The 199,563-nt window shown below is 46.1% G+C and carries 163 protein-coding genes and 2 pseudogenes; 89 read left to right on the top strand and 76 right to left on the bottom strand.

Annotation, left to right across the window (positions count from 1 at the left end; genetic code table 11):
• Positions 1 to 305 precede the first annotated feature (305 nt).
• Positions 306 to 815 (top strand): hypothetical protein, encoded by a 510-nt coding sequence (locus tag FHS16_RS18700; RefSeq protein WP_183565940.1) that lies wholly within the window; start codon positions 306 to 308, stop codon positions 813 to 815.
• An 87-nt stretch (positions 816 to 902) separates the two neighbouring features.
• Here the strand turns inward: FHS16_RS18700 and FHS16_RS18705 are convergent, their stop codons facing one another.
• Complete coding sequence (locus FHS16_RS18705; RefSeq protein ID WP_183565943.1) at positions 903 to 1,745, bottom strand: alpha/beta fold hydrolase; 843 nt, start codon at positions 1,743 to 1,745, stop codon at positions 903 to 905.
• Positions 1,746 to 1,857: 112 nt separating this feature from the next.
• Positions 1,858 to 2,757, bottom strand: coding sequence for a YihY/virulence factor BrkB family protein (locus FHS16_RS18710; RefSeq protein ID WP_183565946.1), 900 nt, complete (start codon positions 2,755 to 2,757; stop codon positions 1,858 to 1,860).
• A 152-nt stretch (positions 2,758 to 2,909) separates the two neighbouring features.
• Between FHS16_RS18710 and FHS16_RS18715 the strand changes: the two genes are divergently transcribed.
• Both FHS16_RS18715 and FHS16_RS18720 read left to right on the top strand, forming a co-directional pair.
• Positions 2,910 to 3,317 carry a tellurite resistance TerB family protein gene (locus FHS16_RS18715; protein WP_183566373.1) on the top strand — a complete coding sequence of 136 codons (408 nt, stop codon included), beginning with the start codon at positions 2,910 to 2,912 and terminating at the stop codon, positions 3,315 to 3,317.
• A 163-nt stretch (positions 3,318 to 3,480) separates the two neighbouring features.
• A complete protein-coding gene (locus FHS16_RS18720) occupies positions 3,481 to 4,122 on the top strand; it encodes a Bax inhibitor-1/YccA family protein (RefSeq protein WP_183565949.1) in 642 nt (213 codons plus the stop codon).
• A gap of 51 nt (positions 4,123 to 4,173) precedes the next feature.
• On the opposite strand, the gene FHS16_RS18725 is transcribed toward FHS16_RS18720, so the two are convergent.
• Positions 4,174 to 4,389, bottom strand: coding sequence for a hypothetical protein (locus FHS16_RS18725; RefSeq protein WP_183565952.1), 216 nt, complete (start codon positions 4,387 to 4,389; stop codon positions 4,174 to 4,176).
• Positions 4,390 to 4,526: 137 nt separating this feature from the next.
• Between FHS16_RS18725 and FHS16_RS18730 the strand changes: the two genes are divergently transcribed.
• From FHS16_RS18730 to FHS16_RS32470, 3 genes are all read left to right on the top strand, one after another.
• On the top strand, positions 4,527 to 6,323 hold the full coding sequence (locus FHS16_RS18730; protein ID WP_183565955.1) for an SgrR family transcriptional regulator: 1,797 nt from the start codon (positions 4,527 to 4,529) through the stop codon (positions 6,321 to 6,323).
• Between the two features lie 200 nt (positions 6,324 to 6,523).
• Positions 6,524 to 9,148, top strand: coding sequence for a family 14 glycosylhydrolase (locus FHS16_RS18735; protein WP_376769683.1), 2,625 nt, complete (start codon positions 6,524 to 6,526; stop codon positions 9,146 to 9,148).
• A gap of 187 nt (positions 9,149 to 9,335) precedes the next feature.
• The gene (locus FHS16_RS32470) at positions 9,336 to 10,805 is read left to right on the top strand and encodes an ATP-binding protein (RefSeq protein WP_183565959.1); all 1,470 of its coding nucleotides are present in this window, start codon (positions 9,336 to 9,338) and stop codon (positions 10,803 to 10,805) included.
• Here FHS16_RS32470 and FHS16_RS18745 read toward each other — a convergent pair.
• Positions 10,802 to 11,389: a response regulator transcription factor gene (locus tag FHS16_RS18745; RefSeq protein ID WP_183565962.1), complete on the bottom strand. Its 588-nt coding sequence runs from the start codon at positions 11,387 to 11,389 to the stop codon at positions 10,802 to 10,804. The two genes, FHS16_RS32470 and FHS16_RS18745, sit on opposite strands and share 4 nt — an antisense overlap.
• A 749-nt stretch (positions 11,390 to 12,138) precedes the next feature.
• On the opposite strand from FHS16_RS18745, the gene FHS16_RS18750 reads away from it, so the two are divergent.
• From FHS16_RS18750 to FHS16_RS18775, 6 genes are all read left to right on the top strand, one after another.
• On the top strand, positions 12,139 to 12,846 hold the full coding sequence (locus FHS16_RS18750; RefSeq protein WP_183565965.1) for a hypothetical protein: 708 nt from the start codon (positions 12,139 to 12,141) through the stop codon (positions 12,844 to 12,846).
• 164 nt (positions 12,847 to 13,010) lie between these two features.
• Entirely contained in the window at positions 13,011 to 15,647 is a 2,637-nt protein-coding gene (locus tag FHS16_RS18755; RefSeq protein ID WP_183565968.1) for a PAS domain S-box protein, read from the top strand.
• Positions 15,648 to 15,930: 283 nt separating this feature from the next.
• Positions 15,931 to 17,037 carry a threonine aldolase family protein gene (locus FHS16_RS18760; protein WP_183565971.1) on the top strand — a complete coding sequence of 369 codons (1,107 nt, stop codon included), beginning with the start codon at positions 15,931 to 15,933 and terminating at the stop codon, positions 17,035 to 17,037.
• 63 nt (positions 17,038 to 17,100) lie between these two features.
• The gene (locus tag FHS16_RS18765; protein WP_183565974.1) at positions 17,101 to 18,003 is read left to right on the top strand and encodes a LysR family transcriptional regulator; all 903 of its coding nucleotides are present in this window, start codon (positions 17,101 to 17,103) and stop codon (positions 18,001 to 18,003) included.
• 107 nt (positions 18,004 to 18,110) lie between these two features.
• Positions 18,111 to 20,399: a 5-methyltetrahydropteroyltriglutamate--homocysteine S-methyltransferase gene (metE, locus tag FHS16_RS18770; RefSeq protein WP_183565977.1), complete on the top strand. Its 2,289-nt coding sequence runs from the start codon at positions 18,111 to 18,113 to the stop codon at positions 20,397 to 20,399.
• Between the two features lie 188 nt (positions 20,400 to 20,587).
• On the top strand, positions 20,588 to 21,718 hold the full coding sequence (locus tag FHS16_RS18775; RefSeq protein WP_183565980.1) for a WD40/YVTN/BNR-like repeat-containing protein: 1,131 nt from the start codon (positions 20,588 to 20,590) through the stop codon (positions 21,716 to 21,718).
• Positions 21,719 to 21,784: 66 nt separating this feature from the next.
• Here the strand turns inward: FHS16_RS18775 and FHS16_RS18780 are convergent, their stop codons facing one another.
• Positions 21,785 to 22,633: a pentapeptide repeat-containing protein gene (locus FHS16_RS18780; protein WP_183566378.1), complete on the bottom strand. Its 849-nt coding sequence runs from the start codon at positions 22,631 to 22,633 to the stop codon at positions 21,785 to 21,787.
• A 272-nt stretch (positions 22,634 to 22,905) separates the two neighbouring features.
• On the opposite strand from FHS16_RS18780, the gene FHS16_RS18785 reads away from it, so the two are divergent.
• Positions 22,906 to 23,952 (top strand): zinc-dependent alcohol dehydrogenase, encoded by a 1,047-nt coding sequence (locus FHS16_RS18785; RefSeq protein ID WP_246431832.1) that lies wholly within the window; start codon positions 22,906 to 22,908, stop codon positions 23,950 to 23,952.
• On the opposite strand, the gene FHS16_RS18790 is transcribed toward FHS16_RS18785, so the two are convergent.
• Both FHS16_RS18790 and FHS16_RS18795 read right to left on the bottom strand, forming a co-directional pair.
• A complete protein-coding gene (locus FHS16_RS18790) occupies positions 23,939 to 25,339 on the bottom strand; it encodes an extracellular solute-binding protein (RefSeq protein WP_183565996.1) in 1,401 nt (466 codons plus the stop codon). The two genes, FHS16_RS18785 and FHS16_RS18790, sit on opposite strands and share 14 nt — an antisense overlap.
• A 93-nt stretch (positions 25,340 to 25,432) precedes the next feature.
• Positions 25,433 to 26,035, bottom strand: a complete 603-nt coding sequence (locus tag FHS16_RS18795; protein ID WP_183565999.1) for a TetR/AcrR family transcriptional regulator — start codon at positions 26,033 to 26,035, stop codon at positions 25,433 to 25,435.
• Positions 26,036 to 26,256: 221 nt separating this feature from the next.
• On the opposite strand from FHS16_RS18795, the gene FHS16_RS18800 reads away from it, so the two are divergent.
• Entirely contained in the window at positions 26,257 to 27,015 is a 759-nt protein-coding gene (locus FHS16_RS18800) for an SDR family oxidoreductase (protein ID WP_183566002.1), read from the top strand.
• Positions 27,016 to 27,478: 463 nt separating this feature from the next.
• On the opposite strand, the gene FHS16_RS18805 is transcribed toward FHS16_RS18800, so the two are convergent.
• The gene (locus FHS16_RS18805; RefSeq protein WP_183566005.1) at positions 27,479 to 28,627 is read right to left on the bottom strand and encodes a family 8 glycosyl hydrolase; all 1,149 of its coding nucleotides are present in this window, start codon (positions 28,625 to 28,627) and stop codon (positions 27,479 to 27,481) included.
• A gap of 194 nt (positions 28,628 to 28,821) precedes the next feature.
• Here FHS16_RS18805 and cdaS point away from each other — a divergent pair, with 194 nt between their 5' ends.
• The 5 genes from cdaS to FHS16_RS18830 all read left to right on the top strand — a co-directional run bounded on the left by cdaS (position 28,822) and on the right by FHS16_RS18830 (position 36,251).
• Positions 28,822 to 29,460 carry a sporulation-specific diadenylate cyclase CdaS gene (gene cdaS, locus FHS16_RS18810; RefSeq protein WP_183566008.1) on the top strand — a complete coding sequence of 213 codons (639 nt, stop codon included), beginning with the start codon at positions 28,822 to 28,824 and terminating at the stop codon, positions 29,458 to 29,460.
• A gap of 261 nt (positions 29,461 to 29,721) precedes the next feature.
• Entirely contained in the window at positions 29,722 to 30,378 is a 657-nt protein-coding gene (locus tag FHS16_RS18815; protein ID WP_183566012.1) for a FusB/FusC family EF-G-binding protein, read from the top strand.
• Positions 30,379 to 30,585: 207 nt separating this feature from the next.
• Positions 30,586 to 31,137 (top strand): hypothetical protein, encoded by a 552-nt coding sequence (locus FHS16_RS18820; RefSeq protein ID WP_183566015.1) that lies wholly within the window; start codon positions 30,586 to 30,588, stop codon positions 31,135 to 31,137.
• Between the two features lie 376 nt (positions 31,138 to 31,513).
• Positions 31,514 to 35,407 (top strand): discoidin domain-containing protein, encoded by a 3,894-nt coding sequence (locus FHS16_RS18825; RefSeq protein WP_183566019.1) that lies wholly within the window; start codon positions 31,514 to 31,516, stop codon positions 35,405 to 35,407.
• Between the two features lie 148 nt (positions 35,408 to 35,555).
• Entirely contained in the window at positions 35,556 to 36,251 is a 696-nt protein-coding gene (locus tag FHS16_RS18830; RefSeq protein ID WP_183566024.1) for a formylglycine-generating enzyme family protein, read from the top strand.
• Between the two features lie 280 nt (positions 36,252 to 36,531).
• On the opposite strand, the gene FHS16_RS18835 is transcribed toward FHS16_RS18830, so the two are convergent.
• Positions 36,532 to 37,482: a substrate-binding domain-containing protein gene (locus FHS16_RS18835; protein WP_183566027.1), complete on the bottom strand. Its 951-nt coding sequence runs from the start codon at positions 37,480 to 37,482 to the stop codon at positions 36,532 to 36,534.
• A 164-nt stretch (positions 37,483 to 37,646) separates the two neighbouring features.
• On the opposite strand from FHS16_RS18835, the gene modA reads away from it, so the two are divergent.
• The 6 genes from modA (at position 37,647) to FHS16_RS18865 (ending at position 45,212) form a co-directional block, all read left to right on the top strand.
• Positions 37,647 to 38,504 (top strand): molybdate ABC transporter substrate-binding protein, encoded by an 858-nt coding sequence (gene modA / locus FHS16_RS18840; protein WP_183566030.1) that lies wholly within the window; start codon positions 37,647 to 37,649, stop codon positions 38,502 to 38,504.
• Positions 38,504 to 39,169 (top strand): molybdate ABC transporter permease subunit, encoded by a 666-nt coding sequence (gene modB, locus FHS16_RS18845; protein WP_183566033.1) that lies wholly within the window; start codon positions 38,504 to 38,506, stop codon positions 39,167 to 39,169. The genes modA and modB overlap by 1 nt, the downstream gene beginning before the upstream one ends.
• A gap of 348 nt (positions 39,170 to 39,517) precedes the next feature.
• A complete protein-coding gene (locus tag FHS16_RS18850) occupies positions 39,518 to 42,556 on the top strand; it encodes a family 43 glycosylhydrolase (RefSeq protein WP_183566036.1) in 3,039 nt (1,012 codons plus the stop codon).
• Between the two features lie 317 nt (positions 42,557 to 42,873).
• A complete protein-coding gene (locus tag FHS16_RS18855; protein ID WP_183566038.1) occupies positions 42,874 to 43,854 on the top strand; it encodes a glycerophosphodiester phosphodiesterase family protein in 981 nt (326 codons plus the stop codon).
• A gap of 131 nt (positions 43,855 to 43,985) precedes the next feature.
• Positions 43,986 to 44,384 (top strand): RrF2 family transcriptional regulator, encoded by a 399-nt coding sequence (locus FHS16_RS18860; RefSeq protein WP_183566040.1) that lies wholly within the window; start codon positions 43,986 to 43,988, stop codon positions 44,382 to 44,384.
• Positions 44,385 to 44,513: 129 nt separating this feature from the next.
• Complete coding sequence (locus FHS16_RS18865; protein WP_183566042.1) at positions 44,514 to 45,212, top strand: class I SAM-dependent methyltransferase; 699 nt, start codon at positions 44,514 to 44,516, stop codon at positions 45,210 to 45,212.
• 11 nt (positions 45,213 to 45,223) lie between these two features.
• On the opposite strand, the gene FHS16_RS18870 is transcribed toward FHS16_RS18865, so the two are convergent.
• Entirely contained in the window at positions 45,224 to 46,612 is a 1,389-nt protein-coding gene (locus FHS16_RS18870; RefSeq protein WP_183566045.1) for an MFS transporter, read from the bottom strand.
• Positions 46,613 to 46,724: 112 nt separating this feature from the next.
• Between FHS16_RS18870 and FHS16_RS18875 the strand changes: the two genes are divergently transcribed.
• The 13 genes from FHS16_RS18875 to FHS16_RS18930 all read left to right on the top strand — a co-directional run bounded on the left by FHS16_RS18875 (position 46,725) and on the right by FHS16_RS18930 (position 66,616).
• Positions 46,725 to 47,615 carry a LysR family transcriptional regulator gene (locus FHS16_RS18875; RefSeq protein WP_183566048.1) on the top strand — a complete coding sequence of 297 codons (891 nt, stop codon included), beginning with the start codon at positions 46,725 to 46,727 and terminating at the stop codon, positions 47,613 to 47,615.
• Between the two features lie 893 nt (positions 47,616 to 48,508).
• Positions 48,509 to 51,190 carry an SGNH/GDSL hydrolase family protein gene (locus tag FHS16_RS18880; RefSeq protein WP_183566050.1) on the top strand — a complete coding sequence of 894 codons (2,682 nt, stop codon included), beginning with the start codon at positions 48,509 to 48,511 and terminating at the stop codon, positions 51,188 to 51,190.
• 326 nt (positions 51,191 to 51,516) lie between these two features.
• Positions 51,517 to 51,846, top strand: coding sequence for an ArsR/SmtB family transcription factor (locus FHS16_RS18885; protein ID WP_183566051.1), 330 nt, complete (start codon positions 51,517 to 51,519; stop codon positions 51,844 to 51,846).
• Positions 51,843 to 52,241 (top strand): SRPBCC family protein, encoded by a 399-nt coding sequence (locus tag FHS16_RS18890; protein WP_183566053.1) that lies wholly within the window; start codon positions 51,843 to 51,845, stop codon positions 52,239 to 52,241. Before FHS16_RS18885 ends, FHS16_RS18890 begins: the two co-directional genes overlap by 4 nt.
• Positions 52,242 to 52,413: 172 nt before the next feature.
• Positions 52,414 to 54,669 carry an ATP-binding cassette domain-containing protein gene (locus FHS16_RS18895; protein ID WP_183566055.1) on the top strand — a complete coding sequence of 752 codons (2,256 nt, stop codon included), beginning with the start codon at positions 52,414 to 52,416 and terminating at the stop codon, positions 54,667 to 54,669.
• Positions 54,670 to 55,157: 488 nt separating this feature from the next.
• On the top strand, positions 55,158 to 55,829 hold the full coding sequence (locus tag FHS16_RS18900; protein ID WP_183566058.1) for a sensor domain-containing protein: 672 nt from the start codon (positions 55,158 to 55,160) through the stop codon (positions 55,827 to 55,829).
• A gap of 303 nt (positions 55,830 to 56,132) precedes the next feature.
• Positions 56,133 to 57,476: an FAD-binding oxidoreductase gene (locus tag FHS16_RS18905; RefSeq protein ID WP_183566060.1), complete on the top strand. Its 1,344-nt coding sequence runs from the start codon at positions 56,133 to 56,135 to the stop codon at positions 57,474 to 57,476.
• Between the two features lie 317 nt (positions 57,477 to 57,793).
• A complete protein-coding gene (gene ppsA, locus FHS16_RS18910; RefSeq protein WP_183566063.1) occupies positions 57,794 to 60,409 on the top strand; it encodes a phosphoenolpyruvate synthase in 2,616 nt (871 codons plus the stop codon).
• A 114-nt stretch (positions 60,410 to 60,523) separates the two neighbouring features.
• Positions 60,524 to 60,652, top strand: a complete 129-nt coding sequence (locus tag FHS16_RS31480; protein WP_221226408.1) for a DUF6254 family protein — start codon at positions 60,524 to 60,526, stop codon at positions 60,650 to 60,652.
• A 499-nt stretch (positions 60,653 to 61,151) separates the two neighbouring features.
• Positions 61,152 to 61,607 (top strand): hypothetical protein, encoded by a 456-nt coding sequence (locus FHS16_RS18915; protein ID WP_183566066.1) that lies wholly within the window; start codon positions 61,152 to 61,154, stop codon positions 61,605 to 61,607.
• Positions 61,564 to 63,186, top strand: coding sequence for a response regulator (locus FHS16_RS18920; protein WP_183566069.1), 1,623 nt, complete (start codon positions 61,564 to 61,566; stop codon positions 63,184 to 63,186). The genes FHS16_RS18915 and FHS16_RS18920 overlap by 44 nt, the downstream gene beginning before the upstream one ends.
• A 155-nt stretch (positions 63,187 to 63,341) precedes the next feature.
• Positions 63,342 to 65,375, top strand: a complete 2,034-nt coding sequence (locus FHS16_RS18925) for a family 20 glycosylhydrolase (RefSeq protein ID WP_183566073.1) — start codon at positions 63,342 to 63,344, stop codon at positions 65,373 to 65,375.
• A 155-nt stretch (positions 65,376 to 65,530) separates the two neighbouring features.
• Positions 65,531 to 66,616, top strand: a complete 1,086-nt coding sequence (locus tag FHS16_RS18930; RefSeq protein WP_183566076.1) for a Gfo/Idh/MocA family protein — start codon at positions 65,531 to 65,533, stop codon at positions 66,614 to 66,616.
• 294 nt (positions 66,617 to 66,910) lie between these two features.
• Here the strand turns inward: FHS16_RS18930 and FHS16_RS18935 are convergent, their stop codons facing one another.
• Together FHS16_RS18935 and FHS16_RS18940 are read right to left on the bottom strand one after the other, a co-directional pair.
• Positions 66,911 to 68,200: a sensor histidine kinase gene (locus FHS16_RS18935; protein WP_183566079.1), complete on the bottom strand. Its 1,290-nt coding sequence runs from the start codon at positions 68,198 to 68,200 to the stop codon at positions 66,911 to 66,913.
• Positions 68,190 to 68,879: a response regulator transcription factor gene (locus tag FHS16_RS18940; protein WP_183566082.1), complete on the bottom strand. Its 690-nt coding sequence runs from the start codon at positions 68,877 to 68,879 to the stop codon at positions 68,190 to 68,192. The genes FHS16_RS18935 and FHS16_RS18940 overlap by 11 nt, the downstream gene beginning before the upstream one ends.
• Positions 68,880 to 69,106: 227 nt before the next feature.
• Here FHS16_RS18940 and FHS16_RS18945 point away from each other — a divergent pair, with 227 nt between their 5' ends.
• From FHS16_RS18945 to FHS16_RS18980, 8 genes are all read left to right on the top strand, one after another.
• Positions 69,107 to 69,913: a polyphosphate polymerase domain-containing protein gene (locus tag FHS16_RS18945; protein ID WP_183566084.1), complete on the top strand. Its 807-nt coding sequence runs from the start codon at positions 69,107 to 69,109 to the stop codon at positions 69,911 to 69,913.
• Positions 69,906 to 70,595, top strand: coding sequence for a DUF4956 domain-containing protein (locus FHS16_RS18950; protein ID WP_183566086.1), 690 nt, complete (start codon positions 69,906 to 69,908; stop codon positions 70,593 to 70,595). The genes FHS16_RS18945 and FHS16_RS18950 overlap by 8 nt, the downstream gene beginning before the upstream one ends.
• A 35-nt stretch (positions 70,596 to 70,630) precedes the next feature.
• On the top strand, positions 70,631 to 72,706 hold the full coding sequence (locus tag FHS16_RS18955) for a carbohydrate-binding domain-containing protein (RefSeq protein ID WP_183566088.1): 2,076 nt from the start codon (positions 70,631 to 70,633) through the stop codon (positions 72,704 to 72,706).
• A 185-nt stretch (positions 72,707 to 72,891) separates the two neighbouring features.
• Positions 72,892 to 74,316, top strand: coding sequence for a spore germination protein (locus FHS16_RS18960; protein WP_183566089.1), 1,425 nt, complete (start codon positions 72,892 to 72,894; stop codon positions 74,314 to 74,316).
• A gap of 13 nt (positions 74,317 to 74,329) precedes the next feature.
• Complete coding sequence (locus tag FHS16_RS18965) at positions 74,330 to 75,448, top strand: Ger(x)C family spore germination protein (RefSeq protein WP_183566091.1); 1,119 nt, start codon at positions 74,330 to 74,332, stop codon at positions 75,446 to 75,448.
• A gap of 7 nt (positions 75,449 to 75,455) precedes the next feature.
• Positions 75,456 to 76,550 carry a GerAB/ArcD/ProY family transporter gene (locus FHS16_RS18970; RefSeq protein WP_281379148.1) on the top strand — a complete coding sequence of 365 codons (1,095 nt, stop codon included), beginning with the start codon at positions 75,456 to 75,458 and terminating at the stop codon, positions 76,548 to 76,550.
• Between the two features lie 493 nt (positions 76,551 to 77,043).
• Positions 77,044 to 79,020 carry an AraC family transcriptional regulator gene (locus tag FHS16_RS18975; RefSeq protein WP_183566095.1) on the top strand — a complete coding sequence of 659 codons (1,977 nt, stop codon included), beginning with the start codon at positions 77,044 to 77,046 and terminating at the stop codon, positions 79,018 to 79,020.
• A 9-nt stretch (positions 79,021 to 79,029) separates the two neighbouring features.
• Entirely contained in the window at positions 79,030 to 80,082 is a 1,053-nt protein-coding gene (locus FHS16_RS18980; RefSeq protein ID WP_183566097.1) for an NAD(P)/FAD-dependent oxidoreductase, read from the top strand.
• 160 nt (positions 80,083 to 80,242) lie between these two features.
• Here the strand turns inward: FHS16_RS18980 and FHS16_RS18985 are convergent, their stop codons facing one another.
• The 3 genes from FHS16_RS18985 to FHS16_RS18995 are packed head-to-tail and all read right to left on the bottom strand — an operon-like array spanning position 80,243 to position 82,074.
• Positions 80,243 to 80,722, bottom strand: a complete 480-nt coding sequence (locus tag FHS16_RS18985; protein WP_183566100.1) for an ABC transporter permease subunit — start codon at positions 80,720 to 80,722, stop codon at positions 80,243 to 80,245.
• 20 nt (positions 80,723 to 80,742) lie between these two features.
• A complete protein-coding gene (locus tag FHS16_RS18990; RefSeq protein ID WP_183566103.1) occupies positions 80,743 to 81,540 on the bottom strand; it encodes an ABC transporter permease subunit in 798 nt (265 codons plus the stop codon).
• Between the two features lie 6 nt (positions 81,541 to 81,546).
• Positions 81,547 to 82,074, bottom strand: a complete 528-nt coding sequence (locus tag FHS16_RS18995; RefSeq protein WP_183566106.1) for an ATP-binding cassette domain-containing protein — start codon at positions 82,072 to 82,074, stop codon at positions 81,547 to 81,549.
• Positions 82,075 to 82,583: 509 nt separating this feature from the next.
• On the opposite strand from FHS16_RS18995, the gene FHS16_RS19000 reads away from it, so the two are divergent.
• The 4 genes from FHS16_RS19000 to arsC are packed head-to-tail and all read left to right on the top strand — an operon-like array spanning position 82,584 to position 85,345.
• Positions 82,584 to 82,892, top strand: coding sequence for an ArsR/SmtB family transcription factor (locus FHS16_RS19000; RefSeq protein ID WP_183566383.1), 309 nt, complete (start codon positions 82,584 to 82,586; stop codon positions 82,890 to 82,892).
• Between the two features lie 52 nt (positions 82,893 to 82,944).
• Positions 82,945 to 83,454, top strand: a complete 510-nt coding sequence (locus FHS16_RS19005; RefSeq protein WP_183566109.1) for an ArsI/CadI family heavy metal resistance metalloenzyme — start codon at positions 82,945 to 82,947, stop codon at positions 83,452 to 83,454.
• Positions 83,455 to 83,468: 14 nt separating this feature from the next.
• A complete protein-coding gene (locus tag FHS16_RS19010; RefSeq protein ID WP_183566112.1) occupies positions 83,469 to 84,917 on the top strand; it encodes an arsenic transporter in 1,449 nt (482 codons plus the stop codon).
• A complete protein-coding gene (gene arsC / locus FHS16_RS19015) occupies positions 84,917 to 85,345 on the top strand; it encodes an arsenate reductase (thioredoxin) (protein ID WP_183566115.1) in 429 nt (142 codons plus the stop codon). Before FHS16_RS19010 ends, arsC begins: the two co-directional genes overlap by 1 nt.
• Positions 85,346 to 85,499: 154 nt before the next feature.
• On the opposite strand, the gene FHS16_RS19020 is transcribed toward arsC, so the two are convergent.
• Positions 85,500 to 86,198 carry an MFS transporter gene (locus FHS16_RS19020; RefSeq protein WP_246431835.1) on the bottom strand — a complete coding sequence of 233 codons (699 nt, stop codon included), beginning with the start codon at positions 86,196 to 86,198 and terminating at the stop codon, positions 85,500 to 85,502.
• A gap of 198 nt (positions 86,199 to 86,396) precedes the next feature.
• Between FHS16_RS19020 and FHS16_RS19025 the strand changes: the two genes are divergently transcribed.
• Positions 86,397 to 86,558, top strand: a complete 162-nt coding sequence (locus FHS16_RS19025; protein WP_183566119.1) for an SGNH/GDSL hydrolase family protein — start codon at positions 86,397 to 86,399, stop codon at positions 86,556 to 86,558.
• A gap of 121 nt (positions 86,559 to 86,679) precedes the next feature.
• On the opposite strand, the gene FHS16_RS19030 is transcribed toward FHS16_RS19025, so the two are convergent.
• Positions 86,680 to 88,023: an MATE family efflux transporter gene (locus FHS16_RS19030; protein WP_183566122.1), complete on the bottom strand. Its 1,344-nt coding sequence runs from the start codon at positions 88,021 to 88,023 to the stop codon at positions 86,680 to 86,682.
• 129 nt (positions 88,024 to 88,152) lie between these two features.
• Between FHS16_RS19030 and FHS16_RS19035 the strand changes: the two genes are divergently transcribed.
• The 10 genes from FHS16_RS19035 to FHS16_RS19080 all read left to right on the top strand — a co-directional run bounded on the left by FHS16_RS19035 (position 88,153) and on the right by FHS16_RS19080 (position 102,054).
• Entirely contained in the window at positions 88,153 to 88,827 is a 675-nt protein-coding gene (locus tag FHS16_RS19035; RefSeq protein ID WP_183566125.1) for a TetR/AcrR family transcriptional regulator, read from the top strand.
• Between the two features lie 227 nt (positions 88,828 to 89,054).
• Positions 89,055 to 90,002 carry an ABC transporter permease gene (locus FHS16_RS19040; RefSeq protein ID WP_183566126.1) on the top strand — a complete coding sequence of 316 codons (948 nt, stop codon included), beginning with the start codon at positions 89,055 to 89,057 and terminating at the stop codon, positions 90,000 to 90,002.
• Positions 90,003 to 90,015: 13 nt separating this feature from the next.
• Positions 90,016 to 90,885, top strand: a complete 870-nt coding sequence (locus FHS16_RS19045; RefSeq protein WP_183566129.1) for a carbohydrate ABC transporter permease — start codon at positions 90,016 to 90,018, stop codon at positions 90,883 to 90,885.
• A 66-nt stretch (positions 90,886 to 90,951) separates the two neighbouring features.
• Positions 90,952 to 92,538 (top strand): extracellular solute-binding protein, encoded by a 1,587-nt coding sequence (locus FHS16_RS19050; RefSeq protein ID WP_183566132.1) that lies wholly within the window; start codon positions 90,952 to 90,954, stop codon positions 92,536 to 92,538.
• Between the two features lie 77 nt (positions 92,539 to 92,615).
• The gene (locus tag FHS16_RS19055) at positions 92,616 to 94,361 is read left to right on the top strand and encodes a sensor histidine kinase (protein ID WP_183566136.1); all 1,746 of its coding nucleotides are present in this window, start codon (positions 92,616 to 92,618) and stop codon (positions 94,359 to 94,361) included.
• Positions 94,355 to 95,977 carry an AraC family transcriptional regulator gene (locus FHS16_RS19060; RefSeq protein ID WP_183566144.1) on the top strand — a complete coding sequence of 541 codons (1,623 nt, stop codon included), beginning with the start codon at positions 94,355 to 94,357 and terminating at the stop codon, positions 95,975 to 95,977. The genes FHS16_RS19055 and FHS16_RS19060 overlap by 7 nt, the downstream gene beginning before the upstream one ends.
• A 99-nt stretch (positions 95,978 to 96,076) precedes the next feature.
• The gene (locus tag FHS16_RS19065; RefSeq protein ID WP_246431836.1) at positions 96,077 to 98,302 is read left to right on the top strand and encodes an FAD-dependent oxidoreductase; all 2,226 of its coding nucleotides are present in this window, start codon (positions 96,077 to 96,079) and stop codon (positions 98,300 to 98,302) included.
• A 7-nt stretch (positions 98,303 to 98,309) separates the two neighbouring features.
• A complete protein-coding gene (locus tag FHS16_RS19070) occupies positions 98,310 to 99,518 on the top strand; it encodes an SGNH/GDSL hydrolase family protein (RefSeq protein WP_183566148.1) in 1,209 nt (402 codons plus the stop codon).
• A 528-nt stretch (positions 99,519 to 100,046) separates the two neighbouring features.
• Positions 100,047 to 100,745 (top strand): SDR family oxidoreductase, encoded by a 699-nt coding sequence (locus tag FHS16_RS19075; RefSeq protein ID WP_183566150.1) that lies wholly within the window; start codon positions 100,047 to 100,049, stop codon positions 100,743 to 100,745.
• Between the two features lie 658 nt (positions 100,746 to 101,403).
• On the top strand, positions 101,404 to 102,054 hold the full coding sequence (locus FHS16_RS19080) for a response regulator (RefSeq protein WP_183566152.1): 651 nt from the start codon (positions 101,404 to 101,406) through the stop codon (positions 102,052 to 102,054).
• A gap of 60 nt (positions 102,055 to 102,114) precedes the next feature.
• On the opposite strand, the gene FHS16_RS19085 is transcribed toward FHS16_RS19080, so the two are convergent.
• The 3 genes from FHS16_RS19085 to FHS16_RS19095 all read right to left on the bottom strand — a co-directional run bounded on the left by FHS16_RS19085 (position 102,115) and on the right by FHS16_RS19095 (position 103,392).
• The gene (locus FHS16_RS19085) at positions 102,115 to 102,477 is read right to left on the bottom strand and encodes a c-type cytochrome (RefSeq protein ID WP_183566154.1); all 363 of its coding nucleotides are present in this window, start codon (positions 102,475 to 102,477) and stop codon (positions 102,115 to 102,117) included.
• A gap of 151 nt (positions 102,478 to 102,628) precedes the next feature.
• A complete protein-coding gene (locus FHS16_RS19090) occupies positions 102,629 to 103,243 on the bottom strand; it encodes an SCO family protein (protein WP_183566157.1) in 615 nt (204 codons plus the stop codon).
• A complete protein-coding gene (locus FHS16_RS19095; RefSeq protein ID WP_183566160.1) occupies positions 103,240 to 103,392 on the bottom strand; it encodes a hypothetical protein in 153 nt (50 codons plus the stop codon). The genes FHS16_RS19090 and FHS16_RS19095 overlap by 4 nt, the downstream gene beginning before the upstream one ends.
• Before the next feature lie 233 nt (positions 103,393 to 103,625).
• Between FHS16_RS19095 and FHS16_RS19100 the strand changes: the two genes are divergently transcribed.
• The 5 genes from FHS16_RS19100 (at position 103,626) to FHS16_RS19120 (ending at position 108,020) form a co-directional block, all read left to right on the top strand.
• Positions 103,626 to 103,769 (top strand): hypothetical protein, encoded by a 144-nt coding sequence (locus FHS16_RS19100; protein ID WP_183566164.1) that lies wholly within the window; start codon positions 103,626 to 103,628, stop codon positions 103,767 to 103,769.
• A 176-nt stretch (positions 103,770 to 103,945) separates the two neighbouring features.
• The gene (locus FHS16_RS19105) at positions 103,946 to 104,356 is read left to right on the top strand and encodes a MerR family transcriptional regulator (RefSeq protein WP_183566167.1); all 411 of its coding nucleotides are present in this window, start codon (positions 103,946 to 103,948) and stop codon (positions 104,354 to 104,356) included.
• Between the two features lie 225 nt (positions 104,357 to 104,581).
• On the top strand, positions 104,582 to 106,012 hold the full coding sequence (locus FHS16_RS19110; RefSeq protein WP_183566170.1) for an aldehyde dehydrogenase family protein: 1,431 nt from the start codon (positions 104,582 to 104,584) through the stop codon (positions 106,010 to 106,012).
• Between the two features lie 340 nt (positions 106,013 to 106,352).
• Positions 106,353 to 107,354: an oxidoreductase gene (locus tag FHS16_RS19115; protein WP_183566173.1), complete on the top strand. Its 1,002-nt coding sequence runs from the start codon at positions 106,353 to 106,355 to the stop codon at positions 107,352 to 107,354.
• Positions 107,355 to 107,645: 291 nt separating this feature from the next.
• Positions 107,646 to 108,020: a GNAT family N-acetyltransferase gene (locus FHS16_RS19120; protein ID WP_246431837.1), complete on the top strand. Its 375-nt coding sequence runs from the start codon at positions 107,646 to 107,648 to the stop codon at positions 108,018 to 108,020.
• A gap of 132 nt (positions 108,021 to 108,152) precedes the next feature.
• Here the strand turns inward: FHS16_RS19120 and FHS16_RS19125 are convergent, their stop codons facing one another.
• Together FHS16_RS19125 and FHS16_RS19130 are read right to left on the bottom strand one after the other, a co-directional pair.
• A complete protein-coding gene (locus tag FHS16_RS19125; RefSeq protein ID WP_183566176.1) occupies positions 108,153 to 108,800 on the bottom strand; it encodes an SIMPL domain-containing protein in 648 nt (215 codons plus the stop codon).
• Positions 108,801 to 108,965: 165 nt separating this feature from the next.
• Positions 108,966 to 109,352, bottom strand: a complete 387-nt coding sequence (locus FHS16_RS19130; RefSeq protein ID WP_183566179.1) for a hypothetical protein — start codon at positions 109,350 to 109,352, stop codon at positions 108,966 to 108,968.
• Positions 109,353 to 109,997: 645 nt separating this feature from the next.
• Here FHS16_RS19130 and FHS16_RS19135 point away from each other — a divergent pair.
• The 6 genes and pseudogenes from FHS16_RS19135 to FHS16_RS19160 all read left to right on the top strand — a co-directional run.
• Complete coding sequence (locus tag FHS16_RS19135; RefSeq protein WP_312890977.1) at positions 109,998 to 110,552, top strand: sigma-70 family RNA polymerase sigma factor; 555 nt, start codon at positions 109,998 to 110,000, stop codon at positions 110,550 to 110,552.
• On the top strand, positions 110,542 to 111,240 hold the full coding sequence (locus FHS16_RS19140; RefSeq protein WP_183566186.1) for a hypothetical protein: 699 nt from the start codon (positions 110,542 to 110,544) through the stop codon (positions 111,238 to 111,240). The genes FHS16_RS19135 and FHS16_RS19140 overlap by 11 nt, the downstream gene beginning before the upstream one ends.
• Positions 111,241 to 111,567: 327 nt before the next feature.
• Complete coding sequence (gene galE, locus FHS16_RS19145) at positions 111,568 to 112,590, top strand: UDP-glucose 4-epimerase GalE (RefSeq protein WP_183566189.1); 1,023 nt, start codon at positions 111,568 to 111,570, stop codon at positions 112,588 to 112,590.
• Positions 112,587 to 113,795, top strand: coding sequence for a MerR family transcriptional regulator (locus tag FHS16_RS19150; protein ID WP_246431838.1), 1,209 nt, complete (start codon positions 112,587 to 112,589; stop codon positions 113,793 to 113,795). Before galE ends, FHS16_RS19150 begins: the two co-directional genes overlap by 4 nt.
• A gap of 50 nt (positions 113,796 to 113,845) precedes the next feature.
• Positions 113,846 to 114,826 carry a GDP-mannose pyrophosphatase NudK gene (gene nudK, locus FHS16_RS19155; RefSeq protein ID WP_221226409.1) on the top strand — a complete coding sequence of 327 codons (981 nt, stop codon included), beginning with the start codon at positions 113,846 to 113,848 and terminating at the stop codon, positions 114,824 to 114,826.
• Between the two features lie 320 nt (positions 114,827 to 115,146).
• Positions 115,147 to 115,317, top strand: a pseudogene (locus FHS16_RS19160) (IS110 family transposase); the annotation flags it as partial.
• On the opposite strand, the gene FHS16_RS19165 reads toward FHS16_RS19160, so the two are convergent.
• Positions 115,313 to 116,224 (bottom strand): AraC family transcriptional regulator, encoded by a 912-nt coding sequence (locus tag FHS16_RS19165; RefSeq protein WP_183566192.1) that lies wholly within the window; start codon positions 116,222 to 116,224, stop codon positions 115,313 to 115,315. The pseudogene FHS16_RS19160 and the gene FHS16_RS19165 sit on opposite strands and share 5 nt — an antisense overlap.
• Before the next feature lie 232 nt (positions 116,225 to 116,456).
• On the opposite strand from FHS16_RS19165, the gene FHS16_RS19170 reads away from it, so the two are divergent.
• On the top strand, positions 116,457 to 117,488 hold the full coding sequence (locus tag FHS16_RS19170) for an aldo/keto reductase (protein ID WP_183566195.1): 1,032 nt from the start codon (positions 116,457 to 116,459) through the stop codon (positions 117,486 to 117,488).
• Between the two features lie 504 nt (positions 117,489 to 117,992).
• On the opposite strand, the gene FHS16_RS19175 is transcribed toward FHS16_RS19170, so the two are convergent.
• Positions 117,993 to 119,018, bottom strand: a complete 1,026-nt coding sequence (locus FHS16_RS19175; RefSeq protein WP_183566198.1) for a nitroreductase family protein — start codon at positions 119,016 to 119,018, stop codon at positions 117,993 to 117,995.
• A 299-nt stretch (positions 119,019 to 119,317) separates the two neighbouring features.
• Between FHS16_RS19175 and FHS16_RS19180 the strand changes: the two genes are divergently transcribed.
• The 3 genes from FHS16_RS19180 to FHS16_RS19190 all read left to right on the top strand — a co-directional run bounded on the left by FHS16_RS19180 (position 119,318) and on the right by FHS16_RS19190 (position 120,941).
• Positions 119,318 to 119,815, top strand: a complete 498-nt coding sequence (locus tag FHS16_RS19180; protein WP_183566201.1) for a MarR family transcriptional regulator — start codon at positions 119,318 to 119,320, stop codon at positions 119,813 to 119,815.
• A gap of 295 nt (positions 119,816 to 120,110) precedes the next feature.
• The gene (locus FHS16_RS19185; protein WP_183566204.1) at positions 120,111 to 120,524 is read left to right on the top strand and encodes a VOC family protein; all 414 of its coding nucleotides are present in this window, start codon (positions 120,111 to 120,113) and stop codon (positions 120,522 to 120,524) included.
• A gap of 156 nt (positions 120,525 to 120,680) precedes the next feature.
• Complete coding sequence (locus FHS16_RS19190) at positions 120,681 to 120,941, top strand: hypothetical protein (RefSeq protein WP_183566207.1); 261 nt, start codon at positions 120,681 to 120,683, stop codon at positions 120,939 to 120,941.
• A 2,047-nt stretch (positions 120,942 to 122,988) separates the two neighbouring features.
• Here the strand turns inward: FHS16_RS19190 and FHS16_RS19195 are convergent.
• Positions 122,989 to 123,282, bottom strand: coding sequence for a hypothetical protein (locus FHS16_RS19195; protein ID WP_183566211.1), 294 nt, complete (start codon positions 123,280 to 123,282; stop codon positions 122,989 to 122,991).
• A gap of 257 nt (positions 123,283 to 123,539) precedes the next feature.
• Positions 123,540 to 126,641, bottom strand: a complete 3,102-nt coding sequence (locus FHS16_RS19200; protein ID WP_183566214.1) for a glycoside hydrolase family 2 TIM barrel-domain containing protein — start codon at positions 126,639 to 126,641, stop codon at positions 123,540 to 123,542.
• A gap of 141 nt (positions 126,642 to 126,782) precedes the next feature.
• Between FHS16_RS19200 and FHS16_RS19205 the strand changes: the two genes are divergently transcribed.
• Positions 126,783 to 127,622: a helix-turn-helix domain-containing protein gene (locus tag FHS16_RS19205; protein ID WP_183566217.1), complete on the top strand. Its 840-nt coding sequence runs from the start codon at positions 126,783 to 126,785 to the stop codon at positions 127,620 to 127,622.
• Positions 127,623 to 128,019: 397 nt separating this feature from the next.
• On the opposite strand, the gene FHS16_RS19210 is transcribed toward FHS16_RS19205, so the two are convergent.
• Positions 128,020 to 128,823, bottom strand: a complete 804-nt coding sequence (locus tag FHS16_RS19210) for a helix-turn-helix domain-containing protein (RefSeq protein ID WP_183566220.1) — start codon at positions 128,821 to 128,823, stop codon at positions 128,020 to 128,022.
• A gap of 134 nt (positions 128,824 to 128,957) precedes the next feature.
• Between FHS16_RS19210 and FHS16_RS19215 the strand changes: the two genes are divergently transcribed.
• A complete protein-coding gene (locus tag FHS16_RS19215) occupies positions 128,958 to 129,773 on the top strand; it encodes an AraC family transcriptional regulator (protein ID WP_183566223.1) in 816 nt (271 codons plus the stop codon).
• Positions 129,774 to 129,839: 66 nt separating this feature from the next.
• Here the strand turns inward: FHS16_RS19215 and FHS16_RS31850 are convergent.
• Positions 129,840 to 129,962 (bottom strand): annotated as a pseudogene (locus tag FHS16_RS31850) (carbohydrate ABC transporter permease); the annotation flags it as partial.
• A gap of 585 nt (positions 129,963 to 130,547) precedes the next feature.
• Here FHS16_RS31850 and FHS16_RS19225 point away from each other — a divergent pair.
• The 3 genes from FHS16_RS19225 to FHS16_RS19235 are packed head-to-tail and all read left to right on the top strand — an operon-like array spanning position 130,548 to position 133,254.
• Positions 130,548 to 131,651: a fatty acid desaturase family protein gene (locus FHS16_RS19225; protein ID WP_246431839.1), complete on the top strand. Its 1,104-nt coding sequence runs from the start codon at positions 130,548 to 130,550 to the stop codon at positions 131,649 to 131,651.
• Between the two features lie 16 nt (positions 131,652 to 131,667).
• Positions 131,668 to 131,988, top strand: coding sequence for a MocE family 2Fe-2S type ferredoxin (locus tag FHS16_RS19230; RefSeq protein ID WP_139997389.1), 321 nt, complete (start codon positions 131,668 to 131,670; stop codon positions 131,986 to 131,988).
• Between the two features lie 12 nt (positions 131,989 to 132,000).
• Positions 132,001 to 133,254 (top strand): NAD(P)/FAD-dependent oxidoreductase, encoded by a 1,254-nt coding sequence (locus tag FHS16_RS19235; protein WP_221226411.1) that lies wholly within the window; start codon positions 132,001 to 132,003, stop codon positions 133,252 to 133,254.
• Between the two features lie 109 nt (positions 133,255 to 133,363).
• Here FHS16_RS19235 and FHS16_RS19240 read toward each other — a convergent pair whose 3' ends face one another.
• From FHS16_RS19240 to FHS16_RS19330, 19 genes are all read right to left on the bottom strand, one after another.
• On the bottom strand, positions 133,364 to 134,260 hold the full coding sequence (locus FHS16_RS19240; RefSeq protein ID WP_183566229.1) for a sugar phosphate isomerase/epimerase family protein: 897 nt from the start codon (positions 134,258 to 134,260) through the stop codon (positions 133,364 to 133,366).
• A gap of 140 nt (positions 134,261 to 134,400) precedes the next feature.
• Positions 134,401 to 135,231, bottom strand: coding sequence for a sugar phosphate isomerase/epimerase family protein (locus FHS16_RS19245; protein WP_183566232.1), 831 nt, complete (start codon positions 135,229 to 135,231; stop codon positions 134,401 to 134,403).
• Positions 135,231 to 136,331: a Gfo/Idh/MocA family protein gene (locus tag FHS16_RS19250; protein ID WP_183566235.1), complete on the bottom strand. Its 1,101-nt coding sequence runs from the start codon at positions 136,329 to 136,331 to the stop codon at positions 135,231 to 135,233. The genes FHS16_RS19245 and FHS16_RS19250 overlap by 1 nt, the downstream gene beginning before the upstream one ends.
• A gap of 70 nt (positions 136,332 to 136,401) precedes the next feature.
• On the bottom strand, positions 136,402 to 137,220 hold the full coding sequence (locus FHS16_RS19255) for a sugar phosphate isomerase/epimerase family protein (RefSeq protein WP_183566238.1): 819 nt from the start codon (positions 137,218 to 137,220) through the stop codon (positions 136,402 to 136,404).
• A gap of 3 nt (positions 137,221 to 137,223) precedes the next feature.
• Positions 137,224 to 138,120 (bottom strand): sugar phosphate isomerase/epimerase family protein, encoded by an 897-nt coding sequence (locus FHS16_RS19260; protein ID WP_183566241.1) that lies wholly within the window; start codon positions 138,118 to 138,120, stop codon positions 137,224 to 137,226.
• Positions 138,110 to 138,946 carry an alpha/beta fold hydrolase gene (locus FHS16_RS19265; protein ID WP_183566244.1) on the bottom strand — a complete coding sequence of 279 codons (837 nt, stop codon included), beginning with the start codon at positions 138,944 to 138,946 and terminating at the stop codon, positions 138,110 to 138,112. The genes FHS16_RS19260 and FHS16_RS19265 overlap by 11 nt, the downstream gene beginning before the upstream one ends.
• A 19-nt stretch (positions 138,947 to 138,965) precedes the next feature.
• Positions 138,966 to 139,811 (bottom strand): sugar phosphate isomerase/epimerase family protein, encoded by an 846-nt coding sequence (locus tag FHS16_RS19270; protein ID WP_183566247.1) that lies wholly within the window; start codon positions 139,809 to 139,811, stop codon positions 138,966 to 138,968.
• Positions 139,812 to 139,818: 7 nt separating this feature from the next.
• Positions 139,819 to 140,814: a zinc-dependent alcohol dehydrogenase gene (locus tag FHS16_RS19275; protein WP_183566248.1), complete on the bottom strand. Its 996-nt coding sequence runs from the start codon at positions 140,812 to 140,814 to the stop codon at positions 139,819 to 139,821.
• Positions 140,811 to 141,587 carry a ThuA domain-containing protein gene (locus tag FHS16_RS19280; protein ID WP_183566251.1) on the bottom strand — a complete coding sequence of 259 codons (777 nt, stop codon included), beginning with the start codon at positions 141,585 to 141,587 and terminating at the stop codon, positions 140,811 to 140,813. The genes FHS16_RS19275 and FHS16_RS19280 overlap by 4 nt, the downstream gene beginning before the upstream one ends.
• Before the next feature lie 6 nt (positions 141,588 to 141,593).
• The gene (locus FHS16_RS19285; RefSeq protein WP_183566252.1) at positions 141,594 to 143,213 is read right to left on the bottom strand and encodes a glycoside hydrolase family 43 protein; all 1,620 of its coding nucleotides are present in this window, start codon (positions 143,211 to 143,213) and stop codon (positions 141,594 to 141,596) included.
• A 79-nt stretch (positions 143,214 to 143,292) separates the two neighbouring features.
• Complete coding sequence (locus FHS16_RS19290; RefSeq protein ID WP_183566254.1) at positions 143,293 to 144,954, bottom strand: ABC transporter substrate-binding protein; 1,662 nt, start codon at positions 144,952 to 144,954, stop codon at positions 143,293 to 143,295.
• Positions 144,955 to 145,023: 69 nt separating this feature from the next.
• Positions 145,024 to 145,923 carry a carbohydrate ABC transporter permease gene (locus FHS16_RS19295; protein WP_183566256.1) on the bottom strand — a complete coding sequence of 300 codons (900 nt, stop codon included), beginning with the start codon at positions 145,921 to 145,923 and terminating at the stop codon, positions 145,024 to 145,026.
• 1 nt (position 145,924) lies between these two features.
• Positions 145,925 to 146,887 carry an ABC transporter permease gene (locus FHS16_RS19300; protein WP_183566401.1) on the bottom strand — a complete coding sequence of 321 codons (963 nt, stop codon included), beginning with the start codon at positions 146,885 to 146,887 and terminating at the stop codon, positions 145,925 to 145,927.
• Positions 146,888 to 147,051: 164 nt separating this feature from the next.
• Positions 147,052 to 149,286, bottom strand: a complete 2,235-nt coding sequence (locus FHS16_RS19305) for a helix-turn-helix domain-containing protein (RefSeq protein WP_183566258.1) — start codon at positions 149,284 to 149,286, stop codon at positions 147,052 to 147,054.
• A gap of 203 nt (positions 149,287 to 149,489) precedes the next feature.
• A complete protein-coding gene (locus FHS16_RS19310; RefSeq protein WP_183566260.1) occupies positions 149,490 to 150,239 on the bottom strand; it encodes a phytanoyl-CoA dioxygenase family protein in 750 nt (249 codons plus the stop codon).
• Positions 150,240 to 151,149: 910 nt separating this feature from the next.
• Positions 151,150 to 151,329, bottom strand: coding sequence for a hypothetical protein (locus tag FHS16_RS19315; protein WP_183566263.1), 180 nt, complete (start codon positions 151,327 to 151,329; stop codon positions 151,150 to 151,152).
• Between the two features lie 23 nt (positions 151,330 to 151,352).
• The gene (locus tag FHS16_RS19320; RefSeq protein WP_183566266.1) at positions 151,353 to 151,694 is read right to left on the bottom strand and encodes a nuclear transport factor 2 family protein; all 342 of its coding nucleotides are present in this window, start codon (positions 151,692 to 151,694) and stop codon (positions 151,353 to 151,355) included.
• A 2-nt stretch (positions 151,695 to 151,696) separates the two neighbouring features.
• The gene (locus FHS16_RS19325; protein WP_183566269.1) at positions 151,697 to 152,650 is read right to left on the bottom strand and encodes a helix-turn-helix transcriptional regulator; all 954 of its coding nucleotides are present in this window, start codon (positions 152,648 to 152,650) and stop codon (positions 151,697 to 151,699) included.
• A gap of 70 nt (positions 152,651 to 152,720) precedes the next feature.
• The gene (locus tag FHS16_RS19330) at positions 152,721 to 153,464 is read right to left on the bottom strand and encodes an SDR family oxidoreductase (RefSeq protein ID WP_183566272.1); all 744 of its coding nucleotides are present in this window, start codon (positions 153,462 to 153,464) and stop codon (positions 152,721 to 152,723) included.
• A 219-nt stretch (positions 153,465 to 153,683) separates the two neighbouring features.
• On the opposite strand from FHS16_RS19330, the gene FHS16_RS19335 reads away from it, so the two are divergent.
• Positions 153,684 to 154,502 carry an SDR family oxidoreductase gene (locus tag FHS16_RS19335; protein ID WP_183566274.1) on the top strand — a complete coding sequence of 273 codons (819 nt, stop codon included), beginning with the start codon at positions 153,684 to 153,686 and terminating at the stop codon, positions 154,500 to 154,502.
• A gap of 99 nt (positions 154,503 to 154,601) precedes the next feature.
• On the top strand, positions 154,602 to 155,090 hold the full coding sequence (locus FHS16_RS19340) for a DinB family protein (RefSeq protein WP_183566277.1): 489 nt from the start codon (positions 154,602 to 154,604) through the stop codon (positions 155,088 to 155,090).
• Between the two features lie 31 nt (positions 155,091 to 155,121).
• Here the strand turns inward: FHS16_RS19340 and FHS16_RS19345 are convergent, their stop codons facing one another.
• Entirely contained in the window at positions 155,122 to 155,505 is a 384-nt protein-coding gene (locus FHS16_RS19345) for a MerR family transcriptional regulator (RefSeq protein WP_183566280.1), read from the bottom strand.
• 962 nt (positions 155,506 to 156,467) lie between these two features.
• The gene (locus FHS16_RS19350) at positions 156,468 to 156,947 is read right to left on the bottom strand and encodes a carboxymuconolactone decarboxylase family protein (protein WP_183566283.1); all 480 of its coding nucleotides are present in this window, start codon (positions 156,945 to 156,947) and stop codon (positions 156,468 to 156,470) included.
• Positions 156,948 to 157,499: 552 nt separating this feature from the next.
• Here FHS16_RS19350 and FHS16_RS19355 point away from each other — a divergent pair.
• Positions 157,500 to 158,420 carry an oxidoreductase gene (locus tag FHS16_RS19355; RefSeq protein ID WP_183566286.1) on the top strand — a complete coding sequence of 307 codons (921 nt, stop codon included), beginning with the start codon at positions 157,500 to 157,502 and terminating at the stop codon, positions 158,418 to 158,420.
• A 413-nt stretch (positions 158,421 to 158,833) separates the two neighbouring features.
• Here the strand turns inward: FHS16_RS19355 and FHS16_RS19360 are convergent, their stop codons facing one another.
• The 4 genes from FHS16_RS19360 to FHS16_RS19375 form a co-directional block, all read right to left on the bottom strand.
• A complete protein-coding gene (locus FHS16_RS19360; RefSeq protein WP_183566289.1) occupies positions 158,834 to 159,250 on the bottom strand; it encodes a GNAT family N-acetyltransferase in 417 nt (138 codons plus the stop codon).
• Positions 159,251 to 159,730: 480 nt separating this feature from the next.
• Positions 159,731 to 160,141 (bottom strand): Ger(x)C family spore germination C-terminal domain-containing protein, encoded by a 411-nt coding sequence (locus FHS16_RS19365; RefSeq protein WP_281379151.1) that lies wholly within the window; start codon positions 160,139 to 160,141, stop codon positions 159,731 to 159,733.
• Between the two features lie 107 nt (positions 160,142 to 160,248).
• Positions 160,249 to 161,178: a class I SAM-dependent methyltransferase gene (locus tag FHS16_RS19370; RefSeq protein ID WP_183566295.1), complete on the bottom strand. Its 930-nt coding sequence runs from the start codon at positions 161,176 to 161,178 to the stop codon at positions 160,249 to 160,251.
• The gene (locus tag FHS16_RS19375) at positions 161,175 to 162,110 is read right to left on the bottom strand and encodes a methyltransferase domain-containing protein (RefSeq protein ID WP_183566298.1); all 936 of its coding nucleotides are present in this window, start codon (positions 162,108 to 162,110) and stop codon (positions 161,175 to 161,177) included. Before FHS16_RS19375 ends, FHS16_RS19370 begins: the two co-directional genes overlap by 4 nt.
• Before the next feature lie 105 nt (positions 162,111 to 162,215).
• Between FHS16_RS19375 and FHS16_RS19380 the strand changes: the two genes are divergently transcribed.
• Positions 162,216 to 163,025, top strand: a complete 810-nt coding sequence (locus FHS16_RS19380; RefSeq protein WP_183566301.1) for a PIG-L deacetylase family protein — start codon at positions 162,216 to 162,218, stop codon at positions 163,023 to 163,025.
• Here FHS16_RS19380 and FHS16_RS19385 read toward each other — a convergent pair.
• The gene (locus tag FHS16_RS19385) at positions 163,015 to 164,547 is read right to left on the bottom strand and encodes a glycoside hydrolase family 32 protein (protein ID WP_183566304.1); all 1,533 of its coding nucleotides are present in this window, start codon (positions 164,545 to 164,547) and stop codon (positions 163,015 to 163,017) included. The two genes, FHS16_RS19380 and FHS16_RS19385, sit on opposite strands and share 11 nt — an antisense overlap.
• Before the next feature lie 482 nt (positions 164,548 to 165,029).
• Here FHS16_RS19385 and FHS16_RS19390 point away from each other — a divergent pair, with 482 nt between their 5' ends.
• Positions 165,030 to 166,028, top strand: coding sequence for a LacI family DNA-binding transcriptional regulator (locus FHS16_RS19390; RefSeq protein ID WP_183566307.1), 999 nt, complete (start codon positions 165,030 to 165,032; stop codon positions 166,026 to 166,028).
• 184 nt (positions 166,029 to 166,212) lie between these two features.
• Here the strand turns inward: FHS16_RS19390 and FHS16_RS19395 are convergent, their stop codons facing one another.
• The 4 genes from FHS16_RS19395 to FHS16_RS19410 form a co-directional block, all read right to left on the bottom strand.
• Complete coding sequence (locus FHS16_RS19395) at positions 166,213 to 170,865, bottom strand: X2-like carbohydrate binding domain-containing protein (protein ID WP_183566310.1); 4,653 nt, start codon at positions 170,863 to 170,865, stop codon at positions 166,213 to 166,215.
• Between the two features lie 196 nt (positions 170,866 to 171,061).
• The gene (locus FHS16_RS19400) at positions 171,062 to 171,895 is read right to left on the bottom strand and encodes a carbohydrate ABC transporter permease (RefSeq protein ID WP_221226413.1); all 834 of its coding nucleotides are present in this window, start codon (positions 171,893 to 171,895) and stop codon (positions 171,062 to 171,064) included.
• Positions 171,892 to 172,764 carry a carbohydrate ABC transporter permease gene (locus FHS16_RS19405; protein WP_183566313.1) on the bottom strand — a complete coding sequence of 291 codons (873 nt, stop codon included), beginning with the start codon at positions 172,762 to 172,764 and terminating at the stop codon, positions 171,892 to 171,894. The genes FHS16_RS19400 and FHS16_RS19405 overlap by 4 nt, the downstream gene beginning before the upstream one ends.
• 78 nt (positions 172,765 to 172,842) lie before the next feature.
• Complete coding sequence (locus FHS16_RS19410; RefSeq protein ID WP_183566316.1) at positions 172,843 to 174,183, bottom strand: extracellular solute-binding protein; 1,341 nt, start codon at positions 174,181 to 174,183, stop codon at positions 172,843 to 172,845.
• Between the two features lie 417 nt (positions 174,184 to 174,600).
• Here FHS16_RS19410 and FHS16_RS19415 point away from each other — a divergent pair, with 417 nt between their 5' ends.
• Together FHS16_RS19415 and FHS16_RS19420 are read left to right on the top strand one after the other, a co-directional pair.
• Positions 174,601 to 176,343, top strand: a complete 1,743-nt coding sequence (locus FHS16_RS19415) for a sensor histidine kinase (RefSeq protein WP_183566319.1) — start codon at positions 174,601 to 174,603, stop codon at positions 176,341 to 176,343.
• 25 nt (positions 176,344 to 176,368) lie between these two features.
• Positions 176,369 to 177,619, top strand: coding sequence for a response regulator transcription factor (locus FHS16_RS19420; RefSeq protein WP_183566322.1), 1,251 nt, complete (start codon positions 176,369 to 176,371; stop codon positions 177,617 to 177,619).
• 181 nt (positions 177,620 to 177,800) lie between these two features.
• Here FHS16_RS19420 and FHS16_RS19425 read toward each other — a convergent pair whose 3' ends face one another.
• The 16 genes from FHS16_RS19425 to FHS16_RS19500 all read right to left on the bottom strand — a co-directional run bounded on the left by FHS16_RS19425 (position 177,801) and on the right by FHS16_RS19500 (position 195,094).
• Positions 177,801 to 178,535, bottom strand: coding sequence for a DUF3105 domain-containing protein (locus FHS16_RS19425; protein ID WP_183566326.1), 735 nt, complete (start codon positions 178,533 to 178,535; stop codon positions 177,801 to 177,803).
• A 57-nt stretch (positions 178,536 to 178,592) separates the two neighbouring features.
• Positions 178,593 to 179,450: a M56 family metallopeptidase gene (locus tag FHS16_RS19430; protein ID WP_183566329.1), complete on the bottom strand. Its 858-nt coding sequence runs from the start codon at positions 179,448 to 179,450 to the stop codon at positions 178,593 to 178,595.
• Positions 179,447 to 179,866, bottom strand: a complete 420-nt coding sequence (locus FHS16_RS19435) for a BlaI/MecI/CopY family transcriptional regulator (RefSeq protein ID WP_183566332.1) — start codon at positions 179,864 to 179,866, stop codon at positions 179,447 to 179,449. The genes FHS16_RS19430 and FHS16_RS19435 overlap by 4 nt, the downstream gene beginning before the upstream one ends.
• Before the next feature lie 379 nt (positions 179,867 to 180,245).
• Complete coding sequence (locus tag FHS16_RS19440; RefSeq protein WP_183566335.1) at positions 180,246 to 180,758, bottom strand: acyl-CoA thioesterase; 513 nt, start codon at positions 180,756 to 180,758, stop codon at positions 180,246 to 180,248.
• A 3-nt stretch (positions 180,759 to 180,761) separates the two neighbouring features.
• A complete protein-coding gene (locus tag FHS16_RS19445) occupies positions 180,762 to 181,727 on the bottom strand; it encodes a nucleoside hydrolase (protein WP_183566338.1) in 966 nt (321 codons plus the stop codon).
• Between the two features lie 134 nt (positions 181,728 to 181,861).
• On the bottom strand, positions 181,862 to 182,593 hold the full coding sequence (locus FHS16_RS19450) for a ZIP family metal transporter (protein WP_183566341.1): 732 nt from the start codon (positions 182,591 to 182,593) through the stop codon (positions 181,862 to 181,864).
• 70 nt (positions 182,594 to 182,663) lie between these two features.
• Positions 182,664 to 182,939, bottom strand: coding sequence for an SRPBCC family protein (locus FHS16_RS19455; protein WP_183566344.1), 276 nt, complete (start codon positions 182,937 to 182,939; stop codon positions 182,664 to 182,666).
• Positions 182,940 to 183,047: 108 nt separating this feature from the next.
• A complete protein-coding gene (locus FHS16_RS19460) occupies positions 183,048 to 183,848 on the bottom strand; it encodes an inositol monophosphatase family protein (protein WP_183566347.1) in 801 nt (266 codons plus the stop codon).
• Positions 183,849 to 183,872: 24 nt separating this feature from the next.
• Positions 183,873 to 184,232: a glyoxalase superfamily protein gene (locus tag FHS16_RS19465; protein WP_246431840.1), complete on the bottom strand. Its 360-nt coding sequence runs from the start codon at positions 184,230 to 184,232 to the stop codon at positions 183,873 to 183,875.
• A 145-nt stretch (positions 184,233 to 184,377) separates the two neighbouring features.
• Positions 184,378 to 185,370: an ABC transporter substrate-binding protein gene (locus FHS16_RS19470; protein WP_312890982.1), complete on the bottom strand. Its 993-nt coding sequence runs from the start codon at positions 185,368 to 185,370 to the stop codon at positions 184,378 to 184,380.
• Positions 185,371 to 185,792: 422 nt separating this feature from the next.
• Entirely contained in the window at positions 185,793 to 187,322 is a 1,530-nt protein-coding gene (locus FHS16_RS19475; protein ID WP_183566350.1) for an extracellular solute-binding protein, read from the bottom strand.
• Positions 187,323 to 187,397: 75 nt separating this feature from the next.
• Positions 187,398 to 188,258 (bottom strand): carbohydrate ABC transporter permease, encoded by an 861-nt coding sequence (locus FHS16_RS19480; protein WP_183566353.1) that lies wholly within the window; start codon positions 188,256 to 188,258, stop codon positions 187,398 to 187,400.
• Entirely contained in the window at positions 188,252 to 189,220 is a 969-nt protein-coding gene (locus tag FHS16_RS19485; RefSeq protein ID WP_183566356.1) for an ABC transporter permease, read from the bottom strand. Before FHS16_RS19485 ends, FHS16_RS19480 begins: the two co-directional genes overlap by 7 nt.
• A 195-nt stretch (positions 189,221 to 189,415) precedes the next feature.
• On the bottom strand, positions 189,416 to 191,194 hold the full coding sequence (locus FHS16_RS19490; RefSeq protein ID WP_183566359.1) for a cache domain-containing sensor histidine kinase: 1,779 nt from the start codon (positions 191,192 to 191,194) through the stop codon (positions 189,416 to 189,418).
• A gap of 35 nt (positions 191,195 to 191,229) precedes the next feature.
• Entirely contained in the window at positions 191,230 to 192,765 is a 1,536-nt protein-coding gene (locus FHS16_RS19495) for a response regulator transcription factor (RefSeq protein ID WP_183566362.1), read from the bottom strand.
• A 73-nt stretch (positions 192,766 to 192,838) separates the two neighbouring features.
• Positions 192,839 to 195,094: an FAD-dependent oxidoreductase gene (locus tag FHS16_RS19500; protein WP_183566365.1), complete on the bottom strand. Its 2,256-nt coding sequence runs from the start codon at positions 195,092 to 195,094 to the stop codon at positions 192,839 to 192,841.
• A 116-nt stretch (positions 195,095 to 195,210) separates the two neighbouring features.
• On the opposite strand from FHS16_RS19500, the gene FHS16_RS32475 reads away from it, so the two are divergent.
• The gene (locus tag FHS16_RS32475; protein ID WP_312890983.1) at positions 195,211 to 196,044 is read left to right on the top strand and encodes a helix-turn-helix domain-containing protein; all 834 of its coding nucleotides are present in this window, start codon (positions 195,211 to 195,213) and stop codon (positions 196,042 to 196,044) included.
• Between the two features lie 157 nt (positions 196,045 to 196,201).
• Here the strand turns inward: FHS16_RS32475 and FHS16_RS19510 are convergent, their stop codons facing one another.
• Both FHS16_RS19510 and FHS16_RS19515 read right to left on the bottom strand, forming a co-directional pair.
• Complete coding sequence (locus FHS16_RS19510) at positions 196,202 to 197,062, bottom strand: AraC family transcriptional regulator (RefSeq protein WP_183566367.1); 861 nt, start codon at positions 197,060 to 197,062, stop codon at positions 196,202 to 196,204.
• A 166-nt stretch (positions 197,063 to 197,228) separates the two neighbouring features.
• Positions 197,229 to 199,361, bottom strand: a complete 2,133-nt coding sequence (locus FHS16_RS19515) for a GMC family oxidoreductase (RefSeq protein WP_183566370.1) — start codon at positions 199,359 to 199,361, stop codon at positions 197,229 to 197,231.
• Positions 199,362 to 199,563 lie beyond the last annotated feature (202 nt).

Genomic DNA, 199,563 nt, shown 5'->3' on the forward strand with positions numbered 1-199,563 from the left:
GTTTGATTAACAACCGGCCCCGTAAATGTCTAGGGTGGAGGTCGGCTCACGAAGCTTTCATGGACGAGGTGTCGCACTTAGCTTGACAATTCGTCTTAAATAAAAGACTTAATATGTTTCACGCGATAAAGTATTCTTCTATATCTACGAGAAACGGATACCCTCCTCTTGCAGAGGACGGCGAAGCCGTTTCTTCTTGCAAATCATTTGTATCCTTTCTGTAACTTATTGAGCCCCGTTTTCGTTATATTGTATAAGTAAGCAGAATATAAATATAAACCATACCCAAAAGGAGCGTCAGCGCTATGAAAAAATTTGGAATGATCGCAGTTGTCGCGATAGCTTGTCTCACGGCCTTTAGCTTTGCGCCGACGGGAGGCCGTGAATATACACCGCTAGAGCAATCGTCGGATATGGAAAGCGGTTATATCGAGCAGGTGCAGGAGCGAGATGGCCACTACATTTTGTCCATTGACGGAATTGATTGGTTCGAAGGCCAAGAAGCCATTGCGCCGTTTCTTGAACGAGAAGGGGACTCCGAACTGGATGGACCACCGGACGACTACTATATTATTAATGACGAGAGCAGCCTGCACGACCTTCCCATTGCGGAGGATGCCGAGGTACTGATGCAAATCTACAACCGTACCGGCAATGCAGCCGAAGCGGATATCATTTGGAATGAGCCCATTTCAATAGAAACGTTTGTCAAACTGCTGAGCACAGAGGATGATCTGGATATCAAAAGCTTCCCTTATCATTTGACCGTTCAGAACGGTGAAATTACACGCATTGTTCAGCAATATGTTCCTTAACCGTATCGCTCAACGAACACAAAGAAAGGCTCAGGCCGCAGACATGGAAATTGACTGCAGCTTGAGCCTTTCTATTATTAGGGATAATCAATCTCTTCCGGCTTCGTAGATTTTTTGGGCAAGCATGGCCGGATTGGTTTTTGCCGTTGTCATATGGTCGCCATTTCCTTCTATATATCGGAATAGACCTAATCGGTTGGACATATGCGGATGCCAGCCGTATTCACTATTAAACTGAGGCAATACGTTATCCTCCGTCAAATAAATATAGCTTTTCGGAACGGCGAGGCTGTAAAATTTTTTGAGATCAAGCTTTTCGTAACTTGGTTTGGCGGATTCCGGGCTGATCTGATTGTAGATGTATTCGGCCATGCCTAAGCTGGCTAAATTAACGAAGGTGTCGCGAAATATCGGAAATGGCAGCAAAATCGTATCGTCAGTCGTGCTTTCTCTCAGCTGTTTGAATAAGGCCAAATATGCCGGCGGGAATTCATCGGCAACCATTTCACCGTCATTAAGTACGAAGGCATTCCAGAAAACAAGCCGTTTCAGTCGGTCTGGTATCTGCTGGGCTACCGTCTGCACGAGCGTGCCGCCAAAGCTATGGCCAACCAGCACGATATTATGCAGGTCTCGCGCGACGATGTCGTCTACGATCGATTGCGTTAGCATCGCATGTGTCACATTTTTATTCGTATAGGCTCCATGACCCGGATATTCCGGCACGAAGACGGTATGCCCCATTTTGCGAAGCTCGGCGGCTATTCCATCCCAGAAGCTCGTATCTGCCCAGGCTCCGTGGATCAAAACGAAGGTAAGCGGCTGTTCACTCGGTCTAGGGGCATAGCGAGCACATACAGGATAAACATTCGTATAGGGATGAGGATGGGGGTATGTCCAGGTCATCCACTCATGCTGATAGGGATACATGTTTAATTTCTCCTCGCATTCAGATACATCAGCATATGCCCATATGCCCGTATGCGTTCAAGCGTAACTGGCAAGCGAATATTGAACGAGGTTCCATCAAGCAAGCCATAGATCAGGTCAGGTTTATGTTTTTGCTTTTGTCGACAGGCAGCCGAAAGCTATGTCTGGCTGTTTTGGATTGCGGCGGCTTATTCCTCGCAGATGCGAGCGTTGCGTTGATCTCACCCCCAAGCATAATGAGAATCGAGCTCATGTAGAGCCAGATTAATAGAATGATCATTCCTCCAAGGCTTCCGTAGGTTTTTGAATAGTTCGAGAAATTGTTGATGTAAAATTGGAAAGAGATCGAAGTGATAATCCAACCAAAGGTTGCGAACAATGCTCCCGGAACCACCTCTTTAAGGCTTAACCTTCGGCTCGGCACGATCCAATACAACAAAGTGAAGGCACATGCCATTGCTGCAATTGGAATGAGGTATTTGATTATGCCCCATATCCATTGGAAGCCGCTCGGATAACTGAGCCATTCAAATAAATACTGACCGATCGCTTGACCGAATATGAGCATAACCATAACTAATATGATGACAACCACAAGAAAGACAGTAGCAAGCACGGAAATGCCGCGCACCTTCCAGAAAGGGCGTTGCTCCGCCACGTCATATGCTTTGTTGAGTCCTTTCATAATTGCGTTGATGCCGTTGGAAGCAGACCATATGGTAGCGATCATCCCGAAGGAAAGCAGAGTACCGCTGCTGTTGTCAACGACCTCGGAGAGAATTCCGCTGAGCGTATCGCTAGCTTCCGCAGGAAGCACCCGAATAAATTGTGCGATCACGCTATCGCCGGATAACTCGATAAAACCAAGCAAGCTGACCATGAAAATTAAAAACGGGAAAAACGATAGAATCAAGTAATACGTTAGTTGCGCCCCTAGTGCAGGAACGTCATCCTCCCGGAAACGACTGTAAAGGCATTTTATAAATTGTACCGCTTGTGACTTGCTTCTCATTTGTGGTCACGCTCCTTTTCCTATAAAATTAAACAGATCGACAACCGAGTTAAACAGCTGCATGCGAGAAAAGAAAAAAGAAGCTTGTAGGAAATGCTCAATCCATGTCGAATACGTTAACTATCAATTTAAATATTAAGGGAGTGGACCTATTGTTTTTGAATTTCATTCAGTCCAAAGAACATAAAATTGCATTTCTGGAGCTTGCCCATGTCGTCGCAAATGCTGACGGATACGTACATAAGAAGGAACAAAACTATTTGCAATCTTATATGAATGAAATGGATATTCAGCCCACGGAAGTTCAATTTACACCTGGCAAGCGGCTGACGGATATCGTCGGCAGCCTGAATGACGAGCATTTGAAAAATATCTTTTTCGCTGAAATCCTACTGCTCATCTACGCCGACGGCGATTACAATGATGATGAAAAGAAGTTGACGGAAGATTTAAAGAAACAGTTCGGGCTGTCGGACCAGACATACGAGACGATAAAGGATTGGGTTTCGCGTATGGATCAGTTGAAAATAGAAGGTCTTAAGCTCATTCTAAACACATAAACCATATAGCAGGACCATTTGCCAACCACCTTCATTTCTTTTCTAGCCATAAGAATGAAGGTTTTTTACTTTTATTGGCACGTTTATTTGAATGCTCTTTTTAATCACGTTTATTCATGGTATTATGGGGTCAAAATCACATCAATACGAGGAGAAAGAGAAGATGAGCTATAGTCAAACAAGCGGATACGGAAAGCCTATGCAAAAACTGATGTTAACGTTTTTCTTTGCCTTGCTTGTATCTATCGGCGGAATGCTGCTTGGAACGCTGCTGCCGCCTGTTGCAAGAATTCCTTTGTTCATATTGGAGCTTGCACTCATAGTCGGCATTATGTTTTTAAGAAAGTCCAAAGCGATCGGCTATTCATTAATGTATGCGTTTATGGCTGTTTCCGGAGCGACGCTTCAGTTCGCAATTAGTTATTACATAGCAACAATCGGAACCGCGGTCGTTTTGGAAACCGTTGGGGTAGCCATTCTTGTATATGCCGGGTTGGCCATTTATGCGACTTACTCGAAGGAGGATTTTCGTTTCCTCGGAGGGTTTTTGTTCGCATCGTTAATTGGATTAATTGTACTTGGTCTTATCCAATTTTTCGTTCCGTTTGTTGGCGTAATGGAGACGGTGTATGCGGGATTTGGCCTGCTGATCTTCATTGGGTACACGCTATATGACTTCAGCAGGATGTCGAAGGAAGGGTTCGATGAGCGCGAAATTCCGTTAATGGTCGTCAACATCTATCTGGATCTCGTGAACATCATTCTGTTCGCGCTTCGGTTCGTCAAATCCTTGCTTGATGACTAACTGGCAGCACAAAGGCTAATCTCGTTGTTGGAGATTAGTCTTTTTTTGTTGTTAATCGAAGCTGTTTCCATTTTGATTTGGAACGTTTTTTTTACGTTTACGGGCTTTCGCTCGCTTCTTGGATGAGGCGAGCTCAGAGAGCCATCTTCTTATTAATGAACGGTTTGCTGCCGTTCCATCCAGGAACTCGCCTCGCTTTACCCGAAGCTCCCATTCCCGTTCTTGCTCGTTCCAACGTTTCTCAGCGATATAGTCATGTGGTAACATCTCGTTTCCTCCTCAAGCCGTCTGTTTGGTGTACCTTAATTATGCAGTCGCGAAAAGGGGATAAAAAGAGTATAATCTGTTTCAGATATTTCCCCTTTTATTTGGAAGCGAAGTTAGGCAAGGAGGGCGCCAAGTTGTTGTCTCATGAACGATATCTGCTTTTATATATGAAGCACGCGAATGCGGAGGGAGCTGGGATCCCCATTCCGATAACGCTGGAGGAGCTCTCGGAGACGCTGCACTGCACGGAGCGGAACGTAAAGCTCATTCTCAAAAAACTTGGAGAAGACGGTTTTATCTCATGGACCGGAGGGCGTGGCCGTGGCAACCGCTCACAAATAACCTTTCTCCAGCCTAGGGAAAAGCTGCTGTATCAACTCGCGCAATTGACAGCGCAGAAAGGAGAATACAGGCTAGCCTTTGAGCTGATTGATCAGTTTGGGGAAGGAACCTCGGTGAGGAGCCAGTTCGCGAATTGGTTGAATGGACATTTCGGTTACCGCACCGAGAAGGTCGATGACCAAGATGCGGATATATTGCGTCTGCCCGTTTATCGGCCCATTCTGACGCTGGATCCGAAAGATCTTTATTATTCCTTCAGCGCGCATATGGTTAAGCAGCTGTTTGATTGCTTGGTTCGGTTCGACCGTGCGGCTGACCAAATCGTCCCCGCACTTGCTCATGCTTGGGAGTCCAATTCTCACGGCACGGAATGGACGTTTCACCTTCGCAAAGGGGTGTTCTTCCACCACGGTAGGGAATTAACTGCAGATGACGTGGCCTATTCGCTCAACCGTCTTCAAGGAAGCAGCGCTTCCGGGTGGTACGTACGGTCCGTTGCCCGAATAGAGATCAAGAACAAACGAACGGTCAAAATTACGCTGGAGAAGCCCAATTGGTTGTTTCCGCGGTTCCTTTGCTCGCCTGGATTGTCCATCGTCCCCCATGAATTAGTCGAGCAGGATGATCATTTCTGGGAGCATCCGGTAGGAACAGGACCATTTCACTTTATGGAATGGACTGCTGACAGATTTACAATGGCTGCAAATACACAGTATTTCGGCGGTCGGGCTCATCTTGATGGCGTTGTCATCGTCATTATGCCGGAGAATACATTCGAATATTCGAAGAGCTGGGAGCAATTGCTGGTCGATCATGACCTTAGGGAAAAAGAACCGAAGCACGGCTGGCAAAAAATCGAATCCGTTTGTAACGGGTGCAGCCTATTAACTTGGAATTTAGGCAAGCAGGGCATCCATCAGTCAGCAGACTTCCGTCAAGGGATTGACCTGCTCATCGACCGTTCACGTATGATTCGAGAGCTTGGAGAGGACCTGATCTATCCTGCACGAGGGTTTCATCCGAATGACCTAGCAGCCAGCTGGGAGGATCGCGGGGATATCGAACTTGCCATCGAGCTGATTCGACAATCAGGTTATGATGGGACGGCAATTCGCATTTGCACGTATGGCATCCATGAGCAGGATGCATTATGGCTTAAACAGCATTTGGCCGTGTATGGCGTAAATATTACCGTACAGGTGGAAACATGGGAAACCATTCGCGAGCCTCATATTCTCCGCAACGCAGACTGTCTCTTATACTGTGTCGTTTTCGCGGAGGACGAGGTATGCTTTATCGAGCTATATGAGCAGACCGGTAATTTCTTAAGAACACATTTGGACCCGAAAATCAGCGGCTGGGTGAAGAACACGATCGATGACGCTCTAGCCAGCAAGGAATATGTGAATCTTTGGCAGCGTTTGCTGTCCATAGAAGCCAAGCTGAAGCAAGAGCATATGGTCATTTTCCTGCTGCACAAGAAGCTCAACACCTACTATAATCCAAATATCAAGGGAGTAGGGGTAAACTCGCTTGGTTGGATTGATTTAAAAGATATATGGTTGGAGCAAGCAAGCGAGCCATCGTCTTAGGTTCCTAATAGATAATAGACGCCAATAAGCATATAAAAAACGTTAGGGCTTCTGCTTGCAACTTGAGCAGAAGCTCTATTTTGTGCAGAGTAGACAAAATATTCCACCTTTTAGTACAAGGAATTGCGTGTTCAATCATCATGAATCCTTTTAAGATGAACTTGTAAGGGATTACGAAAATATAAGAAAACAGGAGGCTGATCGTATTGTATGCAAGAAACACGATTTGGAGGAAGGTTTGTTTATTTGGATTAAGTGCCGTGATGTTCTTATCCACGTTCTTCGGTTCCTTTACCGGGGCCGCAAGCGCTAATGTAGCCAATGATTTTCAAGCATCGGTAATGGCACCATTAACGAAAATAACCGATTGGAACGCTTTTAAGAACCAATTGATTACGCTGAAAAATAACGGGGTTTACGCTTTAACGACTGATGTTTGGTGGGGGGACGTAGAAGCTGCAGGAGACAACCAATTTGATTGGAGCTATTACAAAACGTACGCGAATGCAGTCATTGAATCGGGTTTGAAATGGGTTCCTATTCTATCGACGCATACCTGTGGCGGCAATCCCGGAGATGATTGCAACATTCCGATTCCTTCTTGGTTATGGAGCAAAGGGACAGCCGATGAAATGAAGTACAAAAGCGAAAGCGGCTACGTCAACAATGAAGCCATATCGCCGTTCTGGAGCGGAATTGCTACGCAATACAATGAACTTTACGCCTCATTTGCCCAAAACTTCGCAAGCTATAAGCCCGTCATCTCCAAAATCTATCTAAGCGCCGGCCCGTCAGGCGAGCTGCGCTACCCATCCTATTATCATTCCGCAGGCTGGAGCTATCCTTCACGAGGGAAGTTCCAAGTGTACACCGACACAGCAAAAACGGCTTTCCGAACAGCTATGACGACCAAATACGGCTCCTTAACGGGGGTAAACCAAGCATGGGGGCTGCAATTAACGAATGTTAGCCAAATCAACCCACCGTCAGATGGCGATTCCTTCTATGCCACAGGAGGTTATCAAACAAATTACGGTAAGGATTTTCTAGCATGGAATCAAAGTGTGCTTGAGAATCATCTAGGCGTCATCGGTGAGGCAGCACATACACAGCTAGATTCGACATTCGGCGTTCGAATTGGCGCCAAAATCTCAGGCATCCATTGGCAGATGAACAACTCATCAGCTCCGCATAGCGCAGAGCATGCGGCGGGTTATTATAATTACAATGGCATTATCCAAAAATTCAAAGACAGTGATTTGGATTTAACGTTTACCGCGCTGGAGATGTACGATAGCGGTACGGCACCAGCATATTCACAGCCTTCGACTTTGGTTGACACAGTTTCCTCGATTGCGAATGTGAAAGGCGTACGCTTGAATGGGGAAAATGCTTTGCCGACCGGCAGCTTCCAGAAGATTGAAGAACAGATCATGAAATGGAGCTATAACGGCTTTACGCTGCTTCGCTTAGCAAATGTCGTTAATCAAGATGGCTCGCCTACAGGCAACCTGGCAGGCTTCAAGCAGTATGTCATCAATCATGCGGGTCCTATCGTGCAGCCAGGCGACAACCAAGTGACGATTTATTACAAAAAGGGATATGCCTCGCCTTTTATTCATTATCGACCGACAGGCGGTATATGGACGACGGCACCTGGCCAGCCAATACCAAATTCTGAAATAGCCGGCTATTCCAAAATAACGATCGAGATTGGATCTGCGATCCAATTAGAAGTAGTCTTCAATAATGGCAGCGGTACCTGGGACAGCAACAATATGCAGAACTATCTCTTTAACGAAGGGGTGTTCACCTTCATGCCGAGCACTAACGGAACGGCAGGCGTGATCACAGCAGGAGCCCCGCAAGGAATAGACACGACAGCGCCAAGCACGAACACCGTAACCGTTTATTATAAAAAAGGATTTGCAACGCCATATATCCATTACCGGCCAGTTGGAGGAACGTGGACCACGGTACCCGGTACGGCAATGCCAAACGCCGAAATCAGCGGTTATGCCAAGCTGACGATCAATATTGGAACAGCAACCCAATTGGAGGCCTGCTTTAATAACGGGAGCGGTACATGGGATAGCAATCAATCACAAAACTACCTTTTCAGCACAGGGATTTGGACGTATACTCCGGGTGCTAGTGGCGCAACTGGCATGATTACGGCTGGACCAACTCCAAATCCAGATACCACAGCGCCAAGTGCACCAAGCAGCTTAGCTGTCACAGGTAAAACGGATTCCGCTGTTACGTTAAGCTGGACGGCATCCACCGATACGGTAGGCGTCACGGGTTACGAGCTTTGGCGTAACGGAGCCAAAGTGGCAACGACGCCTTCCACAAGCTATTCACATACTGGTCTGTCTGCAGCAACTGCCTATAGCTTTTCAGTTAAAGCATATGATGCAGCAGGCAATGTATCGGATGTTAGTAACGTCATATCCGAAACGACTAATCCAGTCACAGTGGGGAACAGCGTCACGATATATTACAAGAAGGGGTATGCAGCGCCATACATCCACTACCGCCCGGCAGGCGGAGCCTGGACGGCTGTACCCGGCAAGCCTATGGCTGATTCCGAGGTTAGCGGCTATGCCGAAATAACGATTGCCCTCGGAACAGCAACCCAGCTCGAAGCGGTGTTCAATAACGGCAGCGGCACTTGGGACAACAACAATGCGCAAAACTATCTCTTCAACGCAGGGCTTCATGTATATACCCCGAATACAAATGGCACGCCTGGATCTATCTCACAGCCAGCAGAATTCCCCCCAGCTAACACTGGGGGCGTTTCGCTGTTCGGCACCGACTGAAGCAAACGAAGCCTCAATCCTTTCATCACAGACTCGTTTAACATTACATGCTTGATTTGCCGATATAATATACATTGGCGGATCGCGATATAAGGATCATCATAAATCGGGTTTAATTAAATAAAGGATATTTTTGCTGCAGCGCGAATTCATACGTAAATATAAAAATCAAGGTAGGAGGGTAATCGTGAATGTCCTATATATACTCATGTTCTTATCTTTATGGACAATGGGTATCGTTTTTCTTCGTTATAGCTTTAAACGTAATGTTTGGATTTCTTTTACCCTGATTACAGGGGGGATGGCGAGCTTTACCTTTTCCATACATTTAACGATTATGCCTTTTATTCTTCCTTATGAATGGCTAAATCCCTTCTGGAGCACCTTCGTCTTTCATCTCAGCGTATCGGCGATGACCATCTATTTCTACTTGTTTCCGCTTGCAACAAGTATGGGCGGCTTATGGATGGGGGCTTTGCGATCTTCAAAAGTGAAGTGGTTACTAAGCGCGGTGTTAGCTCTGCCGGCATTCATCCTGCTGGCATTACATCTGGTTCGTGAGCCATGGAACAGCTTTGATATTCGTACATTTCGTTGGTGGAGCGGCGCCTATTTTTTTCTAGGTTACCTTTTCTATCATGCTGCTTATCTCCGTGAGAAGGACCATCTCTTAAAAAGAAACAAGAGAAGGGCAGCTTTTTTATTTTCGTTCGGTACGTTATGGGCTTTTGTTTCCGATTTTATCGGCTTCCGCAAGTTAACGCTGGAGGAATGGCATTTTACTTTGGAGAGTAACGGAGCGTGGCAGCTAAATGTGGTCATCATTTTGGGTCTCGTAGCAGTTATTATCTATTATAGCGTCAAATACGGTTTTCTCGGCGTGAAACTTCGAATTGAGCGCGAGAAGCTGGATTCATCCATGCGCGCCTTAACGATGGGGGTATCTATTCTAAACCATTCCATTAAAAATGAAATTCAAAAAATCGATTACTTAACGGAAAAAACGCAGAGCTTTATACATAACGGACAGACTGAAAAGTCACTCCAATCCATCGAGCAAATTCATGCAGTAACCGCCCATCTGCTGAGCATGGTCAACCAAATCAAGGATAAGGCAGATGATATTATCATTAATGAAATGCCTATTCAGCTTCAGCAGCTCTTCGCATCCGTTATCATGCCGATGCAGCCGCTATTCGATAGGCGTGCAGTTATCATTCAATTTCCCGATGGAAATAGTGGCATATTGAATGGCGATTCCGTTCATATCAAGGAGGTATTGTCCAATTTGCTGCAGAATGCAGTCGATGCGATGGAAAACGAGGGAGGTATGATTATACTTCGGTCAATCACGACCAAACGAAATTTCATCATCGAGGTTAAGGATAACGGATGCGGAATACCGAAGGAGCAGCTCTCCAAAATTTTCGAGCCTTTCTACACAACCAAAAAAAACACCAGCAATCATGGACTTGGGTTATCTTATTGCGCTGCGGTTATGCGAAAGCATGGCGGTATGTTATCGATTGCAGATACGGAAATCGGGGAGGGCACGACTTTCCTGCTCCAATTCCCCATGAATCGCTATACTCCTATCGAACCTACTAACCCTAAAGTCGTCAACGTACTTGCTTCAACGCAAAAACCCGCAACTTAATCACCGCGGAAATGAGTTAGTTTGTTTTTGATGCTTTTTAGTTGTGATTTGATCGTGTTGGTTGATTTATGGAGCTTATCCGATATTTGCTGTTTACTAAGGCCTTCCTTGCGCAATTCAAAAACTTCACGTTCCATAGGCGATAATTCCATGAGTTGAATTTCACTTCGCATAATCCGTGCTGCGTCCGCATGAATCGTAGAACGGTCTTGGTAGGCTTCACGGATGGCCCGAACAATATCCTTGTAGCTTTGCTTCGTAATGTAATTAAGAGCGCCAATCTGGAATGATTTCATAATAATCTCACGTTCGGTTAAGGATGTCAGCATGATGACCTTTACTGTATCCGTGTCGATACGCGAGAAAATTTCCTTCATGGCATCTAAGCCATCTAGATTATTGCCAGTTAAATTAATATCCATCAAAATAATATCAATTGATTCCCGAAGTGCCGTGTCTACAGCAGACTCCCTTGTGGAAACTACGGCAACGACCTCAATATCCAGTTCTTCTGCCAAATCCGAGCTCAAGTTCTGCTGCCAAAACGGATCATCTTCTACAAGCATAACGCGTATGCGGCTCATGTAAATCCCCTCCAACTGCAGTAGCTGCATTTCAGTATTAGTATAACAAACTATAAATTGATGCGGCTAGGGTGAACTTTTTTCACCCTGTTCCGTATGCCTGGGGTGAAAAAAGTTCATCCTGCACAGATGAGCGAATTAAAAGATATACTTCGAAATATAAGAGGTGAGCGGATGAGTCTTACTCTTACCATGCCTTACATTTCGAGGAGATGACCAAGATGAACATCATAAATGCAATCCATTCAGAATTAAAATGGGACTTTACTAAAGCAGTCCCCTTTCTAACATACATGCTGCGTAAGCTTACAGCCTATAATAGAAGAACGTTTATTGGGCATAACACCCATGATAAACGATCGGTTCTTTCATCCACTGCTTCGAGAGCATCTGACTCCATAATCAATTCGGCTTCCATCAGACTCATTATTGACGAATGGCTAAATCAATAGAAAAACGAGGAGCAAGCCTAAAGTGAAGAGTTGGCTATTCCAACTCGTCATCTGTTAGAAAAGCAATGATAACGCACCTGAATATCGTGAATGATAACAAGCAGCTCCGTTCATCATGTGAACATGGGCTGCTTCTTTTTGACATGTACAAACTCATTCAAATACGTCATTATATACGGGTACTTAATTAGGCGCTTCTTGTTTCATCATGCATTAATAAAGGACATAGATTCACTAAGCTCGCTCGATGGTAAGAAGAATGCATGAGATTTAAAGGTATGGAGAGGGGCAATTGAGATGGACTGGTTATTTATTGTGGTATATGGCGTACTTATTGGCATCGTGGTAGAAATCGCTGCTGCACTGCTTATTATGACGGGCCTTGATCATAAAATTGCCCGATTTCAAGCCGTTTCCATGCTCACAGCAACTGGATTTACGACCAAAGAATCAGAGCTGGTTCTGCGCCATCCTTTCCGAAGACGGATTGCAATTTTCTTAATTGTGTTCGGCGTGTTTTCGTTCGCGGTTATCATTTCCTCGCTAAGCAATATTCTTGCACAGAGCTTTCGTGTCTATCAGCTCGGCATGGTAACAGCTGCGCTTGCAATTGTTCTTCTTTTTCTAAAGAATAAACGTATTGCAGCCTATTTAACGCAAAAAACAGAGCATCAATTAGAAAAAGTATTCGAGCTTCATGAGCTTCCTGTTCATGAAGTGCTCTATATCGATGAAAAGCGTGACATTTTCACGGAAGTCATTATTCATGGGAATTCCACTTTTAATGGGCGGCAATTGGTGAGCATTATGCAAGAAACTAATGATCTTAACATCCTATTTATTCTAAGGGAAAATAAAAAGCTGCGGAAGTGCGATATAAAAATCAAAGCAGGCGATCATTTATATGTCTATGGGGACAAGCAGGAAATTGAGAACCTTTTCGAAGCGGAACTTGAAAACAAACAGAGGAGAATCGAGAAAGAAGACGAAATAGTCACATTGTAAAAGGGTGATGGCGTCCCGTTCGTATGCCCAATTGGATAACTTCACCATATTTTCTCTCGATTATCTGTTGAAATTCCTCTCAATTCTGTGTTGAAGTAGTATACTAGGAACTAGTAGAGAATGATGCAAAAAAATAAGGAAAAATCGCGATTGGAGGCGTTATATTGCAACATTTTGTCAATCAAACAGATTTTTACTCGCAAGCTTGCGCTTTAGCTCCAATTGGAATGGCTATGCTAACTTCAGAAGGCGCGTTTCTTTATGTGAATCAAACCGGATGTGAAATCATCGGGTATACGCAGTCTGAGCTTGCGCTTTTGAACCTAACGGATATGATTGGACGCGAAGAAGGGTTGGCATTAAAGCAGGATATGAATGAATCTATGTTTAATGGACATTCATTATTTGCTAAAGAGGTACTTTTCATTGAGAAAAACGGCAATGCCAAATGGATGGATTTGAAGCTGACTTTCATTCGTGATGATAACAAGCATGAAACTCCTTTTTTCATTGCATATATGACTGATATAACCGATAAAAAGGCAAATGAGCTGGAATGGCTTGCCATCAAAGAAGATTATGATTTAATTACTGGGAATGTACTGGATCTCATTTCTTATATCACGCCTGATGGCATAACCCGCTACATTTCGCCATCTGTGCGTGACTTGCTCGGATACGAGCCGAAAGAGCTGATTGGTAAAACGAATTTCGAGCTTTACCATCCGGATGATTTTGAAATGCTGAAATCCTCACCTTTATCGGATCCAGACGTGCTGACATACAGGGTTCGTCATCAAGATGGCCGATATCTATGGTTTGAGACGACGTACAAAGCCGTAAAGGATGAATCAGGCAACGTTCAGAAGCTCATCGGTATTGGCCGAGATATTACCAATCGCAAAAATCATGAAGATAGCTTGGCAGCCGCACAAAATATCGCCATGCTTGGCAGCTGGGAATGGGACATTGCGAAGCAACTGTTTACGATGTCCGAGCATTGCTATAAAATATTCAACTTGGATACGAAGCAACCTGTACAAAAGGATGAGCTGATCTCACTTATTCATCCCGACGATCAGAATAAATATAGAACGGCTTTCAATGATGCTTTGGAAGGATTGCCTTTCAATCACGAATTCCGGCATTTGCAGGCTGATGGGAAAATTAAATTTTTGAATATACGTGTCGCAGTCAACTTTGACGACAATGGGAATCCGGTTAAAATGCTGGGTACAACACAGGATATAAGCGACCGAAAGAGAATAGAGCTGAATCTGGAAGAAAGCGTGCAGCGGTACACATCCCTGAAAAAATATAATCATGATGCCATCATTTCCATAGATCTGAACGGAAACATTATAAATGGCAACCCGGTTGCAGAGCAGTTGACTGGATATCCAGTTAAACAGCTGATTGGATTGAGCATTTCCACCGTAATCGGTATGGAAAATTATAAATCGTTGCTTTCCGATAATAAGGATTATACGATCGTTGAACGAAGCATAGACAAGATCAGCCACAGCAGTGGGCATTCTGTTGAAGTATTAGCAACAGTTGCGCCAATTATTGTCAATAAAGGGCTGGTAGGCTATTACCTTATCATGAAGGATATTACAGAACAGAAGAATCTGCTCATTGCAAAAGAAACAGCCGAAAAAATGAACAAAGCCAAAAGTGAATTTCTAGCGATGATGAGCCATGAAATTCGTACCCCAATGAACGGGGTCATTGGTATGACTGACTTATTGCTTCAGACGACGGAGCTTGATGAGCAGCAGCTGGAGTATGTCTCTATCATTAGCAAAAGCGGCGAAACATTGCTCAGGCTTATCAATGATATTCTGGACCTGTCCAAAATAGAGTCAGGCAAGACTGAGCTGCAAGTCGAGCCTTTTCAAATAAGAGAATGCATTGCCGAAACGCTTGATCTGCTTACGCATAAGGCACTAGAGAAAAATTTGGAGCTAATCATTAACGTAAATCCAAATGTTCCTGAACTCGTAATCGGCGATTCTAATCGAATGAGACAGGTTTTGATTAATTTAATTGGCAATGCCATTAAGTTCACCTATTCTGGCGGCGTTACCATTACTGTTCAGTGCTTATCTTCTGATTTCAACCAGGTGCGATGTCAATTTACGGTGTCAGATACAGGAATCGGTATTCCGCTAGCAAGACATCATCAATTATTTGACCCTTTCTACCAACTAGAACATTTCATGACTCGGAAACAGGAGGGCAGCGGGCTTGGACTCGCCATTAGCAAACGGCTTGTTGAGCTTATGCATGGGGAGATATGGGTGGAGTCCGCTGAAGAAAAAGGGGCTACTTTTCATTTTACAGTTGTACTTCAGGTTGAAAATAACCATGCTGTTTTACATCCAGACAGCAAAAACAACATAGTCGAATCCGAGCTGCACTCCATTAAGGTGTTAATAGCCGAAGATAATGAAGTGAACCAGCTTGTGTTGACAAGGATGCTTGATAAATTGGGGATCGTTTCGGTAAAAACCGCTTTAAACGGGAATGAGGTTATTCAAGCGGCTGCCTATGAGACTTTCGATATCATTTTCATGGACATTGAGATGCCTGAGATGAATGGCGTTGAAGCGACCCGTGTACTGAAGGAGACGTTAGAGTCTAAGAAGTGTCCTTATATCATTGCTGTTACTGCCAACGCGTTATTAGGAGATCGGGAGAAATATCTGCAAACGGGAATGGATGATTACATCAGCAAGCCGCTTACAATTGATAGCATCTCTGAAGCACTAAAGAAGTTCAACACGATACGGACATAACAGCTTTATCATTCATAAGAAGGCTCCTAGCGGGTGAGCCTTCTTTCTTACTTTCTTGCTGATTGCAGCTTCCTACCGTGCTTGTTCCTAATGAGTGTGATCACAAATAAGCAGGGGACTAGCAAATATAAATCCTAAACCGATATTCGCATATATGCTGGTTAATAAACGGATATGTTCTAAATCCTTGATTAGGCATTCAGCGACAACAAACAAGCCCAGAATCGTAATAAGGCTGTATGATACAATAATAGTAAGCATTTTACAGAAGGAGTATGAACCGATGAGTAATGGTACAACAACGCTGGCTGTTGCTTTTGAAAAGGCAGCTTATCCGCTTGGCGGTCACGGCAAAAGAAACGCGGATGTTTTGAAAGAAGCTTTTAGGGAGATTGAGGGCAGCCTCGTTAGCGATATGTATGGAAAAGGCAGCGTCATTGAGGATTTCCAGCAGCAAATGGCTGAGCAACTTGGCATGGAATCTGCTGTGTTTTTCCCGAGCGGGACGATGGCACAGCAGATTGCGCTTAGAATCTGGAGCGACGAGGCAGGCATTAGACGGGTGGCCTATCATCCGCTATGCCATTTGGAGATCCATGAGGAGGATGGTCTAAAGGAGCTTCATCATATCGAGTGCGTCCTGCTAGCGGATGCTAATCGGCTGATTACCCTTGCGGACATCAAAGACATGCAAGACGAAATATCATGCCTGCTCCTTGAGCTTCCGCAGCGAGAAATTGGCGGGGAGCTGCCGTCCTTTGACGAACTTGCAGCTATATCCGCATACTGCCGATCCAACCAAATAAAGCTTCATCTCGACGGAGCAAGATTGTTTGAAATTACGCCGTATTATCAGAAATCAGCCTCCGAAATTTGCGCTTTGTTTGATAGCGTGTATGTGTCTTTTTATAAAGGAATCGGGGGAATCGCTGGCGCTATTCTTGCAGGAAGCAGCAGCTTTACCGAAAAGTCGAAAGTATGGAAAAGACGTCATGGCGGCGATCTTATCAGCCTCTATCCTTATATTGTCAGCTCGAATTACTATTTCCAGAAAAGAATCAGGAAGATGACACAATATTATGATGGTGCCAAAGAGCTCGCGATGCTGTTTAATCAATGCACAAAAGCCGTAACCAAGCCGGGCATGCCTCAGTCCAATATGTTTCACGTTCATTTCGGAGTAAGCAAGGCCGTGCTCGAGCCTATTCTCATTGGTATATACGAGGCGACTGGCGTCGGGCTTATCCATGCGCTTCGCGAATTAGGGGAGAAGAGCTGTTACTGCGAGATCAGTATCGGAGATCGGTACGCTGAAGCGCCTTTAGCACAAGTGAAAGCTGCCATGCAAATGCTCGATCAACAGCTTTCGAACGTGGACAATGTGGAATAGAGCCATACCATCTCGCAGCATCAGCCTAATGAGCCTTCATTTCTAATTGAGAGGAGCAAGCCCTTGACGTTACAGCAATTAAAATATGTGATCGAGGTCGCCAACCGCGGCTCGATCAACGAAGCCGCCAAGCGCCTGTTTATTTCGCAGCCCAGCCTATCCAACGCCATAAAGGATCTCGAGGAAGAGCTGCAGCTCGATATTTTTGACCGATCGAACAAGGGAATCACCTTGTCCAAGGAAGGCGTGGAATTTTTAAGCTATGCCAGGCAAGTTGTCGAACAAGCGGAACTGCTGGAAAGCCGTTATTTTAACGCAAAGCCCTCGCCGCAGCATTTCTCGGTGTCCACGCAGCATTACGCATTTGCGGTTAACGCGTTCGTTAGCTTAATCAGAGAATACGGCCATGATGAGTATGAATTGACGCTGCGCGAGACAAAAACCTACGAAATTATTGAGGATGTCAAAAGCATGCGCAGCGAAATCGGTATTTTATATTTGAATGAGTTCAACGGGAAGGTCATAAACAAGCTGCTCAAAACGGCAAATTTGCAATTTACCAGCTTATTTCAAGCCAAGCCTCATATTTTTATCAGCATCAAAAATCCGCTTGCCCAGCAATCCATGGTTACGATCGAGCAGCTGCAGGATTATCCATATCTTTCCTTTGACCAAGGCGAATACAATTCCTTTCATTTCTCGGAGGAAATCCTCAGTACGATTTCGCATAAGAAAAGCATTCGCGTGAATGACCGGGCTACGCTCTTTAATTTACTGATCGGCTTGAACGGGTATACCATATCAACAGGCGTGCTAAGCAAAGACCTGAACGGAAACGAAATTATTCCCGTGCCATTGGACTGCGAAGAGACGATTAACGTGGGGTGGATTTCCCAGAAAAACGCGGCTCTCTCCAAGCTTGGCGCTGCTTATATTGATGCGCTAATTACGGCTACCTCCAACTAATACTCTGGTATAGCTAACGGCTATAACTAGATATAGTTTAATACAGTTACACTATATCCACTCAACCATGTTATCTTTCTAGTAACAAGTTGCAGAGGAGCTTTCACATGACAAAAAGCAGTGTACTCGGGTACCCCCGTATTGGTGCAGATAGAGAATGGAAAAAAGCGCTTGAAGCCTTTTGGTCAGGCAAACTGGAGGAAGCGGACTTTGTCCTTCAGCTGCAAGAGATTCGTTTGAGCCATCTGCGCAAGCAAAAAGAAAAAGGCATTGATCTGATTGCAGTCAATGATTTCAGCTATTATGATCACATTCTGGATACGGCAACAATGTTCGGCATGATTCCAAAACGGTTTACATATAACGGCGGTGTTGTGCCTTTATCCCTCTATTATGGCATAGCACGAGGTACAAAGGATGCTACCGCAAGCGAAATGACCAAATGGTTCAATACGAACTACCACTATATCGTTCCAGAGCTAGATGGCGCGGCGCCAACCCTTACCGAGAACAAACCGCTACAAGCTTACCGCGAAGCCAAAGAGAAGCTGGGCATTGAAGGAAAACCTGTCATTGTTGGCCCGCTTACCTTCCTAAAGCTGTCCAAAGGCTACAATAAAGCTGAAACGGATGCTTGGTTAGACCGTTTGGTTCCGCTCTATGTGCAAATCTTGCAGGAGCTGGCTGCCGAAGGCGTGCAATGGGTACAGATCGATGAACCGATTCTGGTAACGAAAGCTTCGCAAGAGGATATAAACAGACTGAACCGCATCTTTGCTGCTTTCTCGGCTGCAGTGCCGAATTTGAATATAATGCTCCAAACTTATTTCGAATCCGTTGACCACTATGAAGACATCGTTGCGCTGCCTGTGAAAGGCATCGGTCTGGATTTCGTACACGGCTTGTCAGCCAATCTTGCATCCATTCAGAAGCTGGGCTTCCCGGCAGACAAAGTACTTGGCGCCGGCGTTATTGACGGCCGGGGCATATGGAAAGCATCGCTTAACGAGAAGCTTGCTCTCATCAATCAGCTATCCCAAGTAGTGGGCTCCGATCGCTTAATTATTCAATCATCGAGCAGCCTGCTGCACGTTCCTGTTACGGTTAAGAACGAGCAGAAGCTGCCTGAAGAGCTCAAAAACGCTCTCGCTTTTGCCGACGAAAAGCTTGATGAGCTTGTGCTTCTTACAAAAGCAGTTTCTCAAGGCGCGGGCAGCTATGCGGCAGAACTGGAAGAAAATGAACGTTCCGTTCAAGCGTTGAAGCAATCCGGCGAAAGAAACCGCAATGACATTCAGCAGGCAGTCGCTGCAATCAGCGCGAAACAGCCTGTTCGCAGCCTGCCATTCGAGAAACGTCATGCCGTTCAAGAGCAAAAATGGCAATTGCCGATATTCCCTACAACGACGATCGGAAGCTTCCCGCAATCCGCCGAGGTTCGCAAAGCCCGTCAACAATGGCGTAAAGGCGAGTTGGACAATGAGCAATATGCACAGTTCATTCGCGATCAAATTGACATTTGGATCAAACTGCAAGAGGAAATCGGTCTTGACGTCCTTGTTCATGGTGAGTTCGAACGGACTGACATGGTAGAATTTTTCGGCGAGAAGCTTGCTGGATTTGCTTTCACTCAGTTTGGCTGGGTACAATCCTACGGCTCGCGCTGCGTGAAACCGCCTATTATTTATGGCGATGTAGCATTCGAAGAGGCGATGACCGTTGAGGAAACGAAATACGCGCAAACCAAAACAGCACGTCCCGTAAAAGGCATGCTTACAGGCCCGATTACGATTATGAACTGGTCTTTCGTGCGCGACGATATTTCACGTGAGCAGATTGCTTACCAGCTTGCATACGCGCTTCGTCAAGAGGTCGAAGCTCTTGAGCAAGCAGGCATTGGCATGATCCAAGTCGATGAGCCGGCCGTACGCGAAGGTTTGCCGCTGAAAGAGGAAGACCAAGCCAATTATTTGGCATGGGCGGTCAAAGCGTTCCGCATGACGACGTGCACCGTACAAGACACCACACAAATCCATACCCATATGTGCTATTGCGAATTCCATGACATGATTGGATCCATCGAGGATATGGATGCTGACGTTATCTCGATTGAAACGTCGCGCAGTCACGGCGAGCTGATCCACAGCTTCGAGCTTAACACGTATAAGCTGGGAATCGGCCTTGGCGTATATGATATCCATAGCCCCCGCATACCTCATGTCGATGAGATGACTAGCATGATTGATCGTGCTTTGCGCGTCCTCGATCCGAAGCTGTTCTGGATTAACCCGGACTGCGGACTTAAAACACGCGGCTACGAAGAAACGGTTGCTTCTCTCAAAAACATGGTCGAAGCAACCGAGCTGGCTCGTGCAAAACATGCACAATCCGTATAATGATTAGCTTTATGGCTGTCTCAATCGTCATTTCCATGACGTGAGACAGCCTTTTTTTTGCCGCCTTAGCAGGTCATCTTGTGTTGGGTCAATTTAATCTGTCTGATTAATCGATTCGTTTGCGTCCATCAAGGGTATCTTATGATATGCATGCTTGACGACCAACATTGAGACTGGAGGAACATCAAATGAGAATCATTCCGCTTAAATCAGGATTGGCTGCTGCTGCGCTTGCGGTTGGATTAACGGCTGCGGCGCCATTCACACAAGCAGCAGGAAGCGTTGGCGCTACAGAGTTGTTCAACGGAACGCCGGCAGGAGATACAAGCTACCATTTCAGCGAAATTCAATTTTTAAACGGGACGACAGGGCGCGCGGCAGGAAACGGTTTCCTAATTGGCACTTCAGACGCTGGTTCATCCTGGCAGTCAATTTATAAAGGAACCTGGCAATTTGCGCAGCTTGATTTCATTTCCAATACGACAGGCTGGGCACTGGCAAAATCGGCAGCAGGAGGTACGAATGCGCTGATTCAAACGACGAATGGCGGAAGTACCTTCACGAAAATTCCAACAGGTGGCATCGCTTTAGAACGAATCCGATTTCTTGATGCTAAAAACGGCTTTGGATATACAAGAGCTTTTGCTTATAGGACCGCAAATGGCGGTAAAACATGGACTAAAATAGCCACTCCGCCAAATACGCGCTACGCGGAGTTCTTGAACTTGAAACAGGGCTGGGCATTAGTCGTTGTGCCTGGCTTCGGATATACGCTGTCACGTACGACGGATGGAGGCAGCAGCTGGACTACTAAGCTTAGCGTGAAGTCTAGCGAGATAAGCGGAGGAGCGCTTTATGTGAGCGGTAGCGAGGTTTGGGCGAGGTTTAATGGCGGCGTAGGCATGTCCCAGCAATCTTATTCCCTATATGCGTCTGCTGATAATGGTTCGAGCTGGCGGAAAGTGATCAGTCAGGCAACCGCAGGGGGAGGACCTGCGCCAGGAGCAGCGGCCGGTATTGTGAAAGAGGGACCAGCCTCTCCCGGCGGTCATGTCAGCAACCTTGAACTCGTTGACGGCGCTGCTATTCTCGGCGGATTTTCTCCGGTTGGTGAGCAAATTGGAGTAGGCCGCTCACTGGACCGCGGCAAAACGTGGGCAAATCTGAAACCGATTAAAGGTTTCGAGAACGTGATCTCTTTTACGACCAAAAACCAAGGCTGGATGGCAGACACTAGCGTTTCAAGCCCATCCTTATACAGTACAGGCGATGGCGGCAAAACATGGACCAAAAAGCTCAGCATTCCAGCAGATAATTAGAAATGCAGCCGAATATGCAAAACGACTGAAGCCAATATGAGCTTCAGTCGTTTTGCTGTTGAAAACCTAGTTGGCCCAGTGAGTAGGACGGTACAGCGTTGGCGGCAGCTTTGTATGTGCATCGCCTTTTGCCGCATTAAGCTGAACCTGCGTTAGAAATAGACTGTCCGTTAAATCAGCGCCTCGGATATCTGTATCGCGGAAATCAGCACCGATCAGGTCAGCCGAGCGCAAGTCAGCATCTCTTAAGTCTGCCGCGATGAGGTAAGCGCCTCTTAAATTGGCTCCAAGCAGACTCGCTCCTCTAAGCTTCGCCCCCATAAGATCAGCTCCGCGACCATACTTCTTCTGTGGCTTTCTCGACTTCTGAGCTTGCCCGCTGGCAGCTCGAGCCCGGACAAGCTCACTAGTTTGAAGCAGTAGTGCATTCACCATTGCGCGGTGGGCGGAAACCTCCAGCTTAATCAGTTCATCTGCATGAAGAAGCGTAAGTCGCTCCGTTTCGTCATATGCTTGTCTTAGATCATGCCGGATGGGATGAGCTGATTCCAGTCTCATTGCTTCGGCTAAGTACCATAACAGCTCTTGCAGCTCCCACATGATAGGAAAGACCTCGAACATTTGCTGTGCGTTATCCGGCGATTGTCGCCAGTGCTTGCCGCCGAACGTATGATTGGATACCTTCTGTCCAGCTCCAAAGCAATCATAGACGGTGCAACCCCGAAATCCTTTTTTTCTCAATGAATCATGAATGCCGCAGCGAAAGTCCGCCTGCAGATTGCTGCATGGCTGACCCGCATGTTTATCTTCGGCAAAGTCCACAGAAGCTGAGTAGGGTAAAGAAACGCAGCATAATCCGAAACAATTCTCGCAATCTCCCTGTAAGGGATTATTGTGGTTGATCGAGCCCTGCATGGTTGATGGATTGTCAGTCAATGTGCAACCTCCAGTAATATCGTGACCATATCGTTCCTATACGGACTACGCATGATCGAGAATAAGAGAGAAAGTGATATCTGTCCTTCTATCATATTATGAGCCAAATTTCCCGTCAATCCGGTGGAGATGCAGATTCACGTATTGTCCATGTTGATAAAAAAGGTTTGACAGCTTCAATATAAGCGAATACGATATTGATATGATCCAGATATGAACCAATATTCCAATACGGAAAGCAGGCATCCAAAATGAAGGTCGAACGCATGAAAGCAGCGGTTTCAATAAGTGGAAAGATAGAAATAATCAACCAGGAATTTCCGCACCTAGAAGCAGGCATGGTATTAATCGAAACCCACTATTCGGCCATTAGCTCAGGTACTGAGCTTCTCTTAAAAAACAAAAAAACGGATTATCCGATTCCGCTTGGCTACAGCGCGATGGGGTATGTGCGTGAAGTAGGGGAGGGAGTAACGCATGTTCGAGTGGGACAGCGCGCAGCTTGCTATGGTTCTCCATATGTAAAGCATGCGGAATGGTTGGCGATACCGAAGCATCTGGTCGTCCCGCTGCCGGATGAATGCCGGTCATCGGATGCGGCCTTTGTCGGAATTGGCGCGATCGCCATTCATGCGCTGCGCCAGTCTGACCTTCACTTCGGGGAAACCGTAATCGTTGTCGGCTTAGGCATTCTCGGGCAAATTGCCGGGCGAATTGCTGAAGCTTCCGGTTACCGGCTTATCGGCTTCGATCTTCTGGAAGAGCGCTGCAGCAATCTCTCGGGATCAGGCGTCGAGCATGTGTACAGCGAAGAGGGCAAGGTTCAAAACGCCATAGACGAGATGACTCAGCGGCAAGGGGCTGATGCCGTCATCATCTGCGCGAACGGTGCCAACCCCGGCATCATTAATCAAGCGCTGCGCTGGATTCGAGATCGTGGCAAGGTTATCATAGTCGGTGATGTCGGCATGAGCTTTGACCGGGAATTGATGTTCAGCAAAGAGGCCCAAATCTTCATTTCGCGTGCGGGAGGCCCAGGAAGATACGACAACAGCTACGAACGCGAGGGAGCCGATTATCCGATTGGATACATAAGATGGACGGAAGGACGGAATATGGCTGAATTCATCCGTTTACTGTCGGAAAAACGTATTTCGATAGAAACGCTCATCACGCATGAGATGAATTTAACCTCACTATCACAAGCATATGAGCTGCTTCGTGAATCGCCTCGCTCGGTGCTCGGCGTGCTTGTTCATTATGAACAGGGTTCGGGAGCGGCAGCTAATCCAGAGTGAACGCAATAGCTTCAAGCTCATCCTCCAGCTTACGAAATGCCGAATCGAAGTCCTCAAGGCGCGCCCAATACAGCTTGAAATTGCGTTTTATGATTTCCAGCTCGGATAACGTAATGTTCATGTCTGAATAGGTTTGGAAGGTAGGAATAATATCCCTGTACATGTGAAAGCGGGAAGGTCTATTCAGCAGCTCCTTGCCAGTCCACTCTGCGACTGGCTTGCTGCTTGGAATGCTGAGAGAATGCTGGCGAATATGCTGCTGCGCTTCATTCGATACCAAATAGTGAAGCAGCGTATGGGCTGCTGCTTTATTGCTGCTGGATCGATTAATCGACAGACCGATTGTCAGCAATTGCGTTCTCGCCTCCTCCAAATAGGGCAGTGGAGCTAAATCATACTCGAACTCAGCATGGCGCAGGTGGTTCAAGCTATAATAGCTCGTTATGATCATAGAAGCCTTTTGCTGTAGGAAAAACAACTGGCTATCGGAATCATTCTCTGACATATGCGGCATTTCCGGATTCAATCCTTCAAAGAGTCGCAAGCTCATTTGCATCGCATCACGAAACCTCTTGTTATCCACGATAAGTTTTCCTTCCGGGCTGCGATCGAATACGACCTTATTTTGCAGCAGAAACAACGGCCAACGATTATTGGATTGCAAATGAAAAAACAAGCCCATCCGCTCATGTTTTATCGTTAATGCTTTTGCTGCTGTTTGTACATCAGACCAATGCCAGCCGCTGTCCGGCTCTGGCATCTTTTTTTCTGCGAAATGGTGTTTGTTATAGCATAAGATGATCGGAGAGAAGGTTAACGGCTGGACATAAACATGACCAGCTTGAATAAAAGACTGCAATAGGAATGGATACGTTTCCGCATTTGGTTGAAGCGGTTCCAGCATGCCTGGCAAAGCTCCTTGATCCAAAGCGACGCCGAAATGATGCGTATTTAAAGTTAGGAGATCCAGCTCATCGCGTTCCATCGCCTCCTGCGGATTCGCGGCGAGCAATGACTCGGAGATCGGAACCATTTTAACCTCAATGTAAGGAAAGCGCTCCCTAAAGAGCGCAATCAGCTGTGATAGATTAACCTCCAGCATTAGCGTAGGATAATATCCGAACTTAAGCGTTATTCCGCTGCTAGCCCCTGTTCCGACAACTCTGGTGCCGATTCGAGGCACCTTCTCAATCATTTCCTGCTCTAGCAGCTTATCGAGTCCTTTGCGTACTGAATTTTTGCTTAGCTGGTATTGTTCCACGAGTGTGAGCTCCGAAGGCAAGAAGTCACCGGGCTGAAGCTTCCCGTTAATAATATCAGCGCTCAGTGCTGAAATCATATCTTCCAGCCTGCTGCGAAAGGTCGATCGTCTAGGTTTTTCCGTCATTCCTTGTATCCTCCAAGCGTGCGATTATAAGAAAAGTGGTATATGTCTGGGCTATATTATAATGCAAATGTAAATTATATCCATTTGGTTGCCTTATCGGTTTAATCTAATGGCTGTTTTGGCTGCGGCCGGGCGCCAATTGATCATTTTCACCAATTGCTCCTGCATATAGGCCGAGGAATGCTTGAAATCACTTTCTACCCAATAAAAGACAAGCCCGACTAAAGCATGGATGGAATAAATGGCGTGCAGCTCGCTATCAATCCCGTTATCCAATTGAATCAGCTCTTCCTGCGTAATTTTTTTCAAGGCTGAAAACATTTTTTCTCTAATATTCGATAATACGTCGCTTTTTAAGAGAATGGAATAAATGGAGGCATGTTGATAGATATGGTCAAAAATCATGACTGATTTCGCAGGCAGCTCATCAATTCGGAACAGCTCAACGTTCTCGTATGGAGCCCGAAAGGAACGAAGCAAATCCTGAATGAGTCCCGAGATGATTTCGTCAAGCAGCGCTTCTTTGCTCTCATAATTCGAGTAGAACGTCCCTCTATTATAATTCGCTACCTCCACAATTTCCGTAATCGAAATGGAAGTGAATGGTTTGTTTGACATCAATGACAGCAGTGCTTCTCGTAAAGCTTCTCTGCTTCTTATAATTCGCCGATCTATTTTTTTATTATTTTCGGTCAAGAGGATCACTTCCTATCCACGTTTTCGAACAAAATCTATTACTTTGTATAGTAGATAACAAATACGTCTTTTTTGCTGATTGTTTATCGATTCCGTATTTGATTATACTCGAAGTAACAGCTGTTAGCTAATGAACAACTGTTTATTTTATTCCTCGGAACGGTTAAATGAATCATTTGACCGATTAACTTATTCAAGACAAAAATAGGGAGGCTTCTGACATGAGATTGAATGGAAAAGTAGCAGTCATTACAGGTGCGGCATCAGGTATGGGCAAAGCGATTGCTGAGCTGTTCGCGGCAGAAGGTGCTTCAGTGGTCGTTTCAGACCTTCATGCCGAATCAGCGCAAACGGTCGTTGCGGCAATTGAGGCAAATGGCGGGAAGGCGATTGCCGTTGCTTGTAACGTTGCAAAGGAAGAGGATGTGCAGCATCTCATAGACACAGCCGTGGAGAAGCTTGGAACGGTTGATATTCTGGTAAACAATGCGGGAATTATGGATAACTTTGTCCCTGCTGGAGAGTTGACAGATGAGCTCTGGGAGCGAGTCTTTGCCATTAATACGACGGGTCCGATGAGAACAACACGCAAAGTTCTGCCGATTTTTACGGAAAGAAAAAGCGGCGTCATCGTTAATATTGCATCTGCAGGCGGCCTGCAAGGCTCTAGAGCAGGAGCTGCATATACAGCTGCCAAGCATGCGATCGTAGGGTTCACCAAAAATGTCGGCTTCCAGTATGCACCGCTCGGCATTCGATGCAATGCCATTGCTCCAGGCGGCGTGAAAACGAATATTGGCAGTTCTATGCAAGCACCCAATTCGTTCGGGATGGAGAGAGCAATGATTGGTATGGGCATTAATCCCCGTGTCGGAGAACCGGAAGAAATCGCTAAGGTGGCATTGTTCCTAGCTTCGGATGATGCGAGCTTCGTTAACGGCACTGTCGTTGCTGCTGATGCAGGCTGGATGGCTTACTAATCTACTATAGCTTCTTGCAGCGTCAGTCGATTCCATCGACTGGCGTATTTTTATGCTTCAGCTGACCCGAATATCGATGTTACCGACGGGATTACTTGCGGAGCGACTAGCCTTGCCGTTCAGGCCGAACGTGGAGCTGACCTGATTAGCAGCTTGATTATCAAATGAAAAGCGTGGTCGAAGCGAACAAGGAATGATTTTATTATCCAGTGAGGTCACAGAGGCCATTGAGCTAGGAACGGAATATTTGCGTGAAACTTGCCATCGTTGGTCAGATCTTCTGATACGATTAGGGGAAAAGTCGGGGAAACGGTGCTTGTTCTAGATGACAGCATGAGAAGAGGCAGCGCCGCTTAGCAGCGTGAAGAAGGGCATAAGCGACGGCCTCGTTCAACTTTGGAATAAGCTTGACCCTGTATCGCATGAGCTCAAAGAAGGCTTATCCCGTTTCAAAAATGCAGCATTAATTAGGCATCCAGATTCTGAAATTCCCGCTTAAGGCAAGCATCGCGAATAAATACAAACAATTATCGTAGTATCTGCGCTCTCCTGTTCGAAGCGGAGTTTGCCATAGTAAATCGACCATAACTTTGGCATTAGGGCCATCGGCTGAAGCAAGGGAGGCCATTGCATTCGTTGCCAATAAACCTACCGGATGCAAGGATTTCTCTTCAAATGGCTCGCCAGCAATCGTGTATCGACGATAGTCGGAGGGGGAAATGTCCGCAAAAAATGCTTGTATGCGGTTTGCTTCTTCTCGCTGCCATTCATCCACGCCAAACCATTCCGTATCTAAACCAATGTTAGCGGCGACACGGTAGGAGTCACTGAAAAAGTGCCCGTATCCGCGTTCATTGTTTGGCGTACCATCATAATAAGCATATTCCGGTGCCAGCCCCGTTGCCTGGTGGCATGACAGCTGTAAATAACTCCGGCTAGCTTCTGCAGCTTTTCCCCAAAATTCACGGTCTTCCGGGTTCGCCCAAAGCGCGAACAAATCATAAAAATGCGGCAAGTGATAGGACGGATCAGAAAAATCACAATTAGGTATGAATTTGATTAAGTGATTGCTCGGCTCCCACATCGGGAAACCATCATTATTCTCTCCCTTATGGACACAGGCGTGAAGGAGATTCCTTGCTTGGACGCTGTAATCAAATGGAGCGAGTCCATCACCCCAGCGATGCGAAGCAAAGAAAAGGGCAAGCGCAAAATACTCCTCGCCGTCAGGCGCAGGACCGTTAGACCGTTTAGTTCCGTCGATCTCGCATGACCAAGCGAAATAACCCGCATTTTCGCCATTCTCCATATACATATAAGACATGGTCCAACTCCAGATGCGATCGAAAATATCTTTGCGCCCCATTTGTACAGCCATCATCATGCCATAAGACATGCCTTCGGTTCGTACGTCAAGGTTCCCCGTATCAAGCAGATATCCCATGTTTTCCCCTGCTTCATAATAAATCCTTGTATCATCATCGCCTTCAAATAGTTTGTCCCATGTATCCTTGACGCGCTTTTCAATCTCTTCATTATGATATCCGAACTGTTCGAATAAATTTCGGTACTTGCCCGTATAATAAGCCCCGGTTCCTAAAGCTTTCATCATTACTAATCCCTCCAAGCTTCTTCGTATACCATTCAAATTTTACCTTGCGACAAGCGTCATGCCAACCCAACAATCTATATGCCTTTCTTTTAAAAATATAGGGTTTTGGTTTATCCGTTGGATACGTCTGTATAGGAAAGCAGTCATTGGCAGAGATTAGAACTATGACTTTTACAAGAATTGGGGGATCTGCATTGAATCAGCTCAGTTGCGACGAATCGCCGATGAAAGAACAATTGAAGCAGCAGTTATCTGAAATAACAAATGCGCTTCAGCATAGCTTATCGCTCATAGACGATGACAACCATTGCTTATTAAGTGATTTTGAAGAGATCCGAGAATCCTTCAAACAAGCAGAAAGCGTCGCTGCATCCTTTTATTTGAGATGCTATTTATCCGCGTTCTCGATTGATTACACGGCCATTTCCTTAACCATCCAGCATTTGTCCACTAGGAGACATGGCGCCTTAATCATGATTCAGAGAAAGGAACCTCTGCACACCTTTATCCATTCCGGCATCGCAATTGGCGCTCAGCTCAGCCATTCCTTGTTGGAATCCATCTTTTATCCCGGGAATCCTCTTCACGACGGAGCCGTTTTGATCATCGAGAACCAAATCGTATCGGCGGCTAATGTGCTTCCCGTTTCGACGGTTAGCGTTGATGGCAAAAAGCTAGGCACGCGCCATCGAGCGGCAATTGGTTTGTCGGAACAGACTGATGCACTCGTTATCGTCATTTCGGAGGAGAGCGGGCAATCTTCCTTCGCATACAAGGGCAGCTTGTATCCAGTAAGCTTTTCCATAGCTAAGGGACTTCTAACGAACAGCTGAGCGTATATCCATTAGAGCGATGATCAGATAGAGGGAAGTTGCGGATGCAGCTGCATTCCATTTATAATGGTGGAGTAGAGGAGGCGATAGAAATGGCAAATCATATTGCCGGAATAATACGCTGCTCATGCAAAGCCTAATAGAGGGCGATACTTTGCATGGGGCATGACTGATTGAAAGTCGCCCGTTTTACGCTTATATCGTTTCTAATAATGGCTTTGCACCTTATAATTCCGAATATAAATAAGGGGCTGAGAAGCGATGATCCAACCATTTATTAGAAACCATCAATTCAATGTAGTGAAAAAACAAACAAATTTGCTGCAAACAGCCTGCAACACCGTATCTGACCCACGGGTAGTAGACGCGGTTCGTTCCAGCACGGTTGCCAAAATCATAGAAGCCTTCCCTCATGCGAAGGAGTTAGAGCTGCTAAGCTTAACAAAGCTGTCAGCGCTAAAAAAGACGGAAGAATTCCAGCATTATTTGCATGCATTAGAAGCACAAATGATGGAATGGACCCCCGTTACGGCCGCACAGATTAAGAAGCTGTTTCCTAAAGTGAAAAAGCTGAAGCTGCCGGATTTGACCTCTTATGATTATCGCTATTTGACATATTTAGGCTGGACCGATGTCGCAGCAAATCGAATGTTCCTGTTATATCGCCAAGATGAGCAGCTCATTGGGATTGAGGGTAGAATGACCCCCGTTCATAAGAAAGGAGTTTGTTTCTTGTGCAATCGCCACGCAGAGGTAGCCTTATTCTCGGCAGTAACGAAGTTCAAGCCAGCTAACGCTTCGCCCGATTACTACAAAGCAATTGGCAATTACATGTGTGTGAGCAGCGAAGCTTGCAACAGCCATATTGCCGATGTAACCGCCTTGGAGAAATTTATCGGAGTAGTGATGGGAAAATAGGATTATGTACTATTGAACAAACTTTAACCGCAATCATAAAGTGGTCATAAAGCAATAATAGAAAGGCTTGCCTTCTTGCAATGGTGCTTATACCAAGCAAAAGGCAAGCCTTTTTCGTAATGATTAGGCCATTTGCGGATCTATTAGAATGTTCCATCCATATGATATTGAAAAACGAGTGCTAGGAAATATCAAGGAGGAACAAGAATGGCGTTTAAGAGTATACGGCTTGAGAAACAAGTCTGCTCCAAAATTGTATGTAAAAAAACCGTTATTAAAAAGACTATCTCTAATAGAGCCATTCGCAGAAAGCCTGTATGCAAAAGAGTTGCCGTTAAGCTTCCCAAAATACGAAAATCAGCTTTCCATGCAATAGCAGGCAACGATCAATCGATAATGGATGCCACTATCACAAAGGTTAGATATCAGGCAGAGTTGTTGGACCTAAACAACGAATACAATGCCTCTACGTCAACCTTTCAGCCGAAGCAAAACGGGATCTATACGCTTCAAGCAACCATTCTGTTTGAATCGATGACGCCAACAGCAATAACTCTAAATCTAGACATTCTAATAAATGGCATCCCGCGGATCTCAGATCAAGAAAGCTTCACTACTCGTACAGGAATAATAGATGCTTCTGGAATCGTGCAGTTGAAGACACATGATCACGTCGAGGTATTCGCTAGAGCTATCGGTGAGAGCGGGGATATACGAAGTGGTCTGTCATCACGGTTTGAAGGCGCTAGAATAAGTTGATGCTCCAGCCATAGCCTGGATTTGAGGTGGCATGTAATCTGCTAATTCAAACATTTAAAAGAACCCATGTAGCAAGATAGGGAGCTCGTGCAAGTTACGGGTTCTTTTTTTGAGCCTATAGTCGCTGGTATTCCTAATAACTTGGAATTGCATACATTTTCCGTAGGAATGCATCTTATAGCTCTGGCAAATCACTCTCTATAATGAGAATGTGTGACAGAAAGGAGGGAGCAGCTGCTATGCCGTAAATGTTCGCAAGGGAGAGAAGGCTTATCACGCAACTAACGCTGCTTGCATCTCTCTAATTGAAAACGTTACCAATTCTAGTACAAGTACATGCACTTCTCGTATCAACATCTTATTAAGGAGGCATATAATGAACAACAAGTATGTTGCATGGCCGCTTATTCTAACAATGCTGCTATCAAGCTTTTTCCTCGCTGCCGGTCCGTTCGATCCCGTATCCGCGGCAGGAGGACCGAACCTGACTCTTGGCAAGAACATTACGGCTAGCGGCCAATCCCAAACGTATAGTCCAAACCATATTAAGGACAGCAATCAAGCTACTTACTGGGAAAGCGCGAACCAAGCGTTCCCGCAATGGATTCAGGTTGATTTAGGCGTTTCTACGAGCATTGACCAGGTCGTTCTTAAAATACCTGCGGACTGGGGTGCCCGGACACAAACGCTGTCTATCGCAGGCAGCATGAACGGGACATCTTTTGCGAATATCGTTGGCTCGACAGCCTATGCTTTTAATCCTACCGCCGGGAATAACTCCGTTACGATCAACTTATCGGCCACAAGCACGCGTTACTTGCGCCTTGAAGTAACCGGGAATACCGGTTGGCCAGCAGCGCAAATTTCTGAAATTGAGATCTATGGCAGCGCTGGTCCTACGCCAACGCCTTCAGCAACGCCAATGCCTGCCGGTACGTATCAGGCTGAATCTGCTGCGCTTTCCGGCGGGGCAAAAATCAATACGGATCACATCGGATATTCCGGTACTGGCTTCGTAGATGGTTACTGGACGCAGGGTGCTGCGACAACCTTTACGGTAAATGCACCAGCTGCCGGCAATCGCAATGTAACATTAACCTACGCGAATGCAAGCGGCAGCTCCAAATCCATCAGCGTTTACGTCAATGGCACGAAAATACGGCAATCTACGCTCCCAAGCCTTGCCAACTGGGATACGTGGGGGACTAGCGTAGAAGTGCTTCAATTGAACGCCGGCAGCAACACCATCGCTTACAAATATGATGCTGGAGATTCCGGAAATATTAATCTTGATCAAATCATCGTAGCATCCACAACAACCACTACACCTACGCCAACTTCAACACCAACACCTACATCAACACCTACATCAACACCAACACCAACACCTACATCAACACCTACATCAACACCTACTCCTACACCAACGGTCTCGCCAACTACAACTCCGTCGGCACCTCCTGGCGGCAATATTGCAATCGGTAAACCAATTAATGCAACCACGACTACTCAATCCTTTATTGCTGCAAATGCAAACGACAATGATACTGCCACCTACTGGGAGGGCGGCAGCTCAAGCATACTTACACTTGATCTCGGAGCGAATCATGACATTACTTCCATCGTGTTAAAGCTAAATCCTTCATCAGCATGGAGCACGCGTACCCAAACGATTCAAGTGCTAGGGTCGAATCAGAACACAACGACCTTCAGCAGTCTGGCAGCGGCACAATCGTATACGTTCAACCCTGCCACCCAGAATACGGTAACGATTCCGATAACGGCCACGGTTAAGCGGCTACAGCTTAACATCTCAGCTAACTCAGGGGCTGCCGGAGGGCAGATCGCTGAATTCCAAGTATTCGGTACGCCTTCGCCAAACCCAGATTTAGTTGTAACGGATGTGATATGGTCACCAGCATCACCGATCGAAACAAACGCGATTGTTCTGAACGCGACCGTTAAGAACATAGGCAACGCAAGCTCGGCAGCTACTACAGTCAACTTTTATCTGAATAATTCGCTTGCCGGTACCGCTTCTGTCGGATTGCTGGCAGCAGGCGCTGCGACAACGGTGTCTGTAGATGCCGGAACGAAAGCCGCAGCAGCTTATTCTGTCAATGCCAAAGTAGATGAGAGCAATGGCATTATAGAACAAAATGATTCCAACAACAGTTTTACAACTACATCGTCACTCGTCGTTGCGCCTGTTGCAAGCTCCGACCTGATCGGAACGACTACATGGACGCCTAGCAATCCAGTCGCGAGTAATACGGTAACCTTCAATGTTAACCTTAAAAACCAAGGGAATATCGCTTCGGGCAGCGGTGCCCATGGCGTCACGGTCGTTTTGAAAAATGCTGCCGGCACAACGATTCAAACCTATAATGGCACGTTCACCGGAACTTTAACGGCTGGCGCATCTGTCAATGTCGCTATTCCAGGAACGTGGACAGCCGTTACCGGCAACTACACCGTATCTACCACAGTTGCTGCTGATACAAACGAGCTTGCGGTCAAGCAGACGAATAACGCGAGCTCTTCCAATCTTGTCGTTTACTCCGCACGCGGAGCAAGCATGCCGTATAGCCGATACGATACGGATGATGCAACTAGAGGAGGCGGTGCCAGCCTGCAAGCCGCCCCAACCTTTGATCAAACGCTCACAGCTTCAGAAGCTTCCGGACAACGCTACGTTGCACTGCCTTCCAATGGATCTTACCTGCAATGGACAGTAAGGCAGGGGGAAGGCGGAGCAGGCGTAACCATGCGATTCACGATGCCTGATTCTTCTGATGGCATGGGGCTGAGCGGCTCACTGGACGTTTACGTAAATGGAGTCAAAGCGAAAACCATTCCGCTCACTTCTTATTATAACTGGCAATACTTCTCAAGCGATCAGCCTGCGGATACGCCAGCCGGTGGCCGCCCGTTATTCCGCTTTGATGAAGTGCATTGGAAATTAGATTCCGCTTTGCAGCCAGGCGATACGATTCGCATACAGAAAAGCAATGCAGATAACTTGGAGTATGGCGTAGATTTCCTTGAGATCGAGCCCGTTCCTGCTGCCCTAGCAAAACCGGCGAACGCGCTGTCCGTAACCGAATACGGTGCAGTAGCGAACGATGGCTTGGATGATCTTGCTGCCTTTGAAGCAACGGTAACTGCCGCTGTTGCAACTGGAAAAACGCTTTACATTCCAGAGGGGACCTTCCATATCGGGAATATGTGGAAAATCGGATCAGTCAGCAACATGATCGATGATATAACCATTACTGGCGCGGGTATCTGGCATACCAATATTCAGTTTACCAATCCAAACTCAGCTTCTGGAGGCATCTCGTTCAGAGTGGAGGGCAAGCTTGATTTCAGCCATATTTACATGAATTCAAAGCTGCGCTCACGTTATCATGAAGGCGCCATCTACAAAGGATTTATGGACAATTTCGGTAAAAACTCAAAGGTTCACAATGTGTGGGTTGAGCATTTTGAATGTGGATTCTGGGTGGGAGACTATGCGCATACGCCTGCTATTTATGCAGATGGCCTCGTAATCGAGAACAGCCGTATTCGCAATAACCTTGCCGACGGCGTTAATTTCGCGCAGGGAACGAGCAATTCTACCGTTCGCAATAGCAGTGTACGCAACAACGGTGACGATGGTCTGGCCGTATGGACGAGTAACGTCAACGGTGCGACAGCAGGTGTAAACAATACCTTCTCGTTTAATACCATTGAGAATAACTGGCGTGCGGCTGCAATTGCATTCTTTGGCGGAGGCGGACATAAGGCTACTCACAACATCATTATCGACACGGTTGGTGGATCTGGCATAAGAATGAACACCGTGTTCCCGGGCTACCATTTCCAAAACAATACGGGCATTCTTTTCTCGGATACCACCATAATTAACAGCGGTACCAGCAGAGATCTTTACAATGGCGAACGCGGTGCGATTGATTTGGAAGCTTCCAATGATTCCATCAAAAATGTGACCTTCACCAATATCGACATAATCAATACGCAACGAAGCGCCATCCAATTCGGTTACGGCGGAGGCTTTGAAAACATCGTGTTCAACAACATAAATATTAACGGCACTGGCCGAGACGGCGTCTTAACCTCGCGGTTTACCTCACCGCATCCCGGAGCCGCTATTTACACCTATACGGGTAATGGCTCTGCGACATTCAACAACTTAACGACCAGTAACATTGCTCACCCGAATGTCCATTACATTCAGAATGGGTTTGGACTGGTTATTCAATAATTATAGGGGGAGGGGCGTTCATAGTGCTCCTCCTTTTTTTTGTGCCATGTACCGAATAAGGGAATATATGGACAGTTGCGAGCATGAAGGATATATTAAAGCGATGCGCTAGCATCGGTTGAAATGCGAGAATGAGGAGGGAGTACGCTTGATCAATGATGTCAAGTGCATAAGTGATTGGCCTCTGGTTACGATACCGGGGGGTGAAATCTCATTAAGGGATGATCGCAATAAGACCCGTTGGACGACAGAATTAAAGTCGTTCCAGCTAGCCAAATTCCCCGTAACCGTTGACTTCTATCGACTTGTTATGAATCCGTCATCATATCCATCAACGAATGCATCAGACGGAGGCGATAATCCGGTTGTCAATATTTCTTGGAATGACGCCATTTCCTTTTGCAACCAACTGTCGATTATCGCTGGTCTTAAAGAATGCTATTCTACAAGCAGCAACGGCGAAACCATCAGCTTTGATGGGAAAGCAGACGGATACCGCCTGCCAACGGAAGCCGAATGGCAGCATGCCTGTAAAGCAGGGACAACAGGCTACCGTTATGATGAGCTCGACCATATTGCTTGGTATAAGGAAAACGCTGAGGGCAGCATTCATCCAGTAGGCAAGAAAGCCCCTAATGACTGGGGTCTATATGATATGCTCGGAAATGTATGGGAATGGTGCTGGGATCTTTATGATGAACAAGTATACGGTTCTTACCGCATCTTTCGCGGTGGAAGCTGGGCGGAAGCGGAAAGAGGCTGCGGGGCAACTTGCCGCCGGCGCAGTCACCCGACATTTCGCATCGACGATCTTGGATTCCGATTGGCACGTTCTCATACATGAAAAGCCTCGTACGCCATTTTCCTTGTTAACTGGACTATGGAAGCCTCCTCCATAAAAAAACAAGAAAAAGCCTCTTCGATATTGAAAAGAGGCTTTTTCTTATAGTCGAATAAGCATTCGTATAAGAAATGTGTAATATATCCTGACTTAATTAGATTGATTTATAGTGAGAGAAGATATATATTTATTAATAATAGTATGATTTAGACATAATCAGTATTAATGAGTGTGGAAAGGAGCTGCTTTAGTCAATCGTTCCAAGCATTTACACCATCATACGTTAGGTTTCAAGCAAGATTTCTCCCATCCGAGACAGATCATAGCCTGAAATGGATCCAAGCTCATTTCGAAATTCATCCGAACGGAGAATGTGAAGGAGCGATGTAATCCAGGTTTGGTTGCTTTCCGTCTTGAGTACAACGAGATCATAACGTTCTTCAATTAAGGGCAAGAACTCGACATTGCCTACAATCGATGCCGCTTTCTCGATCCCGACGCCAACGTCGGCAAGCCCTGATGCCACTTGGGATGCAACACCAAGATGATTGCTTTGTTCGAGTGCATACCCGGCTAATTGCGAAGCCTTAATGCCATGAAGCCGAAGCTGCTCATCCAGCAATACGCGAGCTCCGGAGCCTTTCTCCCGATTCGAAATCCTTAAGCCAGAGATGCTTAAATCAGACCAGCCTTTGATAGACAACGGATTTCCTTTCTGAACATAAAAGCCGGCATTACGAATGAGCAGATTAACGACCATATAGGAAGAGCCAACAAGCAGCTTTTTGATATATGGCAAATTGTATTCACCCGTATCCCCATCCAGCAAATGAGTACTGACAATATCCGATTCTCCGCGGTACATAGAGATTAAACTGTCTAAGCTTCCGACGAAAGAACGAAGCGGCCTTATGCCAGCATTGCTTTTTTCCAAATGCTTCGCTAGAATGTCCAGACTAAGATCCTGCCCGGTAATGACGATAGGACGTAAGCCATTGTTTAAGCTCGGCGCTGCGGAACGAATAGGAGCTTCTGATTGGCCATGGCGATCCTGTATCTGCGTGCCTTTAGCTCTTTTCTTGTAAGCTTCCAGGTCTGCAGGATCTACACGCATTTGTTTTCCGACACGGTAAGAGGGCAGTTCGCCTTTTTTTATAAGATCATAAACCGTAAGTTTAGAGATTTGCAGAAGCTTGGCAATATCTTCTGTCGTATATGAGACATCGCTGGACATGATGCTCCTCCTTATTGGCTGCTTTTCTAATAAATATCGTTTTCATTGTACCATATTAGAATGTGTGCGTTTTGTTAATTGCATGTATAAAAGAAACGATTTATCTTTAAAATTCATTTTAGATAGATCTAATTATAATTAAACATACATTTGAAGGAGCATTTATGCATCAAAAAACAAAAAGTTATTTATTCATATCTATTATCCTCGCAACGATGCTCGTATTTGCTGGCTGCGGTGCAGCAGAAGATATGAAAACGAATGCCGTTTCGAATCACGCTCAGGCTGAAAGTACAGCAGCTCCGTCCGAACAACCTGCAGAGTCTGTTGAGCTCATCATTTCCGCAGCGGCAAGCATGAAAGATGCCTTAACTGAAATTCAAAAAAGGTATGAAGCAAACCATCCGAATATCAAATTAAACTTCAATTTCGGTGCATCCGGAGCGCTTCAACAGCAAATCGAGCAAGGTGCGCCTGCCGATCTTTTCTTCTCAGCAGCGGTCAAAAATATGATAGCACTTGTAGATAAACAGCTCATTGATTCTACAAAGCAAATTAATTTATTGAATAATGAGCTTGTCGTCGTCGTACCTGCTGATGCGGCTGCAACGATTGAAAATGTCAATGGCCTCTCTCAGGCGAACGTAAAAACCGTCGCCATTGGCATTCCAGAGAGCGTGCCGGCAGGGAACTATGCGAAGGAAGCTTTGACTAAAGCTAACCTTTGGGATTCTTTGCAGCCCAAGGCCGTTCAAGGGAAAGATGTAAGGCAAGTGCTGCAATATGTGGAAACCGGAAATGCGGATGCCGGCTTTGTGTACAAAACCGATGCGTTGACATCCGATAAAGTTAAAATCGCATTTTCAGTAGATAAAGAAACGTATCCAACGATTCAGTACCCAATGGGAATCGTTAAAGCGACGAAACACAGCCAAGAAGCTGAGCAACTTTACCTGTATTTGCAAACACAAGAAGCGCTCGATGTATTCGCCACATTCGGCTTTACGGTTCCAAACCTATAATGGCTTCCGTAAACTGGCATGATTTCTGGTTGCCTGTAAGACTTTCCTTACAGGTTGCATTGCTCTCGAGCATGATCGTACTCTTGCTTGGCGTAGCAGCCGCATGGTGGATGTCGCGCCGCTCATTCAAAGGTAAAACGGCGCTTGAGACGCTATTCATGTTGCCGCTGGTACTGCCGCCTACCGTTGTCGGCTTCCTGTTGCTCGTATTGCTGGGACGCAGAAGCCGGCTTGGCGAATGGATCGAATGGATGTTTCATGCTCCGATCGTATTTTCTTGGTGGGCGGCCGTTATTGCAGCGATCGTCGTCTCTTTTCCGCTTGTTTACCAGACCATGAAGGTAGGCTTTGCGGCTGTTGACCGTCATTTGGAGGATGCAAGCCGTTCAATGGGCGCAAGTGAGTGGGAAGTATTCCGATATATTTCGCTTCCACTGGCCTATCGTTCGCTTGGCACAGCTTATATTCTAGGCTTTGCAAGAGGTCTTGGTGAATTCGGCGCAACCTTGATGATAGCTGGCAATATACCCGGGAAAACACAGACCCTGCCGACTGCCATTTACGTTGCGGTTGATTCAGGAAATGCGCCCATGGCATGGGCTTGGACAATCGCTATCATAGTCATTTCATTTCTTCTGCTCTTCATCAGCCGCAGCAAGGCATAAGCATGGCAAGCGAATTTAACCAATAACCGATGCGAAGCTATACCTCCAATAGACAGCTGGTACTAAACCGCCGATTCGGCGGTTTTTTTATATTCGCTTGCTTTTATCGCGAATCCGCATGCAGCGCATCAGCTCTAAACAAAAATGGATAGAAAATCATATAAAACAACGGGATTTTATAAATATATCTTTTTTGAAATATGTTACGTTTGATGAGGAAATCCATACTGGAAAAGGAGGAAATAAATGATAAAACATTAATAACATTTCGCCACACAGCTTTCACCTGCATGAGTACCCGTACGTCTAACGAGCATCCCATTAAATAAAAAATTTGGAGGATAACGGATGAAAAAAACGATAGGATTACTGATGACGATAGTCCTGTTTTCGGGTTTGATTTATACATCAGGCAAGGCATATGCCGCGGATCCAACGATGGATGGCCATGGGCTTTTGGGCGAATTTTTCAAATGTGAAAGAAACCCGATTGATCGCCAAGACATTTCTGTGTTTACTTTCGATGATTTTCGAGGAGAGAGGGCGGTCAGCAATTTGAATGGCGATTCCTTTGGAAGTATTTTTAACCAATTATCAGGAACGCCTGATTATAATACAGCACGTTTTACAGGTACGCTAGTACCGAAATATACGGAAGACTATACCTTCCATATGGAAGGTGACGACGGGTTTCGAGTCTGGATTAATGGAGAGTTAATTATAGACTTCTGGAAGCAAACCTGGGAGGTTCCTCAGGTCAGCACGCCTATTGCATTAGAGGCGGGCAAGCACTACGACATTAAAGTCGAATATTTGCAAGGATGGGGCGGCACTTGGCTTCGGATGGAATGGGAAAGCGCCAGCCAGAACAGAGAAATCGTACCTGAATCTGCGCTCTATTTGCCACCCGATCGAACGATTGCAACCAAAAAAGGAAATTTGTCCGCAGAGATTGTGAAAATTGATTACTTAACAGCAAACTTTTCATCCAATGTTACCGAAAGCGTATACGATAACTTAATCGCAGCAAAAAACTCGGCCATAGACTTGTTAACTACGATTGAAGGCAAAGAGCTGGAGGATCAAGATAAGGTAGCATTACTTATTGAAGGAATTGAAAACGTATCCAAAGCGAGATCGGGTTTCATGAGCGAGATGGGCGTAACGAGTTCATCGGTATCCGGCAAGTTTAATAACCCGTTATACCAAGGACAGGATCCCTTCGTAACCTATAAAGACGGCTTTTATTATTTCGTTTCTTCAAGCAATTTGGATTCCAATAATAAAGTATACGTGTCCAAATCCCGTACGCTGATTGATCAAGGCGAAAAGGTGATGGTGTTTGATTCTAAAGGGACGCAAACTCGTATATTTGCTCCTGAAATCTTTTTCTTTGACGGCAAATGGTATATTTACTATTGTGCGGATCTTAAAGATTACGGCTTCAAGCATATGGCAACCGTCCTTGAATCCGTGACCGATGATCCCCAAGGCGAATATGTGGACAAAGGCGCATTGTATGCCGGCGAGAATGGCGTGTACAAACAAGCCAATGATTTCACCGTATTTGAAAACAATGGGCAGCTGTATGCGGTTTGGGGCACTTTAGGCTCTGGAGAGCCCATCGGCCCAGCGATTGCTCCAATGGATAATCCTTACACGATTACAGCCGATCGTTCTTTCTTGCCAGGCGGCGGCGGTGAAGGACCGCGTGTATTGCAAAGGGACGGAAAAGTGTTTATTACGATGTCGGAAGGCGACTACGCATCAAATGGATATCGGTTATCCTATTTCACGAATACCGATGGCGATTTCCTAAACCCAGATTCCTGGTCGCGCACTAACGATGTTTTTGTCGCCACTAGTGACGTCTCTGGTCCAGCCCGCGCAGGATTCGTGAAATCCGTAGACGGCACTGAAGATTGGATGATTTACCATTCAAGGGTGTACAAGGATACGGGCCGCAATTGGTGGCGTCAAGTGAATTTGCAGCAAATCGCCTGGAATAGCGACGGAACGCCTGATTTTGGAACGCCTATTTCTCCTTATGAATGGCAAGACTTGCCTTCCGGTGATTTAGGTTTGGGTGATATGTACCAAGCCGAGGATGCGATTCATTACGGCTCTATAACCAAAGATAACCAATATGGCAATTATCAAGGCACCGGCTATATCAACTTGCCCAAGAAGTCCGGGGCTGAAGCAAGCTTTGTCGTTCAAACGGAAGAAGCTGGCGATTATATCGTTGGGGTTAGATACGCATATGGGGTGCAGGCAGACGGCGAATCAACAAACAATCCTACAGTACAATGGCCTGCCCGGGCAAAAATCAATGTATATGTAAATGGTGTTCCTGCCAAAACGATCATGCCTGACAAAACAGCAATCAGCTGGGAGGAGTGGTTCACAGCTTCCGAGCGTCTGTCATTAAAAGCGGGAAAAAATGTAATCAGCTATCGCATTGACAATGACAGCGTCGGGAATGTAAATCTGGACTTTATCGCCATGTACAAAGCAGACGTGCCGAACCCGCTTCCACCTGCTGAGACTGCGTTAACCGGCACGCTAACGGGGCAATTTCAAGCTCAAGTTGGCACAAACCTGAAGGTGCATTATGGATTAAGCCATGTGTCCGCTAAACCTGAAGAAGCCATTTATGCACAGGATCTTATTTTCAACTATGATTCTGACAAACTAGCGTTTGTTTCGGCTGAATCTCTGAGGGAAGGCATGATTGTCATTGATTCCAACGCCGAAACCGTTGGTCAAGTTCGGATTCTGCTTGCGAGCGAAGGCTCGGAGCATCCTGTCAACAGCGACGGTAACTTGCTGCAGCTAAACTGGAAAGCGTTAAAAGAATCCAAAGACACTGCGATTACGCTCTCACGCGCCGTACTGGCGAACTCAGCAGGCGTAGAAACCTCGCTGACTCCAATTCGCTATAGCGTGGAATTAACGAGTGGCGCTAACCTCGACAAAGAAGCATTAAACGCTTTAATTGCTGATGCAAAGGCTTCACTGGACGCTGCTGTGGAAGGCAGTGCGCCAGGACAATATCCGATCGGATCGAAAGCCGCATTGAATACTGCGATCACTGCCGCCATCGACGTGTCCGAAACCGCAGAGACGCAAGCCGAGATAGATCAAGCTGTTATTGGCTTAAGCGAGGCATGGCATGCGTTTAAGAACGCCGTTCACGTTTCGACGCCAGATGATATCAACACGGATGGAAAAGTTACCATTGGCGATCTCGCCATTGTAGCTCTGAGTTATGGCAAAAATTCGACGAGCGCCGATTGGCATGCAATTAAAAAATCAGACGTTAACCGCGATGGCGTCATCGACATTGCTGATTTAGCGATCATCGCGAATACAATTGTGCAATAGAATAAGGACATTGCTTTGTTCACACCAAGAAGACGACATTCGAAGCGATAACGATGTTCAACAAGCCAAGGATAATCCTCGGCTTGTTTTTTTATGTTCACGACATAAATGCCTATTATTTCGGGAAATTTGGTTCTTATTTGGTTCATAACTTTTATACGCAAACAAATAGCATGACCTTTTATTCGCTTATTTGCTCGAAGACCGACGAATTAAAAATGATGAAGGGCAACGCAATACGTATTCGAATTTGATATACTTTGCTGTAAGATGAATGAAATTGCTGCAAGACGGAATGAAAATAAAGGGGACAGACCATGAATAGGTTGAGAAAGCTGCTGAGAAGCAAATGGTTTATTGCACTCGCGATGCTGATTGTATTGATCTACGTCAATAACAACAGCTGGTTTGGAAGCAATCGCGATGGAGATCCAAGCCTGCTTGCGCATCGCGGGCTTGCGCAAACATTCTCGATGGAAGGGATCGAGAACGATACCTGTACGGCCGAGCGCATAAATGAGCCCGAACATCCCTACCTAGAAAACACGATCTCATCTATGGATGCTGCCTTCCAAGCAGGGGCCGACATCGTCGAATTCGATATCCACATCACGAAGGACAACCAATTCGCCGTGTTTCACGATTGGACGCTTGCATGCAGGACGAACAAGGCAGACGTTACCAGTGACTATACGATGGACGAGCTGAAAAAGCTCGATATCGGTTATGGATATACCGCAGACGGAGGGAACACCTTCCCATTCCGCGGCAAAGGGGTTGGGCTGATGCCTTCTTTGACTGAGGTGCTCGAACGATTCCCGGATCACCAGCTGTTGATTGATATCAAAAGCAACGATCCGAAAGAAGGGAAGCTCCTGGCGCAATATTTGTCTGAGTTGACTGAGCGGCGCAGAAGCTTGTTAGCTGTGTATGGTGGAGACGAGCCGATCGCCGAATTAAAAAATAAGCTGCCTGATATGCGGGTCATGTCAAAAGCTACGATGAAAAGCTGTTTGCTTCCGAATATGGCCGTGGGATGGACTGGCTATGTTCCCAAAGCTTGCGCAAACAGCCAACTTCATGTACCTGAGAAGATCGGCCCACTGTTATGGGGATGGCCCAATAAGTTTTTGAATCGGATGGACAATGCGGATAACCGCGTTATCGTGGTCGGCGGAGATGGGAGCGATTTCTCCAGCGGATTCGATACGCAAGATGACATCAAGCGTCTGCCTTCGGATTTCTCAGGCGTAATCTGGACGAATCGAATTGAACGTATCGCTCCGCTTTATCAATAAGTTTTTGTAGCAAATTGTGCTTCATTAACTAATTTCAGAAACGGCAAGCTCGCGTATGTAACAATTGCTGCTTGCTTTGCAGTAAGATCAGCGTTATTATAGATTCTTAAAGTCGTTAATGGAGGTGCACAATGAAATATTCCCAGGCGACCGACTATGCACTTCATGTGATGCTCTATCTGACAGCAGCGCCGACTAATAAGCCTGTTGGCGTTCAATTACTCGCTGAGAAGTTAGGTGTTTCACAGACCTATCTGTCTAAAATGATGACGAAGCTTGTCAAGGCAGGATTAATACAATCCGCGCCTGGTGCAAATGGCGGATACCGGATTAGACGCAATCAGGATGAAATTTCCTTTCTCGATATCATCCATGCGATCGAAGGTTCAGCTTCTTTGTTTGAATGCAGCTTGGATCACGGAAGCGAATGCCTGATTCAGCAAGTGGTCATCGAAGCCGAGCGAAAGATGGAGCAGCATCTGCTGCACACAAAAATAGCCGATTTGGCGAAGCTGTCTAAAACGGAGTAAGACTCCGTTTCTTTTTCAACAAATTATAGACATTGAGAATCTATTATGTCACTAATAATAATTTATTCGTGCATGACTGACGCATAATGACCTGCGAAATAGATTTCACTGTACATTAGGAGGCTAACAATGACTGAAGAAATAACTAATGATTCAAAAATGGTTTTTGCTTACGACAAAAACGCACGTATCTCAATCCCCTCGTATGATGCGCTGTTTACGATGATTCAATCCTATTATCGCGCTCAATTAGGTGAAAAGGAGGCAACAGTGCTCATAGTCGGCGCAGGCGGAGGCAATGAGATAACCGCATGGGGACCAACTAACCCAAAATGGTTATTCACCGGAGTCGATCCTTCTGAAGACATGCTTAAGATAGCCGAGCATAAAGCCGTTCAACTAAACTTAATGAGCCGTGTCACGCTTATCCATGGACCGATAGATCGCCTGCCGCCCGCAGACTCGAAGTTTGATGCTGCGAGCTGTATCTTAGTGCTTCATTTCATTGACGATGTTCAAGAGAAGCTAAAGCTGCTCGGAACCATTAAAAATAATCTGAAGCAGGGAGCTCCATTCGTCCTGGTCAGTGCTTGCGGAGACCGAGACAGCACGGAGCTTCATCACCAATTGAACGTATGGAAAAGCTTTTGGTTAGATGGCGGACGCGATTGGTCCCAGGTAGATGAGATGGTTAAAAAAATCTTGTCGACACTTTCCTTCCTTCCTGAACAACAAATCGAACAGCTGCTGGCCGAAGCTGGCTTTAATACTATCACTCGTTTTTACACGACTGGCATTTTTTCCGGTTGGATTTGTCATGCAGAATAACAGGCTCGATGCTACGATTCCTCGGATTGATTCATTGGCTCCCTGCGTCGCCAGCTCATGTATACCAAGATGATTGCGATGAACGATAGAATAACACCTATTAATCTAAATCCCCCAGCGTTGAACGCATCTCCCATGATGATGCTTAGAAGCAAGGAGGAAAGAATAGTTCCAATATATCTCGATGTCATAAATACGCCAGATGCTACACCGATCATTTGTTTTGGCGCGCTTCTGAACAAGACTGCTTGCATGCCTACGCTGTTCAATCCATTGCTAATGCCGAATGCAGCTAACGCCAAACAAACACTGAAAACCGGTGAAGTTTGACTCAATGTCACTAACCATAATGAACCAAGTGTCATTAGCACTCCGGATAGCAATAATGCTGGCCGGGTTCCTGCTTTATCAATCCATCGACCAGCTATTGGTGAAACCATAAGCGAGCACAAGCCTAAGCTTAGCATGAGCAATCCCGTATGGATTTCACTAACATGTCGTACCGTTTGTAAGTAAGACGGAAGCCCAAAAAAGAGCGAGTAATAAAGGAGGTTAACGAGTATAAATTCGACATTGACCGAGGTCATTGCAGGATACTTGGCGAATGTTCGTAATGGAATAAAAGGTGCCTCAGCTTTTAACTCATGTCGAACGAAAGCTGCCAATGAGAGGATTCCTATTAATCCGACTATCATATGCATAGATGAGACATGCCCAGCTGATTTTGCTGACAGCAATCCAACTAGAACAGCTACCAAACCTATAGCAAAGAGCAGAATCCCTGGTGCATCCAACCATGCTAGCCACTCTCGTACGGTCATGTTGGAGGGCAACACTGAGGACGATTCATCCTTCGGAATATTCCGCCAAGCCAGCAAAAAGCTCATCGCTGCGAACGGGACATTGACGAGAAAGATAGCTTGCCAGTCCCACCAATGAATCAATACTCCGCCAATAAAAGGACCAATGGCCGCCGCTCCTGATAGGAATATGGATAAAACGGACAACGCCGTCGCTTGCTTCTTTGTAATATGAATGCGGACGATAGCCATTCCAACTGAAACCATCATGCTTGTACCAATGGATTGCACAATGCGGAATACGATAAGCCACCCAAAGTTTGGTGACAACGGGGCTAGCAGAGATGCGGCAAAGGCTACAACAAGTCCAGATAGAAATATCTTTTTGCGTCCGAATAAATCACTGGCTTTCCCCATAACGGGTTGAGCGACAGCGCTCGCAATATAGAAAGAAAAGATAATCCACGAAACGACCGTAAAGTCCAGTTGGTACACCTTCTGCAATCTTGCAATAGCAACAGCAATCATCGATGAATTTAACGGATTCAATAATACCCCTAGCCCTACGGAAATTAACAGCCACCTGCTGCGAGCATTCATATTTGTTCCTCCTAATGTCTATTCATCTCATCGTACTTGAAATCATTTATTGATTCCAACGCATTTTATGTTATGATTCCATAGACTGAAGGGAATGAATGGAGCGAGCAGGGTGGAACTTCTTCAACTGAAATATTTTCTCGCAGTAGCACGTCTGGAGCATGTAACTGAAGCCGCGAGAAGTCTACATGTTACTCAATCGTCATTAAGTAAAACGATTCAACGCTTGGAGGAGGATTTGGGAGTTCCCTTATTCGATCGAATTGGGCGGAATCTGCGGTTGAATGCGTTCGGAAGCAGATTCCTTCGCCGTGCGGAGAGGGCATTGTTTGAATTGGAGCAAGGGAAGCAGGAGATTAGTGACTTATCCAGCCCAGAGCAGGGTACTCTTGAATTAGCAGTAACCACTGCAAGTACGCTGCCGCATATTCTTCGGGAGTTCCGGAAAAAGTGGCCCTATATCCAATATCATGTCCAAATGCTGACCACGCAGGAAATGGTTGCGAGGCTGCATAGAGGAGAGGTCGACTTCTGCCTATCATCGCCTCCAATCTATGGCGATGACATTGAATGTCAAATCGTCTTTATCGACCCGATTCTTGTAGCTGTTCCAAAGGGACATCGATTGGCAGAAAGAAGCTGCGTATCTTTAACAGAGCTAAGTGAAGAATGGTTTGTCGGCGTAAAAAAAGGCTACGGCACTCGCGATCTAGTGGACTCGATTTGCAATAGGCTTGGATTTACACCAAAATACGTGTATGAGGGTGATGAACCTGCAAGGTTGAGCAATCTTGTGGAAGCAGAAATTGGCATCGCATTCATTCCAAGCACGGCAAAGTACTCAATGGATTCTATCCAATATCTTCAGGTGGACAATCATGAATTAGTACGAGAAATCGCTTTAATATGGCATCGAAGCCGTTACATTTCTAAGGCAGCGGATGCATTCCGCGAGGTAGTTATACAATATTTTGAAACTATATCTGAACAAATCATTGAATAATGCAACCTTGGAGCCGGATAGCGCTCATGCCTATTTGGTTGTGTTCCCAGATAACAGCCCTCGGAACAAGAACAATGGCGGATATGAGTTTCAATATCGCGATACGAACCATGGCGATAGTGCAGCCATTTATCCGGAAGATTATACATCGGAACCGGCTGCGTTCCCTGTCAATTACCCAAACACCTGGTTGCGACTGCAACGTATCAACAATGCGTTTATTTCTTGGTACAGTTCTGATGGTATAGATTGGAAACCATATAGTTAGATAACGCTTGATTATAACGCATCATTATTTGTAGGCGCAGCCGTTACTTCACATAACGGGAATAAAGCAGCAACAGCCATTTTTAAAGATATTTCAACGGGCTAGACACACCTAACGATACATATCCAGCATTGGATTCAATACCGTACATTAATCACGTCAGCATACACACTAAAAGAAACCCAACTCAGTCTGAGTTGGGTTTTTAACTTTTTTTTAGCCATTCCATTAACAAATTAAAACAACTTTAAACAATAACCAAGATATCATCCCCGCTAATTGTGAAAGGAGGCATCGGTGGAGCTGTAAAGTAAAGGGAGGGGTGAAAAAAGTTCATCCTCCTCAACATGTGAAACCTATACCATAATGAACATGAACAGAAGAGGCCAATTTGGGAATAAATAGCACAATCGTGAATCAGCTAGAAAAACAACTTACAATTCTAATGACTCCAAGACTGTGAACCGTATTTTGATGGGGCTAGGCGTTACCATTGCGTTTCTATTGCCAGAAAGGAGGAGCAGCGTCTTCATATATCAACTCCGATAAATACCAAGATGAATCTAATGCTTAGCAAGCAGAGCTTCACACAACATTTTCCCCATGAAAAGGAGAGTTAATTATAATGTCTAAAAGTACTTATGGAAACAATTCGAATGGTGGTATGCAAACGAACGCTTTCACGGCGAATCTGACAGCCGGCACATTCACAGCAGCACCACAGATGGTAAATGACAGGCTAACCTATCATAAAGCGCTGCTTGAAGCGAAAGGTATATCCTCACTTTCCAATCTAGGCACTCTGCGAATCAGCGGCACCATCGTTCCTCAGTCAGGCGTAACGAAGCCGGGAGCCAGCATTATTAGCGGTGGTACGATGGTTCAGTCTGCGACCCGCTTCGTCTCCAGCCAAAAAGGTTCGCCAACAATAAGGACCTTCAGCGGTCAGGCAGATATCTTGAGCGCGATTCCGTTCACCAGCAAAGACAATGCCTTATTATCGTTGCCTGCACTGGCAACTGGAGCCGATATCTCGATCGATACGGCGTACTGGGTCGGCTCAGAGGTATTTCTCACTAAAGGAACGAACATCGTCTTGAAGTATCCGCATCGCTACCTCATTATCCTCGCTGAAAAGCTAATCGTCGAGGATGAGGTCACATTCAGCTGGGAGCGTCCTTTCCGTAATATTCCACCGCAAGTTACTCCAGCGCCGTATACACCTGCTGGTGCTCCGATGTCTACGTCGCTGGTTGGCATTCCAGGAACGGATGGTACGCCTGGCTGGACCGGATACCGTGGATACGACGGCGCATCCGCACCGGAGCTTGAGGTATGGGTGCTCGATATGTCAGGTAGGCCGCGATTTGATCTGCGTGGCCAGGATGGCACACAAGGCGGGCAAGGACAGAATGGCGGGAACGGAGGCAGAGGCGGGAAAGGCAAGCCGTCTGTTCTCGATTGGGCGGGTTTTTGCAAAGCGGGCGCAGGTGCTGGCGGCAATGGCGGCAATGGCGGATTGGCTGGCAGCGGCGGCGCTGGCGGCAATGGTGGAACAGGAGGCAGGCTGAGCTTATATGCACCGCAGGCTGTTCTTCAGCAATACCTTAGAGGCGGATTCGATATCCAGATTAACGGTGGGGGTGCCGGTGCGGGAGGACTTGCAGGCGTTCCCGGTAACGGAGGTCCAGGCGGAGACGTAGGAGATTCGAAAGGCTTATGCAGTCCAGGATCTCGGAAGCCAGGCCAGCCTGGAGGTCCCGGAGCTCCCGGCTATCAGGGTCCATACGGCTGGCCCGGAAGCGTCCTACCTAATCCGGTAAGCTTCTACGATATTCATCCCGATGATTTCAAAATTAAAATGCTAGAGCCTGCGATTGCACATGTCAACCCTCTTTATGTTAAAACTGGCGACAGAGTAACGGTAGAGGGGAAACGTTTCGCAATGAGCGATAAAATCATAATTGATGGAGTAGAAGCAGCTACGACAGTGATCAGCGATACACTCCTGCAGTTTACGGTGCCCGCTCTATACGGGGGGTCGCGTACTATTCAGGCCCGTCAGGCCGATTCAACGCTATCTAATCGCGCTTCCATTTATATACTGCCTCAAATTATGAATATAGAGCAGGAAGGTATGGAAGCACGGAAGCCAGATGAGCTTCCCCGCATCAAACCGGGCATGAAGGTTACATTGAAGGGAAGCAGCTTCGAGGAAGGAGCTATCGTACTCGTTAATGATTTCGAAATGCCGGATGTCCGTGTGATCAACTCGGCTCATATCGAGTTTACGATGGTTCGTCCTTCCGATACGGAGATTAATGCATCAGGCGAAAGCGTCACCTTAAAGGTTCGATTCTCGGACGGCACAATGTCAAATACGCTTCAGTTGGAGCTTGAGACTTTTCATATGCTTGTGATCGGTGATTCTGTCAGTTGGGGCCAAGGCATGCAGGAGCATGAAAAATTCTACTCGCTAGTTGGCGCTGCGATTCAAGCCAATAACGGAAACATCAAGCAGTATACGAGTGTTTTGGCACATTCTGGAGCAACCATCGGTGACGGCGATTTCAATATAGTTGCGCCAGTGAGCGGCGAAGTGCCTACGTCCTATCCGACGATTCTACAGCAGTGCGACCTGTTCAGCGAACGGAGAGATAAAGTCGATCTGATTCTACTTGATGGCGGGATGAACGATGTTGACGTTAGAACCGTTATGGATCCCTTCAATCCGACGAATCTGGATGTACTGTTCGAGAAACATTTTAATCAAAGTATGTATAAGCTGCTGGACAAAGTAACGAAGCTTTATCCAGAATCCAAAGTCATCGTCACAGGATATTATGCGCCTATCTCTCGCAAGAGTGATCTTGCAGCTGTCGAAGCACTGCTGATCGCCCTCGGCATATTATTAGGAGGAGCAGGAGGAGGTACGGCAGGAGGCGTATTCGGTCTAGTTGAATTCGAATACATTTGTAATCGCTGCGAGAAGCTGGAAAGTGATTCTAAGATGTACCTTCAACAGGTTATCGACCGCAAAAATGGAGAATTGAATACGCCTCCTCGAATCTTCTTCGCCAATCCTAACTTTGGACCCGACCATGCAGCGCTTACCAACGATCCTTACTTGTTCGGCATTAATTTGGATCTATCGCCGCAGGATTTCATAGCAGACGACAGATTGGTGTCCTGCACGGAAGCCGGTTGTACGGGTCTAGAAATGGAAATATGCAAACGCGCCTCGATGGGACATCCGAATCCGAAAGGCGCTCAAGCTTACGCCAACGCTATTTTACCATTCCTATAAACCTATTTGCATACACAACGCTTGAATGGGGAGCAACTGCTAAAGCTGTTGCTCTCCTTTTTCGTTCCTAACAGAAGCAGGAAATATCTCGATTATCTAGAGTGCAACCTCCTGGCGGGGAAGCTCCCTCCGGGATTTATGTAGGTATAGAATTTGAAAACGTTGTTGACACGACACCAATCGGTGTCCTATAATAAAAATGTCACTAAACGGTGTCTAATTGGGAATTATCGCCTTGTGGGCGTTGCATCCAAAGAGCTGTATCCTTTAAGCAGGTTGTAACATTAACGGCTGTCCCTTGGTAATAATACATAGGAGAGGGTGTTGTGAGCGATAACAACCGGTTGCGAGATGTCTTTGACGCGATTGCAGATCCAACTAGGCGCCGACTAATCAGTCTGTTAGCAGAGGTAGATGATCTGCCGCTTCATGAGTTGACAGCACAGTTTCAGATGGGCCGAACTGCTGTATCCAAGCATTTGGCAATTCTCAAAGAGGCCGGGCTGGTGCTTGACAGAAAAATCGGAAGAGAAACAAGATTTAGACTTAACGCCACTCCGCTCAAAGAGATTAATGATTGGGTGGCTTTCTACAGCAAATTCTGGAGCATGAATATGATGCGCTTGAACCAACTATTGGAGGAGGAAGAAAAATGAGTTTATCACTAACTTTGGATTTTCAATACAAAACAACAATCGAGAAGCTTTGGACAGCCTTAACGAATTCAGAAACCCTTGCCAAATGGGTATTGGAAAATGATTTTGAGCCAATCGTAGGACACCGTTTCCAGTTCCGCAATAAGCCATCCGAATATTGGGACGGCATTATTGACGGGGAAGTGCTTGTCGTGGACGCGCCAGACCGATTATCCTATACTTGGGCCGTCGGTGAGGAGAAGCATACGGTCACCTGGACGCTGCAGGATTTAGGAGACGGAAAGATAAATCTTCATCTCGAGCAAACGGGAATAACGAATGCCCAAGGATACGAAGGAGCTAAATATGGCTGGAGCAATTGGTGTGGCGAGCTTGAAAAGGTGCTGGCTCAATAAGCATATTCGTTGCAACACCAATCCTTTCAATTGCTTCATTATCGGTAATCATAGTTGAATCTAGCTTGACCCAAAACAATATAGACCGGCTGCATACATTTTGCAGCCGGTTTAAGTCTGCTTATGACAATCTGGCTTAGCAGCAAATAAACCGATTGGAAGGATGTTACCTATGAATGAATACAATCAAGAGTATATTGTTATTTCAGGTGCGAGGGAAAACAACCTCAAGAACGTTTCCTTGCGCATTCCCAAGCGAAAGATCACGATCTTCACCGGCGTATCCGGATCCGGCAAATCATCGATCGTATTCGACACCATCGCTGCTGAATCCCAGCGTCTCCTTAACGAAAACTTCAGCATGTTCGTTCGCAACTTTTTGCCGCGTGTTCCTCAGCCGGATGCAGATGCGCTAGAGAACTTGAGCATGGCTGTTATTGTGGATCAGAAGCGCCTGGGCGGCGGATCCCATTCCACGATGGGCACAATTACCGATATATCGCCTATTCTCCGTCTTCTCTTCTCTCGAGTGGGCCAGCCCAATATTGGACCCGTAAACATGTTCTCGTTCAACGATCCGCAAGGCATGTGTCCGGAATGCAACGGGATCGGTCGCAAACTAGGCGTCGACATGAGCAAGGCGCTTGACATGTCAAAGTCATTGAATGAAGGAGCGATTATGCTGCCGGACTATTCAGTGAGCGGCTGGGAATGGAACATGATCATGCAGTCGGGGGACTTCGATCTCGATAAGAAGCTGAGTGATTTTTCGGATGAGGAATTGGATCAGCTGCTGTACGCTCAGGCAAGAAAAGTTAAGATGGATTTCGCCGGAAAAGCAATGAATATTACAGTGGAAGGCGTCATTGAGAAGTTCACGAACAAATACATCAAGCAGGATGTGAAGACGAAGTCTGAACGCACACAAAAGACGGTTGCGCCGTATATTTCCGAGGGTCCTTGCTCCAGCTGCCGAGGCGCAAGGCTTAGTCAGGCTGCACTTAGCTGCAGAATTGATGGACACAACATAGCTGAACTATCCTCCATGGAGGTCGGACAGCTTATCCGTGTCATTCGGGAGATTGACAATGCTGTCGCCGCACCGGTCATCAAAACGCTGACGGATCGGCTTCAGCATCTGGTCGATATCGGACTTGACTATTTAACGCTGGATCGCGAGACAGATACTTTGTCTGGGGGCGAGTCGCAGCGCGTCAAGATGGTGAAGCACTTGAGCGGCAGTCTAGTAGACGTCACTTACATCTTCGATGAGCCTAGCGTTGGCTTGCACCCTCGTGATGTACATCGATTAAATGAATTGCTTCAGAAGCTGCGCGATAAAGGCAATACCGTAATTGTCGTCGAGCATGATCCCGATGTAATCAAGATCGCCGATCATATCGTTGACGTCGGGCCTCATGCCGGCAGCCGTGGCGGAACGATCATGTACGAAGGAAGCTACCAAGGACTGCTGGAATCAGGTACGCTGACGGGAACCCATATGATGCGACCACTCAAGCTAAAGTCTGAAAGCAGGCAGCCCACCGGCAAGCTCTCCATTAAGAATGCTACGCTGCACAACCTGCAGAATGTGAGCGTTGATATTCCGACCGGAGTTCTCACCGTCGTTACAGGTGTCGCTGGCTCAGGCAAGAGTACGTTAATTAACGACATATTTCTCAGCAACCATCCAGATGCGATCGTCATCGACCAGTCGTCGGTTGGCGTGTCAACACGTTCGAATCCTGCGACCTACACGGGCATTATGGATGATGTGCGCAAGGCGTTTGCTTCTGCGAACAAGGTGAACCAAGGCTTGTTTAGCTTCAACTCCAAGGGAGCATGCGAGAACTGCCAAGGATTGGGAGTTGTGTATACAGACCTTGCATTCCTTGATAGCGTGAAGCTGCCTTGCGAAGTATGCGGAGGAAGAAGGTTTAAGGAAGAGGTACTCGCATACAAGTTGAACGACAAGTCCATTGCAGAAGTACTGGAGATGACAGTCGAGCAAGCTTTGGAATTTTTCCAGCTAAAAGAAGTTGTGCGCAAGCTCCAAGCGATGAGCGACGTAGGTCTGAACTACATTACGCTCGGCCAGCCGCTCAGTACGCTCTCGGGGGGAGAATGCCAACGTATCAAGCTGGCAAGCGAGCTTCATAAGAAGGGCAGCATCTACGTGATGGACGAGCCGACGACCGGCCTACATATGTCAGATATCGGCCACCTGCTGGAAATTATGAACCGACTCGTGGATACCGGCAACACGGTGATCGTCATTGAGCACAATCTGGATGTGATCAGCCACGCGGATTGGATCATCGATATTGGACCGGATGGGGGCAGCAAGGGGGGACAGGTTGTTTTTGAGGGCACGCCTCCGCAGATCGTTCACGCTGTGCAGTCCATCACGGGAAAATACTTGACGTAGTCCTATCTTCCATATTCATCAATTTGAAATTCGGACTCCTAAGCAAGCGAGTCGTTTTCGAATAACAATGAAGTGCAGCTCCTTAAACTTAGGGGCTGCATTTTTAATTTCTATTGGATGATATTATGAAGCTTTCACAAAGATTAGAAAAAATACAATTTCGATTCCTAGTGAAACATAATTGTTCAACTTATTCTAAGTATTTTCATTGTGACAGCATGCACCGGATGCTGGGACTACAAGGGGTATGAATGCATGGCGCGAGTCCGTGCATTCACATACGGATCGATGTCGCGTAGCTTTCCCAATACAGACGAGCCGAAGAAATCGCCATCTTGGTCAAGCAGTAACGTGTGATTGCAATCGAGAAATGACGACCGATATACTGGACCAAGGTCCGACATTGATTCCCTTCGCCGGGCGGATGATGAGAATCAGGAGAAAGGGCTACAATGAGAGCAACAAAATGAGAAAGCGTGGTTGTAATCATGAAGAAACAAAGTGCCTTGCAGGCGTGGAAAATGCTCATCCTGTCACTTCCCAAAGGAATAGCAGCATTCATTATCATCGTAGTTGGATTATCCGTAAGCCTTCCGCTATCGGTATTTCTCGTTGGCGTGCCGCTGCTGGCTGCGACATTGACCCTATGCAAGTCGATCATGGTTGGAGAATCAAACCTAGCAGCAGTATGGCTGCAAGGACAGAAACATTCTCCCGATACCGCACCGCAGATATTGGCTGCTGGTGAGCAGCAGGGATGGAGGTCCTGGTTGAAATCCGTCTTGAAGGACGGGAGATCATACCGCGGTATCCTGTTCGGGATTATGCAGCTTCCGATTTGCATTGCGGCGTTCACTGTCGCCATCGTGCTGCCCGTAACGGCTTTTGCGGTGATGCTCTCACCGGTCGCGTACGAGGTAAGCATGCGGTTGTTTGAATTCAATCTGTTCTCGAGCGAATGGGGGCTGGACCAGCTCTTCGACTGGAGCTTGACGGCCGCCCAGCGCTCTTGGATCTCTGGAGGAGTTGGAGTCATTTTCGTGCTGCTGCTTCCCTTATTACTTAAAGGGCTTGGCCGCTGGTATGCGGCTTGGATTCTGAGCGTTGCAGGCCCTGAGCCCGCTCGCCGACCAAGCACGGAAGGGTCTTATATCGGATAGTTTGCCTTCAGATGAATATCCTGTAACAAAAAAAAAGTGGCCTGCTTGAGCGTTATATATGACGCGTTGACAGCCTCTGTTTTTCTGTCAGGCTCACAAAATACTATCTATCGCAACCCATACAACCAAACAAAATAAGAATGACTAATGAGAGCCGCAATCAATTGATTGCGGCTCTTTAAACATTTTATTAACAGTAGCCCATACCTGCCAATTATGCCTTTCATAAGATAGAAGGTATGAAGAATCCTGCCTAATAAACGACACAGATGTATATTCGAGCAATTATAGGGAGTTGAGATTGTGCAATCAACAACGAAACTTACTGGCCGCGTGATATTTAAGGGAAACCCGGGATATGAAGCAGCCCGGAAAAATTGGGATCCGCATACGGACAGATTTCCTAAAGTTTTTGTGTTTGCTCAAAGAACGATTGATGTTGCAAACGCCATAAGATGGGCCCGCAAGAACAATGTACCCATTCGGGCAAGAAGCGGAAGACATGCCTTAGAGACCAACCTTTCCCAGGTTAACGGAGGCATAGTCATCGACGTCAGCGATATGAAGAAAATCAGGCTGAATAAAAAAAGCAGGACGGTTGTGGTTGAATCAGGCAATCGTGTAGGAAGAGTCGTAGATAAGTTAGCAAGGCAAGGATTTATCGCTCCGTTTGGTGACAGTCCATCGGTTGGAATCGGTGGAATTACGCTTGGTGGGGGGATTGGCCCGATCCAAAGGACGACCGGTCTCATCAGCGATAATCTAATCGGACTAGAAATGGTAGACGCCAAGGGAAGAGTAATCCAGGCGAGCAAAAAACGCAACTCCGATCTCCTGTGGGCTTCCCGCGGCGGCGGTGGCGGCAACTTTGGCGTATACACCAAATATAAATTCAAAGTACTGCGTGCTCCAGCCAAAGCTACCGTATTCAGCATTTCCTGGCCATGGGAACAGTTCGAAAAAGTCGTGAGGAAATGGCAAGTGTGGGCTCCTAATGCCAGCACCAAGCTGGGCAGCGAACTAAGCGTCGGTCCCAAAAAAGGCGGCAATGTCAGCATGATCGGCCTTTATCTGGGATCTAAAACAGAAGCCTTGCGTCAGTTAGAGCCTATTCTCAGCGTGGGGACGCCTACTCAAAAAACCATCCGGCTACTGCCTTATCTGAAAGCTACTCAGTTTTTATTAGCTCCCGATCCCATTCTTACCCAGAAGTTCAGCAACCAATTTTCAAGCGGCTTTGGCAAACGTCCATTTCCGGATAAAGCTTATAAAGTCATGCGCCAGTTTCTAGAAAAAGCAGAGGGAGGGACTCCAGCGGGATTTTTCTTCCTTAACTGGGGCGGTGCCATCAGTCGGATCGCACCTAGAGCTACCGCATTCTACTGGCGGAAAGCACAATTTTATGTGGAATGGAACAGCTCATGGGTTAAGCCTTCTCATGCGGCTAAAAATATTGCGTTAGCTCGGAATACTAGGAAGAAGCTTCAGCCTTATATCGTAGGCTCCTACATCAACGTGCCTGACCAAGGTATTAAATGTTCTGGTCCTGTTTATTATGGCAAGAACTTTCCTAGATTGCGCAGAGTTAAAGCTAAATATGATCCGACCAATGTGTTTAATAATCCTCAAAGTATTCCTCCGGCATAAACGATTAACTAGTAAGGGGGTAACACTTGTAGAGGGGGAACGCTTGTAGAACAGGCGTTAGGGAGATAAGCCGTCATAGCGATAGTACGAAATATAATTGATCCGCTGACTGATGATAGCATAACAGAAAATAAAAAAAGAACCTGAGTGCTTGCTCAGGTTCTTTCATTTGCATATAAACAGTCACGATGATATACTCAGATCACGACTTCAATTTAGGATAAATATATAATTAATGCATCATATATTCATATCATAACACACCTTAAAATTCTTGTCAAATGCTTTTATCAATTTATGGTTAGGGGCGATCTTGAATGGGTTCTTTGGTTCTCGGTTTTCAGGAAGTGGATAAAACACAGTTTTTGCTCGTTGGCGGAAAAGGGTTCCATCTAGGTGAATTATCAAAAATGGATGGCATACATGTACCAGAAGGATTTTGTGTAACAACAGAAGGCTATCAAAAAGCCATCGTACAAAACGATGCATATCATGCGTTGTTGAAACAACTCACGCTGTTAAAGGCAGCAGACCGTGTTCAAATTGCTGAAATTAGCAGTCAGATACGTCGGACCATTATGGAAGCAGAAATTCCTTCCGACGTTGTGAAAGCAGTTACTCACTATCTCACTCAGTTTGGCGATGAGCATGCTTATGCCGTGCGTTCCAGCGCGACTGCTGAAGATTTACCACATGCCTCATTTGCTGGTCAACAAGATACCTATTTAAATATCATTGGCAAAGAAGCAATCTTCCAGCATATCAGCAAATGTTGGGCTTCTTTATTTACAGACCGCGCGGTCATTTACCGCATGCAACATGGATTTGACCACAGTCAAGTCTATTTATCCGTTATCGTTCAAAGGATGGTTTTCCCACAGGCTTCAGGGATATTATTTACCGCTGATCCCGTTACTTCAAACCGAAAACGGCTCTCCATCGATGCCAGTTTTGGACTTGGAGAAGCGCTGGTCTCTGGCTTGGTATCTGCCGATTGTTACACCGTACATGAAGGGGAAATCGTCAATAAGAGAATCGCATCCAAGAAATTGGCTGTCTACGGATTAAAGGAAGGAGGAACGGAGACAAGGCAGATCGACCCTGATCAACAAAAGCTCCAAACACTTACCGAGCAACAAATTATGCGACTTGCACACATCGGAAGACAGATCGAAGCTTATTTTGGTTTTCCGCAAGACATCGAATGGTGTTTAGCCGATGATACGTTTTATATTGTCCAGAGCCGGCCAATTACTACTTTATACCCGATTCCTGAAGCGAATGATCAAGAAAACCACGTCTATGTATCCGTTGGCCATCAACAAATGATGACAGATGCGATGAAACAATTGGGACTGTCATTTTACCTATTAACGACTCGTGCACCTATGCGAACAGCCGGTGGAAGGTTGTTTGTTGATATCACGCAAAATCTGGCTGCGCCTGCCATCAGAGATATGGTAATCGATGCCTTGGGAAAATCCGAACCACTCATCAAAGATGCGCTTCTGACCATCGTAGCGCGAGAAGGTTTTATAAAATCATCGCCAGTTGACAATAAAGTACCGAGTTCCGTTAAATTCAAACAAGAGCAATCGTCTTCGGGTCTGCCAACGCCATTCGAAAGCAATCCGACTATCGTTACTGATTTGATTAAGAGTAGTCAAACATCATTAGAAGCGTTAAAAAGAGATATCCAAACGAAATCAGGATCCGATTTATTTGATTTTATTTTAGAAGATTTCCAGCAATTAAAAAACATTTTATTTAACCCACAAAGTCTAGAAGTGATTATGGCTGCTATGGATGCTTCATCTTGGATCAATGAAAAAATGAACGATTGGTTAGGTGAAACTAACGCAGCGGACACGCTTTCTCAATCGGTCCCAAACAATATAACTTCGGAAATGGGTCTGGCGCTTTTGGATGTCGCAGATGCGATCCGCCCTTATCCAGAAGTAATCGATTATTTGCAACATACAGAAGAGGATAGCTTTTTGGAAGAAATGTTTCAATTGCATGGCGGGAAAGCTGCCCAAGAGGCGATCTATGCTTATCTCAACAAATATGGCATGCGGTGTGCCGGTGAAATCGATGTAACCAAGGCTCGTTGGAGTGAAAAACCGCTAACGCTTATCCCGATAATCCTAGGTAACATCAAAAATTTTGATCCCCATGCTGGCATTCGAAAATTCGAACAAGGAAGACATGAAGCTTTTGAAAAAGAAATTGAGTTATTAGATCGTTTGAAGCAATTGCCGAATGGCGAACAAAAAGCCGAAGAAACCAAACGAATGATCGACTTGGTCAGGAATTTCATCGGGTATCGCGAATATCCAAAATACGGCATGATTAATCGCTACTTCGTTTATAAGCAAGCTTTGTTGAAAGAAGCCGAACAACTTGCACATGCAGGCGTTATTGATGAAGAAGAAGATGTCTACTACCTCTCTTTTGAACAATTTCACGATGTAGTACGTTCAAAAAAACTGGATTACCAGATCATCAGCAAACGAAAAAACGAGTACAAATTATATGAAAAACTAACTCCCCCGCGTGTAATGACATCTGACGGCGAAATCATTTCGGGAAAGTACAAACGAGAAAATCTCCCTGTCGGCGCTATTGCAGGCCTGCCTGTCTCTTCCGGATTGGTTGAGGGACGAGCACGTGTCATCTTAAGTATGGAATATGCGGATCTGGAGGATGGTGATATATTAGTCACCACCTTTACGGACCCTGGCTGGACGCCTTTGTTTGTATCCGTCAAGGGGCTAGTCACCGAGGTTGGGGGGCTGATGACACATGGGGCGGTTATCGCGCGTGAATATGGCCTGCCGGCGGTGGTTGGGGTAGAAAATGCTACCAAACTGATCAAAGATGGCCAACGAATTCGCGTGCATGGAACTGAAGGATATGTCGAAATTTTGTAATGGCTGAATCCAAATTAATCCCACGCTGCTCAAAAAATGATGAATTAACGCAGCCCCTGAATGACATCATAAGTAAGTAGTATTCATCTCATTTTCCAGAGGAGGTTATCTTTTATGGCTCACCAGAAGAACAGGAAGGAAGCTGCCTGGAAGTCACGAAAGCAAGAACAGCATCCCCATGGTAAAATCAAATCGCTTAAGGAATTGTCCAGCGAATATGAAGAGAAGCATACTACTCATTAAGTTTAAGACTGTCAGAGATGATTTCCTCTGGCAGTCTTCTTTCGTTCAAAGCATAGGTTTTTAGCTTATGGCATAATTAATCACTTATCTGAGATTAAGAAAAGTTATTGGGACATTCTCTACCGACTAATCGGCACAATTGTGTGCCGGTTTTTTTATTTACATAGCTGCAGAATTTGTGATGATTGTTTAAAAATCTTTGACTTTTATATAGCTTTCTCTGAGATGCTTGAATGTTATATTTATATATACTTGCGTAATCCGATCAGGCTTGGATTGGCGCTGTCACTTGAAAAGGTATTTAACAGAGGAATGGCACAGTGGCATGGCGAAATAGAGAACGACCCAGTAATTTTCCAGCACAGGTTTTTTAACGATTGAATGTGTTCCTTAAACAGAACATTAAGTTGGGCTGGGCATTCATAAGGTAAAAAAAGTACCAATCGAAAGTCAAACTTCTCATCTATGAATCCAATCTTGCATCGTGGATAATTAACGTATGCGACTGCCAAGAGCTGGCAGTCAACTCGACGAATCTCACGACGCTTCCTCCGGAGACGATCAAAATGGCTACGGTTGCAGTCGCTATTTGACCGATCGTGCTCGTTATCCTTTGCTGCAAAAGTCTTTCATCAAAGGCGTCATGATCGGCGCGATGATCATCCTCGTCCCGATTGATGCTGTCAGCATCTTTGCCAGCCTCCGCTCCGAACAGATTCTAGAACGAAGGGTCGATGAACAAACCAGGATTGCCCTTTCATCAGCCATGGAAGGGATGGTTATGACCATGAATAATATCGAGAACATGTACATGGCTTTGGCAACGGATACGAATCCGGCAGATCTGACCATCGCTAGCATTGAAAATGAGGGAACAACCGTCTTGTTACGGATACCAATCGGAGGTGCCTATGAATCTCATGATCGTAGAGGACGAGCTTCGTCTACTGAATAACCTCGCCCGCAACATTCCTTGGGAAGAGCATGGAATTGAGCTGGTCGCGACGGCTGGCAACGGAATGGATGCGTTAATACTGTTCGATCAGATGAAGCCAAATATCGTGCTTCTTGACATTCATATGCCCGATCTGGATGGTCTGTCCGTCGCCAAACGAATAGCTCAAACGGATCCGCTAGTGAAAATCATCTTGCTCAGCGGGCACGATGATTTCAAATATGCCCAGATTGCCATCGAGCTGCATGTCATGAAATATTTGCTCAAACCTTCCGGGAATACGGAAGTGCTGCAAGCCGTATTAGAGGCGAGGGAGAGTATACGCAGCGATCTTGAGGCCAAGTATAACCAGGAATTAATGCAAAAAAAATGGGCGGAGCATCTGCCGAGACTCCAGGATATCTTCTATCAAAGCTGGATAGAAGGCAAATATGCGGAATGGGAAATCGAGCAACGCAGCCGGGAATTAGGTATAACGCTTCCGGTCAACGCATTATGGGCTGTGACGGTTGTAGATCCTGATCCTTTAACGAACCCGGAAGGCCGATTTAGTGCGGAAGATATTATGCTTGTAAAGATTTCGCTGCTTGGAATTGCAAAAGAATTTCTGGATAAGGTTCCTTGCTTTATTTCGACCAATCACTCCAGCGCGACGGTGCTTGTATTCTTTGATTATACGCGCAATGGTGGCGATCCTTCATCAGCAAACGACTTTATGGCAGAGGTTCACCTCCATACGACAAGGCTATTGAGCGTACTCAAGGAGTTTCTCAAGATAACGGCCAGTGCTGGAATAGGCCGTGCGTGCGACCGGCCGAATAGTGTCTGCGATTCTTACCGGGAAGCTTGTCTAGCGCTGGAAGAACGAGTGGTTCACGGTCACGATATCGTCGTACCATATCGAGACAAGCGCGAGCCGCGCAGCATTGTTGCCGCGGATATCCAGAGGGAACAGGTGCTTGTGCACGCGCTGGAGACCGGGCAAAGAGAAAAAGCGATCGCGATGATTGATAAATGGGTCCATGTCTATGTTGACCAGGCTATGACAAGCGACGAGGTTCATCAAAATATTTTGCACCTGAGCTCGCTATTCGTTCGGATCATTCAATTGAAAGGCTGGTCACTCAAAGAAATCGTCGGCAGCCATATTACGTATTTTTATAATCTGCGCGCTTTGACAACCAAAGACCAGACGTTGCAGTGGCTTTATGAAGTAATTGATCGATTCTGCCTATATGTCAATGATAGCAAACATAACAGCCGTCACGAATTAATCCGTCAAATGATCGAATGGGTAGATTCGAGCATTAACGAGGATATCGGACTTCATGAGGTGGCAAGCAAGCTGTACATTAATGCCTCATACTTATCGAGGCTGTTTAAGCAGCAGATGGGGCAATCGTTCACCTCATATATCGTGGAGCGCAAAATGAAGCTTGCCATGCAATGGCTGACAGAGGGGATGAAGGTGTCTGAGACGGCGGAATTACTGGGCTACCGGGATTTCAGCTATTTCACCAAAGTATTTCGCAAAACGTGGGGCGTGACGCCAGCCGATGTTAAGAACAAAAAAGCATGAGCATACAAATAGGATACAGATTGTCAGACATAGCGCTTCGCGTAAAAATGAATCTAAAGTAGTCGTTCGGCGAATTAGCGGCTCAATGAATGCGGACAGAATCGGCTATTTAAAACAATTCGGTTTAGACTGAAAAGAAAGGGACGGGTATCGCCATGAAAAATGTTTCGAACGATTACTTGACGAGGTATGCCTTGTTGGAGGAAAAGGGGGGGTATGTGACGACTGCCACGAAGCTGGCGACCGCGCATACAGCCGTAATTTCGCTTCTGGAGGGAGTCCGTTCCGGCGTTTCTGAACTGCCGTCGTTTCCCTCTATTCAGTTCAGAGAAGGGCAATGGCCGACACGGCTGCAAGACCGAATTCGCGAAACGTTCGGCCCTGAGGAATCTCGCGGTAATGAAGATGAGGCCTATGCCATCGAGATTGAAGCAACAGGCATCGAGGTGTACGCGTTAACGGCGCGCGGTTCCCTCTACGGGGCGGCGACTCTCAGCAGGCTGGCGGAAGAAGGTCTCATTCGATATGGCTTCGTATACAACCGGCCGATTTGCCCCGTTCGAGGGCTGAAGCTGTACATGCCAACAAGGGAAGGCATGGATTATTTCAAACAATTCATCGATCTGCTGTGCCGCTTCCAATACAATACTGTCGTGCTCGAAGTCGGAGGAGCGATGGCGTATGAGAAGCATCCCGAAATTAACGAAGGTTGGGTCCGCTACTGTGAGGAGATGAGTGAGTACAGCGGCAAGACGATAGAAATTCAAGACAAGACCTACCCTTGGTACAAAAATTCCATTCATGTGGAGAATGGCGGCGGAAGCTATTTGACTCAAGATGAGGTACGGGAACTGATTCATTACTGCAAGGAGCGGTTCTTCGAGGTTATTCCAGAGGTGCCTTCGCTCAGCCACTGCGATTATTTGTTGATTAATCACCCGGAGCTGGCCGAACGCAAGAACGATCCATATCCGGATACCTATTGCCCGTCGGACGAGAGGTCCTATGAGCTTCTCTTCGACGTACTGGACGAGGTGTTGCAGGTATTCGAGCCTCGGACCGTGCACGTCGGACATGACGAATATTATAGCATCGGACTGTGTGAACGATGCAAAGGCAAGCCAGCTGAGAGCCTATACGCGGATGATTTGCGGCGAATTCATTCTTATTTGGCCGAACGCGGCGTGCAAACGATGATTTGGTGCGAGAAGCTGATCGATGCTGAAGATAAGTTCGGAGAGAAATGGGGCGGCGCCGAAAGAGCGATGAAGAGCCATGTGACCGGCGAGCTATTCGGAGAGACGATCCCAGCGACGTTCCAGGCGATCAATCTTCTGCCGACGGACATTCAGATGCTCAACTGGTATTGGGGCATGGGGAAGCAATATGACCGGTTGTTCCTAGAACTCAAGATGCCGCTGATCTACGGAAATCTTGAAGGACCGGCTTTCGTAGGCTGGAAGGAGCGGCTCCGGGCAGGTGCCAGGGGCGGAATAATCTCGAACTGGAGCGAGACGGCGGAAGGGAATCTGCAGCGCAACGGCATTCTGTTCTCGATGGCCTACTCGGCATTCCTGTTCTGGAGAGACGACTACGAGGAATCGGCATATGGGCAAGTCATCGAGCAGGCCTTCGAGGCTCTTTATCGGGATAAGAATCGCAGACTGCTTAGAACCGCCGAAGCCCAAAGAACAAACGCAGCCAATGGATCGACGCGGGGTACGACATACGTCGAGGTGACGCACACGACGGATGAATACAGGGAGTATAAACTGTTTTTTGATGGTGTCTTTTTGGATCAAAAGGAGTACCGGATCGGAGCGTACACGTTCGTCTACGAGGACGGAACCGAAGAGGAGCTCCCCATCTGCTATGGATTTAACATCTCCAATAAAGATCGCTCATGGGAGCGGTTTCTCTCCCTTGATTCGGCTCCGCTCAAGAAGGAGGCGTACAAGGTCGACGACGCCTTGTTCGAGACGGCCTATACAACCCGTCCGATGCCTACTGCAGAAGGAACCTATTACCGGTGGATGATTGAGAACCCGTATCCGAACAAAAGGATCAGCGGTGTTCGGCTGACCGTGGACAATCCCGCCGCGTATAGCATTTACGTGAAGGAAATGAGGGCCTTTCCGAATTCTCCAGTCTGGCCATGCCAGAATCTTAGTCCAGACAAGAAAAGCTAACGAGCTAGGTTACGTTTTCGCGAGGTGAAGGAAGCAAGCCCTGTATTCATCAGTAGTTGTCCAAGGCATTAATAGATTGACATTAACTATCATTAAATGGGGATATTGCACCCATGCTATGGACCATATAAACAAACGGAAAGGATGAAAACGTAATGTCCCCTATCCTGAACGTCGGTATTATCGGCTTGGGCGAAGTCGCACAGGTGATTCATCTGCCGGTTCTCGCCGCGATGCCCGATCACTTCCGCATCGCGGCTCTGTGCGACGTATCTCCGGGGCTGCTTGCCGCTATGGGCAAAAAATACGGCGTCGGCCGAATCTACTCCGACGCTAGCAAGCTCACGAGCGATCCGGACGTAGACGTCGTATTTGTGCTGAACAGTAACGAATACCACGCGGACTGTGCGATCGCAGCCGCGAACAACAAGAAGCATGTCCTAATCGAGAAGCCGATGTGCTTAACGTTCACGGAAGCCGACGCCATCATCGAGGCGAAGAACCGAAACGGCGTGAAGGTCATGGTCGGCTATATGAGGCGCTTTGCGGCTTCTTTCGTGGAAGCGGTCCAATTAATCCGCAGCATGGACCGGATTCATTATGCGCGGGTCCGGGATATCATTGGACTTAATTCCTTCTTCATCAAGCCTACGAGTCATACGATTTCGTTCGGGGACATTCCGGAATCACTGAAGGAGGACAGATACCGCAGAACAGCGGCGCTCGTAGAGGAAGCCACCGGAATCGCGGCCGGTTCACCGCTACACGACGTATACGGCCTGCTAGTCGGACTGTCCAGCCATGACCTATCCGTCATGAGGGAGGCGCTCGGCATGCCGCAAGGCATCGTCGGAGCCAAGTATACGGAGACAAACGGCTTACCGTTTTTGACTGCGATTTTCGACTACGGCAGCTTCTCCGTCGTGTTCGAGACTGGCGTTGACGGACAGGGGCGCTTCGATGCACATCTGAAAGTGTACGGGATCGGCAAGTCCGTCAAGGTTCAGTACGATACCCCGTATATTCGCCATCTGCCGACCACGCTTACCGTCTGCGAAACCGTTGGCGAAGCGTACACGGAATCCGTCCGACTGCCGACCTATACCGATCCGTATACGCTGGAGCTGAAGCATCTGCACGAGGCGATTACACAGAATCAAGAGCCGAAGACGACGCCGGAGGAATACAAAGACGATCTTGTGTTGTTCAAAATGATCATTGATGCCTTGGCCAAAGTATGATGGAGGAAAGGGATGGAAGGTGAGCCCGATAAACATCGTGATGCTGCATAGCATGCCCTGCCGGTACGGATTATTGCGATGCCGAGATTCAAGTTATTCGCTACGATGAAATAGAGGTTGATTTGATCTATATCGGAAGCAGCGTAGGCGATGTGCCGTTGAACAAGCTGAGCGACAGTTCGCATCGTTATTCCAAAGATCGACGAGTCAGCACATCGGATGCCTAGAAACGGCAACAATCAAAAAGCCCTTGCGACCGCTCAAACGGTCGAAAGGGCTTTTTCGTTGCGAGGCCTAATCCAGATGCAGATAAAAAGTCGTCGATTCCCCAAGCTCGCTTGTCGCATATAGCTTGCCAGCATGCTGATCAACGATGGACTTTGCAATAGAAAGACCCAGACCGTGGCCGCCTTGGGTGCGAGTGCGGGAAGAATCCGTCCGATAGAATCGGTCGAAGATCCGGTGCAAGTGCTCCGAAGCAATGCCTTCGCCTGTGTTGGCGACCGATAGGACGACATCTTGATGCTGTTTCTTCAGCGCAATCTCGATTAATCCTCGCTGACCCGCGTATTTGATCGCATTGTCGAGCAAGATCATGATGACTTGCTTAATCTGCTCACTGCTGCCGTTCACTGTCAGTCCGGGCTCAATATCATATACGAGTTGGAGCTCCTTCTCGAAAATAACGGCCTCCATTGTCAGTATAATTGTCTCCACCGCTTCGCTCAGGTCAAACTCGGCGTGCATCATCGCGGAACGCGCGTCCTCCATCTCAGTCAGGTAGAGGAGATCGCTTGTCAGCTTGGCCATGCGCAGCGTCTCCTGCTTAATGACATGCAGCCACTTTGCTTGGTTTACGATCGTATCCTCGCTGTTAGCGAGCAGCACATCCGCGTTAGTCTGAATGACCGCAAGCGGCGTCTTCAATTCATGGGAAGCATTGGCGATAAACTGCTTCTGCTTCTCGAACGCCTCTTTAACTGGAGCAATGGATCGGCTGGCAAAATAACGGCTGATGAAATAGATGAAGACGAGCATAACGAGAGCAACAGCCCCGAATGTGTAAATCAAATTCGTCAAAATGCCTTGCTGCGCGGTGATATCCATAAAAACGAACATATTGCCTGCAGAAGAAGTGGATTGAACGATGAACGCCCATTCATTGCCGTCCAGCTTAAGTTGGCCGGTCGTTTTACCCGCAGCGAGTGCCTTCTCGAGAGCCGCTTGGAAAAAGGACTCCTCCATATCAAATCGCGAGTCGGTGCTCGTTAACGTGCCGGAGCTGTCCGCTTCTAGCTTGAACGATACGGACCGTTCAGGTCTCCAGCCGTCGTCTTTCATGCCTGCAGGCAGCTCGCCTTGTAACTCTTCGGGAGGTGGGGCGCCGTCATCGACCGGTTCGAACCGTCTAGGCCCGTCCTGCTGTTTATGGTAGAATTCCGAAACTTGGTGAAGCTCCATATTGATGTCGCGTCTCACGTCTTGATAGGTGATCGCATAAATGGCCGTGAAAGCAGCGAGCATCATGACGGTGATCGTGATCAGGTTCAACAAGAGAAAACGGTTTTTGAGTTTATTGAACATGCTGCTCCGTCACCTCTAGAATGTACCCAACGCTCCTGATTGTTGCAATCTTCACGGACGCATGAAGGAAGGCCAGCTTCTTCCGAAGGAACGAAATGTACACCTCCACATTGTTGTATTCCGCGTTCGAATCGAAGCCCCACAGCTTTTCAATAATTTGCTCCTTCGACGTGACGGCAAGCTTTCGCGTCACAAGCAGCTCGAGCAGCTCGCTTTCCTTCAAATTCAGCTTCAATTCCTTGCCCTTGACTGTCAGTTTCAAAAGCGTTGTGTTCAGCTCAATATCTCCGAACGTCAACGCGTCCTCAGGAACGACCTCTCCCTTACGCCTCAGCGCAGCACGTATGCGTGCCATCAGCTCCTCGGTCGAGAACGGTTTGGCGATATAGTCATCCGCTCCGTAATCGAGTCCGGTAACTTTGTCTGTAATCTCGCCTTTGGCCGTAAGCAGGATGATTGGTGTCGCCTCGCCATCGCCCCTCAGCTTGCGGAGCACGGCAAAGCCGTCCATCTCCGGCATCATGACATCGAGCAGCAGCAGATCGTAGATTCCGCTCAGCGCGTAATCGTAAGCGGATCGGCCGTCGTGGACGACATCCACGGAATAGTTCTGCTTCTTCAATAATTGGGATAGGGCTTCCGCCAAATGTATTTCGTCTTCCGCGATTAAAATTCGCATCGGCTGTTCATCCTTTGTTGTTTACTAGATTTGCTATCCCCATTATAGCAAGCGAACCTTTAATCAACCTTAACTGTTTTCTTTCGCTCGTGTTCAATCGCTATATATAGGAAGCGCGATTTATTAAGAAAATGTAAATCGATTTAAGATTCATTAAAGGTTGAAGGACTAAGATACAGACATGAGAGACGAGACCACATCGAACGTCAGAAAGGAATGATACAGGGATGGCTATTGAGGTGTTCAACCGATACGAGAACAAATACTTGTTGGATCACGATGCGTATTTGCGATTTTATAACGACCTGCTTGAACATATGGAGCTTGATGCTTATAACAAGCAGCATGAATTTTATTCGATCAGCAACCTTTACTTCGATACTCCTCATGATTCGCTCATCCGGACGAGCCTGTCGAAGCCGAAATACAAGGAAAAGCTTCGGCTGAGAGCGTACGGCGTGCCGAGCGGCGACGCGAAGGTGTACCTGGAGATGAAGAAGAAGGTGTTCGGACTCGTCAACAAACGAAGAACAGGGATGAAGCTGAACGAAGCCTACGAGTTCGTGCAAACCGGGATCGAGCCAGCGCTCCAGCCTTACATGAACAAACAGGTGATCGAGGAAATCAAATATTTCCTATGCCGCTACGAGCTCGAACCGAAGGTATATCTGGCTTACGAACGAATGGCGATGTTTAGCAAGGAGAGCCGAGACCTCCGCATTACGTTCGACACGAACATCCGCCATCGCCGGTACGATCTGGGACTGGATCTTGGCGATCATGGCGAGCTTCTTGATCCAGCCAACAAGTGGCTGATGGAAGTAAAAGCCGAAAACACGATTCCGCTGTGGTTGTCGCGGCTGCTATCGGAGCATGGATTGTACCGCACTAGTTTCTCTAAATACGGCAACGAATACATAAAAACGGTTAGACACGGCCATGAACGACCGATGTTGCGGGCGCAAAAAACACCGGCCGCGCAAACGACACAAATAACACCATTTATAGAAAGAGAGCGTGTACGCTATGTTTGATTTCGAAACTTTATTCAATCCTACGACTGCGACTACCACAATGACACTTGGCAGCTCGATCATCACGATTCTAATCGCCATTGCCCTCGGCGCCATTATCAGCTTCACTTACATGAAGACAAGCATGGCGGGCTATTCACAAAACTTCACGCTAACCATGATCATTCTGCCCACAATCGTCGCCATTATTATTCTCCTGATCGGCAGCAACATTGCCCGAGCTTTCAGCCTTGCGGGTGCCTTCTCGATTATCCGGTTCCGAAGCGCGCCCGGCGATCCAAAGGATATCGCTTACGTCCTGTTTACGATGGCGGCTGGTCTCGCTTGCGGCGTAGGCGCCTTCGGCTACGCGGTATTATTCACTTTAATCCTTTGCGCCTTGATGTTCATCTTGAGTAAAACCAACTTCGGAGCGAGAAAATCGGCTCAGAAGCTGCTCAAAGTAACGATTCCAGAAAGCCTGGTCTACGAGGAAGCATTCGACGAAGTATTCGATAAGTTTGGTGTTGCGTATGAATTGAAAAAAATCCGTACGACTGAGCTTGGCAGCTTGTATGAGCTCGTCTACACCGTCACGTTGGATCAGAACACGAACCAGAAGGAATTCCTTGACTCGATCCGATGCCGCAATGGCAACTTGGATTTATCCTTGACGATGTCCCCCACGGCTACGGCTGAATAACGCAACACCCATTACAATTCGGAAGGAAGATCGATATGAAAAAGACGAATTTAAAACATTATGTAGGCGTAATCGCCTTGTGCACGGTACTGCTAGCTTCGGCCTGCAGTAATGGAAGCAGCAATACGAGAGCATCCGGCAATGCGGCGGTCGTTGAGACTTCTTCAACGGTTCAGCAGACAGAAACGGCTGCAGTTGCGACAACCGAGCTGTCGATGGACGAACTCGTGGAGTTCGACGATGAAGACTACAACACGGAGTGGAGCGAAGACAGTTCGACGAAGATTGTTTTTAGTGGCACATCGGCTAGCGTAACGGGTGCTGGAGCCGCAACAGGTGAAGGCGGATCGGTGAGCATAACGGAAGCTGGCACGTATGTATTAAGCGGCATACTGAACGACGGCCAGTTGACGGTGAACGTGCCGGACGGCAAGGTACACTTGATCTTGAACGGCTTGGAGCTTCATAATAACGACAGTGCTCCGCTGTATATCGTGGAAGCCGATAAGGTTGTTGTAACACTGCAAGACGGCACGGAAAACAAACTGTCGGACGGCACGAGCTACGTCTATGCCGATGCAACCGCCGAAGAACCGAACGCAGCCTTGTACAGCAAGGCTGACCTGACGATTAACGGAACGGGCAAGCTGACGGTGGTAGGCAACTTTAACAACGGCATCAACAGCAGGGACGACTTGAAGCTGGTATCTGGCACGATCGCGGTTAAGGCTGTTGACGACGGCGTAATGGGCAAAGACCGCGTGGCTGCTCTCGAAGGCGTGAAACTGACGGTGGAAGCAGGCGGTGACGGCGTGAAAGCGACCAATGCAGAAGAAGAAGGCAAAGGAATTATTGCCATCGCCGGCGGCATGTTCGACATTGCATCCGGCAACGACGCGCTTCAAGCGGAAACATCAATGCTAGTTAATGGCGGTACGTTCTCGCTCATAACTGGTGGCGGCAGCGTGAATGGAGAGACGTATGCCGAAGAGAGCGGCGGCTGGGGCGGCGGTCAACAAGTAGCACCAGATGCGGCAAGCACGGCAACGGGTACGGATGCGACTGCAACGGAAGATACATCGACTAGTGCGAAAGGATTGAAAGCAGGTACGGATATTCAAGTGGGAGGCGGTACGTTCAAGATCGACTCAGCGGATGACGCTATCCACAGCAATGGCAATCTGACGATAGCTGGCGGCGAGCTCATGCTCACTACCGGTGATGACGGCATCCACGCGGATACAGCAGTTACGATCACAGGCGGGAAGATTAATATTACGAAGAGCTACGAAGGGATCGAAGGCTCCATCATTACGCTGGCTGGCGGCGAAGCGACAGTAACGGCATCAGACGACGGCGTGAACGTAGGAGGCGGGAACGACGGTTCGTCAGTGAACGGACGTGCGGGCCAGAACACGATTACCGACGGCACGCATATGCTGACGATTACCGGAGGCATATATAACGTGAACGCGACCGGCGACGGACTCGACTCCAACGGTTCAATCGTGATGAGCGGCGGCACGGTAACCGTTAGCGGTCCTACCAAGGCGGGCAACGGCTCAATTGATTACGACGGCACTTTCGAGATGACGGGCGGCTACCTGATCGCCGCTGGCAGCTCGGGCATGGTGCAATCGACTTCCGATACGTCGACGCAGCAATCGGTACTCATGACCTTCCCGCAGGCACTGGATCCTCGAACGATGGTGCGCCTCGAGGACAGCAAAGGAAACGCTATCGCGACCTTCGCTCCGTTAAAAACATTCCAATCGATCATGATCAGCTCGCCTGACCTGAAGCAAGGCAGTACGTACACAATCTACTCGGGCGGCTCATCTACCGGCACCGAAACGAACGGCCTATACGAAGGCGGCGAGTACACGGGCGGTACGAAAGTAGTCAGCTTCGAGATTACGAGCGCTGTCACTTGGGTGAACGAGTCAGGCGTCACGACAGCTCAGAGCGGCATGGGCATGGGCGGTGGAAGAGGCGATATGGGCGGAGGTGAGCGTCCAATGAGAGGCCAAGGCGGTCAGCCTCCGGCTGACGGCACGGTCCCCGAGGCCGCACCGCAACGTACGGCTGGTACAGGCACGCAAGAGCAATAACGAATCATTGCGGTAATCATATGCAAATCATTCTTTTGGAGGCAAACCGGTAATCAATCATCTGATGGATTACCGGTTTTTCATTTATTGGTCATGAGACGACAAGGACGAGAACTCATTTATAGGAATGGTTGAATAAAAGAAATCCAGATGGCAATCCTTAGGAAAAACAGGGGGGATTGCGGATGGATCAGCTCTTACGAAGTTTCTCGACAATCATACAGAAAAGGCTGAACGATTCACCTGACCTCGTGACAAAAAACTATTGCGTGCAAGAACAATTCGAAATAACCTGCATGTATTTGTCTACCATAACGGATCAAAAGCTAGTCGATGAATTGGTCATCTCAGGCATATTGACGCCACATTCCCCGCTTCAGAATGGCCAAAACCCTTCTCAATGGCTAATGTCTGCATTTATACAAGCGGAAATAAAAGAAGTGAGCGGGGCGGATTCGTGCATTAAAGAATTATTGGAAGGTCAATGTATTGTAGCCTTCTCCGGACAACGCGCCATATCTATAAACGTCTGCAAACAAGAACAACGCAGCATAGCCGAGCCCGAAACAGAATCCGTAGTCCGAGGACCGCGTGAAGGCTTTGTGGAGGATTGCTCCCGCAATATTTCGCTCATCCGTAAACGGCTGAAGAGCGAAAAATTGGTGATTGAAGAAATGATCATTGGCAGTGAAAGTAATACAACGGTCTGTTTGATCTATATGCGCGGTATTGCCGACCCTGACTTAATTAATGAATTTCGTAATAGGCTGAAGGCCATCCAAACCGAGAGCATTCTCGAGAGCGCCTATATAGAAGAATATATCCAGGACAAGACAATGACTCCATTTCCTCAATTCACTTCATCAGAGAGGCCTGATGCTATTGCTGCAAAACTGCTCGAGGGACAGGCAGCCATCATTACGGACGGAACGCCTAATGTATTAGCAGGTCCTATTACGTTTTTCCAGTCATTTGCTACGTCTGAGGACTATTACCAAAGAGCTGACATTGCTACCGTATTGCGATGGCTCCGCATGCTGGCTTTTGTTATTGCGGTATTTACTCCATCCTTATACATTTCCGTTTCAACCTATCACCAAGACCTGCTTCCCTCGTCCATGTTGGCTAACCTAGCCTCTCAAAGGGAAGGCGTCCCATTTCCTAGCGTGATAGAAGCTTTCGCGATGATGATCATATTTGAAGTTCTTCGGGAAGCCGGGCTGCGCATGCCAAGAATATCCGGTCAAGCAATATCCATTGTTGGAGCATTGGTGCTCGGCCAAGCTGCGGTAGAGGCTGGTATCGTATCGGCCGCAATGGTCATTGTCGTATCGTTAACTGCAATCGCTAATTTTGTGGCTCCGAGTTATGGATTTGGCATCGCACAGCGGCTGATCCAATTCGGATTCATGTTTTTAGCCAGCTTATTAGGTTTGTTTGGCGTGATGTGCGGCGTTTTTGTACTGCTCATCCATTTAGTATCCTTGCGTTCTATGGGCGTTCCGTATTTTGCGCCGCTGGCACCGCTAAAGCTTTCGAATTGGAGAGACACCTTTATCCGTATTAACCGGCCCCTAATGAACCGGCATCGGAGAAAAAGGAATGGGTAACGGGAGATTCATAATGAAGAAAAAGCTTATTATTATGTTCTCCATTTTGCTTTTTTGTTCCGGATGTTGGGACATGAAAGAAATTAACCAATTGGCTATCGTCGACATGATCGCCATAGACCGGGATGAGAAAGGCATGTTTATTGCCTATTATCAAATTCTCAATCCCCCTAGCATAGAAGCACGAAGGTCAGGCCCGTCTAGAGCAGCCGTTTACACGTATGAGGTTTCGGCCCCAACCATGGGAAACATGCTGGAAAAAACCGGGGCAGTCATGTCTAGAAATTTATACACCTCGCATCTGCAGTGTTATGTCGTATCGGAGCGGATGGCAAGGGCAGGCTTATTGAAAATGGCCAATTATTTGGAAAATTATAAAGAGCGCAGAACGAATGTTTATGCGATCGTATCGGAAGATCCCGTCTCCAAAGTGATCAATACGTTTACGCTATTGGACCGGGTTCCAGGAAGAAATATACGTTTATTGCTCGATTGGCATGCAAGAAGACTCGGCATAAACAAATTACCGACAAGAATGAATGATCTTGTAGAAGGCATTCCTTTTAGCAGACCGACCATCATGCCCATTATTCAATATAAAGGAAATGGTTCAGCATCACTGGCGGATCGTCTGGAAGATATCAACGCTACGAAACAGAGCATAACCTTCAATGGGGGAGCTGTATTTATAAAGGCTAAAATGGTCGGGAAGGTAAGCGATGAGATCAAGAACACATATTATGTCCTAAACGGATATGCGACCCGTAAACAAGAAACGTTTAAGGTCAATGGCGAAACGGTTGATATCGCATTAAATGATATTCAAATCAAGCGAAAGTGGATAACGAAGGATAGGCTTCAAATTCGGGTCGATGGAAATATAGGCATCATTAATAATGAGCAGGGAGTAAAGCTAACGCTTCAAAATATCGAGAAAATGGAGCTGGAATTCAATCGCACATACAAAAAAAAGTGCGAACAGTTCGTCAGCTTTGCTAAGCAAAAAAACTGGGACATGCTTGGCATCGGAGATACGGACCATGGCCGGAAAAGATGGAAGGACATTCAAGTCGAATTCGAAGTCCATTCGAAGTTAACCACTTTAGGAAACACAATCACACCTTACGAATAGGAGAATGATGTTGGAGCAAACCTCATTAAGTCCTTTCCAAATGTTTTGTCTTGTCTCTTGTTTTGTTGTGGGGACTACTTTTATTATGATGCCAAACGCCACGATCTCAGATGCAAAGCAATTTGGATGGCTTGTACATTTATGGGGTACCCTTTTTGGTGTTATTGTTGGATTTGTTTGGATTTACGTCTCTCAGAAACATCCCGGTCTTTCGCTTGTACAAATATTAAACCGTGTATTCGGAAAGTCCGCAGGGGCGATCATATCCGTCTGTTACATTGTTTTCTTCCTTCAAATTGCTGCTTGGGTAACAAGAAATGTAAGTGACTATATGCATGTGACGATGATGCCAAGGACACCTCAGACGATATTCCATATCATGACTCTGGCGGTTTGCGCCTATGCGGCAGTGAAAGGGATACGGGCTATATCACTCGTTAGCATATTTATCGTTCCCTATATTTCCGTTTCCTTTTGGATTCCTTATTCGGTCATGTTAAATGAATGGGAGTGGCGAAATTTCCACATTCCGAATGATTTTCATTTTTGGCCGATTTTATCTGAAACCAAATATGCCCTAGGCTTTCCTTTCTTAGAGACAGTCGCTTGTATGATGATATTTCCCATGGTTCGAACAAAGCTCAAAACAGCCGTATTGGGGGGAACCGTCTTTGGCGGCATTCAGATCGCGCTATCCGTATTTTTCGCGATTGGCGTTCTAGGCGTATATCGATCTTCCCATCTCCTGTACCCGAAGTATACGATATTTCGTGAAATGGAGTTTTCCAGCTTTTTTGAGCATCTCGAATCCGTCATTTCCGTAAACATGCTGTTAGTCGTATTCGTAAAGTTGAGTGCAATTTATTACTTTGCCGTATCCGCAATTTGCCAAGTGTTTGCCATACGCAACCGAGCCGTTGTCGCCGTCCCGCTGATTGGGGTCATCTCCGCTTATTCGCTATTGTTCTCAAACATTGCTGAGAATGCGAAGTGGATCCATGATTATTTGTTTATTTATTATGTTCCGTTCGGGATCGGTTTCCCCGTTCTTATCGTCGTATTTACTTGGCTTCGCAAAAGAAGAGGGGAACGTACAACATGATTGTTCTCTTGGGGACATATATAATCTTTTCAGCCGCAGCATTCCTATTTCTCCGATTTGCGCGAATACATAGGAGAGAAGTATGGGCGTTTTGCATTATCACATGCATTGGCTTCATACTATGGACGAGCATCGTTATCAGACATCCGCTAGATTTGAACAATGCCATAGGCTGGATCATTGACAGCAGCCAATAAAAGCCAAGAAAATAAAGGTTTCGTATATTGGTACATGCTTTAAGCTCATGGTTATCCATGAGCTTTTTTGATTTCGTCGGAAAAGCTCAAAAATCTGGGGCTTATACGACTATGATGATGCCATGGAATGATTACAACTGCAAATGTGCCACTTGACTTCATACGGTCGTATTCGTTATGGTTGATATCTTGATGATATTGATAATCATAATCATTAGCTGTATATTATTTTATATTTTCATTGGGAGGAGCAATCTGATGGACAGGATGGATAACGTCCGTTATGTGGCAGTATTATGAACATGAACGAGCAAATTCAACTATGGAATCAAGTCATCGTTAGGGTGTTGGATGTTCGGGTAATTCGAATCGAACGTGGCGACGAAATTCGTGATTACATAACGCCATCAAGCCTATTTATATTTACGGCAAACGGGAATGCCGAACTGTGGGCGGACGGCGATGTGTGGTTGTCTGAGCGGTTTCATTTGATGCATGTCGGCAAGGGGAAACGGTTAAATGTACGATCCGCCGGCTTGCTTGATGTATATATGATTTTATACAATGCTTCGTTGCCAGCTTCTGCGCTGCGGGAGTTTCATATGATGATGCAAACCGACAATCCGTTTATGGAAAGTTGGGGGTTATCGCCGTCCGAACCGCTCGCATTGCTGGAGATGCTCGAAACCATGCTTATCGGCTGGCAAAAGGCGAACGGCGGAGGAAATGAACAGCTCGACTTGGGGAAGATAGAAGGGTTGAAGCGGTTGAAGGCCAAAGGGGAATTCATCCGTTTCGCGCATGCGGCGCTGCTGGAGCGGACGGAAAATGCGTGCGTGCCTTCGTTGGCCGAGCAGGTTATTCGTTATATGGCATCGAATTATCGCGGAATGATATCGGTGGAACGGCTGGCCCAGCAAATGAATTATACCCCTCAGTATGTTTCAAGGAAATTCAAAGAGCTAACGGGATGCAGTCCGCTTGATTATGTGATTCAGCTTCGCATGGACTTGGCGCGAAAAATGCTCCGGGATACAGCAGCGACGCTGCAGGAAGTAGCTGATTATGTTGGTTATCAGGACAACATATATTTCAATCGTATGTTCAAGAAACAAACGGGCATCACTCCGGGTCAATACCGCAAAAAATATCGATCTGATGTTTCGAAATATACAACGAATTGGTCAGATTTATCTGATGCAGCACCTCATCCGGCAATGTATCATCTAATTAGTAATGATAATCATTATCTACAACATGCGGATGGGGGAAATGGTATGGCAAGTAGGAAAAGAAATCTGTTGGCGACGGCGCTGTTGTGTCTGTCTATGGCGGCGACGGGCTGTGGAACAGCAACGGAAGTCACAGGAGGTAATAACGGGGCAAGCCATAATACAGAAAACCGGACAGCGAATAACGCATCAAACGCGGAGACGGAGGCGCCTGTCAACGTCGAAAAGAGAACCATTACTACATCAGTCGGTGAGGTGGAAGTGCCTGCTCACCCGCAACGTGTAGCGGCGCAGGCATTTTTGGGAACGGTGTTAGCGCTTGGCGTACAGCCAATCTCAGCTGAAACTTTTTTGATGAATAGTCCATATTTGAAAGGGAAGCTTGACGGCGTGACGGATGTGGGCGAATCGCTGGAAGCCTTGCTTGAATTGGAGCCGGATTTAATCATTACGCAAATAAACGAGAAAGAGAATGTGGACAAGTACTCGCTCATTGCGCCGACGGTGGCTAATCCGTACAACAGCTTTACGTCCATACAGGAGGAAATGCGCTATTTCGGCGATCTGCTAGACAAAGAGGATGTCGCTGAGCAGTGGATTGCTGATTTTGAGAGCAAACTAGGCAAATTGAGCGAGAAAGTACAGGCTGCGCTTGGCAAGGGCGAGACCGTGTCCGTCATGCAAGAGTATGATGGCATGGCATTTATATTCGGACCGAAGTCGGGACGCGGCGGCCGAATCATGTATGAAATGTTGGGCACGAAGCCGCCTTCGGAAGTTCCTGATTATATGCTGACCGACTCCTATTATGAGCTTTCGCTGGAGATGCTGCCTAAATATACCGGGGATTACTTGATTCTGACGACGGAAGCGTCATTGGAGCAGCTGCAGGCCGATCCGATTTGGGGCAAGCTGCCTGCGATTCGGGATGGAAAAGCGTATCTTTGGAATGAAAACCAGTCATGGTATCGCGACCCGATTGCCGTTGAAGCACAAATAAGCAGTTTGGCTGATTGGATTATCGAAGCCGCGAGAAAGTAGAGGGAGAATATGATTGAGGATCAATTATATGATGTGACGATCGTTGGTGGCGGCCCCGCAGGCTTGTATGGTGCATTTTATAGCGGCTTGCGCGAGATGAAGACGAAACTGATTGAATTTCAGCCTTATCTCGGCGGGAAAGTCCATATGTATCCGGAAAAGATGATTTGGGATGTAGGTGGGATGCGTCCTGTCTCTGGCGAGCTGCTTATTGATCAGATGAAAGAGCAAGCGTTGACGTTCGAGCCTGATATCGTGCTCGGCGAGAAGGTGACATCGATTTCCAAAAATGATGACGGACAATTTGTGCTGCACACTTCGTCCGGTCAGACCCACTACTCCAAAACCGTTATTTTAGCCGTCGGCTACGGCATATTTCAACCGACTAAGCTGCAAATTGAGGGAGCAGAGCGATTCGAAGTTTCGAACTTGCATTATACGGTGAAATCGCTGGCCCGTTTTAAAGACAAGGTTGTTCTCATCTCGGGCGGAGGAAATTCCGCCATCGATTGGGCAATTGAGTTGGAATCCATCGCGAAAAAAGTATATCTGACGTACAGGAAGGATATGTTAAACGGTCATGAGTCTCAGGTGACGTGGCTGCGTGAAAGCTCAGTTGAATGCTTGTTAAACGTGACGATACAGCGATTGGTTGCTTCCGCCGATCATGAGCTTATTTCCAAAGTTGTGCTGCGAAGTCATGATAATGATGCCGAGACTGAATTGGAAGTTGATGAAGTGATTATCAGCCACGGTTACGAACGGGATCGGAATTTGCTGGACAATAGCGCGATGCGTATTGAGATAGATGAAAATCGAGGAATCAAGGGAACTCCAATGAGCGAAACATCTGTAGAAGGCTTATATGCTGCAGGCGACATCTTGCACCATGAAGGGAAGCTGCACTTGATTGCCGGTGCCTTCCAGGATGCCGCAAATGCGGTAAACCGTGCCAAGCAGTATATTACGCCTGAAGCTTGGGCATGGGGATCCGTGTCATCCCACAACGATTTATTTGCTCAAAAAAACCGGGAACTGCTGAAGCATTTATATGCAAAATAAGACGAGCCTTCATTTGCCGTAATTCGAAGTATCGCCATTTTGTAAAGATGATATTTTGATAAAAGAATATAACTTAAACGATCGGTACATGATGTACCGATTTTTTTTGCATCTAGTAGGAGTCGGGGGCAGACTCAGAATGTTTGAAGTGAACCCCCATTCATGATGCGTTTGCGCCGCTTACGGATTCGCCTTTGCTGTATTTCGCGACCAGGGTGAGAGAGGCAGCCAAAGAAACGATGTTCAACATAGCGAGATTTGCAAGCGCAGCCAACAATTTTGATAAAATCACTTTATTTCTTGAAACAGGTCTGACGAACAAAAACTCGGCCGTTTTATCCCGTTCTTCCTTCGCGATAATATTAGCGCCTATCATCGTGGCATGAATCGTTCCCATTAATACAAGGTAGACAAAGAGTACGCCATAATATCCGCTTGCCTTCGATAGATCAAGCGTTCCGATTCCCATAAGGGCTTGCAAGGATGTTGGCATGCCCGCCATTAAATCACTCATGGATTGTCCGGAAGAGGATAACCCAGCATATTTGCCCATACTGGAGGCAATTAAGAATAGAATGCCGATGCTCCAAAAAATAAGAGATTTCGAGTATGCTTTCATCTCGATCCAAAATACATTCATTTCAACGCCTCCCCCCACAATTAAACCGCATGGATATCCTTCCTGATGAAAACGAAATAGCTTACTAGCAGAGAAATTAAGACAATTCCTGCTCCAGCTAGCAAGAAAGAGGGCTCATAGCTGGAACTTCGAGAGATAGCGGCCGTGTCGAAATATTTAAAGGGAGATAGATACCTTTTTGCTTCATTATTACCTGTTGATACGAGCATGCCGACGATGAAAAAGGTGAACACGGTACCAAGAGATAGCGTGAGAACGGATTTTATTTTCCGAGCGATGACCGAAATGACTACGCCTAATGCAATAAAAATAAGCTGAACATAAAAAAGCGTGGCGGTTATCATAAAGAAAGTTGCTGCACTGTATTCTTCTGTCTTCACCTGATCTAGCATCATGCTGGCTGCAGTCAGAAAAAACATGTTTGTAGCAACTAACGAGGTCAATGCGGCCAAAATCTTGGACGTTAGTACGGTGATTCGCGATACAGGTTTTGTCATAAGAAAATCCGCCGTTTTGTCTCGTATCTCCTTGGAAATGATGGACGTGCCGATATTCATGCCTTGAATGGCCCCGCAAAGCGATAAATAGAGAAAGATATAAGCGTAGAAGCCCAGCACCGAACCCAGGTTCTCCACTTCAAGACCGATCGCTTTCCGCACAGCCTCCGGATAACTATCCAACAGTTTTTTGAACGAATCGATATCGGCTGCAATAGACGGATACATGGACATGAACAGGACGAGCAGGGCAACCAATGAAACGGACCAAATCAACGTTGATTTTCCATAAGACTTTAATTCATGCAGAAAAATATTCATTGTTGATCAGACCTCCTTTTCGTAGTAGTGCATGAAAATCTCCTCGAGGTCCGGTTCTTCAATCCATAGGTTTGCGATTTCGATTTCGGCTATTTTTTTCATGACGCTATTAATATCGCCTCTGAATAAAAAGCTAACGGAATGTTCCATCACATTTTTCTTTTTTAAATCAAGATCCATGATTTCAGCTACCTCTTTCATTCGTTTGTTGCAATCCTTTTTGTAATAGCTTGCCGAGTATTTTAAGAGATCGATCACCTTCATATTGTCATAATAAAACACCTCCGAAGGCAAATAGCCAATTTGCTTGGCAATTTCGGGAGCAAACGCGATGCAATCCTTACCAAAAATTTCGGCTTTGCCGCTAGTCGGGTAAATCAGTGATAATAAAGTTCTGATCGTCGTAGATTTCCCGGCTCCATTGGGTCCGATAAACCCGAAAATTTCACCTTCTTCCACATGAAAGCTGACGTTCGTGATTCCTCTAGATTTCCCGTGCGTTTTGGTCAAATTCGTGATTTCTATCACATTCATGGCAAAACCTCCTTGTTATATGGTTCACGGTCATACATAGAAAACAGAATCATTAGTATTGTATTAGGATACGTATGAGACAGCCCGTTCTAGAAGAAAAGTCAACTCAGCTTAAAATACGATCATTTGATGGATGAAAAATGGTTTTATCACCAAAAATCTCACTGCTGCTCATTTATTCCCGTATGTTCATAAATCTGTTTGTTTGGTACCCGACGATCATTCGTCTTGACGATGACGGTCTTATTGCCTGGCTGTCTTTGTTGCATGGTTAATCATTGAGCAAATATTCTTAAATCAATTTTTATTGATGTAATGGTTGATCTGAAGATAAATATGTGGTAAGTTTTACTCAAGATTATAAATCAAAAAAAATTGATATATCGGAAATGTTAAGGTGCCCCTACATCGTGTAGGCATGCTGCGCTGCAAGTAGCTGGTCTGAAATAAAAGATTAAGAGCAGGTGATTGTGATGAAAAAATCAATTCCAGTTAACGAACTTACAGCAATGCCTTTATCGTTTGAAAAGTACGAACAAAAATTTAAAGCATTAGCTGATGAAAAGAGGCTTCAAATTCTATATGAGTTGTGCCAGCGCGGCAATACTTGCGTCTGCGATTTAACTGAAGTGGTGGAGATGCCGCAATCCAAATTATCGTATCACTTAAAAATACTATTGGATGCCGGCCTGATTACAAAAGAGACAAGAGGTACTTGGAGCTATTACGAGCTCAATCCCAGCGAAATAAATAACCTTCTTTCCGAGCAGCTTTGCTGTATTTTTAGACCGGCGGATGCTAATTCGAACTGCTGCTAAATTTTTTTGAATTATAAATCAAAAAAAATTGATTAATCGAGGAGAGATTGCTATGAAAATGCATGTCGCCATTAATGTAAGAAATCTCGAGCGCTCTTTAAGCTTCTACAGAAAACTATTTAATGCAGAACCTTCAAAAACGAAAGAAAACTATGCAAAATTCGAACTAGCTAGCCCTGCCATGCACTTCTCGCTTAATGCACGTCCCTATGAAAGCAGGGGAGTCATTAACCATTTTGGTTTTCAAGTACAAAACACAGAGGAGGTGCTTGCGGTAAAGACTCGCCTTCAAGAAGCCGGTCTAGCTACTATTGATGAAATAAATACCACTTGTTGTTATGCCGTTCAAGATAAAATATGGGTAACCGATCCGGAAGGTAATCCTTGGGAGGTGTTCTACACCAAAGAAGACAGCGAATTCGAAGCAGCAGAAGATCATGTCAACATGCCAAGCGCTTGTTGTACGGTGCCAGCACAGCAGCCGGTAAACACTCTTGAAAAAGTAGAATCTTGTTGCAGCGAATCGACATCGGTTGAAACATATAATAATTGCTGCACGTAACCTGGAGGGTCTAAATGGCATTAGCAGCATTTCTAATTTTCATTGCCACTTTAACGCTTGTTATTTGGCAGCCGAAAGGGCTTAATATCGGCTGGTCAGCAAGCGGTGGCGCAATTCTCGCTCTCATTTTTGGAGTAGTAGATCTAGCAGATGTCGGTGCGGTTACTGCCATAGTATGGAATGCGACGCTTGCATTTGTCGCTATTATTCTAATCTCACTCCTATTAGATGAGATTGGATTTTTCGAATGGGCAGCACTGCATATGGCAAGCTTGGCAAAAGGCAACGGAAAGTTAATGTTTGTATACGTCATTCTCCTTGGCGCGGCTGTAGCTGCTTTCTTTGCTAATGACGGCGCTGCGCTCATTTTGACGCCAATTGTACTCGCCATGGTGCGTGAGCTGAAATTCGATCAGAGAATGATTTTGCCGTTCATCATGGCCAGTGGGTTTATCGCGGATACGACGTCATTGCCTTTTGTGGTCAGCAATCTCGTTAACATTGTGTCTGCCGATTACTTCGGTATCGGCTTTGTTGAATATGCTAGCCACATGATTGTTCCGAGCATGTTCTCACTTCTGGCCAGCCTTTTAGTTTTGTTTTTATTTTTCCGCAGCAGCATTCCAAGCAACTACGATCTGAGTCAGCTCAAAAAGCCAGTCGATGCCATTAAAGACAAGAAGCTGTTTAATCTTTCATGGGTGATCTTAGCCGTACTGCTTGTTGCGTACTTTCTAAGCCAGTTTATTCACGTTCCTGTTTCCGTCATCGCAGGAGCAGGCGCGATATGGTTCATTTTCGCCGCACGGCGGAGCCCTGTGATTCACACCTGGAAGCTCGTTAAAGGCGCGCCTTGGGCTGTCGTGATTTTCTCCATAGGCATGTATGTTGTCGTATATGGCCTTCGAAACGCAGGACTGACTGATATCCTTGGAAATGTTATTCAAGCGATTGCTGATCATGGATTATTCGTTTCAACAATCGGTATGGGTTTTTTAGCTGCCATTTTATCATCCATTATGAACAATATGCCGACGGTCATGATCGACGCGCTTGCTATTAAGGGAACAGCCACGCAAGGAGTCATTCGGGATTCTCTGGTGTATGCCAATATAATCGGCAGTGATCTAGGGCCAAAAATCACGCCAATCGGATCGCTGGCTACATTGCTGTGGCTGCATGTATTATCTCGCAAAGCCGTAAAGATTACGTGGGGCAGTTATTTTAAAACCGGCATAATCCTAACAGTTCCGACACTTTTTATCACGTTGACGGGTTTGTACCTATGGCTTCATCTGATCAATTCCACGCACATTAATGTTTGGTTGTTCATCATTGGCATATCAGCTGTATTTGTCGCCATCTTGATGCTCGTTAAAGCAGGGTTAGGTTCAAGGTATCGTAAAGGCCACCATGAATTAGCAAGTATCAAACACATTCGGGATAGGGGAGATCAGCAATAATGAATAAGAAGAAGCCTCTCGTTTACTTTCTTTGTACCGGGAACTCATGTAGAAGCCAGATTGCCGATGGGTTCCTTAAAGCTCTTGGCAGCGATAAATACGAAGTGAAGAGCGCTGGCCTGGAAGCTCACGGACTGAATCCTCGCGCGGTTCAATCCATGAAAGAGGCCGGTATCGATATTTCGACTCACACTTCAGATGTTATTAATCCTGAAATCTTGAAGCAAGCAGATTATATTATTACCCTTTGCGGTCACGCAAACGATAATTGCCCGGTAGCAATCAACGACAAGGCTGAACGTTGGCATTGGGGTTTTGACGACCCGGCAAAAGCAATCGGCACTGAAGAAGAAATCATCGAAAAATTTCGCGAGGTTCGAGATTCGATTAAAAAACGAATCATGCAGTTTATTGCAGAAGGAAATTAATCAACGATAAACGAGCCGAATTTATTTTTATTGAATACCGCGGATGAGAGATTACAGATATTTTCACGGGAACGATGATTGAATAAAACAGAGGCAGTCATGGGCACTATTTCGTCCATAACTGCCTCTGTTTTGGTAAAGTCTAATCATTATTTTATGAAGCCTGACGTTTTTGTAGATTGCTCAGCCTTTTTTTCCCCATCGAAAAACTGATGAATGCAGACACTAGCGCTAATATCACTATAAAACTTGCCATCCATGGATTGTAGAGAACGGTGGAATTGGCACTTATCATCGCTCCGCCCGCTCCAGCGCCAGTCGCCAATCCTAAATGAATGATCGATGTATTCAAGCTAAGAACGAGGCTGGAAGATTGAGGCGCTTGTTGAATGAAATACGTTTGAGTCGCGGGACCGGCCATGAACTGAGATAGCATCATAAGAGAAATCAATAGTAAACCGATGAGCGTCGACCCGGCAAAAAGTGGCAGAAGCGCTAGGACAACTACGAGCACGATGGTACTGAAGGCTATGATGCGTGCAGCTCCCCATCGATCGATACCGTAACCGCTTAAGCGGGTGCCGACTGCGCCGAAAATTCCAAAAACAAGCATGACAATGCTGATGTTGGATGCTTTAAGTTGAAGGATGTCTTGCATAAAAGGGGTTAAATACGTAAACAGCACCGAATTTCCGGATTCCCTAAAGAAGGTCAAAAACAAACCGCTTACGATTACGGCACTTCCGAGCAGCTTGAATTGTTGTCGGAATGACATCGGAGCGTCCCCATCGACCTCTGGCAGCAAGCGGAAAATGACGAAGCCAATTAATAGGCTTATTAGTGCTAAAATCAAGAAATAGAGCGGATACGTCGACAGATGTATTACACAAATGGGAGATATTACGATTCCATCATGTACGGGCTAACAAAGCACGAATATGTTGAACGTCTTGAGAGAGAAATAAGTTTAAGCTAACAGTAGTTTCAGCATAAACGGGTTGCTTCAAGAGTGCTTGGCATCACCGCCGAGGAGTATTAAATTGAGAGAATCATGTTAGCACGCAATTATGCGTTGCCCGTACTTGACCTGTATGCTGAAAGCGGTATTACCCGGTTAATCTTGGATTATTTCACCCATGACCGGCTGCATCCCAACGAGGCGGGCTTTCAGCGGATTGCAGAGATGGCTGTCCCTTTTCTGGAGCGAATTTGAACCGTAAATCTATTAACCCTTTTCATTCCATTAGCTTTATGCTCATCCCTATATTAAAAAAGGCAGAATCGCGGAATGCCCTGATTCTGCCTTTTTGCGTGTTGTAAATTTATTAGTGTACTTAAACGATGAAATCGGGCTGCAATTTGTTCCGTAACACATATAGCATGATGGCACCAACAAGAAACGCGACGGCATCCGCAATGACGAGCGACCAGATCACCCCATGGAAGCCATTCATTCGATTGGCGAAATACATCACAGGAATCAAAGTCATTCCTTGAATAATAGACATAATAAACGCAGCCGTTCCTTGCGCCGTTGCTTGGAAAATCCCGGTAAACAACGTGGTCATTCCCGTAATGAACAAGGATAAGAATGTCACATGTAGAATGTAGCTGCCCATTTCAATTAATTGCGGGTCATTCGTAAATAAACCAATTAAATGGTCGGAAATTAGATAGACGATGATGCCGAATACGACTGCTAGCGCCACGATTGTTTTGATCGTAAATCCAATGGTGTGTTTCATGCGTAATTTATTTGCAGTAAACGAGAAGGCAATCAACGGTACGACTCCCTCGCATAATCCCATCAGAATAAACTCGGGAAATTGCATTAAACGTGATGAAATCCCGTAAGCCGCTATGGCCGAATCTCCGTATTCAACAAGAAAATAGTTAAAGATGAGCGACATTGCACCCAAAAAAATACTCATGATAAAGATGGGAACACCGATTTTGAATACATTGCTCAAAATGTCCTTAGTAGCCTTGAACCATTTGACGGAAAACGTTAGAAATTGGCTCTTGTATCCGATATGGAAGGCGTAGTAGGCACTCGCCACCAAGTTAGAAATGACCGTAGCAGATGCAACGCCGATGACGTCCCAATGGAATACGAAAATAGCTAACGCATCTAGAATAATATTTACAACCACGCTTAGAATCATACCGATCATTGATGTTATGGCTGATCCTTCCGATCGCACGATATTCTCCAACGTGAAAAACAATACGACAAATGGAGAACCAATAAGCATAATCATGACATAATCCTTCGTGAATCCAAAGGAGCCAGTTGTTGCACCCAGGCCATGGACGATTGGATCGATCAAAGGGAGGCCTACGGCCATCACGATTAGGCCGAGAACTAAACTGCTATAGAAGGCGAATGAAGACACATGCTTGACGTCATCATATTGTTTCTCTCCGAGCAATCGGGAAATGAATGTACCGCTGCCCATGCCAATCAAGTTGCCTAGCGCCATAATAATCGCAAACAATGGCAAGGTGAGTGCGAGTGCGGTTAACATGGCAGTATTGTGGAGCGTGCCAAGGAAATAGGCATTCAAGATGGAATAAATGACACTCATTGACGTGCCTAGCATCATCGGTACAGCGAAGTGAGCTACGGCTTTTGCGATCGGCGCTTTTTCAAAGTAATGGAGGTTTTCTGTATCCATACGGGTCACCACTTTCTTTTGTTTTCAATCTAACAGTGTTAGGTTGTGCCTTACAGTGTTAGATGATATCATGAACCTATGAACCTGTAAAGCATAAACTTACACTGTTAGATAAAAGGGCGGATATCGATGAAAAAACAGCAGCCTCAAATCTCAGAGGATAAAATTTTGGAAGCATCATGGGAGCTTCTGGGAGAGGATGGCATCGAGAAATTCAGTATGAGACGATTGGCAGACAGGCTAGGGATTCAAGCTCCCTCTCTATACTGGTACTTTAAGAGCAAACAGAATCTCTACCAGCGACTCGCCAACCAGGTATCGAAAGTGATTCTGGAGGAGTTCCACTCTGAAGGGGACTGGAAGGAGCAGCTGACGGAGCTTGCGTTAACGGTACGGAGCGTGCTCGGCAGATATCCCTGCTCCACGCAGCTTATGATGATGACGCTGCCCCACGAACCGGATATCATCCGGTTCACCAACCGTATGCTGCTCTGCGTAGAAGCGACGCCGCTTGAGCAAGCGCAGAAAGTTCAAGTGGTTACTACGCTTGTGAACTATGTTTTCTACTTCGTTCTAGATCATTATCAGCATGAACGCAATGTTTCCGCTATGATTAAGGACCATGAAGCGCTACCGGGAGAAGAGTTGATACGCATTCTGGACACGATGAGCGAGAAGGATTCGGGACTGTTCCGGAGGATGTTTACGAATGGGCTATTCGAGCTGATGGGGACCGACGGGGCGTTTGAGTTCGGATTAAAGCTGATTGTGCTCGGGATTGAACAGGTGATAAAGGAGGACTAATTAACGTTTTGCCGCCTATAAGGCGGCCTTTTTATTTTGAAACGATAGATAACAATTCGAGCCATCACCTTCGGTTTAAAGCATCGCAGCTCTCAGAAAAAACCTTTTATCGGAACAATCCAAAGTTCACACCTACTTAAAATCTTATAAGAAATTGTTGAAATGACAGAAATTTATTGGATAGGGGGGTGCTAATATACAAATATAAATAAAAACGAGGTGATGACATGCAAACGAAATGGGCAGCGGAAGTCATTCCCATCTCCAGAAAGCGGAGTTCGTGGATAAGAGCCATACAAAAGTATAAAGTAATGTACATTCTTTTATTTCCGGCATTGGTTTATTTTGCCGTATTTAAATACATTCCTTTGGCGGGAATCGTTATTGCTTTTAAAAACTACAATCTGGCTTTGGGGTTATGGGATAGTCCGTGGGTGGGATTAAAAAATTTCAAAGATTTTATTAACGGTGTTTATTTCTGGGACATCATGAGAAACACGATTATTATATCGCTGTATAAGCTATTGTTCGGTTTCTCCGCTCCCATCGCACTTGCTTTGCTTCTTAATGAGGTTCATACCCAGTGGTTTAAGAAAATCGTACAAACCATTACGTATTTACCCCATTTTCTGTCTTGGGTCATCGTTTACGGATTGATGGTCGCATTATTAGCACCTGGGGATGGCCTTTTTAATATGATTTTGAAGGAAAACGGCGTGCAGCCCATATCCTTCCTAACGGAGCCTGAATGGGGAAGGCTGCTGGTCATCTCATCAGAAATATGGAAGGACATCGGTTGGGGTGCGATTCTGTACCTTGCCGCATTAGCTGGGATTGATCCCAGCTTATACGAAGCGGCTCGAATGGATGGCGCCTCCAAATGGAGACAGCTCTGGCATGTAACCTTGCCCGGCATTCGAGGAGTCGTTATTCTGATGCTCATTCTTAAACTTAGCCATATTCTGGACGCTGGTTTTGATCAAATCTTCATGTTTGCCAACAGTTTCAACCAGGAGAAGATTGATATTATCGACACATGGGTATACCGCGAGGGGCTGGAGCGTCTTAAGATTGGCCTCGCTACTGCTGTGGGATTGTTTAAAGCTGTCATCGGATTTATTTTAGTATTGGCTGCGAACAAGCTCGCCAAAAAATTCGATGGGCAAATTTGGTGAGGTGGTATGAGCTATGGTTAAGCTGACGATCGGGGAAAAGGCATGGCAATCAGCCGTTTATTTTATTCTTATTATGCTATCACTGCTTTGCTTGCTTCCATTTTTATATGTGGTCGCTGTTTCGGTAACGCCGGAATCGGAAGTGTTAAGAAGAGGGATAGTCATTATACCGGAATCCTTTACCTTTGTAGCCTATAAAGAAGTATTCATTTCGAATGGCATAGGGCAGGCCTATAAAATCACGCTGTTCCGAACGATTGTAGGCACTGCGTTAAATGTGTTCTTCACGGTAATCGCGGCGTACCCGTTATCCAAAAAATATTTGCCGGGACGCAGTCCGTTTTTAATATTCATTGTGTTTACCATGATGTTTAGCGGTGGGCTAATTCCGACATATTTGTTAATCCGCTCTTTGGGGCTGCTTAATAGTCCATGGGTTTTGATTGTTCCGCATCTCATTAGTGCATTTAATCTAGTGATCATTAAAGGCTTTTTCGAGCAATTGCCTGCAGAAATCGAGGAATCGGCGCGAGTAGACGGTGCAAGCGAATTACAGTCGCTATGGAAAATCATTTTGCCGCTGTCCATGCCTGTTCTCGCCACGATTTCCCTATTTTACGCAGTAGGGCATTGGAATAGTTATTTCGATGCGATTGTGTATATCAATGATGCGAACTTAATGCCGCTTCAAGTTATCTTGCGCAACATTCTGCTGAACATCGCCAATCAAAGCGCGGAGTCGATTGCCAATACCGGAACGGTTAGCCAGTTCGCCGTGCAAATGGCTGCTGTGGTCGTGACTACGGTCCCGATTCTGATCGTTTATCCGTTTATGCAAAAGCATTTTACCAAGGGTATGCTCATGGGATCGATTAAAGGCTAAAAAGCAATTCTTATCTAGGTTGTTACGGGGAAACCGTGATAATATACAAGCAAAGGAGAGGTCAATATGCAAAGAACAAAAATTTCATTTGCTATTCTGGCTGCTACTGTCGGGCTGGGAACGCTATTGTCGGGATGTGGGGATCAAGAGGAGGCTAAGCCGGCAGCTTCGAACAGCTCAACTACCACGGATGACGCATTTGCGAAAAAAATGAAAATTTCGATGTTTAACCAAGGCACATTCAACGCTGCCGCTCCGATTCCTCCACGTGAAGAAGACATTCAACGGCAAATGCTGGAGAAGGCGATGAACATCGACTTGGAAATGACGATTCCTCAAGCCGGGCAAGCAACAACCAAACTAAATACGCTTATTGCAGGCGGGGATATTCCGGATTTGCTATTCTTGAAAAGTCGTTCCGATCTTGCGCAATATTATGATCAAGGCGTGCTTGCGGATTTGACGCCGTATTTGGATCAATTCCCCGAATTGCAGAAACGTTTTAGCAGCGACTCCTGGGAGGCGATGTCCTATCAAGGAAAAACGATCGGAGTCCCGGGTTATGATAATGTAAACGGTATCAGCCGCAGCTTCTTCATCCGCAACGATTGGTTGAAAAAACTGAATATGGAAGTGCCAACGACGCCCGATGAGCTGTTCGAAGTAATGAAAGCCTTTACAGAGAAAGATCCGGACGGAAACGGGAAAAATGATACGTACGGTTTCATCGGCGGCATGAATAAAGAAGGCAGTCTGCAAACCTATGGTTTCGATAGCTTGATGTGGATGTTCGGCGTCAATCCTCCTTCGGCCATTGATGTCAAAGATAATGAACCGGTATACCTGTTTATGGATCCCAAAATGAAAGAAGCACTTGCTTACATTAATAAAATGATGACAGCCAATGTGGTAGACCCGGATTGGGTGACGATGAACTCGCCTGATTTGCTGGACCAAAAGTTATTTAAAGGTAAAATCGGCTTCATGATAAGGGATGCGCGCAGGCTGGAGCCGGATTATCAGCAGAAAATGAAAGAAATTAGCGGAGAGGTGCCGGAATGGATCGTGATTCCTCCAATGGTAGGTCCTTATGGCGATCAAATCGTAGAGAGAAAATCATTCCAAGGCAATTCATGGGCTATATCCAAAACAGCGGATAAGGATAAAATCATTCGGATCTTGTCCCTGCTGAATTATCTCTTTACGGACGAAGAAGCCTATCCGAATTTTGCATACGGAATCAAAGGGATTCATTGGGATGTAGTGGACGGCAAAATCAAAAATAAAACATCCGAATTATCGAAGGAAATGAAAGAGAAGTACCTATGGGTCGATCATTACAGAATGCCGCGCCGTGGAGATGATGCCGAATACTTCAGCTTCCAGAATCCTAAGACGGCGGAAGCTTTCGTGAACAATCAGAAATATGTGGGGCCAACGCTGCCTGGAAACTTATTGACCGCAGATCCTAGCGATACCTTGGCAGCTGACCGCACGCGTTTCATTAATGAAAGCTTAGTGAAATTTATGACGGGCAAAGACCCTCTCACCAACTGGGACCATTTCCTCCAAACGTTGGACACCAAGTTTGATATGCAGACATATAAGGAAACAGCAGTCAAGCAATTTAAAGAAGCTGGTTTAATCAAGTAAATGAAACGAAGAGAGTGGCTCTTAACAGCCCCTCTCTTTATTGTCATTTTAATAAGAACGTAAAAGGAAGAGGATGCATGCGAAGAAGAATCAGCTTGCCTTTAAAATTATTTTTTATCGTGTTTGCGTTTGTATTAGGCTGTATCATTTTGATAAGCCAATTATCCTATCGCTATGTCCAAAAGGAAATAAGAACGAACGACATCTACTACACCAACCAAATACTTGACAAAGTCGATCAGTATTTCACTGTTAATTTTGCCTCCTTCCAGACGATCCTGTTTTCGGTCGAAACATCGGTGAACGCCAACATTGACAAGACGGAAGTCATCAAAGAGCAATTAAGAGAGCTATATGAACTCAATAGTAATTACGTCAGCAATATTTATTTGATCAATAGAGATCTATCCATTGTAGGCGGAAGTACGCCTACCCGCATATTCGATGAACCTTTAGCGGAAAGACAGCCTTTATTTGTTGCGGCTGACAAAAACAGAAGGACGACCTTTGTCAGTGATCCATACAAATCCAAATATTCTGGTTGGACCGTTACGATGGTTCGATATTTGAACGGAGCACCGTATCCAATGGCCATTGCCGTTGATTTGGATCTAAATGCCATTGAAGAAACGTTGTTCAAGATTAATAAACAAGAACAAATGAATTTGGCTCTGATCACCGCATCGGGTAAGATCATTGCCGGATTTTCGGAAAATAGAGGACCGCTGACTGTTCAAGATCATACCTTTTCAATCGGTGAAACGCCAGCGGAACAAATTTTGGATACAACAGAAACTAGCCTTCAACTGCATACCAAGGACGGCCTGCCGGTCTCCCTTCTGAAAAAACCGACAGAGAAATTCAATTGGACCATCATCTCGGTCAATGATGAATCACGCTTGAAAGCCGCTCTGACCAGATTGGAAACCTATTATATCGCGCTTCTAGCGGCAGGTCTTATCTTAAGTTTATTCATTTCCTTTCTTATTGCCAAGTACATAAGGAATCCGCTTTATGCGCTCAAAACAAAAATGAAACGAGTGGAACAAGGCATCCTCACGACGACAATAACGATTAACCGAGACGATGAGTTTGGAGATCTGTCCCGAGCCTTTGACCGTATGCTGCAGCAAATTGTGGAATTGATTCAGCGAGCCGAGCTTCATAATGAGCTTGAGCGGAAGCTGGAGATTCAAGTGCTGCAGTCTCAAATCAACCCTCATTTTCTGTATAACACGCTTGGTTCGATCAGCAATGTTATACGTCTCGGTCAAATAGAGAAAGTAGATGTGGTGATCGGGTCGCTCATTTCTTTATTGGAATACGGGATAGATGACGCTTCAGAGAAGGTTTCCTTGCGCCAGGAATTGCGAAATGTAGCGGACTATATCGAGATCCAGAACATCCGGTATAACCGAAATTTTCAATTAATTGAAAATATCGAAGCAGGGTTAATGGATTTTCCGGTTTTTCGCATGCTGCTGCAGCCCCTTGTGGAGAATAGTATTTTCCATGGCTATAACGGAGGGGGAATCGAGGGACCTATTACGATTCATGCATACAAGGATGGCGGCATCGTCATCATTGAAGTCGTTGATCAAGGCGAGGGCATTCCAGCCGATAAAATAAACCGTATTTTAATTTCAGAACCGGGTGATATGGAAGTGAAAAGGAAAAGGATCGGGTTAACGAATATTCATGGCAGAATAAGACTTCACTACGGTGAACAATTCGGGCTCCAAATCATTAGCATACCTAAGGAAACAACCCGTATACGCGCGCTATTCCCGTCAGCTATGCTAAAAGGAGATGCATCATGGTGAGAAACTATACCTGCTTCATTGTTGACGACGAAGACCTTATCATTCAAAGATTGGAATTGTTTTTTAACGAGCTCTCCCAAAGGGATAAGCGATTTGTTCTAGTCGGGAAAGCAAATAATGGGCGGGATGGGATCGAAGAGATTTTAAAGCTTAAGCCGGATATCGTCATATCTGATATCGTTATGCCGCGAATGGATGGAATCTCCATGATTGAACAGTTAAAGCTTGAGCTCCCCCAAACCCAATACATATTATTGACTGCCTATTCATCCTTTGAATACGCACAGCGAGCTATTCATGCCAACGTATTGGAGTACATTGTTAAGGTTCCGCTGAGGGAGGCGGATTTGGATCGAGCCCTAGCGAAGGCGGCTGGGATTCTCAATGAGGTTAAGAAAAAAGAAGCGGAATTTCAATCGTTAAACGTATCCGTGCTTGAAAATAAATATAGAGTCCGCAAGCAATTTTTTAACGAACTGATCCGAGGCGAAATCCCATCCCATCGGGCATCGGATTTTGCCAATCGCATGCAGTTCCATTTCTTTCAAGCCAACTATTGCTGCTTCATAGTCGAAATGAACACGTATGAAAGCTTCCGAAACGAGTACTCAGCAGCTGATCAAAACATTTTGAAATATGCGATTACGAATATCATCGAAGAAACGGTGATGAATGGTGGCAGCGGCGTAGCAGCGGATCTGTCCGATAATCGCTTTATTGGCTTTCTTTCTTGGGAAAATAACCGCAGTGATATGGAAACGGAATATGCTTGCCAATCCTTGGGAGGGCAGATCGTCTCACATTTGCAACAATATCTGAATCAAAGGGTATCCGTCGCTTTCGGTGGGACGCACCGAGGCTGGGAGTCTATCAAACAAGCATACACGGAAGCTAAAAATGTGAGTGAGGACTTCTATTATCATATGGAGAAAGTAGTAAAAACGCCTAATCATCGGTTCCAATACCAAAATGACAAAAAAGCAGAATTTCAGCAAAAACTGTCTGATTTTCTTGTATGGGTGAATAGGAAGGTTTCCAAGGAAGAGCTGGAGCTTGCAGTCGCCGGTCTGCACCAATTTGTTTCGGACCATAAAATCCATAAGTCCATCATGGCGCCGATGCTTAGAGACTTGTACAGAGACATTACGATGAAGTTTAAACCGGGAAACAAGCTGGCCGCGAAAGCAGCAGAATTCCCAATGGCATTTATGGCCTTTCAGGAGCAGCTTGCCTATATTGGCAACTTTACATTCGAATACGTGCAGGCCGGGCAAATATTGCATCGTGCAGAAATCATGAGTGCCATGCAGTTTATAGAGAAAAACCTGAAACAACGCTTGACGCTGGAGGCGATTGCCGAGGATGTGAATTTGGCTCCGTCGTATTTTAGCAGCTTATTCAAAAAAACAATGAACGAAGGCGTGATCAGCTACATCAACCGCAAAAAAATCCAATTAGCGCTCGAGCTGTTAAATGTGCAGGATTATTCTTTATTGGAATTGTGCGAGGAAGTAGGCATCGTCAATGAAGGCTACTTTTGCAAACTATTTAAAGAATATACGGGTGAGACTCCTAAGCAATATCGGATCAAAATGACAAGGTACGAATCCAAATAAGGCTGCAAAAAATATATGAGTTTTTCGCGAAATCATGTAAAAAAAAGGGGACCAAAAGACTTACCATGATAGAAGGATCTAATCATGGAGGTTATGAAAATGGAGCTTATGAAAGCAGATGTAACCGTCGTAGGCGGAGGTATTGCTGGGATATGCGCTGCCATTGCAGCCGCTCGCCAAGGGCTAAAGGTTTCACTTATTAATGATCGGCCGGTGCTTGGGGGTAATGCGAGCAGTGAGGTCAGGGTCCATATCAACGGATCGGCATATCTCGGAAACAGTCCATCCTATTATGCCCGCGAGGGCGGGTTGGTGGAAGAACTCAAGCTGAAAATCTTTCACTATAATCCGTTATACAACAAGAAGCTCATGCTTTCGCTATCGGATACGGTCTTATTGGACATGGTTTATGCTGAGCCTAACATTTCCCTATTCCTGAATACATGCGTGCATGAAACGGGCATGGAAAACGGCAGAATTAAATGGGTGGAGGGCCTTCAACTCGCTTCTGAAAGAAAATTCCGATTTGAAAGCCGAACCTACATCGATTGCTCCGGCGACGGCATTGTCGGATATCAAGCAGGCGCTCACTTCCGATGGGGAAGAGAGGCGAAGCATGAATACATGGAGGAGCTGGCTCCTGAAGTAGCGGACCATTACACTATGGGTGATACGATTCTGTTTCAAGCCCGTGACGTAGACTATTCCGTTCCTTACAAAAGGCCTGGCTTTGCGTATGATATTACGAAGCTGCCTTTTTTCGATAGTATCAGAAAAGGCTTGAACCATCGGTCTTTTCCAAGGAAAATCAACGGGCTAGGCGGATTGTGGTGGCTCGAATACGGCGGACATATGGATATTATCAAAAATAATGAAGACATCGCATTGGAATTGCGGAAATTGGTGTACGGGATTTGGGATTATATCAAAAATAGCGGCGAGTTTGATGATGTGGACAATCTTATTTTGGATTATGTATGCCCGATACCGGGAAAGCGGGAGTCGCGGAGGTTTATAGGGGAGCACATGCTGTCTCAGAATGATCTTACATCAAAGCCTCATTTCGAGGATGCTGTATCCGTTGGTGGCTGGTATATGGATCTGCATGCGAATAAAGGCATCTACGATGAGGGGCCGGCTACAGCATGGAATTTCGTGCCGGGCTTGTATAATATCCCGTTCCGCAGCTTATTTTCTCGCAATGTTCCTAATCTGATGTTCGCGGGCCGCAATATAAGCGCTACCCATGTGGCTTTCGGATCCACAAGGGTCATGGCAACCTGCGGCTGCATGGGGCAAGCGGTAGGAACGGCTGCTGCGTTATGCTTGAAATACGAGGCAGACCCCGCGGCCATAGTCAAAACTCATATGGGTGAGCTTCAGGCGCAGCTGCTTCGAGACGGGCAAACGATTGTAGGGCTTCAAGAGGAGTTGGATCCTTATTTCGTTGACGGATTAACGATTCGTGCCTCGTCCCAGCGCAGCTATCATAATGTTCATCCAACCGTAGAGATTTCCTTGGAGAAAGCGTTATGTTTGGTCTTGCCGATGGAGACATCCGCAGCTGAAAGCGTACGGATCAAAATGAAAAACAGGTCCGGGCATTCGGAAACGTTGCAGGTGAAGCTATTTGGCGGGGAGCGTAAGGAAAACTATATTCCCTCCAGCGAGCTGAAAGACTACCGCTTGGATATTGCAGCCGGTTACGATGACTGGATTACGCTGGACCTCAGCTGCAAAAAGCCGGCTGACGACAAAATCTACATCGTACTGGAAGGTGCGGCAAGCCTTGCCGTATATGGCAATGAAGAGAAGATGACCGGAGCGGTCAGCTTTCATTATCGGCCAGATGTGCCGTCTAAGCTTAAGAAGCTTAATCAAAGCATTTGCTTCAAAGACCTGGTTCCATCCCAAAATATGTATAGCCCTGAGAATGTCGTCAATGGCTTCTCTAGACCTTATGGTCTGCCGAACGGTTGGATATCTGAACGTACGGAAGGAAGGGAATGGTTGGAATTATGTTTTGCAAGCCCCAAACATGTGGAGGACATTCATCTTGTGTTCAATTCACGGTTGGATTTGGAGCATTTCGACGATCCGATCGAGCCCCTTATCCAAGATTATGATGTGATCTTGACCATAGAGGACGGAACCGAGAGTGAAACCATCATCCGCGGAAATTATCTCACGTTGAATAAACATAAAGTGGATGCGAAATGTGTAACCCGAATCCGGATTCAATTCTATGCAACCCACGGATCTCCTTACTATGAAGTGTTTGCTGTAAAATGCTTTGCTCCAAAAATAATAAGCGAGGGCAGGTGAAGCCGCGATGGAGGAATTATTCCCTCGTAGAGGGCTGCCTAATGTCATTCCGAAGCTGGAAAACGGGGAAACCGTGACAATCGCCTATTTTGGCGGCAGTAATACCCGTTCTCAAGGATATAGGGTCATGACGGGAGATTGGCTTCGAGGGCGATATCCGCATGCGGATATCCGCTCTGTAAACGCAGGCATTGATGGGACAGGATCGGATTTGGGCTGCGCTCGCTTGGAGACGGATGTGCTGCGACATCAGCCTGATCTCGTGTTTGTTGAATTTGTTGGCAACGATGGCGGAGTCCCAGAATCCAAGGCGCGGATCGAAGGAATTGTCCGTCAGATCCGCAAGCGAAGCCTATATATCGATATTTTGTTCGTTTATACGCTGAAGGAGCGGGATGTAGCTTTATTTCAATCCGGCGAATACCAGAAGGGGGCTCTCATGCAGGAGGAAGTGGCCGATTATTACGGTATTCCTTCCATTCATCTCGGCGTAGCGGTCAGTCAATTGGTATCCGAGGGAAAGCTCATTTTCACCGCAAGGGCTGATCAGTCGAATCCAGAAGCCGTTATTTTTACGCATGATTCGGTCCATCCGACAATTCCCGAAGGGCATCAGATTTACACGGATACGATTACCCGGGCATTTGAGAAAATAAGCGAGCTTCGCGACCCTCAGGGAAGATTGGAACATCACTTGCCTCGGTACCCGTTGGTCCCGGCTAATCCTTGGGAGTACGCATCCATACTGCCGCTGGATCGCCTCGCTTTTTTTTCGGAAGGATGGTCTTACATGACCACAGATGATTTTGATTTAGTGCGCGAGTATAATTGGTTGTTTCCCGGCTTATGGCGAGCAGTCGATCCTGGAGAAGCGATCACGGTGCAATTCGAGGGGACCCACATCGGGCTATTCGATATCGGGGGGCCTGATTCCGGCAGATTGAAGGTGTCGGTAGATGGAGGAGAAGCCTTTCTAATCGATCGGTTTACGCCTTATAACGATCATAATCGAAATCAGTATGTATTCTTGCCGGAGCTGCCGAATGGGAAACATATGGTTCGCTTCGAAATCGATCACGAGAAGACAGATAAAGCATCCGTGTTTGAAGCAAACGGCAATGAACGCAGCATGGAGCATGTTCGGCAGCATCCGGCTTGGTATGATAAAACGGTTATCCAGCTTGGGAAGCTGCTAGTGGTCCAGCCGCCATTATAACTAATCTTTAGGTTTTGTCCACATGGAAGACCTACATTCTATTTGACTGCTATTGAGCGGTCAATTAGGATGTAGGTCTTTTCTTGAAATATAAGCCTGAGTCAAATGATTCTCAAGCAATTTACTTTTTTATTCTTTACTGATCGTTCTCAATATGTTAAATTGAGAAAGGGAGGAGGGAATGGAATGGCAAGAAGCACTAGAATTGAGGAAAACGTAGAATTGGATAAGGCGATCTTCAGTGCCAAAGAAAAACTATACCATACAGCCAAGATGGCCATATAACTTTTAAAGGAATAGCTAGTAATTTTGATTGTTACGTGTTTTTTTTATATTTTTTAGAATGATCGTTCTCGTATAGTGAATAAACAAAGATCTCATAATAAATGAAACATACTTACATTCATTATAGAACGATCGTTCTTGAATTCTTGCATTCCCTCCGCCCAATACACTCTTTCTTCATTGCTTATTTTGTATAGGAGACTTTGCTAAACCCATACCACATAATAAAAGGAGCAGTCTAAAATGAAAATTTCAGAACAAATTGCTTTTGTCACCGGTGCAAACAGAGGCCTCGGTCGAGAACTTACACTTGAACTTCTTTCCAGAGGAGCTAAGGTTTATGCTGGAGCAAGAAATCCAGAGTCCATCGATATTCCCGGTGTAATACCTGTGAAGCTCGACATTACGAACCCTCAAGAGGTAGCTGCAGCCGCTAATCTTGCTAAGGATATTACGCTTTTGATTAACAATGCAGGATCGTCTACAGGCGCTTCATTGCTTGGCGGTGAACTTGACCAAATCCAACTGGAGTTTAATACGCATTTCTTTGGAACACTTTCCATGGTTCGCGCTTTTGCTCCGGTTCTATCTAATAACGGCGGCGGCTCGATTCTTAATATTCTTTCTGCATTATCTTGGGTCAGTACCGGGACTGTTGGTGCGTATACGGCCGCAAAAGCAGCAGAATGGGCATTGACGAACGATTTGCGATTAAATTTGCATTCTCAAAAAATACGAGTTGCTGGATTACATGTAGGCTATATGGAGACAGACATGACGTCGGGCTTAGAAGTGCCTAAGTCCAACCCTTCGGACATCGCGAAGATTGCTATCGATGGGATAGAATCAGATAGCTTTGAAATCGTTGCCGATGATACAAGCCGACATATCCAAAGTATTTTTGCCGGTGGGGTATCTGCGATTTACTCACACCTATCCTAATACAAACAACTTATAAAGTAACATCGTAATCGCTTCACAATTAAAGTAACAAAAGCCATCGTCGTTGAACCTGTCGGTGCATGGTCATTAGCTAATCCTGATTTTGTATAGATGGTGCCCTCCGAAGGCTGGATGATTTCACTCCCGATGTAACTTTGGAAATGGATGGGCTTCGGAAGCTATTGCAGAAACCAAAGCCTCATACAAGTAAAGGAGCCAATCCGAGCAGCCACCGTTTCCCACTCGATAGTGACGACGATCAATACGGATTTCAAATATAAGTGTTTTTAGTTTGAAGGGATTATCCGGCTATCACAGCCGGACAATTCCTTCATTTTTTTGTGTTTGTTAATCATAACGTTGGTTCTAAGTGATGACTGGATTCCTCTCAAACCAACGCCATAATGGATCTGCCACTCTTACGAAGAAAACAATTTTTGATCCATTAGCTCTAAGGAGTCATGTGTTCATGAGTAGGAATGAGAGACAATACTAGTAAAAGCGTATAGAGAAGGATTGCTTCATATTCGAAAACATGCCGAAGAAGCCAATCATATTCGCATTCGACTAGAATCAAGTGATAGGAGTTGGCAATGTTGCATGTCAGTCAACGGATTAGTTTCTCAGGTAATCTTTTATGAAAGAAGGTAGAATTCCCATGACGCTGCAACCCGTACGCATTCTAATTGTAGATGATCATCCTCATGCTAGAGAAGGGATGAGGACCATACTCAGCGAGGATTCCTTGTTTGAAATTGTGGGGGAAGCTTCAAACGGTGAAGAAGCCATTTATTGGACGGAACAAGCGATGCCGGATATGATTTTAATGGATATTAACATGAAGGAGATGGGAGGCCTTGAAGCAACTAAGGCAATCAAGTCGAAATTCCCTTACGTGAAAATTGTGATGGTCACGGTATCCGATGATAGTAGTCATTTATTTGAAGCATTGAAAAAAGGGGCTCAAGGCTATTTGCGCAAAAATTTAAACCCTAGTGCATGGCTTGAATACTTAAGAGCAGTTGCCATTGACGAGACACCTATGTCTCAAGAGCTCGCGCAGCGTATATTAAGTGAATTTACTCCTATTGAAAAGCCAAAGACGGAAGAGTCCCCCTTAACCTCAAGGGAAAAAGAAATATTAACTCTGGTTGCCAAAGGGATGCTGAATAAAGATATAGCTGCGCAATTAATTATTTCCGAGCATACGGTTAAGAATCATTTGAAAAATATTTTGCAAAAGCTTCATCTGGCAAACCGTGTCCAGCTTGCTCGGTATGCCTATGAACAGGGATATTATCAAGTATAAACGATATGCAGCACAAGCCTCATCATCAGGCGAGACTTGTGCTGTTTCTTTCTATAACTATTACTTAAATGCTCCCAACCAGTTGGCTAAATTCACAATTTCTTCTTCTGACAGTCGACCTTCGTAACCTGGCATTCCTCCGCCGCCATGAACAATTTGCTTATAAATTTTCTCTCTGCCAAGTGTACTCCCAACCTGATTGAGAGCTGGTCCCATCGCTCCTTGGTACTCATCGCCATGACAATGCATACAATTGCTTTTGTAAATAGATTCCGCGTTTGAAGTATCAACTGGCGTTTCCGGGATGGATACTGGAGGATCAATCTGAGCAGCTTCCTCCTTTGCGGGAAGGTTGAAAAGCAGCAGAATTACAAATAATAAGCCAGCAATGCCTAATACGATTGACATGATCCACTTTTGCATGAAAACGCTCCTTTTACGTAATAATTCCATCTAGCCCGGATCTACTTATTTCCGAATTAAGCTAAAGTAGCTTTTAGTAGAAGAGCCGTCCCGTTCAGTCCGTTTGATTTGTAAAGCGGCAGTGCGTGCTAATCTGAACTAAAATTTCTGCTCATATCTTTTCTTTTAAGAGCCTATTTATATCCTTCAAAATAAGGGTGTTATCCATTTCCTCGCCCATACGATATATCTTTCGAATCTGCTGGTTGGCATCTACAAGCATGAGAGAGGTGACCGTATGCACGTATTGATTATTATCGAGTTTTTGAATGCCAATTCCGTATTCTTTAGCCTTTTCAATCGTATATGCCTCGTCTCCGCGCAACAGCCTCCAACCTGACTGATCAATTCCCATCCTCTTTGCATAAGATTGAAAAACTTCAGGAGTATCCGTATTGGGATCAAAGGTAATGGCAACAAGCTGAACTTTGCTTCCGAAGCTGTCTTGTTTTATTAATTCATCCTGAAGCAGCACCATATTATACGTGGTAGCTGGGCATATATCCGGACAACTCGTGAACATAAACTCGATGAGCATGACTTTGCCTTGATTATCCTTCAGTTCAAAATCGGACCCGTCTAGCTGTTCCAGGGTGAAGTCTGGAGCAGCTTTCACGATGGGGAGCCGATCAGCGCTGTTTTGTGATGTAACGAATAGATAAGTTAGGAAAGATAGCACTAAAATGATGACTGTTATAAGAAATGGATTTGCTTTTTTTACTATCATGAAGGAATATCCTTTTGAGAATCTGTTGAATAAATCTGTGTCATCTTATCCTGTAAGATGTTATCCTCTTTAACAAGCTTTGCTCCATTTAACATCACATAGGCACCTCCTGCTAGAAATAATCCGCCCAAAATCATCCAATACAGCATGTTGTATATCTCCTTTCTGAATCTGTTGATTTGTTCTACTTATTATAAAAGGAATTGTTGTGGAACAATAATGGCTCGAACGAGCTATTTCCTCGTCAATTGTGACGATTACGTTCCGTTAATGGTTATTTCAAATCATTCGTATTTACGAGGCATTACCGTTAAAAATAAAACAGGGAAAACCGCGAAGCCCTCTGCTGCGCGCTGAGATTACCCGTGTAGAAGTGGCTATAGTGATCGCAGAAGCTCTAGGCAAGCCAATTGGTGCGGATTCAGCAACTCATTTTGCAGATGAATCAGACATTCCATTATGGGCAAAAAGCAGCGTTGCTGCCGTACAGCATGCTGGCATTATGCAAGGCAAGGACGCTGGCTAATTCGCGTCGCAAGATCAAGCAACAATGGACTGCTCATCTAGTTAGTTGTGTGTTTTCAGACTCCTGTACCTATGTACAAAAACAAAGAGTAAGATAAAATTTCCTTACAATAACATTTGACTTAAAGTACGCTTTAATGATTATGATAAGACAAAAGTGTACAAGGAGTTGAAAGCATGCCATTCTCCATTAAGGAAGCGTCGGAAATGCTCGGTTGTCCTGCGCATACAATCCGTTATTATGAGAAAGAAGGATTGTTGCCGAATATCACGCGAGACGAGCATGGGAACCGTATTTTCGAACAAAAGGATTTGAACTGGATCAAGCTAATGACTTGCTTTAGACGAACGGGTATGAAAGTGGCCGCTTTAAAACAGATCGTGAATCTCGCATTGCAAGGAGAATCGACGATTCCGCAGAGAAAAGCCATTCTCGAGGAACATCAACAAGAGCTCCATAGGCAACAACACGAATTAAATGAAGCCTTCTATGCGGTCAATCAGAAATTGTCTATATATGACGAGATTCAAAAAGGTACATTAGCTCCAGACCGAGACTTACGAATGGACGAGGGCAAACTCCAGTAATTAGAGGTAAAATATGTGAAACAAGGCTACCGACTTCGGTAGCCTTGTTTCACATTCCAGCCTCTGAAAGACGCCATGTCGTATTATGACCGAATTGTTTAAAATATGCCTGATCGCCCTATTTTGCATTTTTATACCTGCTTGACTTAAAGTGCTCTTTAAGGCTTAAGGTGTAGAGGTAGCAGAACGACCACATGATCAGGACCACAAGGGAGAGAATATTAAATGATAAAAATCGATCAACTTTATATCAATGGACAGTTTGTTATACCTAACGGGACCGAAGTTCAAGACTTGATTAATCCCTCGACAAAAGAAATCATAGGAAGGGTGACTTTAGGGAATGAGCAGGATACTCGCGATGCTATCGCGGCAGCAAAAGAAGCTTTCAAAACATTTTCGAAAACAACCGTCGAAGAACGTAGCGAGATGCTCCAACGGTTGCATGACGTAATGATGGACCATTTCGAAGCCCTCAATCAAGTAGCCGTAGATGAATATGGCGCTCCAGAAGGCGCGACTGCCGCACGTACTCTGTACGCCGCTAAAAATTTTCTCCATAATAAAGCATCGTTGTCGGAATTTCAGTTCGAAAAACGTATGGGTAAAGCAAAGGTCGTCCTGGAACCGCTAGGCGTCATTGGACTTATTACTCCTTGGAACGCGAACTATACGCATATCTCCACGAAGTTAGCACCTGCCATTGCAGCTGGATGTACGGTCGTAATAAAGGCAAGCGAGCTTAGCGCAATTCAAACGCAAGTCATTACGGAATGCTTCCATAAAGCCGGTATTCCTGCCGGTGTTATCAACTTCGTCCATGGCAGAGGCGATGTGGTCGGAGCGGAATTAACCCGTCACCCGGATGTAGCAATGATTTCTTTCACGGGTTCATCACAAGTAGGAAAAATCATAGGAAGAGATGCCGCGAATACAATGAAGAGATTGGTGCTGGAGCTAGGCGGTAAATCGCCAAACGTCATTCTCGACGATGCTGATTTTAACAAAGCTATTCCGATGTCCGTGATGACTGCGTTCAGCAACAGCGGACAAGCTTGCCATGTCGGTTCCCGGTTGATCGTTCCAGAACATCGATTGGAAGAAGTGAAACGTCTTGTGAAAACGACGATTGATGGGATCAAAGTGGGGAGTCCGAGAGAAGCCGGTGTTTATATCGGACCAATGGTTAACCAAAAGCAATATGAGACGGTTCAGCATTATATTAAACTTGGCGTTGATGAAGGTGCTGAATTAGTCGTTGGGGGAGAAGGGCATCCAGAAGGGTTGGAACAAGGCTATTTTGTTAAACCTACTGTATTTGCTCATGTAACCATGGATATGTCGATCGCCAAAGAAGAAATATTCGGACCGGTATTGTCCATTCTTACATTCAAAACGGAAGAGGAAGCCATCGAAATCGCGAACAATTCGATCTATGGCCTATCCGCTTATGTCAGTTCTTCGGACTTAGAAGCCGCTAATCGGGTTGCTTCGCGAATTGTCTCGGGTCGTGTGTTGATCAATGGATTGCACGACGAGCCGACTGCTCCTTTCGGAGGTTTCAAACAATCCGGAATCGGCAGAGAATTCGGCGTATATGGTCTGCAAGAGTATGTAGAACCTAAAACAATTCTAGGTCACGACGTCGTTCAGTAACGACGAATAGCCCGATCCGAATCGGATAATCGGTATTGGGGTAGTGTAAGTATATTGAATCGGTTTGACGACAACGGAATTAAAAACCTGACAGTGAATGAAAAAGTGCTTAATTTATCAAAATACACAGAGCTAAACAAACTTGGGGGGCTTAATTTCTAAAAGCAATTAAAATCGATCAAAATCACATTAACGGCTTATATGTGAAATACAGCGGATTCGAAAAGCAACAAATAATTATCTCCATACAAAACAACAAATTTCCTAATTAAGAAGGATAAATGTTCTTAAGATCCTAACCCATTAAAATGAGGATTGTAAAAGGAGGGAGAGCTTCCAAATGAAATCTTACGTCATCGGACAAACAACGAATCAAGCATCGATTCATTCGGGGTTTGGTCCTCATACGACCGCGCAGGAAGCTTTGGGAAATCGTAATTTGGATGGTAAAGTAGCTCTAGTGACAGGTGGTTATTCCGGAATCGGTCTTGAGACCTCTCGTGTATTAGCGGCAGCTGGCGCTACGGTCATCGTGCCGGCGAGAACGCCTGACAAAGCCAAAGTAGCGGTGGCGGGTATGCCGCGTCTCGAATTGGAGACTCTGGATCTTATGGATCCAGTTTCGATAGACGGTTTCGCGGAGCGTTTTCTAGCTACAGGGAGACCTTTGGATATCCTGATCAACAGTGCCGGCATTATGGCAGCCCCACTTACGCGTGACGATCGTGGTTATGAGTCCCAATTTGCTACGAATCATTTGGGTCACTTTCAGTTGACCGCTAGATTGTGGCCGGCCTTAAAACAAGCGAAGAACGCACGAGTTGTAGCGGTTTCCTCGCGCGGACACCGTCTCAGTGGCGTCGATTTGGATGATCCGAATTATGATCGAAGAATGTACGATAAGTGGAAAGCCTACGGACAATCCAAATCTGCGAACGTGTTGTTTGCCGTCGAGCTTGATAAACGCGGCAGATCTGAAGGGGTTCGCGCTTTCTCCGTACATCCCGGGCTTGTTCTGACGGATTTAAGTCGTCACTTGACGGAAGAGGAGACAGGTCGTCCGAAACAAATGAACGACGAAAAGGAAAAACCAGCCCCAGATCCTGATGCAGACCAATTCAAGTCCGTTGAGCAAGGAGCGGCTACGAGTGTTTGGTGCGCAACTTCCACTCAACTAGACGGAATGGGGGGTGTCTACTGCGAAGATGTCGATATATCTGAGGCGGTTCCCGCTGACAGCGAGAAGGGTACTGGTGTTAGACCATGGGCGATCGATCCCGATATAGCGCAACGGCTTTGGGAGCTGAGCGAGAAACTCGTCGGCTTTAAGTTCTCGATTTAGCAGCTGTTTATAAGTTATAAGATTGATGGAGAAAAGATTTTCCGTGTCTGTGACACAATCCATATTTATAAAATTAGGCATGGGCCCGGCATTGTACCGGACTCATGCCTTTTAATGTCATTAGATTGTATGAAAGGGAACTTTTCAAAAAAACGAAAAAGATCGATTAATTCAGTAAATGGTACAGATACTGTTGTTATTATTTGGACTGAATGCTATTGTTGATAAAATTCACAGTAGGAGGTAGTGGGATGTCAAACTCGTTTGAATTGGTGAAACCATCAGTTTTTTTTGTACTCGGAAGATACAGAGGATAAGATAACAAATCTGAGCTTTGTCCCCCATTCTACATACTGGTTTATAGACAAATATTCAAAGAAAGTCATTGGTGCAGTAAATATTAGACATAAACTCAATGCAAAGCTCCTTAATTGTGATGGACATATTGGTTACGGCATACGCCCATCAGAAAGAAGAAAAGGCTACGCATCTATCCTATTAGCATTAACACTTGAAATTACAAAAAAAATGGGTTTAAACAAAGTTCTTCTTGTTTGTGATAATGGCAATATTGCTTCAAAAAAAACCATAATAAATAATGGTGGTCAATTTGAATCGGAGTATATAGAGGAATGCGGGAACGTTGTATGTCGGTTCTGGATATAGTTATAAATCCTTTTTGCTATAATGTGTTTATTTATTTCAAAAGACCATTGCGTAAAAAGGAACGTTAGTTAACAAAACAGCAGCAGTCTAGAGCCAATATGATATGCTCCCTTAACTGCCATTATTCTTTTGTCAGCCATACAAATACCAAATGCGAATGGCGGCTCTGAAGGTCAATTGACCCGGCTCGATGGGGCTTGTGGCGCTTTCCAGCGACATTGCTGACGCCTTGAAGAACACAGGCTCCGCCCCAGACAGCACTACTTCCTCGACTTTGCATGGAACGGCGGACAAAGAAACGCCGAGTGCCTGGGCGATAACGGTAGCCTTCGCCTCTGCATCTCGCACAGCAGCAATTAATGCTTCTCGTTTCGCTTTAGCACCCTCGCTAGTATCAAACTCTATCGAAGTAACAATGTTCGCCCCATTCGCAACGGCCGCATCGATCAGGCGTCCAGCCTCCGTAACATTGTCTAGTGTCACTTGAAGCAGATGGGTGACTCTGTATCCTCGGAACTCTTGCTTTCCGTCTATATAATCGTATTGAGGCTCCATTAGAAATTGCGTAGTTTTGATGCTCTCACGGGCAATGCCCGATTGCTCCAGCTCTTCAATAACCGCGGCCACTTTTATTGCATTGTCGGATTGGACCGATATCAGATCTACCCCTTCACTAACGGTTCCCAGTGTAATCAATGTACGGTCTGGAACTGCTGTAACTACACCTTCCCCCAATACCTCTAATGTAAAATCACATGCATGTTCTTTAAGTTGAGCCATAGCCTCATTTTCCTCCTTTAACATCATACCTATAACTAAACTATGACCATTTATCGCTTGACATTCAATGTGTCCTTAGCAACATTATCAGTACGGAAGAAGGCCGTCCCTGAATGAACAGGGGACGGCCTATGTTTATGTTTAAGCTCGATAACCTATAATAGCCTATACAAAAGTAACCTTGACCTCATCCCTGCCGATGAGAGCTCCAGAACTATTATAAGCCTCTGCTATAATAACGAAGGTTCCAGCGTGTAACAGCATGAGCTTCGTATAGCTCGATAGCGTATGATGAATGTCGTATCCGCTTGACGGCACGTCGAGCTTACCTGAATGGTAGGTTAGTGATCCGTATATTCCATTATTCTTCTCTAAAATACGGATTTCGTATTTGTAAGCCCCGCTGGGCTTCGTAATGCCGATATAATCCGGAACCGCTCCGTAGCTATTCGGATACGGGTTAAACACGTAAACCCCTCCATAAGCGCTCGCTTGGGAAGCAATACCGAACAGCAAGGTTATAGCAAACACGAGCGAAAATATCTTCTTCATAAATAACTCCTCCTCATAATGGTTTTCGTACCCATTCCGGCCGAAATGGGTATGTACCTTTGCCGAGAACTCTCTCGATGAATATAACATCATTTATCAGAAGTAACTATATCTAGAATTTATGATTGTATGTCTATTTCTACCGAAATCTAATGGCGTACATCCAAGTATTAAGCAAAAAGCAGGTTGCCCACCGCAGGCAATCTCCTTTCTATAAGCTCTATAGAGATTCGCCGTTCAGGTCATTTTCCGGTGGACAAGTTTTATTTCTTTAACATCCGCCGAGACCGAGAAGAGGGGAGTTCCATTTCGGATTCCGAAGATCGGGGAAGTCGTTTACCCTTGGTCAGAGCGCAAGTATCGACGCGAGCGCGATCCAAGCTGGTGGCAGGTTGCAATACTTGACCTTTCAGTTGATGATTACAGAATGCGGCGATATGGCGACGTCACTATCGGATGTGTAGAAACGAAGGCTAGTTCACAAAACGGATGAATATAAAACAGATAAAAATGAACGAATAGGGTAATGTTGTGAGATATATTTACCGAATGAGGACATGAACATATTCCGAATTATGTAATCGTGACTTTATTTGCAGCGGATTTCCTACTCGGACCGTCTAATAAGGTGAAGGTGGTGATCACGTGAAGCCGACCGGCAGTCGACATAAAAATGATTTTTCGAAAGACCCCACGCAAGCACTGGAGCAACTCATGAACGAATTCGGCACGATCGTCATTAGGACCGCGTTTTTCTATACCGGGGATGCTCATCTTGCCGAGGATATTAGCCAGGAGGTATTCTTACGCGCGTACCGAAAGTGGCACACCTTCCGCGGCGACAGTACCGTCAAGACGTGGCTGACGACGATCACAGTCAACATATGCCGCGACAAAATGAGCGTTCGCATGTTCACGGAACAGCCGACCGAGCCAGGCAAGTTGGAGCTTGGCCGAACGATCAGCGTGGAAGATGAGGCGCTTGAACGGCTAAAGAAGAGCGAAGTGCTGCAGCATGTGCTGCGCCTACCGTTACCGTATCAGGAAGTGTTGTACTTGTATTACTACGCGGACCTGAGCACCCGGGAGATATCAGAAGCCATTAGCACGCCGGAAGGAACAGTACGCAACAAACTTCATCGGGCGCGTGAAATGCTCGCCCGAGAGATCGGCAAGGAGGGAATCATTCATGACGGATAGAGATCATGAACTGCATCTACAGTTTAGAAAGGAGTCTGATGAAATGTTATTTTCGAGTATGGAGATGAGTGAGCATCTAAAGCGGAAGATTCGTCAAGAAGCGGCCGCTGAGAAGGCAGGGCGTAAATGGAAACTTGCGAAATCATGGAAGGTGGCGGCGGTGGGATTGGCAGCAGCGGTTTCAATCGTTGTGGCCATCCCGCTGTTAGGTACACCGAGTGCACCGGCGCCTGTGGATAGTACGACGGAGAATGTGTCTCCGTCACAGACACAGACTAATGGAGGTATCACCGGTTCGGATCTGACAAAATTGACGACATTGTCGCTGGGTTCGGTCGAAGAAGCAAAGGCGTCTTTCGGAGAAGGCCTGCTGCTGCCGTCCTTTGTACCGAACGGGTACACTTTAACCGAAATGGCAGCGGTGGGGATGCCAGGTCAACCAGTTAGAGATATCATCGTTACGTATGCGTCGGGCGAACATACGGTGACGTTCTCGGTCAGCCGCATGGCATCCGTCTATCCGGCAGAGTTATTTACGAAGACGAAAGTGGGCGATGTGGACGGATTCGTATTCGAACAACCGGGCATGACTGAATTGTTCTGGACGATGGAAAATGTCCATTTTGGCGTAACCGGGCCAATCTCAGGAGATGTAGCGATGAAGATGGCGTTGTCGGCAACGCTTTAAGTGATAAGAGCTTTTACCTCGAAGAAGCAGATGCCGTCAATGATGGCATCTGCTTCTTCGAGGTAGTCCTTACATCTATGATGTCTAGAGGCACAATTTCACCTGTTAATTGAATAAGAACTTGCGTAACCAGGCTTTTTATTGAATAGCATGATTAATACTTAAGAAATCACCGAACCTGAAAAAGCAATGATCGATATTCTTGAGAGAATGCATGAAGGCTCTAGAATTATGGGATCATTCGACCATAAAAATAAAGCTTGAACGTGACGTAACGTAACCTTGTATAATCAAAACAACGAAGAGATGAAATGGAGGATTTAGTAAATGGCAATATTGGTTTGTGGGGGAGCCGGCTATATTGGGAGCCATGTAGTTGCCGCTCTTATTGAACAGCATGAGGAAATCGTTGTTATAGACCGAATGGCCGTGGGAAGGCAGTATGCTGTATTAGGTGGTAAACTGTATAATGGCGATTTGAATGATCGGGTAATGTTGGACAAGATCTTTAAGGAAAATGAAATCGAAGCCGTCATCCATTTGTCGGCCAGCTCACTTGTTGGGGAGAGCATGACGCAGCCGTTAGAGTACTATCGAAATAATGTGGAAGGAACATTGCGTTTGCTAGAGGCTATGCACAAGCACTGCGTGGATAACATCGTGTTCTCTTCTACAGCCGCAGTTTATGGAGATCCGGAACGAATCCCGATTCGCGAGGATGACCGGAAAATCCCGAGGAATACATATGGAGAAACCAAACTAGCGATAGAACGGATGCTGCATTGGGTGGAACAGGCACACGGGATCAAATACGTGATTTTGAGATATTTTAATGTAGCCGGAGCTCATGACAACGGGTTAATCGGCGAGGATCACGACCCGGAAACTCATCTTATCCCTTTGGCTATCCAGGCTGCATTAGGACAAAGAGAAAATATAATGATATTTGGAGATGACTACTCTACGAAAGACGGAAGCTGTATAAGGGACTATGTTCATGTCATGGATGTTGCCGAAGCGCATCTTCTGGCCGTGAACAGCTTGAGGAACGGTGGGAGAAGCGGTGTCTATAATCTCGGCAACAGTGAGGGATTTACAGTAAAAGAAGTGATTGAAACCGTCAAGAAGGTGACCGGGCTGGCATTTCCAGTGCAGATTGCTTCCAGACGCCAAGGCGATCCAGCTGTATTGATCGCATCGCCTGAACTCATCAAGGATGAGCTGAACTGGTCCCCAAAGAGAAGCAGCTTGGAAAAGATGGTCGCAAGCGCCTGGGAGTGGCATCGTACCCATCCAAACGGATACGCTAAAGGCAATGAAGAAACTTGGCAGAAGGAGTCGCAATCTTGAAGCGGAGAGACAAGGAGTATTTAACAACCGGACAGATCGCAAAACGGACAGGAATGACAATTAGAACGTTGAGGTATTATGACCAGATCGGATTACTAAAGCCATCGCAATATAATCATGCTTCTGTCCGTTTGTACAGTAAAGAAGACTTAGTTCGGCTACAAAAAATTCATACTCTAAAATATATCGGTCTGACTCTTGCCGACATCAAGCAAATTATCTATGAAGGCTCACTTCCTGAGCAAGACTTAAAGAACTCCCTAATGGTGCAAAAGGAAGTGATTCGACAGAAAATTGTCCACATGCAATATGTATCCAAAGCGATAGATGAAGCATTGGATCTGCTCCGGGAACATCCAACAGAAACGGATTGGGATAGTTTGTCGGATATTATTCAGACGATTCATACCGAAAAAAATTGGGGTGAGCAGTACCGTAATGCGCTCCGTCTGCAGGCAAGAATCCGGCTCTACGACCGATTCAGCGCCAATAAAATCGGATGGCACCGGTGGTTCTTCGATCAATTGGGTTCAGCTTCGGATCTTAAAATATTGGAACTTGGCTGCGGAGATGCCGCCTTGTGGAGCCGAAATATAGACAGGGTTCCGCCATCATGGAGCATCACGCTTATCGACATATCACCGGGCATGCTGGAAGCCGCTCGAACCAATGTAAATGATCAAAGAAACCAGTTTGCTTTTCTGATGGCTGATGCGCAAGCGATTCCGTTCCAAGACAGCGAGTTCGATGTAATCATTGCGAATCACATGCTATATCACGTGCTGGATATCGGGCAAGCTCTTTCAGAGTGCCATAGGGTGCTTAAACATGACGGTCAACTCTATACGTCTACCATGAGCAAGAGCCATCTTCAGGAAATGGAGCAGCTCGCAAGAGCATTCGATCCCGATATGCGAGTGCTGGACAATGTCATGGAGCGGTTTCATTTTGATAATGGAGCAAACATACTGGCGTCCCAATTCACAGACATGGAGTTGATCCGGTATGAAGATTGTATGCAGGTGGACGAAGCGGAACCGCTTATTCAATATATGACTTCTACGCCAATGAACGCTAGGTTTTATCTAACAGGAGATAAATTAGAAGCCTTCAGATCATATTTGAATGAGAAAATTCAGGAAGGTAACGGAAGCATCTATATTACAATGGATTCCGGCTTTTTTCTATCCAGAAAAAGGAGCTAGTCTGAATGATACGGTTGCTAGTTAAGCGCACATGTTGAGGAGGATTTTCCATGAACATATCCATAAATCCAAGAGTAGAAATAAAAGCTGAAACGGTATTATCTGCTAATTGGTATCAGCTAAAGAAAATGACCTTTGCCTATCAAACTAACAACGGCACTTGGGAAATCCAAGAAAGAGAGGTTTATGACCGTGGCAACGGGGCAGTCATTCTTCTTTACAATCAGGAAAAACAATCCGTAATTCTCACCCGTCAGTTCCGAATGCCTACATATGTCAACAGCAACGACACGGGGATGCTTATCGAAGCGTGCGCGGGCTTGCTCGATTCGGAGAGTCCTGAAGATTGTATTCGCAGAGAGACAGAGGAGGAAACAGGCTACAGGATAACAAACATGAAAAAGATCAGTGAAGCCTATATGTCTCCTGGTTCGGTGACGGAGCTGCTGCACTTTTTTACGGCGGAATATGATTCCCGCATGCAGGTGAATGAAGGCGGAGGAGTTACGGAAGAACAGGAACATATCGAGGTACTGGAGCTTTCTTTTGCAGACGCACTGGAGATGATCAGACAAGGTGAAATTAGGGACGCCAAAACGATTATGCTACTGCAATACGCGCAAATACACAGGCTTCTTCAACTGGAACGAAAAGCCGAGCATATATTAATTGCCGGACCCTATCGGTCTAATACGGGCGATGATCCGATGCTTATTGAAAAAAATGTCCAGCTTATGAATGAAGCTGCACTCCAGGTTTATGAGATGGGGCATATGCCGGTTCTTGGGGAGTGGTATGCACTTCCATTGATGGAAACTGCCGGCTCCCGCACAACCGGAGATGAAGTGTTTAACAAAATCTTTCACCCGTCAGCGGTGAGACTTCTGTCTCATTGCGATGCTGTTTTGCGAGTCGGAGGACCATCGGCAGGAGCTGATGAAATGGTACGAGTGGCTAAGGAAAAAGGGAAAATCGTGTACCGGCGTTTCGATGAGATTCCGGTAATCCTTTCAGGCAGCGAAGCAAAATAAAATTTCTTCACCGTAATGCAAATAGGTTGAATAGAAAGGCAAGTATAACCCTCAATTCACCCTTTTGCTATTGCGATCTAACTTCTTGCAGTTATAATCCACTTCAAAGATATCATCATTTTTGTACTGCTAAATAGTTGAATAGCCAAACGTAATAAAGCTGCCGGCGCACCATCGGTAGCTTTATTACGTTAATGGCAGCATTCCTATTATGAAGAATTACAAGATTTGAGAAACAAAAAGACTCCTTGGTATGATGTTGATGGGTCCACGATGCTGGCCAGCGACCGGATCCAAAAACAAACCAAGGAGACTACAAGATGCTTTCTACTCAAAATGAACGAATTAATCAAATCACTTCTACCTTAATTGTCGGTGTCGACATTGCAAAATTCAAACATGTAGCCCGAGCGCAAAACTACCGCGGGGTCGAGCTCGGAAGGCCAATTACGTTTGAGAATAACCGAGAAGGCTTTGAATTGTTCGTTAATTTGAAAGGGCATCATTACGGGATCTGAGATAATGAACTGGTGAGAGTCCAAACAATCTCTTATACTCACGACTGAATTGAGTCGAACTTTGGTAGCCCATTTGCAATGCCGTTTCGGTTACATTTGCACCGTCAAGTAGAAGCCTTCGCGCTTCTTGAAGACGAAGTTGTTTTTGATATTGTAAAGGGCTTTTACCGGTAACTTCTTTAAATTTGTAATGAAGACTGGAAACACTCATACTCCCAAGTTTAGCCAGTTCTTTAATGTTAATGGTACAATTAAAGTTTTGGGTAACCCAGTCAACTACCTTACTTATCTGGGAAGCTTCCTGATGCCATAACATGCTGAAGTAAAAAGCGGCACCTTCTTCACAGGCTAGCAGCCAGTAGATAATTTCTCTTTTTACTGCTGGTGCGAGGTACTTTGCGGCTTTGGGGTTTTGCAAGAGTTTGAGCAATTTTTCAAAACCTTCCACAACCTCAAGGGTTGTTTTGCCAACAAAAATGCCTTGATGCGGTTCAGATTTTGGTTGGAGCTTCAGGTCGGCTTCAGTTGCTACAGCGGCGACTTCTCCAGGTGTCAATTCAATCCGAAGCGCCATATATGGAGCATCAGATGAGGCTTCTACCACCTGGCCTGTAACTGGAAAACTTACACTTGTTGCAAGAAAATTCCCCGGTTTATATTCAATAGTATCTTCTCCAATCTGCATGTGCGTTTTCCCTTGCACAATAATGCAGAGAGACGGTTTTAATGGACCTTTTTTTGCAACTGTAGGACTTTTTTCGGTTAAGATTTGAAAGAAGGGAATTTCTGTCTGAAATCTACTTGTACGTAAAGGTAATTTTAGAATTACATTCAATAAGCGGTACAGGACCTCATGTACATTATCCTGATTGTTGTCCATGGTATTATATCCCCTCTTAATAACAAAAGGTTTTCTTAATATGCATTAGAACACGTCGTACATAAGAAAACAACTCCATTTGGAGGATTAGGCAGACATTCAATACGATTGAACTTTCTATAAAAAAGAAAGAGGCACATAATAACGGATGTAGCGGACAGTTACGAGCTGGTTGCAAAGCGAGCATGATTATCATGCTATAAAATGCCCAATATTAAGGAGGATATACAGAATGAAGTATAAGCAGCTTGGAAATACAGGACTTTTAGTTTCACAACTTGCGTTAGGCACGATGACGTTTACGAGTGGAAAGGATAACTATAAAATTCTCGGTTCAGTTGGGCAGGAAGAAGCCGACAAAATGATAAAAAAGAGTGTCGATATCGGAATTAATTTCTTTGATACGGCTGATATTTATGCAGAAGGTGAAAGTGAAATTATTCTTGGTCAATCCTTCCGCAATCTTGGTATTGCGCGTGAGGAAGTTGTAATTGCTAGTAAAGCCGCCGGACGAACAGGTATGGGACGTAACGATGTCGGCGCTTCAAGAGGACATATTATGAATGCAGTGGAAGCAAGTTTAAAAAGATTGAAGACGGATTATATCGATTTGTATCAGATTCACGCCGATGATTTCTTGACACCTGTAGAAGAAACTTTAAGTGCTTTAAATGATCTGGTAACACAGGGTAAGGTGCGATATATTGGCGTATCGAACTGGCATGCTTGGAAAATTGCTGATGCTCTTGGTATTTCTGAACGCAAGAATCTGGCTCGCTTTGAAACGGTTCAGGGATATTATTCTCTAGCTAGCCGCGATGTTGAGCGAGAGCTGGCGCCTTTGATGGAAGCAAAGAAGATGGGACTTCTGGTTTGGGGTCCGCTTGCTGGCGGTCTGCTGTCAGGGCGTTACGATCGACAGAATCAAAAGGCAGAGGATTCGCGACGCTCTGCGGTTGATTTCCCGATTGTAGATAAAGAGCGAGCTTGGAATATCATTGATAAGATAAAACCAATCGCTGAAGCACATGGGACAAGCATTGCAAGTGTGGCGCTCGCTTGGTTGATGACAAGACCAGTTGTAACCTCTGTTCTTGTTGGCGCGAAACGATTGGAACAGTTGGAAGAAAATCTGGAAGCCGCAAATATAGAACTGACGGAAGATGAAATTCGACAACTTGACGAAGTGAGTACACTGCCTCCTGAATATCCAGGTTGGATGGTTGACTATCAGAAAAGAGATCGCCTGGAACCGCTTTTTTAACAGAATATTCAGTCCAGAGTATCGTGAAGCCACTCGATCAGTAATACATGTGCTATTTCCTATGATTGATCTGATCCAAGGTGATGAAATCCTACGAAATAGTAATTTATGACATTATGTTCTTATCAACTTGTCAGAGGATAACAACATATATGTATTGGAAACCGCCTAAACAGCGGTTTTTTTGTTGTAAGGATATATGTTCTTGCCCAAACCTGAAGACAAGAATTTATACCGCATAATTTCATAATGGATTTGCGTCGGAGACGAGGGGGACCATGCTTGATGATACCCATTTTCCGCAGCTGAATACAGTTAAGTTTTCTTCTCCGCTGGCTTTGATATTGGTGAAGAAGTAACAAAAAGCTGCAGAGAAAGCATCGGGAAAATGCCTTCTCTCTTGATTGCCGAACGTTGTCTTGGTAAACACGAAGTGTCGGCGGTGGGGGGGATTCATTCGCCCAATCGTACTTTGGTGCTTCCTTAAATGAGGTTCATAATTATTCAAAGACGTATTACATTTAAAGTCGAGGGAGTGGAGGATGTATATGAAATTTGCTCCACTGTCCCAACTTCCAGCACAGCTACAATTCTCTCTTGCAGATCTATCTTAAGAGGTATCGGTAGCCGTCGCTCATATATCCATTCTGGAATGGTGCGTCGAACATACCAGACTTTAGAGTTGGCCAACAATTGAAAGTTCTGAATCAAACAACATGCTGCAGCATAATCCTCCGCTTGCTTGTGCGGGTCAGCTTCTTTCTTTGCCAATACGATAAGTAATGACTGCGAGGTATTCCCATGTGAAGGCACGAGTTTGGCAACGGCTTCTTCGCCGGTCACATAAATAAAACGCCATGGTTCACGAAGTCCATCATTCGGTGCCCAAACAGCGATGTTTAATGTTTCCAAAATGTCTTGAGAAGATACATAACGGTCTTCATTAGTTAGATGCGGTTTGGTATCTGTTGTGAATTCTGTCCAGTTTATTTCCGCGGGTGTCCTTTTTCGGGCTTTAGGTGACCTATCAAAGTATCCAATATTTAAAATACCGGCAAACTTTTCCCCTGCTTTCAGACCAATTTCATTAAAAAATGATGGATTGTTCAGCAATGGGTCCGTGTACCAGAGCATCCCTAAACCGTTTTCCCAACCTACCAATTGAAGGTTTTGCATGATGCTGCAGACGGCGGCATAATTGTTGTCACGCTGTCGTTGATTTTCTGCAGATGCCGCAATAAAAACCAGATGTACCGGCGTATTGAGAACGGATTTGGTGAGAAATCCCGTTAATTTTGAAGGGATAAATTTACCAAGCTGACTGTCTATTACTTTGGCAAACATACTCTCTGCCAGTCGCAAACGCGATTCCATGGAGTCATAATAAATGCAACGCCAATGTTGAGGCGCTTCGGATTTCCACAAACTTGAAGCTTGTTTGAGCAATGAATTCATTACTTCGAATGGGACGGGCTCTGATTTAAACTTGCGAATGGTTCGGCGTTCTATTATCGTTTTGGCAAGATTCACAGTCATACCCCCTCGATTGTAAATGCATGGACTTCAGTTGACTGATCGGATGAATCGGAACGAGTCAAATGCAACACCTTCTCTTTATTATTGTTAACGATGAAACTATAATATAAAAGCGTAATGGCTGTCAACTTCTCTTTATATTCGGTATTTCAGGGTTGATCCCTATGAGGTGACGTGATAAAATTATTTATAAGTGAACAATAAGAAATAAGGCTTAAAAAAATCATATAGCGTTAGCCCGCATACTAAACTTGCTAGGGGCAATTCGCTTTTGTAAAGGGGATGTTAGCATCATGTCTGAGGGGTTAAAGCGAACATTATACGAACGTTTTCTTCACTTTGTTCATCTAACCGAGCAAATGTTTACAGCAGAGATTAGCGAGTTTACTGGCTTGGCACAGTCACATGGCATTACATCCATTCCGAGCAACTTGACAAGCGTACATGTGATTGATTGCATTGGAAACAATGAACCTATTAACAATACATCGATTGCAGAAAAAATGAATTTGTCCAAAGCCAGCATTTCAAAAATTAGTAATAAGTTACTTCAAGAGGGTTTTATCAAACGAAACCAGATGGTTGATAATAAAAAAGAGGTCTATCTTACCCTTTCACCCAAGGGCAAAAGGATTTATGAATTACATGCGACCATGCATGAATTGATGGAGGTTAGATTTATATCGGTTTTAAATGCATTATCGGAGTCTGAAATCCAGGCCTCCCTGAAATTTTTTCAAGTGATGATTGAAAAACGTGATGAAATGTTTAAGGTAGAATCGCTAAGATGACTGCGAGAAAAATAACCAGGTATGTATTCAGATAACTTCTTTTTTATTAAATTAACGGGAGACTATAGCTTAACAATCACCAGGACGAGGCTGCCGGCATAAATCGGCAGCCTCGTTGAGCTAACTGGCAGGATAGTGGGATATTACAACGGGCTTCCGGTTATGTTTTAATTTAGCGGCCGAGTCAGATCAATTTGTTCGTAAAAAAACTATTGATTATGACAGGAGTTGTCACTATTAAAGTTTACACTATCAGGGAGAGATCAATCCTAAAGGTTAAAGGAGCTGTATAACCATGGAAGTGCAATTGACCCCGTTTATTATGTTGGACGGCGGCGCCCGGGAGGCGATCGCCTTTTACGAGCAAGCGCTTGACGCGAAGGTAGTATTCAAGCAGACCTTCGGCGAAGCGCCCGGACAAGCGGTGCCGGAGCAGGCGAGGGACCGCTTGGCCCATTCAGTCCTGAAGATCGGAGGAACGGATCTGTTCGTCGCCGATACGGATCCGGGGACCCGGTTCGCGCAGGGCAATCAAGTGAACATCTGCATAACCGTCGCCGATAAGGAGCAAGCCCGGAAGTATTATGAGGCGCTGCAGGAGGGCGGGCAGGTGGATCTCCCCCTGCAGGAGATCCACTTCAGCCCCGCGTACGGGATGGTGACCGACAAATTCGGTGTCACCTTCCATATTTTCACGAAGAGGGCGTAATGGAGGGACTCTTTGACTACGCTAACGGAGAACGATAGCTCAATAAAGGAAGCAGCCGACCACAATGATCGGCTGCTTCATTGCGCTAACGGGCAAGATAGGTTAATGCAACATAACTTTTCATTAAACGTCTGTAAATGCAGAGGAGGTTTACATATGAACTTAATGAAACCAGTTTTTGTTGGGACTTTACTTGTGATTTTATTCTTATCCGGCTGTGGTAATTTTCAGGTATCAAAATCAGTTGGATCAGAGGGAACTGTTTCGCTACCTACCAGTTCCACCATCTCCACTGAAGAACGAATACCTAGTGAAGGGAATGAATTAAGAAAAATTGCATGGGAACGAGTAGGTAACATCGCAAAAGAAACTGTTATTGGTGACTGGAAGGAAGGCTCCAATCTCAACCTTAGCTAAACGCAAATAGAGTGGGAAATGGGATCAAGTTCTTGTCATCCGATACTAGCGTATATAGACAGCACAGTATTGCAACTCTTAATAAAGAACAGTTATTTCTGCTAACTGACAAAGTTATTAGTTGAATTGCATGCTGAAACTACAGGGTAGTCAATGACTTTATTATTAACGAACGTTTCATTTTGCAAAAGACCTGAGCTCGAGATAAAACCGGACTCAGGTCCTTTTTGTACATATGGCATCAGATCACCGCTACAAGTTGCGTTACTCTCCGTTGAAAACGGCGAACCAGTCGTCGTCTTGAGCATGATATGCGTTAGGAAGCGCTTGAAATACGTAAATCCGCCCGTGAATAACAAGAAAAAGAATATCAATGAAATAAATGTTGAGAATACGGTTAAGACTAATCAGATGATAGGAAGAGAGAAGTTATTTTTATGACTCATATAGAAATCATCATACATTGACAACATATACAGAATATCAGATTACAAGTGGGTTTATTTCAATCTACAGACATATGTACAAAATACAGGTTTTGTGCAATAGTATTGGATAAACTTTTGTTTAGATGTTGTTTTCCACTTATATTCAGCTAAATGAGTGCCGATACTCTTACTGCAAAATATTTTGTAATGTTGCTTGTTTTAATCTTTCTTGAATATCTGTCATCAATTATTAAACATGTTCGCAATAGTTTTCAGGTTCGACGCATAATAAATTTAGCTATTAAATATTAATATTTGTGTTCATTGTACATGCAGAAGTGAATTCTATATTTTTTTCCCACTACAATAAAATGAACTTGAACTGACTCAGAAAGTATATTAAATAAAAATATCCAAGTAATTTATCTATTACTGTTGTAATGTGACACATTTTATCAAAAAGCTGATATATATAGTGTCTCCTGAGTTATTTACAATTAGAGTTTACAAAGTATTTTGTACATATGTACTGTGATCGGTTTATCTTCTTATGCACAACGGTTTTGACTTGTCGGTTTTTTACTATATCGAGATCATGTGCGATACTTTCACACAATGAAATACCATCGATAATGATATCTGCATAATCTATAATTTCTGGATAGCCCTCTCATTGTCTGTTCTTTACTACAATTTGTGATACAGTCACGGTAATTCCCAACTTCTTATCTCTATGTTTCTACTAAGAATTTTGACTTTTTCCACGCTAAACTGCTTCATTATTTAATGAAATGGAGCAGCTGCGGGTCGCAATCCGTTCCATAATGCACTAAACTAAAGTTTATTGTTTTCTGCTCGATAAATAGATGAATATCGCTCCTCATTTTCCCCCGCTCTCTCTTGGATATTAAATTTCATTTACTTTTTTCCTATATGTGTAAACGCCATGAACTAAAAACCTACCTTCTCTCAAATTGCCACATTCGAACTATTCTGTCCGCTTGCTCGACTATAGTGCATTCGATTGCATTGACCGACTGCCACAGGCGAGGCTGCCGGCAGCCTCGCCTGTGGTGATTGATAAGCTATAGTCTCCCGTTAATTTAATAAAAAGAGGAGTTATCTGAATGCAAACCTGGTTATTTTTCTCACAGTCAACTTAGCAATACTTAAAACGGACTACATCATCTTCAAACTGCGTAAAGCTCTATCAATGAGGTACGCAAGCTTGCGGAGGATTCCAATGATTCGGCACAACGGATCATTGATACAATTGCTTACTTAGCATCATGATCGGAAAAATGGCATTCGGTACACTTTGGCCAAGGCCAAGGAAGTAAAAAATTCCGCGAGCCAGTTAGGCTCACGGAATTTAACTCTCTCCAAATCGTACTGACCCGATCCGGTCCCGATGGACTAGATCTTGGCTGCGAATAATCTTAACTAGTTCCTATTCGTTCCAAAGCTTGACGCGATCCTGGATGTATTTCGAAAATCCTTTTTCCATTCACTCTACACCGGTACTGATCAGTTCTTGTTGATATTCATCCCAAATTCAGTCGAAATTCTCCAGCTTAGCCATAATGGCCTGAGGGATCCGACTCCAGGTAAAATATCCTTCACCTTGGTTTGCAGGATCGAGACCTCGTCGTCGTGGCCACTCCCAAAGGCTTCACCGGCATGTCGTTCACTGGCGTGAAGAAATCCTCCCAAACCGTAGCGGCATAGGCCTTCAAAATTTCCTTGTCCGCGGCCGTATACTTGTTCTGAATTTCTTCAGAGTTCTTCTTCTTGAAGAAATTGCCGGTAGAATCCTTGACGCCATCGCCATAGTGGAGTCCCATGGTGACATAGGATTGAACGCCGGATTCCTTCTTTAACGCCTCGTTATCCTCGATGATACGCTTCTGCACGTCTGCCGGAACGACGCGTTTGCCGTTCCAGTTGATCAGGACTTGAGCCTGTTCGGACGACAGGTAGTCAAGGAATTGCTTCAGCCCATATCCTTATCCGTAAGTCAGAATAAGGCGCTGATGCACATTGCGGAGTCCGATCCGATGTACTAGAAGCCAATGCCAATGAATCGTCGTTAATCAATAAAGACCTCTGACTTTGGCCAGTGCCTTTATCAAAAATTCACTTCTATCCTTCGCTTTCGAGGATCTACTATTCAATCCACGATCTCTAAAGCGATCTTGTATACATAGATGCCCTTTTCGATTTTATATTCATCGTGAATATTTTTGGTCCATCCAGTATCTCCACCAAGACCTGCATGTTTGTAATCGATATGAAGGAAAACAGAATCGGATGTGCCAAGCTCGTCCTCATAGGCGGCATTGTCATACTGTCCGATGCTGTACTGATGGATGTCAAAATGGAAGTGACCCGCCGAGGTAACTTTTACCTTGCGGTCATCAGCCGACACATACAAATAACGGACATCTTCCTTGCCCCCGCACTCAACCGGCACGATGTAGGGAACATGCTGTTCTTCAACAGAGCTTTCATATATACCGACGAAGGCAGCCGTTTTACGGTCCGCATAGTTCTCCCATGGCCCGCGGCCATACCATTTGATACTCTTCCAGGCAGCAGGGAAGGTAAAGCTCAGACCGATTCTCGGTAAGGTATCGACATTAGCATTATTCACGACAGTGTTAGTAATTTCAATGCCTTTACCGCCAATCGCATACTCCGTAAGTGATTCAATGCATCCATGATAAAGAACATGAACCTGAATGATGACTGATGCAGGCGCTGCATATACCCGGATACGCTTGATCTCTTTCTGATCGGAGTCCAGCCCGAGGCTTCTCCAATCATCTGCATAGTTTAGCGTCTCACCAGGCACACCTGCGTCTATCCCCGTTGGCGGCCGATAGAAATTGTTCGCTCCGCCCGTAAAGTAGTCTTGATTATTGTATCTGACAGAAATGAACTCTGCCGTTTCTTTCGAGAAAACCACGTTCGTATTTTCATTATAAATATGAATTCGATCCGCAGCTTCTTCATATACCAGGCTCCCACTTTGAATATCCCCGGTATGTATTTCATATACGGAATCTTTCAACTCGATCTGGCATGCATAGATACTGGTTCCCTTATTTGCATAATAGGTGTCCTCGTTCAGATAAGCATAAAAATTCAGGAACGCTTCCCCAGAGACCTTGGTTGGATCGTATGGTGCCTGAAGACTTTCGATAGCTCCGGCCGGCGTGTGTAATCGGGGTAATGTACCGTTTTCCACAACCTTCCCGTCGCAAACAAGTTCCCAACCGATGTCCAGGTGGCTTAAGTCCCGATGCGTATAATGATTATAAATTCGATAACTTTTATTACCGGGAACATTATAAGGCCGTTCAAAATTATCGATCTGGACGGGAGCTTGTATATTTTTAATTTCATAGGCAGCCGGTTTCAGCGTTAAATCCGGAAATACAATGCCGTTCAGGCACATATCGGGCGCGGAATCTATAATCTCTTCCTGGAAGGCGCCGCCATAAACATATTTTTTGTTCCCAGATTCATCATGCCGGACAAGCGCTTTATCCTGGAAATCCCAAATGAAGCCGCCCTGAAACCGCGGGAATTTATAAATAAGGTCCCAGAATTCCTTGAAATTCCCGTTGCTGTTGCTTTTCGCGTACGCATATTCACACATAATAAACGGCCGCAAGTCATCGCTGCTCGTCATGCAATCCACGATCCAATCCTTCTGAGGATACATGGGCGCCATGATATCGGAAATATTGGCCGGAGGATTCAAGGACTCATACTGAACATATCTTGTTTTATCATATTCCTTCATCCACCCGTACATGGCAGCATGGTTCGCTCCGTAACCGGACTCATTTCCCAAGGACCACAGAATGATCGAGGGATGATTCTTATCCCGCAACACCATCCGTGCTGCGCGTTCCATATAAGCATGCGTCCATTCGGGAGATGCGCTGAGCTGGCCGCCGATGCCATGGGTCTCAATATTGGCCTCATCCACAACATATATGCCCAGTTCATCACAAAGGTCGTACCATTCGACGGCATGCGGATAGTGACTCGTTCTTACCGCATTGATATTTAGCGATTTCATGATCTTGATCTGCTCACTCATATACTCCGTCGACACCACGCGCCCCGTTTCGGGACAAAATGCATGAAGGTTGGTTCCGCGAATTATGAGACGTTTGCCGTTAATTTTCAATATCCCGGTGTTATCGATGCTGATTTCTCGGAAGCCGACATTTGCACTCTCGATGTCAACGACATTTCCGTCAGGGTCGATCATTTCCAATACCAATTTATAGAGGTAAGGAATTTCATCGCTCCACAATTGGGGACTCTTAATGGTTTGTTTGACTTTCGCCACATAGTTGTCTTGCAGGTAGGATCTGAAATCCGCAAACTTCGGCGTCTCAAATTGCGTAACCAATTTTCGATCGTGACCATAAAGAGACAGTCGCACGTGAGCATCCCCATAACAGCTTGCTTGATTATTAGGATAAACCGTCACAGCTAATTCGGCATTGTCATAATCACCCGGGAAAAGCGTTTCGATTTTATAATCATGAATTCGCATTCGCGGTTTTGCATAAATCAGAACATCTCTGAAAATACCCGATAGATGCCAGTAGTCCTGATCCTCCAGATAAGAACCGGCTCCGAATCGCATCACCTGAACGGCCAAATGGTTTTGCCCCGTTTGGATGTAATCGGTAATATCAAAAGAAGCGTTAAGCTTGCTGTCCTGCGAATAACCGACGAACTTCCCGTTAAACCACAGATAAAAACAGGATTCCACACCGGCAAAATCGATAAACAAATCTCTGCCGTTAAAATGTTCAGGAATTTCGAACGATAGAACATAACATCCGGTGAGGTTATCCTCCGGCACATAAGGCGGATTCAAAACAAATTCATCTTGCTTCAGTTGAATTTCGTGATGAGAGTCCGCCCCCTTCCGCGCAAAGGGATACTTAATATTAGTGTAAATGGGTTTCCCGTATCCGAACAACTCCCAGTTGGAAGGAACAGGGATATCATCCCATTTGGACACGTCATATGCAGGATGATAAAACTCATCAATTACTACATCCGGAGATGAAAACGTTTTAAATTTCCAAGTGCCGTTTAAGCATTTTACGTATTTTGACGCTCTCCGGTCGCCGCTTAGCGCCTGTTCCACGGTTTCGTATATTCCATATGGCTCATGCATGGGATGACGGTTCTTGTGAGCGACATGCGGATTCTCCCAGTCTCTGTTCAGCTTCATACGTTTCGAATAACCCCCTCATAAATTGTCTTAATTGGTTGTGCTATGAAAGTCGATACCCTTATAATATAAGGACAAGTTTTCATATAAAATGTTAGGTCTGGTAATTCATTTATCCATTTTGGTAGGTGCGGTGACGATATGAATTTAGATGTTATAAAAGAAAACGATGTCGTATACCGGTGTATCGGAGACGATTTCGACCAGGGCATTTTGTCATGCGGCTTTATGAGAAAAAGAACGGCAGAGCGCTCCCAGTATGACTTCAGGATCGGATATTACAGCTGTTTGTTTGTCCTGCAAGGCAACGGACGATTTATCTCAAAGGAAGGCACTGTTATTACAATGCAAGCAGGGGATCTGGTACAACGTTTGCCCGATCGTATGCACTCCACCGAAATCGAGCCGAATGGGGAATGGATCGAGTTTTATATCAGCATAGGTTATCCTGTCTATCATTACCTCAAAACGCTAGGCATCATAAATTCCGACCAAGAGGTGCAGCCGACACGACATACAAGCGATATTTTGAATGAATTTGCCGCCCTGCTGAACTCTCTTAAAGCCGCTGTAGATGAAAGGCTCCCCTATTTGCTGATGAAAGCTCAAGAACTCATTATCCATTTGCACGGCAGCGTACATCATACTCAGAGAGAGCACAATGATCATAAAATCTCAAAAGCTTGCCAACTAATCGGCGGCGCCAATGATATCCATTACGATATTAAGGAAGCCGCAGCAGCCGTAAATATGGGCTATGAGAATTTCAGGAAGCTATTTAAAGCCACAACCGGCGTTTCCCCTCAGCGGTACCACATTGAACATTTAATGAAACAGGCCAAAATGATGCTCCTCTCCGGACTCCCCATTAAACACGTAGCCGTTAGTCTTGGTTATGGGGATATTTATTCCTTTACCAAGCAATTTACGAAATCGGAAGGAATGCCTCCAGGACGTTATATCCGTAACCGCCACACATAAGCAAGAAACAAAGTAATATAATTCGGATGCAGACTCATGCGATCCGCAAGCTGGTCGAGGGACAGATCGTTCATATAGTTCATTTGCAAATATTCCAATATTCGTTCGGCGTGCCGACTGTAATCCGAATCCGATGCGCCGGGGACTTAATTAATCTTAAGGTCTTGATCAGCCTTATCCTTCAGTACCAAGTGCATCTTTCCATATCGGCAATTTTCCTTTAAATATTTACACGTTTCACATTTTATCGCCTATTAGATTTAACTTATCACAAACTCAAGCCCGTTAGGTTCACTGCAAGTTCTTGTCCTCAACCGGGAATAAATGCAAGTTTTTGTTCTGTGCTTTGGACAAGAACTTGCAATGATAAAAAATCCGCGCTGGGCACGGCTTTTTTCTAACTAATAGGAAGTTTTGCATATTCTCTAGGGCTCTTGCCAATCTGCTGGCGGAATAACAAGGCGAAATGGTTATAGTTGTGAAACCCGACGTCATAGGCGGATTCGGAGGCTGTACGGCCAAAGTTCCGTATGAGCAAGGCAGCCTGCCGAATTCGCATCGCGTTGACCGTCTCCACAATCGTCGAACCCGTTTCTTCCTTGAATAAATGCGACAATCTGGAACTCGATAACCCGACGTATTCGGCAATGTCCTCAATTCGAATTGTCTCTCTCATATGCTTGGACAAATAATGCAAGGTTTCCTCTACTCGTGGATCGCCATGGCGCCTGCCCCGCTCTGCCATTAGCAATAAGATGCCTCGAATTTCATTCTCACATATCGGTAGCCAGAAGGACCGCTGTTCTCGCGAATCTTGGATAATATTTTTAAGCGCCTGATAAACCCGCTTCTGCATTTGCGCTTTACCGACACTCTGAATAATAAGCTCTTGTTCAGGCAAATAATTGGTTTCAATCATACCCGGAAAATGTGCCCAGATAAAATTCCACATGCCGCCTGCTACTGTCCCATATTGATGAGGCACGCCGCTGCGCAGCAGTACAAGATCACCTGCTGAGCAGCTCTCTTCACCCGCCGGTGTCCGAAAGTATCCTTTGCCCTCTAGTGTATAGGTTATGAGCCAATCCGTCATACCTTCAGGACGGGTGGTCATATAACGGTCCGTTTCATTAAAATGTCCGGCAAAGATCGTCCCGTATGCCGGCGAAGTATAATTTTGATAGCTATCGTAATCAGTCATAGATGTGGCTCCTTGCCTTTTATACCAGCATACTGCGCGGCTCCTGTGGTGGCAATGGCTTAATGTTGCGATTTTGTACCTATCATTGATATAATACGGCTAGTTCCTTACTATGCTTCCTCGAGGTGATTATGATGTCTATCCTACCACTTAACATCTCTATTCAAGATATTGGCAATGTTACCGCTGGTTCAATAGTCTATCCACCAGGAGGCCGACTCGGCCCTCGCATTCAGCAGGATGTTCAGCTAGTCATGCTATACACCGGAGAGATGAACATTGAAATTAACGGCAGAATGGTCAGGATAGGCCCCGGCCATGTAGTACTGCTCAAACCCGGCTGCGAAGAAAACTTTACCTTCTCCAGAACCGAGGAAACTTGGCATCGCTGGATTGCTGTTCATATAAACATACTGTCCGAAGAGACAAGACAACTCCTTGATCAACTTCCAGAATACCTGCCGCTAACTGAAGAAATGAACCGGCTGCTTGATCTAATGCTAAATATGCAGCGCTATGCCTCAGCAAAGGATCCTGCCATTATTAGCCTTGGATTAGCCGCACTATTTCTCTATCCAACTGAATCCAGAAGATCGCTGCTCAAGAAAGAAAAACATCCTGCCATTTATCAGGTATTATCCCAAATCTATGAGCATTACATGGACGAATTGACGCTAGCCGAGTTAGCGGAGCGTGTCGGCTTATCTCCCGAGCATCTGGTCAGGCTGTTTAAGCAGTATGAGCAAACGACGCCCATAGCTTATTTATGGAGCTACCGCATTGATCGGGCGGTCGAGCTGTTAACCAGCACAGGCCTAAACGTGACTGAGATCGCACACCGTTGCGGCTTCAAAACCTCGCATCATTTTGCCAGAATGATCAAGCAAATAACCGGAAGAACCGCTTCGGAGATTAGACGGTTATCTTGGAGCGGCATGCGAAAATCGTAAAGCAAGCAAACAGCAGCCAGCGGGAATAAGCCATTCCTGGGCTGCTGTTTTTACATGCTGGCAATGCTATTCTTTGACGACATCGAGGGTCATCCCTTTCACAGGATATTTTTGTAGGAACGGATTAACCATAATGATTGGCAGGCTGGCAATAATCGGCATGGTCGCCCGGATGGAAGTTGGCGTCACCTGATTCACCGCTTGCCCCCGCTGATTGAACGGGCATGCGCATATCCGTAATGACCAGATCGCGACTGTAGGTAGCGTTCAATCCATTCATGTGCTTCCCTCTCGTTTTCATTTTATCCATAAGTTTCCAAGCGACACTCCTCCCTGTTGATTAAACCACTCAGCCCTTTGCGTACAAATACTTCGTTATCCACCAACAGCACTTTATACATAAGGCAATCACCCTACTCTTTTATGGCTCTTCTATTCGGCAAGCACCAAAGCATTCGTAAATCACAAGCCACCAATAGACACATTGTTTTGATTTAATTCCATGCTCTTCCCCTCTCTTTTCTCACTGATTACTTATGACCATTTCTCCTTTAATAAACGAAACCGTGAGAAAAACGACAAAGTGAACCGCTTAACTAACTCGATTTACAGGAGAGCCTGCTTTCCCACAGCTTATTTTACCCTGAAATCCATTAAATTTTATATTTCTATTAAATATCAATTACAGACAAAAATAAATCAATTCCACGCATTGTTTAGCGCTTCTTAATTGTGTACGATCCATATAAACATCTGATGAAGGAGGAAGAGCTCTTGCCGACCACAACAATACCTAAACGGGACTATAGCTTGACCGGTCCCGAGAGCGATTTGGCACAGCAAAAGGGGCTGGTCGCAGCAGAATGGTATCTCACCCCCATACCCCGCTCCAAGCTGAAGGAGCTTATGAAGCGCAAGGATGGCCCTGCCATCCGGGATACGATTATTTGGTTTGCCGCACTTGCCGCTGCCGGATTTCTTGCTTACTTCTCTTGGGGAACCTGGTGGTCCCTCCCTACATTCGCTCTTTATGGCGTGCTTTACGCTTCACCCGCCGATTCGCGCTGGCATGAATGCGGTCATGGTACCGCTTTCAAAACATCCTGGATGAATGAAGTCGTCTACCAAATCGCTTCGTTTATGATTCTAAGGCCGGCTACGCCCTGGAGATGGAGCCATTCCAGGCATCATACCGACACGATTATCGTAGGGAGGGATCCCGAAATCGTAGCCCCGCGTCCGCCAGTTTGGTATGTCATCGTAATGGAATTTTTTAAGCTGTATGGCGGTCCGAAGGACTTAAAGCGAATGCTCCTGCATTGCTTTAGCAAGCTCGACGCAGAGGAGAAGGAATATATTCCCGCTTCGGAAATACGCAAAACCTGTATGGAGTCTCGGGTGTACATGCTGATTTTTATCCTTGTCATTGCAGCGTGCATCTATAAAGGCAGCATTCTTCCAGCGATGTTTATTGTTCTGCCTTCCTTCTTCGGAAGCTTCCTTGTGCTTATGACCGGCCTGTCCCAGCATCTCGGGCTCTATGAGGATGTGCTGGACCATCGCCTCAATACTCGCACCACCTATATGAATCCGGTTCTTCGCTTCTTGTATTGGAACATGAATTACCATATCGAACACCATATGTTCCCGATGGTGCCCTATCATGCCCTGCCTAAGCTGCATGAGGAAATGAAGCATGATTGTCCCGAGCCATCGCCGAGCCTTGGAGCGGCGCTTAAAGAGGTATTCTCGGCACTCATTCGGCAGCGTAAAGACCCTTCCTTTACCATTTTAAGAACGCTTCCAGCAACGGCCCATCCTTACGCCTATGGCCCAAGCATTGAAGACGGCAGCGGTATCGAATACAAACCATCATAAGAAAAGAGGTGCCCGTATGGCATACGAAGGCTGGATTGCCGCCTGTGAAGAAGAAGATATTGAGGAAGAGGATGTCATCCGATTCGACTATGAAGATCGGACCTTTGCCATTTACCGTTCCGCGAAAAACGAATATTTTGCCACGGACGGCTACTGCACGCATGAGAAATTCCATTTGGCGGACGGCCTCGTTATGGGCAATTATATTGAATGCCCGAAGCATAACGGTCGCTTCGATTACACGACAGGTGAAGCCAAGCGAGCCCCCGTCTGCCAAGCGCTCAAAACCTATCCGCTCAAACAGGAATCCGGTCATATCTGGATCCGAATTAATTAAGGAGGCGTCCATTTGTCAGACCATGGCATGATCATTATTGGAGCCGGTGAAACCGGCGCACGCGCAGCCGCCGAGCTCCGCAGCTTGGGCTGGGCGGGCAGGATTACGCTTATCGGCGAAGAAGCGCATGCGCCCTACGAGCGCCCGCCCTTATCCAAGCAAATGCTGCAGGAGGAAGATCAACCTTCTCCTGCCTCAATCCTCCTTGCAGAGCACACGGCGGAGCAGCGCATCGAGCTGCGGAAAGCATACAAAGCCGTTGCCATTGATACGAGGAACCATAGGATTACGTTAAACGATGGCAGCAGCCTTACTTATGAGCGGCTTCTGCTCGCAACCGGCGCGCAGCCCAGAAAGCTTGCCAGCCCCCAGCCCGGCTCCGACAGCCCGCTGGCATGGACTGGCGTGTTTTATCTTCGTACCTATGGCGATGCCGTCTCACTTCGCGAACGATTGCAGCCTCGAAAAAGAATTGCCGTCATTGGCGGGGGCTTTATCGGCCTTGAAGTAGCAGCCAGTGCAAGAGCACGCGGCTGTGAAGTCACCGTTATCGAAGCAGGTCCGCGCATTCTAATGAGAGGCGTTCCCGAAGCGATTGCTGGCATTGTCGCTGCTCGCCATCAATCGGCTGGCGTACAGTTCAAGCTTGGCAGCGCGATTGCCGGAATGTCGAGCAGCAAGGAAGAGTACCTCATCCGCTTCGGTAACGGCGATTCATTAGCGTGCGATACGATCGTTGCAGGGATAGGAGCCATTCCCGAAACAGCCCTGGCTTCCGAGAGCGGACTAGCTGTGGAGAATGGCATTCTCGTTGATGAGAGGTTGGCAACGAGCGATCCGGATATTTTTGCAGCCGGCGATTGCTGCTCCTTCCCTCATCCGCTTTATGGCGGCAGGCGAATTCGCCTAGAGTCTTGGCGCAACGCCCAGGACCAAGGCACGCATGCCGCAGGAAGCATGCTTGGTGCTGCGGCTGCTTATGCGGCAGTCCCTTGGTTCTGGTCGGACCAATACGACCTGACTCTGCAAGTCGCTGGCTTGCCCGATGCCGGCACAACGACCGTTCATCGCAGCCTCGGCGCCAAAGGCGACCTGTTCTTCCATTTGACGGCTGAGAATAGACTCGCGGCGGCAAGCGGCATCGGCGGCCCCGGCATAGCCAAGGATATACGGCTAGCCGAAATGATTATTGCCTCTCAGGCCGTACTCGACGCGGAAGTCCTGACACAACCGGAGCTTAAATTAAAAGCGCTGCTTCGGTCCTAAATCGGACTGGCTTACCGATTGCCATTTCTTCTAACATAAATCCACCTATGCAAAAGGCTGAACAGAGAGGCAATATCTGTTCAGCCTTTTGTGTGCTGTTACCCTCGCTTTATTCCTCCTCGCTAAGAACCTGCTGCCACAGCGCCTCAGCCAATCGCTTGAACAATAACGCCTGCTGCCAGCGATCCGAAATTTCCATTTCCTTCCTAGCGGCTGTCCTTTGGGTAATCGCATAATAGCCCGGAGGGCCTAGCTCCGTTACATAGGGCAATACGTCACCAGGCTGTGCTTGCCGAAGCCAGCTTCTCATTCCTGTGCGCCACCAGCGTTCAAAATGTGGCAGCATCGGATGATCGCCTTCAGGCCCGACATCAATTTGGACTTGCTCGCCGTTCGATACGCGGGCATGAATGCCCGAGGTGCGCTCCAGCAGCACGGCAAAATATTCCTCCGCGCGCGCAAGCGAGCCGTTCAGCTCACCCGCTACGACGTAATGGGACAAATCGATCATCAAGCGAAGCTCCGGGAGCTCGCGGACATAGGCAGCCGTTCGGATAAGGTCCTGCGTGAGAGTCCCTCGGTGCGTCTCGATAAAGGTTGGCATGCCGGCCTCCTTCGCTCTCGAAAGCAAACCGGACAGCAGCTCGGTCGCCTGCTGATCAATGACGAATCCGTCCATGACCTGCAAATTCATATATTGCACAGAACCAAATTGGCTAGCTTCCTCTATGCTCCGTACGATATCTTCCACCCTCGATGGAAAAGCAATAGCGTTAAAGCCAAGCTTATAACGATCCAGCAGGCGGTGCCACTCCTGCCTTTCTTCCGGCGGCGGCACGGCGGCGCTAATCGCCGCATAGCCCGCCTCTGCGATTTTCTCAAATTTTTGCTCCATCGTCCATTCCTTGCCATGCTCACCAAGCTGCCACATAGCCCACCAGGATTGCTGCAGCTCCAGCCTAGGCGCGCCAAAAGTGCCATCATTAACCGCGTTTCTAATATTCATGTCATCCCCTCTTTTCTTATCCATACTTAAAACAAGAAGAAACGGCTTCGGCTTCCTTTATAAGAAAAGCGAATCCGTTTCTATTAGAAATATAAGGCTGTTTTATTAGGTAAAACATATAAAAGCTTATAACAGCCTGCTTATAGCAACGTCCAGCTCGGGTGCTTCACGAGGCGCTGCTCGATCTTGCTGAGAGCCTGAATGTTTTTCTCTAAATGATAGAAGGGATCTCCGCCCATTCCATAACCTTGGAAGCCAATGCATCCGTCATAACCATGTTTCTTCAGCGCAGCCATAAAGCTGAACACATCTAGCTCCCCTTGGTCAATGCTTTCAATGGAGGCCGGCAATCCTCCGGGAGGCAGCTTTCGGCTTCCGCAGACGTTGACCGCATGCAGATAAGGCACACAAGCGGACAGCGCTTCATTCAGCCTCGTTCCATCGATCGCATACCAATGGAAGGAGCTAAAAGTTATGCCCAGCAAAGGATGGCGCAGCTGGTTGATGAGCCGATGCGCGTCCTCCCAGCGCTCCAACCAGAAGAAGACATGATGGTAGAGCGAAATTTTAATGTTTCTTTGTTCGGCAATAGGAAGCAAATACGACAGCCATTCCAGAGCCAAAGCGTCCCCTGCCGGGTCCGACGGCGCGTATAGATTGTCACTCATCGTCAACGCCAGCTCCACCCGGCTGCAGCCCTCCAATTGCTCTAGCATGGCAACGATTCTAACCGCGTCCGGATGTTCCTTCGGCAAGGTAACGTCAAGGACGGCATATACGGCCGCAACCTCTAGCCCGTAGGTGTCCTTCACGCTCGGAAGCAGCGCCAGATCCTTCCATGCCTGCTCATCCCAAAGGGTCAAATAGGCTGCATCATAACCGAGCTCCGAGAGCATTTCGCAGCGCACTGCAAACGGATAATTGCCTAAGCTGTTATAGAAAAAAGTATCCATGACATAGACGTTTTTCATTAAGCCCTCTCCTTCGTAACGACTCGCTTCTCCCCGGTCTGAATGCTCTCGTAGATAGCAGCCAGAATGCTGAAATTGAATACGGCCTGCTCATTCACGATCGCGTGCGTTACCTGTCCAGCTACCGCTTGCAAGAAATAAACGATGGGCTTATCCATCATCCCAAGCGGGGTATTCGTAATGCTGCTGCGGCCTTCTGCGGGTTCTCCAGCCTCATCATAATACTCGGCCAGCTCGCCGCTTCCGTCCAGGCATAGCCAATCCCATTGCAGGGCTCCCGCCGTCCCTTCGATTTCGGTTAGGCTCCGTTCCTCGCCGTGGCAGCATGCCGCCCGCTCGTAATGAACCGGAACCGCGCTGCCATCCGCCAAATGGAAATTCAACAATGCTCCAACATGCTGCTCCACGTCGCTCGTGATTTCAGCCTCAAGGAGATGTCCCGTCACCGGATTCGACATCCAGGCATGAAGCACCTCCACCTTCACGGGCTCGAAAACTTCCGTCATGCCCGCCATGTCATACGGCCCCCAGTCCATCAAAGTCCCCCCGCCGCTTACCGCACGGTTCAAAAACCACCGGCTTGTCGGCTGGTACTCGATTCCTGTACGCGATCTTTTCCGTCTCTGAATCCACTGCGCCTGATATAGCTTGCCAAGCTCATCGTGGCCAAGCTTTGCCTTGACTTCATCGGTTATTTGCAGGCCTGCGAACCTCGAGCTGCAGCAGCCCAGCATTTTACCCGTCTCCTTGGCTGTTCGAAGCATAAGTTCCGCCTCTTCCCTGTTCATGGCTAGAGGTTTCTCGCATAAGACATGCCGTCCGGCTCGAAAGGCGCGGCAGGTGATGTCAGCATGCGTAAGCGGGGGCGTCGCAACGATCACAATATCATTTTCCCCTGCGGGTTCTTCCAGCATCGAAGTCAGCTGTTCGGCAGGGGTCACCCAAGGATACCTCTCCACAAACGCTGCCAACGCGCTCGGATTGACGTCGGTGACGAATACGGTAGGCTGCTCGAGCCCAGATTCTGTTAGTCTGGCAATGGCCTCCACGTGGTAGCCGGCAATAGCTCCTGCGCCAACGAGATAAATACGCTGTTTCATGATCCGCACTCCTTTAATTGTTCGATTGAAAAAAAACGGTCGATTGCACTGCAATTGCACTGCGAAACGGCTATTTCCCTAACGGTTCGAGCACCTCGCGTATATATATCCCGTTTTGCAATGTGACTCCATCCGGGTCCGCTTCGGCGCCCTTTGATTCCTCCTCCACCATAACCCAACCGTCATAACCGGTTTCATTCAGATACCGCATGATGCCTACATGGTCAATGGAGCCTTGGCCAAGTGCCGTCCAAGACCAGTCAGACACACTCATATCCTTAAAATGAACATGCTTAATCATCGTCCGGTACGTCCGGAAGATCGCCTCGACGTCCATGCCGCCTTTGGCAATATGGCCGGTATCCGGTGCATAGCCGCAATACCGCGTATCCAAGCCATTCAGCAGCACCTTGTAATCTTCCTCCACGCGAAAGAGCGAGCCGCTCGGCGAATTGGGGTGATAAGCGCAAGCAATCCCTTGTTCTGAAGCGCGGCGCGCAACCGCATTAATGTTAGCCAGCGCATTCGCCTGCCGGCGCGCGATATCGCTGCGGTCCTTGCCCGGAAGCTGCACCAAGGTCAGTACCGTATTCGGAAAATGCTTCAAATATGCGATCACACGATCCGCTTCCGCCCGCTCCTCGGCTGTCTCTTCCTGATGCTGCCACGCCAAAACTAGGCAAAGCGCGCCAAGGCGCAGTCCTTGACCATCCAGCGCTTCCCGCAAGGCGACCGGGGCATCCGTATAACGCCCTAGCATGCACACCTCCGGCTCGATCCCGGTACCGCCCGTTTCCTTTACCGCCGCGAGAATATGATCCAGCTGGTCGCGGTAATTCTCATAAGACATTTGCCACGTATAGGTTTGGAAACCAATGGAGATAGCCATGCCTTATTCCGCCTCCTTCATGGCCTTGCGTATAAATGGAACCGCCTGGCGGCCCCACTCTTCCACCTCTGCGTTGAAGCAGAAATCGACGCACCACCATTCCATGCCTGACACCACCGGCTTTAGCTCCTTCAGTACGGCTTGGAAGTCAATATCTCCCGCTCCAAAAGCAGCATGCGTGCTGGTTTCTTCATCATGCAGCGTCCCATCCGAATCAATCAGATGGAAATGGCCGATATGGCCTTCCAACAGCCTCGCATATTCCACTACACCGCCGGATAACAGCTCCTTCTCGCCTGTGTGGCGTGCGCCGACAACTCCGCTCATATAGGCGTGGCTCGTATCGAACAGAACTAGGAAGGCAGGATGATTTACCGCTTCGACAAGCCGCTTCACTTCAGAAGGCTTATTCAGCCAGAAGCCCGGCTCAAACTCCCAAACGATGCGCATGTTCTTGGTCGCTGCCATTTCCGCGGAAGCGCGCCATGTCATAGCTAGCTTTGCAAAACGGTTCTCGTACGCAGCCTCCGACAATTGTTGCGGAGGGCTGACCGTATCCACGCGAATCGTATCAATGCCGAGGTCACTACAGAAATCGATATAGCCTTCCAACAGTTTCAAATAAGCCGCTGGCTCGCTGCGGTCCGGCGGCGCTGATGTAAAGTCCGGCGCGTAACCGGAGATGCCAAGCCCGTAAGAGCGGATTTCCTCCAGCAGCGCTTGACGGCTCGCGGCCGTTGGATAAAGCTCTGGTGTCGGATGAGGAGTGAAGCCGTTCATTTCTACCCCGTCATAACCGGCCTGCTTGGCATACTGCAAGATTCGCGTGAACGACCATGGGGCTTCTGCAAAAGGACCGAAAGCAAACGCCCAAGACCCGATTGAAATTTTAGGCTTCATCTTCATCTCTCCTCGCTTGGATGGCTTCCCTGTGGCGCAGCATAAAGTCCAGCGTAACTCGGTTGAACTCCTCAAGCCGATCCCAGTGATGCGTATGGCCGCTGCCTTCAAAGACCTGCTTCTCAGCGTGCGTAATTTCCTCCGCGATAGCTATCGACAAAGGCAGCGGCGTGAAGATATCCTTATCTCCCACCGTAATGAGCGTCGGCGCTGTAATCGCTCCGAGCCTTCCCGCCGTATGATGGGAAATGCAGGCCTCGCACTGTGACAGAAACGCATGAATCGTCATCGGCGAGGGATGTGCGAGCGCTGCCTGCTGCGCGGTTTCCAGCACCGACAAATGCTGCTCATGGTAGGCTGGCGTATAAATGATAAGCTGCAGCAGTTTCTGGAAATCGTCCGCCTCCATAAGCGAATAGGCATTGCCGAGCGTTTCGAAAACGCACTTCGTATACGCATCGCACATCGACCAGGAGCAATTCAGCGTTAGGCTGATCACTCGGTCAGGAGCCGATAATGCCGCTTCCTGGGCAATCGCGCTTCCCATAGAGATGCCGGAGAAATGGGCGCGCTCGATCCCGAGCGCATCAAGCAGGCCGAGCGTATCGGCTGCCATTATTTTTGTCGAATAGGGCCCAATGGGCTGGGAGGAGCCGCCCGCGCCGCGGTTATCGACTAGAATGCAGCGGAAATGCCGTTCATAGGCGCGCACATGTTCCTCCCATAGGCTGCCGTCGGCTCCTAGCCCCATCAGCAACACAAGCGGTTCTCCTTCCCCCCGCTCCGTATAAAATAGCTCAATTCCATTGGTCTGAATCAAAGGCATGGGTGAATTCCTCCTCTCGTTAAGCCAAATGACTTCTAATATATTGAACGCCCAGCCGTGCAGCATCGTCAGGATGCTCGGCGTAATCGCGCCACAGATGCAGCCGTGAGATAAGGCCTGGAACCAGTTGGCCGAAAGCTTCAATCGTTAGCCAGCCGTCATAGCCAATGTCATGCAGCACGTCAAATATTTCCTTAGGCACCGCATGGCCGCTGCCCGGAACCCCGCGGTTATTCTCCGAAATGTGAACATGAACAATATGCTTCGCCGCTCTCCGCCACGCCTTGGGGACGTTCAGCTCTTCGATATTGCCATGATGGGTATCGGCGAGCAGTCCCACGTTCGAGAGCCCAACCTCTTCCACGAACCGAGCGCCATCCTCCAGCGTATTGGCAAGGTACATTTCGAATCGGTTGATGGGCTCAAGCGCAAGCTTGATGCCGAGCTCCGCGGCATACTCGCCCGCGGCGCGCAGCGTCTCTACCGCATAGCCCCATTCCTCGGGCTGCGGGCCTTGCCCGCTGAAACGCCCAAGCCCTTGAAACAATGGACCGCACAACACTTCAGCCCCAATCCATTGCGTATTCCTTATCGCATGCCTCAGAATTTCAAGCGCCTGTCCTCTTAACGCCTCGTCGCTGCTTGAAGGATCTGCCACAGCTGCGTCGAGTGCTGCAATGCCCGTGCTTCCAAGCCCCAGCTCCTTCAAAATCAGGCCAAATGCCTTCGCATCCGCAGCGTCCATGTTATCGACGGCCAGCTCAACGCCGTCAAAGCCCCATTTCTTAATGTCCTGCAGCAAATGCAGATGCTTGGAGGGATCTGGCTTATCCGTCCACAACAGCAGATTCATGCCAACCTTCATGACCGGATCACTCCCATGGTTTCAATATGATTTTGCCGCTTTGCTGGGAAGCGGACACTTCGAACGCTTCCTGGATTCGGCTCATCGGAAAGGTATGCGTAATGAGCAGTTCGGCAAGCGGAGATTGCTCAATCACCTTCATCAAATGCGGAAATTCATTTAAGTTGTAATGCCAAGAGCCGATCAGGTGAATGCCTTTGCGCAGCAGATCGTCGCTCACCTTGATCGGTGTCTCCGAAAAGCATTCCCCAACGAAAGCGATTTTGCCTTTGCGCTTGACCGCGTCAATCTGAAGGCGGTGCGCAGCTACCACCCCTGAGCAATCAAGCCCAAAATCCGGCCCTCTTCCTCCGGTCAACGCTTTAATCCGGCTAACGGCTTCCGGGTCCCGCGGATCGATGATATGCTGGACGCCCATCCGCTTCGCCAGCTCCACGCGGTAAGGGTTCATTTCTACCGCTATGACAGTGGCGCCGCGAAACCTCGCATTGACGATCGAGCCAAGCCCGACTGGCCCAAGCCCTGTAATCAATACCGTTGAGAACGCATTAACTCCCATCGTAGAGAAGGCCCCGTGCGACGGCCCAAGGCCGCAGCAGGCTAACGAAGCTTTCTCATAGGAGACGCCATCCGGAATCGGAGCAAGCAGCCAAGAAGGCTTCGACAAATATTGCGTCATCGTAGGCTCGTAATGATTTTGGTTGTGCTCGCAATAGATGAAGTCGCCTGCGATACACAGATCGCACTCTCCGCATGGATACTGGGGCATGACCACTACCCGGTCGCCAACCTTCACCTTGCTGCCCGGCGCTACCTCAACGACTTCGCCTGCCGCCTCATGGCCCAAGCAATCCGAATGGTCGCCATGGACGAAGCTTTTATACTCCGCGCACATCGGCGCGGCATGGACCTTAACGAGCGCCCAGCCCTCCTGCAATGCGGGCCGATCCCGCTCGATCAGCTCTGCTTTCTTCTCGCCTGTAATCGCTGCTAGTTTCATCATTCCGATCCTCCTTCTATTAAATGCTCTGCTCCGACTGCCCAATGCATGCCATTAAGCAGCAATCGCCTGAACGCTTCCAGCTCAAAATCCTCAGGATGTCCCATCGTCGTCGTGAACACCCGTCCGCCGTCCCCATGTGTCCGGATCCAAGCTACCGGATGCACGCGAGGGGTGTCGCTCGTATAGGACCATCCATTATCCTCGGGATTAATCGTCGCCCCGTTCAGCAGCGGAATCGTCTCTTCCGGCGGATACGGTAGAACCTGATAGAGCCAGGATCGGCATTCGAAATGTGTAGGAACGCCTCTCAGAATTGGATGCTCTACCGCAGCCCAAGCCACGGAAACGCTAGTCGTTGAGGAATGGCCGAAATGGCGAATCCACGGGGCGCCCAGCACATCTATGCCAAAGCCGTCATTCCATTCTTGTAACGGATGTCCTTCCGGATACTGAAAGGCATGCGTACTCGTCCGCAAGCCAATCACCGGCTTGCCTGCATCCAGATACTCCCGAATATAACGGAACTGCTCCTCCGGCAGCTGGCGGAAGCGGATGTAAAACACGGCCAAATCCGCCGTTTCGAGCGCTTCAAGCCCTGCAATGCTTGTCGGATTCGCAGGATCTGGGCCAGCGGTAAGCACCGTTACTTTAGCGCCATGCTTCCTCGCTGCTTCCCTTGCTAGAATCGGCATCGTTTTCTCCGATTCATATTCATCCTCGCCGCAGACGAATACGAGATGCTTTCCTATTAATGAATCATTGGATAATGCCATCTTGCCTCACTCCTTCTCTTCATAGCGGAAATAATCAAAGTCGGCGGCCTTGCGCCCGCCCGATAAATCATGCGCGCATAACCCGATAAAGGCGCCTGTAAAGCCCCAATCCGTAAAATAGCCATCTACTAGATGAGTCGCATACTCATCCGATATTTTGCTAGCGTCAAGCTCGGGTCCTATCGCGAACCATTCGCTGCCGTTCAAGGAATAATAGAATTGCAGCCAACGATCCTGAATGACAAGCCGCAAATATACGCGTGCGCCCGAACGGACCGGGACTGGCTCCGCAGTATGCTCGTGATAAACGCCATGATCGTTGGCAAGAATCGCAAGGTTCGTGCCCGCCTTTTCGTCATAACCCAATCGAAGGTAATAATAGTTTTGAGAATTATAATAATAGGTTAAGCCTGCCAGCTGCTGATAGGTGCCTGGCTCGAATTCGAGAGAGGTCTCCGCCTCGCAGCGGAACGCTTGCTGGCGGCGGCCGATCAAGCTGTGCCTAAAGCGCGAATTAGGAGACTCCATGCCTCTCAAGCGCAAATATCCCGGCCGCTCCGTCAACGTCAGCCACTGCTCCGTCATCGGCTGGCGCAGCGACTGCCACTGATTGTCAAGCGCTCCCCCTTCGAAATGATCCGTATGAGATGGTGCAGGGAAGGGATGCCAAGGAAGCGCAGGTGGCTGGATCTCATTAAGCGGGGTATTTCCGCCTCCCGCGAGCCTGAGCCAGCCTCCCTCCGACCATTTGCAGCGCTGAATGGCCGTTTCCCTGCCTAGATTGCAGCGCCTGTCTTCTGTCTTCAGCGGACGTCCGCAAAGATGAACGATATACCACTCGTTGCTCTGCGTGTGCACCAAGCTGGCATGCCCGGCCTTCTGCAGCGTGGCTTCCGGATTATGGTATGCGGTGAGCATCGCTCCCGAAGGATCCGTTTCATAGGGTCCGGTAAGCGCCTTGGACCGAGCTAGCGTTACCGCATGCTCGTAGCTGGTACCGCCCTCGGCAACCATCAGATAGTAATAGCCATCCTTCTTATATAAATGAGGACCTTCCGTCAGCCCCAGCTCGGACCCTTGATAAATCAAATAGGATGGCCCGACCAGCCGCTGCTCCTCCTCGGAATATTCCTGCAGATAAATGCCATTAAACGGGTCACGGTCTTTCCGGTAATCCCATTGCATGTTCACGAGCCATTTCTTTCCGTCTTCGTCATGAAATAGCGACGGATCAAATCCACTGCTGTTCAGATAAACCGGATCCGACCATGGACCCTTAATGTCGTGAGCGGTAACGACATAGTTGTGCGTATCCTTGTAAGCGCCCGCATGGCTTTTTACATCGGTGTAGATCAGATAAAACAAATGATTGTCGTAAGTCAGGCAAGGCGCCCATACTCCCCCGGAATCTGGATTGCCCAGCATATTGAGCTGGCTTAATCGATCCAGCGGACGCGTGAGCAGCTGCCAATGAATCAAGTCGCGGGAATGATGAATTTGCACGCCTGGAAACCATTGAAAGGTAGAAGTCGCCACGTAGAAGTCGTCGCCGACCCTTACGATCGACGGATCCGGGTTAAAGCCGCGCAAAATAGGATTTTGAATGTACGGGAGCTGCTGCTTCATCGTCTCACTTCCTTCGTTCTAAGATGAGCAGCCTGCAGCGCTTGCGCCGCAGGCTGCCGTTTACGCTATGAATAGGACCTTATTTCATTTTGTTCAGGTTCGCATCATATGCGCTTTGCAAAATTTTCAAGTAATCGTTCAGCTTCAAGCCGCCGAAGCCTTGCACATAGCTGTCCCAATCCTTCTGGATATCCTTATGCCCCGTAATGAATTGCAGCATGTTCGAACGAACGTAATCCTCGACTGTCGCTTTGTATTGGGCGGCTTTCTCCCCATCCTCCGCGCTGATGAAAATATCCGTCGGGAACATTTCATCCTCTTTCGGCTCGAAACCTTCATACTTCTTCGTTTCCGTGACCAAACGCAGCTCATAGCCTTCCGGCGACAGCATGTCTTGTGATACGGCTTCCGACTCGAAGCGGTCCCGAGGGCGGAAGTCCGGACCCGCTTGGTCCCAGCCATCCGTATGGATGGTTTCGCTGCGGTAGGACGGGTCCACTTGATAGCTGGCAGGCTTGCCGTTCACGTTAAGCTGATCAGCGCTTGCCTGGCTCCAGGAATGCCCTTCCACCGAGAATACTTGTCCTCTTGTTCCTTCTTCTGTCCACAGATAGTCCAGCATCTTGATCGCTGCGATTTGCTGTTCTTCGCTCGCTTTGTCCGTGATGACAAAACGACCTTGGTTGCCGACCGATTTGTAATAGCCGGATAATTGAACGCCATTCGGGCCTTTAAGCGGCGGAACGGCTACATAATCCTGATTGCGCTCATCGGTTGCCGCTACCGCCATCTGCACATGGCCAATCGCAAAGGAGCCGAGTATCGTTTCTCCTACATTGTTGCCAAGCTGCTGCAAGCCCTCTTGATTTTGCGTAAATGCCTGCGGGTCTATCAAGCCCTCTTTGTAAAGCGAAGCCAGATAGGCTAGCCCATCCTTCCATTCCGGCTGATTAGCCGAAAGCTGCACTTGCCCGTCCTTCACTCGGATATAGGAGAAGGATTGACCATCCCCGTTGTTGTAAATGAACGGATTCATCAGGAATCCTGTAATGTCACCGTGCCAAGTGTACAATGCGCCGCTCAGCGGCACCTCATCCGCAATGCCATTACCATTCGGATCCTTCGTTTTGAATGCGCGCAGCACTTCGGCATATTCCTCCGTCGTTGTCGGCATATCCAAGCCTAGCTTGTCGAGCCACTTTTGGTTGATCCACAGCTTCTGCGCATACCAGCAGTGATAGCACTCATTTACCTGAGGCATGCCGTAAATATTGCCGTCAGAGGAAGTAATCGCGGTTTTCAAATCCGGACGCTCTTCGAAGATTTTTTTAATATTCGGCGCATATTGCTCAATAAGATCGTTGAGCGGCAGGAATACGCCCTGCTTGCCGAACTTCATTTGCTCCGCTGGCGTAAAGTTGCCGCTTAGAAAAATTTCCGGGTAATCGCCGCTCGCCATAAGCACGTTTCGCTTGTCGTTATTATCGTTCGGAGGGCCGACCGTGAACGACAATTTGACGTTCGTTTTCTCTTCAACCAGCTTTGTGAATGGATTGTCCAGGCTTGCAAGGTTAGGCGATTGATTAATGAATGCAGACAGCTTGACCGGCGTTTGCGATTCGCCGCCGTTAACGGCCCCGTTCGTACCTGAACCTGCAGAATTATTGTTATTCGAGCAAGCGCTCACAAGCAGCGTTGCGACAAGCACGACTCCAGCTACCATTTTCCAAGACTTTTTCATGTCAGACACCCCTTTAGATTCGTTATGGAATATGCCCTACTGCTACTCTCCACCAATGATCTGTTTAGATTAACCCTTCAGAGAACCGATCATGACCCCCTTTACAAAATGCTTCTGAACAAATGGATATATGATGAGGACAGGCAAACTCGAAACGACGATGAGCGAAAACTTCAGCAAATCCTTCATTCCTTGTCTGGCTTCCATTGTTCGTACGTCTACCATCATCGAGTTGTCGACGGAATTCTGAATCAAAATCTCTCGCAAAATGAGTTGAAGCGGATAGAGATTGACGTTTTTCAGAAAAATTAGCGCATCGAAGTACGCATTCCATGCGGTAACCGCATACATAAGCGCCAATACGGCTACGACCGGTTTGGAAAGCGGCAGGACAATCGACCAAAGGAAGCGAATATCGCTGCAGCCGTCCATTTCAGCCGCTTCGTTTAATTCATCCGGGATCGACTCTTGAAAAAAGGTTTTGGCAATGAAGACCTGCCAGACCGCTATGGCCTGAGGCAGCAGCAGCGCCCAGCGCGTGTCGATCATCCCAAGGCTCTTCACCGTCAAATAATAAGGAATCAAGCCGCCGCTAAAAATCATGGTTACGATAATCAGATACATAATCGATGAACGCCCATAGAAGGTTTTCTTCGATAGCGGATAAGCTAACGCAAAGGTAAGGAAGACACTTATCAACGTTCCGACGCACATATAGAAGATGGAGTTGGAATAGCCTGACCAAATCCGCGGATTGCTGAGAACGGCCGTATAGCCTTTCAATGAGAGCTCGACCGGGAACAGCCACACTCGTCCGGATACAACCGCCTGCGGCGAGCTGAAGGAAGAGCTCACGATATAGATTAGCGGATAAAGCACCGCCGCCAATATGATTATCAGCACGATGTAAATGAAGGTGAGCAATACCTTGTCCGACAACGGCTCCTTAATCGCATTTGATTTTGCCATGTTAGAACAACCCCGATCCAGTAGCGCGTCTTGCCCCGAAGTTGGCAAGCAGTATTAAAAGCAAGTTAATCAACGAATTAAACAAACCGACGGCAGCGGAGAAGCTGTAATTCGCCTGCACCAGACCAACCTTATAGACATAGGTAGAAATAATTTCCGAAGCGCTGGTGTTCAGCGGATTTTGCAGCAGATACACCTTCTCGAAGCCGATATTGAGCAGCTGCCCCATATTCAGCACCAGCAGCAGCACCATAATTGGCATAATGCTTGGCAGGTCGATATGGATGATCTTTTGCAACCGGCTTGCGCCGTCAAGCTTCGATGCCTCGTACAGCTGCGGATTGACGCCGGCCAGGGCGGCGATATAAATGATGGCGCTGTACCCCATGTATTGCCATACATCCGATAACACGAAGATCGTTTTGAACATGGAGGGCTCGCCGATAAAATTAACGGAATCAAACCCAAGCGCAGTCCGAATATGGTCGATTACGCCAATTCGTGGCGCCAGAAATAGCAGGATCATCGAAACCATGACGACGGTAGAAATGAAGTATGGCGCATAGGTAACCATTTGTACGGTTCGTTTGAACATGCCGTTCCTTAGCTCGTTAATCATGAGTGCGAGTATAATTGGAGCGGGAAACCCAACTGCAAGCGTATACAAGCTTAGAAACAAGGTGTTCTTAATGAGGAGCCAAAAATTTGGGTGGTTGAAAAAAGCTTCAAAATGCTTGAATCCCACCCAAGGGCTGCCCCAGATGCCCGCCTTCGCGCTCAAATCCTTAAATGCGATCTGCACGCCTAGGATTGGAACGTATTTAAATAAAATGAAATAGAGCAGCGGCAGCAGAATCAGCAGGTACAGCTGCCAATGACGGCGTATCTTTCTGGCTACCTCGCTTCGGACCGTTCGCCGAAGCGGCTCCGCCGGCATGCCGGCTGCGGCAGATATAGGGGTCATGTTGGACACCTTGCAACGCCTCCTTGTGACTATGGATTGTTTTGTTGGGGCAACTATACCCCACAACCAAATCACCCGGCAATTGACAAGAATCCGGCGGTATACAAAAATCGGACCGCGCCATCACGGCGCGATCCGACTGCTCGCTTAACCTTTTTCCTTGATTAACCGAGCTTTTCCTTGCGGTAATCGCCGGGAGGCATGCCTACGACGCGCTTAAAGACGCGGTTGAAGGATACCGGATTCAAATACCCGACCGCTCGCCCAATTTCCTGAACGCTCATATCCTTCTCTTGCAGCAGCTGCTTCGCGAGCTCTACTCTTCGGTGAATCAGAAAATCGATAAATTTGATATCGAATTGTTCTTTAAATAACGAGCTGACATTTTTCGAAGGAATATCAAATTGCTGGCTGAGATGGATAAGCGATAAATCCGGATTGGAAACATTCTCGTCGATATACTGCTTCATCTTAACGGCAATTTCTGCGACGCCGCCTTTGCCCGTTTTTTGCTCAAGGGCATATTCCAGCTTCTCCATCACGCCTAGAATTTCTTCCTGCACATCCTCCAGCGTCTCGAATTGATCGATTATGTCTTTCATGATCGCTTTGTTCGTTTCGATCATCTCATCGTTAAGAATGGTCCCCTGCACATGCTCAAATAAATAATAAACAAAATAATTGAGCAAATTAACCATATCCTCGCGTTTGAGCTTATTTTGCCTGAACTGCTCGAACAGCGAACCATATTTAAGGCGCCATTCCGGCTCCATTAGTCGGAATGCGTAAATTAGGCTGCGAATCTGCTCCAGCTGGTTGTACAGCTCGAAAGTTGCTCCCGTTTCGGTCTCCCAGTAGCCAATCGTCCGATTGTTGCCAAATACCAGCCTGAAATTGACGGCCTCCATCGCTTTTTTGTAAGAGGTCTTGAGCAGCGCCACGGAATCCGTCATCTGCCCGATGCCTATCGTAACCGTAAAGGGCAGATTGGATCTGATCCATTGATGCGCGCTCTCGGACAGCTTAAGGATGTTGTCCATTAACTGCTCCGCATGCTCCTCCTGCACATAGACGAAGCCGCACATTTCCTTGTCGTTCATCCATTCGCTCCAGCTCGACAAGCTGTATTTTTGAATCAGCTCCATGTACATATTTTGGATGATGAACCGAAACAAAATCATATCCTGCTCCCTGTAGCGTGATAGGACATCGGAATATTTATCGACAGAAATGACGATAACGACTGCCTTCCTGAAGCTGCCTGCAAAGCCGTGCTGCTCCATCTCCATATCCCATTCCGCAGCGGCAAGCGATCTTGAGCCGCTCATCACCTCGAGGAAAATTGATTTTTTGCGGTAGCCGCTATTCAGGTCGGATTGGGATTTGAACAAATTAAAGCGCTGGACAAGCGAGTCTACCGTCGATTCGATATAATGAAACTCATTTCGTTCTGCCTCGCTTTGCTCACCCGATGCTTGCGAGATTTTATCCAGCTTTGAAATCAGCGCGCGCAGCGGCCGATAATTTCTATGTGTCATATAAACAATCGAGAGCAGCCCCAATATCGCAACGATTACAGCCAGCATGATCCATACATTCGAGAAGGTTTGCAGGATCGTAAAGCCACTGCCTTTCTCCAGTCCGCTTTCGTAAGTCCAGCCCGTGTAGTCGGACACGACGGTAGAAATCGCCCTGCGGCTTGCTGCCTCTCCTTTTTCCATAGCGAAGATTGGCTCATGATCCTTGCCTGTTATCGTAACGTAGCTGGTTGTTTGATCCATTTTTTGCGAAACAAGCCCTTCAATCGAGCTTGTCCTGACATTGATGATTATCAAGCCGCTCTCGCCGCGGCTCGTCAAATATTTGCGCGCAAGCGATACGACTGGCTCCTCTCGCGAGGCTTGAAACTCCTTAAACCTTCGTTCATTCGTCCAGTGGTAAGAGTAGTTATCCCGCTGCAGTTCTTCGATGAACGCCCGATCTGAGAACTGCTCCATCGGAGAAACCGTGTTTGAGCTCAGGACATAGCCGTCCCTCTCCCGAACTAAATAAATCGAATGAATGCTTTGGTACAGCTGTCTCATATTGTTGAATTCCTTGGTCATCTGAAACGTAAAAAAAACGGACGGCGGCCCCTCCTGGTCAAAATAATCAAGCATATTGAATTCGGAGGAATTGCTGCTCCGCGTCTGAATGGTTACCATCATATGGTCAATCGACTGCAGCGGCTGTTCTACGCTCTGGACGATTTGATTGTTCACGCTGGCGTAAATATGGGCGGTATCCTGCTGGGCGCGCTCCGTCAGCATTTGAAAAAAGATAAAAAACAAAAAGGAAATCATTAGGAAAAATACTGGCATATAAGAGAAGAGCAGGCGGTAGTACCACGTTTTGCTCATTATTTTCATCCCCATTTCACAAGATGCTGCTCCATAATTCTGTAAGCGCTTACGAAAATCGACGAGTTTCGTGTTCCTATTCTAACAATTTAGAGCGGTGGATGACAATGGAAATTGCGACCTAGCTTGGGCATCTTGCAATAGCCTGAAGCTTGCCGCTTTTTCCTGCGTTCTAATTTGAGCTAACCGGGGCCTTGCGCTGTTTAAACCAACGAATATTTCTCGCGCAAATCTTCACGAAGCGTAACGGCCGAATCCTCACGGATATAATGGCATACGTAAGAGCGGCGCCAACGATCTGTGCTTCGGTTGCGGTTGGAGGAATGAATCAGCAGCTCATGAAAAAATAAAATATCGCCTTTCTCCATAATGACCGGAATTTGCTGAGACAAATCCACGCCCTCGGTCTCATCCGTCCACTCTTCATGCTCCTCGAGATTTTTAACCTTGCCATGCGGCAACAGCCCAAGCTTATGCGTGCCCGGAATGACCCATAAACAGCCATTTTGCTCATCCACCTTGTCCTCCGTGGCAATCCATGCCGCAACCATCGTCATCGGATCATTTTTAATATAATAATAATCCTGATGCGCAGCTTGGCCATGCGAGCCGGGCTCCTTATAGAAAAACATGCTTTGCACGCATACCGCTTCCCGCTCCATCAGCTGGGCCAATGTGCCTCGTACGATTGGAAGCTTCATCATTTGCCTCGAAAAGCTGTCATGCTGGTGCGGATTGAACAGTCTTGTCGAGAAACGTGCCTTCTCCGAGGTGCGTGCCCAATCGGGCATCTCGCTTAGCGGTGCTGAGCGAATCTCAAAGATATGTCTGTTAAAAGCATCAATCAAATCGGAGCTGCATCCTTGTTTTATAATAATAAATCCATCTCGCTTATACTGCTCGAGCTGAGCGTCCGTAAGCGGCTTTAATCGTTCGGATTCCTTTGCTAGCATCGTATAGATCCCCTCTCCATGATCAGTGATTGTTATCTGCGGCCCCCGTCAGCTATACTTGTATCTTACTATCGGGGGTGCCATCTAACAATGGACCTGATTATCAAGTTCGTATCTATTATTGATATTTAAACACATTAAATCAGTTGAGTCATCTGAACAAAAAAAAAGCATTCGTAATGGCAATCGTATATCCATTATCAATTCGTGAATCCCATGTAAAAAGGAAAGAAAGAAGGAATATAACAAAGTTGGCGATTTAGTGTCAATTTCCTATAAAGTAGGGAAAAACCCTATAAATATAAGGTTTCCGTAGTGGGGAGCTTTATGTAAATCTACATCTTTTTTGTATAACAACAGTTCATAATCATACACACCTTCCTGTGCTGTTAACTGATGTTTCCACCAGTTATTTTAATTTTTTTCGATGAAAAACCGAATAAACTCTTCTGCAAATTTTCTTACAAAGTCTCGATCAAGTGCAGTAGCTAAAGTCTCATCATTGTTTCTAGCGTTATCACTTTTTAAAACATGAACTCGTTCAATCCAGGAACTTTTAGCCGTATTCCAATTATATCATCTGTATTCTCACCGCTATAAAAATAAATGTGACTTGCAGAATCCTCAATTTTACCCATTGTAAGATTATTAAAAAAAGAAAATGCAACATATTTACCGTAAATTACATCCCAATAACTTAACCCCGCTGCAAGTAAAAAAATAAAACTATGCCTCCAATTAATGTTTTCTTTAATCCACCCATATAAGTACCTCGCTTAAATTAGGCAGACCTACTCAAAATAATGAATAAGTCTGCCACTCGTTGATTTTCACTTATTTATTGAAGTCCTCGAGTTTCCAATACATACTCATGGCTAAGGACTCTTTGGTAATTTCAACTCCATACACATCAGGATTCATCTGCAGCTCCTTGGTAACGTAGCCTTTTGGCAGAACCTGCAATCTGAATATAACCTTTAAAATCGTATGCCTTGCTACTCTGTGCATTTACAAAAGATTCTTCATCATCACCAGGTTGGCCAATTGTTACTCTTTCTCCCCTATCATTTATACCACGACCGTAGATCATTACATCTGAGAATCCGTAGCTATTTATTCCAAATCACACTTCAATTTTTCAATCCGTCCGTTATTCAGGAAGAATTTATAAAGCCCGATAATTTTTTTGCCAACAAAATCGCCTTTGAACCATACGCGCATATCGACGACTTCGTCGATGACGGTATATTCAATGATATCCGTATGAGTGTTCGTTCCAATGAAATAAGTCTTAAAGTAGTCTATAATCTCCTTCGTACCTACAAGTTCCCGCCCCAAAGAATCTTCCTCAATCCGTCCATCGTTGGAGAACGTCCGAGCATAACCTTCAACATCGTGCCGGTTCGAAGCTTCTAAGTAATCGATTACGACCGAAGGTAAACCCACCTGAGTCATCTTTATTCCTCCTTATTATTAGCACAGGTAAGATCTCTGCCCAGCGCGGCTGTATCTAACCTAATTGTCATCGTATCCAATTGGGTCATTATGCTGGTTCTTACACGCTCAGGTTCTACCGCTTCCAGCAGATCGCCGAAGGAGAGCAAGTAGCCGTAAAGCCAAGTCCCCTCCGGAAGAACGGCTGACACAGTGTATGACCCGTCATCATTCACCGTAATTGCGGCGTCGTCGAATTCGTCAAACACCCTATAAGCCCCTTTGGCCGATAACCGTATCGTTATTTTCACCGATTCGCGAACGGCATGTTCTTCAGCCAGATCGATTGCTGCTGCTACAAGTCTCGGTTCAAAGGAACTGTCCAAAACGACGACATCTTTCATCCGACTGATTTTAAAAACACGTTGGGCATTGCTGGCCAAACAAAATGCTGCCAAGTACCATGATTTGCTCTTGAACAAAAGTTGAGTCGGCTCTGCTTGTCGTGAGCTCTCATGGCCCGCACCATTATAGTACCGGAATTGAATTAATCGGCTATCGGCAATCGCTTGGCGAAGCTGCGGAAAAAGTTGACGCCGTTGATCTTCGCTTCCCCATGGCGAAAAATCGACTTCAAGCCACTGTCTTCCCTCTTTTTTAAACAACATCCCCATTTTATGCAGCACCGCATGAATATCCGGATAGTCCGCAGCAGCCAGACTATGCAGCGCAGCCAGCACATCTTCTTGCTCCCTTTCGGTTAACATAGAAGCATTAAAGGAATAACCTTCTAGCAGTGAAATGCCTCCACCTTTACCCTTACTTGCGTAAACGGGAATGCCTGTGGCACTCAGCGTATCGATATCCCGGTAGATTGTTCGAGTGGATACCTCGAAATGCTCGGCCAATTCGCCAGCTGTTATCGTTCTTTTATTCAAGAGCTTATACAGGATTTCAAAAAGCCTGCCAACCGCCACTGCATTTCACCTCCCAATTGTGTAGGCAAATATTCAACTAAACGGTCACTGCGTCTCAGAATGCTTTTCATTAGGAAGGCTGAAGAGTTGGTCGAACGATCATTTCATTGACGCTTGTATTTGCAGGCTCGTTAATCGCAAAAGCGATCGCTCTTGCGATGCTGTCCGGAGAAATGGCGAAATGGCTCATTTGATCCACCCAACCCTTAATTTCATCATTGGTTATGGATTCGGTCAATTCCGTAGACGTAACTCCCGGAGAAACGATGGTCGTACGAATGTTGGAGGTTGGTCCTTCTTCCTGACGAACGCCTTCGGAGATAGCTCTTACGGCAAATTTAGTTCCACTGTATACTGCAGCCGTAGGATCTACCCTGTAACCGGACACTGATGACACCGTAATGATATGTCCTGACTTTTGCTCTCTCATCTTAGGTAGAACTGCTGCAATACCGTACAGAACGCCTTTAATATTGACGTCCACCATATTGTCCCATTCGTGAATTTTCAGTTCGTGAATATACGAAAGCGGCATGATTCCCGCATTATTAATTAGAACATCAATTTGTCCAAATTGCTGTATTGCATAATCAGCAAGCTTTCTCATTTCCGTTACCGACACTACATCCGTTTTAACATAAACCGCACTACCGCCAATTTGTTGTATTTGCTCTGCAATGGCTTTTAGACGCTCTTCTCTTCGAGCAGCCAGTACTACCTTTGCTCCGTATTTACCCAGCAAAAGCGCCGTCGCTTGACCGATACCGCTTGATGCTCCAGTGATGATAATGACCTTATCTTGAATGTTTTCCACGATGCCATCTCCTCCTTGCACTGCGGTTCTCCGCAATCACACAGTTAATATACCCCGTATAATTGGACAACTGTGTGTCTTATTATAAAAGCATGTACATTTTTCAGGAGCGGACTCATCAGGTCAAAACACAACATTGACTTGAAGTGAACTTTAAGATTTATAATACAATCATCCCACGTCAGCTTGGGAAACACTTACCTAAAGGGAGCGAATCGAATGAAAACAATACTTATTACGGGTACGTCGTCCGGCCTGGGACGAGCGGCTGTTGAACTTTTTGCTGCAAGCGGTTGGAATGTTATTGCAACGATGCGGTCACCTGAAAAAGAAACTGAATTGAACATACTGGAAGGTGTATTCGTCACACGTTTAGATGTACTTGACCAAGACAGTATCGCCGAGGCTATTCAAGCGGGTATAGAACGTTTTGGGAAAATCGATGCTCTTGTTAATAATGCAGGATACGGCCAAAATGGCGTGTTTGAATCCATTTCTCGCGAACAAATCATCAAGCAGTTCGAAACAAACGTTATCGGAGTCATGGATGTCACCCGCGGGATTATTCCTCACTTTAGAGCAAATGGTGGAGGAACATTAATCAATATTAGTTCCTGTGGCGGTTTAATCGGTATCCCAAACATTTCAATTTATAGTAGCAGTAAATTTGCGATTGAGGGTTTTAGTGAATCCATTTCCTATGAGCTCGCTTCCCAGAACATTACAGTGAAACTAGTTGAACCGGGCGGGTTCGACAGTAATTATGCCGCCACGACAGAACATAACAAGCCCGCATTGCCCCTGCCACACGCCTACGATGATTTTTTGGAAGACGTAAACCGATTCTTTTTATGGCTCTCAACAGATAAAGGTATAAGCATGGAAGATGTGGCAAAAAAGATTTATGAAGCCGCAACAGATGGTAAAACCCAACTGCGCTATGTTATACCGGGTGTTGTAGAACCACTGGTTGAAGCTCGACAAACCATGGGCAATCAAGAATTTGTGGATATGATGCGAGTAAGGCTAAATCAATAAAGAATTGGCATAACGGTTTTATGGTTAATTCATTGTCACTTTATGTACGAGTAAAGTCTATTGTTAAGAGGTGAATTCCTTCAAAAGATGGAGAAAATAATGACTAATTTAACAAAAACAACACTGATTGAAGGATACGAAAAATTGATCCCGTTTGTTGAATCTTTACAACAGTTTCAGTGTTATCTTTTGACAAGACCCATTTCCGCAGAGAAATGGTCAGTTATGGGTATCACAAGTCATCTGATGCTATGGGATAAGTATTATATTGAACATGCTTTTCACTCGATTGATGCGAACGCCGAAATTACTGAGTTATCTGCGAGTTATGAAATTGATGTCGAAGCGTTTAATCAAAGTGCAATTACATTTGCTGAACAAACCTCAAGGGATAACATAATTAAGCTAACCATTGAGACACGAAAACAACTTTTGCAAAAATTAAAACACATCCCAGCAGCCTATTTCACAAAAGAATATCATTATCTTGAAGGAACTTCCTTTGTCATTCACGATTTTATTAACGATATGATTGGACACGATCACCACCACATGGCTCAAACTGAAAAGTACTTAGCGACACTGTAGCCGCGAATTAGATTTCATGTGGATGAATAACTTATGGCCGCCCCTTCTCTCTTATTTGAGCATCTAACGAATCATAATAATGCAATTTTTGTGTCAGTAATTCAAAGTACTTTTGGTACTCATTGATATGCTTCTCAACAATCTCCTTTTGGTGAAATATAATTTGACGTCTTTCCGGAAGTGTATCTTCACCCAGAAGATTTAACATATTGTAATGTTTAATCGCATCGATAGACATACCGGTTTCCCTCATGCAACAGATCATTTGAATTCTCATCAAATCTGTCTCGCTGTAAATTCTTCTACCGTTTTCTAGCCGGTGAACTGGGGGAAGCAAACCTTCTCTTTCATAGTAACGTAAAGTATGAGCCGCTATATTAAATTTTTCTGCTACATTCTTAATCGTGTATTCCAATGTTTTTCCCTCCATGATTCAGCTATTCTGTGTATCCAAAAGTAAGCTTTATCAAGTTAATAAATGATGACTAAACAACCAGTTCCTCATTCGAGCTGGTTGTTTTATAATTCCATGCTAGCAAACATGTCACAAGTTCTTATTATCGATTCCGCTGAGCGCTTCACTTTGAATTTTGCTCATGCAGCATCACTCTTCGATGAAGCCGAGCATAGCCATTGGTTCGACATGATCCTCCAGACCATAACGACCGGAGTCACGTCCTATTCCTGACTGTTTGAATCAATCAAACGGAGCATGTGGAACTTCTTGTACAACTTTGTTACTAAGCACTCGTCCGGCTATAATTTGAGATGCAACACTGCGTGCTCGTACGGCATGCTACGCTATTTTACGTCTTAAACCTTACTTCAAGTCAAGTGGGCGTAATTCACCATGTTTTCAGCAGTAATTTTGTGTAAATACTAATCAGAATATACTTTATTGAATCCCCCATTCCTGTCAGGAATGGGACAATGTTCTTGTCTCAAAATGGAAATGGGATCAAGTTCTTAACTTTGGGCAATGACAAGAACTTGATGGAGTATGATTGAGCTTGGATACTCATTGTATTTAATGGTGTAAACATAGGACTATTTGATATTATGCTGATTCTTGGGAAATCCTCTGGGATAGTGCTGCCTCGATACTGACTTAAAAAGTCACTACATTTTTCGATTATTCCCTATAATAAGGGTCAATTTGAAATCTATACTCACCTCCAAGCGACTCCTGAATACTCCTTATATTATCAATCGAATCTCTTCTATGAAATAAAAAAAAACCTTAAATATTCATCAAATCCCTTTCGGGATTCCGATGTATGCTTTAGGGGCAATTCCAGACACACTAAGACCTTTTCTTATGGTTAAATCTTTATTGAGTTGTTAATTCTTTGTAGCTAGATGGACCAAACCAGGCGATTAGCTCAAACCGGCTTTCGTTAATCCGTACTCTACATCAGCAGAACCAGGTACATATTTGAAGGCTATGTTTACACGATTCCAAGCATTTATTGCCATGACTGAGAATGTCAAATCGGATATTTCTTTTTCAGAGAATTGCCCACGTACTCGATCATAAATTTCATCTGATACACCGTGTTCTGGGAGGCTAGTCAAGATTTCCGTCCATGCAAGAGCAGCTCGTTCACGAGGTGAGAACAGTGTTGATTCACGCCATATCGAGATGTGGTATAGGCGTAATTCACTCTCTTCATGAATTTTAGCCTGCTTAATGTGCATATCCAGACAGAATCCACAACCATTCATTTGCGATGCCCTGATATGAACGAGATGAAGGATTCCTTCTTCAATAGAGCTCTTCTTCTCAGACATGCTGAAACCCATCATTCCTTTGAAAAGCTCGGGAGATTGCTGCATATAATTTAAGCGTTGTGTCATAATTAATTCCTCCTCAATTTTGTTTACTCTAATGAAACGATATCCGAGTCTATTTTGTGACAATTACCTCTTTATTAAACACTTTATATTTATTAGTCATAAACTAATTTTCATTTGTATGTTGCCCGACCCCATTAGGATCATGGTTGCCCCGTCCTCTGAAAATAAAAATAAACCGTAAGAGATTACCAAAAGTGTACTTCCTTAATATTTGAGGAATTCTTCTCGCGTATATTTCGAGTGGATGATCTTCGATTCACTTATCGTGCATTTTAGGTTTGCTTTGTGCGCCGTATCAACAAGGTATAGCCTTATAGTTTGACAACATTTGAACCAACTATGTTGTTTATTTAACAAAAGTGCGTTTTTTAACGATTGTAATAACGAATCTTGCCTATATAATAATGAACAAGTATCGGATAAAAGCTTTTCATATAGCCGAGCATTGTCTAGGCAATCAACAAAACAAACTCTTACCGTTTAAGAGAGATTATTGGTAGAGCGATAGTTTTTTATTCATTACTAAAGAAATACCAAATTAGGAGGATTACAATGAGGACAAATTGGACAGTCAATCAAATGCCGACCCAGCAAGGAAATCGGGTTGTTATTACAGGTGCGAGCAGTGGTATAGGATATCAAACCGCCCGAGCTTTTGCTTCTAAAGGAGCTGAAGTAATCATGGCCATACGAAACGTGGAAAAAGGCGAAGAGGCCGTCAGACAAATCAAGTTGGAGAATCCAGGAGCGAATCTGAAATTGATGATGCTGGACCTTAGCGACCTTACCAGCGTCCGCAAATTCGCTCATGAGTTTGAGCAATCGTACGACTCACTACATTTGCTGATTAATAATGCTGGTGTCATGACCCCGCCATATTTGAAAACTAAGGACGGGTTCGAACTCCAATTCGGAAGTAATCACCTTGGTCATTTCGCTCTCACAGGACTTTTATTACCAGCGCTGAATAATGAGACAACATCGCGTGTCGTTACGTTAAGCAGTACCGCCATCAAAGGAGCGAAAATTGATTTCAATAATTTGGACGGCAGCAAGGGTTATAAAAAGGTTGAATTTTATCGTCAAAGCAAGCTGGCTAATCTCCTATTCGCTCAAGAATTGAATCAACGACTGCGGGAAAATGGTTCCAACACCATCAGTCTTGGGAGTCACCCTGGCAGAGCAAATACGAATCTGTACTCACTTGGATCTGGTAAGCCAACAAGCCTATTCATGAAAATAGTGGTCAAACTTATTGGAACCCAATCCGCGGAGATGGGAGCATTGCCAACGTTATTCGCTGCGACAGAACCATCGCTAAATGGCGGTGAATACATCGGACCAGATGGTAAAGGTGGTAATATGGGCTTTCCTGAAATAGATTCGTCCGTTCTAAAGCTGTATGAGTCGGAGACGATGGGACGACTATGGAAAGTATCGGAGTCTCTGACTGGTGTTTCCTATTTGTCTTAATGAGGAAAGCGGTGATCATAATAATTGAATGGAGAAAACCCCATCTACTGCCGATCCACAAAATTCAATCGATGCTCGCATACAATGCTTACAGATCGGATGATGCAGACACATAAACCTGCGTTTTTTATTTTCGCTTCAGATGGTTGACGCTCAACTGTCCGTAGTGAATCTTTACTTTGCATTTTGAAAAGCAAAATCAATATTTCATGGAAGCAATATTCCGATTTTTATTGGCTGAATCAGCACCAACATCTAATAGATATACAAAAAACCCGTTCCTAAAGAAGGAACGAGGTTTTAATGTTTATATATCAATCCAGAACATACAATCTAAATTATCATTATAAATATGAATGATTCCAAAATAGACCATCAATGAAACTTTTTTTTCGCTTGACATCTCGTATTCGTTATAACAGTTTTCTAAATGAGTAACAAAATTGTTCAAAACCCATCTGGTGATAAAACTTATGCGCCTTGCTATTATTGAATGCAGAGTCTAAGGCCACGACCTTGCATTCCTGTTCTTTTCCTATTTGATAAACGTAGTCAAGCAACCTTGCTCCGTATCCTTTTGAACGTACTGATGATTTGGTTACCAAATCATAAACAAAAACGTGTTTCCCATAATAAAAATTGGTTCTGCAAATAATTCCCGTTACACCTGCAATTTCGTTATTATCATAAATCGCTATCAGTTGATAGCCTTCATTTGTCATTGTTTTTACCGTTTCAATGAAAAGTTCCAAAGTCATATTCGTACGGAGCTCATTCATTACGGGAAATGCTTCCCTCCATTGTTCTTCTGTGACTAAATGTTTGATCATTATAGCTACCTCCTTTAGCCTCGTGGGCTATCGCAACTCGCATGATAAGTGTTATATTATTTCTCCACGCAAAGAGGCAGCTTGACATGGCATGACCGTCAGACCTAGCTTACTAAGCATGGTATAGAAAATGAAATGAGGTACCATTCGATACTGTTAAAGTAAAGCAATCCTCGAACTAATTGAAGCAGTGACTCAAATTTGCGGAACGGACGTTTTAAAAAAAGTGTGCGATTTCGTTTGATTTTTGATTGATTTAATTTTATTTTATACCTCCCCGTTCTTTATCTGAATGCGCTTATAAGACAATTAGCGAATTCAATTTGTGACATCATTTCTTTCTTCCTTTTATATTTATACCTCAATCAAATATAATCACATATTCATTTGATAAGGTTCTGGAGTGAGAAAGATGGATTTTCATTAGTAAACGACAAGTATTTTCTCTTAAAGAATTTACAGTTTATCAGGACATTTCCTTCATTTCCTGATTCCCGTTTCGGTAAGGTTCACCTTAACAATCAAACGTACGTTCAGCGTTTGATATTCAAGTTTCCATACCTTCCCTTCCCATTTTCGCGTTTTACTCCTTACGAAATCTCCTATTCCGAGCGGGTCGATTCCTTCTTTTATAAATATTTGAAAAAGATCCATTCCCTCTTTTTCAAGATCCTTTTCGAAACGATCCTTTATCATCCGCTGTTCTTGTGTTGGAAAGTGGATGCCCATCGAATCAAGAATTTCACCTTTTATGGTAAGATGAATCGTCACTTTTGGACTTTTATTATCTTTACTGAATCGATAATTCAATTTAGAACCTACAATTACCATTGCAATGTAAGATCCATTTTCCAGTCTTGCTTCAAGAGTACCGTGGTTCACATTCTTCAGTAGTAATTGTTACCTATTCCCCCCTGTATAGTAAGCCCATCCATCTGAAGTAGAAGTAGCAATACTAACTAAGGATTGGATGAGCTTCACAAGTAGAAACTCCTGAGCTAAGGTTTGACGAGTCTTGCCAATTTGTATTGGCGCGTGCCTTCTCGCATTTCGTCGTAGATTCGCGTCCCCGGCAACCCAATTGTCTCGTGTACTGCGTCCTTCATTCCATCCTCCCTTTGTAAAGTCGAATATCGTCTCTTTCCCGCTAAGTCGCTGGATAACAGCACATTCTCCGTAATGTCCTTTAGGAATGCAAAGTCGAATCCAAGACCGCGCAAGTACCGCTCTCCTTCTTCGAATTTAAACAGAGGAAGGTCGTCAGCAAAAACAAACGTGCCGCCAGGCTTCAACACGCGATATACCTCGTCGTAAAAGCGGTTGATGTTAGGGAACAAATCCGCGGCTTCAATGACCAGCACGATATCGCAGCAAGCATTCCCGATTGGAAGCATCTCAGCATCGCCGATGCAGAAGTAAACGTTTTCGCGTCGATTTCGGCTTTGGCAAAACAAGACGTTCACGTCAGTCAAATCCAATCCAACTACGCTTTTAGGTTCGAACTCCATACAGAGCGTCGACACGTTCCCGCCTCTGCCGCAAGCGATTTCGAGCACGTCTTTGTCTTTCACGCATGTGTCACCGATCGCTTCACGCAACAGACGAACCGAGTTCCGATGAACGGCCTGCGCCTGTGGCTCGTCACGATCCTCTAAGGCCACATACCCCCAATTCACAAATGTGGAGAAACGGGACAACCCGTTCGTTTCCAACATGCGATGCATCGTGGTAAACATGTGTCTGACGGAATCCTTATGCTCTGATTCCCGCTCGTCATCCAAAGTCAATCGATAGGCGCTCCCTTCCACATTCGAATAGGATCCCAGACAAACCGGACATTCCCATAGTCCGCCCTTGTCGTACAAAGCGGCCTTACAGCGCGGACAAGCAGCTATAAGTCCAGATAAAGGCCAGATTTGGCTGCTCATGAATTCGATTCTCCTTTTGCGAAGTGCCAAATGTGAAACGTCCGTTTGCCTTGCTGCATCTCCTCGTACCTCTGCGTGCCTGGTGCCTCAAGCCAATCTAATACGTCTTGCTCACTTTCAAACGAACCTTTCAATGCGGACATCCGATTGGTAAATGCCGTTTCTCCGGCCTTCAGCACGTTTGCGGTAATGTCTCGACAATGAACCATATGAAACCCTAGCTCCTGCAAGATCGCCGTATTTCTAATTAAGTCTGCTTCATCCATTACGTCGGCGTAGAGAAACATACCGCCAGGCTTCAATACACGCAATGATTCTTGGTAGAAATCGCCAACATTGGGATAGAGATGCGATGATTCGATATTCAGTACAATGTCAAATGTATCGTCGAAAAATGGAAGCCGTTCTGCATCCCCTGCGACATACCAGGCTCGGTCATACCGATTGTTTGCTGCACAGAACGCGATGTTCGATTCGGTCAAATCCAAACCTACTACCTGATCTGGCCCATAAAAATTACACAATGCGTTGACATTGCCTCCCCTGCCGCAGCTTACTTCCAGAATCTTTTTACCCATAAGTTCGCACCCATTAATTACTTCTAATAACAGCCGGATAAAAAGCGAGTTCGTCCTTCGGGCATCTCCTTCGTCCTCTTCTTGTTCGAGTGATGCAAACCCCCAATTGTTAAATGTTGCGAATCGCGACAAACCTTTATCCTCCAGTGATTGGTTGATTGCGCTGAACGTTCGTTTCACTTCCTCTTTCAGGAAATCGACGTTTCCCGACTCGATCATGACGGGTTGGCCTGCGACTATTTCGAAATGCAGATTGCAAGAGGCGCATTCCAATTTGTCATTGCAATCTGCAACGAAGCCTTTGCAGCGAGGACAGGCTAGTGCAATGTCTGATGTATTCCATTTGATGGTCAATTTAAACACTCCTTCGAAAACTTAATCGTTGCTTTAAGATTGGTTTATGAGAAAATATAGGTATAATAGAAAATAATTCATTATTTCATAGGAGCTGATTGCGAAATGAAGCATTTGTTCTTATCTCCCCATCTGGATGATGCGGCTATCTCATGCGGGGATTACATCGATAATCTGGTCCGAACAGGCCATGCCGTGACGGTCATGACGGTTTTTACGGGATCGGCCGAGCGGCTGTCCATGTTGGCTAGAATCATACACAAGAAATTCAGGCTGCGAGATGAAGAGGTTATGGACGTACGGCTCCAAGAGGATCGGTCTGCTTGCACCTTGCTGGGTGCTGACACTATCCATTTGGGCTTGCCAGAATGTCTTTACAGGTTCGATGAAAAAGGTGGACCGACATACAGGAAGTTGAACGAGTTGTTCGAAACTGATCCTTCCAGAGAACCGGCCGCCAGTAAGGAAATCATCTCTTCGCTTGGCGATATCGACTTTACACAATACGACCTTATTTATATCCCTCTCGGCGTCGGCAGGCATATCGACCATCTCCTTGTCCGGGAAGCTGTCGAATTGGTAGCCAGCACTTCTTTCCCATTATCAAAGCTGATGTATTACCGGGACTTGCCCTATTTGGATTATGGCACGGACCCTAATTGGAGGAGCGAGTTGGCCAAAGGCATGGAAGAAGTCTGCATCATGCTTCCTTCCCTTTCTTTGAGAAAAAAGTTGGCAGCCATTGAACGATACCGCTCGCAGCTCCGTATGTTATGGCCTTCCCGGTTCCGCATGTTGAGGCAAATTGCCGCCCAAGCCCGGTCGTTCAAGGATGTCCATATACACATTGAAGGTAAATATGGTTTTCCTTTATATATCCGTACTCAGAGAGCCGTCATTACAGTTAATCATTAATCAGATCTCGTTCACCAAGTCCTAGACCGTTTATGTACTCTCTTTCCAAATCCCATTTGTCCACGACCAGCTCGCTCTCTCCGACCGATTCGAACATGATCCCGGCGCTCGAGCTGGAGGGGTAGATTGTGGCACTCATCGTTCTTACTCCTCCGTCTATGAACACCTCCACGCTCGAACGGTCGAGAAATACCCTCAGAGATAAGACGCCGTCACGCAATGCAACAGGAACGGAGCGTCTTCCATTCACACCTTCTTCTTCAGGAGGCGTGGAAATGCCCAGACCACTGCTCGAACGATCTAATGTAAAAACGCCTTCGTCTATATCGTAGAACAGCAGCGTTTCCTCTCCCTCTCCTTGACGGACCTTTAATCCAAATCGAGATGCGTCCTTAGGCTTGAAGGTGACCATTAGCTCCAGTTGTACACCTTCCACACCTTCAATCCGCCTTTGTCCGCGCAGCGCAGTTCGGATGTGGACATGGTTTCTCCGATAAGATTCGATTTCGCTTATAGGGTGCTGGGTGATCTGTTGTCCTTCCACTCTCAACTCCCGAGGCAGTGTCATCATTCCAGACCATCCGTGATCCAAGTCGTCCACTGGAATAGAACGCCCCCACGATTGCATCCAACCGATTAGAATTCTTCGGCCTTTATCGTCTATAAGCGATTGCGGGGCATAGAAGTCGAATCCATAATCTAATTCGTCATACGAGGTAGGCTCGAACTTACCGTTGGCATTATCGAAGTTGCCGACCATATAAACAACCGAATCACGATTGTGATGCTTATACCCGTCTCGCTCAACCCCTTGAGGAGAAATAATCAGAACATGCTTGTCGTCCAGCTGAAAAAAATCGGGGCATTCCCACATATGGCCCAAGATGGGATTTCCCTTCAACAATACGCCTACATACACCCATTCCTTCAGATCAGTGGAGCGATAAAGGAGAATTTGCCCAACGCCTTCCTCGGCACGGCTTCCAATCACTGCATAATAATGATTGCCATCTTTCCAAAGCTTTGGATCTCTGAAATCCTGGATCGAGAAGCCATCCGGAAGATGTTCAGAAGTAAGCACCGGATTTTCTGCAATCTTGATATATTCCAATCCGTCGCCAATGGCTATGCACTGGGTTTGCCTTGTCAATGAGTGATCTCCCGAATTGGGTTGTACATGACCGGTATACATGATGACGTGTTTTCCGTTATCCTCAATTGCGCTGCCTGAAAAACATCCGTTGATGTCATAAGCCTGATCCGGCGCAAGTGCGACGGGTAGATGACTCCATTCCACAAGGTCATTGCTTACCGCATGTCCCCAATGCATCGAACCATTTTTCGAACTATAGGGATGATATTGATAGAATAAATGATATTGACCGCCATAAAACGAACATCCATTTGGATCATTGATCCAACCGATCTCTGCTGTAAAATGGTAGGATGGCTTATAATTCTCATTAACCCCATGTTTATTTGCTTGAATATATTCATTAGCGTGCTTCGTTGAGAAAAACATGATTTTCACCGCATTTCGTTGGATTTGACGTTAATCGTCCGTATGAATCGCTTTATAATTTCAGTTGTATGTCGAGATCACTACTTCTTCGCTCAGCCCCTCCTCCCCGAGAATCTACAATGTATAGAATCCATGAATTTGAGAATAATTAAGAATACGTATTCTCATTATGCAAACACTTTCATTTACAGGTTATCATCCATCATTTTCCTTGTCAACATTCTAAAATGAGGTTAAACATGTTTTTTCACTTAACTTTTTTCGAGATATTAAAGGTTTTTCAGCCTATATTTATTGGACAACGTTCACTTTCTCCAACAGATACGTTAACTCATTGGTATAATTCAATATCATTATTCACATTACAAGAATACGATTTCTCATTTTGTACAGTAAATAAGAATAATATTCTGATTATATTCAGGAATTATTCTTATCTAAAGTTTTTTATGATATAGTATGTCTGAAAGGGGTTAGCTTTAATGGAAAAAATGACGATGAAAGAAATTGCAAAACGAGCGAGGGTTTCTCAACCAACCGTTTCTCGGGTAATTAACGGTCATAAAGGCGTAAACGAAAAAATAGTTAGTGCCGTCATGAAAGTAATTGAAGAAGCCGGATATGTACCCAATAAAGCTGCTCAAGCACTGAAAAGAAGCAGTACAAACATCATTGGCATATGCGTCAAAGAGATTAACAATCCATATTATGTTGAAATCATAAATTCTTTGGAGCTTGAATCGAGGAAAAACGGCTACAATATTCTCTTACACAATTCTAATTTCAATCCGGTTACCGAATGGGAAAACATTCAAAATTTCCTTTCCCGTCAGGTGGATGGAATTATCATCGTACCAACAAGTGATTTTAACCTGGATAGAATATCAAAACTAGATACTCCTGCCGTTGTTATTACCCAAAATTATAAATATATCGATAGCGTCGGACTTAATCATCTTCAAGCAGGCAAACTGGCTGGCGAGAAATTCATTCATTCTGGACATAAGAGATATGGGTACATTGGCGCGGAGCAGGACGGAGAAAAGTTTTACGGTTTCGTAAATGTATTGCAAGAAAACGGATTTTCGTTTAACCCCGAGCACTTCATACAGGTACATGAAACTTCAAATAGCACCTTTATGGTTCGTAGGGATATCGAGAAATATCTTGATCAAGTGCAGAAACTTGATTTCACTTGTGTGTTTGCAGAAAACGATATTATGGCCCTTGAATTTATGAGAACTGCGCAGGAAAGACAAATTTCGATTCCAGAGGAAGTTAGTATTATTGGATTTGATGATACGTACGTGGCTAAAATTATGGAGATTTCGAGCATTCATCAACCTATAGAGGAAATGGTAAAGACCACTTTTGAGATTCTGATGAGCCGCATCAATCAAAAGATATCCTCAAGCTTGGTAAATATGTTGATGGAGCCAACATTGATTGAGAGAAAAAGCTCCAAATTTAGACGAAGCTAGTTTATCCGCTTTAATGTGCAGATTATTTCCATGTAAAACGGATACAAGAAATAACTCATCGAAGCCGACTGAACATAAACCGAAGAAGTGCAGCCTTCTTTTAACACAAAAAATAAAGCAGACAACTTGATCTGCTTTATTTTTCATCCTATGTGAATATGAATATGAATGAAGATTTCACTATTTAATTCGTAATTAATTCTATCTCGCTGTTCAACAAGTTTATTATAATTGTGACTGCCTCAGCTCGTGTAGCATGCGCTAAAGGTACAAACGAGTTATTTGCTCTGCCATTCAACATTCCCGCTTGCTTCATTGCATATACAGCGCTTTTGGCCCAGACTGGAATTTCGCTGTCGTCTGTAAACCCAGTTTCTTCCATATTTGTAAGTATAAATCCACCAGCTCTCGCAATTATTACCGCAAGCTCTGCACGGTTAACGCTTGCCGAAGGACGGAAGCTTCCGTCCTCATAGCCAGTTACGATTCCCGCTTGCAATGCTCTGGCAATCGCTTCCTCTGACCAAGCGCCAATCTTATCGCCATCAACAAAGCTCAGCTCGGACTTGCTGTCAGCTAGCTTCAGACCATTCATGAGCATGACAATAAACTCTGCCCGTGACACCGTTGCATTCGGTTTAAACGTGCCATCCTGATAGCCTTTGACGATGCCTTGCTTCACTGCTTCCTCGATCTTGGCTTGTGCCCAGTGACCCTTAACATCCGTAAACTTAGGAGTTTCCGTGCCTTGGCCTACCTCCGTGCCACCATCCGAAGGATTGCTATTGCCTCCTCCACCCGGGCCATTGGCGTTATTTCCGTTATTATTCCCGCCATTGCTGCCGCCGTTGTATCCTCCATTGTTCCCTCCATTATTCCCGTTGCCATTGCTGCTCGTGTTCACCACTTGCACCTGAAGATTGGCATCCAGTCCTGCACTAAATGTAAACGTAAGATTCGAATTACCTGGATCAAGGGCAGCCAAATACGATTTCAGCAGCGTCACTTTTCCGTTCATCCACGTAAAATCCACATCAGGCGTCAGCAGCGACTCACCATTTTTTACGCCAATTAGCGTATTACCATTCAAGGCTACATCGATCACTGCGTCCAGCTGCAGCGAAGGATTTTTGTCAAACACGACCGATGTCGGGCTTACAGTGGAATCAGCTGCCACCGCTTCTTTGAAAGCAAATACATTCAAATCGTAAACGCTGGCTCCGTTTCCACTCGAATCCGTAACGTTCAAACGAATATATCTCGCTGAAACAGCCGTTTCCTTGCGATCCTCATTGATCTGCTGTGTCGTGGCCGAGCTGCTCTTGTCCGCGTATGTCGTCCAGCTAGTTCCGTCTGTCGAGGTTTCAATTTTGTATTTGTAGCCCGCAGCCAGCTCAAATATTGTTTTCACGCCTGTGATGTCGTAATTCTTACCAAGATCGACCTTCAGCCACTGAGGCAAGGTTAACCCTTCCTGCTGCGCCCACCTTGTTTCCGGGTTGCCGTCTACAGCATATAACGGGTTTTTGCTTTGGGACGATGCCACAACCGCTTTACTCAATGCGATATCGATATCAGCGCCGCTGATTTCTGTCACGTCGATCTCTACCTGCTTATTGTCACCTGAGCTGAATTCAAAGGTCAGGCTGTTTTTCCCTTCGCCGAGCGATGCAAGATAGGACCGATGAATGACTACCTCGTTTCCTAAAACGCTATAGTCCGCGTCGGGGATCAGATAGAGCGATCTATTTTTTATTCCGGTAAGTGTGTTGCCTTGAAGGTACATCCCCACGGTGAGATCGGTTTGGCTATTTGGACTTTTGTTAAAAGCAGCCGTAGTCTGATTCAACGCGGAATCAGCGCCTATCTTTGTGCCAAATACGCTAAACTCATAAATGCTCGGACCTAAGCTGTAAAACGCCTTTATTCTCATATATCTTGCGGAAACAGCGTTTTCGTTGTTATCCTGATACGATTGCTGCGTCGTTTCGCTTCCCATTCGATCCGCATAGGTGCTCCAATTCTGCCCATCCATCGAATTTTCGATTTTATATTTATATCCGCTAGGCAATTCGAACATTGTCGTAACGGATTTCACTGCATATAAGCCCTGCAAATCAACCATCAGCCAGCCTTCCGTATTCCAAATGCCTTCCTGCTGCGCCCATCTTGTATTTGGATTCCCGTCCACGGCATTGGCAGGCTCCAGGCTTTGAGATGAAGACGTGGCCGGCTTGTTAAGCGCCACATTAACGGAACCGTCATCTTCAATGGCATTTACCTTCAGAACAGGATCTACTCCTGTCGCAAAATCAAATGTCAGATGATTTTCTCCGTTTGGCAGTGTTTGGAGATAAGATTTATGAATTAGAACCTGATCCCAGAATAACGTATAATCTTGATCCGCTATCAGCTCGGCAGCTCCGTTTTTAATTCCGTCCAGCTTTCCGCCGTTTAATACCATTTTGACCTGTATGTCTGTTTGCCTGATCGGGTTTTTGTCGAAGGTGACCTCGCTCCGTTGTATCATGGAGTTGGCTTCGGCAGGCGTCCCGCCTTCTCCAGGGTGTACGCTGAACTCATAGATGCTTCCGCCCCAATCATGAGTCATGGTGATCCGCATGTATCGTGCCATAACCTCATTGCTATCCTGATTGGTTTGCTGCGTGGTAGCCGCTGCTGTCTTGTCGGCGAACAGCTCCCAGTTATCCCCGTCCTCCGAGTATTCGATTTTATATTTGTAGCCGGTGTTCAGCTCGAACATCGTACTCGTAGAAGCGATGGCATATACGCCGCCTAGATCAACTGTAAGCCATTGCGCGTCGCTTCTTCCTTCCTCCTGCGCCCATCTCGTAGTCGTATCGCCATCGACCGCGAAGGCCGGGTCCTTGCTTTGCGAGAATGCCGTTATCGGTTTTTTCAAAGCGAGATTGATAGGCTCTTTCGGTTCCGGAAGCGGCGCTTTCCCCGGACCTGCGGCCGCGATAATATCCAGCGCCTCCTGCGGCCAGTTACTGCCTGCTACGCTCCAATTCCCATAAGCCGTGTTTGAAGAATTCACGCCGCCAAAATCAACATTATAGTAGTTATACCTAATAATATTGTCATGCGCTGAGCCAGAGAAGCCATGCTCCGTATTATCAATTACATTTCGCTCAACCATACGATAGCTCGTCTGCCCATCCAAATATACGCCCATGATATGGTTCCAGGCCGCGTACTCGCCTTTTCGCATGTTTTTAATATAGTTGTGGTAGATGTTCGATTTCCCATCCATGCGGCCGAGCGTATAAATGCCGCCGCCATCCTGAACAAGCCTAACCGAATCATGAATGTAATTGTTATGCACCTGATTATTCGTCATGCCGTGATCCGTATCCGCCCAGTTCCAACCGATACTGATGCCGGAATACGGCAAGTTGCTAATTTCATTATTCGCAATCGTCATGTTTTGAGGCAGCATAGCACCGATACCGACCATATCACCATAATCAAGGCCGACATGGTCAATGGTATTATGGGAGATCGTGTCATATTGGCTTTGACCATCGGGCAGCGTATAAGTTGGATCTTTTCCTTCATTGTCATCCCACAAATCGCCAACGATGCCCATAGCTACGCCGCCACCGGCGTTATCGGCAAACTTATTCCAGGTTATGGTGGTGTGGTCCGTGCCTTCATACCCCATAATGCCCCAGCTGCCCGCATGTTGAAAAGTATTTTCAGCAATCGTAATATGGCTTGTGTATTTTAATTCAAGCATCGCTCTGGATGCGGTATAACGGGCCGTATTTCTAATTTCCGTATTGTTGCCGCCAGTCACGGACTGATACCTGAAGCCAGCCTGCACATCCACGTAGCCATAGCTCGATGGCGCGAGCCAATTGCTGTGCATCATTTGAATGCCTGATAATTCAATGTTCTGTACCTTGCTGCCTGGGCTTCCTTCCATTTTCACTACCGTCTCCAGCTTCGGCGCGATAATGCGGGTGGCATTCATCGTTTCGCTGCTTCTCGGCTTGTAATATACCGTTTGATCAGCAGTATCCAAATACCATTCGCCTTCTGCGTCAAGCAAGGATAAAGCGTTTTCAAAGAAGTATGGCGAATTTCCTTGGCTATGGTGATTATAGGAAAAACCGCTTTCAGGGAATTTAAAATCGACTTGTCCTGTTGTTCCATTAATGGTGTCAATTCGGCCGCGCACTTGGCTCCAGCTTTGCACAATGACCATTTCAGCTGAGGTGCCGCTTAATTGGCTGGCCAAGGTGCGTTCTTCCTCTTCGACAACATAAGGATATTCGCCGTTTTTCGCCCGGTAATAGGGACCTTTAACTACATCATTCGTCATATTGGGCTGACGGGCGCGGATTCCCCGATCCTCGTCAACATACAGCTGTCTGAAATTCCAATCAACGCCGGTTTTCTTATAAATGTTTTTGTCAGCGTCATAGAGTTCCCAGCCTGCACTAATGTCTACGCCGCCGCTAATTACAGGATTCGCTCCCGAATCAGCGGTATAGATAACCTTGAATCCGTTATTTCCGGAGTCCAGGCTGCCAAAGGTCAGCGTCTCCGCTAACGGATATTCGCCATCCTGCAAATAGACATAGATATCGCTTGTCATCGTGCTGTTTATTTCGCGTACGGCCAGTTTAGCTTTTTCTAATGTTTTGAAAGGCAATTCAGAAGTTCCGCTGTTGTTGTCATCCCCGAGCGGCGATACATAAAAGCTCTGCTGACCAGCGGCAGCCTGTACAGGCTGAATCGCACCTGTGAGGGATAAGCTTGTTAACACCATGTATAGGGCGATTAATAAAGCAAGCTTTCTTTTCATCGATAGACGCCTCCTATGTTTCTTTTCGCATTCGTTTTGGAATAGAACCAGCGCGGCGTATATACGTACGCACTGGTTCACAAGTTCAACTTAACTCCGTGCTCCGCCTCCTCCCCAGAGAATATACCGTCCGATCGTGATGCCAACCGCTATAGAAGAATAAATCTTCTAAGCGATTTCATACACAGCGGCGAGGCTAGCCCTTCAACGAGCCTTCCGTCAATCCGGCAATAAATTGCCGCTGCATGAACAGATAGAGCAGAAAGATCGGGGCCGAGGCAAGAACGACCAGCGCAAAAACATCCTCCCAGTTCGTGCTGTACTGCCCTACGGCTTGATAGATTCCCGTCGTTACGGTATAGCTCTTGGTTGAACCCAAAATAATAACCGGATTAATGAAATCATTCCAAATCCATAGACAAAGGAATATGACGGCGGAAGCCGTTGCAGGGCGCAGCAGCGGAAATAATATTTTCCAAAAAATCGTCAATTGGCTGGCTCCATCTATCTTCGCGGACTCATCCAGCTCTCTCGACAGCGTGCGAATGAAGCCGACAAATATAAACACCGTGAACGGTACGTAAAACCCGATATTGTAAAGAATAAGCCCCTGCGGCGTGAACATCAGCCCAAGTTTCGCGAGTACCTTAACCAGCGGAATGAGAATGACTTGAGGCGGTATCATAAGCCCTGACAGCAGCAATAAATAACACACAGACAGGAAACGGTTGCTCACGCGGGCAAAAACAAAGGACATCATGGAACACAGCACAACCAGCAGCACTACCGATACCGAGGTTATTAGAATAGACGTCCCATACGCTTTGAAAATATTAAAGGACGGCGTCACAGCCGATCTTATGAAATTATCCAGTGTCAGGTTAAGGACAGGCAGCGAAAAGGGATTATCCAAGATGTCTGCCCTCGTCTTGAATGCATTAACAACAGCGATATAGAACGGAACAAGCAATAGAAGAGATAAAGGCATGAGGAACAGATGCCTTGCATATGGAGCGAAATTTCTCCTCACAGCAGCCTCTCCTCTCTTCTTCGCAAATAGACAGTCAAGGATACTGATAACAGACTTACGATAATGAGCATATAGACGGCTAGACTTGCAGAGTAGCTGAGCCGATTCGCGCTAAAGCCTACTTTGACTACCTGATAAGCGATGGTTTCCGTTGCGCCAGCCGGTCCGCCAGAAGTCAAGATAGCCACTCGGTCGTACTCCCGCATTGAGCCCGTAAACATAAAGATAATACTCATCGTGAATGCTGGTGCCAGCATAGGAAACGTAATATGCCTGAACTGCTGCCATCTGTTGGCACCATCCATTTTGACCGCTTCATACAAGCTGCCCGGAATCGATTGAAGTCCCGCCAAATAGATCACGATGATGAAGCCGGTAGATTGCCAGATGGCAAGAAAGGTAATGGTCCATACGGCCAAATCCGGATTGCCGAAAAACTCGATCCGTTCCACTCCAAGCTGCTCCAGCAAATTGTTGAACAATCCGTTGTAACTTAGAATGCTCTTCCAAATAAAACCGACCGAAACTGTGCTAAGCAGCAACGGGAAAAAGAATACGGATCTATAAAAATTTGTCATCCGCCCTTTTTGGTTCAAGAAAACGGCAAAGGCGATACCAAGTATGTTCACGGCCAGAGTTGCGACTACCGTAATAAACAAGGTGACTTGCAACGCACGTGCAAAAGCTTTGTCATGAAACGCTTCCACGTAATTGCTTAGTCCTGCAAATGAATAGGACGGGCTGAGACCATCCCAATCGTAAAAGGAGTAATAAACCAGCAGGAAAATGGGAATCAGCAGAAAACAGAAGTAAATGACAATGCCGGGTGAAAACATTAACGCATAAGACCATCGGTCGTTTTTAACCAAATTGAATCACCGCCAAATCTCATTATGATGCCATTTGAAAAGGAGCGAAACCTGTGGCTCGCCCCTTCTGCCGCAGCTCTATTTGTTGTTCTTGTCCCAATATTCGTCCAGCGATTGCATGCCTTTCTCCACATCTACATCACCGAGCAAAATGTTTTGTGCCACTTTATTGTATTGATCCTGAATACCAGCAACAGGCACTCTGCCTACTTTATTGTTCATATGGCCAACCATTGGAGGATTGTTCAGCAGCAGCTCATAAATCTCCGTTTGCAGCGGGGACATTTCCCATTTGAGCGGCTCCTTCAAGTTCGAGAACAACGCATCTGCTTGCAAGAAGCCTTTGTGCGCTTCCGGATCTAGCATCATGAATTTAGCGAATTTCAGCGCTTCTTCTGCATGCTTCGTGTTTTTGGCAACCGCATAACCCCCTGCATTCTCTCCACCTAGCAGATACTGCGTGCCGTCCTTAGTAGGTGTTGCAAATACGCCTACCTCGAAATCCTTTTCCGCAACGGCTTCTGCCGCGCTGAACCATGAACCCATGGGGTACATCGCTCCCTTGCCCTTCAAAAACTCCTGCTCAACCGCTGTGTAGTCAATGCTCAGAGCACCTTTGTTGAAATACCCCTTCTCCACCAGATTGGCATAGTAGCCTGCCGCTTCCTTCCAGTTCTCATCTGTAAATTTCACTTTATTGTCGAATCGATCCGCGTACCAGCTCTTATTGTCCTTATACACGCTCGGCGATGTCATGACAGAGAACGTGAATCCAGCCGTCCAGTCGCCTGCCGTCAGCAGCGGCGTAATATTTTTCGCTTTCAGCTTCTCAGCCGCAGCTTCCAGTTCCGCCCATGACTTGGGCGTGGAGGCAATGCCGGCTTCAGCAAACAGCTTTTTATTATAGAAAACAAGCGATTGCGGCTGTCTGATGGCTGAGATGTTGTACAACTTGCCATCAATCATTTCTGCCTCGTAATTATTAATGTTCTTAATGTCCTCATCGATTGGAATTTCAAGCAAGGCATCCGCATCTACGAACATTTGAATCGTAGCGTTCTGGACTACATCAGGGAAATCACCCGACGCAAGCAAGGTTTTGAGATAGCTGTCCGGCGACCCTTCATTCGCTGGCGGTTGAATGCGCTTTATTGTGATGCCAGGGTTAGCGCTTTCAAACTTTTGAATCAATTGGTCGTAATACTCTACCGTCAGGTTCGGGGTAACCCAGGATTGAAAAACAATTTCAATATCCTTGACCGTTTCTTTATCTGTCCCCTTCGACTCGCTGCTGTTAGCCGTCTGGGCTGGCGTTGACTCATTCCCGCTGGAACCTCCATTACCGTTGCTATTGCCGCCGCAAGCCGCTAATCCAGTCACCATCATCATGCCCATACCTAGTGCAAACCACTTTCTCATTGCGACCACCTCTTCGTCTCGTTTAATAACCACAAATCTATTATAGGAAGATATGGTTCCTCACTGCCACAGCACAAAAGCTACTTTCACTAGACCAATTAAACTACTTTTTCGAGCATTCCCTTTTACCCAAGCATATCTGCAAGATACGCACAACTTCAATAAGCCGTTGGCCGATCCGACCTTGGAACAGCTTCCGCTAAAGCAAAAAACATAGCTTTTACTGGAAAAACCGTATCTCCTCGACTATATCTCTTCCATTTGCTGTAGGATTTTGCTTCTGTTATTTGATTTCCCATGGATCATGTACTTGATGCTTAACAGTTGACAGCGCTTTAATTTTGCTCATAAAATGACGTTAGATGAATGAACAATCCTGTTAATTGTGTAATGATCAACATCGAAGGAGACGGCTCCATGTGGATGAAGGCCTTATATCGTGAATGGATTGGCAGATTTATATTTCGGAAGCTGAATATGGGGATTGGCGCAGCCCTTCTACTCATATTTCTGCTGCTTGGTCTAGTCGTCTACAATAACTTCTACTCGATTCTGGAGAAAAAGGAGCATGAGCTGCTGAGTTTTCGCACGGAAAAACTAAAAATGCAAATGCTCGACATTATGGAGCGGTTCAAATATGATTCGATGAGCCTCTACCAGAATAGCAATATGCAGTCCAGCGTATACGAGATGTTCCTCCCTGACAATATTCCTTCGGATAAAGAAGACCGGAAAGCGATCATAGAGCAGAACTTTATTAAAAACGTGATGACACATATGCTTTCCCGTAACCCTTATACCTCAGCAGTAATCATGTACCGTCTGCAGGATAAGCGTCTATTCGTTGAATCTCAGCAGCAAAAGTATGGCGCCAATCCCTCCTTTTCCTATAAGTCATTTTTCGAATCCTTTCCAAAAGCTTATCAGCATCCTTATTTCGGAAGCTCCGAGCAGCTGCTTGCCCCCGCTGACCGAATGTTATATATCGTGAATCCGATCTATAACCCGACGAGTATTCATCCCGATCAGGTATACGGATATCATCTCATTACCTTGAATACTCGCATGATAACGAATGAGTTCGATAACCAAAGCGCGGACTACAGGCTCATTATTAAACAGAACGGCGCTGTACTGCTCGATAGTAGGCCGAATGGACAATCAGACTGGGCCGCATCCGATGATTTACTCTCGCGGGTCACGATTGATCCTTACGAAATCGAGATGATCGGCATCAGCTACAAATCTAATTTGCAAAGCAAGCTATCGGATATCGCGGTTCGCATCCTCAGCATTCTTGGCCTAAGCTGGCTTGTCTGCATTATTATCATTCATCTGATTCAGCGGTTTATCGTTGGACGATTTAACCAAATGAGCAAGCATTTCAAAAAGGTGCAGCGCAACCCGTTCACGCCGCTGATGCCCATTAGCGGAGAGGATGAAATCAGCGATCTGATGCTTCGCTTCAATCGAATGGCACAGGAGCTGCAGAATCACATCAGCCAGGTTTATATCGCAGAAATTCGCAAGCAAAATGCGGAATTCATCGCGTTAAAAACCCAGATACATCCTCATTTTCTGTACAATACGCTGGAGTCGCTGCGCATGCAGGCCGTCATCAGCGAACAGCCCTTTCTAGCGGAGAAGCTTTATCACCTTGGCCGGCTGTACCGATGGATGCTTCAGCCTACAGACGACCTGATCTCGGTACAGGAAGAGCTTGCACATACCACTTACTACCTAGAGCTGCTTATGCTTGGCAAGTCCAACCGAATCGCCATTCGAGTCATCTCCGAGATTAATCTGGAGAACTGCTTCATGCTCAAGTTTACTTTGCAGCCTGTGATTGAGAACGCGATTCAGCATGGCCAGCTAGAGCAGTATGATGATCCTATCATTACCGTAACAGTCAAGCGAGAAGACCATCTGCTCTTTATCGAGATTTATAACAATGGCAAGAATATTACCGCAGAGGAGCATCTGCGCTTGCAGCAGCTGCTGCAAACCGAGAATACATTCCCTGAGCAGCATCTTGGACTTAAGAACATTCACGAACGCATCAAGCATTATTATGGCAATGAGTACGGCTTGTCTCTGCCCGAGCACCCGTCCGAAACAAAATCCTTTCAGCTTACCATGATATTCCCCTATAAACGATAAGCCAGCTTACTTGAGGAGGATTGAGATGACAAGTCTATTAATAGTCGATGACGATCAATATATTAGAGAAGGCTTGAAACGGTTAATTAATTGGAAAGCGCTTAATATTACTCGTTTATCCGAGGCAGAAGGCGCTTATGAAGCGCTGGAGCTTATGGAGGCGAATCGATCGCATATCGTGCTGACCGACATTCGTATGCCTAAAGGGGATGGGCTGCATCTGATTGAACAGATTAGGCTGAGAAACTGGAATACTTCCATCGTTGTGCTAAGCGGCTACAATGAGTACGCATATGTGCGTCAAGCCATGAAACACCATGTCGAGGATTATTTGCTCAAGCCGATTGACGCCACAGAGCTTGCTGAAATTATAGCTTCTTGCACGGAACGTTTTCAGGGGCAATATATAGCCGAGCAAATGCAGAGAGAATCGTTTCAATTGTTGAAAAACAACATCCTGCTCCGCTGGGTGCAGAACCGGATTCAGTATGATCAGCTGCGCGAGAAGCTGAAATTTCTGCAATTGCCTCTGCTAATGAATGAACAATATCAAATATGCATTATTGATTGGCATGATCGGCAGGAAGGCGAGCTTGCCCGCAATGAAGAGCAGTATCGGTCATTTGCCATTCTGAATAGTGTGGAAGAGGTATTGCTCGAAAGCGGCCGGGGCATTGCCTTTCTCAATGAGTATCGGCAAATTATCGTTTTGTTTACCGATGAGGGCAATGATTCCGAGAGCTTCCGTGCAAGCAATCAGAGCTGGATGCTTGAGCTTGCCAAGCAGTATGGCGAAATACTAAAAACACCTTGGGTCAATTATTTCGGCAAGGTCACCTGCCTGCCCCGGCTGCTGCATGAATCATATAGCGAAGCATTGGCGCAATGCGGCATAAATAAAGGCTTGCAAAAGACAGATCATGAGCTGGATCTGATCTCACAGAATCCAATCATCAGACAGGTCGAGCGTTACGTACAGGAGCATTACAGCGAAGAGCTATCCTTGCAGCTGCTTTCGCTTCATTTCAATGTCAACGCCGTCTATCTAGGCCGATTATTCCGGAAGGAAACGGAGCAATCCTTCAATGATTATCTCAACCGTATTCGGCTTAACCATGCTAAGAAAATGCTAGCCGTTACGGCATTAAAAGCAACGGAAATCGCTACAGCCGCCGGTTTCCTCGACCCCAATTATTTCTTTCGCAAATTCAAGCGGGTACACGGCATCTCTCCCTCCGATTACCGGCTCTCGGTGAACAACCTTACGGAGCAATAGTACGCCACAATGGCGCACCCTTTAGAAGTTCATTAGGACGAGATACTACTCCTGTCCGATCGCTACCATTGTCTCTTCAAGCTGCTCGATACCATGCATACCTTTCTTTTATCGATTGATCATAAAAAAAAGCTTAACCGACCCCGCATATGCTGGTTCGGTTAAGCTTTTGTGTTTCCTTTTACATGGTACCCCCGCCGCGGCGAATTTGTGCGGGGATCTTCTCTGGTCCTTCGTTGATGTACGTATAAATAAAAGTCGCTACTTTAGCTTCATCAAATGCTGTAAGCTCCATCGTCTTTGTCCATGCATTAACGACAAGCTCTTTGCCTTCGGGGATTTCCTCGTTGGGTACTGCCAGAATGCCTGCACCCGCTTCCCTAAAGTTAACGAGATAGTTCAGGAGCTCAATGGTTTGAGGATCAGCTCCCGCACGGTAGTTAATAATGATATCCCCATGCTCTAAATTGTGAACGAGCATTTCGTTTGCCGGCTTTTCCGTGTAGAAACCAAACTTCAGGTCATGCGGGCTATGTGTACCCGATGTAGGAATTTTCATTTCATAAGCAACAGGCTCGTCGGAATGCTCCGCTCCATAATACGTATCTTCATTCACTTCAATGTCGGCCTTTAGGTTCAGGTCGTCCACATCATAAGATTTGGTCAAATCTTTGGCAAAATGAATGACGACAACGATAAGCGAAGTGCTCAAAAGCATGTGCGCAGCCACTCGCATTTTTTTCGTTTTTTGTCTGAGTGCCGCCTTTTGTTCTTTTTTCAGGCTGCTCGTGTTTTCTTTATTCCATTTCGAAGCATACCAATAGCCTATCAAAGCAAGCAGCATGATAACTGCCGCTGTATACAGCAAAAAATAAGTAGAGCCTGATTGCTCATGAAGCAATAGATGGGATTCCATGGATGATTGAAACGCTCCTTTTCACACTACACTTTGTAGTTCTTATAGTTAAAAAAACTAGGTGACTGCCAACACAATCATGCCCATAAACAAGAGCATCACAGGTATAGAAATCACGATAGTCATAAGGTTCAAACGCACCGGTATCTCTTCATTCGGATCGATGAGCTGCTGCAGTCTGTAATTCACCACGCCATCAGAGAAATAAACGAGTACAGGCGTAGGATGATCTCTAAAGCCTTTTTTGATAAGCTTCAATAAGGCGCCGCCTAAACCAAGCTCCGAGCCCGTATGACGAATGGCAGATTCATCTGCCAGCAGCTCGCTGATCAATTTATAATTGCGATAAGACCATTTGGTAATCGGAAGAAACCAAAGCGATTCTGAAATAAGCTGAAGCATGAATATTTTCAGTGGATCGAAATGGGATTGATGGAATGCTTCATGGGCAATAACCGCTTCCAGCTCTTGGTCATCAAGCAGTTCAATCAAGCCGCTGGACAAAACGACAAGTGGACGCCTGAAGCCAACCGTGAAGGCCATTGGCTGCTCATGTCCAATGACAATAATATGCTGATTCAGCGGTTGGTACTTCTGAATGACATGAGCGGTCCAGTCAATGTCCCTGAGCGACATCAACCTTAATTTGAATCGATTGGACCGTACATATTGCTGGGTTACTCTTAAACAAACAATGAGAATGGCGTACGCAATCAAAGCGTTGAGAAACGTGATGACTAAAAAATAATACAACGAATTTTCTTTAAACAAGCTCATACAGAACTTAAAAAAATTCACTTTGACATCGACCCCAAAGAAGAGGTGAGCCAGATACATGCCCATCTGGCTCCATACCGCAATGGCGATACATAGGCTAACGGCCATGATGAGCGCGGACTTGCGCTGCCACCTCATGACGGTTTATCCTTTTTTAGCTGCTGCAGCTTGCTCTCTAACTTATCAAGCAAGGTCTGGTCAACCTCTTTGATTGCATCAATCATATGGTTAATGATGACTCCGCCAAATTCATCAAGCAAATTTTCAGTCAACCGTTTGGATTGTTCCTCAATGAACGACTCCTTTGATGCAGTTGGGCAAAATAACGATAACCTGCCTTTTGATCTCTTTTGCAATATTCCTTTTTCCACTAGCCGATTCATGACCGTCATTACCGTATTGAAATTGATTTGCTTCTCTTTCTCAAGGCGGATCTGAACCTCTTTAATGCTCAGCTCTTCCGCATCCCACAGAATTTCCATAATCTTGGCTTCCAGCGAACCGAAAAATCGATTCAAGCCAACTTCACCGTACTTGAAATTTTTAATATCCATGGCCCGCTCCTTCCACTACATATTATAGTGCAGCTATCAATTCATTTCAAGCTACAGCATTTACCGTTATTGAATCACAAGAATAGAACATATGTTCTATATAGCCGAAAACGCCATTTTCCATCATTTTCTTCCTTTTTTTCAGTTTGTTTGCTCATTGTGGCCGTTTGGTTTGCATTTCGCCGCGGTTGGATCAAATCAGGATCAGAAATGGGTATGATTAGTGATTTTGAGTTGATTTGGATACAGAACACATGTTCCCTTGTCGTGTTTTCACCACCTAATTAGTCGTTTTTAAGTTTTAAATAGCTGTTTTACGAATAAAAAAAGCCTGCAGCAGCATCTTAAGCTGTTGCAGGCGATCATAGATTACGAATCATTAGTCCCATGGATGTTTCACGGTTAGAAATCCAGCGAATTTTTTGCTCTCATCTCGTCTGATTTTGCGCATATCCGCCCGATGCGAAGCCGTTTCAAACAATTTCAGCTCCTCTTCTGTCTCTGGAATGACGAGAGGAACGGGTACCGGCTTACGGTTCTCGTCAAGCGCAACGAAGGTTAAGAAAGAAGTTGCAGCGACCTTCCGCTCACCGCTAAGCAAATCTTCTTTGATTACCTTTACGAACACTTCTACCGATGTACGCCCCGTCCATGTTACAAAGGACTCCAAGCATACCGAATCCGAAGGCCTGATCGGATGCAAGAAATCGACAGAGTCCGTAGATGCCGTTACAACGGACCGCCTGCAATGCTTTGTTGCAGCGATTGAAGCAATATCATCGATGTAAGCCATTAATTTGCCGCCAAACAACGTATTATGATTGTTTACATCAGGCGGGAACACACGGGCTGTTTTATAGCACTTTGATTCGCGTGAAAAACGCTGTTCCATCAATTATCTTTCCCCTTTAGTAAATATGGATAATAACTCGGCAATCGCCTTCTCTTGATCCACCTCAAGACAGAACGCAACCGGACGACCTACGACTGCACGAACCCTGCGATCCGTGATGATCATGCCAGCCGTGTAGCCATCGCCGCAATCGATTGCTGCTGGAATCGTCTCCGTTCGCACCAGCGAAGGATTTATGGCTACAATGACCGCTAATGGGTCATGCATGGGACACTCTCCGTCAAAATCGTTGGAGAAGGCGTAGAAGTCAAAATAGATTTGCAGAGCTGCATTCATGAAATCAAATACTTCACGTTTATTTGGTGCAACATCTCGCGATAAATCGGATAAATGCTGCTTCGTCAAGCGCGTCTGCTGCGTAACATCCAGTCCAACGATCGTAATCGGGACCATTGATTCAAACACTTGCGCGGCAGCCTCGGGATCGCCATACAGGTTCGCTTCACTGACCGGCGTAATATTGCCTGGAGCATATACGGTACCGCCCATGATGACCACTTTTTTGAATTTGGACGCTATGCTTGGATCAAGCTCCAAAGCGAGTGCCAGATTCGTTAATCTGCCGACGGTTACCAATATAAGCTCACCCGGCGATTCATTTACTTTTCGCACGATAAACGCAGCGGCCGATTCTTCCAGCGCTTGCACACGAGATGGCGGCAGAACAGCATCGCCAATTCCGTTATGCCCATGGATATGAGGGACTGCCCCCGGAAAGGTACGTTTAAGCGGTCCTGCCGCACCTTTTGCCACTGGAACCTCATAACCGCAATTCGCTGCTTGTATGACCCGCAACGTATTTTCGGTCGCTTGGTCAACGTCCGTATTCCCAAACCCAGTCGTTATGCCTTCAACCTTTATAGCTGGCGACAATAAAGCATATAAAATGGCTAAGGCGTCATCTATGCCGGTATCTACGTCAAGAAGCATTCTGTTTATGTACGACATGTCATGAGACCTCCCTCTTTGATCGATAATTGTAATGGATCATTCGTATATTGTAATCGATCAATCCGACAAAATCGACCAGTCCGCTCAAAAAAGGATCGGTTTAACGATATTGCAACCTATTATTGTAACCTTTAACCAAAGTAAAAGCTGATATAAATCATAATCAGCAATCCGATAATAAAAGAATACGTTGCTGCACGCTCATAACCGTGGCCATGGGTTTCCGGTATCAGCTCCTTATATACGATGAACAGCATCGCGCCTGATGCGAACGCCAATCCATATCCGATGAGCCCTGCGATATAGCTTGCAGCAAAATAACCGACGATTGCCGAAACAACCTCCATTAATCCAGTCAAGGTCACGATCAGCATGAGCTTCAGCTTGCTAACCTTGGAATGGATAAGAAATATCGCCAGCACAAGCCCTTCCGGCATATTTTGAGCGCCGATCGCAATAGCGACCATCGGACCGAGGCCATTATTCGTACTCGCATAGCTGAACCCCGTGCTTAATCCTTCTGGGATATTATGTATGAATAACGCGAAAATAACGAGCAAGGATTTACTGTCAAATGACGAGATGCCTCTTCTTTGCTCAATATCGATGTGAGGCAAATTTTTCTCCAGTAAATCCAGTGCAATCACGCCAATAAGCAGCCCGAGCGTTAAAGGAATAATGCCCGATTCTTTCAAAGCTTGCGGCAGCAAACCAAATGTAGAAGCTGACACCATAATTCCTGCCGTAAAAGCGATTAGGACATCCTTCCATTTATCAGAAAGGCTTTTGACGAAAAGCAGCGGTACAGCACCAAGTACCGTTGCCATTGCGGATATAAAACTGCCGACGAGCGCTTCTACCATGATGCTTCTCCTGACTGGGCAGAGCTTTACCCTATAGGTTTTTCCTTATTTTGCACGCGAACATGACAGATCATCCATGCAACCTATGTTCTGGCTGCTCCGCCAATATTTTTAACTGTTTATTGCGATGCTCCAGAAATTTTCTCATATAACACTTTAAGATGACACGCTCAGCAAACCACCCTAGAACGCCAAGCGGCGCTTCAAAACGAAGGACATCCGTCATCAGCGTCCCTTTCCCCCGCATCTCGAAAAGATGCTCATGCCTAAGCGATTTAAAAGCGCCCTTTTGCGTTTCATCTACAAAAAATGTCGGAACGACCATCTCGCTTATCTTCGATGTCAATCGTTGCCTCACTCCGAAATGTGTTGCTTCAAACGTAACAAGCTCACCTTTTTGTATGCGACCTCTCGTAACGCCTACCACTGCTTTTTCGCGTGTATGCTTCCAGATTTAAGCCAAGCCTTGTTGAACCAAACTTAAAAAATACGATTGATGCTTCGGTTGGCATGCTATAAGATAAGGCGAATCACTCACTCCCGTAAATGGCCTGCCGGAATAATCGATTACCGTCCCCCCTGCCTCCAGCACCATCAGAATGCCTGAATACAAGTCCTCGCCTTCTGAATTGTATACGATAATCGCATCCAAATCGCCGCGTGCCAGCATCGTCCACTGAAGAGTTGGCGCCCACAGCCGCATCATTCGTTTCGTATGGACATCGATATAATGTCGGAGCTTAACCGCCTTTGCTTCATTCTGGACGGCATGGCCTTGAATCCAACCCACGCGCGCTTTGTTGAATGGCTTAGCCCGATTCATGCTCACTGGATTTCCGTTGCAGGTCGTTCCCTCTCCCTTAACGGAAACATACAGCCGCTCGGTTATTGGTTCATAAATAACGGCCAAAACAGGCATTTCCCCATAAACAAGCGTGATTGAAATGGCGAATAACGGCAAGCCTACTGCGTAATTATTCGTCCCGTCAAGCGGATCAACTAACCAAAGCCATTCACTTTGAACATCGTTCTCACCGAACTCCTCGGAACGTATGCTGTGCTCCGGAAACACGTTTCGGAGTTTGCCCAGAATAAGATGTTCAGCGAGATGGTCAGCCTCTGTTACGATGTCTCCATGGTCGTCCTTCTCATCATAGCTATCCAGCGTTCCGAAGCGTTCTTTTACAATTCGACCCGCTTCATAGGCTGCGGCAATTGCTACTTCTCTAGCTATATTCAGAGTCAATGGCTCCATTTGGCCCGCACCCCCGCTTCTTTGTTATTTGTGGGAATAGAAATGCAGTCGGTTCCCGAACGGATCTGTAAGCTTAACCGCATGCCATTCCTCATCGAACCCCGGTCTAGCATATTTATAGGATTTGCTTAACAGATGCTCCTGCAGCGCCTTGGCGTCTTCAACTTCGATACGGACAGCCGAGCCTGGCGTACAATCCCCGTAATGCTCAGACAAATGAATAACGCAATCACCGCTTGATATTTGCATATAAATCGGCATATCAGGTTCAAACCGGTGCTCCCAATCGCAGACGAATTCTAAAAAATCAATATAAAACTCACGCGCCTTGTCTTCATCAAATATCCGTAAAATCGGAACCGTTTTCTTCATAGCATTCACCATTTCCCAACACATCCTTTTTCGCGAAATTGACCTTCCACGATTATACATGGAATTTGAATGCTAGAGAAGGCTGCGCAATAAGAAAAGGACTGCAGCCGTCAGCGATTATCGCATTTGGTTACAGTCCTATTTTTATTATAACGAATTATTTAACAATGCTCTCTAGTACATCGTCAATCACTTGCGAGTATGCAATCGTACCTGCGTACAACCAGCTTGACGTACTTGGATACTGATAAAGCTTGCCGCTTTTGACGGCAGGGATGTTCTGCCAGATTGGATCGCTTAGCGCTTTTGAATCCGTGTCTGTACCACTGTTAACTAGGAATAAGTGATCGGCATCAAGCTCAGCAAGCTTTTCAAGCGAAATCGCATTCCAATTGCCTGTTCCCGCTTCAGAAATTTCTTTAACGACAGCTGGTACCGCTAGTCCTAGTTGGTTGTATAGCAAATCTCCGCTCGAGAGTTTGTCGCTCACGATGTAGAACTTGTCTTGTATAACCCAAAGTGCCGCTGCGGATTCGCCAGCCGCAACGCCTTGCAGCTTTTCTTTTGCTTCTTTAGCTTTCGTGTCATACGCTTCAAGCGCTTTTTGCGCTTCTTCGCTTTTACCGACAACTTCGCCGATTTTCAGCAATGCTCCGCGCCAGTCTGCTGTCAATTTATCTCCAATTGTATAGGTAGGGGCAATTTTCGAATATTGATCGAATTTTTCACCTTCCACATTTTCGTCATAGGCCATAAGGATAAGATCAGGCTCAAAGCTCGTTACTGCTTCGAATGGAAGATCGAAGCCAATATGAGGAACGTCTGCAAGTGAATCTTTCAAGTAGTCTTGAATGCCGTTTGGAACGGACCATTGCGCAACGGGCTTGATGCCCAAAGCAACCAGATGATCTTCCAAGTAGGATGCAATGATACGCTGTGGATTAGCAGGAACGGTAACTTCATGGCCTAATGAATCCGTTAATGTTCTTTCAGTTGGCGCTTCCGTAGGCGCTGCTGTTGCAGCAGGTGCATTAGTTGCCGCGTTGTTTATTGCATTATTCGATGTATTGCTGCCGCAAGCCGCTAACCCTAGCGACAGGACCATTAAACTCAATAATACCCATACAAACTTCTTGTTGCTTTTAATCACTGTATTTCCCCCTGTAGTACGATTATAGTAGTGGCTTAAGAAGCAGTATCGTCTCAAAAGTCATCTAATGATAACAATTATCATTTTCATTGTCAACACGATTTTCGACTTTGCTCGGCAAGCCAAAATGATAGCGTTTTCTATTGCTTTCCAACATAAGAAATTTCCAATTCCGATAAATTTTTCAATCTCGACAGTCCCATCTCGCTTGACTTCGTTCACCCGCCTTTGACCTGTAATCGCTGCCTCTACCAAGACCGTTTCGTTCTGCTTCAAAAATCAGATTCAACGAATTTAAATCCGAATAGATCTAGATGTTAAATAAAGGAGCATCCAAAAACGAGTAACTCTCGTTTTTGGATGCTCCTAGTTGCTCCATTGCTTAAATAGCCATTCTCCTCATTAGATTTGATTTCAATTCCTTACCCCCCGTAGCCTAACGCCTTCAACTGCTCGTTTGCGCTATCAAGGAATGCTTTATAATTCATGGATGTCTCCAGTGTTTTAATAAAAGCATCGTATTCGCTAATTGGTCTTTTGTTATATATGAATTTTGCAATCTCTTCTTCAATATATCGATCGGCATCAGCTGGGTTAAAGCCTTCAGGATTATCGATGAATCCATTAAGCACTTGGATGCGAGGCTGATCATTGGCGAATTTGATCGCATCGGACTGCATGGCAAACTTGGCTTGCAAATATTCCATTTCCGGTCTGCCAGTGAATTGGTATAACCAGGAATAACCTACATCGCCTGCCTTATCAGTCATCTTAGGTTTTCCATTGTCCAAGGTGAAATGAGTATCCTTCACTCCGAATTGTACAAGCAAGGAGCCGCCGTCCGGATTTGAGACATAGTTCAGCAGGTCGAAGACGCGCTGCAGCTTTTCAGGCTCCTTCTCCAGTGCTTTCGGAATCGCAAATCTTCCTGGTGTTGCACCAATATCCCATGAGCCGTCAAATTGTCCACCAGGACCGCTCGGCGCTGCAATTTGCAGCCACTCCGCATTCGGATTTACGGTTTTAATTTGCTCGACGAATTGTTCCTTCGTCATATTCGGCCAATCAATATAGACGATGCCAGCTTGCCCTTTAATGGCTTTCTCTTGATGTTGAAGTCCGCTATTGGCCAGAAGCTCAGGATCAACCGAGCCTGAACCAATCATCTGCTGAATAAGCGCCAGTGCATCTTTCATTGCCGGATCGTACAAAGCGTTCACGACTGCTCCGTCTTTCTCGTAGAAATTCCCTGGCATACCGACGCCGAACGCTCCTAAAACGGTCGAAAATGCCCCCATCTTTCCTCCTGTTAAACCATACGTATCCGGTTTTCCGTTGCCATCTGGATCCTGAGTGGTGAACGCCTCAGCTACTTCCTTCAATTGTTCAACCGTTGTCGGAACGGTCAGCTTCAGTTTATCGAGCCAATCCTTACGAATCCATAGTGTGTTGTAAGGAATTTGCGGTGATTTGGAAACGCCGTAGACCTTTCCGTCTACCATGCCCTTCTTTACGCTGTCTTCTCCAATATAATCGACGGTTTGCTGTAATTTATCCATGTATGGCGTTATATCCAACAGCAGTCCTTGCTCTGAGAATTGAATCAGCTGCTGACGGCTTACCATGAACAAGTCTGGGAAATTGCCGGAGGACATGCGAACATTCAATTGATTTGCATAATCATCGCCCGAAGGATAAACGGTCAGATTCAAATCAATATTTAGCGCCGTATCCAGCTCTTTCTTAATAATATCCTTATCAGGCGTTGGCAGGTTATTGCCGGTTTCAATAATTTCAAGCTTGATCGGTTTGCTGCTTACCTCGTTGCTCGGCTTCGCAGTATTGCTTGGCGTATTGCCTTCATTTGTTTCGCTGCCGCCTCCGCCTGAACAACCGGCAAGTAAAGCTCCTAGTAATGAAATGGTGAGCAATAATGAACCTACTTTTCTCATCTTCATAACCCCTTTCAGTAAACGATCTATTGAATAGGTCCGTATAGCTGGCCAGTTATCCATACGGCGACTAGATCAACCTTTAATCGATCCGAGAAGCATACCCTTTGTAAAGTGCTTTTGAAGGAAGGGATAGATTACGATGACCGGGAGACTCGCAATCATAACGGAAGCCATTTGCATCGTCTGGGTAGGCATTATGTTCTCTGCATTCTCTAGCGGCTGCTGGCTTTGCATTAATATCTCTCTGACGATGACCTGGAGCGGGAAAAGCGTTCGGTCCGTTACATAGAAGATGGCTTGGAAAAACTCATTCCAATGACCAACAAAATAGAACAAACCAACGGTAAGCAAAACCGGAATCGAAAGCGGTGTGACAATTTGGAGCAAAATCCGGAATTCCTTGGCGCCGTCCATCCTGGCCGATTCGAATAGTTCCTCAGGAAGCCCTTCGAAGAAGCTCTTCATAATAAGCACATTAAAGCTCCATACCGCGTTTGGCAGTATCATCGCCCAGATCGAGTCAAGCAAACCCATCGATTTAACGACCAAGTAGGTTGGGATTAGGCCACCGCTGAACAATAAAGTAAACACAATCATTAGAAGAAAAAACTTTCTTGCCGGCAGGTTTTTACGGCTGAGCGGATAAGCCATCAACCCAGTCAAGATGAGGTTGACTGCTGTTCCGATAACCGTAATAAGGACTGTAATTTGAAAAGCTTTTGGGATATTAGACTCGGTTAGCAGCGTCTTGTAAGCAGAGAAGGTGATTTCGCTCGGAAACAAAATAAAACCGCCGTTGCGTAATACTTCACCGAAGGGAGTGATGGACACGGATACCACATAAAGCATCGGTAATATGGCAGCAAGGCCGCATAGCCCGAGAATAACGTAAACGACGCCATTGAATATTTTATCGTCCAAGCTTTTTACCATATTCCCTCACCCCACTTTTTCGCTAGCCGGTTAGCGCCGAGCACCAGTATCAATCCAATTAGCGATTTGAACAAGCCAACTGCCGAAGCTAAGCTGAAATTCAATTGCTGCAAGCCGGTTCGGTACACCCAAGTATCCAAAATGTCAGCAACCGGATATACCTGTATATTGTACAGGATATAGATTTGATCGAACCCTGCATCGAGCAAATGGCCTAGCTTCAGAATGAAGAGCAGAACAATGATGCTTTGAATGCCCGGCAGTGAAATATGCCAAATCATCCGCAACCTGCTCGCGCCATCCACTTTTGCCGCCTCATAAAGCGTAGGATCGATGCTTGCCATTGCTGCCAAGTAAATAATAGCGCCCCAGCCAAGATTTTGCCAAACCTCGGAGCCGACCAATATGCTGCGGAAATAGTCCGTTGAGGTCAAAAAAGGGATGGACTCGCCGCCCGCTTCCACGATCCATCGATTTACAAGTCCGCCATTCTGAGAAAACAACGTCAGCAATATGCCGAAAATAATGACCCACGATAAGAAATGCGGCAAATAAGTAAGCGTTTGGACAATGGACTTCAACCAACGAACACGGCATTCGTTGAGCAGCAGCGCGAGAATGATCGGGGGAAATGTCCCCCAAATTAACTTGTAGCAGCTAATCAACAACGTATTCGACAGCAGCTGGCTGAAATACGGAGATTGATAAAACTCTTTAAAATGCTTATACCATGGATCAGCCCAGGCGCTGCCCGTTATACCGTCCATGATCGCAAAGTTTTTGAAGGCGATAATGACTCCATACATGGGGAAGTACCTGAAAATAATAAAGTAGATAACACCTGGGAGCAGCATGAGGTAGAATGCCCGGAAACGCCAGGCGGTTCTTAGAACCGCTTGCAGCCTCTTTTGCGGAGTGGGCTGTATCCGAGATGCAGGCAATAAGCTTTGATCGGCTTCCATGTAAGCCCTCCTTTTGTGGTTGCGCTTTCATATTTTAAGTATAAGCAGTCCCTTCCATTGCCGATATACATAAAAACGTAAAAAGTGTATGGATTTAAGAGATCATGTTTCCAAGCGTGTTTCCATTTGGCTCGCATTTCGCGCCATACAAAAAGGCTGTCCCGAGGGACAGCCTTGAACTACGGACAAGGCCGTTTAGCCCATAATGCCTAATCGTTCATCGTTTTCAGTGAGGACGGGTATTCCTACTCGAATGACCGTTCCAACGCCTGGCGTGCTTCCGATTCGCAAGCCGTATGGAACGCCATGATGTATACGAATTCGATCATGCACATTGCGTAAGCCGATTCCGGTAAATCTGTATTTGGAGCGTTCCTGCTCGAATTGGTCATGAAGCGCTTTGCGCGCTTCGGTTCGAGAAATACCGATGCCGTTGTCTCGAACATAAAGTCTGATCACTCCATGCTCCAGTTTTCCTTTAATGGTAATAAGCCCTCCATTCCGCGGAGAAATACCATGAAACAAAGCATTCTCTACAAGAGGCTGCAGGGTTAGCTTGAGAATCCGGTATTGCAGCAGGCTTGGGTCGACATCGAGCTCATATGTGTACTGCTCGCCATAACGCACCTGTTGAATATGCATATACATGCGAAGCCCTTCCAGCTCTTCTTCGATTGAGACATATTCCGATTGTTTATCAAAGCTGAAGGCTAACAGCTTAACCAAGGATCGGATGGTATCCCGCACCTCGTCGATCCTTTGCTGCTTGGCAAGGCTGCTAATGCAGGCGAGTGTGTTGTATAAAAAATGAGGAGCAATCTGGCTCCGCAGCATTTTCAGCTCATATTCCTTTTTCTGCTCCTCAGCCGATTTTGTTTTATGCAGCAAGGTTTGGATTCGCTCAAGCATATCATTATAGCTTTGCGTCAGGCGGCCGATCTCATCCTTTCGTGTAACCGGCAGCTTTGCGACAATTTGCACATCATGTAACCGATCCATTTTCTCCACAAAGCGGCGAATTGGCTTCGTAAAGGATCGGCTTAGCAGGTAGGCGCTTAATAATAAAATAATCATCCATACGACGCTGGCCGTACGATAGTTATTATTTAACTGCTGCAAGCCTTGGTAGAAATAGTCCTCCTCAATAAAAGCCGCTAAGGACCAGCCCAGACGATTCGTCGTTGATTTCACGACAGCAAGCATTTCGTGATGATTGCCTTCTATTCTGCTAACCCCGATTTTAACGGCTTCCAGCTGCTCACGGAAGCTCTCTTGCAGCACTGGGGGATAAGCCCCCGCCTGGTAAGGCAGCATTTTATCGCGTGAATCAAGCCTGTTGATAATATTGCCGTCCCTTGTCATTAATGCATACGATTGGTAGATCATCGGAGCAATCCGCTCCGTTAATGAATCCAGGTTTACCTCTGCAACGACTACGCCTTGCAATTGTCTGCGCGCATCCGTAACCGGCAATACATAAGCAAGCGTGTGACCCGACATGGTTGAATAGTAGGGCTCGCTTACATTGATAGCTCCATAATTTTCAAGCGCCAGCTTATATAATTCCGGAAGCATAGGATTGCCGATGATATCATAATTGACTTGCTCATTCGCGTATACCTTCCCATCGGTACGAACCAAATACAATGTTTTGGCAATCGAATTGTTATAATCAGCGAATTTGCGCAGCGTATCGGCGGCAATCGCCTCGTTGCCATCCTCGAACAGGTCGTAACGGGTCGAGAGAAGCAGGAGCATGTTCTCAACGTTGTCAAGGCTTGCATCGATATATTGATTTGTACGGCCTACAAGCAGCTCGGCATCGCGAATCACTTGATTTTTCAGTAGAGCCTCAGCTTCACTGAGATTTCGATAGGCAAGCACCATCACTAAAAATAACGTCACGATGAATAAATAAATAAACTGCTTCGTAGCAAGTCCTAGGCCACTATACCAATTGAACAACTTAGACAAATGCTCCTACCCCCGTATTCGATCTGGCTGGTCTTTTACTTTTTCCGCTTATAATCCGTCGGAGACACCCCAGTCCAATTGCGAAACGTGACGGTAAAATAACGATAGCTCGGGATTCCGACCTCTTCCGCAATCTCGTATACTTTTTTATTCGTTTGCTTCAGCAGCTCGACCGCCTTCTCCATCCGAAGCCTTGTAATATATTGATTGACTGTGTCGCCTGTCTCTTCGCGAAATAGCCGACTGACATAATGCGCACTTAAACCAACCTGCTCAGCCAGAATCGGAAGGGAGATAGGCTGCTTCATATTCGCTTGAATCCATTGTATCGCTGAGCGAATTTCGATGCGTGAGCTTCCATTATCGATTTCATTCATATTCTGAATGAGACATGCAATCATTTCCTGCAAGGTTTGCGCTCCCATTAATTGCGTGATAACCATGCAATCAAGCTCAGAGCCGTCATGAACCTTCAACCAATCCATCTGCCAATGCAGTAGGCGCTGCTTGAGTTGTTGAGGCCGAACCCGCATCGCAGAGCACCACTTTTGCAATTCCCCTTGTATGCAATTTTTAAGGAACTCAGTAGAGCTGCTAGCCATTCGCAGCTTTTCATTCAGTTCCTTCGCAAGCTGATCTGTCATCTCTCGCATTGGGAGCGGTCTTCCCTTCCATATGCTGCTCCCGAACGAGCTGTCGTAAAAGAGGGATTCCTTCCATTCGGTCGTAGAAGTTAGCGCATTCGCCAACTCTTCCCCTTTCATGAAAGGTTCGCTGACAATCGCGTGCACCAACATGATTTGGTTTGGCTGCTCTTTTTTGGCCTTCAAGCAGCATTCCAACGCTTGTACGACTCCGCTTAGTGATGCAATCGCTTCTTCCTCGGCATGAAGCGCCTTCATAAGCACGAAATATTCCTTATCGCCCGTAGTTACCCAAGTCAGCCAATGGGGATCGGATTGTTCTTTATCCAACAACGTTTGTTGAATCTGCTGCCTTGCGGGAATGTATGAATCATTAGGCGCAACCAGTATCAATCGTGCCAATATATAGGTACCCGTTCCATCCAGCTTGGTAGGCAGCCAATCGTCGGCATCAAGGTCATGACCGCGCAACAGCTTTCCGAATGCTGCCGCCTGCAGCAGCCTACGTTCAGATTTTTCATTATTAATGGATCTGCGTTCCTTTGCGATTGCTTCGCTTACTTTGTTCAGCGCTTGCTTCATTTCCTCTTCTTCCATGGATACCTTTAATAAATATTCAAGCGCTCCAAGCCGAAGCGCCTCCTGGACATAGTGAAAATCACTGTGACAGGTCAGTAAAATAATTTGAATGGCAGGATATCTTCTCCGCAGCTCCCGTATTAGCGTCAAACCGTCCATAATAGGCATCGTGATATCCGTCACCACGACATCCGGCACGCTTATTCCGCACATGTGAAGTGCTTCCTCTCCGTTCCCGGCCTCGCCGATTAAGACAGCTCCGCAATCCTCCCAAGGGAAAAGGCGAAGCTCCTGCCTAAGTGGTAATTCATCATCAACAATCAGGACCTTCAACGGTTTCACAGCCATGATATCCTCTCCTTTCTTTCATTTCACTCCACCTGTACAATTCTATGATGAAAATGATGCCAACATTAACAGATTAAGATAAGCCATAGACTCTGATTTCGTAAACCTCCGCACGTGGACTTCCATTTGTTTCCTCTATGCATAGCCTGAGTTTTTTCGTCCTAACCTTTTCTTCAAGCTGATGGACTCTTTTTCGTTTGTGATTATTCTGCTCTGAGATGATCATAACCCACTCGCCAGCAATGAAGGCCTTTACTTGATAGCATTGAACGACTTCAGGAATGACAGCGAATGGCGTTCGATGATGATGTAAGTTAATTAAATCTTCATTGACATCATCATTAAAGGTTAGATGAATTTCAACAATCTCCTGCTCCCTTTCCCAAACTAATTGTATCCATTCCTGTGAATTCGCAGTTATTGGTTGGGATACCCATAGATGTGGGCCCGCGTAAGGTCTGACATACCCATCAGTAACTTGAGCTGCACTGTAGCATTTCGAATTGGGCGATACCCGCAAACAAACAGGTCGACGATTCCATTTGCGCATGCTCCACTGTGCGACCGGCTGGTCTTGCTGATGATCCTCTAGCAAAGAGGACACGATCGGCCGAGGTCCCTTCTCGAAGCAAAGCACGCCGGTTAATGGTTCAACAGAAACGTGAAGCGTTATGTCCTCATTTGCTTTGACGATGACAAAAGCATTGCAGGCTGATTCCGGCACCCAATCCAAGTCCAGCTTAACCCACTGCTTATTGCCCGCTTCGACAGCTTTTGAAGCAGACTTTATCCATTGCTTCGGTACGTAATTCTCTCCTTTGCCCGTAAGCCAAAGCTCAGCCTCAAGCGTCGTACTCTGCTTAGCATTGACGAGCAGCTCGACCGAAGCCAGCTTCGGATGAACCGGGAACAGAATACCGATATCGCTATCAAGAGAATGTGTTAGTGAAGCGTTTTCAATTTCGATGCATTCTTGTGTGCTGGATGCAGTAATAAAGGCGGATTTCGCCAAATCATTCGGATCCTCGCCTGCTAGGCCAATGATTGAAGCGTCCTGACGCAGCATGGTCTGCTGCAATTCATTCATATATTCGTCATGAAGCCTTCGCGGCGTAATCCCTTTCTGAACGGCAAGCGCGGCGCCGCTTCCAGCCGCTTCGCCAATTACGGCGCAGGTTGCCATGACCCTTGTCGTACCGAATGCCACATGCGTAGCGCTAATGTCCCGGCCCGCAAACATCAAATTGCGAACATTGCTTGAATACAAGCTTCTGAACGGGATATGATAGATGCCGTCCGGGAATAGGTGCTTCGAACCGCTCTCTTCCGAGTACATGCCTTGCGGCGGGTGAAGATCGATGGACCATCCTCCGAAAGCTATCCGATCTTCGAACGGCTCTTGTGCAATAATGTCGTTCTGGTTCAGCATATAATCGCCAAGGAAACGCCGATATTCCCGCTTGCCTGGAATAGATCCCACCCATTCCAACGTCATATTATCCGCTTTGAATTGGCCAGAATTTTTAATATAGTGCCAAATTCCATAAATAACAGACCACAGCTCGTCACGTATCCGTTCATTGTCATGAACGGTATCCAGCTCTCCGCCCCATTCGATCCACCAATAGTGGCATCCTGAGTCTCCGCTCCGGATGACTCGCTTGATCGGAATCGACGTTTGAGTAATGTCCTTGGCGAAGCTAGGCGGAATATATTTAACTGGCATGCTTGCTTCCTTCGTATAAAAGAGCAGCGTGCTGCCAAGCGTAATGTCATCTGCCACCTCAGGCGCCCAATCTTCGTTGTACTCTTCCCTTGCTTCGCGGCCTATTCTGTATTTCGCCCCGGCAAGGAAACCGACAAGTCCATCACCGGTACAATCGATAAACATCTTGCTGTCAAAACGTATTTTACGTTCGGATCCCATCATCCAGCCTGTTGCGGAGTGAATGACCCGGTTCTCTTCTGGTCCTTCCGCTTCCAGCTCATGTACATCTGTATTAAGGAACAATTGAATATTTTTCTCTGCGAGAACGGTTTCCAGAACAACGAGATCCCACAAATATGGATTCCCTTCAGGGTTGCGGTATTGGTTTTCGACGAACATTTCACCCATGATGCCGGTTTCTCTTGCATACCGCTGCGTGCCATGCGCTGTTGCTCCGCATACCCAAACGCGAACCTCGCTGCTTGAATTCCCTCCAAGAACCGGTCTGTTATTGACTAAGCTTACGGTCTGCCCAAGACGGGCAGCAGCAACTGCTGCGCAAACCCCTGCCAGACCGCCTCCAATAACCGTAATATCTGATTTAATATGTTCACTTTTCACCAGGCTTTACCTCCAAATGATCGATTTAATCTCATCATAATATGGAGGCTAGTGATTTAACATGCACTACGCTATCATATAGCCATATACTTTATTTCATCATGGAGGTGTAGAAAGTGACTAGGAATAACCTCAGCCTATATCCCATTCTTTCACATCATAAATATTGGAATAGCAAAGCCGATTTTCAATTAAACGTAGATACGTATGAACTGTGGGTGATGTTTGCGGTCGAGAGCGGGAGTTTCTCGTACCGAATTGGGGAAGTTGAGGGAACGGGTCGAGTCGGAGACGTGATTGTCTGTCCGCCTGGTTTAAGCTTTCAGCGCGATGTCACTCAAGTATTAACCTTTCATTTCATCGGGTTTTCATTCAGCTCCCTAGCACGCGAGGCACAATCCGTGAAAGAACAAGAGCAAGAGCTTCAGCTTCAACTGTCGCACTCATCATACAAATTAAGCATAAAGCACCGAAGTCGACTCGCTGACAACATGGATAGCCTAAAGCAGCAATCCAGCTATACCGATGATCAGAATCATCATTGGAAGAATCATCTGCTGAATGATATTTGGCAATTTTGCCGTCAAGTTGAGATCTACAGCGACAACAACCAGGATACCGCGCTTACTGATTCGCTTATTGAACAAGCTAAGGCTATTATTCATCAGCATTGCTTTCAGGATTTCAGCATGCATCATCTTGCAGTTGAGCTTGGCATTAGCCCTGTTCAGCTTAGTCGAAGGTTCCAGCGCAGCTTAGGAATAACGCCCTCCCGATACCTTACTGCTCTTCGTATTGATCAAGTCAAATTATTACTGACCGAAACTCAGCTGTCATTAGAACAAATAGCTCAAGCATCCGGTTACAGCAACGGATTTTATTTAAGCCGTATATTTTCCAAAAACATGAAGGTGAGCCCCTCTGAATTTCGTAAAATGAATCGGGTTTAATCATAGAAATGAAAAAGCAGTCCAGGACGATATAGCTCGTTGCGGACTGCTTAGCTTTATATCCAGACCCTAATGGTCAAATCACGCCCGTTAACACACGAACTTAATCCTTTAGCTATCTGCTCAATCTTAAAATGACCCGTTTCCGGCATTGATTTTATTTCTTTACAATCGGAATCCATACCTCGCAGCGATAATCTTCTGACATCGTATCTCCCGGCGGATACAGCTCAAAATCAGGCCCCTCGGCCTGCTCGTATCCCGTCGTCGGGAACCATTCCTGGTAGATACGGCCCCAAATCTCTTGGATCGCACCGGGCATCGGGCCAATGGAGGTAAATACAGCCCACGTGGCTGAAGGAATCCGTATGACTGCAAACGCCATGTCAGATGCGGCCTTATCAGTCTCTACCGCAATCGCATAGTTAAAAACTTCGCCACCCTGCTGCATATCATAGCAGAGTCCGAGCATTTCTTCGGTTTTTCCTAGCGCAGCGATTTTCCCGACCGTTCCATCCGCGTGGCTGTTTTGCCAAAATTTCGGAATCTCTGTTGAATTCTCTCCCTCTAACGTAGAGGTTCGGATCGATTTCCCTATGACGTTGAATGCCTCTCTTTGCACGATTCTGTAGTCCATTTCTTTGTCTCCCTTCAATGATAGGTGGAAAGAGATGCGAGGAAAGGCCTTCAGCTGAACGCCGGAATTCCGGGCTTCGGAGGGCGAAATGCCGTGTAGTTTGCGGAATGCCTTAGAGAACGACTCGGGCGATTCGTAACCATACTTCATGGCGACGTCAATCACCTTCGGAGCGGACAGCGCCAGCTCCTGCGCCGCCAGGGTCAAACGTCGTTTCCGTACGTACTCCGCCACAGTCATGCCTGTCAGCATAAAAAACATTCGCTGAAAGTGATAGGGAGAAGAGTACGCCGCCTTCGCGAGCTCCGCGATATCCAAAGGCTCTTCTATCTTCGCTTCCATCAAATCGAGCGCCGACATCATGCGATTCAGCCATTCCATCCTCAAAAACTCCTTTCTAATAACAGGATATCACGCCTAAGTTGCTACCTGCCTGTCATTGCGTGCGGTCCTATGACAGATTTCATTAAAAAAGGTGACTCCTGATGATCCGGAAGCCACCTGCCTAGCACTACACGTCTTTATATGGCCTAGCCAATCAACTAAACTACCCTTGCTTCACAACATTCTCTGCCGTGCGGAAAGCCAAGGCAAGAATCGTTAACACCGGATTGACGCCTCCATTGGTCACATGTACAGAGCCGTCGCTCACCCAGAGGTTGTCGTATCCATGAATGCGACCTAAAGGGTCCGTGACGGAAGTCAGAGGGTCATTTCCCATGCGAAGCGTGCCAGCTTGATGCTGACCTGCGCTTAATCCACCGCCTGGCTGTGTACGCCATACCTCCTTTGCCCCAGATGCCCAGAGCCATTTCTCCGCTTGCTCTCCCAGCATAGCAGAGGACCGAAGTGACTCAGGATGGACGCTTCCGGAGAGCTGAGCGACAGGCATGCCGAAACGGTCTTTGACCGTCTTTGAAAGCCGTACCCTGGATTCGGCGCTCGGTATTTCTTGAATCGGTCCTTGAATTTGGCTGGTGCGCAAATAACTCTCGCGCATCGTTTCCTTGCCTGCGATTCCCCACCGCGCCGCGTTCGGCGCAAGCGCTCGATACCAGTGGATGAGCGGCAGACGGGTGAACTCGTTAGCAAGCAGGCCGCCTCCGATAATTCCGCCTTCACGACTATGATCAAACCGGAAGGTGGCAATGCTCACCCCTGGACCAAGACCATCTTGAACCTGTTCGTCAAAGAGGCCGTACGCGCCGGAATAAACATGGCCTTGCAGATTTCTTCCAACTTGTCCGCTCTGATTGCCTATTCCATTCGGTTCCGATTCCGTTGCAGAACCGAGAAGGAGGCGAGCGCTTTCAATGGCTCCTGCGGCAAGCACAACATGACTTGCCTTCACTAGAAGTCGCTGAATACTCCCCTCTATTTGCCTCGCAAGACGAACTCCGGCAGCGTGCCGTCCTCCCTCGGTTTCGATGCGTTCCGCCATGGTATCACAGATGAGGTCGCAGTTACCCGTAGCGATAGCCCTCACCAGCATCGTATTGTGGCCGCCATTCTTACTGTTGGTCGGGCAAGCAAATCCGACACATTGGCCGCAGCGTCCACATGCCGGCCGACCGTCACGGTCAACGGAGTTGATGAGAAGAGGCACCGCTCCTGTTTCCCATCCCAGCTTCTCTGCTCCACGAGCGAGATGTTGTGCTTCCAGCGTAAGGGGAAGCGCGGGCATCGGATAGTCTTGCTGCCGCTTCCCTCTCCCTGAATGGGCAAGTCCATCACCTGAGACCCCGACTTCCCACTCGGCTCGAACGTAATACGGTTCAAGATCCTCATAGCGAATCGGCCAATCACTAAGCGAACTCCCGTCCGGTACCCCATAGCGGCTCGCCATTCGGAAGTCATCGGGATGAAAACGCCATGCCTGCGCCCCATAAATCCTTGTTCCTCCACCCACAGTCATTGCATTGTTATGATAGTCCCCTTCCAATGGCGCGGTGATCCGTTCGGCTCCGCTTGCCAAAAGAATAGTACGAGGGTTGCCTTCTAATTCTGGTCCTGTATTATGTCCATATTTGGTGAAACGGTGGTTACGCAAATGGTCACTGCCTACCTGGCTGTATGGAAGCCAGCTTCCGCGTTCAACGATGAGAACGTGAAGACCCGCTTCAGCGAGGACAGCTGCCGCTACCGAACCGCCGGCCCCAGCTCCAATGATGACAACATCATAATGTTCTCGAAGTTGATCGAACGTTTTTTGAGGCAAATCCGTTTCGGGAACCGACATATCGCTAGGAGTGATCGGACCTGGATGGAAGCCGATCATGTCCCAAGACTTGGCTTCTCTATTCCCGCCCGCCTCAGGACTTCCATAGTAGCCTTCGATGACTAAAGCCAATAAAGTGTCAAAAAAGCTTTTCGACGAAACAGGCCAGTCTCCTAAACAATCCTTCGCCGCATCCTGCAGCATGCTATCTTTCATGTGAGCAGCCAGTTGTGCGAATGATTGACCATGAACAGCTAAGGCTTCGGCTTCCAATGCGCGAAGTCCAGGTTCTATCATACCCTCCCAGGTTGTAACATCCTCAGCAGCCCTGCGTTTTAGGTAGGTCAGAACTCCGCTGCCCGCCGCCGACGGCCATGCATCCTCCGGAATCATCCGATCCGCAACCGCTTTCAATATCTCAGATATCTCGAATGGAAAATTTGCTTGATCGCCCTTATTCATATCGCTACCTCCATCCGATGACATTCAGCAGCAGCACATTGACTCTTCCTCATGAACGTTCCTCCTTTTATAAGCCCAAACCGTATCGCATGCGGTATCTTTTCCATATGACGAATTGTCAAGCTAAGTGCGACACCTCGTCCATGAAAGCTTCGTGAGCCGACCTCCACCCTAGACATTTACGGGGCCGGTTGTTAATCAA

Origin of the sequence: Paenibacillus endophyticus, from assembly GCF_014192395.1 — a bacterium.
GTDB lineage: Bacteria > Bacillota > Bacilli > Paenibacillales > Paenibacillaceae > Pristimantibacillus > Pristimantibacillus endophyticus.

Excerpts from the sequence above, each read along its gene's own strand:
- FHS16_RS18725 (WP_183565952.1), bottom strand. The coding sequence starts at position 4,389 with ATGTTACCACATGACTATATCGCTGAGAAACGTTGGAACGAGCAAGAA.
- FHS16_RS18975 (WP_183566095.1), top strand. The coding sequence starts at position 77,044 with ATGAACATGAACGAGCAAATTCAACTATGGAATCAAGTCATCGTTAGG.
- FHS16_RS19210 (WP_183566220.1), bottom strand. The coding sequence starts at position 128,823 with ATGACTGATTACGATAGCTATCAAAATTATACTTCGCCGGCATACGGG.
- FHS16_RS18700 (WP_183565940.1), top strand. The coding sequence starts at position 306 with ATGAAAAAATTTGGAATGATCGCAGTTGTCGCGATAGCTTGTCTCACG.
- FHS16_RS18935 (WP_183566079.1), bottom strand. The coding sequence starts at position 68,200 with ATGTTCAATAAACTCAAAAACCGTTTTCTCTTGTTGAACCTGATCACG.
- FHS16_RS19495 (WP_183566362.1), bottom strand. The coding sequence starts at position 192,765 with ATGGCTGTGAAACCGTTGAAGGTCCTGATTGTTGATGATGAATTACCA.
- FHS16_RS19315 (WP_183566263.1), bottom strand. The coding sequence starts at position 151,329 with ATGATCTACGGTCGTGGTATAAATGATAGGGGAGAAAGAGTAACAATT.
- FHS16_RS18860 (WP_183566040.1), top strand. The coding sequence starts at position 43,986 with ATGAAATATTCCCAGGCGACCGACTATGCACTTCATGTGATGCTCTAT.
- FHS16_RS18745 (WP_183565962.1), bottom strand. The coding sequence starts at position 11,389 with ATGAGCCGCATACGCGTTATGCTTGTAGAAGATGATCCGTTTTGGCAG.
- FHS16_RS18705 (WP_183565943.1), bottom strand. The coding sequence starts at position 1,745 with ATGTATCCCTATCAGCATGAGTGGATGACCTGGACATACCCCCATCCT.
- FHS16_RS19040 (WP_183566126.1), top strand. The coding sequence starts at position 89,055 with ATGCAAACGAAATGGGCAGCGGAAGTCATTCCCATCTCCAGAAAGCGG.
- FHS16_RS19035 (WP_183566125.1), top strand. The coding sequence starts at position 88,153 with ATGAAAAAACAGCAGCCTCAAATCTCAGAGGATAAAATTTTGGAAGCA.
- FHS16_RS19475 (WP_183566350.1), bottom strand. The coding sequence starts at position 187,322 with ATGAGAAAAGTAGGTTCATTATTGCTCACCATTTCATTACTAGGAGCT.
- FHS16_RS19095 (WP_183566160.1), bottom strand. The coding sequence starts at position 103,392 with ATGCTGTATTGGATGATTTTGGGCGGATTATTTCTAGCAGGAGGTGCC.
- FHS16_RS18750 (WP_183565965.1), top strand. The coding sequence starts at position 12,139 with ATGGACTGGTTATTTATTGTGGTATATGGCGTACTTATTGGCATCGTG.
- FHS16_RS18870 (WP_183566045.1), bottom strand. The coding sequence starts at position 46,612 with ATGAATGCTCGCAGCAGGTGGCTGTTAATTTCCGTAGGGCTAGGGGTA.
- FHS16_RS19025 (WP_183566119.1), top strand. The coding sequence starts at position 86,397 with ATGTTAGCACGCAATTATGCGTTGCCCGTACTTGACCTGTATGCTGAA.
- modA (WP_183566030.1), top strand. The coding sequence starts at position 37,647 with ATGCATCAAAAAACAAAAAGTTATTTATTCATATCTATTATCCTCGCA.
- FHS16_RS31480 (WP_221226408.1), top strand. The coding sequence starts at position 60,524 with ATGGCTCACCAGAAGAACAGGAAGGAAGCTGCCTGGAAGTCACGAAAG.
- FHS16_RS19515 (WP_183566370.1), bottom strand. The coding sequence starts at position 199,361 with ATGAATAAGGGCGATCAAGCAAATTTTCCATTCGAGATATCTGAGATA.
- FHS16_RS19250 (WP_183566235.1), bottom strand. The coding sequence starts at position 136,331 with ATGAAACAGCGTATTTATCTCGTTGGCGCAGGAGCTATTGCCGGCTAC.
- FHS16_RS19050 (WP_183566132.1), top strand. The coding sequence starts at position 90,952 with ATGCAAAGAACAAAAATTTCATTTGCTATTCTGGCTGCTACTGTCGGG.
- FHS16_RS19415 (WP_183566319.1), top strand. The coding sequence starts at position 174,601 with ATGTGGATGAAGGCCTTATATCGTGAATGGATTGGCAGATTTATATTT.
- FHS16_RS19390 (WP_183566307.1), top strand. The coding sequence starts at position 165,030 with ATGGAAAAAATGACGATGAAAGAAATTGCAAAACGAGCGAGGGTTTCT.
- FHS16_RS19305 (WP_183566258.1), bottom strand. The coding sequence starts at position 149,286 with ATGAGCAAAACGTGGTACTACCGCCTGCTCTTCTCTTATATGCCAGTA.
- FHS16_RS19070 (WP_183566148.1), top strand. The coding sequence starts at position 98,310 with ATGGAGGAATTATTCCCTCGTAGAGGGCTGCCTAATGTCATTCCGAAG.
- FHS16_RS19055 (WP_183566136.1), top strand. The coding sequence starts at position 92,616 with ATGCGAAGAAGAATCAGCTTGCCTTTAAAATTATTTTTTATCGTGTTT.
- FHS16_RS18775 (WP_183565980.1), top strand. The coding sequence starts at position 20,588 with ATGAGAATCATTCCGCTTAAATCAGGATTGGCTGCTGCTGCGCTTGCG.
- FHS16_RS18710 (WP_183565946.1), bottom strand. The coding sequence starts at position 2,757 with ATGAGAAGCAAGTCACAAGCGGTACAATTTATAAAATGCCTTTACAGT.
- FHS16_RS18900 (WP_183566058.1), top strand. The coding sequence starts at position 55,158 with ATGAAGAAACAAAGTGCCTTGCAGGCGTGGAAAATGCTCATCCTGTCA.
- galE (WP_183566189.1), top strand. The coding sequence starts at position 111,568 with ATGGCAATATTGGTTTGTGGGGGAGCCGGCTATATTGGGAGCCATGTA.
- ppsA (WP_183566063.1), top strand. The coding sequence starts at position 57,794 with ATGGGTTCTTTGGTTCTCGGTTTTCAGGAAGTGGATAAAACACAGTTT.
- FHS16_RS18915 (WP_183566066.1), top strand. The coding sequence starts at position 61,152 with ATGCGACTGCCAAGAGCTGGCAGTCAACTCGACGAATCTCACGACGCT.
- FHS16_RS19215 (WP_183566223.1), top strand. The coding sequence starts at position 128,958 with ATGTCTATCCTACCACTTAACATCTCTATTCAAGATATTGGCAATGTT.
- FHS16_RS18925 (WP_183566073.1), top strand. The coding sequence starts at position 63,342 with ATGAAAAATGTTTCGAACGATTACTTGACGAGGTATGCCTTGTTGGAG.
- FHS16_RS19485 (WP_183566356.1), bottom strand. The coding sequence starts at position 189,220 with ATGGAAGCCGATCAAAGCTTATTGCCTGCATCTCGGATACAGCCCACT.
- FHS16_RS19290 (WP_183566254.1), bottom strand. The coding sequence starts at position 144,954 with ATGAAAAAGTCTTGGAAAATGGTAGCTGGAGTCGTGCTTGTCGCAACG.
- FHS16_RS19270 (WP_183566247.1), bottom strand. The coding sequence starts at position 139,811 with ATGAAGGTTGGCATGAATCTGCTGTTGTGGACGGATAAGCCAGATCCC.
- FHS16_RS18920 (WP_183566069.1), top strand. The coding sequence starts at position 61,564 with ATGAATCTCATGATCGTAGAGGACGAGCTTCGTCTACTGAATAACCTC.
- FHS16_RS19000 (WP_183566383.1), top strand. The coding sequence starts at position 82,584 with ATGCCTTTATCGTTTGAAAAGTACGAACAAAAATTTAAAGCATTAGCT.
- FHS16_RS18785 (WP_246431832.1), top strand. The coding sequence starts at position 22,906 with ATGAAGGTCGAACGCATGAAAGCAGCGGTTTCAATAAGTGGAAAGATA.
- FHS16_RS19425 (WP_183566326.1), bottom strand. The coding sequence starts at position 178,535 with ATGGAATCCCATCTATTGCTTCATGAGCAATCAGGCTCTACTTATTTT.
- FHS16_RS19090 (WP_183566157.1), bottom strand. The coding sequence starts at position 103,243 with ATGATAGTAAAAAAAGCAAATCCATTTCTTATAACAGTCATCATTTTA.
- FHS16_RS19355 (WP_183566286.1), top strand. The coding sequence starts at position 157,500 with ATGAGGACAAATTGGACAGTCAATCAAATGCCGACCCAGCAAGGAAAT.
- FHS16_RS18850 (WP_183566036.1), top strand. The coding sequence starts at position 39,518 with ATGAAAAAAACGATAGGATTACTGATGACGATAGTCCTGTTTTCGGGT.
- FHS16_RS18970 (WP_281379148.1), top strand. The coding sequence starts at position 75,456 with ATGTTGGAGCAAACCTCATTAAGTCCTTTCCAAATGTTTTGTCTTGTC.
- FHS16_RS19465 (WP_246431840.1), bottom strand. The coding sequence starts at position 184,232 with ATGGTGAATGCTATGAAGAAAACGGTTCCGATTTTACGGATATTTGAT.
- FHS16_RS18940 (WP_183566082.1), bottom strand. The coding sequence starts at position 68,879 with ATGCGAATTTTAATCGCGGAAGACGAAATACATTTGGCGGAAGCCCTA.
- FHS16_RS19065 (WP_246431836.1), top strand. The coding sequence starts at position 96,077 with ATGGAGCTTATGAAAGCAGATGTAACCGTCGTAGGCGGAGGTATTGCT.
- FHS16_RS19260 (WP_183566241.1), bottom strand. The coding sequence starts at position 138,120 with ATGAAGCCTAAAATTTCAATCGGGTCTTGGGCGTTTGCTTTCGGTCCT.
- FHS16_RS19080 (WP_183566152.1), top strand. The coding sequence starts at position 101,404 with ATGACGCTGCAACCCGTACGCATTCTAATTGTAGATGATCATCCTCAT.
- FHS16_RS19430 (WP_183566329.1), bottom strand. The coding sequence starts at position 179,450 with ATGAGGTGGCAGCGCAAGTCCGCGCTCATCATGGCCGTTAGCCTATGT.
- FHS16_RS19125 (WP_183566176.1), bottom strand. The coding sequence starts at position 108,800 with ATGGCTCAACTTAAAGAACATGCATGTGATTTTACATTAGAGGTATTG.
- FHS16_RS19085 (WP_183566154.1), bottom strand. The coding sequence starts at position 102,477 with ATGCAAAAGTGGATCATGTCAATCGTATTAGGCATTGCTGGCTTATTA.
- FHS16_RS18895 (WP_183566055.1), top strand. The coding sequence starts at position 52,414 with ATGAATGAATACAATCAAGAGTATATTGTTATTTCAGGTGCGAGGGAA.
- FHS16_RS19460 (WP_183566347.1), bottom strand. The coding sequence starts at position 183,848 with ATGGAGCCATTGACTCTGAATATAGCTAGAGAAGTAGCAATTGCCGCA.
- FHS16_RS19230 (WP_139997389.1), top strand. The coding sequence starts at position 131,668 with ATGGCATACGAAGGCTGGATTGCCGCCTGTGAAGAAGAAGATATTGAG.
- FHS16_RS19395 (WP_183566310.1), bottom strand. The coding sequence starts at position 170,865 with ATGAAAAGAAAGCTTGCTTTATTAATCGCCCTATACATGGTGTTAACA.
- FHS16_RS19450 (WP_183566341.1), bottom strand. The coding sequence starts at position 182,593 with ATGGTAGAAGCGCTCGTCGGCAGTTTTATATCCGCAATGGCAACGGTA.
- metE (WP_183565977.1), top strand. The coding sequence starts at position 18,111 with ATGACAAAAAGCAGTGTACTCGGGTACCCCCGTATTGGTGCAGATAGA.
- FHS16_RS19320 (WP_183566266.1), bottom strand. The coding sequence starts at position 151,694 with ATGACTCAGGTGGGTTTACCTTCGGTCGTAATCGATTACTTAGAAGCT.
- FHS16_RS18720 (WP_183565949.1), top strand. The coding sequence starts at position 3,481 with ATGAGCTATAGTCAAACAAGCGGATACGGAAAGCCTATGCAAAAACTG.
- FHS16_RS19165 (WP_183566192.1), bottom strand. The coding sequence starts at position 116,224 with ATGGACAACAATCAGGATAATGTACATGAGGTCCTGTACCGCTTATTG.
- FHS16_RS19205 (WP_183566217.1), top strand. The coding sequence starts at position 126,783 with ATGAATTTAGATGTTATAAAAGAAAACGATGTCGTATACCGGTGTATC.
- FHS16_RS19370 (WP_183566295.1), bottom strand. The coding sequence starts at position 161,178 with ATGAGCAGCCAAATCTGGCCTTTATCTGGACTTATAGCTGCTTGTCCG.
- FHS16_RS18990 (WP_183566103.1), bottom strand. The coding sequence starts at position 81,540 with ATGAATATTTTTCTGCATGAATTAAAGTCTTATGGAAAATCAACGTTG.
- FHS16_RS19510 (WP_183566367.1), bottom strand. The coding sequence starts at position 197,062 with ATGGAATGGCTGAATCGCATGATGTCGGCGCTCGATTTGATGGAAGCG.
- FHS16_RS19060 (WP_183566144.1), top strand. The coding sequence starts at position 94,355 with ATGGTGAGAAACTATACCTGCTTCATTGTTGACGACGAAGACCTTATC.
- FHS16_RS18890 (WP_183566053.1), top strand. The coding sequence starts at position 51,843 with ATGAGTTTATCACTAACTTTGGATTTTCAATACAAAACAACAATCGAG.
- FHS16_RS18790 (WP_183565996.1), bottom strand. The coding sequence starts at position 25,339 with ATGACGGAAAAACCTAGACGATCGACCTTTCGCAGCAGGCTGGAAGAT.
- FHS16_RS19310 (WP_183566260.1), bottom strand. The coding sequence starts at position 150,239 with ATGCTAGCAAAGGAATCCGAACGATTAAAGCCGCTTACGGACGCTCAG.
- FHS16_RS19265 (WP_183566244.1), bottom strand. The coding sequence starts at position 138,946 with ATGCCTTTGATTCAGACCAATGGAATTGAGCTATTTTATACGGAGCGG.
- FHS16_RS19170 (WP_183566195.1), top strand. The coding sequence starts at position 116,457 with ATGAAGTATAAGCAGCTTGGAAATACAGGACTTTTAGTTTCACAACTT.
- FHS16_RS19010 (WP_183566112.1), top strand. The coding sequence starts at position 83,469 with ATGGCATTAGCAGCATTTCTAATTTTCATTGCCACTTTAACGCTTGTT.
- FHS16_RS19410 (WP_183566316.1), bottom strand. The coding sequence starts at position 174,183 with ATGAGAAAGTGGTTTGCACTAGGTATGGGCATGATGATGGTGACTGGA.
- FHS16_RS19200 (WP_183566214.1), bottom strand. The coding sequence starts at position 126,641 with ATGAAGCTGAACAGAGACTGGGAGAATCCGCATGTCGCTCACAAGAAC.
- FHS16_RS18995 (WP_183566106.1), bottom strand. The coding sequence starts at position 82,074 with ATGAATGTGATAGAAATCACGAATTTGACCAAAACGCACGGGAAATCT.
- FHS16_RS19340 (WP_183566277.1), top strand. The coding sequence starts at position 154,602 with ATGACTAATTTAACAAAAACAACACTGATTGAAGGATACGAAAAATTG.
- FHS16_RS19480 (WP_183566353.1), bottom strand. The coding sequence starts at position 188,258 with ATGGTAAAAAGCTTGGACGATAAAATATTCAATGGCGTCGTTTACGTT.
- FHS16_RS19350 (WP_183566283.1), bottom strand. The coding sequence starts at position 156,947 with ATGACACAACGCTTAAATTATATGCAGCAATCTCCCGAGCTTTTCAAA.
- FHS16_RS18930 (WP_183566076.1), top strand. The coding sequence starts at position 65,531 with ATGTCCCCTATCCTGAACGTCGGTATTATCGGCTTGGGCGAAGTCGCA.
- FHS16_RS18800 (WP_183566002.1), top strand. The coding sequence starts at position 26,257 with ATGAGATTGAATGGAAAAGTAGCAGTCATTACAGGTGCGGCATCAGGT.
- FHS16_RS19115 (WP_183566173.1), top strand. The coding sequence starts at position 106,353 with ATGAAATCTTACGTCATCGGACAAACAACGAATCAAGCATCGATTCAT.
- FHS16_RS19240 (WP_183566229.1), bottom strand. The coding sequence starts at position 134,260 with ATGAATATTAGAAACGCGGTTAATGATGGCACTTTTGGCGCGCCTAGG.
- FHS16_RS19190 (WP_183566207.1), top strand. The coding sequence starts at position 120,681 with ATGAACTTAATGAAACCAGTTTTTGTTGGGACTTTACTTGTGATTTTA.
- FHS16_RS19380 (WP_183566301.1), top strand. The coding sequence starts at position 162,216 with ATGAAGCATTTGTTCTTATCTCCCCATCTGGATGATGCGGCTATCTCA.
- FHS16_RS19360 (WP_183566289.1), bottom strand. The coding sequence starts at position 159,250 with ATGATCAAACATTTAGTCACAGAAGAACAATGGAGGGAAGCATTTCCC.
- modB (WP_183566033.1), top strand. The coding sequence starts at position 38,504 with ATGGCTTCCGTAAACTGGCATGATTTCTGGTTGCCTGTAAGACTTTCC.
- FHS16_RS18945 (WP_183566084.1), top strand. The coding sequence starts at position 69,107 with ATGGCTATTGAGGTGTTCAACCGATACGAGAACAAATACTTGTTGGAT.
- FHS16_RS19255 (WP_183566238.1), bottom strand. The coding sequence starts at position 137,220 with ATGGCTATCTCCATTGGTTTCCAAACCTATACGTGGCAAATGTCTTAT.
- FHS16_RS19110 (WP_183566170.1), top strand. The coding sequence starts at position 104,582 with ATGATAAAAATCGATCAACTTTATATCAATGGACAGTTTGTTATACCT.
- FHS16_RS19005 (WP_183566109.1), top strand. The coding sequence starts at position 82,945 with ATGAAAATGCATGTCGCCATTAATGTAAGAAATCTCGAGCGCTCTTTA.
- FHS16_RS18960 (WP_183566089.1), top strand. The coding sequence starts at position 72,892 with ATGGATCAGCTCTTACGAAGTTTCTCGACAATCATACAGAAAAGGCTG.
- arsC (WP_183566115.1), top strand. The coding sequence starts at position 84,917 with ATGAATAAGAAGAAGCCTCTCGTTTACTTTCTTTGTACCGGGAACTCA.
- FHS16_RS18820 (WP_183566015.1), top strand. The coding sequence starts at position 30,586 with ATGGCGTTTAAGAGTATACGGCTTGAGAAACAAGTCTGCTCCAAAATT.
- FHS16_RS18980 (WP_183566097.1), top strand. The coding sequence starts at position 79,030 with ATGATTGAGGATCAATTATATGATGTGACGATCGTTGGTGGCGGCCCC.
- FHS16_RS19295 (WP_183566256.1), bottom strand. The coding sequence starts at position 145,923 with ATGGCAAAATCAAATGCGATTAAGGAGCCGTTGTCGGACAAGGTATTG.
- FHS16_RS19280 (WP_183566251.1), bottom strand. The coding sequence starts at position 141,587 with ATGGCATTATCCAATGATTCATTAATAGGAAAGCATCTCGTATTCGTC.
- FHS16_RS19030 (WP_183566122.1), bottom strand. The coding sequence starts at position 88,023 with ATGGATACAGAAAACCTCCATTACTTTGAAAAAGCGCCGATCGCAAAA.
- FHS16_RS19285 (WP_183566252.1), bottom strand. The coding sequence starts at position 143,213 with ATGAAGCAGCAGCTCCCGTACATTCAAAATCCTATTTTGCGCGGCTTT.
- FHS16_RS19275 (WP_183566248.1), bottom strand. The coding sequence starts at position 140,814 with ATGATGAAACTAGCAGCGATTACAGGCGAGAAGAAAGCAGAGCTGATC.
- FHS16_RS19335 (WP_183566274.1), top strand. The coding sequence starts at position 153,684 with ATGAAAACAATACTTATTACGGGTACGTCGTCCGGCCTGGGACGAGCG.
- FHS16_RS18760 (WP_183565971.1), top strand. The coding sequence starts at position 15,931 with ATGAGTAATGGTACAACAACGCTGGCTGTTGCTTTTGAAAAGGCAGCT.
- FHS16_RS19075 (WP_183566150.1), top strand. The coding sequence starts at position 100,047 with ATGAAAATTTCAGAACAAATTGCTTTTGTCACCGGTGCAAACAGAGGC.
- FHS16_RS19440 (WP_183566335.1), bottom strand. The coding sequence starts at position 180,758 with ATGGAACAGCGTTTTTCACGCGAATCAAAGTGCTATAAAACAGCCCGT.
- FHS16_RS19185 (WP_183566204.1), top strand. The coding sequence starts at position 120,111 with ATGGAAGTGCAATTGACCCCGTTTATTATGTTGGACGGCGGCGCCCGG.
- FHS16_RS18865 (WP_183566042.1), top strand. The coding sequence starts at position 44,514 with ATGACTGAAGAAATAACTAATGATTCAAAAATGGTTTTTGCTTACGAC.
- FHS16_RS19045 (WP_183566129.1), top strand. The coding sequence starts at position 90,016 with ATGGTTAAGCTGACGATCGGGGAAAAGGCATGGCAATCAGCCGTTTAT.
- FHS16_RS18835 (WP_183566027.1), bottom strand. The coding sequence starts at position 37,482 with ATGTCCAGCGATGTCTCATATACGACAGAAGATATTGCCAAGCTTCTG.
- FHS16_RS18955 (WP_183566088.1), top strand. The coding sequence starts at position 70,631 with ATGAAAAAGACGAATTTAAAACATTATGTAGGCGTAATCGCCTTGTGC.
- FHS16_RS18965 (WP_183566091.1), top strand. The coding sequence starts at position 74,330 with ATGAAGAAAAAGCTTATTATTATGTTCTCCATTTTGCTTTTTTGTTCC.
- FHS16_RS18825 (WP_183566019.1), top strand. The coding sequence starts at position 31,514 with ATGAACAACAAGTATGTTGCATGGCCGCTTATTCTAACAATGCTGCTA.
- FHS16_RS18805 (WP_183566005.1), bottom strand. The coding sequence starts at position 28,627 with ATGATGAAAGCTTTAGGAACCGGGGCTTATTATACGGGCAAGTACCGA.
- nudK (WP_221226409.1), top strand. The coding sequence starts at position 113,846 with ATGAACATATCCATAAATCCAAGAGTAGAAATAAAAGCTGAAACGGTA.
- FHS16_RS19420 (WP_183566322.1), top strand. The coding sequence starts at position 176,369 with ATGACAAGTCTATTAATAGTCGATGACGATCAATATATTAGAGAAGGC.
- FHS16_RS18780 (WP_183566378.1), bottom strand. The coding sequence starts at position 22,633 with ATGCAGGGCTCGATCAACCACAATAATCCCTTACAGGGAGATTGCGAG.
- FHS16_RS19300 (WP_183566401.1), bottom strand. The coding sequence starts at position 146,887 with ATGACCCCTATATCTGCCGCAGCCGGCATGCCGGCGGAGCCGCTTCGG.
- FHS16_RS19445 (WP_183566338.1), bottom strand. The coding sequence starts at position 181,727 with ATGTCGTACATAAACAGAATGCTTCTTGACGTAGATACCGGCATAGAT.
- FHS16_RS18880 (WP_183566050.1), top strand. The coding sequence starts at position 48,509 with ATGTCTAAAAGTACTTATGGAAACAATTCGAATGGTGGTATGCAAACG.
- FHS16_RS18855 (WP_183566038.1), top strand. The coding sequence starts at position 42,874 with ATGAATAGGTTGAGAAAGCTGCTGAGAAGCAAATGGTTTATTGCACTC.
- FHS16_RS19180 (WP_183566201.1), top strand. The coding sequence starts at position 119,318 with ATGTCTGAGGGGTTAAAGCGAACATTATACGAACGTTTTCTTCACTTT.
- FHS16_RS19245 (WP_183566232.1), bottom strand. The coding sequence starts at position 135,231 with ATGAAAAACGTCTATGTCATGGATACTTTTTTCTATAACAGCTTAGGC.
- FHS16_RS18950 (WP_183566086.1), top strand. The coding sequence starts at position 69,906 with ATGTTTGATTTCGAAACTTTATTCAATCCTACGACTGCGACTACCACA.
- FHS16_RS19435 (WP_183566332.1), bottom strand. The coding sequence starts at position 179,866 with ATGGATATTAAAAATTTCAAGTACGGTGAAGTTGGCTTGAATCGATTT.
- FHS16_RS19140 (WP_183566186.1), top strand. The coding sequence starts at position 110,542 with ATGACGGATAGAGATCATGAACTGCATCTACAGTTTAGAAAGGAGTCT.
- FHS16_RS19385 (WP_183566304.1), bottom strand. The coding sequence starts at position 164,547 with ATGTTTTTCTCAACGAAGCACGCTAATGAATATATTCAAGCAAATAAA.
- FHS16_RS18985 (WP_183566100.1), bottom strand. The coding sequence starts at position 80,722 with ATGAATGTATTTTGGATCGAGATGAAAGCATACTCGAAATCTCTTATT.
- FHS16_RS19130 (WP_183566179.1), bottom strand. The coding sequence starts at position 109,352 with ATGAAGAAGATATTTTCGCTCGTGTTTGCTATAACCTTGCTGTTCGGT.
- FHS16_RS18815 (WP_183566012.1), top strand. The coding sequence starts at position 29,722 with ATGATCCAACCATTTATTAGAAACCATCAATTCAATGTAGTGAAAAAA.
- FHS16_RS19105 (WP_183566167.1), top strand. The coding sequence starts at position 103,946 with ATGCCATTCTCCATTAAGGAAGCGTCGGAAATGCTCGGTTGTCCTGCG.